This is a genomic window from Amycolatopsis sp. NPDC047767 (assembly GCF_040704195.1).
Classification (GTDB): Bacteria; Actinomycetota; Actinomycetes; order Mycobacteriales; family Pseudonocardiaceae; genus Amycolatopsis.
On sequence record NZ_JBEYSJ010000004.1, the window covers coordinates 225726 to 450637 of the forward strand.

220 protein-coding genes and 3 pseudogenes (1 of these 223 only partly in view) are annotated in these 224912 nt (G+C 72.0%); 130 read left to right on the forward strand and 93 right to left on the reverse strand.

The genetic code is table 11. From position 1 onward, the window contains the following. Positions 1-75: 75 nt before the first annotated feature. The 3 genes from AB0878_RS09855 to AB0878_RS09865 form a co-directional block, all read right to left on the reverse strand. Positions 76-327 (reverse strand): RCC1 domain-containing protein, encoded by a 252-nt coding sequence (locus AB0878_RS09855; RefSeq protein WP_366578293.1) that lies wholly within the window; start codon positions 325-327, stop codon positions 76-78. Positions 328-427: 100 nt separating this feature from the next. Next, entirely contained in the window at positions 428-1510 is a 1083-nt protein-coding gene (locus AB0878_RS09860; protein ID WP_366578295.1) for a winged helix DNA-binding domain-containing protein, read from the reverse strand. Further along, complete coding sequence (locus AB0878_RS09865; RefSeq protein ID WP_366578297.1) at positions 1507-2043, reverse strand: DinB family protein; 537 nt, start codon at positions 2041-2043, stop codon at positions 1507-1509. The genes AB0878_RS09860 and AB0878_RS09865 overlap by 4 nt, the downstream gene beginning before the upstream one ends. A 61-nt stretch (positions 2044-2104) precedes the next feature. On the opposite strand from AB0878_RS09865, the gene AB0878_RS09870 reads away from it, so the two are divergent. After that, positions 2105-3082, forward strand: coding sequence for a WYL domain-containing protein (locus AB0878_RS09870; protein WP_366578299.1), 978 nt, complete (start codon positions 2105-2107; stop codon positions 3080-3082). On the opposite strand, the gene AB0878_RS09875 is transcribed toward AB0878_RS09870, so the two are convergent. After that, positions 3036-3890, reverse strand: a complete 855-nt coding sequence (locus tag AB0878_RS09875) for a lysozyme (RefSeq protein ID WP_366578301.1) — start codon at positions 3888-3890, stop codon at positions 3036-3038. The two genes, AB0878_RS09870 and AB0878_RS09875, sit on opposite strands and share 47 nt — an antisense overlap. A gap of 221 nt (positions 3891-4111) precedes the next feature. Between AB0878_RS09875 and AB0878_RS09880 the strand changes: the two genes are divergently transcribed. After that, complete coding sequence (locus tag AB0878_RS09880) at positions 4112-4999, forward strand: RNA polymerase sigma-70 factor (RefSeq protein WP_366578303.1); 888 nt, start codon at positions 4112-4114, stop codon at positions 4997-4999. A 231-nt stretch (positions 5000-5230) separates the two neighbouring features. Here AB0878_RS09880 and AB0878_RS09885 read toward each other — a convergent pair. The 4 genes and pseudogenes from AB0878_RS09885 to AB0878_RS09900 form a co-directional block, all read right to left on the reverse strand. After that, positions 5231-6015 (reverse strand): annotated as a pseudogene (locus AB0878_RS09885) (IS481 family transposase); the annotation flags it as partial. Between the two features lie 310 nt (positions 6016-6325). Further along, positions 6326-8710 carry an excinuclease ABC subunit UvrA gene (locus AB0878_RS09890; protein WP_366578305.1) on the reverse strand — a complete coding sequence of 795 codons (2385 nt, stop codon included), beginning with the start codon at positions 8708-8710 and terminating at the stop codon, positions 6326-6328. A 137-nt stretch (positions 8711-8847) separates the two neighbouring features. Then, positions 8848-9198 (reverse strand): VOC family protein, encoded by a 351-nt coding sequence (locus tag AB0878_RS09895; RefSeq protein WP_366578307.1) that lies wholly within the window; start codon positions 9196-9198, stop codon positions 8848-8850. 150 nt (positions 9199-9348) lie between these two features. Then, complete coding sequence (locus tag AB0878_RS09900; protein WP_366578309.1) at positions 9349-9996, reverse strand: GntR family transcriptional regulator; 648 nt, start codon at positions 9994-9996, stop codon at positions 9349-9351. A 142-nt stretch (positions 9997-10138) separates the two neighbouring features. Between AB0878_RS09900 and AB0878_RS09905 the strand changes: the two genes are divergently transcribed. Both AB0878_RS09905 and AB0878_RS09910 read left to right on the forward strand, forming a co-directional pair. Next, positions 10139-11047, forward strand: a complete 909-nt coding sequence (locus AB0878_RS09905) for a hypothetical protein (protein ID WP_366578311.1) — start codon at positions 10139-10141, stop codon at positions 11045-11047. Between the two features lie 107 nt (positions 11048-11154). Beyond that, entirely contained in the window at positions 11155-11904 is a 750-nt protein-coding gene (locus tag AB0878_RS09910) for an SDR family oxidoreductase (RefSeq protein ID WP_366578313.1), read from the forward strand. Here AB0878_RS09910 and AB0878_RS09915 read toward each other — a convergent pair. Continuing rightward, positions 11879-12418, reverse strand: a complete 540-nt coding sequence (locus AB0878_RS09915; RefSeq protein WP_366578315.1) for a GNAT family N-acetyltransferase — start codon at positions 12416-12418, stop codon at positions 11879-11881. The genes AB0878_RS09910 and AB0878_RS09915 overlap by 26 nt on opposite strands. A 110-nt stretch (positions 12419-12528) precedes the next feature. Here AB0878_RS09915 and AB0878_RS09920 point away from each other — a divergent pair, with 110 nt between their 5' ends. The 3 genes from AB0878_RS09920 to AB0878_RS09930 are packed head-to-tail and all read left to right on the forward strand — an operon-like array spanning position 12529 to position 15356. Next, a complete protein-coding gene (locus tag AB0878_RS09920; RefSeq protein ID WP_366578317.1) occupies positions 12529-13170 on the forward strand; it encodes a GntR family transcriptional regulator in 642 nt (213 codons plus the stop codon). Positions 13171-13185: 15 nt separating this feature from the next. After that, a complete protein-coding gene (locus tag AB0878_RS09925) occupies positions 13186-14088 on the forward strand; it encodes an isocitrate lyase/PEP mutase family protein (RefSeq protein ID WP_366578319.1) in 903 nt (300 codons plus the stop codon). Next, positions 14085-15356 carry an amidohydrolase family protein gene (locus tag AB0878_RS09930; RefSeq protein WP_366578321.1) on the forward strand — a complete coding sequence of 424 codons (1272 nt, stop codon included), beginning with the start codon at positions 14085-14087 and terminating at the stop codon, positions 15354-15356. Before AB0878_RS09925 ends, AB0878_RS09930 begins: the two co-directional genes overlap by 4 nt. Positions 15357-15459: 103 nt before the next feature. Here AB0878_RS09930 and AB0878_RS09935 read toward each other — a convergent pair whose 3' ends face one another. Next, the gene (locus tag AB0878_RS09935) at positions 15460-17082 is read right to left on the reverse strand and encodes an AMP-binding protein (protein WP_366578323.1); all 1623 of its coding nucleotides are present in this window, start codon (positions 17080-17082) and stop codon (positions 15460-15462) included. 121 nt (positions 17083-17203) lie between these two features. Between AB0878_RS09935 and AB0878_RS09940 the strand changes: the two genes are divergently transcribed. The 8 genes from AB0878_RS09940 to AB0878_RS09975 all read left to right on the forward strand — a co-directional run bounded on the left by AB0878_RS09940 (position 17204) and on the right by AB0878_RS09975 (position 24534). Then, entirely contained in the window at positions 17204-17932 is a 729-nt protein-coding gene (locus AB0878_RS09940) for a DsbA family protein (protein ID WP_366578325.1), read from the forward strand. Between the two features lie 118 nt (positions 17933-18050). Beyond that, positions 18051-18629, forward strand: coding sequence for a TetR/AcrR family transcriptional regulator (locus tag AB0878_RS09945; protein ID WP_366578327.1), 579 nt, complete (start codon positions 18051-18053; stop codon positions 18627-18629). 137 nt (positions 18630-18766) lie between these two features. Beyond that, positions 18767-19945, forward strand: coding sequence for a thiolase family protein (locus AB0878_RS09950; protein WP_366578329.1), 1179 nt, complete (start codon positions 18767-18769; stop codon positions 19943-19945). A 45-nt stretch (positions 19946-19990) separates the two neighbouring features. Next, positions 19991-20725 carry an SDR family oxidoreductase gene (locus AB0878_RS09955; RefSeq protein WP_366578331.1) on the forward strand — a complete coding sequence of 245 codons (735 nt, stop codon included), beginning with the start codon at positions 19991-19993 and terminating at the stop codon, positions 20723-20725. 59 nt (positions 20726-20784) lie between these two features. Continuing rightward, positions 20785-21942, forward strand: a complete 1158-nt coding sequence (locus tag AB0878_RS09960) for an acyl-CoA dehydrogenase family protein (protein ID WP_366578332.1) — start codon at positions 20785-20787, stop codon at positions 21940-21942. A 65-nt stretch (positions 21943-22007) separates the two neighbouring features. Continuing rightward, on the forward strand, positions 22008-22439 hold the full coding sequence (locus tag AB0878_RS09965; RefSeq protein WP_366578334.1) for a nuclear transport factor 2 family protein: 432 nt from the start codon (positions 22008-22010) through the stop codon (positions 22437-22439). A 36-nt stretch (positions 22440-22475) separates the two neighbouring features. Then, the gene (locus tag AB0878_RS09970; protein ID WP_366578336.1) at positions 22476-23942 is read left to right on the forward strand and encodes a chloride channel protein; all 1467 of its coding nucleotides are present in this window, start codon (positions 22476-22478) and stop codon (positions 23940-23942) included. 13 nt (positions 23943-23955) lie between these two features. Further along, entirely contained in the window at positions 23956-24534 is a 579-nt protein-coding gene (locus tag AB0878_RS09975; RefSeq protein ID WP_366578338.1) for a TetR/AcrR family transcriptional regulator, read from the forward strand. On the opposite strand, the gene AB0878_RS09980 is transcribed toward AB0878_RS09975, so the two are convergent. Beyond that, on the reverse strand, positions 24517-25149 hold the full coding sequence (locus AB0878_RS09980) for a DUF2716 domain-containing protein (RefSeq protein ID WP_366578340.1): 633 nt from the start codon (positions 25147-25149) through the stop codon (positions 24517-24519). The two genes, AB0878_RS09975 and AB0878_RS09980, sit on opposite strands and share 18 nt — an antisense overlap. Here AB0878_RS09980 and AB0878_RS09985 point away from each other — a divergent pair. Further along, the gene (locus AB0878_RS09985; protein WP_366578342.1) at positions 25148-25756 is read left to right on the forward strand and encodes a class I SAM-dependent methyltransferase; all 609 of its coding nucleotides are present in this window, start codon (positions 25148-25150) and stop codon (positions 25754-25756) included. The two genes, AB0878_RS09980 and AB0878_RS09985, sit on opposite strands and share 2 nt — an antisense overlap. On the opposite strand, the gene AB0878_RS09990 is transcribed toward AB0878_RS09985, so the two are convergent. Beyond that, the gene (locus tag AB0878_RS09990; protein ID WP_366578344.1) at positions 25722-27095 is read right to left on the reverse strand and encodes an MFS transporter; all 1374 of its coding nucleotides are present in this window, start codon (positions 27093-27095) and stop codon (positions 25722-25724) included. The genes AB0878_RS09985 and AB0878_RS09990 overlap by 35 nt on opposite strands. Before the next feature lie 232 nt (positions 27096-27327). Further along, complete coding sequence (locus AB0878_RS09995; RefSeq protein WP_366578346.1) at positions 27328-27522, reverse strand: hypothetical protein; 195 nt, start codon at positions 27520-27522, stop codon at positions 27328-27330. Positions 27523-27817: 295 nt separating this feature from the next. Here AB0878_RS09995 and AB0878_RS10000 point away from each other — a divergent pair, with 295 nt between their 5' ends. From AB0878_RS10000 to AB0878_RS10015, 4 genes are all read left to right on the forward strand, one after another. Next, positions 27818-28090 (forward strand): hypothetical protein, encoded by a 273-nt coding sequence (locus AB0878_RS10000; protein ID WP_366578348.1) that lies wholly within the window; start codon positions 27818-27820, stop codon positions 28088-28090. A 12-nt stretch (positions 28091-28102) separates the two neighbouring features. Continuing rightward, on the forward strand, positions 28103-29434 hold the full coding sequence (locus AB0878_RS10005) for an MmgE/PrpD family protein (RefSeq protein WP_366578350.1): 1332 nt from the start codon (positions 28103-28105) through the stop codon (positions 29432-29434). Beyond that, positions 29431-30027 (forward strand): MmgE/PrpD family protein, encoded by a 597-nt coding sequence (locus AB0878_RS10010; protein ID WP_366578352.1) that lies wholly within the window; start codon positions 29431-29433, stop codon positions 30025-30027. Before AB0878_RS10005 ends, AB0878_RS10010 begins: the two co-directional genes overlap by 4 nt. Positions 30028-30587: 560 nt before the next feature. After that, positions 30588-31724, forward strand: a complete 1137-nt coding sequence (locus AB0878_RS10015; RefSeq protein ID WP_366578354.1) for a hypothetical protein — start codon at positions 30588-30590, stop codon at positions 31722-31724. A gap of 4 nt (positions 31725-31728) precedes the next feature. Here AB0878_RS10015 and AB0878_RS10020 read toward each other — a convergent pair whose 3' ends face one another. From AB0878_RS10020 to AB0878_RS10030, 3 genes are all read right to left on the reverse strand, one after another. Further along, complete coding sequence (locus tag AB0878_RS10020; RefSeq protein WP_366578356.1) at positions 31729-32454, reverse strand: alpha/beta fold hydrolase; 726 nt, start codon at positions 32452-32454, stop codon at positions 31729-31731. A gap of 102 nt (positions 32455-32556) precedes the next feature. Then, the gene (locus tag AB0878_RS10025) at positions 32557-33462 is read right to left on the reverse strand and encodes an AraC family transcriptional regulator (protein WP_366578358.1); all 906 of its coding nucleotides are present in this window, start codon (positions 33460-33462) and stop codon (positions 32557-32559) included. A gap of 77 nt (positions 33463-33539) precedes the next feature. Further along, positions 33540-34331, reverse strand: a complete 792-nt coding sequence (locus tag AB0878_RS10030; protein ID WP_366578360.1) for a serine protease — start codon at positions 34329-34331, stop codon at positions 33540-33542. A gap of 544 nt (positions 34332-34875) precedes the next feature. Between AB0878_RS10030 and AB0878_RS10035 the strand changes: the two genes are divergently transcribed. Next, complete coding sequence (locus tag AB0878_RS10035; protein WP_366578362.1) at positions 34876-35004, forward strand: hypothetical protein; 129 nt, start codon at positions 34876-34878, stop codon at positions 35002-35004. 6 nt (positions 35005-35010) lie between these two features. Here the strand turns inward: AB0878_RS10035 and AB0878_RS10040 are convergent, their stop codons facing one another. Then, positions 35011-36123, reverse strand: a complete 1113-nt coding sequence (locus AB0878_RS10040) for a 3-isopropylmalate dehydrogenase (protein WP_366578364.1) — start codon at positions 36121-36123, stop codon at positions 35011-35013. Positions 36124-36177: 54 nt separating this feature from the next. After that, a complete protein-coding gene (locus AB0878_RS10045) occupies positions 36178-36933 on the reverse strand; it encodes a GntR family transcriptional regulator (RefSeq protein ID WP_366578365.1) in 756 nt (251 codons plus the stop codon). Between the two features lie 173 nt (positions 36934-37106). Between AB0878_RS10045 and AB0878_RS10050 the strand changes: the two genes are divergently transcribed. Genes AB0878_RS10050 through AB0878_RS10085 form a run of 8 tightly spaced genes read left to right on the forward strand, consistent with a single transcriptional unit; the run spans position 37107 to position 44707 of the window. Then, positions 37107-38246, forward strand: coding sequence for an ATP-binding cassette domain-containing protein (locus AB0878_RS10050; RefSeq protein WP_366578367.1), 1140 nt, complete (start codon positions 37107-37109; stop codon positions 38244-38246). Then, positions 38243-39139, forward strand: coding sequence for an ABC transporter permease (locus tag AB0878_RS10055; protein WP_366578369.1), 897 nt, complete (start codon positions 38243-38245; stop codon positions 39137-39139). Before AB0878_RS10050 ends, AB0878_RS10055 begins: the two co-directional genes overlap by 4 nt. 31 nt (positions 39140-39170) lie before the next feature. Then, the gene (locus AB0878_RS10060) at positions 39171-39923 is read left to right on the forward strand and encodes an ABC transporter permease (protein WP_366578371.1); all 753 of its coding nucleotides are present in this window, start codon (positions 39171-39173) and stop codon (positions 39921-39923) included. Further along, entirely contained in the window at positions 39913-40683 is a 771-nt protein-coding gene (locus AB0878_RS10065; RefSeq protein WP_366578372.1) for an SDR family oxidoreductase, read from the forward strand. The genes AB0878_RS10060 and AB0878_RS10065 overlap by 11 nt, the downstream gene beginning before the upstream one ends. Beyond that, positions 40680-42089 carry an amidase gene (locus AB0878_RS10070; protein WP_366578374.1) on the forward strand — a complete coding sequence of 470 codons (1410 nt, stop codon included), beginning with the start codon at positions 40680-40682 and terminating at the stop codon, positions 42087-42089. The genes AB0878_RS10065 and AB0878_RS10070 overlap by 4 nt, the downstream gene beginning before the upstream one ends. 11 nt (positions 42090-42100) lie before the next feature. Continuing rightward, the gene (locus AB0878_RS10075; protein ID WP_366578376.1) at positions 42101-42919 is read left to right on the forward strand and encodes a polysaccharide deacetylase; all 819 of its coding nucleotides are present in this window, start codon (positions 42101-42103) and stop codon (positions 42917-42919) included. Then, entirely contained in the window at positions 42916-43602 is a 687-nt protein-coding gene (locus tag AB0878_RS10080) for an SDR family oxidoreductase (protein WP_366578377.1), read from the forward strand. The genes AB0878_RS10075 and AB0878_RS10080 overlap by 4 nt, the downstream gene beginning before the upstream one ends. A gap of 37 nt (positions 43603-43639) precedes the next feature. Continuing rightward, positions 43640-44707, forward strand: coding sequence for an ABC transporter substrate-binding protein (locus AB0878_RS10085; protein WP_366578379.1), 1068 nt, complete (start codon positions 43640-43642; stop codon positions 44705-44707). Between the two features lie 207 nt (positions 44708-44914). Here AB0878_RS10085 and AB0878_RS10090 read toward each other — a convergent pair whose 3' ends face one another. After that, positions 44915-45697 carry a methyltransferase domain-containing protein gene (locus tag AB0878_RS10090; RefSeq protein ID WP_366578381.1) on the reverse strand — a complete coding sequence of 261 codons (783 nt, stop codon included), beginning with the start codon at positions 45695-45697 and terminating at the stop codon, positions 44915-44917. 174 nt (positions 45698-45871) lie between these two features. Here AB0878_RS10090 and AB0878_RS10095 point away from each other — a divergent pair, with 174 nt between their 5' ends. The 5 genes from AB0878_RS10095 to AB0878_RS10115 are packed head-to-tail and all read left to right on the forward strand — an operon-like array spanning position 45872 to position 50595. Next, positions 45872-46591 (forward strand): SDR family oxidoreductase, encoded by a 720-nt coding sequence (locus AB0878_RS10095; protein WP_366578383.1) that lies wholly within the window; start codon positions 45872-45874, stop codon positions 46589-46591. Between the two features lie 19 nt (positions 46592-46610). Next, a complete protein-coding gene (locus AB0878_RS10100; protein WP_366578384.1) occupies positions 46611-47912 on the forward strand; it encodes an MFS transporter in 1302 nt (433 codons plus the stop codon). Between the two features lie 8 nt (positions 47913-47920). After that, positions 47921-49060 carry a C45 family peptidase gene (locus tag AB0878_RS10105; protein WP_366578386.1) on the forward strand — a complete coding sequence of 380 codons (1140 nt, stop codon included), beginning with the start codon at positions 47921-47923 and terminating at the stop codon, positions 49058-49060. Then, positions 49057-49890: a polysaccharide deacetylase gene (locus AB0878_RS10110; protein ID WP_366578388.1), complete on the forward strand. Its 834-nt coding sequence runs from the start codon at positions 49057-49059 to the stop codon at positions 49888-49890. Before AB0878_RS10105 ends, AB0878_RS10110 begins: the two co-directional genes overlap by 4 nt. A 3-nt stretch (positions 49891-49893) precedes the next feature. After that, complete coding sequence (locus AB0878_RS10115) at positions 49894-50595, forward strand: SDR family oxidoreductase (RefSeq protein WP_366578390.1); 702 nt, start codon at positions 49894-49896, stop codon at positions 50593-50595. Here the strand turns inward: AB0878_RS10115 and AB0878_RS10120 are convergent. Continuing rightward, positions 50588-52240 carry an ABC transporter substrate-binding protein gene (locus AB0878_RS10120; RefSeq protein ID WP_366578392.1) on the reverse strand — a complete coding sequence of 551 codons (1653 nt, stop codon included), beginning with the start codon at positions 52238-52240 and terminating at the stop codon, positions 50588-50590. The two genes, AB0878_RS10115 and AB0878_RS10120, sit on opposite strands and share 8 nt — an antisense overlap. A gap of 116 nt (positions 52241-52356) precedes the next feature. Here AB0878_RS10120 and AB0878_RS10125 point away from each other — a divergent pair, with 116 nt between their 5' ends. The 5 genes from AB0878_RS10125 (at position 52357) to AB0878_RS10145 (ending at position 54763) form a co-directional block, all read left to right on the forward strand. Then, positions 52357-52788, forward strand: coding sequence for a hypothetical protein (locus tag AB0878_RS10125; protein ID WP_366578394.1), 432 nt, complete (start codon positions 52357-52359; stop codon positions 52786-52788). A gap of 50 nt (positions 52789-52838) precedes the next feature. Continuing rightward, positions 52839-53066 (forward strand): hypothetical protein, encoded by a 228-nt coding sequence (locus AB0878_RS10130; RefSeq protein WP_366578395.1) that lies wholly within the window; start codon positions 52839-52841, stop codon positions 53064-53066. 61 nt (positions 53067-53127) lie between these two features. Continuing rightward, positions 53128-53610: a sigma-70 family RNA polymerase sigma factor gene (locus AB0878_RS10135; RefSeq protein ID WP_366578397.1), complete on the forward strand. Its 483-nt coding sequence runs from the start codon at positions 53128-53130 to the stop codon at positions 53608-53610. Further along, complete coding sequence (locus AB0878_RS10140; RefSeq protein ID WP_366578398.1) at positions 53607-54149, forward strand: hypothetical protein; 543 nt, start codon at positions 53607-53609, stop codon at positions 54147-54149. Before AB0878_RS10135 ends, AB0878_RS10140 begins: the two co-directional genes overlap by 4 nt. Beyond that, a complete protein-coding gene (locus tag AB0878_RS10145) occupies positions 54146-54763 on the forward strand; it encodes a class I SAM-dependent methyltransferase (RefSeq protein WP_366578400.1) in 618 nt (205 codons plus the stop codon). The genes AB0878_RS10140 and AB0878_RS10145 overlap by 4 nt, the downstream gene beginning before the upstream one ends. 49 nt (positions 54764-54812) lie before the next feature. Here AB0878_RS10145 and AB0878_RS10150 read toward each other — a convergent pair whose 3' ends face one another. Further along, the gene (locus tag AB0878_RS10150) at positions 54813-56237 is read right to left on the reverse strand and encodes a lamin tail domain-containing protein (protein WP_366578402.1); all 1425 of its coding nucleotides are present in this window, start codon (positions 56235-56237) and stop codon (positions 54813-54815) included. A gap of 149 nt (positions 56238-56386) precedes the next feature. Between AB0878_RS10150 and AB0878_RS10155 the strand changes: the two genes are divergently transcribed. After that, complete coding sequence (locus AB0878_RS10155; protein ID WP_366578404.1) at positions 56387-56782, forward strand: hypothetical protein; 396 nt, start codon at positions 56387-56389, stop codon at positions 56780-56782. 82 nt (positions 56783-56864) lie between these two features. On the opposite strand, the gene AB0878_RS10160 is transcribed toward AB0878_RS10155, so the two are convergent. Continuing rightward, positions 56865-57608 (reverse strand): hypothetical protein, encoded by a 744-nt coding sequence (locus AB0878_RS10160; RefSeq protein WP_366578405.1) that lies wholly within the window; start codon positions 57606-57608, stop codon positions 56865-56867. A gap of 126 nt (positions 57609-57734) precedes the next feature. After that, a complete protein-coding gene (locus AB0878_RS10165; RefSeq protein WP_366578407.1) occupies positions 57735-58082 on the reverse strand; it encodes a hypothetical protein in 348 nt (115 codons plus the stop codon). Positions 58083-58238: 156 nt separating this feature from the next. On the opposite strand from AB0878_RS10165, the gene AB0878_RS10170 reads away from it, so the two are divergent. After that, complete coding sequence (locus AB0878_RS10170; protein WP_366578409.1) at positions 58239-58781, forward strand: hypothetical protein; 543 nt, start codon at positions 58239-58241, stop codon at positions 58779-58781. Between the two features lies 1 nt (position 58782). Here AB0878_RS10170 and AB0878_RS10175 read toward each other — a convergent pair whose 3' ends face one another. Then, on the reverse strand, positions 58783-59820 hold the full coding sequence (locus AB0878_RS10175; RefSeq protein WP_366578410.1) for a helix-turn-helix domain-containing protein: 1038 nt from the start codon (positions 59818-59820) through the stop codon (positions 58783-58785). Between the two features lie 96 nt (positions 59821-59916). On the opposite strand from AB0878_RS10175, the gene AB0878_RS10180 reads away from it, so the two are divergent. Both AB0878_RS10180 and AB0878_RS10185 read left to right on the forward strand, forming a co-directional pair. Next, positions 59917-60807, forward strand: a complete 891-nt coding sequence (locus AB0878_RS10180) for an alpha/beta hydrolase (protein WP_366578412.1) — start codon at positions 59917-59919, stop codon at positions 60805-60807. Between the two features lie 21 nt (positions 60808-60828). Continuing rightward, on the forward strand, positions 60829-61194 hold the full coding sequence (locus AB0878_RS10185; RefSeq protein WP_366578414.1) for a cupin domain-containing protein: 366 nt from the start codon (positions 60829-60831) through the stop codon (positions 61192-61194). 78 nt (positions 61195-61272) lie between these two features. Here the strand turns inward: AB0878_RS10185 and AB0878_RS10190 are convergent, their stop codons facing one another. Continuing rightward, positions 61273-61713: a GNAT family N-acetyltransferase gene (locus AB0878_RS10190; RefSeq protein WP_366578416.1), complete on the reverse strand. Its 441-nt coding sequence runs from the start codon at positions 61711-61713 to the stop codon at positions 61273-61275. Between the two features lie 188 nt (positions 61714-61901). On the opposite strand from AB0878_RS10190, the gene AB0878_RS10195 reads away from it, so the two are divergent. Beyond that, a complete protein-coding gene (locus AB0878_RS10195) occupies positions 61902-62339 on the forward strand; it encodes a hypothetical protein (protein ID WP_366578418.1) in 438 nt (145 codons plus the stop codon). A 203-nt stretch (positions 62340-62542) separates the two neighbouring features. After that, a complete protein-coding gene (locus AB0878_RS10200) occupies positions 62543-63589 on the forward strand; it encodes a ferritin-like protein (RefSeq protein ID WP_366578420.1) in 1047 nt (348 codons plus the stop codon). A gap of 44 nt (positions 63590-63633) precedes the next feature. Here the strand turns inward: AB0878_RS10200 and AB0878_RS10205 are convergent, their stop codons facing one another. Next, entirely contained in the window at positions 63634-64962 is a 1329-nt protein-coding gene (locus AB0878_RS10205; protein ID WP_366578422.1) for an aspartate aminotransferase family protein, read from the reverse strand. A gap of 84 nt (positions 64963-65046) precedes the next feature. Between AB0878_RS10205 and AB0878_RS10210 the strand changes: the two genes are divergently transcribed. Continuing rightward, on the forward strand, positions 65047-65964 hold the full coding sequence (locus AB0878_RS10210) for a LysR substrate-binding domain-containing protein (protein WP_366578424.1): 918 nt from the start codon (positions 65047-65049) through the stop codon (positions 65962-65964). A 40-nt stretch (positions 65965-66004) separates the two neighbouring features. Here AB0878_RS10210 and AB0878_RS10215 read toward each other — a convergent pair whose 3' ends face one another. The 3 genes from AB0878_RS10215 to AB0878_RS10225 all read right to left on the reverse strand — a co-directional run bounded on the left by AB0878_RS10215 (position 66005) and on the right by AB0878_RS10225 (position 67911). Beyond that, entirely contained in the window at positions 66005-66199 is a 195-nt protein-coding gene (locus AB0878_RS10215) for a hypothetical protein (RefSeq protein WP_366578426.1), read from the reverse strand. A 111-nt stretch (positions 66200-66310) separates the two neighbouring features. Beyond that, positions 66311-67216, reverse strand: a complete 906-nt coding sequence (locus AB0878_RS10220; RefSeq protein ID WP_366578427.1) for an aldo/keto reductase — start codon at positions 67214-67216, stop codon at positions 66311-66313. Then, entirely contained in the window at positions 67213-67911 is a 699-nt protein-coding gene (locus AB0878_RS10225; protein WP_366578429.1) for a FadR/GntR family transcriptional regulator, read from the reverse strand. Before AB0878_RS10225 ends, AB0878_RS10220 begins: the two co-directional genes overlap by 4 nt. 194 nt (positions 67912-68105) lie before the next feature. On the opposite strand from AB0878_RS10225, the gene AB0878_RS10230 reads away from it, so the two are divergent. Beyond that, positions 68106-70553, forward strand: coding sequence for a glycoside hydrolase family 95 protein (locus tag AB0878_RS10230; protein ID WP_366578431.1), 2448 nt, complete (start codon positions 68106-68108; stop codon positions 70551-70553). Between the two features lie 13 nt (positions 70554-70566). Here the strand turns inward: AB0878_RS10230 and AB0878_RS10235 are convergent, their stop codons facing one another. Further along, complete coding sequence (locus AB0878_RS10235; RefSeq protein WP_366578433.1) at positions 70567-71631, reverse strand: FCD domain-containing protein; 1065 nt, start codon at positions 71629-71631, stop codon at positions 70567-70569. Positions 71632-71792: 161 nt separating this feature from the next. Between AB0878_RS10235 and AB0878_RS10240 the strand changes: the two genes are divergently transcribed. The 6 genes from AB0878_RS10240 to AB0878_RS10265 are packed head-to-tail and all read left to right on the forward strand — an operon-like array spanning position 71793 to position 79530. Next, positions 71793-73061: an extracellular solute-binding protein gene (locus AB0878_RS10240; RefSeq protein ID WP_366578435.1), complete on the forward strand. Its 1269-nt coding sequence runs from the start codon at positions 71793-71795 to the stop codon at positions 73059-73061. Then, positions 73058-73948 carry a sugar ABC transporter permease gene (locus AB0878_RS10245; protein ID WP_366578437.1) on the forward strand — a complete coding sequence of 297 codons (891 nt, stop codon included), beginning with the start codon at positions 73058-73060 and terminating at the stop codon, positions 73946-73948. Before AB0878_RS10240 ends, AB0878_RS10245 begins: the two co-directional genes overlap by 4 nt. Further along, entirely contained in the window at positions 73945-74859 is a 915-nt protein-coding gene (locus tag AB0878_RS10250; RefSeq protein WP_366578439.1) for a carbohydrate ABC transporter permease, read from the forward strand. Before AB0878_RS10245 ends, AB0878_RS10250 begins: the two co-directional genes overlap by 4 nt. Before the next feature lie 23 nt (positions 74860-74882). Then, on the forward strand, positions 74883-76802 hold the full coding sequence (locus tag AB0878_RS10255) for a hypothetical protein (RefSeq protein ID WP_366578441.1): 1920 nt from the start codon (positions 74883-74885) through the stop codon (positions 76800-76802). Between the two features lie 11 nt (positions 76803-76813). Beyond that, positions 76814-77599, forward strand: a complete 786-nt coding sequence (locus tag AB0878_RS10260) for a ribonuclease activity regulator RraA (protein WP_366578442.1) — start codon at positions 76814-76816, stop codon at positions 77597-77599. Between the two features lie 44 nt (positions 77600-77643). Further along, positions 77644-79530 (forward strand): right-handed parallel beta-helix repeat-containing protein, encoded by a 1887-nt coding sequence (locus AB0878_RS10265; protein WP_366578444.1) that lies wholly within the window; start codon positions 77644-77646, stop codon positions 79528-79530. Between the two features lie 39 nt (positions 79531-79569). Here the strand turns inward: AB0878_RS10265 and AB0878_RS10270 are convergent, their stop codons facing one another. Further along, complete coding sequence (locus AB0878_RS10270) at positions 79570-80451, reverse strand: fumarylacetoacetate hydrolase family protein (RefSeq protein ID WP_366578446.1); 882 nt, start codon at positions 80449-80451, stop codon at positions 79570-79572. 94 nt (positions 80452-80545) lie between these two features. On the opposite strand from AB0878_RS10270, the gene AB0878_RS10275 reads away from it, so the two are divergent. The 14 genes from AB0878_RS10275 (at position 80546) to AB0878_RS10340 (ending at position 95320) form a co-directional block, all read left to right on the forward strand. Continuing rightward, complete coding sequence (locus AB0878_RS10275; protein WP_366578448.1) at positions 80546-81304, forward strand: enoyl-CoA hydratase-related protein; 759 nt, start codon at positions 80546-80548, stop codon at positions 81302-81304. A gap of 2 nt (positions 81305-81306) precedes the next feature. Then, positions 81307-82494 carry a CoA transferase gene (locus AB0878_RS10280; protein WP_366578450.1) on the forward strand — a complete coding sequence of 396 codons (1188 nt, stop codon included), beginning with the start codon at positions 81307-81309 and terminating at the stop codon, positions 82492-82494. Next, positions 82491-83495: a hypothetical protein gene (locus AB0878_RS10285; RefSeq protein WP_366578452.1), complete on the forward strand. Its 1005-nt coding sequence runs from the start codon at positions 82491-82493 to the stop codon at positions 83493-83495. Before AB0878_RS10280 ends, AB0878_RS10285 begins: the two co-directional genes overlap by 4 nt. Next, positions 83492-84220, forward strand: coding sequence for an SDR family oxidoreductase (locus AB0878_RS10290; RefSeq protein WP_366578454.1), 729 nt, complete (start codon positions 83492-83494; stop codon positions 84218-84220). The genes AB0878_RS10285 and AB0878_RS10290 overlap by 4 nt, the downstream gene beginning before the upstream one ends. Continuing rightward, positions 84217-85254 carry an aldose 1-epimerase family protein gene (locus AB0878_RS10295; protein ID WP_366578456.1) on the forward strand — a complete coding sequence of 346 codons (1038 nt, stop codon included), beginning with the start codon at positions 84217-84219 and terminating at the stop codon, positions 85252-85254. Before AB0878_RS10290 ends, AB0878_RS10295 begins: the two co-directional genes overlap by 4 nt. Further along, positions 85251-86093: an amidohydrolase family protein gene (locus AB0878_RS10300; protein ID WP_366578716.1), complete on the forward strand. Its 843-nt coding sequence runs from the start codon at positions 85251-85253 to the stop codon at positions 86091-86093. Before AB0878_RS10295 ends, AB0878_RS10300 begins: the two co-directional genes overlap by 4 nt. Further along, positions 86090-86887, forward strand: coding sequence for a methyltransferase domain-containing protein (locus AB0878_RS10305; protein WP_366578458.1), 798 nt, complete (start codon positions 86090-86092; stop codon positions 86885-86887). The genes AB0878_RS10300 and AB0878_RS10305 overlap by 4 nt, the downstream gene beginning before the upstream one ends. A 136-nt stretch (positions 86888-87023) precedes the next feature. Continuing rightward, positions 87024-87917, forward strand: a complete 894-nt coding sequence (locus AB0878_RS10310; protein ID WP_366578459.1) for an FAD binding domain-containing protein — start codon at positions 87024-87026, stop codon at positions 87915-87917. After that, positions 87910-88416, forward strand: a complete 507-nt coding sequence (locus AB0878_RS10315; RefSeq protein ID WP_366578461.1) for a (2Fe-2S)-binding protein — start codon at positions 87910-87912, stop codon at positions 88414-88416. Before AB0878_RS10310 ends, AB0878_RS10315 begins: the two co-directional genes overlap by 8 nt. Next, positions 88413-90848, forward strand: coding sequence for a xanthine dehydrogenase family protein molybdopterin-binding subunit (locus AB0878_RS10320; RefSeq protein WP_366578463.1), 2436 nt, complete (start codon positions 88413-88415; stop codon positions 90846-90848). Before AB0878_RS10315 ends, AB0878_RS10320 begins: the two co-directional genes overlap by 4 nt. Before the next feature lie 5 nt (positions 90849-90853). After that, positions 90854-92332: a CoA-acylating methylmalonate-semialdehyde dehydrogenase gene (locus AB0878_RS10325; RefSeq protein ID WP_366578718.1), complete on the forward strand. Its 1479-nt coding sequence runs from the start codon at positions 90854-90856 to the stop codon at positions 92330-92332. Positions 92333-92341: 9 nt separating this feature from the next. Further along, a complete protein-coding gene (locus AB0878_RS10330; protein WP_366578465.1) occupies positions 92342-93115 on the forward strand; it encodes an SRPBCC family protein in 774 nt (257 codons plus the stop codon). Positions 93116-93129: 14 nt separating this feature from the next. Then, positions 93130-93906 (forward strand): IclR family transcriptional regulator, encoded by a 777-nt coding sequence (locus AB0878_RS10335; RefSeq protein ID WP_366578467.1) that lies wholly within the window; start codon positions 93130-93132, stop codon positions 93904-93906. Positions 93907-93973: 67 nt separating this feature from the next. Beyond that, positions 93974-95320, forward strand: coding sequence for a HEAT repeat domain-containing protein (locus tag AB0878_RS10340; RefSeq protein ID WP_366578469.1), 1347 nt, complete (start codon positions 93974-93976; stop codon positions 95318-95320). A gap of 457 nt (positions 95321-95777) precedes the next feature. Here the strand turns inward: AB0878_RS10340 and AB0878_RS10345 are convergent, their stop codons facing one another. From AB0878_RS10345 to AB0878_RS10400, 12 genes are all read right to left on the reverse strand, one after another. Beyond that, positions 95778-97205: a UbiD family decarboxylase gene (locus tag AB0878_RS10345; protein ID WP_366578470.1), complete on the reverse strand. Its 1428-nt coding sequence runs from the start codon at positions 97203-97205 to the stop codon at positions 95778-95780. 82 nt (positions 97206-97287) lie between these two features. Next, on the reverse strand, positions 97288-98556 hold the full coding sequence (locus tag AB0878_RS10350; protein WP_366578472.1) for a YeeE/YedE family protein: 1269 nt from the start codon (positions 98554-98556) through the stop codon (positions 97288-97290). Positions 98557-98619: 63 nt separating this feature from the next. Next, positions 98620-98859 (reverse strand): hypothetical protein, encoded by a 240-nt coding sequence (locus AB0878_RS10355; protein WP_366578474.1) that lies wholly within the window; start codon positions 98857-98859, stop codon positions 98620-98622. Between the two features lie 158 nt (positions 98860-99017). After that, on the reverse strand, positions 99018-99194 hold the full coding sequence (locus tag AB0878_RS10360; protein ID WP_366578476.1) for a hypothetical protein: 177 nt from the start codon (positions 99192-99194) through the stop codon (positions 99018-99020). A gap of 92 nt (positions 99195-99286) precedes the next feature. Further along, positions 99287-99463, reverse strand: a complete 177-nt coding sequence (locus AB0878_RS10365; RefSeq protein WP_366578478.1) for a hypothetical protein — start codon at positions 99461-99463, stop codon at positions 99287-99289. 92 nt (positions 99464-99555) lie between these two features. Next, positions 99556-99744 carry a hypothetical protein gene (locus AB0878_RS10370; RefSeq protein WP_366578480.1) on the reverse strand — a complete coding sequence of 63 codons (189 nt, stop codon included), beginning with the start codon at positions 99742-99744 and terminating at the stop codon, positions 99556-99558. A 35-nt stretch (positions 99745-99779) separates the two neighbouring features. Further along, a complete protein-coding gene (locus tag AB0878_RS10375; RefSeq protein ID WP_366578481.1) occupies positions 99780-101510 on the reverse strand; it encodes a hypothetical protein in 1731 nt (576 codons plus the stop codon). A gap of 59 nt (positions 101511-101569) precedes the next feature. After that, positions 101570-103360 (reverse strand): hypothetical protein, encoded by a 1791-nt coding sequence (locus tag AB0878_RS10380; protein ID WP_366578720.1) that lies wholly within the window; start codon positions 103358-103360, stop codon positions 101570-101572. A 348-nt stretch (positions 103361-103708) separates the two neighbouring features. Continuing rightward, the gene (locus AB0878_RS10385; RefSeq protein ID WP_366578483.1) at positions 103709-105451 is read right to left on the reverse strand and encodes a thiamine pyrophosphate-dependent enzyme; all 1743 of its coding nucleotides are present in this window, start codon (positions 105449-105451) and stop codon (positions 103709-103711) included. A gap of 10 nt (positions 105452-105461) precedes the next feature. After that, positions 105462-106175: a flavodoxin family protein gene (locus AB0878_RS10390; protein ID WP_366578485.1), complete on the reverse strand. Its 714-nt coding sequence runs from the start codon at positions 106173-106175 to the stop codon at positions 105462-105464. A gap of 142 nt (positions 106176-106317) precedes the next feature. Beyond that, a complete protein-coding gene (locus AB0878_RS10395; protein ID WP_366578487.1) occupies positions 106318-106602 on the reverse strand; it encodes a hypothetical protein in 285 nt (94 codons plus the stop codon). 102 nt (positions 106603-106704) lie between these two features. Continuing rightward, on the reverse strand, positions 106705-107922 hold the full coding sequence (locus AB0878_RS10400; RefSeq protein ID WP_366578489.1) for a GAF domain-containing SpoIIE family protein phosphatase: 1218 nt from the start codon (positions 107920-107922) through the stop codon (positions 106705-106707). Between the two features lie 85 nt (positions 107923-108007). On the opposite strand from AB0878_RS10400, the gene AB0878_RS10405 reads away from it, so the two are divergent. The 4 genes from AB0878_RS10405 to AB0878_RS10420 all read left to right on the forward strand — a co-directional run bounded on the left by AB0878_RS10405 (position 108008) and on the right by AB0878_RS10420 (position 112263). Next, entirely contained in the window at positions 108008-108475 is a 468-nt protein-coding gene (locus AB0878_RS10405; RefSeq protein WP_366578491.1) for an SRPBCC domain-containing protein, read from the forward strand. Continuing rightward, positions 108472-108822 carry a metalloregulator ArsR/SmtB family transcription factor gene (locus AB0878_RS10410; protein ID WP_366578493.1) on the forward strand — a complete coding sequence of 117 codons (351 nt, stop codon included), beginning with the start codon at positions 108472-108474 and terminating at the stop codon, positions 108820-108822. The genes AB0878_RS10405 and AB0878_RS10410 overlap by 4 nt, the downstream gene beginning before the upstream one ends. Then, a complete protein-coding gene (locus tag AB0878_RS10415) occupies positions 108819-109268 on the forward strand; it encodes an SRPBCC domain-containing protein (RefSeq protein ID WP_366578495.1) in 450 nt (149 codons plus the stop codon). Before AB0878_RS10410 ends, AB0878_RS10415 begins: the two co-directional genes overlap by 4 nt. Before the next feature lie 91 nt (positions 109269-109359). Then, entirely contained in the window at positions 109360-112263 is a 2904-nt protein-coding gene (locus tag AB0878_RS10420; protein WP_366578497.1) for an MFS transporter, read from the forward strand. A gap of 60 nt (positions 112264-112323) precedes the next feature. Here AB0878_RS10420 and AB0878_RS10425 read toward each other — a convergent pair whose 3' ends face one another. Further along, the gene (locus AB0878_RS10425) at positions 112324-113166 is read right to left on the reverse strand and encodes an SDR family oxidoreductase (protein WP_366578498.1); all 843 of its coding nucleotides are present in this window, start codon (positions 113164-113166) and stop codon (positions 112324-112326) included. Between the two features lie 79 nt (positions 113167-113245). Between AB0878_RS10425 and AB0878_RS10430 the strand changes: the two genes are divergently transcribed. Both AB0878_RS10430 and cynS read left to right on the forward strand, forming a co-directional pair. Beyond that, the gene (locus AB0878_RS10430; protein ID WP_366578500.1) at positions 113246-114163 is read left to right on the forward strand and encodes a LysR substrate-binding domain-containing protein; all 918 of its coding nucleotides are present in this window, start codon (positions 113246-113248) and stop codon (positions 114161-114163) included. A 91-nt stretch (positions 114164-114254) separates the two neighbouring features. Further along, positions 114255-114701, forward strand: a complete 447-nt coding sequence (cynS, locus tag AB0878_RS10435) for a cyanase (protein ID WP_366578502.1) — start codon at positions 114255-114257, stop codon at positions 114699-114701. A 54-nt stretch (positions 114702-114755) separates the two neighbouring features. Here cynS and AB0878_RS10440 read toward each other — a convergent pair whose 3' ends face one another. Together AB0878_RS10440 and AB0878_RS10445 are read right to left on the reverse strand one after the other, a co-directional pair. Further along, positions 114756-115118: a VOC family protein gene (locus AB0878_RS10440; RefSeq protein ID WP_366578504.1), complete on the reverse strand. Its 363-nt coding sequence runs from the start codon at positions 115116-115118 to the stop codon at positions 114756-114758. 64 nt (positions 115119-115182) lie between these two features. Further along, complete coding sequence (locus AB0878_RS10445; RefSeq protein WP_366578506.1) at positions 115183-115749, reverse strand: dihydrofolate reductase family protein; 567 nt, start codon at positions 115747-115749, stop codon at positions 115183-115185. 133 nt (positions 115750-115882) lie between these two features. On the opposite strand from AB0878_RS10445, the gene AB0878_RS10450 reads away from it, so the two are divergent. The 3 genes from AB0878_RS10450 to AB0878_RS10460 all read left to right on the forward strand — a co-directional run bounded on the left by AB0878_RS10450 (position 115883) and on the right by AB0878_RS10460 (position 119991). Further along, positions 115883-116896, forward strand: a complete 1014-nt coding sequence (locus AB0878_RS10450) for a sigma-70 family RNA polymerase sigma factor (protein WP_366578507.1) — start codon at positions 115883-115885, stop codon at positions 116894-116896. 413 nt (positions 116897-117309) lie between these two features. Next, positions 117310-118317 (forward strand): NADPH:quinone reductase, encoded by a 1008-nt coding sequence (locus AB0878_RS10455; protein ID WP_366578509.1) that lies wholly within the window; start codon positions 117310-117312, stop codon positions 118315-118317. Positions 118318-118335: 18 nt separating this feature from the next. Continuing rightward, the gene (locus tag AB0878_RS10460) at positions 118336-119991 is read left to right on the forward strand and encodes an MDR family MFS transporter (RefSeq protein WP_366578510.1); all 1656 of its coding nucleotides are present in this window, start codon (positions 118336-118338) and stop codon (positions 119989-119991) included. A 3-nt stretch (positions 119992-119994) separates the two neighbouring features. Here the strand turns inward: AB0878_RS10460 and AB0878_RS10465 are convergent, their stop codons facing one another. Then, complete coding sequence (locus AB0878_RS10465; RefSeq protein ID WP_366578512.1) at positions 119995-121239, reverse strand: cytochrome P450; 1245 nt, start codon at positions 121237-121239, stop codon at positions 119995-119997. 191 nt (positions 121240-121430) lie between these two features. Beyond that, entirely contained in the window at positions 121431-122606 is a 1176-nt protein-coding gene (locus AB0878_RS10470; protein ID WP_366578513.1) for a hypothetical protein, read from the reverse strand. Positions 122607-122835: 229 nt separating this feature from the next. On the opposite strand from AB0878_RS10470, the gene AB0878_RS10475 reads away from it, so the two are divergent. Then, positions 122836-122982, forward strand: a complete 147-nt coding sequence (locus AB0878_RS10475; RefSeq protein WP_366578515.1) for a hypothetical protein — start codon at positions 122836-122838, stop codon at positions 122980-122982. A gap of 253 nt (positions 122983-123235) precedes the next feature. Here AB0878_RS10475 and AB0878_RS10480 read toward each other — a convergent pair whose 3' ends face one another. The 4 genes from AB0878_RS10480 to AB0878_RS10495 form a co-directional block, all read right to left on the reverse strand. Beyond that, positions 123236-123703 carry a hypothetical protein gene (locus AB0878_RS10480; protein WP_366578517.1) on the reverse strand — a complete coding sequence of 156 codons (468 nt, stop codon included), beginning with the start codon at positions 123701-123703 and terminating at the stop codon, positions 123236-123238. Next, entirely contained in the window at positions 123700-124227 is a 528-nt protein-coding gene (locus AB0878_RS10485) for a SigE family RNA polymerase sigma factor (protein WP_366578518.1), read from the reverse strand. The genes AB0878_RS10480 and AB0878_RS10485 overlap by 4 nt, the downstream gene beginning before the upstream one ends. 180 nt (positions 124228-124407) lie before the next feature. Continuing rightward, the gene (locus AB0878_RS10490) at positions 124408-126261 is read right to left on the reverse strand and encodes a ricin-type beta-trefoil lectin domain protein (RefSeq protein WP_366578519.1); all 1854 of its coding nucleotides are present in this window, start codon (positions 126259-126261) and stop codon (positions 124408-124410) included. A 620-nt stretch (positions 126262-126881) separates the two neighbouring features. Next, positions 126882-127346 carry a MarR family transcriptional regulator gene (locus tag AB0878_RS10495; protein ID WP_366578521.1) on the reverse strand — a complete coding sequence of 155 codons (465 nt, stop codon included), beginning with the start codon at positions 127344-127346 and terminating at the stop codon, positions 126882-126884. Positions 127347-127540: 194 nt separating this feature from the next. Between AB0878_RS10495 and AB0878_RS10500 the strand changes: the two genes are divergently transcribed. Together AB0878_RS10500 and AB0878_RS10505 are read left to right on the forward strand one after the other, a co-directional pair. Then, a complete protein-coding gene (locus AB0878_RS10500; protein ID WP_366578523.1) occupies positions 127541-128923 on the forward strand; it encodes an FAD-dependent oxidoreductase in 1383 nt (460 codons plus the stop codon). Between the two features lie 94 nt (positions 128924-129017). Further along, on the forward strand, positions 129018-129740 hold the full coding sequence (locus AB0878_RS10505) for a Crp/Fnr family transcriptional regulator (RefSeq protein WP_366578525.1): 723 nt from the start codon (positions 129018-129020) through the stop codon (positions 129738-129740). A 2-nt stretch (positions 129741-129742) separates the two neighbouring features. On the opposite strand, the gene AB0878_RS10510 is transcribed toward AB0878_RS10505, so the two are convergent. Next, positions 129743-130312: a flavin reductase family protein gene (locus AB0878_RS10510; RefSeq protein WP_366578527.1), complete on the reverse strand. Its 570-nt coding sequence runs from the start codon at positions 130310-130312 to the stop codon at positions 129743-129745. A 133-nt stretch (positions 130313-130445) separates the two neighbouring features. On the opposite strand from AB0878_RS10510, the gene AB0878_RS10515 reads away from it, so the two are divergent. The 7 genes from AB0878_RS10515 to AB0878_RS10545 are packed head-to-tail and all read left to right on the forward strand — an operon-like array spanning position 130446 to position 136224. Further along, positions 130446-131474 (forward strand): ABC transporter substrate-binding protein, encoded by a 1029-nt coding sequence (locus tag AB0878_RS10515; protein ID WP_366578529.1) that lies wholly within the window; start codon positions 130446-130448, stop codon positions 131472-131474. Positions 131475-131496: 22 nt separating this feature from the next. Continuing rightward, a complete protein-coding gene (locus tag AB0878_RS10520; RefSeq protein ID WP_366578531.1) occupies positions 131497-132315 on the forward strand; it encodes an ABC transporter permease subunit in 819 nt (272 codons plus the stop codon). After that, entirely contained in the window at positions 132312-133160 is an 849-nt protein-coding gene (locus tag AB0878_RS10525) for an ABC transporter permease (RefSeq protein WP_366578533.1), read from the forward strand. The genes AB0878_RS10520 and AB0878_RS10525 overlap by 4 nt, the downstream gene beginning before the upstream one ends. A gap of 28 nt (positions 133161-133188) precedes the next feature. Then, complete coding sequence (locus AB0878_RS10530; RefSeq protein ID WP_366578535.1) at positions 133189-134019, forward strand: ABC transporter ATP-binding protein; 831 nt, start codon at positions 133189-133191, stop codon at positions 134017-134019. Between the two features lie 38 nt (positions 134020-134057). Then, on the forward strand, positions 134058-135143 hold the full coding sequence (locus tag AB0878_RS10535) for an LLM class flavin-dependent oxidoreductase (protein ID WP_366578536.1): 1086 nt from the start codon (positions 134058-134060) through the stop codon (positions 135141-135143). A 54-nt stretch (positions 135144-135197) separates the two neighbouring features. Further along, a complete protein-coding gene (locus tag AB0878_RS10540; protein WP_366578538.1) occupies positions 135198-135692 on the forward strand; it encodes a YceI family protein in 495 nt (164 codons plus the stop codon). A 22-nt stretch (positions 135693-135714) separates the two neighbouring features. Next, positions 135715-136224, forward strand: a complete 510-nt coding sequence (locus AB0878_RS10545; protein WP_366578540.1) for an ester cyclase — start codon at positions 135715-135717, stop codon at positions 136222-136224. A gap of 45 nt (positions 136225-136269) precedes the next feature. On the opposite strand, the gene AB0878_RS10550 is transcribed toward AB0878_RS10545, so the two are convergent. Continuing rightward, the gene (locus AB0878_RS10550; RefSeq protein WP_366578542.1) at positions 136270-137448 is read right to left on the reverse strand and encodes an alpha/beta fold hydrolase; all 1179 of its coding nucleotides are present in this window, start codon (positions 137446-137448) and stop codon (positions 136270-136272) included. 142 nt (positions 137449-137590) lie between these two features. Beyond that, positions 137591-138493: an AraC family transcriptional regulator gene (locus tag AB0878_RS10555; RefSeq protein WP_366578544.1), complete on the reverse strand. Its 903-nt coding sequence runs from the start codon at positions 138491-138493 to the stop codon at positions 137591-137593. A gap of 363 nt (positions 138494-138856) precedes the next feature. Between AB0878_RS10555 and AB0878_RS10560 the strand changes: the two genes are divergently transcribed. The 4 genes and pseudogenes from AB0878_RS10560 to AB0878_RS10575 all read left to right on the forward strand — a co-directional run bounded on the left by AB0878_RS10560 (position 138857) and on the right by AB0878_RS10575 (position 142309). Next, on the forward strand, positions 138857-139183 hold the full coding sequence (locus AB0878_RS10560) for a hypothetical protein (RefSeq protein WP_366578546.1): 327 nt from the start codon (positions 138857-138859) through the stop codon (positions 139181-139183). 53 nt (positions 139184-139236) lie between these two features. Continuing rightward, positions 139237-139572: pseudogene (locus tag AB0878_RS10565) on the forward strand (ATP-binding protein); the annotation flags it as partial. A 190-nt stretch (positions 139573-139762) separates the two neighbouring features. Next, complete coding sequence (locus AB0878_RS10570) at positions 139763-141814, forward strand: LuxR C-terminal-related transcriptional regulator (RefSeq protein WP_366578548.1); 2052 nt, start codon at positions 139763-139765, stop codon at positions 141812-141814. A gap of 39 nt (positions 141815-141853) precedes the next feature. After that, on the forward strand, positions 141854-142309 hold the full coding sequence (locus AB0878_RS10575) for an SRPBCC family protein (protein ID WP_366578550.1): 456 nt from the start codon (positions 141854-141856) through the stop codon (positions 142307-142309). On the opposite strand, the gene AB0878_RS10580 is transcribed toward AB0878_RS10575, so the two are convergent. After that, complete coding sequence (locus tag AB0878_RS10580; protein ID WP_366578551.1) at positions 142269-143171, reverse strand: hypothetical protein; 903 nt, start codon at positions 143169-143171, stop codon at positions 142269-142271. The genes AB0878_RS10575 and AB0878_RS10580 overlap by 41 nt on opposite strands. 34 nt (positions 143172-143205) lie before the next feature. Between AB0878_RS10580 and AB0878_RS10585 the strand changes: the two genes are divergently transcribed. After that, positions 143206-143847: a hypothetical protein gene (locus tag AB0878_RS10585; RefSeq protein ID WP_366578553.1), complete on the forward strand. Its 642-nt coding sequence runs from the start codon at positions 143206-143208 to the stop codon at positions 143845-143847. A gap of 198 nt (positions 143848-144045) precedes the next feature. Here the strand turns inward: AB0878_RS10585 and AB0878_RS10590 are convergent, their stop codons facing one another. Then, positions 144046-144300: a hypothetical protein gene (locus AB0878_RS10590; protein ID WP_366578554.1), complete on the reverse strand. Its 255-nt coding sequence runs from the start codon at positions 144298-144300 to the stop codon at positions 144046-144048. A 272-nt stretch (positions 144301-144572) separates the two neighbouring features. Between AB0878_RS10590 and AB0878_RS10595 the strand changes: the two genes are divergently transcribed. From AB0878_RS10595 to AB0878_RS10630, 8 genes are read left to right on the forward strand one after another with little or no spacing between them, the layout of a single operon-like run. Continuing rightward, positions 144573-145604, forward strand: a complete 1032-nt coding sequence (locus tag AB0878_RS10595; protein ID WP_366578556.1) for a hypothetical protein — start codon at positions 144573-144575, stop codon at positions 145602-145604. 54 nt (positions 145605-145658) lie between these two features. After that, positions 145659-146285, forward strand: a complete 627-nt coding sequence (locus AB0878_RS10600; protein WP_366578558.1) for an isochorismatase family protein — start codon at positions 145659-145661, stop codon at positions 146283-146285. Between the two features lie 25 nt (positions 146286-146310). Then, positions 146311-147243 (forward strand): hypothetical protein, encoded by a 933-nt coding sequence (locus tag AB0878_RS10605; protein WP_366578560.1) that lies wholly within the window; start codon positions 146311-146313, stop codon positions 147241-147243. Between the two features lie 36 nt (positions 147244-147279). After that, positions 147280-147828, forward strand: a complete 549-nt coding sequence (locus tag AB0878_RS10610) for a YceI family protein (protein WP_366578562.1) — start codon at positions 147280-147282, stop codon at positions 147826-147828. Further along, positions 147828-148955 (forward strand): NAD(P)-dependent alcohol dehydrogenase, encoded by a 1128-nt coding sequence (locus AB0878_RS10615; RefSeq protein ID WP_366578564.1) that lies wholly within the window; start codon positions 147828-147830, stop codon positions 148953-148955. The genes AB0878_RS10610 and AB0878_RS10615 overlap by 1 nt, the downstream gene beginning before the upstream one ends. Next, positions 148952-149851 (forward strand): alpha/beta hydrolase fold domain-containing protein, encoded by a 900-nt coding sequence (locus tag AB0878_RS10620; protein ID WP_366578566.1) that lies wholly within the window; start codon positions 148952-148954, stop codon positions 149849-149851. The genes AB0878_RS10615 and AB0878_RS10620 overlap by 4 nt, the downstream gene beginning before the upstream one ends. Then, the gene (locus AB0878_RS10625) at positions 149848-150756 is read left to right on the forward strand and encodes an LLM class flavin-dependent oxidoreductase (protein ID WP_366578568.1); all 909 of its coding nucleotides are present in this window, start codon (positions 149848-149850) and stop codon (positions 150754-150756) included. The genes AB0878_RS10620 and AB0878_RS10625 overlap by 4 nt, the downstream gene beginning before the upstream one ends. A gap of 28 nt (positions 150757-150784) precedes the next feature. After that, a complete protein-coding gene (locus AB0878_RS10630) occupies positions 150785-151396 on the forward strand; it encodes a hypothetical protein (RefSeq protein ID WP_366578569.1) in 612 nt (203 codons plus the stop codon). A 56-nt stretch (positions 151397-151452) separates the two neighbouring features. On the opposite strand, the gene AB0878_RS10635 is transcribed toward AB0878_RS10630, so the two are convergent. Then, the gene (locus AB0878_RS10635; protein ID WP_366578571.1) at positions 151453-152709 is read right to left on the reverse strand and encodes an MFS transporter; all 1257 of its coding nucleotides are present in this window, start codon (positions 152707-152709) and stop codon (positions 151453-151455) included. 181 nt (positions 152710-152890) lie between these two features. Continuing rightward, positions 152891-153802, reverse strand: coding sequence for an ABC transporter substrate-binding protein (locus tag AB0878_RS10640; RefSeq protein WP_366578573.1), 912 nt, complete (start codon positions 153800-153802; stop codon positions 152891-152893). Positions 153803-153962: 160 nt separating this feature from the next. On the opposite strand from AB0878_RS10640, the gene AB0878_RS10645 reads away from it, so the two are divergent. The 4 genes from AB0878_RS10645 to AB0878_RS10660 are packed head-to-tail and all read left to right on the forward strand — an operon-like array spanning position 153963 to position 158625. Next, positions 153963-154910 carry an NAD(P)-dependent oxidoreductase gene (locus AB0878_RS10645; protein ID WP_366578575.1) on the forward strand — a complete coding sequence of 316 codons (948 nt, stop codon included), beginning with the start codon at positions 153963-153965 and terminating at the stop codon, positions 154908-154910. After that, positions 154903-156147, forward strand: a complete 1245-nt coding sequence (locus tag AB0878_RS10650; protein WP_366578577.1) for a M24 family metallopeptidase — start codon at positions 154903-154905, stop codon at positions 156145-156147. Before AB0878_RS10645 ends, AB0878_RS10650 begins: the two co-directional genes overlap by 8 nt. A gap of 11 nt (positions 156148-156158) precedes the next feature. Further along, on the forward strand, positions 156159-157592 hold the full coding sequence (locus AB0878_RS10655) for an NAD-dependent succinate-semialdehyde dehydrogenase (RefSeq protein ID WP_366578579.1): 1434 nt from the start codon (positions 156159-156161) through the stop codon (positions 157590-157592). Between the two features lie 25 nt (positions 157593-157617). Then, complete coding sequence (locus tag AB0878_RS10660; protein ID WP_366578580.1) at positions 157618-158625, forward strand: LacI family DNA-binding transcriptional regulator; 1008 nt, start codon at positions 157618-157620, stop codon at positions 158623-158625. A 211-nt stretch (positions 158626-158836) separates the two neighbouring features. On the opposite strand, the gene AB0878_RS10665 is transcribed toward AB0878_RS10660, so the two are convergent. After that, positions 158837-160201, reverse strand: coding sequence for an amidohydrolase family protein (locus tag AB0878_RS10665; protein WP_366578582.1), 1365 nt, complete (start codon positions 160199-160201; stop codon positions 158837-158839). 163 nt (positions 160202-160364) lie between these two features. Here AB0878_RS10665 and AB0878_RS10670 point away from each other — a divergent pair, with 163 nt between their 5' ends. From AB0878_RS10670 to AB0878_RS10680, 3 genes are all read left to right on the forward strand, one after another. Beyond that, positions 160365-161888, forward strand: coding sequence for an aldehyde dehydrogenase family protein (locus AB0878_RS10670; RefSeq protein WP_366578584.1), 1524 nt, complete (start codon positions 160365-160367; stop codon positions 161886-161888). A gap of 179 nt (positions 161889-162067) precedes the next feature. Beyond that, entirely contained in the window at positions 162068-162967 is a 900-nt protein-coding gene (locus tag AB0878_RS10675) for an LLM class flavin-dependent oxidoreductase (protein WP_366578586.1), read from the forward strand. Positions 162968-163180: 213 nt separating this feature from the next. Further along, positions 163181-165406: a GH92 family glycosyl hydrolase gene (locus AB0878_RS10680; RefSeq protein ID WP_366578587.1), complete on the forward strand. Its 2226-nt coding sequence runs from the start codon at positions 163181-163183 to the stop codon at positions 165404-165406. A 21-nt stretch (positions 165407-165427) separates the two neighbouring features. Here the strand turns inward: AB0878_RS10680 and AB0878_RS10685 are convergent, their stop codons facing one another. After that, positions 165428-166789 carry a hypothetical protein gene (locus tag AB0878_RS10685; protein ID WP_366578589.1) on the reverse strand — a complete coding sequence of 454 codons (1362 nt, stop codon included), beginning with the start codon at positions 166787-166789 and terminating at the stop codon, positions 165428-165430. 253 nt (positions 166790-167042) lie between these two features. Between AB0878_RS10685 and AB0878_RS10690 the strand changes: the two genes are divergently transcribed. The 3 genes from AB0878_RS10690 to AB0878_RS10700 all read left to right on the forward strand — a co-directional run bounded on the left by AB0878_RS10690 (position 167043) and on the right by AB0878_RS10700 (position 168925). Further along, positions 167043-167363: a hypothetical protein gene (locus AB0878_RS10690; RefSeq protein WP_366578591.1), complete on the forward strand. Its 321-nt coding sequence runs from the start codon at positions 167043-167045 to the stop codon at positions 167361-167363. Between the two features lie 71 nt (positions 167364-167434). Continuing rightward, positions 167435-167875: a hypothetical protein gene (locus AB0878_RS10695; protein ID WP_366578593.1), complete on the forward strand. Its 441-nt coding sequence runs from the start codon at positions 167435-167437 to the stop codon at positions 167873-167875. 84 nt (positions 167876-167959) lie between these two features. Beyond that, entirely contained in the window at positions 167960-168925 is a 966-nt protein-coding gene (locus AB0878_RS10700) for a hypothetical protein (RefSeq protein WP_366578595.1), read from the forward strand. 10 nt (positions 168926-168935) lie between these two features. Here the strand turns inward: AB0878_RS10700 and AB0878_RS10705 are convergent, their stop codons facing one another. Continuing rightward, on the reverse strand, positions 168936-169295 hold the full coding sequence (locus AB0878_RS10705) for a MerR family transcriptional regulator (protein WP_366578597.1): 360 nt from the start codon (positions 169293-169295) through the stop codon (positions 168936-168938). Positions 169296-169389: 94 nt separating this feature from the next. Between AB0878_RS10705 and AB0878_RS10710 the strand changes: the two genes are divergently transcribed. Then, positions 169390-170490 carry a 12-oxophytodienoate reductase gene (locus AB0878_RS10710; protein ID WP_366578599.1) on the forward strand — a complete coding sequence of 367 codons (1101 nt, stop codon included), beginning with the start codon at positions 169390-169392 and terminating at the stop codon, positions 170488-170490. 5 nt (positions 170491-170495) lie between these two features. Here the strand turns inward: AB0878_RS10710 and AB0878_RS10715 are convergent, their stop codons facing one another. After that, a complete protein-coding gene (locus AB0878_RS10715) occupies positions 170496-171461 on the reverse strand; it encodes a PDR/VanB family oxidoreductase (protein ID WP_366578601.1) in 966 nt (321 codons plus the stop codon). Continuing rightward, positions 171458-172736, reverse strand: a pseudogene (locus AB0878_RS10720) (aromatic ring-hydroxylating dioxygenase subunit alpha). The gene AB0878_RS10715 and the pseudogene AB0878_RS10720 overlap by 4 nt, the downstream one beginning before the upstream one ends. Before the next feature lie 148 nt (positions 172737-172884). On the opposite strand from AB0878_RS10720, the gene AB0878_RS10725 reads away from it, so the two are divergent. The 3 genes from AB0878_RS10725 (at position 172885) to AB0878_RS10735 (ending at position 174305) form a co-directional block, all read left to right on the forward strand. After that, positions 172885-173796, forward strand: a complete 912-nt coding sequence (locus AB0878_RS10725) for a universal stress protein (protein WP_366578603.1) — start codon at positions 172885-172887, stop codon at positions 173794-173796. Positions 173797-173895: 99 nt separating this feature from the next. Next, entirely contained in the window at positions 173896-174078 is a 183-nt protein-coding gene (locus tag AB0878_RS10730) for a hypothetical protein (protein ID WP_366578604.1), read from the forward strand. A 44-nt stretch (positions 174079-174122) separates the two neighbouring features. Then, positions 174123-174305, forward strand: coding sequence for a hypothetical protein (locus tag AB0878_RS10735; protein WP_366578606.1), 183 nt, complete (start codon positions 174123-174125; stop codon positions 174303-174305). Positions 174306-174337: 32 nt separating this feature from the next. Here the strand turns inward: AB0878_RS10735 and AB0878_RS10740 are convergent, their stop codons facing one another. After that, positions 174338-175549: a GNAT family N-acetyltransferase gene (locus tag AB0878_RS10740; RefSeq protein ID WP_366578721.1), complete on the reverse strand. Its 1212-nt coding sequence runs from the start codon at positions 175547-175549 to the stop codon at positions 174338-174340. Positions 175550-175834: 285 nt separating this feature from the next. On the opposite strand from AB0878_RS10740, the gene AB0878_RS10745 reads away from it, so the two are divergent. From AB0878_RS10745 to AB0878_RS10755, 3 genes are all read left to right on the forward strand, one after another. Then, a complete protein-coding gene (locus AB0878_RS10745; RefSeq protein WP_366578608.1) occupies positions 175835-175996 on the forward strand; it encodes a hypothetical protein in 162 nt (53 codons plus the stop codon). A 106-nt stretch (positions 175997-176102) separates the two neighbouring features. Then, positions 176103-176465, forward strand: coding sequence for a hypothetical protein (locus AB0878_RS10750; RefSeq protein ID WP_366578609.1), 363 nt, complete (start codon positions 176103-176105; stop codon positions 176463-176465). 270 nt (positions 176466-176735) lie between these two features. Next, entirely contained in the window at positions 176736-178424 is a 1689-nt protein-coding gene (locus tag AB0878_RS10755) for a phospholipid carrier-dependent glycosyltransferase (RefSeq protein ID WP_366578611.1), read from the forward strand. Positions 178425-178430: 6 nt separating this feature from the next. On the opposite strand, the gene AB0878_RS10760 is transcribed toward AB0878_RS10755, so the two are convergent. From AB0878_RS10760 to AB0878_RS10815, 12 genes are all read right to left on the reverse strand, one after another. Next, positions 178431-178904, reverse strand: coding sequence for a hypothetical protein (locus AB0878_RS10760; RefSeq protein WP_366578613.1), 474 nt, complete (start codon positions 178902-178904; stop codon positions 178431-178433). 183 nt (positions 178905-179087) lie between these two features. After that, on the reverse strand, positions 179088-180311 hold the full coding sequence (gene mmsB / locus AB0878_RS10765) for a multiple monosaccharide ABC transporter permease (RefSeq protein ID WP_366578614.1): 1224 nt from the start codon (positions 180309-180311) through the stop codon (positions 179088-179090). After that, positions 180308-181828, reverse strand: coding sequence for a multiple monosaccharide ABC transporter ATP-binding protein (mmsA, locus tag AB0878_RS10770; RefSeq protein ID WP_366578616.1), 1521 nt, complete (start codon positions 181826-181828; stop codon positions 180308-180310). Before mmsA ends, mmsB begins: the two co-directional genes overlap by 4 nt. Continuing rightward, complete coding sequence (chvE, locus tag AB0878_RS10775; RefSeq protein WP_366578618.1) at positions 181825-182925, reverse strand: multiple monosaccharide ABC transporter substrate-binding protein; 1101 nt, start codon at positions 182923-182925, stop codon at positions 181825-181827. Before chvE ends, mmsA begins: the two co-directional genes overlap by 4 nt. Before the next feature lie 54 nt (positions 182926-182979). Further along, positions 182980-184485 (reverse strand): L-arabinose isomerase, encoded by a 1506-nt coding sequence (araA, locus tag AB0878_RS10780; RefSeq protein ID WP_366578619.1) that lies wholly within the window; start codon positions 184483-184485, stop codon positions 182980-182982. 30 nt (positions 184486-184515) lie between these two features. Beyond that, the gene (locus tag AB0878_RS10785) at positions 184516-185193 is read right to left on the reverse strand and encodes an L-ribulose-5-phosphate 4-epimerase (protein WP_366578621.1); all 678 of its coding nucleotides are present in this window, start codon (positions 185191-185193) and stop codon (positions 184516-184518) included. Position 185194: 1 nt separating this feature from the next. Then, on the reverse strand, positions 185195-186868 hold the full coding sequence (araB, locus tag AB0878_RS10790) for a ribulokinase (RefSeq protein ID WP_366578723.1): 1674 nt from the start codon (positions 186866-186868) through the stop codon (positions 185195-185197). Between the two features lie 60 nt (positions 186869-186928). Then, a complete protein-coding gene (locus tag AB0878_RS10795) occupies positions 186929-187948 on the reverse strand; it encodes a LacI family DNA-binding transcriptional regulator (RefSeq protein ID WP_366578622.1) in 1020 nt (339 codons plus the stop codon). Between the two features lie 123 nt (positions 187949-188071). Then, positions 188072-188500 (reverse strand): MmcQ/YjbR family DNA-binding protein, encoded by a 429-nt coding sequence (locus AB0878_RS10800; protein WP_366578624.1) that lies wholly within the window; start codon positions 188498-188500, stop codon positions 188072-188074. A gap of 235 nt (positions 188501-188735) precedes the next feature. Further along, positions 188736-189281: a hypothetical protein gene (locus AB0878_RS10805; protein ID WP_366578625.1), complete on the reverse strand. Its 546-nt coding sequence runs from the start codon at positions 189279-189281 to the stop codon at positions 188736-188738. 91 nt (positions 189282-189372) lie between these two features. Then, a complete protein-coding gene (locus AB0878_RS10810) occupies positions 189373-190341 on the reverse strand; it encodes a GNAT family N-acetyltransferase (RefSeq protein WP_366578626.1) in 969 nt (322 codons plus the stop codon). Between the two features lie 162 nt (positions 190342-190503). After that, positions 190504-191661 carry an LLM class flavin-dependent oxidoreductase gene (locus tag AB0878_RS10815; RefSeq protein WP_366578628.1) on the reverse strand — a complete coding sequence of 386 codons (1158 nt, stop codon included), beginning with the start codon at positions 191659-191661 and terminating at the stop codon, positions 190504-190506. A gap of 181 nt (positions 191662-191842) precedes the next feature. Here AB0878_RS10815 and AB0878_RS10820 point away from each other — a divergent pair, with 181 nt between their 5' ends. Beyond that, entirely contained in the window at positions 191843-192856 is a 1014-nt protein-coding gene (locus tag AB0878_RS10820; protein ID WP_366578630.1) for a helix-turn-helix domain-containing protein, read from the forward strand. A 3-nt stretch (positions 192857-192859) separates the two neighbouring features. Here AB0878_RS10820 and AB0878_RS10825 read toward each other — a convergent pair whose 3' ends face one another. Both AB0878_RS10825 and AB0878_RS10830 read right to left on the reverse strand, forming a co-directional pair. Beyond that, the gene (locus AB0878_RS10825; protein ID WP_366578631.1) at positions 192860-193147 is read right to left on the reverse strand and encodes a hypothetical protein; all 288 of its coding nucleotides are present in this window, start codon (positions 193145-193147) and stop codon (positions 192860-192862) included. Beyond that, a complete protein-coding gene (locus AB0878_RS10830) occupies positions 193144-194226 on the reverse strand; it encodes an MFS transporter (protein ID WP_366578632.1) in 1083 nt (360 codons plus the stop codon). Before AB0878_RS10830 ends, AB0878_RS10825 begins: the two co-directional genes overlap by 4 nt. Positions 194227-194347: 121 nt before the next feature. On the opposite strand from AB0878_RS10830, the gene AB0878_RS10835 reads away from it, so the two are divergent. Further along, positions 194348-195040: a TetR/AcrR family transcriptional regulator gene (locus AB0878_RS10835; RefSeq protein ID WP_366578634.1), complete on the forward strand. Its 693-nt coding sequence runs from the start codon at positions 194348-194350 to the stop codon at positions 195038-195040. Between the two features lie 51 nt (positions 195041-195091). Here the strand turns inward: AB0878_RS10835 and AB0878_RS10840 are convergent, their stop codons facing one another. From AB0878_RS10840 to AB0878_RS10860, 5 genes are all read right to left on the reverse strand, one after another. Then, positions 195092-195571 carry a cupin domain-containing protein gene (locus AB0878_RS10840; RefSeq protein WP_366578636.1) on the reverse strand — a complete coding sequence of 160 codons (480 nt, stop codon included), beginning with the start codon at positions 195569-195571 and terminating at the stop codon, positions 195092-195094. After that, on the reverse strand, positions 195568-196479 hold the full coding sequence (locus AB0878_RS10845) for an NADP-dependent oxidoreductase (RefSeq protein ID WP_366578638.1): 912 nt from the start codon (positions 196477-196479) through the stop codon (positions 195568-195570). Before AB0878_RS10845 ends, AB0878_RS10840 begins: the two co-directional genes overlap by 4 nt. Positions 196480-196503: 24 nt before the next feature. Further along, positions 196504-197718 (reverse strand): MFS transporter, encoded by a 1215-nt coding sequence (locus AB0878_RS10850; protein ID WP_366578640.1) that lies wholly within the window; start codon positions 197716-197718, stop codon positions 196504-196506. A gap of 13 nt (positions 197719-197731) precedes the next feature. Then, complete coding sequence (locus AB0878_RS10855) at positions 197732-198370, reverse strand: HD domain-containing protein (RefSeq protein WP_366578642.1); 639 nt, start codon at positions 198368-198370, stop codon at positions 197732-197734. 117 nt (positions 198371-198487) lie between these two features. Further along, a complete protein-coding gene (locus tag AB0878_RS10860) occupies positions 198488-199222 on the reverse strand; it encodes an alpha/beta fold hydrolase (RefSeq protein ID WP_366578644.1) in 735 nt (244 codons plus the stop codon). 229 nt (positions 199223-199451) lie between these two features. Here AB0878_RS10860 and AB0878_RS10865 point away from each other — a divergent pair, with 229 nt between their 5' ends. From AB0878_RS10865 to AB0878_RS10875, 3 genes are all read left to right on the forward strand, one after another. Beyond that, a complete protein-coding gene (locus tag AB0878_RS10865; RefSeq protein WP_366578646.1) occupies positions 199452-200405 on the forward strand; it encodes a GlxA family transcriptional regulator in 954 nt (317 codons plus the stop codon). Between the two features lie 472 nt (positions 200406-200877). Further along, the gene (locus AB0878_RS10870; protein ID WP_366578648.1) at positions 200878-203070 is read left to right on the forward strand and encodes an alpha/beta fold hydrolase; all 2193 of its coding nucleotides are present in this window, start codon (positions 200878-200880) and stop codon (positions 203068-203070) included. Continuing rightward, positions 203067-203525, forward strand: coding sequence for a DUF417 family protein (locus AB0878_RS10875; RefSeq protein WP_366578650.1), 459 nt, complete (start codon positions 203067-203069; stop codon positions 203523-203525). Before AB0878_RS10870 ends, AB0878_RS10875 begins: the two co-directional genes overlap by 4 nt. Before the next feature lie 2 nt (positions 203526-203527). On the opposite strand, the gene AB0878_RS10880 is transcribed toward AB0878_RS10875, so the two are convergent. From AB0878_RS10880 to AB0878_RS10890, 3 genes are all read right to left on the reverse strand, one after another. Continuing rightward, complete coding sequence (locus AB0878_RS10880; RefSeq protein WP_366578652.1) at positions 203528-204361, reverse strand: alpha/beta hydrolase; 834 nt, start codon at positions 204359-204361, stop codon at positions 203528-203530. A gap of 140 nt (positions 204362-204501) precedes the next feature. Beyond that, positions 204502-205029 (reverse strand): GNAT family N-acetyltransferase, encoded by a 528-nt coding sequence (locus AB0878_RS10885; protein WP_366578654.1) that lies wholly within the window; start codon positions 205027-205029, stop codon positions 204502-204504. Between the two features lie 10 nt (positions 205030-205039). Further along, entirely contained in the window at positions 205040-206074 is a 1035-nt protein-coding gene (locus AB0878_RS10890; protein WP_366578656.1) for a nucleotide kinase domain-containing protein, read from the reverse strand. 105 nt (positions 206075-206179) lie between these two features. On the opposite strand from AB0878_RS10890, the gene AB0878_RS10895 reads away from it, so the two are divergent. Beyond that, positions 206180-211318, forward strand: a complete 5139-nt coding sequence (locus AB0878_RS10895; protein WP_366578658.1) for a MupA/Atu3671 family FMN-dependent luciferase-like monooxygenase — start codon at positions 206180-206182, stop codon at positions 211316-211318. Positions 211319-211653: 335 nt separating this feature from the next. Here the strand turns inward: AB0878_RS10895 and AB0878_RS10900 are convergent, their stop codons facing one another. From AB0878_RS10900 to AB0878_RS10920, 5 genes are all read right to left on the reverse strand, one after another. Beyond that, positions 211654-214158 (reverse strand): LuxR C-terminal-related transcriptional regulator, encoded by a 2505-nt coding sequence (locus AB0878_RS10900; RefSeq protein ID WP_366578660.1) that lies wholly within the window; start codon positions 214156-214158, stop codon positions 211654-211656. Positions 214159-214222: 64 nt separating this feature from the next. Next, entirely contained in the window at positions 214223-214441 is a 219-nt protein-coding gene (locus AB0878_RS10905; protein ID WP_366578662.1) for an MbtH family protein, read from the reverse strand. 62 nt (positions 214442-214503) lie between these two features. Further along, on the reverse strand, positions 214504-215727 hold the full coding sequence (locus AB0878_RS10910) for a hypothetical protein (RefSeq protein ID WP_366578664.1): 1224 nt from the start codon (positions 215725-215727) through the stop codon (positions 214504-214506). A gap of 81 nt (positions 215728-215808) precedes the next feature. Next, positions 215809-215997, reverse strand: coding sequence for a hypothetical protein (locus AB0878_RS10915; RefSeq protein WP_366578666.1), 189 nt, complete (start codon positions 215995-215997; stop codon positions 215809-215811). Positions 215998-216153: 156 nt separating this feature from the next. Continuing rightward, entirely contained in the window at positions 216154-217179 is a 1026-nt protein-coding gene (locus AB0878_RS10920; protein WP_366578668.1) for a LuxR C-terminal-related transcriptional regulator, read from the reverse strand. 298 nt (positions 217180-217477) lie between these two features. Between AB0878_RS10920 and AB0878_RS10925 the strand changes: the two genes are divergently transcribed. Genes AB0878_RS10925 through AB0878_RS10950 form a run of 6 tightly spaced genes read left to right on the forward strand, consistent with a single transcriptional unit; the run spans position 217478 to position 222956 of the window. Next, on the forward strand, positions 217478-218572 hold the full coding sequence (locus AB0878_RS10925; protein WP_366578670.1) for a [LysW]-lysine hydrolase: 1095 nt from the start codon (positions 217478-217480) through the stop codon (positions 218570-218572). Next, a complete protein-coding gene (locus AB0878_RS10930; protein ID WP_366578672.1) occupies positions 218569-219438 on the forward strand; it encodes a RimK family alpha-L-glutamate ligase in 870 nt (289 codons plus the stop codon). The genes AB0878_RS10925 and AB0878_RS10930 overlap by 4 nt, the downstream gene beginning before the upstream one ends. Before the next feature lie 20 nt (positions 219439-219458). Next, positions 219459-219827, forward strand: coding sequence for a hypothetical protein (locus AB0878_RS10935; protein ID WP_366578673.1), 369 nt, complete (start codon positions 219459-219461; stop codon positions 219825-219827). Continuing rightward, entirely contained in the window at positions 219824-221173 is a 1350-nt protein-coding gene (locus tag AB0878_RS10940) for a DegT/DnrJ/EryC1/StrS family aminotransferase (RefSeq protein WP_366578675.1), read from the forward strand. Before AB0878_RS10935 ends, AB0878_RS10940 begins: the two co-directional genes overlap by 4 nt. Beyond that, entirely contained in the window at positions 221170-221994 is an 825-nt protein-coding gene (locus AB0878_RS10945) for a transketolase (RefSeq protein WP_366578676.1), read from the forward strand. The genes AB0878_RS10940 and AB0878_RS10945 overlap by 4 nt, the downstream gene beginning before the upstream one ends. Next, a complete protein-coding gene (locus AB0878_RS10950; RefSeq protein WP_366578678.1) occupies positions 221991-222956 on the forward strand; it encodes a transketolase C-terminal domain-containing protein in 966 nt (321 codons plus the stop codon). The genes AB0878_RS10945 and AB0878_RS10950 overlap by 4 nt, the downstream gene beginning before the upstream one ends. Here the strand turns inward: AB0878_RS10950 and AB0878_RS10955 are convergent. Beyond that, a complete protein-coding gene (locus AB0878_RS10955) occupies positions 222943-223803 on the reverse strand; it encodes a GNAT family N-acetyltransferase (protein ID WP_366578680.1) in 861 nt (286 codons plus the stop codon). The genes AB0878_RS10950 and AB0878_RS10955 overlap by 14 nt on opposite strands. 39 nt (positions 223804-223842) lie before the next feature. Between AB0878_RS10955 and AB0878_RS10960 the strand changes: the two genes are divergently transcribed. Both AB0878_RS10960 and AB0878_RS10965 read left to right on the forward strand, forming a co-directional pair. After that, complete coding sequence (locus tag AB0878_RS10960) at positions 223843-224406, forward strand: hypothetical protein (RefSeq protein WP_366578682.1); 564 nt, start codon at positions 223843-223845, stop codon at positions 224404-224406. Then, positions 224396-224912, forward strand: partial view of a BtrH N-terminal domain-containing protein gene (locus tag AB0878_RS10965; RefSeq protein WP_366578684.1) — the start only. 521 nt of this gene lie beyond the right edge of the window; the window shows 517 of its 1038 coding nt (coding positions 1-517); it begins with the start codon at positions 224396-224398; its stop codon lies beyond the right edge, outside the window. Before AB0878_RS10960 ends, AB0878_RS10965 begins: the two co-directional genes overlap by 11 nt.

Genomic DNA, 224912 nt, shown 5'->3' on the forward strand with positions numbered 1-224912 from the left:
TCACGCCGCCCCGGGGCCGGTCACCATCGTCCGGTGGTCCTAGTACCGCGGGGTCAGCGCGCTGGTGCTTGCCCCTCAGGACCCGGCCCGGATCGCGAGGCGGTGCCGGCGTCCGGCAGCGATCGCGGCGACGCCTGTCAACGGGGAAGACAGAACCGCGGCCGGGGCGAGGCTGTCGGTCGTGGTCCCGTTGCCGAGCATGCCGTCGAAGTTCGCGCCCCAGGCGAGCATCGTGGCTTCGGACGTGCGAGCCAGGGTGACCTGGCCGCAGACGGCGAGCGTGGTGATCCCGGTGAGTGGCGTGGCCGTGCAGTCCGTTGCCCTCACAGCGCACACTGACCCGGGGACGGCGCGGTCGGTCTCGGTGCCGTCGCCGAGTTCCCCGTTGCCGTTGAAGCCCAAACTCAGGCCACTCCGGCATTCGGCGTCACCTTTCGACGCGGACGCCCCGGTGTTCCCCGTCCGACAAGAACAACGCCACTGCCTCGCCTTCGTCGCAGACGGCCGCGCGCTCCGCCCGCGTCAGGCGGCGCAACGGGGACACCACCACCGTGCCCTCCTCGACGGTCCACGTCGCTGTGACGCGGCCGTCCACGAGGAGGACGCGGGAGCCCGCGACGGAGAGGTTGCGGTGGGCGTCGTCGACGATGCGGGTGCGGTCGGCGTAGCCGAGGAGGGCGTTGTCGAACGCGGGGAGGTAGCGGACGGGCGCCGGGGTGTCCGGGTCGGGCCGCGGGGCGTCGGGGAGGTCCAGCAGTTCGCGGCCGCGGTCGTCGCGGAAGGAGACGAGTTCGGCGCGCACCGAGGCGACCGCGGCGGGCAGCCCGGCGAGGCCGGACCACGCGCGCAGGTCGGCGGTGGCAGCGGGGCCGTACGCGGCGAGGTAGCGGCGGACCAGCTCGGCGCCCACGACGTCGTCCGGGGGAGCCGGGACGTCGCGGCCCAGCCAGGCGGACAGCGGCAGGTACCGCACGCCTGCCTTCTCGCGCCACACCCCGCGTGGCGGCAGCTGCACGACGGGCACCAGCGCGGCGACCAGCATCTCGCCCAGCGCGCGCGGCCCGGGCGCGGGCCAGCGGTCCGCGACGGCCCGGGCGAGCTCGGGCATGGACCGCGGTTCGCCGTCGGCCAGGACGGCGCGGCCCGCCGCGGCGAGCTCGGTGAGGTCGACGCCGTCGAGCTCGCGCCGGTACACGCCGAGGACGCGCTGGCGCAGCATCGCGTCGTGGCGGGTGCGCCAGGCGAGGGCGTCGTCGGCGGTGACGAGGTGCACGGTGCGGCGCATGAGATGGGTCCGGACCACCTGCCGCCCGACCAGCAGCTCCGACAGCTCAGTCGGGTCGAACCCCCGCAACCGCGACCACAGGCCCGTGAACGGTTCCTGCGGCTCCTGCGCCTGCAGCCCGCACAGGTGCGCGACGGCGTCGAGCGCGGGCAGGTCGGCGCGCTCCAGCAGCAGCTGGCGGGCGAGCGTCGCGCGGTTGAGCGCGCGGTTGCCCAGCAGGGTCACGACGCTTCGAGCGTCTCGCGCAGCAGATCGGCGTGGCCCGCGTGCTGCGCGGTCTCGACGATCACGTGCAGCAGGACCCCGCGCACACTGCGCTCGGCCCCGGCCTCGTGCCACGGCGCCTCCGGCAGCGGGTGCGTCGCCGCCAGATCGGGCACGGCGGTGACGATCTCCTCGGTCCGCGCGGCGACCTCGTCGTAGCGCTTCAGGATCGCCGCCAGCGTGTCGCCGGGCTGCATGCTCAACTCGGCCTGGTGCTCGATCGCCCACTTCGGGTACTCGCGCGCGGTCCCCGCCGCGAAATCGGCCCAGGTCACGCCCTCGGGCAGCTCGTAGCTCATCGCCGACGCGCCTTCGACGGCGAAACGCAGCCACTGCTCTTCCATCGACGCGACGTGCTTGACCAGCCCGCCGAGGCACAGCTCGCTGACGGTGGGGCGCTCGCCGAGCTGCTCGTCGGTGAGGTCGCGGACGCTCGCCTTCAACGTCTCCCGGGCCTCGGCCAGCTGGGTGAGGAGTTCGGTCTTTTCGCTCATGCCGTCATCGTGGCAGGGGTAGCGGACAGGATGTGGCCGCTTCGTCCGTCAGGATGAAACCGTGCCGAAGACTTCCGCCCGCCTGCTGGCGTTGCTCTCGCTGCTGCAGGCGCGCCGCGACTGGCCGGGCGCGGCGCTGGCCGAGCGGCTCGCCGTCAGCCCGCGCACCGTCCGGCGCGACGTCGATCGCCTGCGGGAGCTGGGATATCCGATCGTCGCGGCCAAGGGACCCGACGGCGGCTACCGCCTCGACGCCGGCGCGCAGCTGCCGCCGTTGCTGTTCGATGACGAGCAGGCCGTCGCGCTCGCCGTCGCCCTGCAGCTCGCGACCACCGCCGGCGCGGGCATCGAGGAGGCGGCCGCGCGGGCGTTGACGACCGTGCGCCAGGTCATGCCCGCCCGGCTGCGGCACCGGATCGACACTGTCCGCGTGACGGCGCTCGCCCGGCCGGGGCCGCAGGTCGGCGGCGAAGTGCTCGCCGCGCTGGGCGCCGCCGTCCACGCGAGCGAGGTGCTGCGCTTCGACTACCCGCCTGGCCCGGCGCCGCGGCGCGTCGAACCGCACCACCTCGTCGCCCGCGGCGGCCTCTGGTACCTCGTGGCCTGGGACCTCGACCGCGGCGACTGGCGCGTCTTCCGTGCCGACCGGCTCACGCCCCGCACGCCGACCGGACCGCGGTTCACCCCGCGCGAGCTGCCCGGCGGCAGCGTCGCCGCCTTCGTGACCAGCCGGTTCCAGGGCTCCGGCAACGGCTGGCCCTGCCGCGGCTCGGTGCTGCTCGACCTGCCCGCCGCGGCGGTGTCGCGCTACGCCGGGGACGCCGTCGTCGAGGAGGCCGGCCCGGACCGGTGCCGGCTGGAGCTGGGCTCGTGGTCGTGGGTTTCGCTGGCCGCCGCGTTCGGGCGGTTCGACGCGGACCTGGAGGTCGTCGGACCGCCCGAGCTGGCGGAGGCGTTCGAGACGCTCGGGCGCCGCGCTTTTCATGCCGGGGTCACGCTGCGGCGGCCGGCCCGCTCGCCAGTGCCTGAACCCGGTTGAACGGCCCGTTGTAGTAGTTCTGGTCGCCCGGCAGGCCGCCGGTGCGCGAGAACTGCCAGATGCTCTGCTTGTCCCAGCCCGCCGGCAGCTCGCCGATCTGCGGGGCGTAGCGGGCGAGCCACAGCGGATTCGTGTTGCCGAAGCGGTTCGTGTTGCCGGTGCAGCGTTTCCACCACGTGGTGGAGGTGTAGATCAGCGCGCTGCGGCCTTCCTTCGCGAGGTAGGTGCGGGTGAAGTCGGCGATCCAGTTGGTCATGTCGGCCGGGCTCTTGCCGTAACAGGCGTCGCCGTACGGGTTGTACTCGATGTCGAGGGCTCCGGGCAGCGTTTTGCCGTCGCCGCGCCAGGCCCCGCCGTTCGCGATGAAGTACTCCGCCTGCTGCGCGCCGCCGGAGACGTCGGGGCGCGCGAAGTGGTAGGCGCCGCGGATGATGCCGGCGGCGTGGGCGCCGTCGTACTGCGCGCCGAACTGCGGGTTGACGAATCCGGTGCCCTCGGTCGCCTTGACGTAGGTGAACCGCGCGCCCGCCCCGCTCGCGGCTTTCCAGTCGACGGCGCCGGTATGCCCGCTCACGTCGTGGCCGAGCGTCTGGTCGACGTCGGCCCGGGCCAGGTCAGGGCCCCTGTGCACCCCTTCGTGTGCCGCGATTTGCGCGCCCGCGTAGGTGTCCCCGGCGAGCGAGTAGTCGGCTGCCGGCGCGGCCGAGGCGGGCGCCGTCAGCAGCCCTCCCGGCACCAGCACCCCGGCGACGATCAGCAAAGACCGCCGCCACCGGCCGCCACGGTCGTTTCCCGGCACTGTTCGCATTCCGGCTCCGATCCTGTCACGGGCAGGTCCGATGATCATCGTGCCTCCGGTGTGGACAGTTCGCGAGCCTTCTGTCACTCGATCGTGGAAAGCTCCACTGTGGACAGATCTGTAGCACCACGTCGCGGCGGGCGTCGCGGTGGATGATCACCGGCGGATTCCGGGGCGGGCGTAAGCTGGCTGCGTCAGTCGCACACGTCGTCGGAAGGGCTGCCGGGGGTATGGAAGAGAGCGGAAGCGCCACTCTCGACGACGCGGCCGAGGTCTTCGCGCAGGTGCGCCCGCGGCTGTTCGGCATCGCGTACCGCATGCTCGGCAGCGCGGCCGACGCGGAGGACGTGCTGCAGGAGGTGTGGCTGCGCTGGCAGAAGGCCGACCGCTCGGTGGTCGAGAACCCGGCCGCCTACCTCGCGACCACGACCACGCGCCTGGCCATCAACGCCACGCGGACCGCGTACGCGCGGCGCGAGACCTACGTCGGGCCCTGGCTGCCCGAGCCCGTCGACACGACAGCCGACCCGCAGCTCGGCGCCGAGCGCGCCGCCGCGCTGGAGGTCGCCGTGCTGATGCTGCTGGAGAAGCTCACGCCGACCGAGCGCGCCGCGTACGTGCTGCGCGAGGCGTTCGACTACCCGTACTCGCAGATCGCCGAGATCATCCAGACCACCGAGGTCACGGCGCGCCAGTACGTGAGCCGCGCCCGCAAGCACCTGGCCGCGGAGAAGCGTAAGCCGGTGAGCGAGGAGGAACGCAAGAAGCTGCTCACCGCGTTCCTCGCCGCCGCCCAGGCCGGCGACCTGCCGGCGCTGGAACAGCTCTTCGCCGCCGACGTGGTGAGCTACTCCGACGGCGGCGGCGTCGCCCGCGCCGCCCGCTCGGCGATCTTCGGCCCGGCCACGCTCGCCAAGGTCATCCGCGCCTACCAGCCGTTCTTCTGGACGGACGCCGACATCGTCTTCACCCACGTCAACGGCGACCTCGCCGCCGTCCTCAGCCGCAACGGCGCGGTGTACGGCGTCATCAGCTTCACCTCCACGGAAGACGGCATCGACAAGATCCTCTGGATGCTCAACCCCGGCAAGCTCACCGCCGCCCTGCCCGCGAACTGAGGCGCTGCAATGCGGCGCATCGCCCTCCTTGGCCGCAGCGGCGCGGGCAAGTCGACGTTCGCCGCACGCCTCGGCACGACCCTCGACGTGCCCGTGGTGGAGCTCGATGCGCTGTTCTCGGTCGCGCACCCCGTCGTTCTGGCTCGTGCGCCGCTAGCCGCCGGAGGCGGAGCCCGCGCGCAACCGGCCCCTCGGCGGGCAGACCCCACCCCCGTAGGTGTTTTGTCGTGGGAGGTTGGGAACGCGGCTGGCGGGTGGGTGGCCGCCGAGTGCGGTGTGGCCGCGGTGGTGATTGTGGGTGTGGAGCCAGCCGGGGAGGGTGTCGCGGCGGGCGCGTTCGGAGGGGTAGGGCTGTTGTAGGCCCATTCGGCGAGCAGGGTGCGGTTGAAGCGTTCTACTTTCCCGTTTGCGCGGTAGGGGCGGGTGTGTGTGGATGATCCCGGCGTTGGTGAGCGTGTCGCGCCAGAGGCGTGATGTGTAGCAGGCGCCGTTGTCGCCGAGCACTGTCTGCACTGTGATTCCGTGGGTGGTGAAGAACAGTTGCGCGCGTTGCCAGAACGCGGCGGCGGTCTCTGTGCGCTCGTCGGGCAAGATCTCGCTGTAGGCCAGCCGCGAGTGATCGTCCACGGCGTTGTGTGGGTAGCTGTAGCCGACGTGGCTACGGCCGCGGGCGTCGAGGGTCTTGCCCGGTGTGCGGGTGCGGTGCCGGTGTCCGGCCTGACGGCCCACGGCCCGGTCCCCGCCCCCGTCAGGGATTCTGCCCAGTTTTTTGATGTCCACGGGCACGAGTTCGCCTGCTGCGGCGCGCTCGTAGCGGCGGATCGACCGGCTGTGGCCCGGTCGAGATGGTACAGGCGGGCCAGGCCGTAACGAGCCAGCACGCGGTGCACGGTGGAGGGCACCGGGCGCAGGAAGAACGCGATCCGGGCCGGCCCCCAGCGCCGCAGCACACGGACCTTCACGATCCGTCGCTCGGTGCGGGTCGGGGGGCTGGAACGCGGCCGGGAAGGCCGGTCGGGCCTGCCCGCTTCCAGCGTATCGGCCCGCACCGACAGAATCGGGTGGTCGAGCTGGCCAGAGGCCGGATCATCCACAACTCGCGTTGCTTGTGGACAACACCCTGACCTGCGGTTCATCGGCTCGGTGCGGTCTGCGGTGTCACCTACACGGGCGCTGTTCAGCACTCCGTCAAGCACATCTGGCAGTGGCTCCCCCCGCGGCCGCGCTGCCCGTCATCGAGGCCACGTTCGCCGAGCACACCGCCACGCGACCGGGCACCGGCTCAGGAACCCCCCACACTGCCGAAAGGTTCCTGAGCCGCTCGGCTCACGCACCGACGTAGTCCGCCAAATGCTCCCCAGTCAGCGTGGCGCGCTTCGCGACGAGGTCGGCCGGCGTGCCCTCGAAGACCACGCGGCCGCCGTCGTGGCCGGCGCCCGGGCCGAGGTCGATGATCCAGTCGGCGTGGGCCATCACGGCTTGGTGGTGTTCGATGACGATGACCGACTTGCCGGCGTCGACGAGGCGGTCCAGGAGGCCGAGCAGCTGGTCGACGTCGGCCAGGTGGAGGCCGGCGGTCGGCTCGTCGAGGACGTAGACGCCGCCGTCGGTGCCCATGTTCGTGGCGAGCTTGATGCGCTGGCGCTCGCCGCCCGAGAGGGTGGTCAGGGGCTGGCCCAGTGTGAGGTAGCCGAGGCCGACGTCGGCCAGGCGCTGCAGGATCTTGTGCGCCGCCGGGATCTTGGCTTCGCCGTCGGCGAAGAAGTCCACGGCCTCGGCCACCGGCATCGTGAGGACCTCGCTGATGTCGCGGCCGCCGAACCGGTATTCGAGCACCGAAGCCTGGAACCGCTTGCCCTCGCACACCTCGCACGGAGTGGCGACGCCGGCCATCATCGCGAGGTCGGTGTAGACGACACCCGCGCCGTTGCAGTTCGGGCACGCGCCCTCGGAGTTGGCGCTGAACAGGGCCGGCTTCACGCCGTTGGCCTTCGCGAAGGCCTTGCGGATCGGCTCCAGCAGGCCGGTGTAGGTGGCCGGGTTGCTGCGCCGCGACCCGCGGATCGCACCCTGGTCCACGGTCACCACGTCGGCGCCGCCGGACACCGAGCCGTGGATGAGCGAGCTCTTGCCCGAACCGGCCACGCCGGTGACGACCACGAGCACGCCGAGCGGGATGTCGACGTCCACGTCCTGCAGGTTGTGCGTGCTCGCGCCGCGCACCTCGAGGGCGCCCGACGGCGTGCGCACCGACGGCTTCAGCTTCGCGCGGTCGTCCAGGTGGCGGCCGGTGCGGGTGCCGGACTTGCGCAGGCCCTCGACACTGCCCTCGTACACGACCTCGCCGCCGCCGCTGCCCGCGTCGGGGCCGAGGTCGACGACGTGGTCGCCGATCGCGATCGTCTCCGGCTTGTGCTCCACCACGAGCACGGTGTTGCCCTTGTCGCGCAGCTGCTGCAGCAGGCCGTTCATGCGCTGGATGTCGTGCGGGTGCAGGCCGATGCTCGGCTCGTCGAACACGTAGGTCACGTCGGTCAGCGACGAGCCGAGGTGACGGATCATCTTGGTGCGCTGCGCCTCGCCGCCCGAGAGCGTGCCCGACGGCCGGTCGAGCGAGAGGTAACCGAGCCCGATCTCGACGAACGAGTCGAGCGTGTGCCGCAGCGACGCCAGCAGGGGAGCGACCGACGGTTCCTTCAGCCCGCTCACCCACTCGGCCAGGTCGTTGATCTGCATTGCGCAGGCGTCGGCGATGGACAGCTTGCCGATCTTCGACGAACGCGCCTCCGCCGACAGGCGCGTGCCCTCGCACTCCGGGCAGACGGTGAACGTGACCGCCCGCTCCACGAACGCGCGGATGTGCGGCTGCATCGCGTCGACGTCCTTGGACAGGAACGACTTCTGGATCGCGGGCACGAGTCCCGAGTAGGTGAGGTTGATGCCCTCGACCTTGATCTTCGTCGGTTCCTTGTACACCAGGTCGTTCAGCTCTTTTTTCGTGAACTTCCTGATCGGCTTGTCCGCGTCGAAGAAGCCGCTGCCGCGGAAGATCCGGCCGTACCAGCCCTCCATGCTGTAGCCGGGGATGGTGATGGCGCCTTCGTTGAGCGACTTGTTCTCGTCGTAGAGCGCGGTGAGGTCGATGTCGTTGACCTTGCCGCGGCCCTCGCACCGCGGGCACATGCCGCCGGTGATGCTGAAGGTGCGGCGCTCCTTCACCGTCCGCCCGGCGCGTTCGAACGTCACCGCGCCACCGCCGCTGATCGACGCGACGTTGAAGGAAAACGCCTGCGGCGAACCGATGTACGGCTTGCCGAGCCGGCTGAAGAGGATCCGCAGCATCGCGTTGGCGTCGGTCGCGGTGCCCACAGTGGACCGCGGGTCTGCGCCCATGCGCTCCTGGTCCACGATGATCGCCGTCGTGAGGCCTTCGAGCACGTCGACGTCCGGCCGGGCGAGCGTGGGCATGAAGCCCTGCACGAACGCGCTGTAGGTCTCGTTGATCAGCCGCTGCGACTCCGCCGCGATCGTGCCGAAGACCAGCGAGCTCTTGCCCGAGCCGGACACACCGGTGAACACGGTCAGGCGGCGTTTCGGCAGCTCGACGCTGACGTCCTTCAGATTGTTCACGCGCGCGCCGTGCACGCGGATCACGTCGTGGCTGTCGGCGCCTTGCGGCGCGGACGAGGGCTTGGCCTTCGCCGTGGTCATCGGGTCTCCCTCTGCTGGGACGCGGGCCGCGCGTGCGGCGTCGACGGGGTCGGTGGAGCGGCTGGCGTCGATTCAACCAGCTCGGGCGGGATGCTCGTGGCCGATCGGCCGCCCGCTCGCCCGGAGCGGGCGGCGGTTCAGCGGTCCTGGAGCAGGCCCAGCACGTTGCCGTCCGGGTCGGTGACGGTGGCGACGAGCCGCCCGCCGCCGACGTTCTTCGGCTCCTCCCGCACCACGGCGCCCGCCGCGGTCACCTCGGCCAGCTTCGCCTCGATGTCGTCGACGTGCCAGTAGGCCACGGGCGAGGGCGCGGCCTGCGGGCCGCCGTTCGGCACGAGGCCGATGTGCTGGCCGGCGGTGTCGAACCCGACGTAGTACTCGCTGTCGGCCTGCGGCGCGATCCCGAGCAGCGCGGTGTAGACCTCCTTGGCCTTGCTCAGGTCGGAGACGGAGTGCAGCACGGTCTTGATGCCTTGCGTGGTGGACATGGTGGCTCCCGGTGGTTGTCGGTTCGACTGCGTGTCTTCGACGCTAACCGGGGCGGCCGCGTGAGCGCTTCTCGATTCCTGCTCGGTTCGCCCCGCGACGGTGCGTCGTCGGCTGTGGACGGTGCGCGGACCGGCCACAGTGGACGCGCGTCAGAGGCCCCTCACGAGCGTTTCGTGGGTCGCTTCGAGGTGGGCGGCGAGGCGGCCGGCCGCCAGGTCGGCATCGCGGGCGAGCACGGCGTCGAGCAGGCCGCGGTGCTCGGCGTCGACGTCACGTTCGCCGTCCGGCTCCGCGACGGACCAGCGGCGGTAGAGCTCACCCTTGTCGCGCAGCCGGTACGCCATCGCGAGGATGCGCTGGTTGCGGCAGCCTTCGAGCAGCGCGGTGTGGAACGCGCCGTGGGCCTTGCCGGCCGCGACCGAGGACCGCGGGTCGTCCGTGCGCGGCGTGACGAGCAGCAGGTGGTGGGCGCCGACCACGCGCGCCTCCCACGCCGCGTCGCCCTCGCGCACCGAATGTTTCAACGCGAGGGTCTCGATCTCCAGCCGGGCCTCGGTGAGGTCGCGCAGGTCCGCCTCCGACAGCGCCGCGACGCGGAAGCCCTGCATCGGCCGCTCCTGCACCAGGTCGCGCTCGGCCAGGCGCAGCAGGCTCTCGCGCGCGACGCCGACGCTGCACTCGAAGCGTTTGCACAGCTCCGCCGTGCGCAGCGGCGAGCCCGGTTCGCGCGCGCCGGAGAGGATCTCCTCACGCAGGCTCAGGTACACGCGCTCGTTGCGGGTCTCCTTGTCGGGCACCCGTCCATTCTACGAATGTTCGAGCCTGGGGCCGGCTTCGCCGCGCTCGTCCGTTCGGGTCATCATTCGAGTATTGGACAGATATTCGAATATCTGACGTAGTCTGGATCTTGACCGACCACGAGGAAGGAACGGATCACCCATGACCGTCCAGGCTGACTCCCGGACCTACGACTTCGACGCGAACGTGGCGGGCCCCGTGCTCGGCATCCCGCCGCTGAGCGTGCCGACGTTCGACGCGCCCGAGCTCACCCCGCTGCGCAAGCCACTGGGCGACGCGACCGTCGGGCTGCTCGTCACGTGTGGCGCCTACTACCCGGACCAGAAGCGGCTGGAGCAGCGCAGCGACCTGTCCTACCGCCTGCTGCCGCGCGAGCGTGACCTGTCCGAGGTGCTGTTCGCGCACATGACGCCGATCCGGGCGTTCGCGCTGGCCGACGCGAACGTCGCCTACCCCCGCGACACGATGCTCGACCTCGAGCGCGCGGGCGTGATCGGCCGCTACGCCGGCCGCGCCGTGTCGATGGTCGGCTCGATCTCGCAGTACGACGAGCTCGCCACCGAGACCGCGCCGAGGATCGTGGACGAGTTCACCGCGATGGGGGTGGACCTCGTGCTGGTCGTGCCGTTCTGCCCGCAGTGCCACGTCGCCGGCGGGGTCCTGGCGCGCGCGATCGAACGTCGGGGCTTGCCGACCACCAGCCTCACGACGCTGCACCGCGCGGCCTCGGCGGTCAAAGCCCCGCGCGCGACGTTCCTCGACTTCCCGCTCGGTTGTCCCGGTGGCCGGCCCCGTGAGGTCGAGCAGCAACGCGCCATCGTCCGCGCCGCGCTGGAGACGGGTGCGGCCGTGGACCCGGCCGAGCCGTGGTCGCTGCGCCGGCTGCCGTTCCGCTGGGCGGCCGACGGCAACCGGGACTGGGAAACGCTGGTGACCGACCTGTACCGCGTCGACAACGAGATCCGGGGGAGTGTGCGGGCGAACCTCAACGCACACGTCATGTCGCTGGCGGGGCAAGAGAAAGAGTTCACGATTCGCTGCGCCTGCTGAGGTCTGTCCTTTGCGGACTAATCGTCGCGTTGAAGACTTCCCATACTGTGCGGTGTGTCCCCGGCCCGCTTGACCTGGAGCGCGCACCAGCTCCTAGCGTCGGTGCGATGGAGTCGAAGGTGCTCGTGACAGGTGCGACCAGCGGCCTCGGGCTGGCGATGGCGACCGCGCTCGCCGGAGCCGGGGCGGGTGTCGCGGTGAGCGGACGGTCGGGGGAGCGGGCGCGCGAGGTCGCCGCCGGGCTGCCGGGGGCGTTCGGGGTCGAGCTGGACGTGCGTGACGACGCGTCGGTGGCGCGAGCCGTCGCGGAGGTGTGGGAGCGGCTCGGCGGGATCGACCTGCTGGTCAACAACGCCGGGCTCGGCATGCGCACGGTCAACCCGCGGTTCATGACCGAGCCGCGCGGGTTCTGGGAAGTCCCGGTCGAGGGTTTCCGCGAGGTGGTGGAGACGAACCTGACGGGCTACTTCCTGGTGGCCCGCGAGGTGACGCCGCGGATGCTGGCCGCGGGTGGCGGGCGGATCGTGAACATCGCGGTGAGCGAGGCGACCATGAGCCGGGCCGGGTTCGTGCCCTACGGGCCGTCGCGCGCGGGCAGCGAATCGCTGTCCCGCGTGATGGCGGCGGATCTGCGCGGCACCGGCGTCACGGTGAACCTGCTGCTGCCCGGCGGCGCGACCGTCACGGGCATGCTGCCGGACGCGCCCGCCGGTCACCGGTTCCTCGAACCGGAGGTGATGGGGCCGCCCATCGTGTGGCTGGCCTCGCCCGAGGCGGCCGGCGTGCATGACGAGCGCATCGTCGCCGCCGAGTTCGAGCAGTGGCTGCGGGTCAGGCGCGAAACTGCGCCGGAGTGAACGAGAAGACGGCGTACTCCCGGTCCGCGTGCGTGAAGTCGCCGACGTGCTTCATGCCGAGGTGCGTGTGCACGGCCAGCGACTTCTCGTTGGCGCGCTCCACGAACAGCACGCCCGCGCGGTAGCCGGCGAGGTGCTCGGCCACGGCGGCGAGCAGCAGCCGCACCACGCCCTGGCCGCGGTGGGCCGGCGCGACCGTGACCGGGCCGTAAAGGAACACGCCCTCGGTCAGGCCTGCGGCGCGCGCGACCTCGACCGTGCGGCCGGGCGGGCCGCCGCCGGCGGACTCGGCCGGTGACGTCAGCGCGACGCCGGCCGGTTCGCCGTCGTCCTCCGGGAGGAAGACGCCGCTGGTGGTCTCGAACGGGACGAGTTTGCCGGCGTCGAAGCTGCCCTGCACGAAGCCCTGCGCGACGCGTTCCTCAGGGCTCAGGTCGAGGCCGCGGGCGCCGTCGAGCAGCGCGAGGATCGCCGGGCGGTCGGCGGGTCCGGACTTGCGCACCAAGATCGTCACGACTCCACCCTAACGAGCGTGACCAGAGCCACGCGACAATAGTGTCACTTACATTGTTGACAATTCAGGCGACGCGTTCGTACAGTGGAGGGCAGCACGAAGGGACGGCCATGAAGAGCGAAGAGGTCGAGCTGCACCTGCGGGAGCGGCTGTTGCGCGGGGATTTCACGCCGGGCAGCCGGCTGCCGGAGGTGAAGCTGGCCGCCGAGCTCGGCACCACCCGCAACGCCGTCCGGTCGGCCCTGCTGGCGCTCGAGTCGCGCAAGCTGGTGGAGCGGATCCCCAACGTCGGCACCGTCGTGGCGAAGGTCGACTTCGATCGCCTGGAGGAGATCTACGACGTCCTCGAGGTGCTGGAAGGTCTCGCCGCCCGGCTCGCGGCGCAGCACGCCGAACCGCAGGACTGGACGGCGCTTCAGGAGCTCTTCGCACCGAGCCGGCTCGACGACGCGGCCGCCACTGGCGACCTCGAGACGTTCCTCGCGGCCATCGACTCCTACCGCGACACCGTGATCCGCTTGGCGGGCCAGGATTTCCTCGCCGAAACCCTCGTCGGCATCCAGGACCAGGCGCACCTGCTGCGCCGCCGGATCCTGATGACCCCGGGCCGGATGGAGGAGAGCCTCGCCGAGCACCGCGCCATCATCGAAGCCCTCGTGCGCGGTGACGCCGGCGGGGCCGAAGAGCTCAAGCGCCACAACATGAAAACCGCCCGCAAGCGGTTGCGCCGCTACCGCGATTTCCTCGTCTGAGGAGAAGGAAGTTCGATGCCGAACACACCGCACGAGCGCAGGAAGGCGTTCAAAGCCCTCCTCACCGGAACCGGGCCGCTGGTGCTGCCCGGAGCGTACGACGCGTTCAGTGCCCGCCTCGTCGAAAAGGCCGGGTACCCCGCGACCTACCTGGGCAGTTTCGCCGCCGCCGCCTCGGCGTTCGGGCTGCCGGACGTCGGGCTCCTGACGCTGAACGAGATCGCCGAGCAGGCGCGCCGCGTCGTCGACGCCGTCGGCATCCCCGTGCTCGCCGACGCGGAGAACGGCTTCTACGACGCCCCGAACGTCTGGCGCGCCGTGAAAGTCTTCGAAGACGCCGGTGTGGCCGGCGTGCACATCGAGGACAACCTGGGCGGCAAGCACACGTCGATGCCCGCCGGGCTGCTTTCGGTGGAGCAGATGGCGAACAAGGTGCGCGCGGCGGTCGACGCCCGCACCGACCCCGACTTCCTCGTGATCGCGCGCTCCGACGCGGCGTGGGTCGAGCACGACCTCGAAGGCTGCGTCCGCCGGCTCGAAGCCTACGCCGCGGCCGGCGCGGACCTGGTGTTCGCGCCGGCGATCCCGGCGACCGACCTCGAGCGCGTGCGGGACCGGATTCCGGTGCCGGTCATGGTGCCCGGAGATCTGCTCGACGTGCCGGGTTCGGACGAGCCGTCCAGCACGATCGCGCAGTACGGCGAGGCCGGCGCCGACGTGGTTCTGCTGTGGTACACGGTGATCGGGGCCGCGTCGAAGAACGTCACGGCGGTGCTCGACGCGCTGCGGGAAGGTGAGGACGTCGCCGCGGTGAAGCACCTCGTCACCGAGCAGCACGCGTTCGAAGCCGCCATGGGCTACGACGAGTACGAACAGCGCAGTGCACGGTACGCGAGCGGACAGGGGGCGCGGGCGTGAGCGACGCGACTGTCTACACGGGAGCGCGCCTGATCACCGGCGAGCAGGTGCTCGACGACGCGGTGCTGGTCGTTCGCGACGGGGTGATCCGGCAGGTCGGCACCGACCTCACCGCTGAGGGCACCGTGGTTTCCTTGCGGGGGAAGACGGTGATCCCGGCGATCGTGAACCCGCACGGCCACATCGGGTACATGCGCGGCACCACGTCGGACGCGGGCTTCTACTCGCGTGCCAACGTCGTCGACCACCTGCACCGGCTCGCGTACTACGGCGTCAGCACGTTCCAGTCGCTCGGCACCGACCGCGACGACACCGAACTCGCCGTCCGTGACGAGCAGCGCGCGGGCACGCTCGGCGAGCGCGACGTCGCGCAGCTGTTCACCGCGGGCGCCGGGATCGTCGCGCCGACGCCGGGCGACACCAACGGCGGGCCGTTCTTCGCCGCCGACGCCGTGCACGAGGCGACCGGCCCCGACGAGGTGCGCGCGTTCGTGCGCGGGCTCGCCGCGAAGCGGGTCGACGCCGTGAAGTTCTGGCTCGACAGCCGCCACGGCACCAAGGAGAAGCTCGGGCCGGAGATCTACGAGGCCGTGATCGACGAGGCGCATGCCCACGGCATCACGGTCGCCGCGCACATCTACACGCTCGACGAGGCGAAGGCCGTCATCCGCGCGGGCGCGGACATCATCGCGCACCTGCCGCGCACGGGGACCGACGACGAGCTCATCGCGCTGCTGAAGGACCACAACGTCGCGGTGTTCACCTCGATGGCCATCCAGCGCCCGCCGGGTGAGGGCTGGCTGGACGAGCCCGCGTTCGCGGACATCCTCCCGCGCGACGCGGTGGAGGCCCTGCGCGCGACGATCCGCGAGAAGGCGCCGGAACCGCTGTTCGACACCGCAGCGGCCTACCGCGGCATGGAGAAGACGCTCGTCGCCCTGGCCGACGCGGGCGTGCGGCTGGTGTTCTCCGCCGACACGGGCCTGCTCGCGCAGATCATCGGCTTCGCCGAGCACCGGGAGCTGGAGGCCCTGGTGGCGGCCGGGTTGCCGCCGCTGGCGGCGCTGCGGCTGGCCACGGAGGTGTCGGCCGAGCTGCTGGGGCTGGCCGACCGCGGTTCGCTCGCGGTGGGCAAGCGGGCGGACTTCGTCGTCCTGGACGAGGATCCGCTGCGGGACATCACGGCGACCCGGCGGATCGCCGACGTGTACCTCGAAGGCGTTCGCGTCGACCGGGAAGGGCTGCGCAAGGCCTGGCAGAACGCCTGAGCCCACCGTCCGCGGAAGGCCGGTACCCCGACGCGGGTACCGGCCTTCCGCTGTGGACGATCCCTTGTGGACGGCGTGTGCCGCGGCACTCCGTCCACTGTGGTCAGCCGCCGACCTTGCGGTCGCTGTCCGCCCAGTAGCGGTCTCGAAGCCGGCGCCGCATGATCTTGCCCGAACCGGTCTTGGGCAGCTCGTCGACGAACTCGACCGAACGAGGTTTCTTATAGCCGGCCAGGTGTTGCGCGCACGCGGCGATCACGTCGTCGGCCGTCACCGTGAACCCGGCGCGAGCCACCACGATCGCTTTCAACGCCTCGCCCCACGTCTCGTCCGGCACGCCGACCACGGCGACCTCCGAGACGCCCGCCACGGTCGACACGACGTTCTCGATCTCCGTCGGGTAGACGTTGAACCCGCCGGTGACCACCATGTCCTTCTTGCGGTCCACCAGGTACAGGTAGCCCTCGTCGTCGAAGCGGCCGAGGTCGCCGGTGCCGGCCCAGCCGTCCGGGCCGAGCATCGCGGCCGTCGCGTCGGGCCGGTGCCAGTAGCCCATCATCGCCTGGTCGCCGCGCACGGTGATCTCGCCGATCTCGCCGTGGCCCACCTCGGCGCCGGTGTCGTCGACGAGCTTGACCTCCACGAACGGGCTGACCCGGCCCGCCGACGCCAGCCGCGCCGGGATCCCGCCGGCCGGGTCGAACGCGTGGTCACGGGCGGAGAGGCACGCGATCGGGATCGGCAGCTCACTCAGGCCGTAGAACTGCACGAACACGTCACCGAACACCGCGCGGGCGCGGGCGAGCCGGTCCGGGGCGATCGGCGAACCCGCGTACACCACGGAGTGCAGCGAGGTGTAGTCGCCGGGCCGCTGCTCGGCGGCGAGGACGAGCAGGTTCAGCATCGTCGGCACCATCGGGAGCACGGTCACGTGGTGGGATTCGATCAGGTCCAACACCACCGCGGGATCGAACTTGGCGCACGTGAGGTGCGTGGCGCCGCGCACGAAGTACGCGGGCGCCACGTAGCCGCTCAGGTGGCTCAGCGGCGCGACGTGCAGCACGAGGTCGTCGTCGGCCGCCGGGGGCAGTTCGAGGAGTTCGTTGCGCACCATGGCCGCCCAGGCGGCGTGGCTGAGCGTGGCGCCCTTGGGCAGGCCGGTCGTGCCGCTCGTGTAGAGGATCGCCGCGGGATCGCCGGCGTCGGGGTTCACCGGTCGCGCGGGTTCGGCCGCGCGCAGTTCGTCCAGCGTCGTGTCGCCCGGGCCGTCGGCGACCGTGACGACGACCCGGAGGTGGGGGAGCTCGGCGCGGATCCCGGCCAGCTGCCCGGCCCACGCGGCATCGGCGAACACCACCGACGCCGCGCAGTCGTTGAGGATGTGGACGACTTCACGCACGTGCAGACGCGTGCTGAGCGCGGTGCGCACGAGTCCGCCGGCGAACAGGGCGTGTTCGGATTCGAAGAACTCGAGTCCGTTTCCCACCAACAGCACGCCGCGGTCACCTCGGCGCAGACCGAGCGCGGCGAGCCCGCCCACGATGCGGTGCACCCGGTCGCCGAGCTCGCGGTAGGTGAGCGCGGTGCCGCCGTCGCGCACGGCGACGCGCGAGCCGAACTGGCGGTAGGCCCGTTCGTAGAGCTCCGCGATCGTGATCCGCGCGCAAACCGGCCGGTGCACCAACCCGTCTTCGCCGGGCGTCCGCGTGGCTGACCTGTCGAGCATCGTCGCCCAACCTCCTTTGCCGAGCACGATCCTTGGACCGATCGGTCTGAGCACTTCTCCTGGTAGGGGATTATGCTTGTACCGATCGGTATAAACAAGGGTCGTTGGGTACGCTCACTTCATGAGCGACCCTGACCTGCACTTCTACTTCGACCCCGTCTGCCCCTTCGCCTGGATGACGAGCAAGTGGGTACGCACCGTCGCGCGGCTGAAGCAGTACGACGTCGAATGGCGGTTCATCTCGTTGCGCCTGCTCAACTCGCACATCGACTACGAGGCGCACTTCCCGCCGGAGTACGAGGAATCGCACACCTCGGGCCTGAAGCTGCTGCGCGTGGCCGCGCGGATCCGCCGCGAGCACGGGCCCGGGCCGATCGGCGCGTTCTACGAGAAGCTGGGGCAGGAGACGTTCGAGCAGGACGCCGTCTCCGGGGGCACGGCCGCGGCCGTGCACCGCGGCGTGCGCGACCTCGCGACCACGGCGCTCGACGCGTGCGGGCTCCCGCACGACTACGCCGACGCGCTCGAGGACGACACCTGGGACGCCGTGATCCAGGCGGAGACCGACGTCGCCCTGACGCTGACGGGCAAGGACGTCGGCACGCCGATCCTGCACTTCGAGCCGCCGCGCGGCACCGCGCTGTTCGGCCCGGTGATCAGCCGGCTGCCCTCCGACGACGAGGCGGTCGAGCTGTGGGACCACGTCGTGGCGCTGTCGCGGTTCCCGGGTTTCGCCGAGCTCAAGCGCAGCCTGCGCGAGCGGCCGCAGCTGCCGGCGTTCGGCGTCAGCGCCGGTGAAACCGGCAAGCAGGAGGACTGGCACGGCGGGAGCCGCCGGCAGAAGAAGTGAGACGCCGGCCGCGCGGCCGGCCGACGTGCCGGGACCTCGCCCTTGCGCCAGGGCGAGGTCGCCGGCGGATATCCTTGGAACGTTCGGTCCACACGGGGTGAAGGCGGGCGTCGGCGAGATGACGGTGACGGGATTCGAGGCGAACCGGGCTCGCGTGATCGGCATCGCGGCCGAGCTGTTCGCGCGAAACGGTTACCACGGCACCGGCATCGCCGAGCTGGGTACCGCTGCCGGCCTCGGGCGGGGCGCGCTGTACCACTACATCGGCAGCAAAGAAGCCGTGCTCTACTCGATCAGCAAAGAGCAGGTCGACTCCATGAACGCCTACGCCGAGCAGTTGCTCGACGAGGACCTCGGCGCCGAGGAGCTGCTGCGGCGCATGGCCCGCGGGCTGCTGCGCAACATCGCCGAGCACCGCTCGGAGTGGGCCGTGTTCTTCCGCGAGTACACGGCGCTGACCGGCGAGTGGCGCGACCACGTGATCACCGCGCGCGAACGCTACGAAGGCTACTGGCGCCAGGCGCTGGACAACGGCGTGCGCGCCAAGGTGCTGCGCCAGACCCCGCGCCTGCTCGTGAAGGGCATCCTCGGCATGCTCAACTACACCTACCTCTGGTACGAGCCCGACGGTGAGCTGACGCCGGACGAGGTCGCCGACATGTTCCTCGACGCGTTGATCGAGGGCATCCGCGCCTGACCCGGGCACATTCGCCTCGGTTCCCGTTTTCCCGATTCGATTCCCGTTGCGGGCCGTCGCGTGCCTGAATCCTTGTACCGACCGGTCCATACAGGTATGGTCCCCGGTGATTCCAACGCCGGACTCCGGGAGGACCCATGACTTCACCACGCGACGCGGTGGTCGTCGACGTGCTGCGCACCCCCGTCGGCAAGGGGAAGCCGGGTGGCGCGCTCTCGCACGTCCACCCCGTGAACCTGCTGGCCGACGTCCTCGCCGGCCTCGTCGCGCGCAACGACCTGGACCCCGCGCTCGTCGACGACGTGATCGGCGGCTGCGTGACCAAGGCGGGCGAGCAGGCCGTGAACCCGGCGCGCAGTGCCGTGTTCGCCGCCGGGTTCCCGCAGTCGGTGCCCGCGACCACGGTCGACCGTCAGTGCGGCTCGAGCCAGCAGGCCGTGCACTTCGCCGCGCACGCGATCCAGGCCGGCGCGGCCGACGTCGTGATCGCGTGCGGCGTGGAGTCGATGTCGCGCGTGCCGATGCACTCCGACACCCAGGGCACCGACCACCTCGGCTCGCGCGTGGCCGAGCGGTTCCCCGGCGGGCTCGTCGGGCAGGGGATCTCCGCCGAGCTGATCTGCGCGCGGTGGGGGCTCAGCCGTGACGAGCTGGACGCGTTCTCCGCGGAATCCCACCGCCGCGCCGCCGAATCGCAGGCGGTGTTCGCACCGGACCTGGTCGCGGTCGCCGAGGCGCCGGAGCTCACGGCCGACGAGACCGTCCGCCCGTCGACCACAGTGGCCGGTCTGGCCGGTCTGCGGCCGTCCTTCGTGGACGAAGCCGCCGAGAGCCGGTTTCCCGGGATCGACTGGAAGATCACACCGGGCAACTCGTCGCCGCTGTCCGACGGCGCGGCCGGCGTGCTGCTGATGAGCGCGGCCAAGGCCGAGGCGCTGGGGTGCACCCCACGCGCCCGGATCCACACGACGGCCGTGGTCGGCGACGATCCGATCCTCATGCTCATGGGTGTCGTGCCCGCCACGCACGCCGTGCTCGCGCGGGCGGGGCTGACCGTCCGCGACATCGACCTGTTCGAGGTCAACGAGGCGTTCGCGCCGGTGCCGCTGGCCTGGTTGCGCGAGACCGAAGCCGAGCCCGAGCGGCTCAACGTGCACGGGGGAGCGATCGCGCTCGGCCACCCGCTGGGCGCGAGCGGCGCCCGGATCCTGACCACCCTCGTCGGCGCGCTCGAACACCGCGGCGCCCGCTACGGGCTGCAGACGATGTGCGAGTGGGGCGGCATGGCCAACGCCACGATCGTCGAGCGGCTCTGACCTTCGTCACAGTTATTCGTACAGACCGATCGGTACAATCATTTCATGAATGCAGAAGACGTCAGGGTCGCGCTGGTAACCGGTGCCTCGCGGGGGATCGGCGAGGGCATCGCGCGGCAGTTGCTCGACCGGGGGCTGCGGGTCGCGGGCACGTACCGCTCCGGTGGGGACCGTGTCGCGAAGCTGGCCGCGGACGCGCCCGGCCGGGTGCTGCCGGTGGCGTTTGACCTCGCCGCGCCCGACACGGCCGAATCGGTCGTCGGGCAGGTCTGCGGGCAGTGGGGCCGGCTCGACTCGCTCGTGCTCAACGCCGCGGTGTGGCAGGGTGGCAAGCTCGCCCGCGCCGACCCCGGCGACTGGTGGCGCGTGATCGAGGAGAACCTGCGCAGCACGGCCGCACTGGTGCGTGCCGCGATCCCTTGGCTGGCCGGCGGTTCGAACCCCAGCGTGGTGCTCGTCGGGTCCGCCGTCGGAACGGTCGGGTTCGCCGGCGACACCGCGTACGCGAGCGTGAAGGCCGCCGCGGTGGGCTTTGCCCGCTCGCTCGCGAAAGAGCTTGCGCCCCAAGGCGTGCGCGTGAACGTGCTGGCGCCCGGGTTCGTCGAGACCGACATGACCGCCGCGATCCCCGGCGGGGCGCGGCAGAAGATCGCCGACGCCACCGTGCTCGGCCGCTTCGGCACCGTGGAGGAGATCGCCCGCGCCGCGGTGTTCCTCGCCGAGGACGCCACCTTCTGCACGGGCGCGGTACTCGCCGCCGACGGCGGCTGGACGTTGTGAATCCGTGACCGTGAATCCAAGCCCGCGAAATCCAAGCCTGTGAAACCTAGGAGGACCCGATGAACACTGGCCTGCCCGAGGACGACTACCGCAAGCTGCGCGACGCCGTCTTCGCCACGATCTGGGACGAGCTCGACCCTCTGGAGCACCGGATCGAGGACACCGAGAAGATCCCCTACGACGTGGTGCTGCCGGCGCTGCGCGCGTGCGGCGCCTTCGGCCTGATCGTGCCGCGCGAGTACGGCGGTTCCGGCCTGTCGATCGCGCAGTACCTGCCGATCCTCGCCGAGTTCGCCAAGATCCAGGGCGGGATCCGGGCGATCGTGCACGTCCACAACTCGTTCGCCCACGCGCTGTCGGAGATCGGGAGCGCCGCGCAGAAGAACGAGATCCTGCCGGGTGCGGCGACGGGGGAGAAGTCGCTCGCCTTCGCACTCACCGAACCCGGCAACGGGACCGGCGCCGACCTGTCCACTGTGGCGCGTCGCGAAGGTGACGAGTACGTGCTGAACGGGCGCAAGTGGCTCATCACCAACTCGGACATCGCGTCGCACTTCCTGGTGTTCGCGAAGACGTCCGAGGTGGACGTTTCCGCGCTCGTCGTGCCGCGGGACGCGCCCGGGTTCACCATCGCGCCGCTGCCGGAGACCATGGGCTGCAAGGGTGCCGAGCACGGTGAGCTCACGTTCACCGACGTACGGGTGCCCGCGTCGGCGCTCGTGGGCGCCGAAGGCGAGGGTGGTGCGCACCTGGAGCGGGCACTGGAGGTGAGCCGGGTGTTCATCGCGGCGTCTTCGCTCGGCACGGCGACGCGGGCGCTCGAGCTTTCGGTGAAGTACTCGCAGGAACGGGTGACGTTCGGCAAGCCGATCGCGTCACGGCAGGCGATCCAGCGCTACCTCGCCGAGATGGCGGCGGATGTGTACGCGCTGCGCGGCATGCTGGCCGATGCCGCGGCGAAGTGGGACGCCGGCCGGCGGATCCCTGCCGAGTCTTCGCTGCTGAAGCAGTTCGGGCTGGAGGCCGTCGGGCGCGTCACCGACCGGGCGCTGCTGGTGCACGGCGGCATCGGCTACACGCGCAAGTACCCGATCGAGCGGTTGTACCGCGACGCCCGCCTCAACTGGCTGGAGGAAGGCACGCCGACGATCCAGTACCTGGTCGCCGCGCGGGAACTGCTCGACGGCTACCGGTTCGCCGACGCGTTCGCCGGCTAGCTCTCGGTGTGGTCCTGCTCGCAAAGGGGCTCGGTGAGGCCGTCCCGGAGCTATCTTTGACAGCAATGTCAAACATGACTCTGGAGGTCACCGTGCCGAACTCGGCGGAGCTGGTCGAATCGTTCTGGAACGAGGTCTGGAACGCGCACAACCCGGACGCGGCCGACGATTTCGTGGTCGAGGACTTCGTGATCACGAACGCGGGCGTGCGCATCGAGGGCCGCGAGAACTTCAAGGCGTGGATCGGCGCGTTCCTCGAGCAGGTGCACGACCTGGAGCTGGAGATCGTCGAAACGTTCCAGAACCACGACGGCAGCCGCGTCGCCTCGCGGTGGAACGTGCACGGGCGCAACAACGGCGTGCTCGGGTCCGAACCGGACGGTCGCCCGATCTCGTTCAGCGGCACCGCCGTGTGGGAGATCGAGGACGGCAAGCTGGTGCACAACCACGTCGAGCGGGCTTCGTACGAGCTGCACCAGCGCCTGAACGCGGCCTGACGCGTGCGCTCGGGCCCGCTGCTCTCGAGGGCTGCCTTGTCCGGCTCCACCGGCCTGTCCGGCGTCGTTGCTCGGGCCGGCTCGGCGGCTCTGTTCGGCTCGGCTGCCCTCGCCGGCGCGGTCGCCGGAGTCGCGGCTGTCGCGTTCGGACAGACGGTGGGCGCGCTCCGGTCGCTGGTGGCCGGTGCGCCGCCCGCCGTCGTCGTGCTCGCGCCGGTCGCCGGGGCGCTGCTGTGCGTGGTGGTGGTGCGCTTCGTACCGGACGCCGGTGGCGGCGGGATTCCCCAGGTGCGCCAGGCGTTCGCGGGCTCGCCGGTCCGCGGCCGCGTCGCCGGCGCCAAAGCGCTGGCCGCCGGCACGATGCTCGGCTCCGGCGGTTCGGGCGGCGCGGAGGGCCCGGTCGTCCACATCTCGGCCGCACTGGGCTCCACTTTGGCCCGCGTGCTGCGGCTACCTCCCGCTTCCCTGCGCCCTGTCGCGGCCGCCGCCGTCGCCGGCGGCGTCGCCGCTTCGTTCGGCGCGCCGCTGGCCGGCGTGGTGCTCGTGGCCGAGGTCCTCGTCGAGGCCCTCGGCGGCGCGGAGCTCGCCGCCGTAGCCCTCGGCTCGGCCTCCGGCGCCCTCACGGGCTGGGCACTGCCCGGCGAACCACTGCGGCTACCGGACGTGGACGTGGCCGGGTCCCCGTTCGGCGGTGTGGTGGCGGGACTGTTCGGCGTGGTGCTGGCGTGGTCGCTGTACGCGGGCGCGACTTGGCCCGGCTGGGCCCGCGGCGCGGCCGGCTCGCGGCGGGGTGGCTCGGGCGAGGGCCGGATTGCTGATGCCTCGCACCGGAGTGCCTTGGGTAGGTCCGACGTCGTCGTCGGTGGCTCTCGCTCGGGCGACGCTCGTGTCGCCCGGGGTGCCGTTCAGCCGGGTTGGGCGCGCGCGGCGTGGCGCTGGCTGCGGATCCGCGCGGGTGCTGGTCCGGCCGATGAAGTCGCCGGTAGCTCGGGTGGGGCCGGGGGTGTCGCGGATTCCGCCCGGCCGGACCGGCTCAGGACTCTCGTCACCTGGGCCTGTTCTGGCTGGGTTCGCGCTGTCGTTGGCGGGGTGGCCGTCGGGCTGCTCGTGCTTGTGGCGCCCGGTGTCGCCGGCGTCGGGCAGCCCGGGGCCGCCGCGGGTGGCGTGAGTGCGTTGCTGGCGCTGGCGGTCGTGAAGGTCGTCGCGACGGGGGTGACCGTCGGGGCGGGCGGGGTGGTCGGGACGATCGGGCCGGCGTTGTTCGTCGGGGCGACCGTGGGTTCGGCGTTGCCCATGGCCGGTGGTGCGGCGGCGGGAATGGCCGCGTGCCTGGCCGCGGCGTCGAGGGCCCCGGCGACGGCCGTCGTGCTCGCGGTCGAGCTGAGCGGGCTCGACCTGCTGCCGCCGATCCTGCTGGCGGCAGCGCTGGGGTGGCTGGCCGGGCTGCTCACGCGGCACGGCGTCTTCGACGTCCCGCAGCGGACTAGGCTGGCCGGCGGGTAGGGAAAGGGGTGCCATGGCGGGCGTACGCCAGTTCGACGAGCGCGAGGCTCTCTCGCGCGCCCTCGACGTCTTCACCGACCGCGGCTTCCGCGCCACGTCGATGCTCGACCTGGCCGCCGGCACCGGCGTCCAGCGCGGCTCCCTGTACAACGCCTACGGCGGCAAGGAAGAAATCTTCCTGCGCGCCTTCGGCGAATACACGGCCGGCTTCCTCGCCGGCGCCTCCGCGGCGCTCGATCGGCCGACAAAACGCGCGGCCCTCCTGTCCTTCTTCGACTACTGCATCACGACCTTCACCGCCGGCACCCCCGCCCACGGCTGCCTCTCCACCCGCACCGCCATCGAAGCCGCCACGGAGTCGCCCCGCGCGGAATCCGCTGTGCGCGCCATGCTGGACGAGCTGGAAACCTTGGTGTACAAGAAACTGTCCACTCTGGACGACGGCGTCGAGTCCCTTGTGGACCTCCACGCCGCCGCCCGGCTCGTGGTCAGCACCACGCGCGGCCTCGCGGTCATGGAACGGGTGCGCTACGAGCCGGGTGAGCTGCGGGAGATCGCGGAAACGCTGGTGACGTCACTGTTCGGTCACTGAGCCGGGGTCCACGGTCTGCCCGTCACGGCGGAGCAGGGGGCCGAGAATCCTGCGGTTCAGCTCGGTGGCCGCTTGCACGGCGGTTTCACCGAAGAAACACAGGCTTCGCTCGTGGTGGTTGCCGACGATGCCGAACGACAGGTCCTTCGACACGAAGATCAGGTAATCCCCGTTGGGGTAGTGGGTGTACTCCCAGCAATCGAGATCCGTGATGTCCGTAACTCGGTGCGGCCGGTACTGGGCCGACGGGTGCACGGAGTCGTGCCAGAACACCGAGTCCCAGTATTCGGTGCAGGCGCACAGGACGTCGCACACGAGTTGCGCGACCGGCTGCATCGGTGCTGAGCCGAGGGCCCAGCACAACGACGGCGCCGGTTCCCTGATCGCCGGCCAGGACGCCGGATCTGGGCCGCGCCGGAAGCCGTATTCGGTGGCGAACTCGTTCCACAGTTCGCCCTGGACCTCCCCGTCGAGTTCGACCCACGCGAATTCCGGCACGGCCGGGAGTCTATCGGGAATCGCGAAGGACTTTGCCGTTCCGGCAAAGGAGCTTGCCGAGGAGATCGCGCGCGCGGCAGATTGGTGGCCGGACGTCGTGACGAAGGCGAGGCACATGAATACAGAGTCCTGGGACGAGATGTACCGCGGCCGCCCGCAGGTGTTCAGCGGGGAGCCCAACGGGGTGCTCGTGGCGGAGGCCGCGGGGCTGGCGCCGGGGGAGGCGCTGGACGTCGGGTGCGGGGAGGGGGCCGACGCGGTGTGGCTGGCGCGCCGGGGGTGGCGGGTGACGGCGGTGGACGTGGCGGGGACGGCGTTGCGGCGGGGCGCGGCGGTAGCACACGGCTCCGACGTCGCCGGGCGGGTGGCGTGGACGCGGGCCGATCTGAGCACCGCCGCGTTGCCGGCCGGGGTGTTCGATCTCGTGTCGGTGCAGTACTTCCCCTTGCGGCACCAGCCGGAGCACGAGGCGCTGAACCGGTTGCTCGCGTCGGTCGCGCCCGGGGGCACGCTGCTCGTCGCCGGGCATGACCCCGGCGACGAGGGCGTGGACTACGCCGACTACTACCGGCCCGACGAGATCGCGGGGCTCCTCGACGGCTGGACGATCCTGGTCCACGAGTCGCGGCCCCGGACCAGGCCCGGGCCGGAAGGCACCCACCACACCCGCGACGTAGTCCTGCGCGCGGTCAACTCCGCCGGGGAGCCAGCAACAGCGCCGTGAACGTGATCGCGCACGCCACCACGATGTACAGCGCGATCACCCACGAACCGCCGAAGCCGGCGAACAACGCGGCCGCGATGAACGGCGCCGGGCCGCTGGTGATCAAGCCGCCGACCTGGTAGGCGACCGAGACGCCCGTGTAGCGGTGTTCCGCGCCGAAGAGCTCGGCGAGGAAACCCGCCATGGCGCTGTAGGTACTGGCGTGGCCGAGGGTCGCGAGCAGGAACATCGCGAGCAGCACCGCGCCCGGCGCGCCCGTGTCGAGGAGCCAGAAGAACGGGAACGCGACGGCGGCCGAGTACACCGCGCCGCCGAGGAGGACGTTGCGGCGGCCGATGCGGTCGGCGAGCATGGCGAACAACGGCACGGCCGCGATGTCGACGAGGGAAGCCACGATGAGGCAGGTCAACACCGTGCCCCGGGACACGCCCGCCGCGTTCGGGCCGTACGACAGCACGAAAACGCTCGCGATGTAGAACGGGATGTTCGTCCCCGCCTGCGCGAAGATCCCCACGAGCACCGCGCGCAAGGACCGCCGCAGGGTGTCCCGCAAGGGAAACGTGGGCACGTCGGCGCGCTTGAACTCCGGCGACTCCTCGAGCCGCGACCGCACGTACAGCCCGACGAGGATGAGCACCGCGCTCGCCAGGAACGGCAGGCGCCAGCCCCAGCTCAGCAGCTGGTCCTTCGGCAGCTGCTGCACCGCGAGGAACGCCGACGCCGACAGCACGAGACCCGCGGGCACCCCCGCCTGCGGCCAGCTGCCGTAGAACGCGCGCCGGTGCGGCGGGGCGTGCTCGACGGCCATCAGCACCGCGCCGCCCCACTCGCCGCCGACGGCGAAGCCCTGCAGCAGCCGTACGAGCACCAGCAGGATCGGTGCCGCGACGCCGATCTGGCCGTACGTCGGCAACAAGCCGATCGCGACCGTGCCGCCGCCCATGAGCAGCAACGACAGGAACAGCATCCGCTTGCGACCGATCCGGTCGCCGAAGTGGCCGAACACGATGCCGCCGAGCGGGCGCGCCACGAAGGCGACCCCGAACGTCGCGAAGGCCGCCAGGGTGCCGGCCAGCGGGTTGAGCGTGGGGAAGAACTGGCCGTTGAAGACGAGCGTCGCCGCCGAGCCGAAGAGGAAGAAGTCATACCACTCGATGGCGGTGCCGATGAAACTCGCGAACGCCACGCGCGCGGGTCTGATCCGCGTCGCCTGCTGCTGCTCGACAACCACAACTACCTCCAGCGTCATCGGGGGAGACGGCACGCGAACGGCGTGCCGGTGGCGGCCGCCGCGGGTCCCGGGACCCGCGGCGGGCGGACCCAGGCCGGCGATCTTCACGCCCGTGACCTGGGATGTTTCGCGGAACTATAGCCGTACCGACCGATCGGTACAAGACCTCGCGAGCTGTGAGGCAACGCGCGCGCCGCGTCCGGCGCGGCCTGCCGTCCGCGCCGGCGCGCAGCGAGCAGAACAACAGCGGTGGACGACGAAGTGTCCTTTCGCGACTTCGAGGTTTTCCTCGCGTTCGCCGGGAACGAGCGCTTCGTCCGTGCAGTCGACGAGCTCGGCGTCAACGACGGTGCAGCAACATCCGCGCGCTGGAGCGCAAGCTGGGGTCGACCTCGTGGAACAGCACGGGCGCCACGTCCGGCTGACCGACACCGGCCGCGTGCTTGAGCGCGGTGTTGCGCAGGCGGGCCGAGGCGATCGTCACCACGCACGCCGCTTCCGGCGGTCCGCGGCAGGTGCTGTGGAACGCGCACACGTTCTCCCTCTGGCTCGGCTTCGTGCCGGAGGTGCTGGCGGGTCTCCTCGAATGCCACCCCGACCTGCGGTTCCGCTGCTACCAGAGCTGCGCGATGGACGCGGTCACCCGCCTGCGCGGTGACGCCGATGCTCGGCTCCGCCGCACCCGACGTGGTGGCGCTGCCGCTGTTCACCGAACCCCTGGTGTTCGCGGTGCCGATCGGGGATCCGCTGACCAGGCACTAAGTGGTGCACCTGCGGGAAACGAAGGATCGGTCGTTCGTTGCGTCGGACGCGAGCAGCCGCGGGAACCTGTGCCCGGGTTCGTGCCGCGCGTGTCGGTGGAGGGCAGTCACCCGTTCGTCGTCGAGTCGATGGCCGGTGCCGAGCCGGATGGCCGATCACCACCATCCGCTCGTCGTGCGGATCCCGATCGCGACGGGTGTCACCGCACGATTTTCCTGGCGCACCACAGAAAATCCGCTGTTTCGCCGATGGTGCGGGCGCGCGCGGGGGAACGGCTGATCGTTGCGATTTTCGCAACGGACCGGCGCGCGGTTGTCGTTGTTCTCGGCGGGCGGCGTTGAAATGATCTTCGGATGGCTTCCGACTCGACCCGGCTCTTCTGCGCGCACGCGCGGAAAGCGGCCGAAGCGCCGCTGCCCGCCGCGGTGGCCCGGGCCGCACGGCGCAGTCTGCTCAACGTCCTCGGCGCGGCGATCGGCGCGGCCCGCACCCCGGCGGTCGAGGCGGTGCTCGCGACCGCCGCCGAGCTCGGGGCCACCGGCGCCGTCCCGGTCCCCGGCCGCGGCGAACGGCTCGATCCCGAGTGGGCCGCGATCGTCACCGGCACGGCCGGGCACCTCGACGACTTCGACGACACCCACCTGCACACCGTGATCCACCCCGGCGCCACCGCGCTCGCCGCCGTGCTGGCGCTCGCACCCGAAACCGCTCCCGACGGCGCCACGGCGCTCACCGCGTTCGCCCTCGGGTGCGAGGCGCAGCTGCGGATCGGGGTCGCCATCTCGCCCAGCCACTACGACCGCGGCTGGCACATCACGGGCACGTGCGGGGTGTTCGGCGCGGCCGTCGCCGCCGGCCACCTGCTCGGCCTCGACGCGACGCGGCTCGGCCACGCCCTCGGCATCGCGGCGACGGGCACGCTCGGCCAGCGCGAGGCGTTCGGCTCCATGACGAAACCGTTGCACGCGGGGAAAGCCGCGGCCACGGGGGTGCTCGCGGCGCGGCTGGCGGCCGCCGGCCTGGCCGCGCCCGACGATCCGCTCGGCCCGGGCGGCGTGCTGCCGGTGTTCGCGCAGCCGCGTTACGAACAGCTGCGGCGCGCGTGGACCGGCGCGTGGGAGCTGGAGCGCAACACGTTCAAGCCCTACCCGTGCGGGATCGTGGCGCACCCGGCGATCGACGCTGCCGTCGCCGCGTCCGCGCTGATCGGGGAGCCGCGGTCGATCACGGCCGTCGAGATCCGGTGCCACCCGCTCGTGCCCGAGCTGATGGGCCGTGCGCAGCCCGTCGACGGCCTGCAGGCGCGCTTCAGCGCCCGGCACGCGGCGGCCGTCGGCCTGCTCGACGGCGAGGCCGGGCTGCGCCAGTTCTCCGACGAGCGCGCGGCCGCCGCCGACGTGGCCCGGCTGCGCGAGCTGACGAACCTCGTGCCGGTCGCCGAGTGCCCGCGGGACTCGGCGACGGTGCGCGTCGAACGGGAAGGGGAGGATCCGGTGGAGGTCCACGTCGAGCACGCGCGCGGCAGCGAGGCCCGGCCGCTCACCGACGAGGAGCTGTTCAGGAAGGTCGACCGCCTGGTCGAACCGGTGCTCGGCCCCGGCGCGGCCCGCGAACTGGCGGCGGCCGTCGACGGGCTCGCCACCGCGCCCGGACTCGGCGCGCTGCTGGACGCGGTGGTCGCGTGACCGAGGAGATCCTGGCCCTCGTCCACGCCCCGGTGGCCGACTCCCCGGAGGCCGCCATCGCGCTCGCCCTCGTCCGGGCGGCCGAACCCGCCGACGTCGTGCGCGAGGCACTGGGCCTAGCCGCCGACCGGTCCACCGGCCGCGCCCGCCTGTTCGGCACGGCGGCCGCGAAACTGCACCTCGAGTGGGCCGCGGTGGTCGCCGCAGTCGCCGCACTCGACGGCGCGCCCGACGCCGTCGTCGCCGGCTACGCGGTCGCCCGCGCCGTGGCCGACGGCCTCGGCCCCGACCACACCCGCTCCGGCTGGTGCCTCGAAACCACGGCGGGCACCGTCGCCGCGGCCGCCGCGGCGGCCCGCGTCCTCGACCTGCGCGGCCCGGCCCTGCGCCACACCATCGGCATCGCGGCCACGCAGGCCTCCGGCCTCGCCGCCCTCACGGGCACGCCCCTCGGCGCGGCCCAGCTCGGGCACGCCGCCGCCACGGGCGTGGAGGCCGCTTTACTGGCCCGCAACGGTGTCACGGCGGCTGACGACCCGTTGTCGGGGCGGCGGGGGCTGTTCGCGCTGATGCGGTCGACTGGCGAGTCCTGACCCGGGCGGCGGTTCGGACTGCGGCGGCTGCAACTTCGGAGGAGGCTCCGCTGGGCGGAACGTGGTCACTGCCGCGAGGATTCGTTGTCTGGACCCCGGAGTTGTTCGTCTTGATGCGGCCGTCGGGTGGGTGTTGACATCAGCGGCGCGAGGGGTCTGAGGTAGTCGGGGTCCGCTGGGCGTGCAAGCGTCGAGATCGCTGTGCCGTGAACAAGTGGTGTCGTCGCAGTCAGGACCGTTGTCGGGTCGTCGGGATGTCGTCCAGGCCGGCGGGGCGTCGTCAGCGTCCAACATCGTTCACACCGGCCGAAGCCCCTGCGGTGCCACCACTCCGAGGCGGCCGGCGGATGAGTACTGAGTGGACAGTCAGCAACCGGCAGGTGTACCCCTGACTCCCCGTAACCGGGGGTGGCATTAGGGGTATTGCGTAACCCCGCCACCCACCCCTAGCGTGGCCGCGAACGTAGCTTCGGATCCTGGGGGGTCTCATGTCGGTGCGTCGTCGGGTTCTGGTTGCGTCGCGGGCGGTTGTGGCCGCCGCGGTGCTCATAGCGGGAGCGGTGGTCGCGTCGCCGCCGGCGTTGGCGGCGACGGCGCCGACGGATCTGCCCACAAGTCAGTACACGCTCACCGCGGACTATCACCAGTTCGACAGCGTGAACGCGGCACTGGTCTCGACCTTGGGGACCGCCGCCGTGCACACGGTGATGGACAACGCGAACCACGACCGGACGGCGCTGCCGTCGTCGGTTTCGGTGGCGGGGCTGGCCGACGGGTTCCGGTTCGACAGCGCGGACAACTCCGACTGCGCCAACTACCCGCAGGGCATCACGACCAGCCGCGACGCCGTGGGTACCGCGAACAGCGGCAACTACGACGGCCACCAGCTCGTGCTCGTCAGCTGGTACACCAAGGACGGCTGCGACGGCGCGCAGGCCCGCAGCCGCATCACGCTCGTCGACTGGGACGCCACCTACCCCAACAAGTACCGCAAGATCCTGCTCGTCGAGCCGACCGGCACGGCGTCGGCGCCGGACTTCAAGGACATCCCGATCCACGCCGGGGGCGTGTCCTGGTACGGCGACTACCTGTACGTCGCCGACACCGGCCACGGCATGCGCGTGTTCGACTTGCGCAAGATCCTCAAGACGAACACCGGCGGCACGGCCGGCCAGATCGGGCACCAGACCGGCAGCACCTACTACGCCCACAACTACGCCTACGTGCTCCCACAGGTCGGCACGATCACGTCGAAGACCACGTCGGGCACCAACCTCGCGTGGTCGTCGATCTCGCTCGACCGCGTGAGCAAGTCGATCGTGATGGCGGAGTACACCTGCCAGTCCGGCTGCACCGCGTACCCGAACCGCGCGCCGCGCGCGATCCTGTTCCCGTTCGCCGCGGGCGCGACGACGTTCGCCGCCACGACCACGGCGAGCGAGGCGCTGCAGCTGCCCTGGTACAACCTCAACGGCGTCGCCTCGCACAACAACCGCTGGTGGTTCAACTCCTCGGGCCAGAAGAAGCTCTACTACTGGACCCCGGCCACCGGCCCGGCGACGCACACGTGGATCTCCAGCGGCGAAAGCCTGTCGTACTGGGAAGACGCGACCAACGCCGATCTACTGTGGACACTCCAGGAAGGCGCGGGCAACCGCAACGTGTTCGCGGTGACGCAGGCGACCTACGGCGCCTGACCGATCAGTCGCGGGCGGCTTCCTCGATCGCGGTGGCGAGCCGGTCCGGTGCGGTGAACATGACCTCGTGGCTGCCGCGCAGCTGCACGAGGCGGTACAGCCCGAGCCGGCCCGACATCCGCGGGTGCCAGCCCCATTCGCCGGGCGGCAGGGCGGTGTCCTCGGTGGCGTTGATGTAGCTCTTGGGGATGTCGCTCGCGTAGAACCGCGTGAGGTCGAGCTTGTCCAGGAACGGCTGGTAAGGCTCGGTGGACAGCTCCCGGTGCGTCGACGCGGCGAGCTCGGCGTCGGCGTCCTGGATGAAGGCCTCGCGCCACAGCGGGAAGGGCATGGCGACCGAGTTGTCGTCGCTGGCGGCGGCGGTCTGCGCGAACATCTCGCGGTAGTGGGGCGGGAGCTCGTCGTTGAGGCTGTTGCCCGGCGCGGGTACGAACGCGTTCCAGAAGATCAGCCGTTTGAGCCGCTCGGGGATTTCCTCGGCGACGCGGGCGATCACCGTGCCGCCGAAGCTGTGCCCGAGCAGGACGACGTCGTGCAGGTCGGCGGCGGTGATGGCGTCGACGATCGACTGCGTGCAGTCGTTGTGGTCGACGTTCTTGGGCACGCCGTTGCCGTGACCCGCGACGGTCGGGGTGTGCACTTCGTGGCCGCGGTCGCGCAGGTGCTTCGCGACGGGTTCCCAGAGCGGGCCGTCGTGCCAGGAACCGTGGACGAGGACGAGAGTGGCCATGGCGTCTTCCCTTCGCAGGCGGTGATGCGGTGGCGGGCAAGGTAGCCGTGTTGCCGGGCCGCGGCTGTCCGGAATCCGCGGCCTGGCCGGAACGCGCGGGGCTCAGGCGCGGTGCAGGTCGTCGGACGGGGTGGTGCCGAACGTCCGGCGGTAGTCGGCGGCGAAGCGCCCGAGGTTGCCGAAACCCCAGCGGGTGGCGACTTCGGCCACGGATTTCGCGGCGCCGGCCAGGAGTTCCGCGTGCACGCGTTCGAGGCGGACCTGCCGCAGCCGGGCCGTCGGGGACGTGCCGAGCTGCTCGCGGAAGTGGTCCTGCAGGGTGCGCGGGGCGACGTCGGCCGCGGCGGCGATGTCGAGCAGGCCAACGGCCGCGCCGGAGTGGGCGTCGATGTACTCGCAGGCCCGGCGGACGACGTCGGCCGCGGTGCCCTGCCGGCGGCTCGGGGCGGCGCCGCCGAACGAGTCCAGCGCCGCGACGGCGACGAGCTGCGCCACCGACGTGCCGAACGGCGCTTTCAGCAGACCGTGGGGAAGCACCTCTCGGACGACGAACCGGGTGACCGCGTCCCACGGCCGCGGGTCGAGTGCTCGGCCGGTGCGGATGTCGGCGGCCCGGCCCGACGCGGCAGCCGCGCGGGCGAGCAGCTTGCCGGGGAGCTTCACGGTGAGCAGCCGGCAGCCGGGGCCGAACGCCAGCGCGTGGGCGGACCGCGCGTCGAGGGCGACGGTCTGTCCGGTGGCGACACGGGTGTCCTCGCCGACGGTGAGCTCGCCGGCGAGCGGACGGGAGAACAGCACGAAGTCGCCGAACGGCACGGGATCGACCTGCACGGGATCGCCGCCGTAGGAGAGGGAGAAGACGCCGAGCTCGTCGCCGGACGCTTCGGCGTGGCGGGCGTGGAACGCCGGGCCGCGCGGGGAGAGGTCGTGGGGGCAGTAGGAGCCGGCCACCTGGGCGCGGGCCAGGTCGACGTCGCGGGTGTCCAGCCGGACGGTCATGCCCTCCATCGCGCCTCCGCTGCGTCGGATGGAGGGACACGCTACCCCGCCGGCGGGCTGGTGCGCAGCCCGCCGGCGGGCGGTGGTCAGCCCAAATGAGAGCTGATCACCTGGTAGTCGTTGCCCACGTTGGTGTACACGCCGGGGAACCCTTCGCGCGCGCAGCCCTGGCCCCAGGACACGATGCCGGCCAGCTTGCCGTCCACGTAGGCCGGGCCGCCGGAGTCGCCCTGGCACGAGTCCTTGCCGCCTTCCGGCACGCCCGCGCAGAACATCGACGCCTTGTCGAAGTTGTCCCCGATCTTCTGGTACGCCGCGGCGCAGGTGTCGTTGTCCGCCACCGGCACGGTGACCTTCAGCAGCCCGTCCGAGACGTCGCCGTTCTCCGACGTGGTGCCCCAGCCGACCACGGTGACGTCGGAGCCCGTCCGGTAGGCCGGGTCGTCGGCGGACTGCACCAGCGTGGCGGGCTTGAAGGAGAGGTTCTTGTCCAGCGTCAGCACGGAGTTGTCGTGCTGCATGCCGGACATGGTGAAGTCAGGGTTCTGCCAGACCTCCGTGACGCCCGCCTTCTCGCCCGTGGTGTCGGAGAAGTTGGTCTGCCCGCCGATGATCTCCATCTGGGCGGGTTTCACGCCGTCGGTGCAGTGCGCCGCCGTCAGCACCTTGTTGGGCGCCACCAGGCTGCCCGCGCAGTGCTGCGCGCCACCCACGTTGAAGATCACCGTGGCCGGGAACTCGTCGATCGTGGTGGGCGTCCCGCCCACGATCAACGGCTCCTGCCCGGCCGACGCCGCGGGCGCCCCCGCCGCGGCCACCACGCCCGCCGCCACCACCCCGGCCAGCGCGGCCACCACGCGCCTCACGTCTGCCCTCATTCGCCATCTCCCTTCGAGGACCTGCAGGATCTTGCCCCTGAGCAGACCAGAGAGCGCCGGGCGCGGGTTAGCTACGAAAGTCTTGACCTGAAAGTTCGCAGAGATGGTTGGTTTTTGTCTGACTCAACTGTCGGTCACTTCCACCCAGTGCCGCCTGCATCGTGACCACCCACAGCAGGTGTTCGGCCGTCTTTTGCATCGCGGTCGGCCGCGGACGGAGAGGGGATCAGGAAGCTAGGACGACGTTCGCCAGGTGGTCGCCCGAGTGGCTCCGACAAGACACGAATCGCGCCGGGTGTCCACAGAGGACGGTGCGCGCGGGGGCAGGATCCGAGTCCTTTCGGGTCGTTCGGACCGGGTGTGCAGGGGTTCGTCTTTGAGATCAACTCATGCCCAGCGGGACCGTGGAAGACCGCGACGGTGTCGCCGTGCTGACCTACACCCGCCCGCCCCGGAACTATCTCGACTTCGCGTCGATCGCGGAGCTCGGCGACCGGCTGGAGGAGCTCGGCGAGCGCTCCGGCGAGGTTACGCGGCGAAGCGCGTGCTGGTGCGGAGCGCCGAGCTGTCGCTGGACGAGGGCCCGGCCCTGCGGCTCGACGAGTTCCGCAAGATCACCGGCAACAGCCCCGAGCTGCTCGCCCGCATCGACCAGATCCTCGCGGGTAACTGATCCCGCTCAGGCGAGCGCGCTGACCAACGACCGTGCCGGGTCGCCGATCGCCGCCGGGTCCACCGTGGCGACGCGGTCGGCGATCCGGTGCCCGAGCTCATCGGTGGTGGCACCCATGTCCGGGCCCGCCAGGGCGGGGAGCTCGGCGAGCACGGACGCGGCGGCGGCCTCCAGCGCGAGCGCCGCGTCGCGCTCGCCGAGGGTGGCGAGGCAGAGCGCGGCCGACAGCACGGCCGCGGCCGGGTTCGCCCAGCCGCGGCCGGCGATGTCGGGCGCGGAGCCGTGCACGGGCTCGAACATGCTCGGCGCGCTGCCGGTCGGGTTGTGGTTGGCGCTCGCGGCCACGCCGAGTCCACCTTGGACGGTGGCGCCGAGGTCGCTGATGATGTCGCCGAAGAGGTTGTCGGTCACCACCACGTCGAAGCGGCCCGGGTTCGTCGGCAGGTGCAGGCACATCGCGTCGGCGTGCACGTAGTCGTGCTCCACGTCGGGGTGGCGCGTGGCGACCTCGTCGACGACGTCCTGCCACAGCTGCCCGGCGTGCACGAGGATGTTCGTCTTGTGGCACAACGTCACGCGCCGCCGGCGCCGCTCCGCGAGCCGGAACGCGAACTCGACGATCTCCCTCGTCGCCGCCACGGTGGTCACCGAGTTCTGCAGCGCCACGGCGTGCGGGGTGCCGGCGTGGGTGGTCGAACCGCCGCCGGCGTAGAGGCCTTCGGTGTTCTCGCGCAGCACCACGAGGTCGCAGTTCTCCGGCGTCACGCCCTTCACCGGGCTTTCCACACCGGGGTAGAGGCGCACCGGCCGGACGTTCACCGACTGCCGGAACGCCACCCGCAGCGCCACGATCAGGCCGCGTTCCAGGATGCCGGGCGCGACGCGCGGGTCGCCGACCGCGCCGAGCAGGATCGCGTCGTGCTCGCGCAGCTTCTCCACGGCCGGCTCGTCGAGGACCACGCCGGTGCGCAGGTAGTGCTCGGCGCCGAGGTCGAACTCCGTGGTCTCCACGGCGAACCCGAACTTCCCGGCCGCCGCGTGCACGGCGGTGAGGGCGGCCGCGGTCACGTCGGGGCCGATGCCGTCGCCGCCGATCACGGCCAGGTGGTGCTTGCGCATGCGCGTCTCCTCTTCGACTGAGGCTTGAGGCTCGAGACCTGAGGGCGGGGCGGGCTACTCCGAGCGGACCGACGCGTCGAGCAGCTCCAGCCGGCGCCGGTCCTCGGCCGACAGGCTCCGCCCGTACACGGCCGCGAGACTGTGGCGCGACAGCGACGCGGCGGTCTCGGCGTCGCCGCGCTCGATCGCGTCGTAGACCTCTTGGTGCGTGCGCACGAACTCCGCCCGCACCTCGTCGGTCTCGGTCGAAGAGTCCACAGTGTCGCGAACGAGGTCCACTATGGCCTCTTCGATCACGTCGTTGATGATGTCCATCAGCGCGTTGCCCGCCGCCTTGCGGATCGCGGCGTGGAACTGCGCGTCGGCGCGCGCGAACGCCTCGGTGTCGCCGCTGCCGACCTCGGCCATGAGCCGGATCGCCTCGGCCATCTCGTCGAGGTGTTCCTGCGTGCGCAGGTGCGCGGCGAGGAAGTTGGCCGTGGAGCCGGTCATCATGCGGTACTGCACGAGGTCGACGAGCGAGATCTGCTCGACCTTCACCGCGCCGTTGAGCATCCGCGAGATGCCCTCGGTCATCGACGCCGACACCCGCGGTCCCTTGTGGCTGCCGGGACTGGTCTTGATCAGCCCCATGTTCTCCAGGATGCGCAGCGCTTCCCGGACCGTGGACCGGCCGACGGAGAACTGCTCGACCAGCGCGCGCTCCGAAGGCAGGTAGTCGCCGGCTTTGAACTGGCCCCCGTAGATGGCGGCCTCGATCTGGGCGACGACCGATTCGAAGGCCCGGCCCTTGGTGACGGGGGTGAACATTCCGCAATCCTCTCGTGCCCACCCGCGTGAGGTCGACGGGGGCGAGCCGGTCGGAGGGAACGTCTTGACCCCGCCCGGGCGCCGATGAATGATGGCTCCCGTCAACCTAGCATCTGGTCTGACCAGATGCTAGGAAGCTCGGATGGCACTCCCACGACGATGCGGAGGTGCGCATGCCCGCCACCACTCGGAGCCGGGCCGCGGACGTGACCACGGCGGACGCCCGGCCGGAAGCCGACGTCGTGCTCGCCATGCGCGGCGTCACGGTCGACTACGGCGCCACCCGCGTGCTGCACGAAGTCGACTTGTCGGTGCGGCGCGGCGAGCTGATCGCGTTGCTCGGGCCCAGCGGGTCGGGCAAGACGACGATGATCCGCACGATCGCCGGGTTCGCCGAGCCGGCCGCGGGACGGCTGCTGCTGCACGGGCGCGACCTCGCCGGCGTGCCGGTGCACCGCCGCAACATCGGCCTGGTCTTCCAGAGCTACGCGCTGTTCCCGCACCTGTCGGTCGCGGACAACATCGCGTATCCGCTGAAGGTGCAGAAGAAAGGCCGCGCCGCCATCAAGGCGCGCGTGGCCGAGCTGGTCGAGCTCGTGCAGCTGGCCGGGCACGCGGGCAAACGCCCGGCGCGCCTGTCCGGCGGGCAGCAGCAACGCGTCGCTCTGGCCCGGGCGCTGGCGATGGACCCCGAGCTGCTGCTGCTCGACGAGCCGCTGTCGAACCTCGACGCCAATCTGCGCCGCGAGGTGGGCGAGGAGATCCGGCGGCTGCAGCAACGCACCGGGACGACGACGATCATGGTCACGCACGACCGCCAGGAGGCCTTCGGCATGGCCGACCGGATGGCCGTGCTGCGCGAAGGCCGGATCGAGCAGCTCGCCACCCCGCGCGAGGTGTACCGGCGTCCGGTCAACGCGTTCATGGCGGGCTTCGCCGGCGAAGCGAACCTGCTGGCGGGCACCGTGACCGCGGCCGGTCCGGCAACCGGATCCACCACGGTCACCACGGCCGCGGGCGTGCTGGTCACCGGCGACGAAGCCGCTCCGGGCGCGGACGTGATGGTGCTCGTGCGGCCCGAGGACGTGCGGATCGACGCACCGGCCCCGGCCGGACCCGGCGTGCTGCCCGCGACGATCGCCGAGAGCTTCTACTACGGCAGCTCGCTCGTCGTGCAGGCCGACGCCGCCGGAACCCGGATCCAGGCACTCGTCACCGGCACGGCGAGCACACGGTTCGAGGCAGGACAACAGGTTTCGCTGCGCATAGCCGCGCACGACGCCGTGCTCCTGCCCGACGGGGCCGGCGCATGACCGCCACGCTCACCCAGCCGGCCGCGCCGCCGCGCGCCGCCGGGAAAGCCCGGAAAACGCCGTCCCGCCGGGTCTTGCTGCTCCTGCTGCCGATGCTGGTGATCTTCGCTGTCGGGTTCGCGGTGCCGCTCTACTTCGTGATCCGGTTCTCGCTCGAGCACTTCGACGCCGCCGGCGGGCAGACGTGGGGCTTCACCTTCGAGCAGTTCCTCACGATCTTCACCACGCCGTTGTACGGCAACCTGATCCTGCGCACGCTCGGCCTCGCGCTCGCGACCACCGTGATCTCCGCGCTGATCGGGTATCCGCTCGCGCTGGCGATCACGCGCGGCCCGCGGCGGCTGCGCGGCCCGCTGATGGCCGTGGTGACGATCCCGATGCTCACCAGCGTCGTCGTGAAGACGTTCGGCTGGCAGGTGCTGCTCGGCAGCGACGGGTTCCTGCAGCGCGCGCTCGACGCCGTCGGGCTGTCGTCGGTGAAGCTGCTGAACACGCCGGCGGGCGTGGTGGTCGGGCTCGTGCACACGTACTTCCCGTTCATGGTCATCAGTCTCGTCGCCGCGTTGTCGGCGCTGGACCGCCGCACGGAGGAAGCCGCCGCGGCCCTGGGTTCGCCGCCGGGGCAGGTGTTCCGGCGCGTGACGTTCCCGCAGTCGCTCGACGGGCTGGCCGCCGGGTCGGCGCTGACGTTCGTGACGAGCATGAGCGCGCTCATCACGCCGCAGATGCTGGGCGGCGGCAAGGTGTCCACGATCGTCACGGTGATCTACCAGCAGGCCACGACGGCGCAGAACTGGCCGCTCGCTTCGGCTTTGGGTGTCGTGCTGCTGGTGATCACCTTCGTGATCCTGTCCCTGCAGACCTGGGCGGTGCGTCGTGCGACGCGCGGGTGAGCGCGGGTGGGCGGGCAGGATCCTGTTCGGTGTGGTGATCGCCGTGATCGTGGTCTTCGCCCTCGCGCCGCTGGCCGTCGCGATCGGTTCGTCGGTCACCGAGACCGGGTACCTCACGTTCCCGCCGCAGGGCTTCACGCTCAAGTGGTTCGCGGCCGCCGCGGACGATCCGAAGTTCCTCGAGGCGTTGTGGACCAGCCTGGAGCTCGCGGCCACGACCACGGTGCTCAGCGTCGCGGCGGGCGTGCTCGCGAGCTACGCGATCGTGCGCCGGCCCGGCGTGGTCACCGGGGCGCTGGAACAGGTGCTGCTGTCGCCGATCCTGCTGCCCGCGGTGGTGCTGGGGCTGGGCATCCTGTTCGCGCTGTCGTTGTCGGGCTGGCTCGGGACCTTCCCCGGCGGCCTGCTGGCGCACGTGATCATCGCGTCGCCCTTCGTCACGCGGTCGGTGCTGGCCGGGCTGCGGCGCCTCGATCCGGCGCTGGAGGAGGCTTCGCGTTCGCTCGGGGCCGGTGCGCTGCGCACGTTCGGCCGGATCGTGCTGCCGTCGCTGCGCGGCGCGATCGTGGGCGGCGCGGTGTTCGCGTTCGTCATCTCGTTCGACGAAGCGGTGGTCACGCTGTTCCTCACCGGCAGCGGGTTCACGACGCTGCCGATCACGATCTTCACCTACGTCCAGTACTCGAACAACCCGACGATCGCCGCGGTCTCGACCGTGATCGTGCTGGTCTCCGCGCCGCTCGTCGGGCTCGTGACGCGAGGGGGCACCCAGGATGAGCGCTGAGGGCACGCGGCCGGCGGCGGTGGTGACCGGGTCGTCGTCCGGCATCGGCCGGGCCTGCGCGGTCGAGCTGGCGAAGTGCGGCTGGGACGTCGTCGTCCACGGGCTCGGAGCCGACGCGGGGCTGGCCGAGACGATCGAGCTGGTCGGCGCCGAAGGCGGTACGGCCGTGCCGGTCGCGGGCGACATGCGGGAGCCGTCGGTGGCGGAAGCGTTGGTGAGCAACGCTGTCGAGCGGTTCGGCCGCCTCGACGGGGTGGTCAGCAACGCCGGCACCGGGCTCACCAAAGCGTTCGGCGAGCTCGGTGACGACGACTGGGCCACGCTGCTGGAAACGCACCTGCTCGGCGCGACGCGGCTGCTGCGGGCCGCGCACCCGCACCTCGTGGCCGCGCGCGGCGCCGTGGTGACCATGTCGAGCCTCGCCGCCGGCCGGGCGCTGACCGGCCGCGCCGGCTACGGCGCGACGAAAGCCGCGCTCGAAGGGCTGACCAGACAGCTGGCCGCCGAGTGGGCGCCCGACGGCGTGCGCGTGAACGCGATCGCGCCCGGCACGATCCTGACTCCCTTGGTGCGCACCAACTTCGCCCGCGGGCTGCTCGACGAGGGCCAGGTGCTGCAGCGCACGCCGCTGGGCCGGCTCGGCGAGCCCCGCGAAATCGCCACCGCCGCGCGGTTCCTGCTCTCGCGCGACGCGTCCTACATCACCGGCCAGACGCTGTCCGTCGACGGCGGCTGGTCCATCTGGGGAGGATGGTCATGATTCCCGAACGAGCGCTCGAGCTCCGCAACGCCGTCGTCGACGGAGTGCTCTCCGCCGGCGAGGTCCTGGACGAGACGCTGGCCGGCATCGGGAAGACCGACCCGTCGCTGCACGCGTTCCTCACCGTCGACGAGGAACACGCGCGCGAGCAGGTCCGCGAGCTCGACCGCCGCCGTGCCGCGGGCGAGGAACCCGGGCCGCTGTGGGGAGTGCCGTTCTCCGTCAAGGACGTGTTCGACACCCGCGGCGTGCGCACGACGTACGGCTCACGCGTCTACGACCACCACGTGCCCGACCACGACGCCGAGCTGGTGCACCGGATCCGCCGGGCCGGCGGGATCCTCGTCGGGAAGACGAACACGCCCGAGTTCGCGATCTACATCCGCACGGTCAACGACCTGCAGCCCGAAACGCGCAACCCGTGGGACCCGGCCTGCACCACGGGCGGGTCGAGCGGGGGAGCGGCGGCGTCGATCGCGGCCGGGCTGACCACGATCGCCGTGGGCAGCGACGGCGGTGGCTCGATCCGCGTGCCCGCCGCGCTGTGCGGCTGCGTCGGCCTGATGCCCTCGCGCGGTGCGCTGCCCCGCACCGGCGGCCGCATCGGCACGCGCCGGTTCTCCGCCGGCGGTCCGATCACGCTCGACGCCCGCGACGCGCACGTGCTCCACCAGGTGATGGCCGGACCGTACGCCGGCGACGGGCTCAGCCGCGGCCTGCTGCCGACCGGCATCCGGCAGCCGGCCGGGATCCCGGCGACCCCGCGCGTGCGGTGGATCGGCGACAGCGGCGTACCCGGCGCGGACGGCGAAGTCGTGGCCACGGCGTACGAAGCCGCCGCCGGGTTCGCGCGCGAATGCGGCGGCCGGCTCGACGAAACGGTGGCCAGCCTTGACTCGCCGCGGTTCAGCGAGGCGTTCTACGACATGATGCAGGCCGACCGGTTCTCCACCGGCGGCGAGGAGATCTTCCGCGACGAGAAGGCCAACGCGCTGCTGACCGACTACGGCCGCCACCAGTTCGCGCGCGGCTCGGCCGTCACCGGCGCCGCGTACTCGGCCGCGGTCGAAACCCAGCTGAAGGCCGTGGAGCACCTGGAACGCCTGCTCGACGGCGTGGACGTGGTGGCCACGCCGACCGTGCCGTTCACCGCGCCGCGGATCCCCGACGGGGATCTCGAGCTGCCGGAGGACGCGCGGCGCGGGTTCGTGGCCTTCACGTTCCTGCTGAACTACACCGGTTTCCCGGCGGTGACGGTGCCGTGCGGCACCGTCCGGTCGATGCCCGCCGGGCTGCAGCTGATCGGGCGGCCCGGTTCGGAGGACGTGCTGATGTCCTACGCCGCGACGTTCCAGGACCGCGTGTTCCGCCTGCCGCCCGTGCCCGCCCTGTCCACGTCGCGTTAGGAGCGCCGCCGATGCCCACTCCCGTTCTGCTGACCTTCGACCTCGACGCCGAGCTGCTGTGGACCGCGCGCGACCCGGCGGGTGCGGAAAAGCCGGTCTGGCTCTCGCAAGGCCACTACGGGCCGAAGGTCGGCCTGCCGCGGATCCTGGCGCTGCTCAAGCGGTACGAGCTCACGGCGACGTTTTTCGTGCCCGGACTCGTGGTCGAGCGGTACCCGGCGCAGATCGAGGCCATCCTCGAAGCCGGGATCGTCATCGAGCACCACAGCTACACGCACGAGTGGTCGGACAAGCTGGGGCCCGAGGCCGAGCTGGAGGAGTTCCGGAAGGGCTGGGACGCGATCGTGAAGGCGACCGGGCGCGAGCCGCGCGGCTGGCGCTCGCCGGCGGGGGAGCTGACCGCGGATTCCGTGCGGTACATGGAACAGTTCGGGATGACGTTCTCGTCGAACCTCTTCGACGCCGACACCGCGCACCTGCTGGCCGACCAGGGGCACACGACCTCGATCGTCGAGCTGCCCTTCGCGTGGGTGCTCGACGACGCGCCGTTTTTCCTCTACAGCAACCGGTTGCCGGGCCGCACGATGGCGGCGCCCTCGGCCGTCGCGGAGTCGTGGACGCGCGAGTACGACGGGATTTCGCAGGAGGTGGGCACGCACTTCATGCTGGCCATGCACCCGCAGGTGATCGGGCGCCCGTCGCGGCTGTGGGCGCTGGAGGAGACGATCAAGCACATCCTGGCTGCCGGGACGGGCGAGTTCGTGTCCTGCGTGGACTACGCGGACCGCGTGCGGCCGGTGCTGCTCGCGGAAGCGGGGCTCGCGCCGTGACCGGGGTCGCCGTGGTCACCGGCGGCGCGAGCGGCATCGGCGCGGCAGTGGTGGACCTGCTGGCGGAGCGCGGCTTCTCGGTCGTCGTGGCCGATGTGGCGGCTTCGCCGCCCACGGATGTGTCCTCTTCGGACAGTGTCGCCGCGCTGGCCGGCCGGGTGGCCGCCGAGCACGGCCGGTGCGACGTGCTGGTGAACTGCGCGGGTGTGGTCGCCGTCGGCGACGTGCTCACCGTGTCCGAAGCGGACTGGACGCGGGCCTTCGACGTGAACGTCACCGGCGTGTGGCGCACGGCGCGCGCGTTCATCCCGTTGATGCCCGAGGGCGGCGCGATCGTCAACGTCGCGTCGGCGGCCGCGTTGCGCGCGATCCCGGAGATGCCCGCCTACGTCGCGTCGAAAGCCGCGGTGGTCGGGCTGACGCGGGCGATGGCGATCGACCACGCGCCGCAGGGCATCCGCGTGAACTGCGTGTGCCCGGGCCTCGTCGACACCCCGCTCGCGCGCCACGCCCAGGAGCAGCGCGGCGGCGAGGCTCGCGCGGCCGTGCGGAACTTCGAACCGTACCTGGTGAAACGCACCGCCGAAGCGGCCGAGATCGCCGACGCCGTGGTGCTGCTCGCCACCAACCGCTATGCCACCGGCGCAACGCTCGCGCTCGACGGCGGCCGTTCCCTGCACTGACTCCCCTCCCCACCGTGCCGACCAGCTAGGAGACACCATGCCGACCCTCGACCGCCGGGGCTTCCTCCGGCTCACCGGCGCCGCGGCGGGCGCCGCCGCGCTCACCGCCTGCGGCCCGAACATGGCGGGCAAACCCGGCTCGTCGGGTGGCGGACTGAAGATCAACAGCTTCGGCGGCACGTTCCAGAGCGCCGTGCAGAGCACCGTCGCCGACGCCTACACCACCAAGACCGGCGTCGGCGTCGACCTGATCACCGCGATCTCGAGCGACGCGCTGACCAAGATGCGCGCCGCGAACAACGCGTTCGACCTCGCCTACCTCGACCTGGCGCCGCTGTACCAGGCGAAAGCCGCCGGGCTGCTGCAGAAGCTCGACCGCGCGCAGCTGCCGTCGCTGTCGGAGCTGTACCCGCTGGCCGTGGACAAGGACGGCTACTGGGTCGCCGAGCTCGCGTCGATGACCGGCATCGTCTACCACACCGAGCGCGTGAAAACGCCGCCGAAGTCGTGGAAAGATCTGTGGGACCCCAAGTACCGTGGCAAGGTCGCGATCTCGAACGTCAGCGGCACCGCCGGTTACCACTTCCTCGCCATGGCCGCCCGGCTCAACGGCGGCAGCGAGACCGCCATCGACCCCGGTTTCGCCGCGATCGCGTCCTTGAAGCCGAGTCTCGCGGCCATCTACAGCACCCCCGACGAGATGAGCAAGCTGCTCACGAGCGGCGAGGCCGACATCGGCGTCTGGTACGCCGACCGCACGAGCGCCCTGAAGTCGAGCGGTGCGCCCGTCGCGTTCGTCCGGCCGCAGGAAGGCGCCACCGCGATCCTGTCCGCGATGTGCCTGCCCGCGGCCACCAGCCGCGCGAAGGACGCCCACGCATACCTGGACTTCCAGATCTCCTCGGCCGTCAACGGCAAGTTCGTGCAGGCGATCGCGGAGGGCCCGACGAACAGCAAGGTCACGCTGCCCCAGCAGTTCCTCAGCGCGAACTACGTGCCCTACGGCCAGCAGGAGATCTCATCGCTGATCCAGCTCGACAGCGAAGCCATCTCCAAGAACCTCTCGGCCTGGATCACGCGGTGGCAGCAGGAGATCGCGAGCTGAACCGCGCCCGAAACCAGCTCGTCCCGTCCGGCGCGCGGCCGTAGTTCGGAACGATGGGGCGGATTCCGGCGGCGGTCGCGAGTGCTCCCGGCAGTGTCACCTGGTGTCTGCCGGTCGCGGGCAGTGCCACCACCGTGCTCGGGTTCGTCATGGCGATGTCCGGCGCGTGACCACCCGGCTCGCGGCCGTCCGCCGGAAACGTGCCGGTCACTCCGCTTCGGCGGTGAACAGATACCGGTTGAGGCTGTAGAAGTACTCACCGTCCTCGGCGCGCTTGCGCAGGTCGGCCAGCCACGCGTCGGCTTCGGCCGCCGTGACCCCGCGGCGGCCGGCGACGAACTCGGCGACGATGTGCATCTGGGTCGCGCTGAAGGAATCCGGCATCAGCTCGGGGTTCAGGATCGGGTGCACGTGGTGCCCGGTCACGCGGAAGCCCGCGCGCCTCAGCAGCGCGGGCAGCTCGCGCGGCAGGCGCGGGTGGGCAAGGTGCTCGTCCCACGCGTCGAGGATCCGGCGGTGCCGAGCGAGGTCGGAGGTGTGCCACACGAGCGAGTCGGCGTCGGTGTCGAGGATCAGCGCGCGTCCGCCGGGCTTGAGCACGCGGCGCAGCTCGGCCAGGGCGGCCGGCACGTCGGGCACGTACTCGTAGACCTGCGTGGACACGGCCGCGTCGAACGTGTCGTCCGGGTAGGGCAGCGCGGTCGCGTCGCCTTCGTCGAGCCGCACCCAGGGCAGGCCTTCGGCCCGTTTCGCGGCCAGGGCGTTCATCGCCGCGCTCGGGTCCAGCCCGTGCGCGGCGCCCGTCGCGCCCACCGCCCGCGCCATCGACTCCAGCAGGTACCCCGGCCCCGACCCGACGTCCAGCACCCGCTCACCCGGCCGCGGCGCCAGCAAGGACAGCACCACATTCCGCTGCGCCACGACGTCCGGGCTCGCGTACAGCCGGTCGGTGCGCTTCGCGCCTTCGTCGTCGAACTGCAGCATCGCCATGCGTCCGACCCTACGACGACCGCGGGTCCAGCGAGAACCCGAACGCGAAGATGACCAGGCCGATCCACTTGAACCGCGATTCGCGGCTCTCGCACATCGGTCGAACGACCGATGTCGAGCCGGGCCGGCCCGGCTACCTTCCCCGGCACCGTTGTCGATCGGGAGGAGAGCCGAGTGGACACGCTGGCGGTGGTGACCGGTGCGGCCGGCGGGCTCGGGGCCGGTTTCGCGGACCGCTTGGCCCGCGCGGGCGCGGCCGTCGTGCGCGCGGACCTGCGGTTCGACGGCACCGAGAAGGACCGGGTGCACCTCGACGTGACCGACCCCGCGTCGTGGGAGCGGCTGCGCGAGCACGTGCACGAGCACTTCGGGACGGTCGGGCTGCTGGTGAACAATGCGGGTGTCAGCGCGCGCGACGACCTGCTGTCGACCTCCGACGACGATTTCGCCCGCGTGCTGGCCGTGAACGCGTTCGGCCCGTGGCGCGGGATCAAGACCTTCGCCGACGACCTCGCCGCCACCCGGGGCGCGGTCGTGAACGTGGGGTCCATCTACGGCGTCACCACGCCGCCGGGCGGCGAGGGGACCGTGCCGTCGTCCGTGGCCTACCAGATGAGCAAGGCGGCGGTGCACCAGCTGACCAAGGTCGCCGCCGTGGAGCTCGCGGCGCGGGGGATCCGCGTGAACGCGGTGCTGCCCGGGGTGTTCCGGACGGCGCTGCTCGAAGACCTGCCGCCCGACGCGTTGCGCGCCCGCGTGGACGGTGCCCCGATGGCGCGCGCGGGTGAGCTCGGCGAGCTCGCCGACGTGCTCGCCTTCCTCGCCGGACCGGAGTCCTCGTTCGTCACGGGCGCGCTGGTGCCCGTCGACGGCGGGTACCTGGCGGCGTCCTGACCCTTCCCGAGGAGGAACCATGACCGTGCACCCCGCGCACGCCGCCACGGAGGCGGACGCCCCGAGACTCCAGCTGAGGGCCGTCGTCTCGAGCAGCATCGGCAACCTGCTGGAGCAGTACGACAACCTCGTCTACGCGTACTCGGCCGTCTACCTGTCCGCGCAGTTCTTCGCCGGCGACTCGTTCTCGTCGCTGCTCTCGACGTTCGCCGTGTTCGCGGTCGGCTTCCTCGCCCGGCCCGTGGGCACCGTGGTGTTCGGCCACCTCGGCGACAAGGTCGGCCGCCGGCCGGCGCTGATCCTGAGCGTGATCCTCATGGGCGCCGCGACCGTGCTGGTCGGCCTGCTGCCCGGCTACGCGACGATCGGCCTCGCCGCCCCGATCCTGCTCGTGGTGCTGCGGCTGTTCCAGGGCTTCGCGGTCGCGGGCGAGTGGGCGGGGTCGGCGACGATGCTCGTCGAGTACGCGCCCCCGAAGGCCCGCGGCCGCTACGGCAGCCTCAACCAGGTCAGCACCGCCGCCGGTTTCCTCGTGGCCGCCGGGGTCGTCGCGCTCAACTCGCTGTTCTGGACCGAGCAGAGCATGAAGGACTTCGGGTGGCGCATCCCCTTCCTCGTCGGCGCGCTGACGGCTGTCGTGGCGCTCGTGCTGCGGTTCGGGCTCGAAGACACGCCGCTCTACCGCGCGGAGAAGGCCGCGGGCGAAGTGAGCGCGAGCCCGCTGCGGCTGGCGCTGCGCACGCAGAGATCGGCCATGGCGCTGGGGTTCTTCTTCACCGTGAGCTGGACCGTCGCGTACTTCTTCTTCCTCACCTACCTGCCGACGCACCTGAAAACGCAGGTGAAACTCGACTCCGGCACCGTCGAGGCGTCGAACCTCGTCGCGCTCGTGGTGCTGACCGTGGCCATCTGGTTCTTCGGTGCGCTGTCCGACCGGATCGGGCGCAAACCGTTGCTGCTCATCGGGTCCGGCGGCTTCATCGTGCTGACGTTCCCTGTGATGTGGCTGTTCCAGACCGGCAGCACGGCCGGCGCCTACCTCGGCCAGATCGTCATCGCGCTCGTCCTCGCCGCGTTCTCCGGGCCCGGGCCCGCGGCGCTGGCCGAGCTGTTTCCCACCAACGTCCGCTACTCGGCGCTGGGCATCGGCTACAACTTCTCCGTCATGGCCTTCGGCGGCACCGCCGGCTTCATCGCCACCGCGCTGATCGACGCCACCGGCAACGCGCTCGCGGTGGCCGCGCTCCCGACCGCCGCGGCGATCATCACGTTCGTGGCGGTCTGCCGGATGCCCGAGACCTACCGGACCGAGCTGAAATGAGCACCGCCATGACCACTCCGCGCCTGATCGTCGTGCAGGGCAGCTACCGGCAGATGGGCGAGCAGCTCGGCGCGCGGACCGCCGACCTCATCGACCGCAGCCTCGCCACCTACGTCGGCCGCTTCCACGACGACGCCGGCCTGTCCGACGCCGACATCGACCGCTGGGGCCGGATCTACCTCGACGTCGCCGAGTCCTATGTCCCCGAGATCGCGGCGATGCTCCACGGCATGGCCGGCGGCTCCGGCCACCCGGCGCACCGCCTGGCCGCCCTGAACGCGCGCACCGAAATGCTCTACGGCACCGGCTACCGCGACGAAGGCTGCACGTCGGTGTCCGTGCTGCCGCGCTACACCGCCGACGGCCACACGCTGCTCGCGCAGAACTGGGACTGGCACCCGGAGCAGGCCGAGGTCACGTTCCTGCTGGCCACGCGCGACGAGTCCGGGTTCTCCGTGCTGTCGCTGAGCGAGGCGGGCATGCTCGCCAAGAGCGGCCTCAACTCCGCGGGCCTGGGCGTGTGCGCGAATCTGCTGATCTCCGACCTCGATCACGGCGGGCGCGGCGTGCCGTACCACTACCTGCTGCGCGGCGTGCTGCAGTCGCCGACGATGTCCCTGGCGCACAAACGGTTGCTGCCCGTCGAGCGGATTTCCTCGGGCAACGTGCTGCTCGCCGACGCGGGCGGCGAGTCCATCGACTTCGAGCTCGCGCCCGGCGTCTTCGGTGCGTTGCTGCCGGAGCAGGGGCTGATCACGCACTCCAACCACTTCCAGGCGAACCTTCCGTTGCAGGACAAGAAAGCCGCGACGAGCGCGTTGACGCAGCTGCGGCCGGCCCGGGCGCGGCACCTGCTGGAACCCGCGCTGGACGAGCGGCGCGTGCGGGTGGCCGACGTCGTGGCGACGCTGCGCGACGAGTGGTCGTTCCCGGACGGCATCTGCCGCCACCCCGACCCGGACGTGCCCGCGGCGGAGAAGTTCTGCACGGTGTACTCGCTGGTGATGGACCTGACCGACCGGGTGCTGTGGATCGCGCCCGGCCCGCCGAGCCGGCACGCCTACACCCGCTGGGACCTCGACCGGCTTTTCGACGGCACTCCGACCGGACGCACCGAGTTCGAGCCGGAGGAGGTCGCCGTCGCATGAGCCCCACGGTCTGCTTGACGTTCGACTTCGACGCCATCTCCCTGTGGATCGCGCGTGGCCAGGTGACGCCCGGACCGGTGTCGCGCGGGGAGTTCGGCGCGTACGCGATCGGCCGCATCCTGGACCTGCTGGAGCGCCACTCGGTGCCGTCGACGTTTTTCATTCCCGGGCACACTTTGGAGACGTACCCGGCGCAGTGCTCGGCCGTCGCCGCGGCGGGACACGAGATCGCGCTGCACGGCTACGCGCACGAACCGGTGTCCACTTTGGATCGGGATGCCGAGCTGGCCGTGAACCGGCGCTCGGCGGCGTTGATCGAGCAGCTCACGGGCGCGCCGCCGGCCGGGCACCGGACGCCGAGCTGGGACTTCACCGACAACACCGTCGAGATCCTCGGCGAGCTGGGCGTGGAGTACGACTCTTCGCTGATGGGCACGGATTTCGAGCCGTACTTCGCGCGTTCGGGGGACGTCTGCGATCCCGGCGGTCCTTATCAGTTCGGGGCCGCCTCCTCGATCGTCGAGCTCCCGGTGTCGTGGACCCTGGACGACTACCCGCACCTGGAGTACCTGCGCCTGCCGCAGGGCGTGATGCCGGGGCTGCAGGACGCGGACGCGATGTTCGGGCGGTTCCTGCGCGACGTGCGCTACATGACCGAGACCGTGCCCGGCGGCGTGACCACGGTGACGCTGCACCCGCAGGTGGTCGGCCGCGGTGCGCGGATGGCGGCGCTGGAGCGATTCGTCGTCGGCTGCCGGGAGCTGGGTGTGGAGTTCGAGCGCTGTGTGGACGTCGCCCGGCGGTTCCGGCCGCTCCTCGAAGGGCGGTGACCCGTGGCGAAATCGGTGCTGCTGCTGGGTTCCCGTGGTGGCTTGGGCCGGGCGATCGGCTCGCGGCTGACCGCGGACGGGTGGACGGTCGTCGGCGCGGACCTGCCCGATTTGGATCTGGCGCGGCCGGACGTGGCGTCGGCGGTGGCGCGGTTGCAGGGTGCGCACGATGGGTTCGACGCGCTCGTGCACGCGGCGGGCCTGTATCCCGCCGCGCCCGTCTCGAACGGCGACGAGGAGCTGTTCGACCGGGTCCTGACGGTGAACGCGCGCTCGGCGTTCGCGGCGGGCGCGCAGTTCGTGCGCGAGCGTGTGGCTGCGGGGCGACCCGGGGCGATGGTGTTCGTCAGCAGTGGCGCGGCGACGCGGGCGCGGCCGGGCACCGCCGTGTACGCCGCGTCGAAGGCCGCGTTGGACGCGCTGGTGCGGGCGTTCGCGCTGGAACACGGGCGCGACGGCATCCGCTGCAACGCCGTCGCGCCCGGCTTCATCGACGTCGGCTCGCAGGTGAACCCCGTGCCGCGCTCGTACGTCGAGGGGGTCGAGGCGGCGAGCGTGAGCGGGCGGCTGGGCCGGCCCGACGAGATCGCCGCGGCCGTCGCGTGGCTGCTGAGCGAGGACGCGTCGTGGGTCAACGGGCGCTCGGTGCCGGTCGACGGCGGGGACGGCATCGGGTCGGTGACCGGGCCGTCGTGGCTCAGCTGAGCAGCGCCGGCGCCAGGCGGCGGTGGGTGCCGCCTTCGATGCGGTAGACGAGGTGGGGGTGGCCGCGGGTGGGGTCGCCGGTGTCGTCGGGGTAGCTCAGGCCGCGCTGGCCGCGGCCGAGGAACTGGTGCGCGCCGGTCACGCCGAACGACGCGACCGACCGCAGCTGCCGCCGCACCGCCGCGAAGTCCCACGGCCGGCTGACCTGGCTCCACACCTGGGCGAGCACGTTGACCATGTCGAAGTGCACCGCCGCGGCGCCCAGGCCGGGTTCGCCGCCGTAGGCCGCGCGGTAGCGCTGTTCGAACGCGTGGCAGGCGGGGCTGTCGACGTTGCCGATGACCGTCGACCACAGCAGCCCGTCGGACAGCGAACGGAACCGGTCCGTGAAGCCGGGGGCGGCGGGCGACCAGGCGACGTGCACGAGCGTGCGGTCGCGCAGCGGTTCGGCGGCGGCGAGGAACGCGCGCAGCGTCGGCTCCGGAAAGCTCGACAATGAGACGGCGTCGGCTTTCGCGCGCTCCAGCTGCCGCACGATTGCGCTGAAATCGCGGGTGTGGTCGGGCACCGGCTCGGCGAACACCAGCTCCCAGCCCGCCCCCGCGGCGTGGCGCTCGACCTGCTCCGGGATCGACGCGTCGAACGTGCTCTCGCGCGGCAGCACCGCCAGCCGGCGTCGGCGCCCGTGGTCGAGGTGGGGGAGCGTGCGCAGAAGCCCCGGCACGTACGCGGATTCGGTGGAACAGACCTGGAACACGGCGCCGAGACCGCGCGGGTCCGCGTGCACGTCGTCGGACAGCGCGGGCCCGGTCATGCTGTGCAGCACGGGCGCTCCGGCCGCGGCCGCCGTCGCGATGGCCCTGCGCGCGTAGCTCAGCGGGAAGTTGCCGAATACGACGGCGTCCACGCCGCGCCCTGCCAGTTCCTCGACGGCGTCCAGCAGGCCGTCGGGCGTCGCCCCGAGCGCCACGTGCTCCACCTGCCGCCCCGCGACGCCGCCCCGCGCGTTCAGCTCGGTGACGGCCAGCTTGTCCCCGCGGCGCATCGCCACGACCTCGGGGCCGGCGGCCGCCGCGTAGACCGCGCCGATGAGCGCGGGACGGGGCTTGGTGGTGCGCGGCTTTGTCCTGGGTTTCTCTTGCAGGAGCGCCATCAGCGTCGCCGGCAGCACCAGTTCCCTGGTGGGCAACGGCGCCGCGTACGCGTCGTGCTCGGCCAGCAGCGTCGCCACGGTGACGCGGGAGTTCGTGCCGGTCTTGGTGAAGATGTGCTCGAGGTGCGTCGCCACCGTCCGCCGTGAGCACTGCAGCGCCCCGGCGATGTCCTGGTTGCCCAGCCCACCCGCGACGGCCGTGGCCACCTGCAGCTCACGCACGGTCAGCCCGAACGGCGCGGCGGTATCGACCACGTCCAGCCGCGCCAGCCGTCCGTCGCCGTCGGTGACGTCCACGACCACCCGGCGCACCACGTCGTCCGCCACGTCGAGGTACTGCACCGACTGCCCCCGCAGCACCCGCACGGCCCGCTCGGCCACGGCGACCAGGTCGCGCCGCCTCCGGAAGAACGCCTGGTCACTGCCCCTTCCGGCCCCGGCTTCCGGCTGCAGCCACCGCCGCGCCGCGACGTCGTGCTCCCGCGTCACCACCAGCCGTCTCCCTTCGTGGGGCAGAGGGGAGTATCCCAAACGCGCGCCGGTTCGGCGCTGTCGTTCGCCGGGGCTGGGTAGGGTTCTCCGGGATGAATCGGACATATGGGGGCAGCATGGGATCTGCGGCGTTTCCGGGCGCGCAGCTTGCCGATTCGGAGTACGGCGGCGCGCTGACCGCGTTTTTCGACCACGGCATCCTGGTCGTCGAGGATGTCGAGACGCCGGGTCGCCACGAATCCTGGGACCCCGACACGCAGCGGTTCCACCTGGACGTCGACTCCCTCTACGTCTTGGTGCGTCCCTCGGTCGACGGCCCGGTTCGCGTCGACGTCTTCCACGACGAGGCGCCGCCGGAGTTCACCGAGGGCCTGGTGCCGAAGCTCGAAGGCGTTCTCGAGACACCTTCGTCCGCGGTGACGGTGCACGACTTCGACGACAGTGCCGAGCTGCGCGTTGGTGTGTTCTCCCGGGCACAGGATCTGAAGGTGTTCGTCGGCGACGGCAAGTGGCCCGACCGGGTCGTGATCGTCCTGACGGCCCGCTGAACCACCGTCGTCGCTGGTGCGGGGTGCCCGAATCGGGCAGAGTCGGCGGTATGCGTAGATTCCTGACCGCCGGGTTGCCGGCCGGCTCGTTCGCCCTGGTCGCCCTCGCCGTGCCTGCCACCGCGGCGGCGGCCGCCCCGCCCGGGTGGTGTCTCGGGCCGGGGCCGTGCACGGTGACCACCGACGGCTGGTGCTTCGGTGACACGCCGTGCGACCGCGTCCACAGCCCCGACGGCTGGTGCCTCAACCCGTCCGAGGACATCTGCCGGCGTTATTGACCCGGACCGTGCAACCTCCGGGACCACCCGGCTCGTATGGGACGGCGACGAGAGGGGTGGCGTGGCGGATCGGGCGAGTTTCACCGACGTGGCGCGGGACCGGGCGCCGCGGTGGCGGCGGGTGTCGTTCCTGCTGTGCGGGGACTGGGCGTTGGCCGAGGACATCGTGCAGGTGACGTTGCTGCGGCTGTACAAACGCTGGCAGCGCCTCGACCCGGCGGGCATCGACGCCTACGCGCGCCGCGTCATGGCGCGGCTGGCGATCGACGCCGCGCGCCGGCCGCACCGTCGGGCGGAGGTGCTGACGGCGCCGCCCGAGCGGCCGCGCGCGGACGTGGTGCCCGACGACGGCGCCGACGTCCGCGCCGCGCTGGACACGCTGGGGTCCCGGCAGCGGGCGGTGCTGGTGCTGCGGTTCTACTGCGACCTCTCGGTGGCTGACACCGCGAAGACGTTGCGCATCACCGAAGGCACCGTGAAATCCCAGTCGGCCCGCGCTCTCGCCACCCTGCGGACGCTGCTGTCGGAAGGAGCCAGCTCATGACCCGGGACCTGCTCGACCGGGCCCTCGGCTCCGACGAACCGCCGCTGGGGCTGGACTTCGAGGCGATCGAGGCCCAGGGCGCACGCTCGGTGCGGCGCCGGGCGCGGCTGGCGCTCGCCGGAACGGCCGCGGTCGTGGTCGGGGCCGCGTTGGGGGCGGTCGCGGTGCTGCAGCACCCGCAGGCGTCCCCGGCGTCGTCCGGGCAGATCACCTACGCCAAGCCCAACGACCGCGAGATCGCCTACTGCTACCACACCGCGGACATCACCAGCGACGCGCCGAACCAGCACGTCCCGGCCGGCATCAACGGCAACAGCCCCAACGGCCGTGGCGACATCGCCGCCGTGATCGAGGACATCTGCGCCACGGCTTGGCGAGACGACTACTACGAATGGCACAGCCCCACCGTGCCGCCGCTGGTCGCGTGCGTCCTCACTTCCGAGGCGGTCGAAGCCCAAGCGGGCGCCGTGGCCGTGTTCCCCGGCGACGAGCGGACCTGCGCGGCCATGGGCCTGCCCGTCGCGGACCTGAACCGATGACCGACCCCGCCTGGCTCCGGGCCCAATGGGACAAGTACGCCCCGCACTACGACCGCAGCATCGGCTTTCTCGAACGCCTCCAGTTCGCCGGCGGCCGCGAATGGGTCTGCGCGCAGGCGAGCGGAGACGTGCTGGAGGTGGCCATCGGCACGGGGCTCAACCTGGGCCACTATCCGGCCGACGTCCGCGTGACCGGTCTCGACCTCAGCCCGGCCATGCTGGAGCTGGCGAAGCGTCGCGCCGACGACCTCGGCCGGCCCGTGACGCTGCGCCAGGGAGACGCCGAAGCGCTCCCGTTCCCCGACGCCGGCTTCGACACCGTCGTCTGCACCCTCGGCCTCTGCGGCTTCCCCGACGACCGCGCCGCCCTCGCCGAGATGCACCGCGTCCTGCGTCCGGGCGGCGCGTTGCTGCTGCTCGACCACGTCGGCAGCCACCACCGCCCGCTGCACTGGGCCCAGGGGCTCCTGGAACGGGTGACCCTCCGCCAGATCGGCGACCACCAGACCCGCCGTCCCCTGCCCCTCGTCATCGACGTCGGCTTCGAGATCACGAAGGCGGAGCGGCTCAAACTCGGGACGGCGGAACGGCTCGTGGCCCGAAAGCCGGCCTGAACACGACAGTGGTCCCGGCCAAGCGGCCGGGACCACCGTCAGCAGAACGTCAGCAGCTGATGCTGCCCTTCCGCAACGCGTGTCCGCCGTCGTTGCTGTCGTCGGACCAGTACACCGGCTTCGAGCCGCCCGAGCACTCGCTCGCGGGGGCGACGGAGAAGCCTTCGTTGTTGTAGTTCGACATCCCGCTCGGCCGGTTGTACACCGCGGCCGTCGTGAAGGAGCCCGACGAGACCTGGAACGTGCGGTGCTGCCCGTCGCACGTGTCGTCGCAGACGGCCCACAGGCGGGAGGCCTGCGGTTCCCACTGCAGCTCCATCACGCCGTCCATCCCGCTGCTGAAGGAAGCCACGCGGGTGAACGCGCCGGAGTCCTGCAGCACGTAGCCGTAGATCATGCCCGTGCCCTCGACGCCGACGAAGAACACGCCGCCGGTGTGGGAGCCGTAGCGGCCGGGGGAGTAGGCCGCGCCCGTGGAGGAGTCCTTGAAGCCCGCCGCGGTCAGCGACGCGTCCGGCACCCAGGTGACGCCCTCGAAGCCCGAGTTGGAGTCGACCGACGGCAGGTCCGACGTCAGGTTCCATTCCTGCGCCGCGTTCAGCGTGGTCGCCGAGCCGCTGACGTCGTAGCGCAGCACGGAAAGCCGGCTGGTGCCGGACTTGTCGCCGTCGCGCTCGGTGGCCACGAAGACGCCGGCCGAGGAACCGGAGCCGGTGACCGTGACGCCCTCGTCGTCGGGCGTGCCGGAGCCGTTGGGGAAGTGCAGCTTCTTGCCCGAAGACCAGCCGGACGCGGTGTCCGGCTTCCAGCCGCCGGAGCCGTTGGACACGAGGCGCCACAGCTTCCCGGAGTTCTGGGCCGCCCACAGCACGCTGCCCTCTTGGTACAGACCGGAAAGGTCCTCGCCGAAGACGTTCGACGCGTCGGCCGTCGACACCGAACCGCTGCCCGGCCACGCGACCGGCGACGTGCCCTGGCCCGAGCCGCCGCACGCGTTCGGCCCGCCCAGCGTCAGCGCGGACGCCTGGCGGAACGAGCCTGTGCCGTCGGGGCAGCGCGACCACGACGGGTCGGAGTGCTCGTCCCAGCCGAAGCTGTCGACGAGGGTGCTGCCGTTGGCGAGGTAGAGGCGCGCCTCGTCCTCGGAGCCGAGGCCGAACGCGTCGTGCACGTCGAACGAGCGGAACGCGCCCGGCGCCAGCGTGGTGCCGGACGGGATCTTGAACTTCGAGCCGTTGTCGTCGTCCTTGAGGATCCACCCCGAGAGGTCGGCGGTCGCGGTGCCCTTGTTGTAGAGCTCGATCGAGTCGTTGACGTCGCCGGTCGTCACCACCTCGTTGATCCGGACGTCGTCGGCGGGCGCCGCACTGGCCGCGGGCGCGGTGAGCGCACCGAGGACCAGCACGGGTCCGGCGACGGCGACGAGGGGACGACGGAGGCTGCGGTGCCACCGGCGAACGCGTGAATCGGTCACGGAATCCGTCCTGAGGTCGGGGAACAGGGCCACCCGACAGTTCCGACCCGGGCCGAACACGCGCCCTCCCGCGGATGATCGCGGTGTGAACGCTGGACGAACGCGCGAACTCGGTGGCTCGTTGTTCCACTCTGTGGTTACCTCGGCCGGTGAACGTGCTCCGTCTGGTCCCGTCGGTACGCCCGGGTGAGGTATTCCCCGGAGGCGCCATCCGGACGCACCGCGAGTACCTGGACTTCGAGATCGACGGCGCACGGCTCGGCGAGTCGTTGCGTTCCCGGGGCGACGACGTCATCGCGGTCGCGCCCGCCGATCTCGGCCTCGACGCGCTGCCCGACGGCCGCGTGCCGTTGTTCGTCTGCCCGGAGTGCGGCGATCTCGGCTGCGGCGCGGTGACGGTGATCGTCGAGCGGACCGCCGACGAGGTCGTGTGGCGCGACTTCGGCTGGCAGACCGACTACGACCCCGAGGTGTCCCGCGAGAGTTACGCCGGGCTGGGGCCGTTCCGCTTCGCGCGTGCGCAGTACGACGCGGTGTTTTCCTGACCGTGCGCGGAAACGCCGAAGGGACCCCGGGGGATCCCTTCGGCGCTCTCGTTTGTTGTGCTTGCGCGTTGTGCTTGCCGGGTCAGCCGGCGAGGCGGATCGAGGCGACCTGGCGGTCGAAGCCGATCTTCTCGAGGTCGGGCGCGTCGCCCGTGATCAGCATCGACTTGCCGGTGCAGCCCGCGCCGGTCCAGATCTTGTAGGTGCCGTCGGCGTCGATGGAGCGGACGAGGTCGGGGTTGCGGACCTCGTTGCAGCCCTTGTCGCTGGCGACCTGGGAGCCGTCGGGCTCGGAGAAGTTCTTGCCGCTGTCGAGGAGGGCGAAGGTGGAGGTGAGGTTGGCGTTGGCGGTGCCGCCGTTGTTGCCCCCGTTGTTGTTTCCGCCGTTGCCGGTGCTGCCGTTGTTGTTGCCGCTGGTGTCGTCGCCGGCCAGCTTCACCGACACCGTCTTGTTGTCGAAGCCGAGCTTCGCGAGGTTGCTCACGTTGCCGGTGACGGTGATCGACTTGCCGGTGCAGTTCGCGCCGCTCCACAGCTTCAGCGTGCCGGTCGCGGTCAGCGACGAGGTGACCTTGGGCCGGGCCAGCGTCTGGCAGCCCTTGCCGGAGATGCCCTGGGAGGCGCCGTTGTCGGAGAACGCGGCGTCGTCGAAGAGGGTCGCGCTGGTCGCGCTCAGCGCCCCGGCCGGCGCGGCCGCGGCGGCGCGCAGGTTGTCGGCCCCCGCCGGTGCGGTCGTCGCGCCGTCGCTGCCCGCGCCGCACGCGGACAGCACCGCGGCACCCGCCGCGGCGAAAGCGGCCAGGAACATCGCCTGCTTGCGGAACATGAGAACACTCCCCGTTGTCCTTGGCACCCGGTTCGTCCGGGCGACTCGACGAGGACACGGCTGCCGGATCCCGTGCGGTTCACCGGTTCCGGAAGTTTCTTCCGACCGAAGTGGACGCCCCGGCCCTCACCGCGCCGGCCGGTCCGCGCGCTCGGGCTCGTGGTGCTCGCGCCCGAAGTCCGCCGACCGGATCGAATGGCCGCGCCGGTTGTACGGCTGGAACAGGTACTCGCCCTCGATGCGCACCCCGTCGTCCAGGTACCGCAACCACAGCCCCACATACGCCACCGCGATCCCCGGCACCGCGTACCCGGGACTGTCGAACCGCCCGGCCACCGTCCCCACGACGGCGGCCGCGACGAGCCCCAACCCCAGCGCCAGCCACCACGCCCGCTTGCGCCGCGTGGTCCGGACGTCCAGCACCCTCACCGGCACGCCCGCCCCGCAGAACCCGCACGCGAGCGTCACCTCCACGACCCCCTCCCCACGCCGCACGGGAATCGGGAACATCCGGTACACGCTCCGCCCGCCGCTCCCCGGCCCACGTAATGCGCCCACCGCGCGGACGGCAGCTCTCCGACTTCGGCCACGCCCATCGCGTAGTCGCTGTGCGCCCGTAAGCTTCGGGACGTGAAGGTGGAACCGGTCGACGTCGATCACCTGGGTGATCGAGTCGGTGCGTGGCTGCAGTGCGTTCTCGAAGGTTCTCCTCCGGCGGTGCGGCGCGCGGCGAGTTCGATTTCGCGCTGGGGTGTGCTGGAGCCGCAGGGCGTGCGGGTGACGGATCTCCTCCGGGGATTCGGGCGTACCGCGGACTTCCCGGCCGCCGCCGACTTCTTGCGGGCGACCGTGGACTTTTCCACGGTGCTGGTGGAGGACCGGCTGAGCCGTGCCGGGGATCCGAACGTGTATCCGGCGGACGAGGTTCCGGCGATGCCCGCGGATCCCGTGAGCGTCGACCTGGAGGTCTCCGTGTTCACCGTGGCGTCTTCGGGAGCCTTGACCGGGATCCTGCAAGGGATGAGCCACTGGCAGTTCCCGGTCTTGCTGATGGTGCGTTGCGCCGCGGATCCGGCCACGCTCAAGCACGACATCCTCCAGGGCCGCGTCCGGAACGTCGCCGGTGTGGTGGTCTCCTGCTGCGACGGCGAGACCGTCCTCGTCTCGCGGTGAGTCAGGCCTCCAGAAGCCGCCAGGCGGTGAGGGCCAGTTGGGCGCGCGCAGGGCCCGTGGGGGAGACCAGGCTGTAGCCGAGGGTTTTGCCGAGCTGGTCGAGGCGGCGGGCGACGCTGCTGTGGTGCAGGTGCAGCACGTCGGCGGCGCGGCGGACGGAGCCGGTGGCGCAGTAGGCGTCGAGGGTGTTCAGGTCGTCGGCGGCGAGGCCGGCGAGGGCGGCCACGTCGGTGTTGTCGCGGGCGGCGTCGCCGGGGACGTGGGCGAGCAGGGCCAGGGCGCCGAGCGAGCAGTAGTCCACGACGGGCTGCCGCGGGGTCGTGAAGCGCAGCGCCGTCCGGGCGGACAGCCACGAGCGCGGCAGCGGCCCGGGAGACCCGATCCCCGCCCGCACGTCCGGCGGGAAGCGCGAGGCGTCGACGGCGGTGAGGAGCAGGACGCCCACCTCGCCCAGCGGAGCCGCCTTCACGGGGCGCCCGGGGCTCACCAGGGCGCCGAGCTGGTCGAGGGGCAGCGGCGAGCGCACGGCCACGACGCGCACGGCCGCGCCGGCCGGGTCGACCGCATCCGCCCCGAAGCCGAGCAGGCGCAGGGCCCGCGCGCGGGCAGCGTCGTCGGTGCCGGGGCTGATGGCGAGCTCGACGAGGGCCGGGTCGGCCATGGTGGTGCGGGCGGGGCCGTAGCGTTCGACGACGGCGGCCGCGGCGATGGCCAGGCGGTCGAGCAGCAGCCGGTCTAGGGGCAGTGGCGACGGGCGCTCCAGCCAGACCGCGCCGATCTGCTCGTCGTCCAGCGTGATGGCGACCGTGGTCGACGCGTGGCCGGCCGACGGCGCGGGGCCGTCCGGGGCGACGCGGAACGTCTGCCCGGTGCCGTCGAGCCGGATGCCGGCTACGCACTCGGCCAGGCCCGCCGACGCCCGGGCCAGCGCGGCCAGGTCGACGCGCCGGCGGATCAGCGTGTCGTAGAACATCACGACGCGGATCGCGCCCTCGGCCTCCGAGTCCAGCTGCGACAGCCGGACGACCAACGCCTCCATACCCGGCAGCGTACGCGGCGAGCGTCGCGTCATCAGGCGATTTCGCGCGACGCCCGGCGGGCGACGCGGCGCCCGGGCGGCGGCAGGATCGTCGGCATGAACCCGGAACTCGAAGCCTTCCTCCCGCTGTTCCCGCCCGCCGACCTGGACGATCCGGTCGTCGCCCGCGAGAAGCTCGCCGGCCTGTCCGCCTCCGCGCCGCCGCCCGACACCTCGGGCCTCACGGTCGAGGACCACACCGCCGACGGCGACGTCCCCGTGCGCCTGTACCGGCCGCGGCAGGCCCACGGCGCGATCATCTGGCTGCACGGCGGCGGCTTCGTCATGGGCGACCTCGACACGGAGCACCCGTGGGCCGCGCGCATCGCCGACGTCGCCGGCGCTGTGGTGATTTCCGTCGGCTACCGGCGGGCTCCGGAACACCCGTTCCCGGCCGCCGTGGACGACGCGTACGCGGCCCTGACCTGGGCCGCGAAGAACGCGGCGGAGCTCGGCCTCGACCCGGCCCGCATCGCCGTCGGCGGGCACAGCGCGGGCGCCGGGATCGCCGCCGCGATCGCGCTGCGGGCCCGCGACGAGCGCGGGCCCGCGATCCGCTTCCAGCTGCTCAACCAGCCCGAGCTCGACGACCGCCAGGACACCTGGTCGGCGCGCACCTTCACCGACACGCCGTGGATGACACGCGACAAGCTCGCCGCGACCTGGCGCCACTACCTCGGCGGCGCCCCTGGCACGCCCTACGCCGCCCCCGCGCGGGCGGCCGACCTCGCCGGCCTGCCGCCCGCGTACGTCGCCACCGCCGAGTTCGACCCGCTTCGCGACGAGGGCATCACGCACGCGCTGCGCCTGCTGCAATCGGGCGTCTCCGCCGAGCTGCACCAGTGGCCCGGCACGTTCCACGGCTCGCAGGCGATCCTGTCCGCCGAGGTGTCACAGCGCCAGATCGCCGAACTCGCCGACGCCCTCCGCCGCGGCCTCACCGCCTGACCCACCACCGAAAGGAAACCCATGACCCCGATCGACCTGTTCACCTCCTTCCTGCACCTGACCGCCGACGGCCGCGCGGCCGCGACACCCCGCACGGTCGACGGCGAGCCCGACGACTGGCACCTGATGACCTTCCACGCCACCACCGACGCCGACGTCCACTCCGACCACTGGGAGATCCACGCCGCCGCCGACGAGCTCGTCTGCTGCCTCAGCGGCGGCTTCCGCCTGTACCTGCGCGACGACGACACCCCGGCCACTCTCACCCCGGGCACCGCGGCGGTCGTCCCGTGTGGACGGTGGCACCGCCTCGAGCTCGACGCCCCCAGCGACCTCCTGTCGGTCACGGTCCCGAGCGGGACGCGGATCGAACCCCGGGCCGCGTAGGCCGTCTGCGACCCTGGCGAGCTGAATCAAGGCTTGTCGAGCACGGACAACACGAACGGCTCGCCGCGATGGCTGATGTCACGGTCGTACCGGAACCCGAGCCGCTCCATGACGGCTCGCGACCGTCCGTTGTGGACTTCGGTGAACGAGATGACCCGTGACGCGGCCAGCTCGCCCCCAGGCGAACTCCAGGCCGGCCCGGCCGATTTCCGTGGCGTAGCCGCGGCCCCACAACGACTCGCGCACGGCCCAGCCGAGTTCCCACTGCCCGTCGCGGGTCCGGGAGAGGCCACCGCGGCCGATCAGAACGCCGTCGGCGCGGTCGTACGCGAGCCATTTGTGGGCGCCGTCGGAGTGCCAGGACCGGCCCATCTCCGTGGCGGTCCGCAGGGCGTCTTCGGCCGTCCATGCGCCGTACCAGCGGGCGATGCCCGGGTCCTGGTGGAGGCGGAACAGATCGTCGGCCAGCTCGGGGCCGACCGCTTCGAGGCGGAGACGTCCGGTGTAGCGGGCTTGCACCGGTGGCATTCTTCCGGCCCCGATCGGTGGGACTCAAGGCGTTTACGCGCGGCCGGTCGCCGTCGCCTGGCACGATGCCCGGACAACGCAAAGGGGAGGGCATGACGTATCCGCAGTATCCCGGTCCGCACTTTCCGGCCGCGCCGGTCCGAAGCGCCCCGCGGAGCCCGGCGGGAGGCACGGCGGTCGTGACCGGCGTGCTGGCGATCATCTGCAGCATCGCCGCGTTCATCAGCGCGATGTGCGGGCTCATCGCCGTCGTGGACGGCGAGGTCGTCTCCGGTGGGGCGACCGTCGTGCTCAACCTGGCCGTGACGGGAGTCCTGCCGGCCGGCGCGATCGCGGTCCTGCGGAGCCGTCCGGCCGCGCGGATGTGCTTGATCGTCGGCAGTGCCCTGGCCATCGTGGAGCTGTTCGCCGCGACGGTCCTGCCCGAGGTCGACGTCTACCTGCTGTACGAGGGCGGTCCGGACACCCTGCGCGCGTTCGCGCTGGACGGACTGCCCTGGCTGGCCGTGGCGATTGGCATCCTCGTACTGGCGCTGACGACACCGGCGGCGCGGCAACCCGGGCCGGGACCGTCGGCGAGGCCCGGCGGCGGGTGGGACCAGCCACGCTCTGCTTGACGCATGCCACCACGGCCGTCTGAAACCCGGTGCTCCCGCTCTGACCTCGTGGCTCGGCCGGACCTCGTGCCCATGGTGACCGGGCCGGGCCCGCCGGGGTGACACCCCGTCCGGGGGAAAGCTGTCACACATCCGCCCGCCGTCTTGTCCTGCCTCGCGAAACCCGAACCCGAACTCGCGACCCGCCGAGACGAGAGGCACAAATGGACACCAGTCCCGCTCCCGCCATCGACAGCGTGGCCGAGCTCCGCCGCCACCTGCAGTGGGCGATCGAGCTCGAACACGCGACGATCCCGCCTTACCTGTGCGCGCTGTATTCGCTCGATCCGGGCCGCAACGCCGAGGCCGCGCAGGTCGTCGGCAGTGTGCTGGCCGAGGAGATGCTGCACTTGGCGCTCGCGGCGAACCTGCTCAACGCCGTGGGCGGCGAGCCGAAGCTCGACGCGCCGCAGCTGCTGCCCGCGTACCCGCACCCGCTGCCCCACGGGGACCCGTCGTTGCAGGTCAACCTCGTGCCGTTCGGCGCGGAGGCGCTGGAGCTGTTCCTGAGGATCGAGCAGCCCGAGTCGGCCGACGCGCCGCCGCAGGCCGACGGCTACCGCACGATCGGGCAGTTCTACGCCGCCGTGCAGGCCGGGCTGAAGAACCTGTGCGAACAGCTGGGGGAGGAGGCCGTGTTCTCCGGTGACCCGGAGCGGCAGATCGGTGAGATGCACCTCCGCAGCGGTGGCGGCAGCGTGATTCCGGTGCACGACCTGGATTCCGCGCTGGCCGCACTCGCGGAGATCGTGGAGCAGGGCGAGGGCGCCGCGCGCATCGAGGTGTGGGACGGCGACCGCGACGTCTTCCACCCCGAACGCGACGAGGTCGCCCACTTCTACCGCTTCCAGGAGCTCAAGCACGGCCGCCGCTACGCCGAGGGCGACACCCCGCAGAGCGGCCCGACGGGCGAGGAGATCAAGGTCGACTTCGACGGCGTGCTGCCCATGCGCCGCAACCCGAGCCCGGCCGACCACCCCGAGGACAGCCCGATCCGCCGGGCGCAGGGGGAGTTCGACAACACCTACTGCCTGCTGCTGTACCTGCTGGAGGACGCCTTCACCGGCAACCCGGGCGGGCTGGGCGCCACCGTCGGCGTGATGTTCCAGCTGAAGGCGCAGGCCCAGGCGCTCATGAAGATGCCCACCGGCGACGGGAAGACGACGGCGGGGCCGACGTTCGAGTACGTGCCGCCCGAGCAGCGGTCCTGAAGCGACGGTGGGAGTGCCGGCGGCGAACCGGCACTCCCACCGTCCTAAAGCACGGCGCGCGCGTCGCCGATGGCTTCGTCCAGAATGGACAGTCCGAGTGAGAGCTCCTCCTCGGTCGCCGTCAGCGGCGGCGCGATCCGGAAGACGCCGCCCATGCCCGGCAGCTGCACGATGTTCATGTGCAGCCCCAGTTCCAGGCAGCGCCGGGTGACGAGAGCGCCCAGCGCGTCCGAGCTCTCCTTGGTGGCGCGGTCCACCACGAGCTCCAGGCCGGCCAGCAGGCCGCGGCCGCGGATGTCGCCGACGACCTCGTGGCGTCCGGCGATCTCCTCCAGCCCGCTGCGGAGGAAGGCGCCGAGCGTGCGGGCGCGTTCGTCGAGCCGGTCGCGGGTCAGCACGTCGAGCACGGTGTTGCCGACGGCCGCCACCAGCGGGTCCGAGACGTGCGTGGTGAAGAACAGGAACCCGCGCTCGTGCGCTTCCTGCTCGATCTCCGCGCTGGTCAGCACGGCCGCGAGCGGCAGGCCTGCGCCGAGCGTCTTGGACACCGTCAGGATGTCCGGCACGACGCCGTCGCGCTCGAACGCGTACCACGTGCCGGTGCGGCACATGCCCGTCTGCGCCTCGTCGAGGATCAGCAGCATCCCGCGTTCGCGGCACTTCTCCTGCAGTGCCGCGAAATACCCCGGCGGCGGCTCGATGATCCCGCCGGAGCTGAGGATCGGTTCCACCAGGCACGCGGCGAGGCTGCCGACGGACTGCGCGTCGATCAGGTCGAACGAGAAGTCGAGCTGCCGGCGCCAGTCGAGAGTGCCGTCGGCGTGCGTGAAGTCGGGGCGGTAGGTGTTGGGCGCGGGAATGGCGAAGTTGCCGGGTGTCGCGGGGCCGTAGCCCTTGCGCCCGGCGCTGTAGGTCGCGGACGCGGCGGCCTGCGTCATGCCGTGCCACGACCGCGCGAACGACACGATCTCGTGCCGGCCCGTGACGAGCTTGGCCACGCGGATCGCGGCCTCGTTCGACTCGGCGCCGGTGGTCAGCAGCAGCGCCTTCTCCAGCGGCGCCGGCAGCGTCTCGGCCAGCCGCCGCGCGAGGTCGACGACCGGGCGGCTCAGCATGCCGCTGAACAGGTGGTCGAGCGTGCCGATCTGGCGGCGCACGGTCTCGACGATCTCGGGGTGCGAGTGGCCGAGGATCGCGCTCATCTGGCCGGAGGTGAAGTCGAGGATCTTCCGGCCGTCGGCGGTGTAGAGGAAGCTGCCGGCGGCGCGTTCGATGATCTCGCGGGTGAACGCGCCGCCGTAGCGCACGAGGTGGGCTTCGGCGTCGGTCCAGAACGTGTCGGCGGACAGCGGGACAGTGGTCGGAGCAGCCATGTCCCCGACGGTAAGTCCGCGCCGAGCGACACGTCCAGCTCACAATTCCGGACGTTCTGTTCGGCTGAGCCGCACAATGGGAAGGTGCTGAACCCGTGGCGCCTGCGCCTGCTGAGCCGGCTCGACACGCTGGGCACCATCCGCGCGGTGGCGAGCGCGTCGAACCTGAGCGCGTCGAGCGTGTCGCAGCAGCTCGCCGTGCTGGAGACCGAAACGCGCACCAAGCTGCTGGAACGCACCGGCCGCCACGTCCGCCTGACCCCGGCCGGGCTGATCCTCGCGCGCCGGGCCCGGGCGATCCTCGACCACATGGACACGGTCGAGGCCGAGCTGCGCGGCCTCGGCGACGAACCCGCCGGCCTGGTGCGGCTGGGCGCGTTCCAGAGCGCCGTCCACACGCTCGCCGTGCCCGCGGTGACGCGGCTGGCCGCGGCGCACCCGGACCTGCAGGTCGAGGTGCTGCAGCTGGAACCGCACGAGAGCATGCCCGCCCTGCGCGTCGGCGACGCGGACCTCATCATCACGACCACGGACTTCGTCGAGCAGCCGCTGGACCCCGACGTGGACCTCGTGCCCCTCGCGACCGACCCGATCGTGCTGGTCATGCCCCCCGACCACCCAGCGACCCGCCGCGGCGCCGTCGACCTGGCCGCCTTCGCGGACGAGCCGTGGTCGCTCGACCTGCCGCAGTCCTACATGGCCAATCTGACGCTGCGGCTGTGCCGGCAGTCGGGTTTCGAGCCGCGCGCGGTGTGCCGCTTCAGCAACTACATGCTGGCCCTGCAGCACGTCGAGGCCGGCTTGTCGATCACCCTGCTGCCCGGCCTCGCCGTCGACCCCCGCTACCGCGTGACCACCCGCGAACTCGCGGCACCGGTCACGCGCACCATCACCGCCGCCGTCCGCCGCGGCTCCCCGCAGCGCGCCGCGGTGCAGGTCGTGCTCGACGCGCTGCGGAGGACTCCGCCGGTTTCGGCGGGTGCACCGGGTGAGGAGGGGTGACGCTGGGTCGTACCCGACACCTGGGCAACTCCCCGAGGGCTCAGCGGTTCGCGTTGAACTCGAGCACCTCGTCGAGGCGGGTCGACCACGCCGGGGACGTGCGGCGCAGGCCGACGACGAACGGGGCGGGCCGCCGGGGGCGTCGCGCCCGCGAAGCGCTCGGTTTGCTGCGCCACCAGCGGTTCACCGCGCCTCGGTGGTCGCTCATGCCGTTCAGCCCCTCTCGTCCGGTCATGATCCACTCTGGCAGCGCGGGCGCGATCCCGCACGCGTCCGGGTGGTGGGCCAGGCGGTCCGGGAATCAGGTGTGCACGACGGTCACAGCCTTGTCAACAGGGGGACACGATCACCGGATGACGGTGAGCGCGTCGATTTCCGACCACAGCGCGTCCGGGATCGCGGTGGTGAGGTGGGCGGCGTTCTGCTCGACCTCCGCCGGTGTGCGGGCGCCGATGACCAGCGCCGTCACGGCCTTGTGCCGCAAGGGAAACTGCAACGCGGCCGCGGGCAGGGCGACCCCGTGCCGGGCGCACGCGGCGGCGAGCGCCTCGACCGCGGCGCGCACGTCCGGCGGCACCGGCAGGTAGTCGAAGCGCGCATCCGGGCCGGGGTCGGCCAGCACGCCGCTGTTGAAGACTCCGCCCGCGATCACGTCCACCCCGCGGGTTTCGCACAACGGCAGCAGCTCGTCGGCCGCGGACCGGTCGAGGAGGGTGTAGCGGCCGGCGATGAGCACGCAGTCGAGGTCCGTCTCGGCGACGAACCGGGCCGGCATCCTCGGCTCGTTCATGCCGACGCCGATCCGCCGTACCGCGCCTTCGTCGCGCAACCGCGCGAGGGCCGGGTACGCCGCGCCGACCGCGGTTTCCCAGAAGTCGTCGGGGTCGTGGATGAACAGGGTGTCGAACCGGTCCAGACCGGTGCGGTCGAGACTCTCCGCCAGCGAGGTGTAAACGCCGTCGGCCGAGTAGTCGCGCACCCGCACGAGCCCGTCTTCCCCGGAACGCAGCAGCCGGCCGACCTTGGACGACACGGTGAACTCGGCGCGCGGTTTGTCGCGCAGGAACGCGCCGAGCCGCCGTTCCGCGACTCCGGCGCCGTAGTGCGGGGCGGTGTCGAAGTAGCGCGTGCCGGCGGCCCACGCCGCTTCGAGCGTGGCCCGCGCGGCGGCGTCACCGAGGTCTTCGTACAGGCCGCCGATCGCCGACGTGCCCAGGCCGACGGTTTTGCCGGCCGCGGTCGTGGGTGTCACTCCGCCTCCCCGGAACGGGCGCCGTGCACGCGGCGCAGCCAGCGTTCGGTGGTGCTGATGTGCACGAGGGCGGCGGCTTGCGCGAGCGTCGCGTCGCGTTCGGTGAGTGCTTCGTAGATCGTTTCGTGCTCGGACAACGTGCCCTCGGCCGAGCCGGCCTCGACCATCCCGCGCCACACCCGCGCGCGCAGGGTGCCGCCGGAGATGCCGTCAAGCAACGTCGCCAGCGCTTCGTTGCCGGTCGCGGCGGCCACGGCCCTGTGGAAGGCGGCGTCGTGCTGGTTGAGCAGCTCGACGTCGCCGGCCGCGGCGCGCATCGCCTCGAGGTGACCGTGGATCCGCGCGAGGTCCTCTTCCGTCGCCCGGGTGGCGGCGAGCCCGGTGGCGATCGGTTCGAAGAGCCGGCGCACCTCGGTCAGCTCGAGCAAAGTGTTGCCGTGCATGAGTTCCACGGCCAGCCCGAGTCCTTCGAGCAGGACGGTGGGGGCAAGGCTCGTGACGTATGTGCCGTCGCCGCGGCGCACGTCGAGCACGCGGGCGACGGCGAGCGCCTTCACGGCTTCGCGCATGGGGGAGCGGGAGATGCCCAGCTCGGTGGCGAGCTGCTGTTCCGGCGGCAGCTTCGACCCCGGTGGCAGCTTCCCGGACTGGATCAGCTCGCGGATGCGGGCGATCGCCTCGTCGGTGAGTGACACGCGGGCGACGGTAGCCCCAGACATGTGATGTCTGCAAGAGGTCCAGACGAGAATGCGCTGACCGGCCGACGGTATACCAGCTCTTTTCCGATGTGGTCTGGACACCCGCGCGCGGCTCGCCTACACATACATATGTTCTTTGCGGCCCGTGAGCCGATCCCGTTCCCCTCCCCACCGGACGAAGGAGTCCCCTCATGTCCTCACCCGGCTTCTCCCGCCGGAGCCTGCTCGGCGCGGCGATGGCGAGCGGCGCGCTCGCCCTGACCACCGCGGCGCTCGGCCGCGTCACAGCCGCCGGGGCAACCCGGCCCGCCCCGGATTCCGTGCTGTGGTTCGACGAACCCGCCACGCTCTGGCAGGAACAGGCGTTCCCCGTCGGCAACGGCGCGGCCGGCGCGATGATCTACGGCACCGTCGACAGCGAACAGATCCAGTTCAACCACGACACGCTGTGGAACGGCGGCCCCGGCTCCCACGACGAGGGCCACGAGTACAACTTCGGCAACTGGTACGAGCCGCGCCCGACCGCGCTCGCCGACGTGCGCGCGAGCATCGCGGCCACCGGCAGCGCCGACACCGGCCCGGCGACCGCGGCGCTCGGGCAGACGAAGTGGGGCTACGGCGCGTACCAGACCTTCGGGGATCTGTTCCTGGACCGCGCGACTCCGGCCGGCGCCGTGACCGGCTACCGGCGGCAGCTGGACTTGGCGACGGGGCTCGCGACCGTCGGGTTCACGACCGCCGACGGTGTCACGCACACCCGCGAGCTGTTCGCGAGCTTCCCGGACCACGTGCTCGTCACGCGCCTGTCCGCGAGCCGGGGTGGGCAGGTGTCGTTCACCGCGCGGTTCGCGACGGCCGACAACCGCGCCGTCACGTATTCGGCGCAGGACGGCCGCATCACGATGCGCGGCGCGCTGACCGACAACGGCATGGTGTTCGAGGCGCAGGTCCAGGTCCTCGCCGAGGGCGGGCGCGTGACCACCGACGCCGCCGGCCACGTGACGGTGACCGGCGCGGACGCGGCGACACTCGTGCTCGCGCCCGGCACGGACTACGCACCCGTGTACCCGCACTACCGCGGTGTCGACCCGCACCGGGCCGTGACGTCCACAGTGGACGCCGCCGTGCACCGGGGCCACCGGGGTTTGCGCGAGCGGCACCTGGCCGACCACCGCGCGCTGTTCGGGCGCGTGCGCATCGACCTCGGGCAGCAGCCGGCAGCGGTGCCGACCGACGAGGCGTTGCAGGCCTTCAAGCAGGCCCGCAACCAGGGGCAGATCAGCGCCGACCCCCAGCTGGAGATGCTGCACTTCCAGATCGGCCGGTACCTGCTGATCGGCTCGTCGCGCGAGGGGTCGCGCCCGGCGAACCTGCAGGGCGTGTGGAACGACTCGACCAGCCCCGACTGGCAGTCGGACTACACCACGAACATCAACCTGGAGATGAACTACTGGCCCTCCGACGTCACCAACCTGGCTGAGACCGTGCCGCCCTTGGTGGACTTCATCGACGGCCTGCGCGCGCCGGGCCGGGTCACCGCACGTGACCTGTGCGGGGTGCCGCAGGGGTTCGCCGCGATGAGCCACGTCAACGTCTTCGGCTACACCGGCGTGTCCACGAACGCCGCCACCTGGGCGCCCGAGTCGACCGCGTGGCTGATCCGCCAGCTGTGGGAGCACTACCTGTTCACGATGGACGAGGACTTCCTGCGGCGCCGCGCGTACCCGATCCTCAAGGAGCACACGCAGTTCTGGCTCGGCTACCTCGTCACCGACGCCGACGGGACGCTCGTGGTCAGCCCGAGCTTCTCGCCCGAGCTCGGCCCGTTCACCGCCGGTGCCACGTACTCGCAGACGATCGTGTGGGACCTGTTCACGAACACGCTCGCCGCTGCGAAGATCGTCGGCGACCACGCCTACCGGCCGATGCTGGAGAAGACCCTCGCGAAGCTGGACGCAGGCCTGCGGATCGGCTCGTGGGGCCAGCTGCAGGAATGGAAGACGGACCTGGACGAGGCGGACAGCGGCCACCGGCACATGTCCTTCAGCTACCCGCTGTTCCCCGGCCACCAGATCACGGCCGAGGGCACCCCGGAGTACTACGAGGCCGCCCGCGTCGCCGTCGAGGCCCGCACCGCGCACACGGCGCAGAACGACATCGGCTGGAACCGCGCGCAGAAGATCAACGCCTTCGCCCGCCTCCACAACGGCGACCAGGCCCGCGAACAGCTCGACCACCTCCTGTGGCGCAACACGTTCCCCAACTTCCTCAACGACTGGCCGTTCCAGATCGACGGCAACTTCGGCGTGGCGTCCGGCGTGGCCGAGATGCTGCTGCAAAGTCACGCCGGCTTCGTCGAGGTGCTGCCCGCTCTGCCCACCGGCTGGGCCGCCGGCTCCTTCCACGGCCTGCGGGCTCGGGGCGCGTTCACGGTCAACGCGTGGTGGACGACCGGCCGGGTCACGAAGGTCGAGGTCATGTCCGATGTGGGCGGCGACCTGAGGCTGCGCGCCACGTCGCTGTCCGGCGGCGCCCGCGTTCACGCCACCGGCGGCCCGACGCCGCACTTCACGCTGCGCGCCGGCGAACTCTCGATGCCCACCCGGCGGGGCGCCACCTACACGGTCACCCCGGCGTGAACCCGATGCCCGCTCAGCTCAGGCTCGCCCGGCCGCGGGCGTGGGCGCCGAACAGGCGGGCGGCCTCGTCCGGGTCGCCGGCGGCCAGTGCGGCGACGAGGTCGGCGTGGCGTTCGGCCATGGCGGACCAGTCGCCGTCGTAGAGGGGGTTGCCGACCACGTGCAGGCCCCACAGGTTGGGCTCCATCGTGCGCCACAGGCGGGCCAGGAAGGAGTTGCCGCTGGCGGCGCAGACGTCGCGGTGGAAGGTGATGTCGGCTTCGCGGAAGGCGCCGATGTCGCCGGCGGTCGCGGCGGTGCGCATGCGGTCCACGGACTCCTCGAGCAGGCGCAGGGTCCGCGGCTGCACGCGCGTCGTCGCCTCGCGGGCGGCGAACTCCTCCAGCACCACGCGCACGGCGCGCACCTCGCGGGCCTGTTCGGCGGAGATCTCGGCGACGTAGTTGCCGCGGTGGGGCAGCGAGCTGACGAGGCCCTCGTGCACGAGCCGCTTGATGGCCTCGCGCGCCGGGGCCTGGCTGGTGCCGAGCTGGCGCGCGATGGCCGACTCGACGAGCCGTGCGCCGGGCCGCAGCTCGCCGTCGATGATCTGCTGGCGCAGCACCTGGTGGACCTGGTCGGACAGCAGGCCCTGGCCACCGCGGTCCGGAGTGGACAGTCGCGTCGGCGCGGGTTCCGGGCTGCGGTGCTCGCGCCAGATGCGCGACACCGTGGACTGTGAGAGGCCGACCGTGCGGGCCAGTGACCGCGTGGTCGGCACCTCGCCGCCGCGGCGGGCCTCGGCGATCGCGGACAGCACGAGCCGCTCGGCTTCCGCGCGGTCCGGGCTGCGGGGCCGGCCCGGCCGGGGTGCGTCCGCGAGCCCGTCGGGACCGCGGCGCAGGAACCGGTCACGCCACTTCGCCGCCGTCGCCTCGCTCACGCCCAGGCGCCGCGCGACCTCGGGCACGTCGAGACCGTCGGCGCAGCTCAGCACGATCCGGCTGCGCAGCCCGAGCGGGCCCGCGTCCTGGCTCGCCCACCCCAGCAGTGTCGATCTCTCCGCGTCGGTCAGCCGCACCGTGGCGTCCTCCGTCATGGGACATGAGGATACACACTTCTGACTCATCCATCGGACTTCTGGCTGATTCTGCGCGTTGACAGGCTGATTTACCGCGAAGTACAAATCACTCAGCAGTCGTTAGCTGAACCAAAACCCGCACCCCACCCATTCACGCGGTTTCTCAACGAGGAGGAGCGATGCGTCCAGCTCGTACCCGCGGGGGCATCGCCGTTCTCGGCGCCCTGCTCTCGCTCACGCTCGCCGGTTGCGGCGGCGGGTTCGCGGACTCCGGCGCCGCGGGCGGCGGCACCGGCTCGATCCGGATGCTCGTCAACGTCACCCCGAACCTCACCCAGGACTTCTGGGACCGCCTGGTCGCGCCGTTCGAGAAGGCGAATCCGGGCGTCGACGTCGTGATCGAAGCCCCGTCCGGCAAGGGTGTCTCCGACACCCTGCAGCAGCAGCTCGCCGCGGGCGACCCGCCCGACGTCGTCGAGACCCTGATGGCCGATCCCACGCTCGCGCCCCAGCTGGTGGACCTGACCGGCGAAGACTGGGTGAAGAACACCCCGCTCGCCCAGGAGGCCTCGCTCGGCGGCAAGATCTACAACGTCGGTGTCGGCGAGCAGGCGCAGTCCCTGGTGTTCTACAACAAGACCGCGTTCACCAAGGCCGGCATCACCACGTCACCGTCCACACTGGACGAGATGACGCAGGACCTCGGCAAGCTCAAGACCGCGGGCTACCTGCCGCTGCAGACCTCCGGCGACTTCGCCACCGGCCTGCAGCTGCTGCAGCTCACGGACCCGGCGCTGGCCGCGGCGAACCCCGGCTTCTACGCCGACGTGCGCGCCGGCAAGACCACCGTCGGCAAGGCGATGCTGCCGTACCTGAAGCTCTACCAGTCGTGGCTCGACCAGGGTTACGTCGACAAGAACGCGCTGGGCCTGAAGTACCCCGACGCGGAAACGGCCTTCCTGCAAGGCAAAGCGGGCATGTTCGTGATGGGCAGCTGGTTCACCGCCTCGGAGGCCAAGGCCAAGAAGGACTTCGAGGTCGGCGTCTTCGCCGCTCCCGTGTCCGGCGGCCAGCAGAGCCCCGGCGCGCAGGGTGCCACGATGGCCGCGCCGTACCTGATCATGAAGTCGACCCAGCACCGCGACCTCGCGACGAAGCTGGTGCGCTGGCTCGTCACCGACCAGCAGGCCGTGGTGGCGCAGCTCAAGCAGGACGGCAACTTCCGCACCGGCGTGCAGCGCGAGTTCACGCCGCTGGAGCAGCAGGTGCAGAAGATCCTCGACGCCGCACCGGCCAAGGTCGCCCAGGGTGAGGGCTACGGCGACTCGACCTTGCCGCGCGGGTTCAACTCCGCGTGGAACACCGAGGTCCAGGGCCTCTACATCGGACACTCCCCGGAGACGGTCGCCGACGCCGTCGACCGCTGGGTGTCGGCGCACGCGAAATGAGGCCGCCGGGAAGGCGCCGGGACGGTGGCGTCGCCACCGCGGTGATGGTGCTGCCCGCGACCGTGCTCTACACCGTGATGCTGATCGTCCCGGTGGGACTCGCGATCTACTTGAGCCTCACCGACTGGGACGGCTACAGCGCGGCCCCGGCGTTCGTCGGCGGCAGCAACTACGGCGAGGTGCTCAGCGATCCCGAGTTCCGCAGGGCCGCGTTCGTCACCCTGCTCGCGGCGGTGGTCGGCACGGTCGGCATGAACGTGCTGGGCCTCGGCTTCGGGACGCTGGTCAGCCGCACGACGCGGGTGAGCTCGATCCTGCGGACGATCCTGTTCTACCCGCACGTGCTCTCCGCGCTCGTCGTCGGGTTCCTCTGGAGTGCGATCCTCGGCACCAACGGCGCGGTCAACAGCTTCCTGACCGGGCACGGCGCGAAGCTGCTGCCGTTCCTGTCCGATCCGGACTGGGCGACGGCCACGCTCATCGCCGTGCTCGTGTGGGCCCAGTTCGGTGTCTCCACCGTGCTCTACGTCGCCGGTCTGCAGACCGTGCCGCGCAACCTCCTGGAAGCGGCACGGATCGACGGCGCGACGAAGTGGCAGACCTTCCGCCACGTGACGCTGCCGTCCATCGCGCCGGTGGTGACCGTGAACCTGGTGCTGAGCCTCATCACGCTGCTCAAGACCTACGACCTGGTCGTGTCGCTCACCTCGGGCGGCCCGGCGGGCCAGACGCAGACGCTGGCCTACCTCATCCTGTGGAACTCCTTCCACGACGGCCGCCTCGGCTTCGGCTCCGCGCAGTCGGTGGTGCTGATGATCGTCACCGCCGGGCTCGCCCTCGCAGTCACCCGGCTGCGCCGCCGCGCCGACCAGGGAGCGCACGCATGACCACCGCCACCCGAGCCGCTCCGGCGAAACCGGCCACGCCACCACCCGCGACTCCGCCGGCCCCGCGCCGGCGGACCGGCGGGAATCCGGCCCGGCTGGTCCTGCGCGGACTGCTCCTGCTCGTCGTCGCCGTCGTGATGCTGGTGCCGCTGTACCTGTTGCTGGTCAACGCGTTCAAGGACCAGCAGGACATCCTGGCCGACCCGTTCGGCCTGTCCGGCGGGCTCACGCTGGAGCACCTCGGCGCGGCGTTGCAGAACCCGCGGTTCTCGATCGTCAAGGGGTACGCGATCACCGTGCTGTTCGTGGTGCTGGTGAACGTGTTCTCCGTGCTGCTCGCCGGCCCGGCCGCGTACGTGATCGCCCGCAGCACCAAACGCCTATTCCGCGTGCTGATGGTGTTCTTCCTGGCCGGCACGTTCATCCCCAGCCAGGTGCTGGTGATCCCGGTCGTCTACGTGCTCAAGACGCTCGGTCTCATGGGGACGATCCCGGGTTACGTGCTGTTCGAGACCACGCTGACGCTGCCGTTCTCGATCTTCCTCTACGCCGGGTTCATCCGCACCGTGCCGCGCGACCTCGACCAGGCCGCGGCGCTCGACGGGTGCGGGCGGATCCGCACGTTCTGGCGGATCATCTTCCCGCTGATGCGCCCCGCCGTGGCCACCATGGTCATCCTCAACACGTTCTCGGTGTGGAACGACTTCGTGAACCCGCAGACCATCCTCGGCCCGAGCAGCGGGCTCTACACCGTGACCACCGGGATCTACGCCGCGGTCGGGCAGTACCAGACCGACTACACCGTGGTGTTCCCGACGCTGCTGCTGGCCATCGCCCCGCTGCTCGTGTTCTTCGTGATCATGCAGCGCCACATCATCTCGGGCCTCACCGCCGGTTCGACCAAGGGCTGAACAGCCCGCTCAGAAAGGCAGTCATGACCACCACCCCCACGGTGGCGGCGACCGTTCCGCTCGGCGCGCCACCGAGCTGGGCCGTGCTCGAACGCCGCCTGTTCGACGTGCTCGACACGGCGTGGCGGACGTTCGCCGCCCGCTACTGCGAACCCGACGGCCGGCTGATCTTCCGCGGCACCGGCGAAAGCCGTGACGGCGCCGATGACTTCTACGAGGCGTTCTTCAACTGGCCCGTGCTCTACCAGCTCGGCGGCGCCGACGACCTGCTGGCCGCCGCCAAGCACCACTGGACGGGCGTCACGCGGCAGCTGACCGAGGCCGGGTACCTCGTCGACGAGTTCGAACGCGGCTACGACTGGTTCCACCAGGGCGAATCGCTGCTGCTGTTCTACGGGATCTGCGCGGCGGACCCGCAGGACGCGGCGTTCCGCGAACGCGCCTATCGCTTCGCCGACCTGTACCTGCCGGGTTCGCCGGCGGGCAACTACGACCCGGCCACGCGCACGATCCGGGCGCCGCACAACGGCGCCGGCGGCCCGCGCTACGGCATCAGCGACGAGTGGCAGTCCTACCACGCGGACCTGAAGTCGATGCGCCCGTTCGGCTTGCCGCTGCCCGACGTGCCGGGCGTGCGCGAGTGGGCCGATCTCGCCGACCCCGCCAAGGCCCGCGCGATGGGCACCGCGATGGACGAGCGCATCGGCCGCGGCGACACGGCGGTGAACCTCGCGGCGACGGGTCTGGCCGCCAACGCGTGGCTCTACGGCCACGAGGACCGCTACCGCGACTGGGTCCTGGAGTACGTCGACGCGTGGCGCGAGCGAGCCGCGGCCAACGACGGCGTGCTGCCGGACAACGTCGGCGCGCACGGCGAGGTCGGGGAGCTGCACGGCGGCCGGTGGTACGGCGGCAACTACGGCTGGGCGTGGCCCCACGGCATCTACAGCGTCGGCGCGGCCGCGGTCATCGCCGCCGTGCACACGGTGCTGGTCACGGGGGCCGCCGACCGGCTCGACCTCGCCCGCGGCCCGCTCGACACCGTCGAGGCACACGGGATCCGCGGCACGGTCGCGGGTTCCGACGCGAGCATCCGCGACCGCTGGGAGGCCGAGCTCGACGTCGACGCCGAGACCCTGCTCGTGCCCAACCGCCACAGTGACCAGGGCTGGTTCGACTTCCAGCCGCCCCAGCTCGGGCTGTCCGCGTGGCTCTGGCAAGCCGCGGGGCAGCCGGCCGACCGCGACCGGCTCGACCGCCTGCGCAAGGCGAGCGGCTACGACTGGGCCGAGGTGCGCGAGTTCCGCAACAAAGAGGAGGCCGGCCACGAAGCGCCGTGGCTGGAGTTCCTGCGCGGCGCCAACCCGGGCTACCCGGACGCGATGCTGCGGACCGCGCTCGGCCAGGTTGCGCGGCGCCTCGCGCTGATCGAGGCCGACACGGCCGACCCGGCGACGGTCCACGTGCACCACTGGCAGCGCCACAACCCGGTGCTCACCGAAGCATTGCTGCAACTGGTCACCGGTACGCCGCAGGTGCTCTACAACGGCGGCCTGCTGCCGAGCCGGCTCGCGTACTTCGACGTCGGCCGGCAGCGGCCGGGCCTCCCGCCGGACATCGCGGCGCTGGTGGACCTCGCGACCGACGAGCACGTGCGCGTCGAGCTGGTCCACATCGGACTGTCGGACGAGCGCCGGGTGGTCGTGCAGGCGGGCGGGTTCGGCGAGCACCGCATCGACCGGGTCGCCTACACCGCCGCGCCGCAGGGTTACCCGGGTGACCCGCGCGCTTACACCGCACCGGATTCGCCGGCCTCGACGCGGACGGCCGACGTCGGCGGACCCCGTCTGCAGGTCGTGCTGCCGCCGGGGCACGGCATCCGGCTGGACCTGTTCCTGACCCCGCGCGCCTACCCGGCCGCGCACCACAGTTTCGACGAGTGAGGAGCCGACCAGTGGAACGCAACGGCGACACAGCGCCGGCACCGGTGTGGGAGCTCCCGGTCCGCGGCGCGGACCCGGGCCCGGCCGATCCCGCGCTGGTGCGCGGGCTCGAGGCCGTCAGCTCCGCCACCGCGTGCGCCCAGCTGCACCGGCAGGGCATCCGCCGCACGTTCGTGGAGGGGCCGCGGCCGCTCACGACCGGGCAGAAGGTGGTCGGCCGGGCCGTGACGCTGCAGTTCATGCCGCAGCGCGAGGACGTCGCTTCCGGCGTCGCGCAGGAGTACGTGGAACGCAGCACCGCGCTGTGGGCCGTGCTGGAGGAGATCCAGCCCGGCGACGTCCTCGTGGTGCAGGCCTACGGCAGCGCGTTCACCGGCTGCTTCGGCGACATGCTCGTGCGCTACTTCAAGCGCAAGGGCGGGGCCGGGATCGTCGTCGACGGCCGGATCCGGGACTCGCCGCGCGTCGAGCAGCTCGGGGTGCCGATCTGGTGCACCGGCACGACCCCGCACTACGCGTCGCAGGCCGAGCTTTTCCCGTGGGCCTACCACGTGCCCGTCGCGTGCGGCGGCGTGCTCGTGCTGCCCGGTGACCTCGTCGTCGCCGACGACGACGGCGCAGTGGTCGTGCCCAGGCTCAAGGCCCCGCACGTGATGGAGGCGGCCCGCGACCACGAGGAGTGGGAGCGCTTCAGCCGGTCCCGGCTGGAGGAAGGCGCCCGCCTCTCCGACTACTACCCGCTGACCCCGGACTCGCGCGCCGAGTTCGAGGCCTGGCGGGACCGCCGCCACCAGTAGATGCACCGCAGAGATCCGCAGCACACCCCCGCGAAGGAGATCGCATGTTCGGTGGAACGCGCAAGAAACTGATGAGAGTCTCGGTGGGGGTGGTGCTGCTGGCGGGGTTCGTCTCCGTCCAGTCCGCCTCCGCAGACGTCCAGGGACACGGTTCGTGCACGCCGAAGGAGCTCTACGTCTCGACGCAGGGCAACGACAAGGCGGACGGCTCGGCCAAGCACCCGTGGAAGACGGTGCAGCACGCGCGTGACGAGATCAGCAGCCACGGCTGGAACTCGGAAAAACAGATGCGCTGCGACATCCACGTCAACCTCGCCGCCGGCGACTACCCGGTGACCCAGACGATCTCGTTCGACGAGGGCGACTCCGGGGCCAACGGGCACCAGGTCGTGTACCGCAGCGCCGACGGGCCCGGCAAGGCCCGCCTGCTCGGCGGCGCGCCGATCACCGGCTGGCAGCCGTACCAGGGCAACATCTACAAGGCGCCCTTCGACAAGACGAAGCCGTTCTACACAATGTTCGAGAACGGCGAGCGCGCCACCGTGGCCCGCTACCCGAACCGGGCGACGCCGGACACGTGGGCGCCCTACCTCACCTCGGCGCTGCCGGACATCTCGAAGGAGGCCGTGCACAACTGGCTCTGGTCCAACCCCGGTGACTGGGACCCGAGCTGGGACCTCTCGCAGGCCTCGCTGACGATCTGGTCGGGCGGCAGCTGGAGCTGGTTCACCGACACCGTGCCGATCCTCGACGTCAACTTCACCAAGAACCAGCTGACGATGAAGTACAACACGCGCTACGCCCTGCACAACAGCGGCGGCGGCTCGCGGTACTTCCTGCAGAACTCGCTCGACTTCCTCGACCAGCCCGGCGAGTTCTACGTGGACTACAAGAACGGCGAGGTCTACTACTGGCCGAAGAACGGCGAGAAGCCCACCGACAGCTCGGTGATCCGCCCGACGGTGCAGACCGTGGTGAACGTGGCCGGCAGCTCACCCGAGCACCGCGCGCACGACCTCACCTTCGACGGGCTCGGCGTGCAGTACTCCGACTACGTCGACTGGTACCGCAACGGCTGGATCAACGACGGCGACTCGGGTGACATCCACCAGTACCCGCAGTACGACCGCCAGGTCGAGATGCCGCGCGACCGCTTCGGCGCGGTGCGCGTGACCAACACGTCGCACGTCACGCTGAAGAACGCACACATCTCCGAGACCGGGTTCACGGCCGTGTACGCGCTCTTCGCCAACGACCACTTCTCGGTGACCGACAGCCTCATCGACCACATCGGCGCCGACGGCATCAAGGTGGAAGGCGGCTATCCCGGCGAGGGCGACATCTCCAACCACCACCTGTTCACCGACAACTACATCCACCACTTCGGCGAGCTGGTCCCCGGCGACGCGGCCGGCGTCGAGCTGATGGACACCGGCTCCAACGAGGTCAGCTACAGCGTGATCGACCACAGCGCGCGGTACGCGGTGAGCCTCGAGGCGCGGCCGGAGGTCCAGCCGGGCGACGACTACGCGCAGAACAACACGTTCAAGTACCTGAACCTGCAGGAAGCCGGGCTGGACAGCGGTGACATGGGCGCCTTCTACACCTACGGCGTCGACAACGTCGAGCCCTACACCTTCGACAACTCGGTGTCCCAGGTGGTGATCGGCGACGTCCTCCCGGACGCGTCGATGCCGGACAGCGGCACCCGCGGGGTGCACATGGACGCGGGCGGCTGCGGGTTCACCTTCAGCGACATCGAGGTCGGCAAGGTCACCGACGACAAGTACCAGAGCTACCAGTGCAACACGGTGACCAACGCCAACTGGGCGGCCGGGTTCGACGCCTCGCGCATGCAGTACGACAAGATCGGCGTGACCGCGGCGTTCCCGTACCCGCGGCCGCCGGCCACGGTGTCGCCCACGAAGTGACCCCGGTGGGGGCCGGGCGATCCCGGCCCCCACGGGACTTCACCGGGCTTCGAGCAGCTTCGCCACCTCGTCCTTTCCGGACACCACGGTGCTCGTGAGAGTGCCGACCTCGCCGACGGTGATCGCGACCCGGTCGCCGGCGGCGAGAGTGAACGGCAGGTCCGGCACCAGCGCGGTGCCGGTGGCGAGCACCACGCCGTCGGGGAACACGTCGGCGCGGAAGAGGTACTCCACCAGCTCGTCGAAACCGCGGTGCAGCAACGAGGTGCTGGTGGCGCCCGACCACACGAGGGCGCCGGCGCGGTGGATCTCCAGCTCGATCGGGAGGTTCGTCGCGTCGGCCACCTCCCAGGCGGGCCGGATGCCGGGGCCGACGGCGCAGCCGCCCAGGTAGATCTTGGCCTGGGGCAGGTAGAGCGGGTTGATGCCTTCGATGCTGCGCGAGCTCATGTCGTTGACGACCGTGTACCCGACGACCTCGGCGCGGGAGTTGACGACGAGCCCGAGCTCCGGCTCCGGCACGTCGATGCCGGAGTCGGTGCGGATCGCCACGGACTCGCCGTCGCCGGTCACGCGCCAGGCGGCGGACTTGAAGAACAGCTCGGGCCGCGGGGCCTCGTACACGAGGTCGTAGACGTCGGCGGAGCGCTCGCTTTCGGTGATCCGCGCCTCGCGCGAGCGCTGGTAGGTGACGCCCGCCGCCCAGACCTCGGTCCGCCGGTCGACGGGAGGCAGGAGCCGGAGCCCGGCCACGTCGTGCGACGGGCCGTCCGCGCCGGCGCACAGGTCCTGCAGCTCGTGCAGCGGCAGGGCGAGCAGCTCGCCGATGGACGTCACCGGCAGCTCGAGGACGGTGTCCGCGGTGCGGACGCCGACGGCCGGGTGGGTTCCGCCCGGGGAAAGGAAACGAACGATGAGCACGGCTGACCTCGATCCTCGTGGGGATTCTGCGGCCCGTTCCGGGGCCGAGGGGGAACCTAGACACGGCCACGGGTCCGGCGCAAGTGTGTCCGAAGTGGACTGCACGGTCACGGGACGGGTCGCGGTGCTGACGCTGAACCGCCCGGCGAAGCGCAATGCGATCACGCCGGACATGGCGGCGGCCCTGCGCGTCCACGCCGCCGCGCTGGACGCGGACCCGGACGTGCGGGCGATCGTGCTGACGGGCGCGGGCGACAGGGCGTTCTGCGCGGGCAGCGACATCGGCGAGCTGGACCGCTACGCCACGCCGTGGGCGTTCCGCAACCGCGCCGACTACGGGGACACGATCCGAGCCCTGCGCACGCCGGTGATCGCGGCCGTCAACGGCTTCGCCTTCGGCGGTGGCCTGGAGCTGGCGTTGGCGTGTGACATCCGGCTCGCCGCCGCGACCGCGACCTTCGCCGCACCCGAGATCAAGCTCGGCTGGATCGGCGGCAGCGGCCAGTCGGCCCTGCTCGCGCACAGCGTCGGGCCGGGCAACGCGGCGACGATGCTGCTCACGGGTGACCCGGTCTCCGCGGCCCAGGCGCTGACGTGGGGCCTCGTCAGTGAGGTGACCGAACCCGCCGAGCTGCTGCCGAACGCGGTTGCGCTCGCCGAGCGGATCGCCGCGCGGGCCCCGATCGCCGCGCAGACGGCCAAAGCCAACCTGCGCGCGGCGTACTCGATGCCGCTGGATCAGGCCATCGCCTACGAGCGGGACCTCCAGACGGTGTGTCTGTCCACAGCGGACGCGGCGGAGGGCCGAGCGGCCTTCGCGCAGCGCCGCGAACCGCGGTTCACAGGGGAGTGACGATGGGAGTGCTCGACGGGTACCGCGTGGTCGACGTGTCGATCGCGATGGCCGGGCCGCTGGCCTCGATGCGGCTGGGCGACCTCGGCGCGGACGTGGTGAAGGTCGAGCCGCCGGGCGGCGAGTGGCAGCGCCACGCGCCGGCGGGCGGCGCGACCGGGGTGGCGGTCAACCCGTCGTTCCTGTCGCTCAACCGCAACAAGCGCAGCCTCGCCGTGGACCTCAAGGCGCCGGCCGGTCGCCAGGCCGCGCACGACCTGATCGCGACCGCGGACGTGGTGCTGCAGAACTACCGGCCGGGCGTGGCGCAACGGCTGGGGCTGGACTACGAGACGGTGCGCGAGATCAACCCGGGTGTCGTGTACGTGTCGATCTCGGGTTACGGCGAGACCGGGCCGTACGCGCAACGGCCGGGGCAGGACCTGTTGCTGCAGGCCATGAGCGGCGCGATGTACAGCGTGGGGCGCGCCGCCGATCCACCGCTGCCCGCGGGGACGTACGCGATCGACGCGATCACGGCCTACAGCGCGTTCGAGGGTGCGCTGGCCGCGCTGCTGCACCGCGAGCGGACCGGGGAAGGCCAGCTGGTGACGGTGAACATGCTGGACGCGGCGATCGCGGTGCAGATGCAGGAGCTGTCGGTGTTCACCGTCGGCGGCGTGCCACAGCGGCGGGGGAGCGAGGCGCACGGGCACACCTACATCCGGGCTCCGTACGGGGTCTTCGAGACCGCGGACGGGCACCTCGCGCTGGCCATGCCGCCCTTGGGCGCGCTGGCCGTGGCGCTCGACCTGCCGGAACTGTCCACGATGGACACCGACGTGGACGGGCACGCGAAGCGCGACGAGATCACCGCACTGGTGCGGGAGCGGCTGCCGGAGCGCTCGACGGACGACTGGCTCGCGCGGCTGCACGAGGCGGGGATCTGGGCCGGGCCGGTGTACTCCTATGCCGATCTGCTCCAGGATCCGCAGGTCGTCCACAACGGCTCGTTCGTGCGCTACGAGCACGCCACCGAGGGACCGGTGACCACGCCGGGCTTCCCGTACGGGTTCAGCGCGACACCGCCGTCGGTGCGCCGGGGCGCGCCGGTGACGGGCGAGCACAGCGGCGAGATCCTGCGTGAGCTGGGCTACGCGCCGGAGCGGATCGCCGCGCTGGTGCACGACAAGGTGGTGCTGGTGCCGTGAAAGGGCTGACGTGGGATCACCCGCGCGGATACGGGCCGCTGGACGAGCTGGCCCGTCGCGAAGGTGGTGTCGAGTGGGACCGCCAGCCGTTGGAGGGCTTCGAGTCCACGCCGATCGCGGAACTGGCGGCGGAGTACGACCTGCTCGTGGTCGACCACCCGGGGCTCGGCGCGGCCCTCGACCACCTGGTGCCGATGGAGGAGCTGCTGGACGTCGCGGAACTGGGCGCCTGGCGGGCGGGGACGATCGGGGCGAGCTACGACTCCTACGTGCTCGACGGGCGGACCTGGGCGCTGCCGATCGACGCCGCCGCACAGGTGTCGGTGGCGACGTTCGCCGATCAGCCGAAGACCTGGGACGACGTGCTTTCGGTCGCTCGCGAAGGCGGCGTGGCTCCGTGCCTCGGTGGGCCGCACGCGTTGCTGATGTACTTCGCGCTGTGCGTCGCGTTCGGGATCGAGCCGTTCACCGACGCGGCAGGCCGGGCCGTGGAGGTCATGGCCGAGCTGGTGGCATGGGCCGATCCGGCCGTGTGGGCACGGAATCCGATCGGCGCGCTGGCGGCGATGACCGACGGCCCGGTGCGGTACTGCCCGCTCGTGTACGGCTACACCGGTTATCCGCTGCTGTCCTTCGAGGACGCGCCGGCCGGCCCGGCAGGGATCGGCAGCGTGCTCGGCGGTACCGGGCTCGCCGTGTCGCGCAAAGCGCCCGAGGACGAGGCGCGAGCGGTCGCGCGGCGGATGATCGCGGCCGACGTCCAGACGGAGGTGTTCCCGGCGTTCGGCGGGCAGGCGGCCGACCGTCGCGCATGGACTTCGCCCGGGTTCCACGCCGACACCGCCACGACACTCGAGCGGGCGTGGGTCCGGCCCCGGGAGCCGGGCTACATCCGGTTCCAGACCGAGGCGGCACGGATTCTGCGCGACGGACTCGCGGCGCGCGATCCCCGGGTTCACGGCCGGCTCACCGCCCGCTACCGCGAATGGAGGGACGCATGACCACCGCACTCGTCACCGGCGCCGGCGGTGCGCTCGGCCGCGCCACCGTACTGCGGCTCGCTTCCCGGGGCGACGCCGTCGCCGCGCTCGACCGGGACGCCGACGCCCTCGCCGAGACCGCACGCCTGACCGGGTCGAAGGTGCTGCCCCTTGTCGTCGACCTGCGCGACGCCGACGCGCTGACGGCCGCCGTCGAACGGACCGCCGTCGAGCTCGGGCCCGTCGGGGTGCTGGTCAACAACGCGGCCGTGTACCCGAGCCGGCCGTTCGTCGAGGTGGAGCTCGCCGAGTACGACGAGGTCCACGCCGTGAACCAGCGGGCGTACTGGGTCGCCGCGCAGGCCGTGGTGCCCGGCATGGTGACCGCGGGCGGCGGCGCGATCGTGAACATCGCGTCGATCACGATGCACGGCGGCTGGTCCGACCTCGCCGCGTACGTGGCGACGAAGGGTGCCGCGGCCGCGTTGACGAAGGCCCTCGCACGGGAGCTGGGGCCGCACGAGATCCGCGTGAACTGCCTGTCGCCGGGGGCCTTTCCCACGGCGGCGGAGGAGATCCACGAAGACCCGGAGGCGTACCGGGCGTTCGTGCTGGAGCGGCAAGCGCTCAACCGCCGGGGCCGGCCCGAGGAGCTGGCCGCGGTGGTGGCGTTCCTGACGGGCCCGGACGCGTCGTTCGTGACCGGGCAGACGATCGAGGTCAACGGTGGCTGGGTGATGACATGACCGACCTTTACGGACAGACGCACGACCGGCGCGAGCTCGCGGCGCGCGGTGGTGCGGGCGGCGTGCGGCTGGTGACGCTCGCGGACGGCGCCGAGCGCGGCGTGCGGGCGCTGGAGTTCCGCACGGGCAGCGGGCTGGCGTTCGAGGTGCTCGTCGACCGGGCGATGGACCTCGGCGCGGCCGAGCACGCGGGGCGCGCGTTCGGCTGGAGCTCGCCCACCGGCGTGCGCCACCCCGGCCTGCACGAGCACGCCGACGAGGACGGCTTGTCGTGGCTGCGGTCGTTCACCGGGTTGCTGGTCACGGGCGGTCTCGACCACACGCTGTTCGGCGGCTCGGTGGATTCGGCGGGCTACCGCTATCCGCCGCGCGAGACCGTGCGGCACGGGTTGCACGGCCGGGTCGCCAACATTCCCGCTCGACTGCACGGCTACGGCTCGACGTGGGAGGGCGACCGCTGCGTGCTGTGGGCCGAGGGCGAGGTGCGGCAGGCGGCGGTGTTCGGCGAGAACCTCACGCTCACCCGGCGGATCGAGGCCGACCTGGGCGGCAACGAGATCCGGCTGGTCGACACGGTGCACAACCCGGCGTTCGAGCCGATGCCGCACATGTTCCTCTACCACATCAACCTCGGCTGGCCGCTGCTCGACGAGGGCGCGCGGTTCGTCGCGCCGGTGGCGCGCACGGTGTGGCAGTCGGACAGCGTCGCGTCGCAGGGGGTCGACCACCGGGTGCTCCCGCCGCCGATCCCGGGGTTCGTGGAGCAGGTGTACGAACACGAGCTGACGAGCGGAACCGCGGCGATCGTCAACGAGCGGCTGGGTCTCGCGGTGAGCGTGCACTGGTCCCAAGGCGAGTTCCCGTGCTTCTTCGAGTGGCTCAACCTGCGGGCCGGCAACTACGCGGTGGGGCTGGAACCGTCGACGCACCACGTCGGCGGCGAGTCGTCCGCGCGGGAGGACGGCAGCATGACGTGGCTGGAGCCGGGGGAGTCACGCACCTACCGGACGGCGTTCCGCGTGGAGGAGCTCTGAACCACGTCGACGCCCACCACCACCTGTGGCACCCGGCGGTGCATCCGCAGCCGTGGCTGGACCGGCCCGCGCTCGCGCCGATCCGCCGCCCGTTCACCGTGCGCGACCTGCGCCTGGCGACGCTCGGCACTCGGGTCACGCGAACGGTGCTCGTGCAGGCCGTCGGCTCGGCGGCGGAGACGGAGCAGCTGCTGGCGCTGCCGGATCCGCTGGTCGCCGGCGTCGTTGGGTGGGCCGACCTGACGACGCCGGACCTCGACCTCGCGCGGTTCCGCGGCACGCGGCTGGTCGGCCTCCGCCACGGAGTGCAGTCCGAACCGGACCCGCGGTGGCTCTGCCGGCCGGACGTCCGCGCCGGGCTGCGGGCCGTTGCCGCCGCGGGCCTGACGTTCGACCTGCTGGTGCGTCCGGAGCAGTTCGCGGCGGCGCTCGAGACCGTGCGGGCGGTGCCGGAGCTGACGTTCGTGCTCGACCACCTGGGCAAGCCGCCGATCGCGTCGGGGGCGGTGGAGCCGTGGGCTTCCCACTTGCGGTCGCTGGCTCGTGAGCCGAATGTCGTGGCCAAACTTTCGGGCCTGGTCACGGAAGCCTCGTGGCCACAGTGGACGGTCGCGGACCTGCGCCCGTACGCCGACGTCGCGCTGTCCTCGTTCGGCCCGGCGCGGCTCATGTACGGCTCGGACTGGCCGGTGTGCCTGCTCGCGGGCACCTACGGCCAGGTCTTCTCGGCCGCCGACGCCCTCACCGCGCACCTGACGGCAGCCGAACGCGCTTTTGTGTTCGGCGGCACGGCGGAACGGGTCTACGGCTTGTCGGGTGCTGCACAATCACCGCCATGACCTCCCCGGACGAGGGCTACCTCCTCGACAACGCCCAGCCGGAAGCGGGCTCGCGCTTCGACGCGCTCAGCGCGCTGTTCGACGCGTCGACGGTCCGGCACTTCGACGATCTGGGCGTCGCCCCGGCGTGGCGGTGCTGGGAGGTCGGTGCGGGTGGCCCGTCGGTGGTGACGTGGCTCGCCGAGCGCGTGGGGCCCGGCGGTCACGTGCTGGCCACCGACCTCGACACGTCGTGGGCCGCCACCGCCGCGAGTGACGTCGTGGAGGTCCGCCGCCACGACGTCGGCCGCGACGCGCCGCCGCCCGGTGGCTTCGAACTCCTGCACGCCCGACTGGTCCTGGTCCACGTGCCCGACCGCGCACGCGCCCTGCGCACCCTGGTCGCCGCCCTGCGCCCCGGCGGCCGCCTGCTGGTGGAGGACGCCGACCCCACCCTGCAGCCCCTGATCTGCCTGGACGAACGCGGCCCGGACGAGGCACTGGCCAACCGCCTCCGCCGCGCCTTCCGCGAGCTTCTCGCCTCGCGCGGCGCCGACCTCGCCTACGGCCGCACCCTCCCGCGCGCCCTCCGCGAAGCCGGGCTCACCGACGTCACCGCCGACGCGTACTTCCCGATCACCTCGCCGGCCTGCACCGCCCTGGAAGCCGCGACGGTCCGCCAGATCCGCGGCGGCCTCGTCGCCGCCGGCCTGGCGACGGACGCCGACATCGACCGGCACCTGGTCAACGTCACGGCCGGCCGCCTGGACCTCGCGACCTCGCCGATGATCTCGGCTTCGGGCCGCAAGCCGTAGGCCGTCGGCCAGGAAACCCCATCGGCCGGCCGCGTCCGATTTGACATCCCGCCCGGCTCTTCAGAGACTCGTTCTGTAAATCGAACAGCGTTCAGCATTTCGAACACTGGCCGGAACGAGCAAGAAGGGCGAATCGGTGAAACTGCCTGCTTTCGGCTACCACCGGGCCGAATCGCTGGGCGACGCGGTGGCGGTGCTGGCCGAGCACGGGCCCGACGCGCGGGTGCTCGGCGGTGGGCAGAGCCTCCTCCCGGTGATGGCGCTGCGCATGTCGAACCCGAGCGTGCTCGTGGACATCACCACGGCGAAAGACCTGCGGGGCCACGCTTTCCGTGACACCGACGGCCTCGTCGTGTCGGCCGCGGTCACCGCGCGGGCGCTCGAGACCGACGCCGAGACGCGCCGCCGTCATCCGCTGGTCGTCGAAAGCCTGGCGCAGGTCGGGCATCCCGAGATCCGCAACCGCGGCACGGTGTGCGGCTCGCTCGCGCACGCCGACCCCGCGGCCGAGCTGCCCGCGTTGCTGCTCGCGCTCGACGGGTCCGTGCGCGTCGCCGGCGCCGAGCGGCGGCGCCGGATCGCCGCCCGCGACTTCTTCCTCGGGCCCTACCTGACCGCGCTGGCCGACGGGGAGGTCGTCGCCGGGGCCGAGCTGCCGCTCGTGCCCGCGACGGCCGGCTGGTCGATCCGCGAGATCACCCGCCGCAGTGGCGACTTCGCCCTCGTCGGCGTGATCTGCGTGCTGGACACCGATTCCGCCGGGCGCTGCACCGACGCGCGGATCGCGCTGTTCGGCATCGCCGGCACCCCGCGCCGGGCCACCGCCGCCGAGGCGATCCTCACCGGCGAGGTCCTCGACGACGCCGTGCTCGCCGAAGCCGCGGCCCGCGCGTTCGACGAGATCGACGTCGTCGGCGACCTCCACGGCTCCGTGACCTACCGCCGCCGCGCGGGCACCCGGCTCGTCGCCCGCTCGCTCGCCGAAGCCGCCGCCCGCAGCCAGTCCGAAGTGGAGAGTGCCCGTGCTTGACGCCCACGAGCCGACGCAGGTATCCCTCACGGTGAACGGGAAACCCGAATCGGCGCGCACCACACCGCGGACCACGCTCGCCGATTTCCTGCGCCACGACCTCGGCCTCACCGGCACGCACCTCGGCTGCGAGCACGGCGTCTGCGGTGCCTGCACCGTCCGGCTCGACGGCACGGCCGTGCGCAGCTGCCTCACCCTCGCCGTACAGGTACACGGGTCCACAGTGGACACCGTCGAAGGCCTGGGTGAGACGGCCGGCACCGAAGACGTGCTGCACCCGCTGCAGCAGAAGTTCTGGGAGCACCAGGCGTTGCAGTGCGGCTTCTGCACGCCGGGCTTCCTGATGGCCGCCGTCACCGCCGTCGAGGAGAACCCGGACCTCTCGCACGACGAGATCCGCGAGCGGCTGTCCGGGAACCTGTGCCGCTGCACCGGGTACGCGCCGATCGTGGCCGCGATCGCCGAATACGCCGAGCAGGTGCGGGAGGCGCGGGCGTGAGCATCACCGAAGGCTGGGTCGGCCGCCGCGTCAAGCGCGTCGAGGACCCGAAGATCCTGCTGGGCCGCGGCCGCTACGCCGACGACGTCACCCCGGCCCGCTGCCTGCACGCCGCGTTCGTCCGCGCCCCTGTCGCGCACGCGCTGATCACGGCGATCGACGTCGAGGCCGCGAAGCAGGCGCCGGGGGTGGTCGCCGTGTTCACCGCGGACGACTTCAACCCGATGTGCCGCTCGTGGAAGGGCCTGCTCGACTGGCCGGGCCTGGTCGGCGGCGACCAGCGGCCCCTGGCCACGGGCAAGATGCACTACGTCGGCGAGCCCGTGGTGATGGTCGTGGCCGAGAGCCGCGCCGTCGCGGAGGACGCGCTGGAGCTGGTCACCCTCGACTACGAGGAGCTCGACCCGGTCGTCGACTCCATCGCCGCCCTCGACGAGTCGGCGGCGAAGGTGCACGACGAGCTGCCGTCCAACCTCGCCTACGAGGGCACGTTCGGCACCGGCGACGTCGAAGCGGCCTTCGCCGAGGCCGCCGTGGTCGTGGAGACCGGCATCAGCACCGCGCGGCACACGGCCGTCGCGCTGGAGCCCCGCGGGGTCGTCGCCGAGTTCGACCCGTCGGCGAAGTCGCTCACCGTGCGGCTGTCCACCCAGGCGCCGCACATGCTGCAGTCCGCGTTCGCCGAGCTGCTCGGCCTGCGGGAGAGCAACATCCGCGTGCTCACCGACGAGGTCGGCGGCGCGTTCGGCATGAAGGCGCACGTGTACTCCGACGAGGTCGCCACGTGCGCGGCCAGCATCCTGCTGCGCCGCCCGGTGAAGTGGATCCAGGACCGCGTCGAATCGCTGCAGTCGGACACGCAGGCGCGCGACGAGCGGGTGTCCGCCGCGCTGGCCGTCGCGGCCGACGGACGCATCCTCGGCCTGCGTTCGGAGGTCGTGAGCGACGGCGGCGCCTACTCCGTGTACCCGCGCAGCATGGTCACCGAAGGCATCCAGGTCGCCACGATCATGCCCGGCCCGTACCGGATCCCCGTCTACTCAGGACACTTGCGCGTCGCCATCACCAACAAGGCGCCGCTGGCGGTGTACCGCGGGGTCGGGCACCCCGTCGCCATCCTCGCGATGGAGACGCTGCTCGACGAGACCGCGCGCCGGCTCGGGCTCGACCCGGCGGAACTGCGGCGCCGCAACCTGATCGCGCCCGAAGAGCTGCCCTACACCTCCGTGACCGGTCAGGTCTACGACAGCGGCTCGCACCAGGAGTCGCTGGAGAAACTGGTCGCCATGCTCCCCGCCGGGCCGGACCTCGACAAGCGCAAGGCCGAGGCGCGCGAACGCGGGCGCCTGCTGGGCGTCGGGCTCGCGTGTTTCGTCGAAGTCACCGCACCCGGCGTGATGTTCTACGGCAAGCGCGGCGCCCCGATCACCGCCCACGACCAGGTCGAGGTGCGCGTGGAGGCCGATGGCTCGGTCACCGTGCTGCTCGGCACACCCGGCCAGGGCCAGGGCCTGCAGACGACCGCCGCGCAGGTCGTGGCCGACCACCTCGGGGTGTCGTTCGACCGGATCAGCGTGGTCAGCGGCGACACGGCGGTGGTGCCGCACGGCACGGGCGTGTGGGCCAGCCGTTCGGCCGTGGTCAGCAGCGGTGCCGCCGCGTCGGCCGCCCGTGAGGTGAAGGAACGGCTGCTCGCGATCGCCGGGCACCTGCTGGAGGTCGACCCGGCCGACCTCGAGATCGGCGACGGCGTGGTCCAGGTCGCGGGCGCACCGAACGTCCACTTGGGAGTCGAAGAGCTCGCCGAGGTCGCGCACTTCCGCACCCACCGGCTGCCGCCGGAGCTGCGGATCGGGCTGTCGGTGGTGGGGGAGTACAGCGGCCCCAACGTCACCTTCAACAACGGCGCCCACGCCGCGGTCGTCGAGGTCGAGGAGGACAGCGGGCTCGTGCACATCGTCGACTACGCGTGCGTCGAGGACTGCGGGGTGCTCATCAACCCGGACATCGTGGACGGGCAGATCCGCGGCGGTGTCGCGCAGGGCATCGGCGGGGCGTTGTTCGAGCGGCTGTACTACGACGAGAGCGGCCAGCTGCTCACCTCGACCCTGCTCGACTACCTCATGCCGACCGGCCCGGAGCTGCCGGACGTGCGCATCACCCATCTCGAGACGCCGAGCCCCATCACCATGCTGGGCGTGAAAGGCGCCGGTGAGGCCGGGGCCGCCGGCGCGCCCGCGGCCGTGCACAACGCCGTGAACGACGCGCTCGCCCCGCTGGGCGCGCGGGTGTGGCACGAGCCGATCACGCCCGAACGCGTCGTCCGGGCCCTCGACGAATCCGCCGGCCACCGCTGGCCCGAACCACCCGACACCCCACCCGTACCGGCTCTCCCGCACCTCGGCTCGACTGTCGAGAAAGGACACTCGTGAACACCATCCAGCACTTCGTCGGCGGCGCTTTCGTCCAGGACGAACCGGCCGCGTGGGCCGACGTGCACGACCCCGCCCGCGGTAGCGTCGCGGGCCGGGTCGCGCTCGGCGACGCCGGTGCCGTGGACCAGGCCGTGAAGGTGGCGCTCGACGCGCAGGCCGCCTGGGCCGAGGAATCGCTCGGCGTGCGCCAGCAGGTTCTGCTGGAGTTCATCCGGCTCGTCGAGCGGTCGCGGGACGAGCTGGCCGAGCTCGTGACCGGCGAGCACGGCAAGACGCTCGCCGACGCCCGCGCGGAGGTCAACGCGGGCCTGGACGTCGCGAAGTTCGCGGCCGGGATCCCGCACCTGCTCAAGGGCGACTTCAGCGAGAACGTCTCCCGTGGGGTGGACACGTACTCGATCCGCCAGCCGCTGGGGGTCGTCGCGGGCATCACGCCGTTCAACTTCCCCGTGATGGTTCCGATGTGGATGTTCCCGATCGCCGTCGCGTGCGGCAACGCCTTCGTCCTCAAGCCGAGCGAGAAGGACCCGTCGGCGTCCAACCGCCTGGCCGAGCTGGCCCTGGACGCGGGGCTGCCCGCCGGCGTGCTCAACGTCGTGCACGGCAGCGCCCCGGCCGTCGACGCGCTGCTGGCCCACCCGGATGTCGCCGCGGTGAGCTTCGTGGGGTCGACGCCGGTGGCCCGGCACGTCTACGAGACCGCGGCCAAGCACGGCAAGCGGGTGCAGGCCCTCGGCGGCGCGAAGAACCACCTCGTGGTGCTGCCGGACGCCGACCTCGACGCGGCCGCCGACGCCCTCGTCTCCGCCGCCTACGGCTCGGCGGGAGAGCGGTGCATGGCGATCTCGGTCGCGGTGGCCGTCGGCGGGGTCGGCGACGCGCTGCGCGAGCGGCTGGTGGAACGCATCGGCCGGCTGTCCACTGCGGACGGTCACGACGAGGGCACCGACATGGGCCCGCTGGTGACCGCCGACCACCTGCGCCGCGTGAGCGGTTACGTGCAGGCCGGCGCGGACGCGGGCGCGGACCTCGTGGTCGACGGCCGCGACGTGCGGGTTCCGGGACGGGAGAACGGGTTCTTCCTCGCACCGACGCTGCTCGACCACGTGCGCCCGGACATGACCGTGTACACCGACGAGATCTTCGGCCCCGTGCTGTCGATGCTGCGGGTCGACTCGCTGGAGGAGGCCGTCGGGCTGATCAACGGCAGCGAGTACGGCAACGGCGTCTCCCTGTTCACCCGCGACGGTGTCGCCGCACGGCAGTTCCAGCACACCGTGCAGGCCGGCATGGTCGGGCTCAACGTGCCCATCCCCGTGCCGATCCCGTACTTCCCCTTCGGCGGCTGGAAGCACTCGCTCTTCGGCGACTCCGGCCAGTACGGCGAGGACGGCATCCGGTTCTTCACGCGCCGCAAGGTCGTCACGAGCCGGTGGGCGCCGTCGGCCGGCTCCCGCGTCGACATGCGGTTCCCGGCCTAGGGGGCGCTCGTGCGACTGGAGAACAGCTTCACCGTCGGCCTGCCGCCTGAGCAGGCGTGGGCCGTGCTCACCGATCCCGAACGGGTCGCGCCCTGCATGCCCGGCGTGCACCTGGACGAGGTCGACGGCGACGACGTCCGCGGCGGCCTGCGCGTGAAGGTCGGGCCGATCGCCGCCGAGTACTCCGGTCTGGCCCAGTTCCGCGAACGGGACGAGGCGGCCGGTGTTGTGGTCGTGGCGGCGTCGGGTCGCGAGGTGCGGGGCCGGGGTTCGGCTTCGGCGACGGTCACGTTGCGGCTGGCGCCGGCTCCGGAAGGCACGCGCGTCGACCTGGCCACGGAGCTCGCGCTGACGGGCCGGCTGGCGCAGTTCGGGCGTGGTGTGCTGGGCGAGGTGACCGGGCGGCTGGTCGACGAGTTCGCGCGGGCGCTGGCGGAGGAGGTGGCCGGATCGCGGGCCCAGGCTGCGGGAGTGCCGCGGGCCGCGGTGCCCGGGGTGGCGACGGCGGCTTTTGTCGAGCCAGTGGCGGAGGTCGTCGATCTGGCGGCGGAGGAGTGGCCGGACGACGAGCCAGTGGGCGCTGTTCCCTCGGCCGAACCCGCCGCTACGGCCCCGGTCGTGAGTGTTGCCGGTGCGCGGCCGAGTCCGGAGGACCGGTCGCGTACTCGAAACGCGGACGCCGTCGTCCTGCGCGCCGTCGCGATCCCGGTCGCGAAGCGCGTGGTCCCGGCCGTGGCCGCCGTCGTCGCGGCGATCGTGCTCGCCCGGCGGTTGCGGCGATGACGGAATCTCCCGCGATGACCGGTTCCCCGTCCTCGGCCGGGCTGCCGGTGCCGTCGGTCGCCCGCGCCGCGTACGTGCTCGACGCCCTCGCCGCCGCCCCCGACGGGCTGCCGCTCAGCGAGCTCGCGCGGGTCATCGGCGCGCCCAAGAGCAGCTGCCTCGCCGTGTGCACGACGCTGGTCACCACGGGCCTGCTCACGCGTACTCCCGGCGGGCAGTACCGGCTCGGCTGGAAGGTCGTGCCGCTCGGGCGGGCGTACCTCGCGAAATCGGGGTTCGTGCTGGAGTTCCGGCGCGTCGACCAGGAGCTGGGGCTGCTGCCCGAGGACACGATCGTGCTGTCCCTGCTGGACGGACGCCACGTCGTCTACGTCGAGACGCGGCCGGGCCTGCGGACGCTCGCGATGTCCTACGAGATCGGGCTGCGCCTGCCCGCCCACTGCACGGCGAGCGGCAAGTCGCTGCTCGCGTCGCTGACCGACGACGAGATCGCGGGCCGCTACGCCGACGGCTGCTTCGAAACCCTGACCCCGCAGAGCATTTCGCGGATGCCGCAGCTCATGGCGGAGATCGAGAGCACTCGCGCCCACGGTTACGCCGTCGACGACGAGGAGACCGCGCCGGGCATGATGTGCGTCGGCGCTGCTGTCGCCGGGCGGGGTGGGCAGCCGGTGGGTGCGCTGTCGGTGAGCATGGTCAAGTCCACTGTGGACGCCGAACGCCTGAAGCACTCGACGTCCGCCATTCTCCGTCTGAGCACTGCCATCACCGAACGGCTCGGAGGACTCTGAGCGCTCCCCAAATCCGGTGGCGTCGTGGGCGTCGCGGACGGCACGATGGCGCCGGAGAGGGGGAACGATGGTGACGGAAGAAGAACTGGACGCGCTCGCCGCCGGCGACCCGCGCGAGTGGCTGGTGGTGGACGAGTCCGAGCGGCGCTGGTCGTATTACGGCCAGCGCCTCAGGCGGACCTTGCCGTGGCGTCGGCGGAGCCGCGTGCAGCTCGTCGAGGCGGTTTGCGACGCCGACGGGTATATCCGGGAGCCGGGCGTGGGGCAGCTGCGGAGCAGCCGCGACCCGGAAGCGCTGCCCCTGTTGCTGGTGCGCTGCGTCGACTGGGTGCCCCAGGTGCGGGAGATCGCCCGCGCGGCGGTGCTCGCTCGGTTCGCGCAGGAGGACCTGGCGCCCCCGCTGCCGCTGGTCGTCGTGCTGAGCCGGCGGGCCGTGGACGACTGGGTGGACGAGCACGTGCTCCAGCCGATGCTGCGCTCGCCCGAGCTCCTCGACGTGGCGCTGGCCACGCCGGACCTGCGGACCCGCCGGATCGTCCACGAATCGGCCCAACGCGCCGGGTTGCTGTCCGACGAGCGGCTGGCCTCGATCGCGGTGCACGACCACGACGACGTGATCCGCACCCGTGTCGGCCGGCTCCTGCTCGACCGCGACGACCCCCGGTTCGTGCTGCCCCTGCTCGACGGCGGCGCCCCCAAGGTACGGGCGCGGGCGTTGCAGCTGCTGGGCGTCGAGACGGCCCGGGAACGGCTGGGCGAGAGCTCGTCGCTGGTGCGGTCCATGGCGCAGGCCCTCGTGCTGCGCGCGGGCGGTGACCCGGCCGCCTACTACCGGGACGCGCTGCGGTCGGGCGCCGTCACGCGCGCGACCGTCGCCGGCCTCGGCGAAACGGGGACGCTCGACGACGTCGACCTCCTGCGAGCACAGCTCGCCGACGAGCGGCCTCGGGTGCGCGTCGCCGCGGTCCGTGGCCTGCGCCGGCTGCTGGCGAACCCGTCGGACGCGCGGGCCGTCCGCTACGGCCGTGAGCTGCTCGCCGACCCCTCACCGGGCGTCGTCCGCGAGGCCGCCGCCCTGCTCGATGGCCGCCTCGGCCCGGCGGACCGCCCGCACCTGCTCGACCTGGCCGCGCCGGCCCGCCCCCTCCACGTCCGCCGCGGCGCGTACACCTTGCTGCGCGGGGTGAGCCGGTGGTCCCGGCTCGCCACCGACCTGTGGCTGCTCAGCCTGCCGGGCGACCCCTTGGCCGCCGACGCCCGCCGCGACCTGGACGACTGGCGCCGCAACGGCTCCAGCGCGTTCACCCGCCCGTCCCCGGACCTGGCCGCCCGGATCGGCGAGCTGCTGACCGAACTGGAGCCCCACCTCGGCCCCGGCGTGGCCGGGGAGCTGCGGTGCCTTGCCCAGGCGTGAGGGCTGTCTGTCCGGAGTGGACAGCCCTCACGCCCGGCCAGGCAATCCGCTCACGGCTGAGGTGATTCGCGCGCCCGTCAGGCTCATCCGGGCAGGTCGGTCACCGTGTCGGCCGCCGAGGTGCGCCGAGCCGGTGGCCTGGATCGGCCCCGGTGTGGCCGGGGAGCTGCGGCGCCTTGCCCAGGCGTGAGGGCTGTCTGTCCGGAGTGGACAGCCCTCACGCCCGGCCGGGCAATCCGCTCACGGCTGAGGTGATTCGCGCGCCCGTCAGGCTCATCCGGGCAGGTCGGTCACCGTGTCGGCCGCCGAGGTGCGCCGAGCCGGTGGCCTGGATCGGCCCCGGCGTGACCGGGGAGCTGCGGCGCCTCACCCCGGCGTGAGGGCTGTCCGTCTGAAGTGGACAGCCCTTAGACCCGGCCAGGCAATCCCGTCACGGCTCAGGCGTCTCCCGCGCCCGTCAGGCCCACCCGGGCAGGTCGGTCACCGCGGTGATCGTTTCGACGGCGTCGGCGTCCACTGCCTGCATCGCGTCCTCCGGGACCCGCGCGCGGGCGGGGAAGACGATCGGCGGGGCGGGTTTGGTGGCGTCGACGATGACGGCGGAGGAGCGTTGGGGGGTGCGGCCGCCGGCTTCGTCGTAGGACCAGTTGGTGGGGAGCAGGCCGCCGGGGCCGTTCCAGCGGGGGATGATCTGCAGGTCCTGCGACGCGTCGAAGCGGGTGCCGATGGCCCAGGCGACTTCGCGTTCGTCGTAGACGTCGATGTCGTCGTCGACGATGACGATGGCGCGCAGGTTCTCCGGCTCGGTGTTGAGGGCGGCGAAGGCGGCGCGGGTGGGGTCGGTGTCGGAGTTCTTGCGGATCGACAGGTAGCAGTGCATGCGGGCGTGCAGCGGGATGTTGACCGCACGCAGGCCCGGCACCTTCTGCTGCACGGCCTCGTGGATGCTGGCGATGCGCGGCAGCGCGCCCATCAGCCGGTGCTCGCGGCCGGAGGCCTGGATGTCCTGGAAGATCGCGTCGCGGCGCATGGTGATGGCGTCGACCTCGATGACGGGCTTGCGGCCGCCACCGACGTAGTGGCCGGGCCATTCGGCGAACGGGCCTTCCTCCTCGAGCTCGTCGGGCAGGATGTGGCCCTCGATGACGATCTCGGCGTGCGCGGGCACGGGGATCCCGGAGGTCACCGTGGGCACCGTTTCGACCGATTCGCCCAGGTACGCGCCGGCGGCGTCGTACTCGCCGCCGATGCCGGGCACGCGCGACACCGCGCCCATGAGGAACGCCGGGTGGTGCCCGATCACCAGCGCGATCGGCGTGGGTTCGCCGCGTTCGGCGTAGCGGCGGTGGATGGTGCCGCCGTCGTGGGAGCCGAAGAACCACACGCCGAGGCGCCGCGGGCCGTAGATGTGGTGGCGGTAGATGCCGGCGTTGATCGCCCCCGACTCGGGGTCACGCGTCACGCCGACGGCCGCGGTGAGGAACGGGCCGCCGTCGAGCTCGTTGTGGGTGGGGATCGGCAGGCGGGTGAGGTCGGCGTCCTCACCGCGCCACACCACCTCCTGCACCGGAGCCGCGCCCGCGAACTCCACGGGCGGGTGCGCGGCCCGGCCCTGGCCCGCGACGGACGAACGCACGAGCGTCTCGACCTCGACCCCGAGGGCCAGGGCCATCCGCTCGTGCGTCGCGACGAGGTTGGTCAGGCAGCGCAGCTCGCTGCCGGCGACGTCGCTGAACAGCAACGCCGGGTACTCGCCGCGCTTGTCGTACCACGCTCCGTAAGCGGTGACACCGAACCGCGGGTCCACCTGCTTCGACACGTGCTTGACCTCGCCCGCACCGGTCGAGACCACCTCCGCGAGAAACGACCGCAGATCCTTCGTCACCGTGAGCCTCCCAAAAGACGTCAGACGTCTGACGCACTATAGGAACGTCGCTCCGGCCCCGACAAGGGTTCCCACCACCTGGTCAGCAGATGCTGTCGCTCGGCCTCGGGTTGGCCAGCCCGAATAGCGGCCGCAGCCGCAGCCCGACCCAGGTGCCACCGAGGGCGAACAGGCCCCACAGCCAGCCGTGCAGGCTTCCGGTGGAGATCCCGGCGAGGTACGCGCCGATGTTGCAGCCGCCGGCGAGCCGCGCGCCGACGCCCATCAGGACCCCGCCGACCACGGCCGCCACCGCCGTGCGCCACGGGATCTCCGCGCGGATCTGCCACGTCCCGGCCGCCGAGGCCGCGACGGCCGCACCCAGGATGATGCCGAGGTCCGTGAGGCTCGTCTTGTCCGTCCAGATCGGGCCGGCCAGCGCCTTGGCGTTGGTGCTCGTCTGCCAGAACTCCCACGTCTCGGGATGCAGGCCGATGAGCTGCAGGAGCTTCGCGCCCCACAGCGTGAACGCGAACGTGACACCCCACGTCGAGCCTGACACGAGGACGACCGCCGCCGCGAGCACACCGAGCACGAGGGCGCCGACCAGCAACGGCCACGAACCCCGCAGGACCCGCGCGAAACCGTGCGCGGTCGGCACGGGTTCGACCGGCGGCGGCGTGCGCCGCGCCTGCACGAGCCGCGTCACCACCACGACCAGCGCGAGCGCGGCCAGCGTGATCGCCCACGAGCCGGCCCAGCCGACGTGGTCGGCCAGCAGGAACCCGGACACCTGCGGCCAGCCGGTGAACACGGGGTAGGCCCAGCTGTAGAGCACCGAGCCCGCGATGAACCCGCCGAGCGTGAGCACGATCGTCGACTGGCCCGCGCCGACGGCGAACAGCGTGCCGGACGCGCACGCGCCGCCCAGCTGCATGCCGATCGCGAACACCGCCGCGCCGACGAACAGCGGCAGGCCGATCGGGCCCGCGGTGAGCTTGGGCGTGGCGCCGAACAGCCCGGCGCCGGTTCCGGCGATGAGGGCGATGAGCGTGGTGGCGGTGCCGAGCAGCAGCGCGTGGGCCCGCAGGCCGGACCCGTTGCCGACGGCGATGAGCTGCCGCCACGCGGAGGTGAACCCGAAGCGGGAGTGGAACAACGCGACGCCGAGCGCGAGGCCCAGAACGAGCAGGATGCCGTACTTGCCGCCGTAGGTGGCCCAGACGTACCAGCTAAGCGCGACACCGAGCACGGCGGCGACCGCCAGCGGCACCACCCGCACCGGCTCCTCGGGCGCGGGCCGGGGCGCCTCGCACGACGTCGGCGACGACAGCAGGAACTGGCCCGCCGGCAAGGGTTTCTTCACGGACATGGGAACTCCAGGGGTCGAGGGGAACCGGCCACGGCGGCGGGCGCGCCGCCGTGGCCGCGGGAATCAGCCCCAGGAGGGCAGCAGCTTGCCCGGCACTCCGCCGACCGACTGGATCAGCCCGAGCGGCGGCACACCCAGCGGGGCGAACGTCCAGATGTTGTTCAGGCCGCTCGTGTCGGGCTCGTCGACGACGACCACCCCGGGAGCATCACCGGTGGCCGCCAGGGCCGGCCCGGCCGCGACGCACACTCCGGCACCGGCGAACGCGGCGATCGCCGCGGCGCGGACGAGGGTCTTCTTCATCGGGTTTCCTTTCGGTGGAAGGTTTTCAGGAGACGGTGGTGATGAGGCCGAACCCCGGCCGCGTCGACCGGCTGCCCGGCAGGGCCGCGGTTGGTGCCGGGGATGGCTTTGGGTCGCCGGTTCGGCGTGGAGGCCGAGATGCCGTTGTGGTGTTCCTTTCAGGACACGATCGTGATGAGGCCGAACGCCGGGGCGAGCAGGTCGACCGGTTGCCGGACCGGGCCCGGGTTGGTGCGTGCGAGGGCTTGGGTAGCCGGTTCGGCGTGGATCCCGGCGCGGGGCGGGGCGTCGTTGTGGTGTTCCTTTCGGGAGACGGTGGTGATCAGGTCGAACACCGGGCGGGCAGTTCGAGCAGTTGCGCGGCAGGGCCGGGGATGGCTTGTAGTCGGTTCGGCGTGGAGGCCGAGATGCCGTTGTGGTGTTTCTTTCAGGACACGATCGTGATGAGGCCGAACGCCGGGGCGAGCAGGTCGACCGGCTGCCCGACCGGGCCCGGGTTGGTGCGGGCGAGGGCTTGGGTAGCCGGTTCGGCGTGGATCCCGGCGCGGGGCGGGGCGTCGTTGTGGTGTTCCTTTCGGGAGACGGTGGTGATCAGGTCGAACACCGGGCGGGCAGTTCGAGCAGTTGCGCGGCAGGGCCGGGGATGGCTTGTAGTCGGTTCGGCGTGGAGGCCGAGATGCCGTTGTGGTGTTCCTTTCAGGACACGATCGTGATCAAGCCGAACGCCGGGGCGAGCAAGGCGACCGGTTGCCCGACCGGGCCGAGCACGCCGCCGAGGTCGACGCCGGGCAGCGCCCAGACGGCGGGGTCCGCGTCGGCCACGCCGGCGCCGAGGGCGGTGAACACGGCGGCCGCGGTGAGGGTGAGCAGGATCCTGCGTTTCATGGGTTTCTCCTTGTGACACTGGGATTTCCGGGGGTTCAGCGAAGGACCGCGGAGATCGGCACGACGGTCCCGTCGGGGACCCACTGGCCGGCGTAGTCGCGGTCCATCACCATGCCGGGGGCGTGGGGCTCCCCGGGGTCCATCGGCATCGCGTTGACCTGGGCCGACGCGTACATCTGCACGTCGCCCGTCAGCGCGGCGGGGCCGAGCCAGCGGGCGAACCCGCCGACGGTCGGGCGCTCGCCGCCGAACGCGTCGCCGAGCGCGACGGCGTAGGCGAGCGCCGTGGGGTCGCGCGGGTCGAAGCGCAGGGGCAGTGACGAGCTGGCGACGGCGTTCACGAGCGGGGCGTTGAGCAGCCACGGCGCGAGGTACAGGCCGTACTGGTAGGTCGGGCGGCTCTGCTGGGCCGTCTTGGCCTGCGTCAGCGCGGAGTAGCCACCGGCCCAGCCGGCCACGACGACCAGCGCGGTGTCCGGTCCGGGTTCGGCCTGCACGGCCAGGCCGTGGCGCGCGGCGGTGTCGCGCACGAGCCGGGAGGCGGCCCGGCCGCGGGGCGAGGTGTCGTCGACGAGTGTGAGCGCGGCGGGTTTGCGGGTGGCCAGGAAGTCGACCAGCTTCACCAGCGCGCCACTGTCCTCAGGGGACAGTGCGTCGGCCGGGCACGACGTCAGCACGTCCCGGCGGCCCGCGACGAGCCTGCCGAGCGCCGCGGACGCGCACTCCGGCGAGTCGGCGGTGACGCCCGGGCCGGGTTCGGTGCCGGCGTCCACCTCGACGGCCGTGGTGGTGTCACCGCGAGTGATGCGCAGGTCGCTGCGCCCGGGCGGCAGGACGACGTCGGCCCACGTGCCCTCCGCGCCGGGCCGCGCGACGGACTGGACGACCGCACCGTCCGCGGCCGTCACCGCGAGATCGGCCCCGGCGCCGGCCGGGAAGTGGACCAGGTTGTGGCCCGGGCGCTGCGGGCTGACCAGGACCGGGTACCCGCCCGCGTCGGCGAGCAGCGGCACACCCGGCACGGGCAGTGGGGGAGGGGCCGGGATCGCGGCGAGCGCGGCCCACGCCAGGAACGCCGGCGCCACACCGACCGCGCCGAAGCGGTACGCGCGCCCGGTGTCGCGGCGCAGCACGACGGCCAGCACCGTCACCGCCAGCGGCAGCACCACGGCGAGCAGCACCGTGAGACCGAACAGCGTCGTGTAGAGCCGCCGGTCGAATCCGGGGCCGGACAGCGCGAGTTCGACCCCACCGGCCAGCACCAGCAGTCCGCCGAGGGTGAGCGACAGCGGCCCGGGCCGGATGGCCGTGGCCCGCCACTGCTCGCCGGGCGAAGCGCTGAGCAGGGCGAAACCGAACCAGACGGTGGCGCCCGCCACGTAGACGAGGTCCGCGGCGAACCCGAGGCCCGAGCGGCCCGCCGACGTCTCGAGCACCACCAGCGCGACGAGCGCGACCGACGCCCACCGCCCGAACCGCGGCCGGCTCACCAGCAGCGGCACGGCGAGCGCGAGCAGGACGTGCACCGCCAGCGCGACCGGGTTGATCGGCACGGCGAAGAACGAGCCTGCGGCCAGCAACGCCGATGCGCCGCCGAGTCCGAACAGGACAGTCCGCCTCCGCCGGCCGAGCGGGCCGGCCAGCGGGGCCAGCAGGCCGCCGCCGGCGAGGAAGGCGGTGGTGAGCAGCAACGCGAGCCGCAGCACGAGCGCCAGCGCGTCCACTCCGGACGAACCGGTGGCGGTCGTGAGGTCGTGGTGATCCATCGTGGACCTTCCGGGGAGGTCCGGTGCCGGGCCACCGAAGCGGACCGGCACCGGAGGGGTCACTTGACGTCGGCGTCCGCGGCCACGAACAGCTCCGAGTGCGGCTTGGCGTTGCCGAAGTCACCGTGCGGCCAGGACTTGCGGTTGAAGTTGATCCCGACCTGACCGGTGAACTCGTCGCGGAAGTTCTGGTCCACGGAGATCTTCCCGTCCGGGCCCAGGTTCAGCAGGTTGACCTTGTGGTCACCGTCCAAACCGGACCGGGCGACGAAGTAGTTCGACACCGCGAGGTGCTGCGGCTGCGTCGTCTCGTGGTAGAACCCGTCGCTGCCCAGCTCGAGGTTGTCGTAGGCGCCCCAGTGCGGGCCGGCCCCCGGCGTGCCGGGGTTGATCGGCGCCGCGCCGACGACCGTCGGCAGGTCACCGCCGCCGCCCTGCTGCGCCTTGGCCTTCGTGTCCACGCGGCCCTGGATGTCCTCGATCCGGTCGCCGGCGTTGACCAGCTTGGAGATGTCGAGCACGTAGACGCCGCCGGTGGTGCCGGGGTCGTCCGCGCCGAGCGTGCCCTTCTGCCGCCCGACGATCGCGCGGTAGAGGTACTTGTCGTCCGGGCTGGTCTGGATCCAGCCGCCGTTGGAGCTGGCGCCGTTGGCGTCGTTGCCCGGGTAGATGGCCTTGTTGGCCGCCCCGTCATCGAACACCTCGATCCAGTGCGGATCCTTCGCCGTGATGTCCGGCGTGTAGAACACCGCGCCGCCCTGCATGGTCTGCGCGAACGCGCCCTTGTGGCCCGGCCGGTTCGTCACCGTGGTCTCCATGACCGCGCGGCTTTCCGAGTGCAGCGGGTCGGCCGGGTCGGCACGCGGGCCGTCCGGCAGGTAGGAGACCGCCTTGAGCTTCGGGTGGTTGCGGTCGGAGATGTCCCACGTGCGCACGGTCGGGCGCCGCAGGTACGGCGAAGGCTGCTTCACCGGGTCGAGGATGATGTTGCGCGGCTCGGCGTAGTCACTGGTCACCAGCGTGTTCAGGTCCTCGCGGGCCTGCACGCCGTGCGGGTTGGCGCACGTCGGTTTCCCGAGCTGCGGGAGGTTGTCGCACAGCTTGGGGTTGTCGCCCTGCGGGGTCGCGGCCGGGTTCTGCGACAGGACCTGCGCGTTCTGGTCGAAGTGCACGACCTCGCCGGGGCTGCCGGCGAACCCGTTGCCGATCTGCGTGCTGCCGTCGGCGTAGGTGTACGGCCCGGGCACGACCGGCCCGCCCATGTACGTCCCGTACGCCGTGCCGTCCTTGAGCACCCAGTACGCGTCGGGCACGGACCCGCCGAGTGTCTGCGTCGGCAGGCTCACGCCCTTGAGTTTCAGCTGCGGCAGCGCACTCACGTCGAACGCGTAGGTCGCCGCGGCGAACAGCGCGCCCGCGTAGATCGTGTCGCCCTTGTGCCACACGTACTGCATGTGGTGCGGCTCGTTCTCCACGAGCGGGCCCACCGTCGCGGTGTTCACGACCTTGCCGTACGACGGCGAGCCCTGCGTCGCGTCGATCACGGCCAGGAAATCGGGGCCGGGCAAGGCGTTCTTCACCTTGTTGAGCCCGCCGCCGAGCGTGCCCGGCAGGTTCTTGACGTCTTTCACGGCGGTGTCGGCGATGTTCTCGTCACCGGCCCACACGAGCAGCCATTTCTTCGGCGTGCCGGATTTCGCGGTGAGATCCTTCGACACCAGGTGGTTCTGCACCCAGTACTGCTTGCCGTCGGCGGCGGTCTTGGTGTCGGTGGACACCTGGACCTCGGCGTACGCGCTCGTGTTCGCCCCGGTGTAGGTCACCGCCGCTATCGCGAGCGCGGTGGCCATCGACCCCGTCACCACCTTCCGCCAACGCGGACTGGATCGCATGCGCGTTCTCCTTCTGATCGTTTTCCGGGCACGACAAAGACACCCGTGGTCCCGTACTGGTTTCTGCGAATCCCGGCGGCTACTCGGTGACGAGCGTCCCGGGTTCGGACATGCGCGAAATAGTTGCGCCATTCAGACCAACCGTCAATCCGGTGATCAATCCCTGAGACGCCGCCGTATCGGGTGAATCCGCGACGCGCGCGTCTTCCCAGCTGAGCCGGTCTGCGTCACCCGACCGTGTGACTGGCACAAAACGAAAGAGGCCCGACCGTCACCGGTCGGGCCTCTGGCGGAAAGCGGGGGTGGCTACGCCTTTTCGTCGACGTCGTGCGCCGAGATCAGCGTCTCCTCGATCTTGGCGATGGCGAAACCCCAGGCCTGGCTGACGGTGGGCTTCGGCGGGATCACGATCTCCTCGGCGTTGGTGACGACGTCGAGCAGCACCGGGCCGGGGTGGGCGAGCGCGTCGCGGACGGTCGCGTCGACCTGGTCGGGGTGCTCGACGCGGACGGCGTGGATGCCGCAGGCGCGGGCGACCGCGGCGAGGTCCGGGTTCTTGAGCACGGTGCCGAACTCGGGGATGCCGCCTTGTTCCTGCTCCAGCTTGACCATGCCGAGGCGGGAGTTGTCGAACACGAAGATCTTCACCGGCAGGTCGTAGGCCGCGACCGTGAGCAGTTCGCCCATGAGCATGGTGAGGCCGCCGTCGCCGCAGAACGCGATGGTCTGGCGGGCGGGGTCGAGCTGGGCGGCGCCGAGGGCGTGGGGCAGGGCGTTGGCCATGGAGCCGAGGTTGTACGACCCGAGCAGCTGCCGGTTTCCGCGCAGGGTCACGAAGCGGGCGAGCCACACGGTGGACATGCCGGTGTCGGAGGTGAACACCGCGTCGTCGGTGGCGTGGCGGTCGATCGCCGCCGCGAGCACCTCGGGGCGGATGGCGCGCTCCCGGTTGTCGAACTGCTTGCGCACGCGGCCGACGATGCTCGAGTCGTAGCCGGGGTCGGCGAGGTGGTGCTGGCGGTCGCGCCAGCTCGTGTAGCGCTCGCGCGACGCGGTGAGGTGCTCGCGCGAGGTCTTCGCCCGCAGCAGCGGCAGCAGCGCGGCCAGCGTCGTGCGGGCGTCGCCGACCAGCGCGTGGTCGACGTGCGTGCGGCGGCCGATGCGCTCGCCCTCGTGGTCGATCTGCACCACCGTCTTGCCCTTCGGGTACCAGTCGCGGTACGGGAAGTCGGTGCCCACCATCAGCAGCACGTCGCCGTGGGTCAGCGCGTGCTGCGCCGCGGGGTTGCCGATCAGGCCGGTTTGCCCGACCTGGTAGTCGTTGTCCCGTTCGAGGGTCTCCTTGCCCTTGAGCGTCAGGACCATCGGCGCGGCAAGGGTTTCCGCCGTCGCCAGCACGTCGTCGCGGGCCGGGCGGGCGCCGGAGCCGACGAGCATGGTCACGGTGTCCGCGCCGTTGAGCACGGCCGCCACCTCGGCGAGCGCGCCGGCGTCCGGGGTCACCGGCGGGTGCTGGCTCACGAACCGCGGCTCCAGCGTGCCGTGCGGCAGCTCGCGGCTCGCGACGTCGCCCGGGAGGGTGAGCACAGCGACCCCGTTGCGCGCGTACGCCGCGTTCACCGCGAGCTCCAGCAGGTACGGGAACTGTGCCGGGTCGGTGATCGTGCGGGAGAACACCGACACGTCGCGGAACACGGCGTCGTTGTCGACTTCCTGATGGTAGTCGCTGCCCATCTCGGCGCTGGGCACCTGGCCGCAGATCGCGAGCACGGGGGTGTGGGACTTCTTCGCGTCGTAGAGGCCGTTGAGCAGGTGCAGCGAGCCGGGCCCGACGGTGCCCATGCACACGCCGATCCGCCCGGTGAGCTGCGACTGCGCGCCCGCGGCGAACGCGCCCGCCTCCTCGTGGCGGACCCCGATCCAGCGGATGCGGGGCTCCTGGCGCAGCGCGTCGGTGATCGGGTTCAGCGCGTCGCCGACCACACCCCACATCGCGGACACGCCGTGGTCGGCCAGGCTTTGCACGAGCATCTTCCCGACAGTGGTCATCGATGTCCTCTCAGCGGTACTCGGGGTTGGGATGGGTGAAGTCGAACCGCTCGCCCTCGTCCCAGGCCGCCCGCTGGTTGCCGTACGCGGGGATTCCGCCCGCGTCCTTCAGCATTTTGGCCAGGTGCATGAGGTTCCACGTCATGAACGTGGTGTTGCGGTTCGTGAAGTCGTTCTCCGGCCCGCCCGACCCCGGGTCCAGGTAGGACGGACCGGGGCCGATCGGCCCGAGCCACCCGGCGTCGGCCTGCGGCGGGATCGTGTAACCGAGGTGCTGGAGGCTGTAGAGCACGTTCATGGCGCAGTGCTTCACCCCGTCCTCGTTGCCGGTGATCAGGCAGCCACCGACTCGTCCGTAGTAAGCGTACTGGCCGGCGTCGTTGAGCAGGTGCGAACACGCATAGAGCCGTTCGATGACCTTCTTCATTTCGGACGAGTTGTCCCCGAGCCAGATCGGTCCACACAGGACGAGGATGTCGGCGGCCAGCACCGTTTCGTACAGGGCGGGCCATTCGTCGCTTTCCCAGCCGCGTTCGGTCATGTCGGGGTACACGCCGACGGCGATGTCGTGGTCGATCGTCCGGATCACCTCGACGTCGACGCCTTCGCGCCGCATGAGCTCAGCGCTCAGGCGGATGAGACCTTCGGTGTTGCTCGGCTCCGGCGAGCGCTTCAGCGTGCTGTTGAAGAACACGGCGCGCAGGCCGTCGAATCGGGGGCTCACGGGCACTCCAGGGTCGGTGGGCGGTCGCCTTCACACCCTAGGGAGCAGCACGCGGAGTCACCATTATCGGAACGTTACGGCGGTTCTCCCGGAAGGGCCGTATCCGCTTCCGGTGGCCGTTGCCGAACTGGCGGGCCGGCGCCTACGGCCGGCGCTGCTCGATCGTGAACCCGAGCTTGCCCAGCACCGCCACCGCGCCCGCCTTGCCGCCTTCGAAGTCGCCGGGGGCGAGGCGCTCGCCGGTGGCGAATTCGTACGCCGTACCGAGCAGCGCCTTGTGCGGGTACCGCTTGCCCTCCCACACCAGTTCGTAGGTGCGCGACGGGCCGAATCCGTGCTCCGCGAAGAACGCCTCCGCCCCGAGCCGGTCGTACTCCCGCGCCGCGCGCACCACGTCCGCCTCGCTGACACGGCTCCAGGACACCATCTTCGCCGCACCTCCCGGGTCGGTCGACACCTCGTGGCCCAGCGTGGGCCCAGCGCCGGGGGCTTCGCATCGGGGAACTCCCCGGTGCGTTGCCGGGCGGGGCTACGGGCGCACCGGCCGCTTGGTCGCCACCAGCAGCGCGACGTCGTCCTGGGCCGGGTTCGAGCCGACGAGCGCGGCCATCACGCGGGCGCACACGGCTTCCGGGTCGCCCGTGGTCATGGCCGTGGTCAGGGCACGCAGGCCGTCGTCGAGGTCGGCGTTGCGGCGTTCGACGAGGCCGTCGGTGTAGAAGCCGAGCGTGCACTCCGGCGGCAGCGCGACCACGGTGTCGCGCCGGTCCGCGGGCGGCAGGCCCAGGCCCACGGGCAGGTCCGGCGGCACGTCCAGCAGGCGCGCGGGCGAGCCGGGCGTGGCCAGGACGGGCGGCGGGTGCCCGGCGAGGGACAGGACGAGGGTTTCGCGGTCCGGCGGCACCACGGCGTACGCGACGGTCGCCATGATGCCCTTCTCGAAGTGGTTCATCTTGCGGCTCAGCTTGGCCAGTGCCTCCGCCGGGCTCGCGGCGTCGAGCGCGTAGGCGCGCAGGGCGCTGCGCAGCCGGCCCATCACCACGGCGGCGCCGAGGCCGTGGCCGGCGACGTCGCCCATCACGATGCCGAGGCGGTCGCCGGGAAGGGGGAACACGTCGTACCAGTCGCCGCCGACCGCGAAGTCCGCGCCGGGCACGTAGCGGGAGGCGAAGTCCAGGCCCGGCACCGAGGCGATGCGCGCCGGCAGGAGGCTCCGCTGCAGGGCGGCCGCCGCCGCCCGGTCCTCGCCCGCGCCCTCGGCCACCATCGTCAGCGCGAGCCGGGCCGCGGCGACCTGCAGGAGCTCGATGTCGTCCGCGTCGAACGCACGCTCCACTGTGGACCCGATGTGCAGCACGCCCACGAGCTCGTCGCGGGCCAGCATCGGCACGCCCAGCAGCACTTTGAGGCCGCGTTCCCACAGCAGCGCGTTGATCACGGTCGACTCGTCGACGTGGTCGATCAGCACCGGCGCCCGCTGCGCCGCGACCCGCCCGGCGAACCCCGCGCCGACCGGCACCCGCACGCCCTGGAAGACCTCTTCCTCGATGCCCGCCGACGCGATGGCGGTGAGCTGCCCGGCGGCCTCGTCGTGGCGCAGCACTGTCGCGGTGTCGACGTCGAACAGCTCGCGGACGCGCTCCAGCAGCGTGCGCAGCAGTGGCTCCAGCTCCAGCCGGCCGAGGGCGGCGTCGGTGATCGCCTCCAGCCGGTGCAGCCGGTCGCGGGCGCCGGGTTTGACGGGCATCGGACCAGGCTACTGGGACACGGAACCTGCAACAGTTGGTTGCGCGTAGAGGAGGCGTCCCCTAACCTGCAACCATCGGTTGCGGATGGAGAGGACGGTCATGGAGTACGGCACCATCGAGCGCGAGATCCGGATCGCGGCGACGCCCGAAGTCGTCTACGAGGTGATCACGCGGCCCGAGCACATCGCGGCGTGGTGGGGTTTCGACGCGGTGTTCGAGGGGACCACGGGAACCCTGAGCCGGACGCGCCGCGACGGGAGCGGGCCGGTCGTCGTGCCGGTGTCCGTCCTCGAGGCGCGGCCGCCGCGGCGTTTCGTGTTCCGCTGGGTACAGCCCGAGGGACAGGCGGCGACGCCGGAGAACTCGTTCCTCGTCACGTTCGAGCTGGTACCCGAAGACGGCGGCACGCTGCTGAAGCTCACCGAAGCGGGGTTCCGCGAGATCGGGTGGGAGGCGGCGCGGCTCGAGGCGTACCACCGCGACCACAGCGCCGGCTGGGACGAGCACCTGCCCAACCTCGCGGCGTATGCGGCCGGCCTGGTGCGCTCGTGATCGACGACGAGCTGTGGGCCGCCCTCGGCGACCCCACGCGGCGGCACCTGCTCGACCTGTTGCTGGCCGACGGGTTCGGCACGGCGACGGGCCTGAGCGAGCACCTGCCGGTGACGCGTCAGGCGGTCGCCAAGCACCTCGGTGTGCTGGAGCGCGCGGAGCTGGTCGTGGCCCGCAAGGACGGGCGTGAGGTCAGGTACGTCGTCAACGAAGCGCAGTTCGCCCGTGCCGTCGCGCAGCTGACCTCCGTCGGCGCGGCGTGGGACGCCCGGCTGCGCCGGATCAAGACGATCGCCGAGTCGATCGAGGCTCTGCGTTCGGCCGAAGGGAAGGAACCCCCGTCATGACCTCGGATTACTGCAAGACCGTCTCGATCGACGCCGCTCCCGACACGGTGTTCGACGCGCTCACCACTGTGACGGGTCTCGGCGCGTGGTGGACCCGCGTCACGGGAACCGGCGACACCGGCGGCGAGCTCCGGTTTTTCTTCTCCCACCCGGACCCGTGCGTGATGCGGGTCGACGAAGCCACCCGGCCGAGCCTGGTGCGCTGGACCGTCACGTCGTGCGACTTCCTGCCGGACTGGGTCGGCACGCGGCCGACCTTCACCCTTGTCCCGGCCGGCGACGCCACGGAACTCCGCTTCCGCCACCACGGCCTGACGGCGGAGCTCGAGTGCATCGCCATGTGCACCCGCGGGTGGAACCACTTCACCGAAAGCCTGCGCGCCTACGTGGAATCCGGCGTCGGCATGCCGAGCGGCAGCCCCGCGGACCTGGCCCGGCGCCGGTGAGTCACGGAAAACGCGAGGTTCCACGCCCTCGGTCCCTTTAGGCTCGGCGGCCTCGCGGCCCGCCGGACCGGCCGCGGAGAAGGAAGCCGTGATGAACGTCCCGGAGATCCGCACGGAAGCCGGACGGGTGCGGGGTCGCGCGGAGGACGGGCTGGCCGTGTTCCGCGGCATCCCGTTCGCGCGGCCACCGGTGGGGGAGCTGCGGTTCGCCGCGCCGCAACCGGTGCCGGCGTGGGACGGTGTACGCGAGGCGCTCGTGTTCGGGCCGCCGCCACCGCAGTCGCTGCTGCTCGGCCCGCCGTCGAACGCGGGGGACGGCGACGACTGGCTGACGCTCAACGTCTGGTCGCCGCGGCCCGAAGCAGGCGCCGCGGTGCCGGTGATGGTGTGGATCCACGGCGGCGCGTTCCAGTTCGGGCACGCGGCCGATCCGGCGTACGACGGCGCGCGGCTCGCTCGCGAAGCGGGTGTTGTCTTGGTGACGTTCAACTACCGCGTCGGTGTCGAGGGGTTCGGGCACCTGCGGGGCGCGCCGGACAACCGGGGCCTGCTCGACCAGGTCGCCGCGCTGGAGTGGGTGCGGGCGAACATCGCCGCGTTCGGCGGTGACCCGGCGCGCGTCACGGTGTTCGGCCAGTCTGCGGGCGGCGCCTCCGCCGCGGCGTTGCTCGCGATGCCCGGTGCCGCCGGGTTGTTCCGCCGGGCCATCGTCCAAAGTGGATCGGGGACGTTCTTCACCCCGGCGCCGGCCGCCGACGTCATGACCGAGATCGCCGCCCGCGCGGGACACGAGCCGACCGTCGCGGACCTGCGTGGGATCGCGGCGGCCGAACTCGTCGCCGCCGCCGACTCGGTGAGCGGCGACATGCGGCCGTACGCCGGACGCTGGGGCGCCGCCGCGCACATCGCGGTCCCGTTCTCGCCGGTCGTCGACGGCGAGGTGCTGCCCCGGACGCCGTTCGAGGCGCTGGCCGCCGGCGCGGGCCGCGAGGTCGAGCTGGTCACCGGCCACGCCCGGGACGAGAGCCGCCTGTCCCTCGTGCTGGAAGGCCGCCTCGGCACCGTCACCGGCGAGGAGGCCGAGGCCGCACTGCGGGCTCTCGCGCCGGACCCGGACCGCTACCGCCGCGCCTACCCCGACGCGAGCGCCGAGCGCCGGTACGAGCTCGTCACCTCCGACTGGCTGTTCCGCATGCCGAGCCACCGCCTGGCCGAGGCGCAGGTGGCCGGCGGTGGCCGCGCCCACGCGTACGAGCTGGTCTGGGCGGCGCCCGGCCTGGACGGCGTGCTCGGCGCCTGCCACAGCCTCGACGTGCCGCTGGTGCTGGGCAACCGCCGGGGGAGCCTGTCCGCACTGCTGCTCGGCGCCGAACCGCCCGCCGACACCGACGTGGTCGCCCGGCACTTCGTCACCGCCTGGGCCGCCTTCGCCCACACCGGCGACCCGGGCTGGCCGGCCTACGACACCCGGCGGCGCGCGGTCGCGGTCTTCGACACCGAGCTCACGATCACGGCGTACCCGCAGGAAGCGTCCCGCGTGCTGTGGGCCGAGCACGCGTTCGCGCCGTTGCCGTTGACTTGCCCGGTGATCGGCTCGCCTGCGATTCTCGCGCCCCGAGGGGGAGACCGTGGCATGACCGGCAAATGGGGCGGGCTCACGGCTTTGCTCGCGGGGTTCTTCGTGATCCTGCTCGACACGACCATCGTGGCGGTGGCGAGCCCGGCGATCCAGGCCGAGCTGAAGCCCGACGTCGCGGGGTTGTTCTGGGTGACGGCCGGCTACCTGCTCGCGTTTTCGGTGCCGCTGCTGGTGTTCGGGCGGCTCGGTGACCGCTTCGACCCCAAGCGGGTGTACCTCGCCGGGCTGGCGGGCTTCGGGGCCGCGTCGGCGTTGTGCTCGCTGTCGCCTTCGGTCGGCTGGCTGATCGGTTTCCGGGTCCTGCAAGGCCTGACCGCGGCCGCGATGGCGCCGCAGCCGCTCACGCTGATCCGGCGGCTCTTCGCCGAAGACGAACGCGGCCGCGCTCTCGGTGTGTGGGGTTCGGTCGCGGCCGCGGGCACCCTGCTCGGGCCGGTCGCGGGTGGACTGCTGACCGCGACGCTGGACTGGCGCTGGATCTTCTGGGTCAACGTGCCGCTCTGCGCGCTCGCGCTGCTGCTCGGCCTGCGCCTGATTCCCGGCAGCCCGGGGCGCGCCACGCGGTTCGACGTCCCGGGCGCGGTGGCGAGCACGGCGGGGCTGAGCCTTCTCGTGTGGGCGCTGCTGTCGTGGAACTCGCGGTCGCTGCTCGCAGTGGTCCTGTCCGCCGTGCTGCTCGTGTTCTTCTTCCGCCGGGAAGGCGGCGAAGGCCGGGAGGCCCTCGCGCCACTGGAGCTCTACCGCTCACCCGGCTACTCCTCGGCCAGCCTGGCGATGGCGGCGCTGGGCGCGACGGTGCTCGCCATGGCACTGCCGACCATGCTCTACGTGCAGGACGTGCGCGGATTCGGTCCCGTCGAAGGCGCGGCGGTCCTGGCGCCGGACGCCGTCGTGGCGATGGTGCTGTCCCCGCGGACCGGTCGTTGGGTCGACCGGATCGGACCGCGGCGCCCGGCGGTGGCGGGGATGGTCCTGTTGACAGTGAGCCTGCTGATCGTGGGCGTGGTGGTCGTGCTGCACCTGAACCCGTGGTGGGTCGCGGCGGGCGCCGCGGTGCTGGGCGCGGCCAACGCCCTGGCCTGGGCGCCACTGTCGGTCACCGCGATGGCGTCGGTCGCTCCGTCGATGGCGGGCGCGGCTTCAGGGCTGTTCAACACGGTGCGCCAGGTGGGCGCGGTCGCGGGCGTCGCGGCGACGGGGGCGACACTCGCCGGCCTGGACTCCCGGCCCACCCTGGCGTTCGGTGTGGTGTTCGGCCTGATCACGCTCACGGCGGCCGCCGGCACCTTCGCGGCCGCGCGGCTGCCGAAGACCCTGGCCGAGGCCGAGGCGGCGACCGGAGAGCGGCTTCCGTGAGCACGGTCGACATCCGGTGGCGAGTCCGCTCACCAGGAGAGCGGACTCGCCCGAACCGGCTCAGTGGTGCGCGGGCACGGCGTCGGCCGTGGCGGCGTTGGTGCGCTGGGAGGTGACGTCGGCCAGGCGCTGCCGCAGCGCGGTGGTCATGAGCTGCCAGGCGTCCGAGCCCAGCACGAGGCGGCGCGGCGGGTTCGCCGAAACCGCCGCGCGCACGACGGCGGCGATCGTCTTCTCCGGACTGTCCGTCATCTCCGACACGGGGATCGGCTCCTGGTCGGCCGGCCCGCCGCGGTACGGGGCGCTGACCGGCACGCGGTCGGCCGCGTCGAAGAAGCCCGTGCGGACCATGCCCGGCTCGATCAGCGTGGTGTCGATGCCGAACGGCGCGACCTCCTCGGCCAGCGCCTCGAAGAAGCCTTCGATGCCCCATTTCGTGGTGTGGTAGAGCGAGAACGCGGGGAACGCGAGGTGCCCGCCCATGCTCGACAGCTGCAGCAGCCGCCCGCCGCCCTGGGCGCGCAGGTGGGGCACGACCGCGCGGGCGAGCTGGATCGAGCCGGTGAGGTTGGTGGCGATCATGCGGTCGATCTGCGCGTCGGTGAGGTCCTCGGCGGTGGCGAACACGCCGTAGCCCGCGTTCGACACGACCACGTCGATGCGCCCGAGCGCGGCGAACGCCTCGTCGACGACGGCGCGCAACCGCGTGGTGTCCGTGACGTCCAGCGCGCGCACCCACAGGCGGTCGCCGTAGCGGGCGGCCAGGTCGTCGAGCCGGCCGGGCCGGCGCAGGGTGGCCGCGACGCGGTCGCCGCGCGCCAGCGCCTGCTCCACGAGCTCACGGCCCATCCCGCGCGACGCTCCGGTCACGAACCAGGTCTTGCTGTTCGGTGTGGTGTCCATACTGGGAAGAACCCGTTGTGCGGGGCGAAAAATCCATGCGAAGGATGAGAGTTCCGGGTTGCAGCGATACGGTACTCGCATGAGTGAGCTGACCGTGGCGGGGTTGCGGGTCGTCCGGGAGATCGCGTCGAGCGGATCGTTCACCGCGGCCGCGCGGCTGCTGGGGTACTCGCAGCCGGCGATCTCGCGCCAGGTGGCCGCGATGGAGGCGGCGGCCGGGCAGGCGCTGTTCGTCCGCGAGGGCCGCGGGGTGCGGGTCAGCGCGGCCGGCGCCGTCGTGGTCGCGCACGCGGGCCGGATCCTGGCCGGGCTGCAGGCGCTGGAGCAGGACCTGGCGGGCCTGGACGACCGGCTCGCGGGCCGCGTCCGGCTCGGCGCGTACCCGTCGGCGACGGCCGTGCTGGTGCCCCGCGCCGTCGCGCGGCTGCGCACCGAGCACCCGGGCCTGGAGGTGGCGCTGACCGAGGCGGCGACCCCCACGCTGCTGCGGTTCCTGCGCGCCCGGCGGCTGGACGTGGCCGTGATCGGCGTCGGCGCCGGGCTGCCGGACTACGACCTGGCCGGGCTCGATCAGGAGGTCGTGTCCGCCGGTGGCCTGTGCGTCGCGGTCCCGTCGGGGCATCGGCTGGCCGGTGCCGACGTCGTGCCCGTGGCCGAGCTGGCGGGCGAAACCTGGATCGCCGGCCCGGGCGGCGGTGACGACCCGCAGTTCCGCGCCTGGCCGACGCTCACCGAGCCGGTGATCGGCCACGCCGTGCGCGGGTGGCCGGCGCGGCTCGGCCTGGTCGCCGCCGGGCTGGGCGTGTGCCTGATGCCCGAGGTCGCCGCCCTGTCCGTCCCGGCCGGGGTCGTCACCGTCGGCGTCGAAGACCCGAGCTGGCCGGGCCGCCGGACCGTCGCGGTGTTCCCGCCGGTGCGCGGCGCGGAAGCCGGGGGTGTGGTCGCGGCCTTGCGCCAGGCCGGCGACGATCTCCGGGCCGGCCGGGAGGCGTCGTGATACACCGGTCCTATGGACTCATAGGAAAAGACAGTGAGCCCGGACGGGGAATGGATGGATCGCGCGTGATCGGGCCCTTACGCTCGACCGCATGACTACCAAGAAGCAGGCGGCCGACGCGGTGCTGGAGGCCAAGGTCCGGCTCGGGCTCACGTGGGCGAAAATCGCCGATTCCCTGGACGCTCCCTTGGCGTGGACGACGTCGGCGCTGCTCGGGCAGCACCCGGTCCCCGCGGAGAAGGCGGCGAAGGCCGTCGCGATCCTCGAGCTGGGCGACGACGTCGCGCAGGCGCTGCAGCTCCAGCCGACGCGCGGCGCGCTCGAGGAGGCCGTGCCTACCGACCCGACGATCTACCGCTTCTACGAGGTCCTGCAGGTGTACGGGCCCACCATCAAGGAACTGATCCACGAGCAGTTCGGCGACGGCATCATGAGCGCCATCAACTTCAAGATCGACGTCGGCCGCCGCGAAGACCCGGGCGGCGAGCGCGTGGTCGTGACGCTCGACGGGAAGTTCCTGAAGTACCAGTGGGGCTGAGCACCACCGGATCGCCTCGCCCCGGTGCGGGCGAGGCGATCCGGCGCCGAGGAGCTACGAAGCCGACCACACGGCCAGGACGTTGCCTTCCGGGTCCCGGAAGTGGAACCGCCGCCCGCCCGGGAAGTCGTAGGCCGGCTCGACGATCGTGCCTCCCGCGGTGAGGACGGACGTTTCGCTCGCACCCAGGTCGGCCGAGTACAGGATGCACAGCGGCCCGCCCTGGGCGACCTCGTCGTCGACGCGGAAGCCGCCGACCTCCGGGTACGCCTCGGCCGGATCGGCGCGGATGCCGGCGTACCCGGGGCCGTAGGCGTTGAAGCCCCAGCCGAACGCGTCGCGGTAGAACGCCGTCGCGCGGTCGAGGTCGGTCACGGCGAACTCCGTGTAGTCCAGGCGGTGGTGGGTCGAAGCCATGACGATCCTCTCGGCCGGCTCGGGTGGCGTCGGCCATTCTGTCCGCCGCCACCGACAAAAACCGTCACGCCGGGCGGTAGGTGAGGAGAACGAGGCTTTCCCCGACCGTCCTCGTGTCCACCAGCCGCATCGGTTTCGCCGCGCTCGTCTCGCCGAAGAGCCGTTCGCCCGCGCCGACCACGACCGGGTAGGTCATCAGGCGCAGTTCGTCGACGAGGTCGTGCTCGGCCAGCGTGCGCGCCAGCCGGCCGCTGCCGTAGACGACGAGGTCGCCGCCCACCTCCTGCTTCAGTTTCGGGATTTCCTCGACCGGCACGACCGTCGAGCGGGTCCACTCCGGACCGTCGAGGTCGGACGAGGAAACGACGTACTTCGGCAGCGCGCGCAACCGGTCCGCCCAGGCGCCGTCGCGCGACCCCCAGCCCCGCGCGACGAACCACTCGTGGGTGCGCCGCCCCATCAGCAGGGCCGCGGCACTCAGCGCCTCTTCGAACTCGACCTTCGCCCACGCCTCCCGGTCGCCGTCCCCGACGCACGTGAACCAGCTGCCGCGGCCGAGGCCGTCCTCGCCGGTCGGGTCCTGGACGACTCCGTCGAGCGAGACGTTCTCGCTGATGACGATCTTTCCCATGGCCGTTCTCCTCTTGTCGTCGGCTGTCGGGGATACCGACGCCGCGGAATCCGGAAAGGGGGCGCACCGCCCCCTTCGCACCCCGCCCGGCGTCGAGACAGGATGGGGAATGCCGACCGGAGAGAGGTAGCCGATGGAACGGGCGAGGACCGACCTGATCAGCCGGGCGCGGGGCGGCGACGGTGAGGCCTTCCGGGCGCTGACCGAACCGCACCGGCGCGAGCTGCAGGTGCACTGCTACCGGATGCTCGGGTCGCTCCAGGACGCCGAGGACGCGCTGCAGGACACGCTGCTGTCCGCCTGGCGGGGCCTGGGCGGGTTCGACGGCCGCGCCTCGATCCGCACGTGGCTCTACCGGATCGCCACCAACCGGTGCCTCAGCGTCCTGCGCGCGGCGAAACGGCGCCCGGCCAAGGAGTGGGACATCCCCGGCGTCGAGCCGCCGGAACCCACGCGGCTCGGCGAGGTCGCGTGGCTCGAACCCTACCCCGACGCCCTCCTCGAAGGCGCGATCGCCGTGCCGCTGGGCCCGGAGGCCCGCTACGAGCAGACCGAGTCGATCTCGCTGGCGTTCGTGACCGCCCTGCAGACGCTGCCGCCGCGGCAGCTGGCCGTCCTGGTCCTGCGCGACGTCCTCGGGTTCCCCGCCGCCGACGTCGCCGGCATGCTGGACACCACCGTGGAATCGGTCAAGAGCGCCCTCAAGCGGGCGCGCGCCGGTCTGCCGCGCCGGCGGCCGGCCGTCACCGAACCCGCTCCCGCCGCCGGTTCGCCCGCGGAGGACGCGCTCGTGGCGAGGTTCGTCAGCGCGTACGAAGCCGCCGACATCGACGCACTGGTGACGCTGCTGACCGACGACGCCTTCATGTCGATGCCGCCGCTGCCCTTCGAGTACGAGGGCCGCGACGTCGTGGCGGGCTTCTGCGCGAGCCTGTTCGGCGCCGGCCGCCGCTTCGACCTCGTGCCGACGCGCGCCAACGGCCAGCCCGCGTTCGGCGCCTACCTGCGCACCCCAGGCGGCGCCCGCCACGGCACCGGCCTCTACGTCCTCACCCTGACGGGTGACCGGATCTGCGCGATGAGCCGGTTCGAGAACAGCGTGTTCCCGGCGTTCGGGCTCCCGCGCTCGCTCCCGGCGCGGTCCTGACCTCGACCACTACGCCGACGACCTGGCCTAGGTCACCGCGCACCTGGGCCTGCCCGACGCGATCCACATCGGACACTCGGCGCGCACGGCCTCGTCGCCCGGCGCGGGTCCGTTCTACGGGTTCAACCGCCCAGGCGTCCGAGGCGCTCAGTACGAGGACGCCGCCCTGCTGTCGGTCAAGCTGCTGAAGGACGGCACGCTCAAGATCTACCCGGGTTTCCCGCACGGCATGCCGGCCACCGAGGCCGCGACGATCAACGCCGACCTGCTCGAGTTCATCCGCTCCTGATGCCGCCGCGCACCGCCTGATGGCGCGGCCCGGACCGGCGACCGTCGGTGACCCAGTCATCTGACGGGCGCTGGCCCGGGCCCGCTCCGCCGACGATGGTCCCCACCACGACTGCGGAGGCACGATGAGCTCGACGGACAGACCGGGCGCGGTGATGCGCGCGGCGTACTACGAAAAACAAGGCCCGGCCCGGGAAGTCCTGCGGGTCGGCGAGGTACCCGTTCCCGAGCCGGGGCCGGACGAGGTCCGGGTCCGGGTGGTCGTCTCCGGCATCCACGTCGGCGACGTCGGGAAGCGCCGCGGCTACTGGGGCTCGACGATGGCCTACCCGCGGGTGATCCCGCACGGCGACGGCGCCGGGGTCGTCGACGCGGTCGGCGCGGGCGTCGACCCGGCCCGCATCGGCGAGCGCGTGTGGGTCTACCTCGCCCAGTCCTACCGCCCGTTCGGCACCGCGGCCGAGTACACCGTCGTGCCCGCCCGGCACGCCGTCGAGTTGCCGGACGCGGTCGACCTCGACCAGGGCGCCCTGCTCGGCATCCCGGGCATCACCGGCCACCGCGCCGTGTTCGCGGGCGGCCCGGTGGCGGGCCTGACCGTGCTCGTCACCGCGCCGCTGGGCGGAGTGGGGCGCGCGGCAGTGGCCGTGGCGCGCCGCGGCGGCGCCACCGTGCTCGCGACCGTGCGGCACGCCGATCAGGTCGACGCCGCGCTTCAGGCCGGCGCCCACCACGTTGTCAACGTGCGTGAGGGCGCTGCTGCCGAGCGGATCCGGGCCCTCGCCCCCGAGGGCGTCGACCGCATCGCCGAAACGGACCTCGCCGGCAACGCGGCGCTGGACGTCGAGGTCCTCAAGTACCGCGGCTCGATCGCGACCTACGCGACGAGCAACGCCGACGCGCCGTTGCCCTACTGGCCCGCCGCGTTCAAGAACATCACCGTGCAGTTCCTGAGCAACGACGACTTCCCGGAGTCCGCCAACGAATCCGCCGCGGCCGACCTGACCGCGGCCGTCGCCGCGGGCGACCTGCGCTACCCGATCGCCGGGCGGTTCCCGCTCGACCAGGTCGCCGACGCCCAGGACGCCACCGAGCAGGCCGGCGCGGCCGGACGGATCCTGCTCGACATCTGAGACCCGAACGGAGATCCCATGGATCACCCAGTCCACCCGGCCGCCGCGGCCGGTGCCGCGACCGGCGGGCACCTTTCCCAGCGCCAGATCCTCACCGTGCTGTCCGGGCTGATGCTCGGCGTGCTGCTCGCGGCGCTCGACCAAACCATCGTGTCGTCGGCGATGAAGACGATCGCGGACGAGCTGCACGGGCAGAGCCTGCAGGCGTGGGCGACGACGGCGTACCTGATCACGGCGACGCTCTCGACGCCGCTCTACGGCAAGCTGTCGGACCTGTTCGGCCGCAAACCCATGTACCTCACGTCGATCTCCGTCTTCCTGGCGGGCTCGCTCGCGAGCGGAACGGCGACGTCGATGTACGAGCTGGCTGCGTTCCGCGCGGTGCAGGGCCTCGGTGCCGGTGGACTGATGTCGCTGGGCCTGGCGATCATCACGGACGTCACCTCGCCGCGCGAGCGCAGCAAGTACCAGGGCTACTTCACAGCGGTCTTCGGCATCTCGAGCGTGGCCGGTCCGGTGGTCGGCGGGTTCTTCGCCGGGGCCGGCACGGTCGCGGGGATCACGGGCTGGCGCTGGGTGTTCCTGGTCAACGTCCCCATCGGGCTGATCGCGCTGTTCGTGGTCAACAAGGTGCTGAACCTCCCGACGACGAAGGTCCACCAGCGCATCGACTTCCTCGGCGCCGGCGCGCTCGTCCTCGGCATCGTGCCCCTGCTGCTCGTGGCCGAGCAGGGCCGGGACTGGGGCTGGGGTTCACCCGCGTCGATCGCGATGTTCGTGGTCGGCGCGATCGGGGTGGCGCTGTTCGTGCTGCAGGAACGCCGGATGGGGGACGCGGCCCTGCTGCCGTTGCGGCTCTTCGGCTGTTCGGAGTTCCGCGTGGCCACGATCGTCACGGTGATCGTGGGCATCGGGATGTTCGGCGCGATGTTGTCGTTGCCGCTGTACCTGCAGATCGTGAAGGGCGCAACGCCGACGGCGGCCGGCCTGCAGATGCTCACGCTCACGGCGGGCATGATGATCTCCAGCACCGTGTGCGGGCTGGTCACCACGAAAACGGGGCGCTACAAGGTGTTCGCGGTCGTGGGGCTCGGGCTGCTGACCGCGTCGATGTTCGGGCTCGCGACGATCGGCGTGGACACCCCGGTCACCGTCGTCATGGGCATCGCGTTCGTGATCGGGCTGGGGCTCGGGGCCTCGATGCAGACGCTCACCCTGGCCGCGACCAACGACGTGCTGCCCGGCGACATCGGCGTGGCGACCTCGGCCTCGACCTTCTTCCGCCAGATCGGCGGCACGGTGGGTGCCGCGGTGTTCCTGTCGATCCTGTTCAGCACCGTCGGCGGAAGCATCGCCTCGGCGCTGCGGGCGGCCGCGGCTTCGCCGGCCTACGTCGCGGCGCTGGCCCGGCACCCGGAGTTCGCGCAGCAGATGAGCGGCGGTGTCGACGTGAACGACACGTCGTTCCTCAAGACCCTCGACCCGGTGCTGGCCCACCCGATCCTGGAGGGCTTCGCCGGGTCCATGCGCCTGGTGTTCCTCATCGGCGGGATCGTGGCCGCGGTGGCGTTCGGTGTGGTGTGGCTGCTCGAGGAAAAGCCCCTGTCGGACAAGTCCGCGATGGAACGGCGGACCTCGGAGGCGGAAGGGGCCGCCGCCGAGCCCGCCGTGTGACGGTCAGGCGGCGGTCCACTCGACGAGCATGTTCACCGGGCCGCGGAACGAGATGTTGCGCGGGTAGTGCACTTCCTGTCCCGGCACGAGCCGCAGGTCCGGGAACCGCCGGGAGAGCTGCCGCAGCACGATTCCCGTCTCGACGCGGGCGAGGGCGTGGCCCAGGCAGTAGTGGATGCCCCGGCCGAAGGAGATCTGGACCTTCGCGTTCGGCCGGTGGATCTCGAACTCCTCCGGATCGCCGAACACGGCCGGGTCGTGGTTGGCCGCGCCGAGACCCAGCATCAGGCGCGCGCCCTCCGGCACGACGGTGTCGCCGATCGTCACCTCGCGGGTGGTGATGCGCCGCCAGGCGATCACCGACGAGTCGTAGCGCAGGGTCTCCTGCACGGCCCCGGCGATGGTTTCGGGGTCCCGGCGGATCTCCTGCCACAGCTGGGGGCGGGAGAGCAGGTGGCGCAGCGCGTTGCCGATCAGGTTGGTCGTGGTCTCGTGCCCGGCGAAGCTCAGGGCGAACACGATGCTCGCGACCTCGCGGTCGTCGAGCGCGTCGGGGTTGGTTTCGCGCTGGCGCAGCAGATCGCTGGTGAGGTCGTCGCCGAGGTCGTGCTTGCGCGTCTCGACGTAGCGCTCGCAGTAGTCCCAGAACCGGGTGATGTTGGTCGTGGCCCGCAGCTGGTACTCGGCGTCGGGCCGGCCCCAGTTGATCTCCAGTTTCTCGCCGCACCACGCCTTCAGCCGGTCGACGTCTTCGTCCGGGAAGCCGAGGAGGCGGAAGAGAGTCAACGCGGGCAAGGGAAACGTGAGCGCCTCGACGATGTCCACGCGGCCCCGGCCGGCGAACACGTCGACGAGCTCGGTCGTGAACTGCTCGATCCGCGGCTCCAGCTGCGCGATCCGGCGCGGCGAGAACAGCGGCGCCAGCAGGCGCCGGACGCGGGAATGGCCCGGGGGGTCGAAGTTCGAGAGCACCGGGGTGTTGCGCAGTCCGTTGTGGAGGATCGCGCTCGCTTCCTCGGTGAGGCCCGACAGCGGGGCCTGCGCGTTGGCCGCGGAGAACGTCGCCGGGTCGCTCAGGATCGCCGCGATGTCGGCGTAGCGCGTGACGAGCCAGTGGTCCAGCGACGGGACGTAGTGCACCGGCGCCTGGTAGCGCAGGAGGTTGAGCTCGGGGTAGGGGCTGCTCAGGTAGCGTTCGGCGAGCGGGTCGAAGTCGTGGGCGACGGGACAGCCGGACGTGCTCGTCATGGGATCGGGTTCCCTCCATGGTGGGCGGTCCCCGAGGGCGTGGGTTCGCCGTCCGGGTCGCTCGGCGCCGTGGGCGGCTGGAGTCGTGCGAGGTGAAACGAGGTTAGGCCGCGCGAGCCATGCCCAGCCAATGCCTAAATCGCCGCTTGCCATGCCCCGTGGCACATAGCGGCCGACGCCGTTTCTCCGGCTCAGATCGCGTAGTGCCAACCGGTGAGGGCGTAGGCGCTGAACCAGCAGCCGACGAGGACGACACCGGCGGTCGCCGCGACGGCGGTGCTCCGCCGTCGTGCGGACAGTCCTTGGGCGAGGGGCAGCAGCAGGACGAAACCGGGGAGCAGGAACCGCGCTTTCGCGAACGGGATGCCCGCGGTACCGGCCACGAGCACCACCATGCCCGCGCCGAAGAGGATCAGCGGCCACCAGCTCGGGCGCTCGCGCAGCCTGAGCAGGAGCAGGACGGCCGCGATGATCGCGAGGAACACCACGAAGACGTTCCCGACCTCCATCACCGACCGGCCTTGCACGAGCTGCTGGCCGACGAAGCCGAACGTCTCCGCGCCGGCGTCGAAGCGCGTGTTCCAGCCGTGCCACTCGAGGTCGAACCAGCCGAACAGGCTGCCCGTCTGGTTCGCCACCCACAGCCAGTAACCGACCAGCCCCACCGGCGCGGCGGCCGCGGCCACGAGCGGCGCCGGCCGCGGCGCCCGCGCGAAAGCCACCACCCCGGCGAAGACGACCACCGCCACCAGCACCACGGCCGTCGGCCGCGTCAACCCGGCGGCGACACAGCACAGCGAGGCCGGCGCCCACCGCTTCTCGACGAGCCCGACGAGCGCCCACGCCACGAACGCCGTGAACAGGGCCTCGGTGTAGACCATCGACAGCGTGATCGACAGCGGCGCGCCCGCCCACAACGCGACGAGCAGCAGCCCGGTGCGCTCATTCCCGGCCCTCTTGCCCAGGCGATAGACACCCAGCGCAGCCACGACTCCCGCGAGGGCGCTGATCAGCAGCCCGGCGGTCGTGCTGTCGAGCCCGGTGCCGGTCGCCAGCGCGTGCATGAGGAACGGGTACAACGGGAAGAACGCCAGCGGCGTGTGCGGCGCGAAGTTCCCGGCCGCGTCGACGAGCCCGTGGGTGATCCCGCCGTAGCCGCCGTCCGCGATCGCCAGGTACCACTGCCCGTCCCACGCGGTGAGCCGGTCGAGCAACGGCTGCCCGGTACTCGACGCGAACAACGCCAGCACCACCACCCCGACCACCCGCACCCCCAGATACAGGGCGGCGGCCCACAGGTAACCGATCCGCGCGGACGCTCCGGTAGGCGCCGGGGCCGCGGTGGGCGTGGACAACAACGTGGTCATGGCGGGCTTCCGTTCAGGGGCAGCGCGCGGTCGGCGCTGTGTGGTGGGGACGGGGTGCTGGTCGGCGAGCTGCTGGGGCCGGTGGGCGCGCGGGGGGTTCGGGGCGCCGTTGGCGCGCGGTTGCTCCGGGGCCCTAGGCGGGTGCTGTTCGGTTGGTTCGGCGAGACTGGGGGAGCGGCCGGGGTCGGCGGGCGGGCGCGAGGTCTCGGTCGACTTCGATGTGCCTGGGTTGGACGTGGTCGGTTTCGGCAGCGCCGGGCCAAGGCGTTCGGCGGGCGGCGCGTTGCGGGTTGCGGTGGAAGACCAGCCGGCGGCGATCGAGGAGGTCCGGATTGCGCTGGGCTCGGCGTCGGGTGCGGTGTCGAGCGGCGGTTGAGTGGAGCCGGTCGAGGGTGGCGGGTTCTGTTCGGTTGGTTCGGCGGGGACGGGGTGCTGGTCGGCGAGCTGCTGGGGTCGGCGGGCGCGCAGGGGGTTTGGGGCGCGGGTGGCGCGCGGTTGCTCCGGGGCGCTGGGTCGGTGCTGTTCGGTTTGGCTCGGCGGGACTGGGTGCTGGTCGGCGAATTGCCGGGGCTGGCGGGCGCGCGGGCGCCCCGGGGCGCTGGGCGGGTGCTGTGAGGTTGGTTCGGCGGTCACGGCGTGCTGGTGGGAGGCAGGCGGTGACTGGTCGTCGGGATGCCGGGGCTTGCGGGTGCGTGGGAGGTGGCCGTGATGGGGGTGGTGGCCGGTGGGGGTGGGGTGTGGGTGGTGTCCGTGGCGGTGGGGGTCGTGGTGGAGGTGGCGGGGGGTGGTGGCGCGGCGGGGCCGAGGTGCTCGGGGGGCTGGGCGCGCAGGAGCAGGGGGACGAGCACGAGGGTCGCGGTGGCCAGTGCGCTGCCGGAGATGGCCAGGCTGCGGCGGATGGCGCGGTGGCGGCGGCCGCGGCGCAGTGCCGAGGAGAGGATGGCGTCGAGGTCGGGACCCGCCGAGCCGTCGGCACCAACGGAACCGCCCGAACCGCCCGAACCGCCCGAACCGCCGGAGCCGCCGGAGCCGCCCGAACCGCCGGAACCGTCAGGACCGGCCAGGTGAATGAGGGCGCGTGCCTGGTCTTCGTTCATCGCTCGCTCTCCTCGGGCAACGGGTCGCGGAAGCCCAGGGGGCCGAGCGCGCGTTTGAGCGCGGCGAGGCCGCGGGCGGTCTGGCTCTTGACGGTGCCCTCGCTGCACCCGAGGGCGGTGGCCGTCTCGCCGACGCTGAGGTCGTTCCAGAAGCGCAGCACGAGCACGGCCCGCTGGCGCGGCGGCACCTGCGCCAGCGCGGCGCGCACGGCGAGCCGGTCGGCGTGGTCGGTTTCGGGCAGGGCGGTGGTGTCCGGCGGGGCGGGCGAGGTCAGTTCCAGCTGGCGCCACTTGCGCCGGTTCTCCCGCACGAACGTGCGCACGAGCACGGTGCGCGCGTAGGCGTCGAGGCCGCCCTGGCGCACCAGGCGCGGCCAGATCACGTAGAGCTTGACCAGAGTGGTCTGCACCAGGTCGTCGGCGCGGTGCCATTCGCCGCTCAGGACATACGCGGTGGTCCGCAGCGCCGAGGCACGACTGTGCACGAAGGCGGTGTAATCCGCCTCCCAGTCCCGGTGACCCACTCGCTGCTCCTCGCTCGGACCGCCGTTCAGCGGCCCTCACTCCACAAAGGCCATGGACCCGCCCCACGGTTGCACGGGACCGAGGTGACGCACGTCACCCCGGTGAACACGGCAGAACGCCCGTGACCGGACAAGCCCGGTCACGGGCGCAGCAGACGGGAAAGCGTCCGGTGTGGACCGTTACGCCGGGACCGACCAGCGCTGGTTGGGGCCGCCGGAGCAGGTCCAGATCTGCAGCTTGGTGCCGTTGGCCGTCGAGCCGTCCTTCACGTCCAGGCACTTGCCGCTGCCCGCGTTGACCAGCGAGCCGTTCGCGCCGGTCGACCACTTCTGGTTGGGCGCGCCGAAGCAGTCCCAGAGCTGGACCGCGGTGCCGTCGGCTGTGCCGTTGCCGGTGACGTCGAGGCACTTGCCGAGGCCGCGGACGGTGCCGTCACTCGAAAGCGTCCACTGCTGGTTCGGTCCCGACGTGCAGTCCCACAGCTGCGGCTGGGTGCCGTTGACGGTCGAGCCGCCCGTGACGTCGAGGCACTTGCCGCCGAGGCCGGAGATCGGGCCGGTGCGGCCGGTCGGCGGGGGAGTGGTCGTGCCGCCGCCGCTGCCGGGCCAGGTGAACGTGGCCATCGAGCCGCCGGGCAGCTGGTAGCCGAACGACTGGCCGCCGAAGGAGACCTGGAAGTTCTGCGTGCCACCGGTGTTGAGCGCGACGAGCACGATCGTGCCGTCCGGGTTGCGGAACGCGACGTTCTCGACACCGCCCTCGCCGTAGGCGGTCGAGTCGATCCGCACGGCGCCGGGCTGCACGAACTTGCTCAGGTGCCCCAGCACGTAGTACTCGGCGTTGTAGGTGACGTTGCCGCCACTGACGGTCGCGACGCCGTTGCAGTTGCCGCAGCTGCCGATGACCGGGCCGTGGTTGTTGTCCAGCGCCATGTTCCACAGCGCGACGGTGCGCGCGTAGTTGCGGGTGGCGCCGATCGTGAGGTTCATGCCCTGCCACCGCAACGTGTCGGCGAAGGTGTTCGCGACGTTGTCCGAGTCGTGGCCGGAACACTCGGTGAAGAAGATGTCCTTGTGCTGGTCGTTGAACACCCTCGACTGGGCCGACGGGTCACCGCCGTAGCAGTGCCACGCCGAGCCGGCCACGTTGCTGCCGGCCTGGTTGTTCACCTGCTCGGCGAAGTCCGTGACATCCCAATTGTGGTCGTAGCCCAGGATCTTCGCCGGCAGGCCCGCCGCGCGCAGCTTCGGCGCGAGGGTGTTGATGATGTTCGCCTGCTGCGCGGGCTCCATGTACATGCTGGGGTAGCCGGGCGCGGAGAACCGCGGCTCGTTCTGCACGCTCAGGTAGTCGATCGGCACCCCCGCGGCCCCGTAGGCCTGCGCGAACTTCACCAGGTAGTCGGCGAAAACCCCGTTCTGGTCGCTGCGCAGCGAGCCGCCGATGAGGTTGTTGTTGTCCTTCATCCACGCCGGCCCGCTCCACGGCGTGACCATGACCGACAGCTTCGGGTTCAGGCTCTTGGCCTGCTTGACCAGCGGGAGGATGTAGGAGTTGTCGTGTGCCACGGAAAACCGCGAGAGACTCGGGTCCGCCGCGCCGTCGTCGTAGGTGTAGAAGCTGCGCGAGAAGTCCGACGCGCCGATGGGCTGGCGCAGGAAGCTCAGCCCGATCCCGCCGGAGGTGGTGAACAGCGCGTTCATGATCTCGTCCCGCCGCGGCGAGTTGCTGATGTTCCACGCGGCCGAGTCGGTGAACGACGCGCCGAAGCCCACCATCGACTGGTAGGTGGTGGTGGGGTTCACCGTGATCACCGGCCCGCTGCCGCCGGAGCCGAACGACACGTTTCCCTGCTGCTTCAACAGGTTCGAGCGATCGGCAGTGGTGAGCCACACGTTCGCGGTGGTGGCCGCGTGCGCGGCCGGCGCGGGCGCGGCGAGACAGGCTCCGGCGCTCGCGGTGGCGACGACGGCCGCGGCCGTGATCCGCCAGCGCGTGCGAGCTGATCTCGGATGGGTTGCTGTGCCTGACATTCCGCTCCTCGGTGGGATCAGGAGCACGCTCGCGGGGAGCGGCTCGTCTCCTGCCACAGTGGCGGCTGTCCTGCAGTTTTCAGGTCGCCAATGGTAAATTTCCATTACGAACGGTGTCAAGGTGCCGTCCGACGGTTCCTCGCGCGGTGCTGTGGCGCCGCCAGATCCACCGCCACGGCCGCGCGATTGTGCCTGGAACCGGTCGGGGAAACCACGCCTGATCGGGTCAGTTTCTGTCGCCGTCGGATCATCTGTAGACGCCGGTGGAGGCCGGTGCGAATACTGATGAATTTGTTGTACAGTCACGACTATTGACGACCGTCCCGTGTGCGCCCGAGCCTGTCGCAAACGTGGCGAACGAACAGGAGCGACCGTGGCCCCACACCCGCACGAAGACCCGCGTGCGCCGATCGAGACGGCCCGGGGCAGCCGGAGAGCACGGCCCGCGAGCCGTGACTCTCGCTGACCGGCCCGGCCCGAAGCCCGAGGGACCGACGGCGTGGGCGGCGGGAAGTGCGGGTGATCGAGCCGATCGGCTACCGCCGCCTCCGCACCGGACACCCCCCGGCACGGGACTGGGCCCCGGAAAGGAGAGCCATGCCCGAAACGGCGCGACCGGGTCAGTCCGCGGCGACAGTGCGCCGCTGGTGCTCCGCGACGTCCATGAACACGCGCTTGAACTCGGCGTAGGACTCGCGGCCCACGCGGCGGGCATGGCGGTCCTGCATGCCCGCCATGATGCGGTCGGCAGTGCGCATCTGGTCGAGGCCGCGTTCGGTCGGGCAGACGAGCTTGGCCCGGCGGTCGCCGGGGTCGGGCCGGCGGTACACGTAGCCCAGCGCCTCCAGCTCGTCCACCAGCAGGCCGATGGCCTGTTTGGCCTGGCCGGAGAGCCGCGCGAGCTCGGTCGCGCGCAGACCACCCGGATCGAGGTAGGCCAGTACCACCCCGTGCCGGGGGTGCAGGTCGTCGAAACCCTGGGCGACGAGCTTCGCGAAGAGTTCGCGTTGAACGGCGAACAGGAGCCTCGCTGACAGCACCCCGAGGTCCGGATTCGTCGCGTTCCGCTCCGCCCGGGTAACCACTCACCGCCTCCTTCGGCCGCGCGGCCGCCGAACGCCGCCGCGGGATGGCCGATCATAAACGTTCGACCTGGACCGGCTCCGGGCGGCGCGCCGCTGGACGGTCGCCCGGAGCCGGTCCGGGTTGATCCGATCTCGGCGAAAATTGATCTTTTCATGCGTAGTCGGGCCTCTTGCGGAGGCGAATGCTGGACCGTATGGACGACATGCACTTCGACCTGGTGGTCATCGGGTTCGGCAAGGGCGGCAAGACGCTGGCCGCGGCTTTGGGGAAGCTCGGCAAGCGCGTCGCGATGATCGAGCAGTCCGCCCAGATGTACGGCGGCACGTGCATCAACATCGGCTGCGTGCCCACCAAGTCGCTCGTCCACCACGCCGAGCACCCCGGCACCGGCACCCCGCCCGAGCGCCACCGCAAGGCGGTCGAGGACACGCGCGCGCTCACCGCCGCCATGCGCGGCAAGAACTTCGCCATGCTCGACACGATCGACACCGTCACCGTGATCACCGGCAAGGCGACGTTTCTCGACCCCAAGACCGTGCGGGTCGCGGCCGGGGACGACGTGCTGCGCATCACGGCGGACACGATCGTGATCAACACCGGGGCCGTGCCGACGGTCCCGGCCATCCCCGGCCTGCGCGAGAGCACCCGCCTGCTGACCAGCACCGACCTGATCGACCTCGACCACCTGCCGAAGCGCCTGGCCATCCTCGGCGGCGGCTACGTCGGCGTGGAGTTCGCCTCGACCTACGCCCAGTTCGGCAGCGCCGTCACGGTGCTCGACGCCGCGCCGCGGATCATGCCCCGCGAGGACGAGGACATCGCCGCGGCAGCCACCGGCATCCTGCGCGGAGCCGGTGTCGAGTTCGTCTCCGGCGCCCACGTGACCGGCGTCCGCGACATCGACAACGGCGTGGAGATCACCTACGAGATCGACGGCGAGACGCACACGCTCGCGGCCGACGAGGTGCTGGCCGCGACCGGCCGCACGCCCGCCACCGAGGGACTGGGGCTGGGCCGCGCCGGCGTGCGCATCACCGGCACCGGTGCCGTCGAGGTCGACGAGCACCTGCGCACCAGCCAGCCGCACATCTTCGCGATCGGCGACGTCAACGGCGGCCCGCAGTTCACCTACATCTCGCTCGACGACTACCGCATCGTGGCCGACCAGCTCCTCGGCACCGGCAACCGGTCCACAACGGACCGGAAGTTCATCCCGTACACGGTGTTCATGAGCCCGGCGCTCTCGCGCGTGGGCCTCACCGAGCGCGAGGCCGTGGCGCGCGGGCTGTCGGTGAAGGTCGTGGAGAAGGCCATCGCCGACATCGCCGCCATGCCGCGGTCCAAGATCGTCGGCGAAACGCGCGGGTTGATGAAGTTCGTCGTCGACCGCGAAACCGACCTGATCGTGGGTGCGACGCTGCTGAGCGTCGACTCGCAGGAGCTGATCAACCTCGTCACGCTCGCCATGCGCCACGACGTGACCGCGAGCGAGCTGCGCGACGCCGTCTACACGCACCCCTCGTCGTCGGAGGCGTTCAACGAGGTCCTCGGCACGCCGCCGGTCCGGACGCACTGAGCCGCACGTCGTCGGTGGTCCCTGGCGAGCTCGACTGCTGTTCGCGGGGACGCGGAACGCGTGAATCGCCGGTGCCGGTGCTTACACTGCTCGGATGAACCCGGCCGGCGCCCTTCCGCCCGCGGAGCGCTTCCGCTCCGCGGCGGGTGGCGCGGTCGTGAGCCCGTTCTTCGCGGGGATGCCGGCCGACCTGGTGGCCGGCCTGCTCGAAAGCGGGACGGCGCGCCACTACCCGCGTGGTGAGGTCATCTTCCAGACCGGGGAGCCGGCGCCCTTCGGTTACCTCGTCGTGGCCGGGAAGGTCGCGATGGGACGGACGACCCCCACGGGCCGCGAACGGCTGATGACGTTGTTCCTGCCCGGTGACCCGTTCGGCATCACCAGCGTGTTCGAGGGCAACGCGCGGGTATCCGACGCCGTGGCGATCAGCGACGCCGACGTGATCGCCCTGCCGGCGGCCCGGCTGCGCGAGTGGGTGCTGAGCGACCCACGGATCGGGGCGGCCGTGGTGCGGTTCCTTTCGGCGCAGGTGCGGCGGATCAACGAGACCGTGGGCTCGCTGCTCAACCCCGACATCAGCGGCCGCGTCGCGGCCGGGATCGTCGAGCTGGCCGACCGCATCGGGGTGCGCGGCCCCGACGGCATCCGCGTGCGGCACGACCTCACGCAGGAGCAGTGGGCGCACTACGTCGGCGCCTCGCGCGAGAGCGTGAACAAGGCGCTGAAGGACATGGCGCGCCTGGGTGTGGTGACGCTGGAGTCGCGTGAGCTCGTGGTGCACGACGAGGAACGGTTGCGGCGCAAGGCCGGCCGCTGACCTCACGCGCCGGATTCCCCGAAACCCGAGTAGCTGCGGCGGAAATACACCAACGGCGACGCGTCCGTGTGTTCCCCGTCCATGATGAGCCCGACGACGATGGCGTGGTCCCCGCCGTCGACCACCTGGTAGAGCTCGCACTCCAGGAACGCCACCACGGAGTCCTCCAGCACGGGCGAGCCGTGCCGGCCGCGATGCCAGCCAGTGGTGGCGAACTTGTCCTCCGCCCGGCTCGCGAAGTGCGCGGAAAGCTCGGAACCGTTGCTGTCGAGCACGTTCACGCCGAAACGCCCGCGGTCGCGGATCGCCTGCAGCGTCCGCGAAGCCTTGCCGAGGCACACCAGCAGCAGCGGCGGTTCGCACGACAGGCTGCACACCGTGCCCGACGTCATACCGATCGGTGAGCCGTCTTCGGCGGTCGTGGTGATGACGCTGACCGACGTCGGGAGCGAGGCGGCCAGGCTGCGGAACCGGCTGGCGTCCACGCCGTAGCCGGCGAGGTGGACGGGGGCGGACATCGACCGGGCCGAACCCAGCGCCGCGCCCGGCGAGGGCGGAGTCGAAGAAGTCATGGTTCCATGTCGCCGCCGCGGGACCACCCGCGGCAACCGGATGTGGAAACTTGCACAAGGGCGTTGTCCACGTCACACCCGCGGTCTTCCATGCCTTTCACAGCAGCGCGGTACTGCGGAAGGCGGAATCGGCATGGCGGACAACACCGGCAACTCTGGCAAGGCGCGGACACGGGCCCGGAAACGGATCGCGGCGGCGCTCGCCGGCGTCGCGACCCTGGCGGTCACCTCGGCGTGCTCCACCACGGACACCACGGCCGCACCCGGCTCGGGTTCGGGCTCCGGTCCGGCGCCGGGTGGCGCGGCGGTCGTGGTGGACGCTCCGGCGACCACGTCGTCGTCGGCGGTCTACCTCGGCGCCCGCAACGGCGGGTTCGCCAAGGCCGGCGTCACGGTGCAGGCGCACAACCACACGAGCTCCGACTCGCCGCTGGTGGGCCTGCTCGGCAACGCGTACCCGATCGTCTGGGACAACGCGGCCGACTACCTGCTCGCCGTGCAGAAGAAGCTCGCCGTCGCGGTCGTGGGGCTCAGCGACCTCGGCCGGCCGGGCCAGCTCGACGTGCTCGCCAAGGCCGACTCGCCGATCCGGTCGTTGCGGGACCTGCCCGGCCACAGCGTCGCCATCCCCGGCACGACTTCGAGCTGCGCCCTCACCATTCCCGCGCAGCTGCGGGCGGCGGGGCTGGACCCGAAGTCGGTGAAACTCGTGCCGGTCGCGCTGCCGGACGAGGGCAGCGCGTTGCAGCGCGGGATCGTCGACGCCGTCTGCGCGCCGGAGCCGTTCCTCTCGACGATCCGCAAGACGGTGCGCACGCGAAGCGTCTCCGACCAGTTCACCGGCCCGCTCACCGACACGCTCGTCGGCGTCTACGTGACCACCACGAGCTACGCCGAGCAGCACCCGGATGTGATCGCGGCCTTCCGCAAGGCCCTGGCGGCCGAGAACACCGCGCTCAACGCCGATCCCGACGCGTTGCGCAAGGCCGTGCCGACGTTCACGCGCGTCGACGCGTCGCTGGCCGCCGGCATGAAGCTGCCCGGGTTCGCCACGAACGTGACCGACACGGCGCCGCTGCAGAAGCTGGCGGAGCTCATGCAGCAGGCCGGGATGCTCACCAGCACGGCGCTGCCCGCCGGCGTGATGGCCGCGGACCGCTGACGCCGGAAAGGACACCAGTCCCATGTCGCTCGACGTCCTGCCCCGGCGCGCCGGCCCGCGCCGGGGGCACCGCCCCGCACTGTCCACCTTCGTGCTCGGGCTCTCCGGCCTGGTCCTGCTCGCCGCGGCCGAGGAGGTGGTCGCCCGTTCGGGCCTGGTGAGCACGCAGTACCTGCCGCCCGCGAGCGTGATCCTCACGCGGCTGGGGGAGCTGCTCACCAACGCGCCGTTCCTGGCCGACCTCGGCGCCACCGCGGGTTCGGCGTTGCTCGCGCTGGTGATCGCCGTGCCGGCCGGCCTGGTCGTGGGCCTGGTCCTCGGGCTCGTCCCGGCCGTGCACACCGCGACACGGATCGTCGTGGACCTGCTGCGGCCGGTGCCCGCGGTGGCGATCGTGCCGCTGCTGGTCCTGGTGACCGGCACGGGCCGCGCGTCGGTGGTGATCACGATCGTGAGCGCCACGGTGTGGCCGGTGCTGCTCAACACGATCCACGGCGTCCGCGACGTCGACGGCGTCGCGTTGCAGACGGCCCGCCTCTACGGCGCGCGGCTGCCGCGCCGGCTCGCCGAGATCGTGCTGCCCTCGGCCGCGCCGGTGATCGCGGCCGGCGTCCGGGTGTCGATCGGGCTCGCGCTCGTGATCGCCGTGGCCGCCGAGCTGCTCATCGGCACCGACAGCGGCGTGGGGGCCTACCTGCTCGCCGCGACCCAGGGTGGCAGCCACACCGACTACGCGTTCGCCGCCGTGTGCGCGGCGGGGTTGCTGGGGCTGGTCGTGAACGGGGCCGCCCGGGCCCTGGAACGACGGTTCCTGCCGTGGAGCGAAGGAGAACCGCGATGAGTGCCGTGCTTTCACCGGCGCCGGTTTCGGTGCGCCCACTGCGGACCGTCTCGGTGGTCGCGGGCCGGTTCCTGCTGCGGTTCGGCCTGCTGGCCGTGCTGTGCTGGGTCTGGCAGCGCGCCACCGAGGCCGCGGCCAACCCGTACTTCCCGACGCCGCTGCAGATCCTCGATCGCATGCGGACGCTGTGGTTCGCCGGCCCGGCGAGCCACCTCTGGACCTCGGCTCCACTGTGGACGGACGTGGCGCCGAGCCTCGTGCGGATGCTGATCGGCTGGCTCGGCGGCTCGCTGCTCGGCGCGGTGATCGGGGTGTCGGCGGGCGCGTTCCCCACCGTGCGGCGCATGGTGGACCCGGCAGCGCAGTTCCTCCGGGCGCTGCCGACGCCGGCGATCCTCCCGGTGTTCCTCATCGTGTTCGGCGCCAACGACGTGATGCGCGTGCTGGTGATCGCGTTCGGCTGCACGTGGCCCGTACTGCTCAACGCGATGCAGGCGACCGGCGCCATCGACCCCGTCGCGCGGGACACGGCCCGCACGCTGCGCCTGGGACCGGTGCGCCGGCTCGTGCAGGTCGACCTCTGCTACGCGACCCCGGCGATCCTGGCGGGCATGCGCGTGGGGCTCTCCTTGGCGCTGGTGCTGATGGTGCTGTCGGAGTGGGTCGTCGCCACCAGCGGGCTCGGCTTCTTCCTCGTCGACTCCCAGCGCCACTTCGAGTTCGCCGGCATGTGGGCGGCGATGGTCGCGCTCGGCGTGCTCGGCTACGTCTTCAACACCGTGTTCACCACGCTCGAACACCGCGCGCTGCGCTGGCACCGCCACAGCCGGGCCCGGCACGACTGATCCCCGAAGTACTCGACAGGAGTTGGTGATGACCTCCATGCAGAACCCGGTCCACGCCGCGGCCCGCCCGCTCGCGGGCGGTCCGGACGCGCCGGCCGAGCCCGCGTTGCGGGTCACGGACCTCGGCCACAGCTATCCCGGGCAACCGCAGCCGGTGCTGCACGACGTGTCGTTCACCGCGGCCGACGGCGAGCTGCTGACGATCGTCGGCCCGTCCGGCACGGGGAAGTCGACGCTGCTGCGCTGCCTCGCCGGGCTGCTGCGGCCCGGCCGGGGCGAGGTGTGCGTGCTCGGCAAGCCCGTGGACGGCGTGCCGGCCGGGCTCTCGATGGTCTTCCAGGACTACAGCCGCTCGCTGTTCCCGTGGATGCGCGTGGGCCGCAACGTCGAGTTCCCGTTGCGCGCCACCGGCGTGCCCGCGGCCGAACGCCGGGAACGCGCCGCCGAGTCGCTGGCGGCGGTCGGGCTGGGCGACGCGCGGCGCAAGTACCCGTGGCAGCTCTCGGGCGGCATGCAGCAGCGCGTGGCCATCGCCCGCGCGCTGGCGTGCCGCCCACGGATCCTGCTGATGGACGAGCCGTTCGCGAGCGTCGACGCCCAGACCCGCGCCGACCTCGAGGACCTCACGCTGTCGGTGCGCGACCGGTTCGGCATGACGATCCTCGTGGTCACGCACGACATCGACGAGAGCGTGTACCTGTCCGACCGGGTGATCGTGCTGAGCCGGCCGCCGGCCACGGTCGCCGAGCAGGTGACGGTGGACCTGCCCGCGCCGCGCGACCAGATCACCACCCGCTCGGACCCGCGCTTCGTGCACCTGCGCGCCGACGTCGCCGCGCACATCCGCGGCGACGTCTGAAGACAACCCCGCACACCTCACAGAACCCAAGGGGAGACATGAAGTTCTCGATCTACCTCAACGCCCAGTCGCCCGACGGCGCGCACGACCTCGAGGTCGTCGAAGCCGTGACCGAGCAGGCGCGCATCGCGGACCGCAGCGGTTTCGCGGGCGTCTGCCTCACCGAGCACCACTTCACCGGCTACAACACCTACGGCAACCCGTTCACCTTCGGGGCCTACCTCGCGCCGCAGCTGGAGAACCTGCACACGATCATCTCGGTCGCGGTCCCGGCGCTGTGGAACCCGCTCAACTTCGCCGAAGCGTGCACGACGCTCGACCTGCTCACGCGCGGGCGCTGCACCATCGGTGTCGGCACGGGCGGTTCGCCGCGCGAGTACCAGGGCCTCGGCCGCGACACGGCGAACCGCGCGGCGCTGATGGACGAGGTGCTCGACGTCGCGTTGCGGGCGCTGGACAAGCGGGACGACGACGGCGTGGAGATCGGCTTCACCACGACGCACTCGAACGGGCTGCTCACCCGGCGCATCATGCCCGGCAGCTTCCGCCCGTCGATCCGGTTCGCGCGCGCCGCGCTGTCCGACCAGGGCATCCTCGACGCGGCCGGCCGCGGCTGGGCACTGCAGACCGCGCGGGACGAGCTCGGCGAGACCGCGCGCAAGTGGGCGCTCTACCACGACGCGCTCGACCGCTCAGGCCACGACGAACAGACCATTCAGGACGCGCGCGACTGGTCGCTCGTGCAGAAGATGATCTACGTCGGCGAAACTGACGAGTCCGCGCTGCGCGAGGTCACGCCGGCGCTGGACTACCTCGACGCGTCGACCGCCAAGGCCTTCCAGGGCGCGGCCGGTGCGGCGAAGTTCCAGAACAGCGTCGTCGGCGTCGCGGCGAGTGACCGGGACGCGTTCGTGCGCAAGGCGATGATCGTCGGCAGCGCCGACACCGTCGCCCGCGAGATCGCGGCCCACGTTGAGCGCGGCATCGGCCACCTGGCGCTGGTTTTCCTGTACGGGCAGATGGATCCGGCCCTCGGCAATCGCTCGTTGCAGCGGTTCATCGACCACGTGATGCCGCGGTTCGCGAACACCTCGCCGGCCGTGCCGGTGGGGGTGGCGTCGTGACCACTGTGGACGAAACCACCCACCGGCCGCTGCGGACCGGCCGGGACCTGGACGGTGGACGCGGCGCACAGCCTCGTCGCGTTTTCCGTGGTGCACATGACGATCGCGCGGGTGACGGGCCGGTTCGACGTGCTCGACGGCGAGGTCGAGGTGACCCCGTCGGGCGCGTCGGTGCATGTCCGCGTCGCGACCGCCAGCGCGTCTTCGGGCCATCCGAAACGGGACGAGCTGATCCGTTCGGCGGATTTCCTGGACACCGAACGGTTTCCCGAGCTGGAGTTCACCGCGTCGTGCGACGGGTTCTCCGTGGGCGACTGGACGTTGCCGGGCCGCTTGACGATCCGCGGGGTCACGCGGCCGATCGAGCTCGCCGTGCGCACCGGCGGTGTCGTCGACCACCGCGGCGCCACGCGCGCCGGGTTCTCCGCCCGGACGTCGCTCGACCGGCGCGAGTTCGGGCTGAAGTTCGACGGCCTGCTCGCCGGCGGCGGCGCGGTGGTGTCGAACCTCGTGGACATCGTGATCGAAGCCGAACTTGTCCGGGCCTGACCGACCTCGAAAGGACGACCACATGCACACCCGCAGCCTCGTGACGAACCTCGTCGGCGGCGATTACCAGGATGCCGAGTACACGGAGGAGGAACGCCGCAACATCGACCTGGTCGTGAAGTTCCGCTCGGTCCCGCTGGAAGAACGCGCACAGTTCCTCAAGCCCGGCTCGACCGTGAACCGCGTCGGCATGGCCTCCCTGGCGGAGCTGTCCGGCCTGGGCATGGGCGGCTACCGCAAGGACTCCCTGCCGGATCGCTACGACGTCATCGAGGACATCGTGGCCAAGGGGGATCGCGTGTGGGCGGTGTGGTCGCTGACCGCCACCCACACCGGTGAGCTCTACGGCTTTCCCGCGACGGGCAACCGCATCGACATCACCGAGATGGCGATCTGGCGGTTCGAGGACGGGCTCGTCGCCGAGCACTGGTACTTCGCCGACGACTTCGCGTTGCTGCGGCAGCTGGGCGCGCTCCCGGAGTTCACCGACTACGCGGAGCTGACCCGCGGCCGCTGGCGCACGGCGGAATGAGCGGCGGGTGTCGTGCCACCGACCGGCGGCACGACACCCGGCTCGTCACGCGTTCTTGGTGAACGTCTCGTCGATCCACGCGGTGACCGTCGGCCACACGGGGTGGGCCGGCTGCACCACGTCGAAGTGGGTCGCGCCCTCGACCTCGACGTAGCGGGCGCTGCCGCCGCCGGCGTTGGTCTTCTCCGCGTAACAGCGGCTCCAGTCGGCGGGCACGGCCTCGTCCGCGGTGCCGTGCACGGCGAGCACCGGAACCCCGGGGTTGGCCAGCTCGAGCGGGGAGGTCCAGCCGTAGCGCTCGGGGTTCTCCGCGTAGTGCGCGCCGACCAGGAGCGGCACGATGCCCTTCGCGACCTGCGCGGCGACGATCGGCCACACTTCCGGACGGGCGGCCTCGGGCGCGTCCTTCGGCGGCTCGGCGTCGGGGTCGGCCAGCACCGTGCCGAACCCGGTGGCGTCGCCCGTCTTCAGGTCGAGCGCGCCGGCGAGCGAGACGATGCCGAGCGGGGTCACCTTCGGCTTCGCGCCCGGAGCTTCGGCGGGCAGAGCGCCGCGGTGGGCGGCCCAGGTGGTGAGATGCCCGCCGGCCGAGTGCCCGACGATGACGACCCGGCCCGGGTCGAGCGCGGGATCCATCCCGTCGACCGCGTCCACGGCCGCCGCGATGTCGAGGAACGTGCCGGGCCAGCCGCCGCCCGGCTCGCCGATGCGGCGGTACTCGATGTTCCACACCGCGTACCCGCGGCCGAGGAAGTCGTCGACGACGTCGGTGATCTGGCGGCGGTCCCACATGGCGGTCCAGTAGCCGCCGTGGACGACGACCACGATCGGGAACGGTCCGGTGCCCTCGGGCAGGTACAGCTCGCCGACCTGCGAGGGCTCGGGCCCGTAGGCCACGGTGCGCACGCGGCGCTCGACGGCGAGCGTCTCCTGGGCGTCGTCGTAGCGCACGCCGCGTTCGGCGCTCACCAGCGCGTCGATCGTGGCGAAGAACGCGCCGATCGCGGGCAGGTTCGCGCCCTTGGCCTTCGACTCGTCCCACGCGGCGTCGTCGGACCACTCGACGAAGTCCAGCCACGTGTTCTCGGCCACCCGCACCAGCCGCGCGGAGAGGAACCCGCGCCGGTCGGCCCGGAACGCCTCCACCATCGCCGGGCGCGCGGCCAGCATCGCCCGGGTGTTCTCCTCGGCCACCGTGAAGGTGGTCATCTCGACGACGGACATCGTCTGCTCCTGGTTCTGGTCGTTCTCCGGTGCCGCCCGCGCTGTCCGGGACGCGCACCGCCGCGGCGCCGCCGGCGGTGCGTCCGCACCGGGATTTCCCGACTGGTCATGAATCTTTACCGTCAATACATGCGACGACAGGCTACTGCCGCGTGCACTGGCTCGTCACCGCGTGCTTGCGGAAACGGGCAGGCGGAGTGCCCACTGTGGCACGGAACGCCTGCGCGAAGGCCGATTCCGAGCGGTACCCGACCTCGCTAGCCACGCGCGCCACCGAGAGGTCCGAGCGCGTCAGCAGGTCGGCGGCCACCATCATCCGGATCGAGGTGAGCAGCGTCGCGACCGTGATGCCGGTGCGGGCGGTGAAGCGGCGCGGGAACGTGGCACGCGACATCCGCGCCTCCGTCGCCATGCGGTCGATGGTCCACGACTCGCCCGGGCGTTCCACGACCAGCGCGATCACCCGGCCCAGCACGTCGTCGCCCATGGCGGTCCACAGGGCGGGCGTGTCGAGCCGCTGGTCGGGGCGGCTGCGCAGCGACATGGCGAGCAGCGCGTCGCACAGCGAGCACACGATGGCGCCGGTGCCGGGTCCGTCGGAATCCGCTTCGCCGCGCAGGACGTCGGCCAGCGCGAGCGCCGGGCGGTCCATCGTGACGTGCACCAGCGAGGGCAGCAGGCGGAACAGCAGCGCGCCCGCGGCCGAGTCGAAGCGGTAGTGGCCGCAGAACAGGTCGAGCTCGTGCTCGGCGCCGAGGGACTTGCGCGTGGTGAACGTCGCTCCCGGCTCCTCCTCGAACCGGCGCCGGCGGCCCGAGGCCGCGGTCACCGTGTGGGCGTCGCCGTGGGGGAGCAGGAGGTAGTCGCCCGGGCCCAGGTCGACTGTGGACGTGCCGGTGGTCACCGTGCAGCGTCCTTGCAGGACAAGGTGGAACTGCACCTCACCCGGCGGCGCGGCCTCGTGGTCCAAAGTGAACTGTCCGGCCATCAGGCACCGCACGTCAAGACGGCCCTCGAGGTGCGCCAGCCGGATGAGTCTGCTCACCCCGTCCATGAACCGATCCCGACAGAAAATGAGCCGATCATCCGTAGTCCCCTCTCGCGATCCAGTCCATCATGTGTCAGCGGAGAATGAGTATCAACCGAAAGGCGTTCATGTCGAACACGTCTTCCGCCGAAGGTGTCGCGGCGGGCCTCTCCGTAACCGTGGTTACCGGCAGCTTATTCCTCGGTGAATCTCTGCCGGCGCTCGGCCGCCTTCGGAGTGGGATGGACTGGTAGCCGAGGACACCGGAAGGCGGCCGCGGGTGGTTTGACCGAAGTCGAATTTCGTTGGTGTCACTGGATCTTCGGCGAACCCGGTGTCGCCTGAGATCAGGTAGTTCATTAAGATGACTTTTGTCGTTGCGTGGTTCCGGACGCCGATCGCGACGACGAGTACGAACTGTCCGGATCGATCGTTGTCTCTGCTGCTTCACCGCCGATCCGGCTTGTCGTGAATATTTCATCGACCCGGGTGGCGATTACGGCGGCCCTGAAGAAGGAACGAGTGCGGACCCACGGCATCGGACACGCGCACGGCGGCTCGGACCGCCGCGCGGCCCGCGAACTTGTCCGCTTCGGCAGGCGAGCCGCGGCTCCGGGCGGCGCCGGCCGCTCCGGCCCGGCCGGCGGCACCGGCGCGCGGCTGTGGCACCGGCTGCGGGAGCCCGGGAGGGCCGAGCCGTGCCGCTGATCGGCCGTGACGACGAGATCGCCTCGATCCGCTCCTTCTTCGAAGGTGCCGGCGTGCGCGGTGGTGCCCTGCTGGTGGTGGGGGAGGCCGGGGTCGGCAAGAGCGCCGTGCTCGACGAGTTCGCCGCCGGGGAGGCCGGCCGCGGCACGCGGGTCCTGCGGGCGGCGGGCGCGCAGTTCGAGGCCGAGGTCGGCTACTCCGCGCTCAACCAGCTGCTCTTCCCGCTCGGAGAGGAGATGGCCGCCCTCACCGACACCCACCGCACGGCGCTGCGGTGCGCGCTCGGCTTCGAGGTCGGCGCGGCACCCGACCGGCTCGTGGTGTCGAACGCGGCGCTGCTGTGGCTGCGGTCCGTCGCGGCCGAAACGCCACTGCTGATCGTGATCGACGACCTGCACTGGGTGGACCGGGCCAGCGCCGAGGTGCTCGGCTTCGTCGCCCGCCGCCTGGTCGGCAGCCCGATCGTCTTCCTCGCCGCCTGCCGTTCGGCCGAGCGCGGGTTCTTCCAGGACAGCGGGCTGGCCGAGGCCGTAGCTGCCGTCCGCGCTCAACGGGGACCAGCGGACGGACTTCACCACATTGCCCGAGGTCCTGCCGCTGTCGGACCGGCTGCAGGTGCTGTTCACCTCCCGGGTGCGGGGCCTGCCGGAACGCTGCCGGCTGATGATGCTGCTCGGGGCGCTCGGCGGCAGCGTCGAGGTGGCCCGGTTGCGCACCGCGGGCGGCGAGACGTGCGACCTCGACGACCTGGCCCCGGCCGAAGCCGCCCGGCTGGTGCAGCTGAGCGGCACCCGTCTCGGCTTCCGGCACCCGCTGATCGGCGCCGCGGTGGTCGAGGCGTCGGCGGAACGCGAACGGCGCTGGGCCCATCGCGCGCTGGCCGGAGTCGTCGCGACGCCCGAACGCCGCGTGCGGCACCTGGCCGAGTCGTCCGTCGGCGTCGACGCCGACATCGCGGCCCAGCTGGAGGAGACGGCGCAGGCCCTGTTGCGCCAGGGCGACGCACTGGGCGCGGTGGCCGCGCTGACCCGCGCCGCCGAGCTCAGCCCCGACCCGGCCGACCGCGGCCGCCGGCTCGCCGAGGCCGCGTACGTCGGAGCCGACGCCGGTGGTGAGCTGGCCACGGCCAGCCGCCTGTTGGGCGACGCCCGCCGGTCCGGCTCCCTGCCGACACATTCGCTGCCCGGCGCCGCCGCGGCGGCGCACCTGCTGATCAACTCCGACGGCGACGTCACCACGGCCCACCGGCTGCTGGCCGGGGCCGTCGAGGCCGGCGACCACGGGTTCGACGCCGGTGACGCCGTGCTCGTGGAGGCGCTGCTCAACCTGCTCCTGATCAGCTGGTACGTCGGCACGCGGCAGGCGTGGGAGACCTTCCACCGCCTGGTCGGGCGGCTGAAGCCGGAGCCGCCGCCGGTGCTGCGCGTGAACGCGACCGTGTTCTCCGACCCGGCGCGCGCGACCGACGACGACGTCGCCGAGCTCGACGCCGTGATCGACACCGTCGGCGGTGACGAGGACCCGACCCGGCTCATCCGCATCGGCACCGCCGCCGTGTTCGCCGACCGGCTGCCCCGGCTGCGGGAGGCCGAACGGCACCTCGCGCAGTCGCGCCACGCCGGCAGGGGACCGGCCCGCCGCCACCTCGGCGCGCTGATGCACCTGGGGATCGACGGCTTCCAGTCGGGCCGCTGGGACGAGGCGTGGCAGTTCGCCGACGAGGGCCTCGCCGTCTGCACCGAGCACGGCCTGCGTTTCTTCCCCTGGTACTTCCACTGGGTGCAGGCCCTCGTCGCCGCCGGCCGCGGCGAGGTCGGGGCCGCGCGGCAGCTGACCGACGACATGACGCAGTGGGCGATCGCGCACCAGGCCGCCGGCATCACGTACTTCGCGTGGCAGGCTCGCGCGCTGTCCGACGTCGGCGCCGGCGAGTACGACGACGCCTACCACCACGCGACGCAGGTCAGCCCGGCGGGAGAGCTCGCGCGGTACCGCCCGAGCGCGCTCTGGGTGGCGCCGGACCTCGTCGAAGCGGCGCTGATCACCGGGCGCCGCGCCGAGGCGAACGCGCACGCGGCCGCACTGCGCGAGGCCCGGCTGGGCAAGCTGTCACCCCGCCTGCGGCTGGTCACGGCGGCGGCGACCGCGATGACGGCGGACGACGACACCGCCCGGGAACGGTTCGAGGCGGCGCTGTCCGGTCCCGCACTCGACCGCTGGCCGTTCGACCTGGCCCGCGTGCGCCTCGCGTACGGGGAACGGTTGCGCCGGCTGCGGAGCACGAGCGCTGCCCGCGAGCAGCTGACCATCGCGCACGACACGCTGGCCGCGCTCGGTGCCGTCCCGTGGCGGGACCGCGCGGCCAACGAACTGCGCGCGACCGGCGTCACGCGGCAGTCGGCGTCGGACACCAAGTCGCCGCTCACGCCGCAGGAGCGCGAGATCGCGGAGCTGGCCGGCGCCGGCCTGACCAACAAGCAGATCGGGCAGAAGCTGTTCATCTCCCACCGCACCGTGGGCGATCACCTCTACAAGATCTTCCCCAAGCTGGGCATCACCTCCCGCGCGGCGCTGCGCGACGCCCTCACCGCGTATGACGACCGGGGCCGGTCGGGCAAGCCAGTCATGTGACGGGTGCTGTGTCTACCGGCGAAGTCCACTCTCGGGGGTATGAGCACAGGAGCACACCCGGACGTCCACTGGCCGCCCGGCTGGGGGCCGGACCGTTGCGACAGCTTCGTCAGCCACGAACGTCACGTGGCGGCACCGGCCGACGCGGTGTTCACCCGGCTCGTCACGGTGGCAGAGTGGCCGAAGTGGCAACGTGGCGTGGACCGGGTCGACGTCTCCGAAGAGCTGATCGTCGGTGGCCGGTTTGTGGTCGTGGCGGCGCCGCACACCCTCGACGGGATCGTGGGCGAGCTGGTCGTGCCGAGCCGGTTCGGCTGGGCCGCGGTGAGCGACCGGCTGAGCTTCTACCAGTCGTGGCTCCTGCTCGACGCGCCGAGCGGCGGCACCCGCACGGTCTTCCACGAGGCCTCGCGCGGTCCTTCGGCGCTGCTGCGCACTTCCGACCGGGCCGGGCTCACGTGTTCGTGGCTCGACGCCCTGCCGTCGTCCGTTTGATGCTCGACGGGGCCACGCGGTGGTGACGGTCCGCCGGGTGTTCGCCACCGGCCCGTTCGCCGAGACCGGCCGCCCCGTGACGGTCGAGGAAAGCGAGCACCACGGCCTCGTCGCCGTCGCCGGCCGGCAGGGGTGGCGGGAATGGGACGGGCGCACCCGGCTGTCGCCGCACGTGGTCGGCCTCTACGACCGGCGGGACCTGACCTGCCGCCTGCTCCTGTGCAGTCGGTTTCCGGTGCACGCGGTGGACTTCCACCCGCTGCTGCCGCTGCTGGCCGTCGGGACCGGGCGGTACGACGGCGGCTTTTTCTACTACGGACAGCTGCTGTTGTGGCACTTCGGCTCCGGCCGCGCGGTGTCGGCGCTCGCCGACAGCCGGGAGATCCGGTCCGTGCGCTGGCGCCGGTGGCGCGAGGGCCGGGTGCTGGATCTCGCCGTCGCTCCCGTGCACGAGGACGAGCTCGGCCGCGAGTCCCACACCGTCGGCTACGACGCGATGCTCGAACGCGACGACTGGTTGTCGGTCCGCGACGGCGAGATCTCCTGGCAGGAGCTCGACGGGCCCTGCCGCGAAAGCGACGATCCCCGCGACGAAACCCTTGCGCGCGAGCACCTCGAAGGCCTGAGCCCCGGGTGGCGCGAGGTCGGTGCGGTGTGGCGCGTGGAGTCCCTTGCCGACGGGGCGATCGCGGCGTCTTCGGAAGGCGGTCCGGTGACCGTCTTGTCCTCTATGGACGGTGAGCGGCCGGTCGAGCGTCCGGAGTCTCGTTCTCTGCGCGATTCCGCCGCTCCTGATCGCCGGGAGCCGCCGGGGGGGTTTCACCGCGTTGCCGGTCCGGAGGGCCTCGTCGTCGTACGTCACCGGAGTTTCCGGCGACGGGGCACGCTGGGTCGCAGTGGTGGATCCCGACGGTGCCGAACCGACCGCGCTGCCGCTGTTTCCCGTGGCTCCGTCGGAAGAAACTGCGGACCTGACGGAAATCGGGGCGGCGGTCGAGCTCGACGGCGTCGCCTTGATCTACGCGACCTCCTGGTTGCGCACCGGGCCCGAGCTCGACGTCGACGGCCCTGCGGCCGATGCCCGGCACGCCGCCACCCTCGTGACGCGGCGCCGGCTGCCGGACGGCGAGGCCGGGTGGCAGTTCGTGGTCGGGGCCCAGGTCCTGGCGATCGAAGCCGACGCCGCGATCGTCTACCTCAGCCTGAGCTCCGGCCTGCTCGTGGCGCTCGACGCCATGACCGGCGAGGTGCTCTGGACCCACCCGCTCGTCGTGGCCGGGCTGCCGGCGACGGGCTCGGCGCTGGCCCTGGCCGGGACCGGACGCTTGCTGGTCGGGACCACCGAGGGCCAGGTCGCCGACTGCGCGGTGCCGGCCCGCGGCGAGCTCACGGCCTACCCCAGCGCGCCCGCCGAAGGGCCCGTTTTCCGTGTGGTGCCCCGGAAACCGCCGCAGTACCTCCGAGGACTCCGAGCCGGCGCCATGATCGGCGCCGCGACCGGATCGCTCGGCGGTACCGGCCGGCTCCGTCACCGGTAGGTGGTCAGCCACAACGCCGCGCCCCGCCCGCGAACGGCGCCCGGCACGCGCCGCACGGCCATAAGCGCCGCCGAGCGCGCGCAGTTCCATGGCGGCCGGGGAGCCAGGCCCGACCAGGTCCGGCCACCATCGCCGTGACGACCACGCTCGCCTTGCCGCGGCACAGGGCCCGGAACAGCTCCGGCTTGCGCTCGACGTTCACCGCACCCCGTCGAGGCTCACGATCTCGACCAGGCGCACCCGGTCCGCCGCGTACCCGTGGCGCCGGCGCAGGACCGGGCTGAGGCCGTACTCCGCGGCGGCCCCGAACACGTCGCGCCGGCACACGCCGGCGCCGACGCGCGCGACGAGGCGGATCGGGTCGAGTGTCACCTCGGTCGGCCGGTCCAGGCGGTCCGTCGGCGCAGCGGTCACGGTCGTCTTCTCCGGCGGGGTCTCGGGGCGGTTCGGCAACACCCTCCTTCGCCGGAGCCCGCGCGGTGAACCGCCACACGACGGTCGCGGTGGGCCGGAGGTGTCTGTCGCCCGACCGGGGGTCATCCCATCGGGCCCAGTCGGTCGGCGGCGGCGGGGACCGTCTCCGGACCCGTCATCTGACGGGCACTGAACGCGGCCGATCCGAGCACGATGGCGTTCAGCGCGAACGCCGGGCCACGACAGCGGTTCCGGCACGGTCCGGGCCGCCGAGGGGGCGGCCCGGAATCCCACTCTTCCTGGAGCACCCGTTGACGAGCACCGCCGTCCCCGCCACGCCGTCGGCCGAGCCCGCCGGCGGTCCGCCGGCCGCAACCGCGCCGGCGCGGTACCCGTTCACGACGTTCGCGATCAGCTTCGGCCTGGTCGGGCTCGCCGGGGTGTGGACGAGGGCGGCGCCGGCACTCGGGTTGCCCCGTGCGGTACCGCAGGCGTTCTGGGCCGTCGCGGCGATCGCCTGGGTCTGGCTGATGATCGCCCACGCGGTGCGGGGCCTGAAGAGCGAACAGCAGCTGCTCGACCACCTGCGCCACCCCGCGCAGGGGCCGATCGCCTCGCTGGCCCCGGTCGTCGCGATGCTGCTGGCGTCCGACCTGTTCACGTGGTCCCCGGTGGCCGGACGGGTCCTGTACCTCCTCGCGCTGGCGACGTCGACGGTCTTCGCCGCCTGGATCCTCGCGTCGTGGTTCGAAGGGCGCCTCGGGCTGGAGGCCGTGCACGCCGGGTACCTGCTGCCGACGGTCGCGCCGGGCCTCATCGGCGCCGACGTCGCCCACGTGCTGGGCTACCCCGGGCCGGCGTGGGGCCTGTTCGCCGTCGGCGCGTTCTTCTCGGTGGTGATGACCCCGATCATCGTGCAGCGCCTGAGCTTCCACAGCCCGCTTCCCGAGGCGCTGCGGCCGACCACCGCGATCCTGCTCGCGCCACCGGCGGTTGCGGGGCTGGCGTGGTTCACCTTGCACGGGTTCGCGGTGGACCCGATCGGCCGGGCGATCGCGGGGGTCGGCGTGCTCGTGCTGCTGGTGCAGGCGATGCTGCTGCCGCGCTACCGGAAGCTGCCCTTCTCGCTGGGCTTCTGGTCGTTCACGTTCCCGCTGGCCGCGAGCGTGTCGTTGACGGAGAAGTGGCTCCAGCTCCTGGAGCCGGCGGGCTGGCGGATCTACACCGGAGTCCTGGCCGGCGCGTTCACCGTGTTCATCGCCGTGCTGGCGGCGTTCTCGCTGCGGCCCGTCGCCCGGAAGCTCGGTATCTCGGGTCACCGCACCACAATCGCGGCCAACTAGTCAAAAAAATTGACCAACATGTATATTGACGAAGTAACCGAGGAGGAGTTCCCCATGGTTGAGAGCAAGTTCACCGAGCGGTTGACCCGGGACAACGCGGTGGTCGTGCTGATCGACCACCAGGTCGGGCTGTACAGCGGCGTGCGCGACATCGCGGTGGAGGAGCTGAAGCACAACGTCGTGGGCCTGGCGAAGGCGGCGCAGGTGCTCGGCCTGCCGATCGTGGTCACCACCACCGAGGCGGACGGCATGTGGGGCCCGCTGATCCCCGAGCTGGCCGCGGTGCTGCCCGACGACCTGCCGCTGCTGGACCGCTCGACCGTGAACGCGTGGGACGACGAGCGCGTGCAGGGCGCGATCCGCGCGACCGGCCGCAAGAAGGTGATCTTCGCCGGCGTCTCCACCGAGGTGTGCCTCGCGTTCCCGGCCATCAGCGTCACCGCCGAGGGTTTCGCCGCCTACGCGGCCATCGACGCGTCGGGCACCTTCTCGCGGACGAAGCGCGAAGCGGGCCTGTTGCGGATGCAGCAGGCGGGCGTGATCCCCATCGACTACGCCACCGCCATGGTCGAGGTCCTCGCGGACAACAGCGACCCGCAGGCCGGCTACGTGTACGCGGCGCTGGAGATGCCGTTCGCCGTGCTGGTCGGGCAGATCGCCGCCGGTTACGCCAAGAACTGACCACCAGCAGGGGAGGAGAAACGTCATGAAGAGCAAGATCGTGAGGCGTGCCGGGATCCTCGGCGTGGTCGCCGCGACCGTCGCCGGGGCCGTGGTGGCGGTGTCGAGCGGCAGTGCCGAAGGCACCCAGGCCCAGTTCGGTGCGCCGGCCCAGGCGTTCGGCGTGGAGTACGACGCGTCGCACGTGTACGTGCAGCACGGTCAGCTGCCCGCCTTCATCAAGAGCTGGGAAGCGACCTTCGGTGGCACCGACAACGGCCAGAACGTCTTCGGGATCACGCCGACGCCGAGCAAGGCGCTGGCCTCGATCATCCACTCGCCGGTCGGGCTGCTCGCGGCCTACGACTACCAGACGCCCGTGCCGTTCCCGTTCGGCTCGGAGCAGACCGGCTTCGGCGTGAAGGACCCCGACGAAGCGGTGAAGGTGGCCCACCGCGCCGGCGCGACCGTGCCCGTCTCCGCGTGGACGGGCCCGGTCGGGCGGGAGGCCGTGGTCCGGTTCCCGGGCGGCTTCAGCTCCCAGATCTGGAAGCAGTTCGACATGTCCGGCTTCACCCCGCTGACCACGCAGCCGGAGTTCCGCGTGTACCTGTCCGAGGACACGGTCAACGCGTTCCTCGCCTCCTACCTGCGGTTCACCGGCGGCACCGTGATCTCCGACGTCCGCAACGCCGACGGCGGCGAGATCGGCGCCCCGGGCACCACCTACCACCGCGTCCGGATCAAGACCCCGTTCGGCAACACCGTGGTGCTGGCGAACAACGGCGATTGGAACTACCCCTATGGCCGCGACACCACCGGTTACACCGTCTCCGACGTCAACGCCACGGTCGCGAAGGCCACGGCCAGTGGCGCGACCGTCCTTTCCGGACCGTACCGGAGCAAGGACCGCACCAGTGTCCTGCTGCAGTTCCCCGGCGGCTACGTCGCCGAGGTCCACGACGGCGTCTTCCACTGATTTCCCGTTCCCGCACCCAGAAAAGGAATCACCACGATGAGCATCGAGATCAAGGCCGGCCGCTACGAGATCGACCCGGTGCACTCCTCGATCGAGTTCTCCACCCGCTTCGTCGCCGCCCGCGTGCGCGGCACGTTCGGCGCCTTCTCCGGGACCGTCGAGGTCGCCGAAGACCTCGCCAAGTCGTCGGTGACCGCGGCCATCGACACCGCGTCGCTGCACACCGGCACCGAGGCGCGCGACGAGCACCTGCGCGCCGCGGACTACTTCGACGTCGCCAACCACCCGGAGGCCACCTTCGCGTCCACCGGCCTGGAGGCCGACGGCGACCGGTACACCCTGCGCGGCGACCTCACGATCCGCGGCACGACGCTGCCGGTCGCGCTCGACCTGTACTTCACCGGCGACGGCGTGGATCACTACGGCAATTTCCGGGTCGGTTTCCGCGCCACCACGCGGGTTTCGCGGTCCGCGTTCGGTGTCGCCGGCAACGTGTCCCAGCCCGGCGGCCCGCTGCTCATGGGCGACGCCACCGAGCTGACGCTGCAGATCCAGGCGACCGCCCCGGCCGGCGAGGAGTCCTGATGCCCACGACCACCTCCGCGATGACCGTCGCCTCGGCGGGGGAGCGGTTCACGCGGCGTTCGCTGGAGCTGGCCGACCCGGCGCCGGACGAGGTGCTGGTGCGGATCGAGGCGGTGGGCATGTGCCACGCCGACCTCGCCGTGCGGGCGGGGGAGTTCCCCTTCCCGCTACCGGGGGTGGCCGGCCACGAGGGAGCCGGGATCGTCGAACAGGTCGGCTCGGGCGTGACCTCGGTGAAGCCGGGCGACCGGGTCATGCTGACCTTCGACTCCTGCGGCCACTGCGAAGGCTGTGTCTCCGGCCTGCCGTCGCAGTGCGTGGAGTTCCTCCCGCGCAACTTCACCAACGGCGCCCGGCCCGACGGCAGCCCGAGCCTGCACGACGGCGACGAGGTCGTGCACGGCAACTTCTTCGGACAGTCCTCGTTCGCCACCCACGCGCTGGCCCGGGTGCGCAACACCGTCCTGGTGCCTCCGGTCGCGGCCGACGTGCCTTCGGCGGTGCTCGCACCGCTGGGCTGCGGCATCCAGACCGGCGCGGGCGCGGTGCTCAACGTCCTGCAGCCGGGCGCCGCGTCCACGGTGGCCGTGTTCGGGGCCGGCGTCGTCGGGCTCTCGGCGGTGATGGCGGCCGCACTGCTGCCGATCGAGCAGCTGATCGTGGTCGACGTGCTGGACTCGCGGCTCGAGCTGGCCCGCGAGCTCGGCGCGACCGCCGTGGTCAACTCCCGCACCGCCGACCCGGTCGAGGCGATCCGGGACCTCACCGGTGGCGGTGCCGGCCACGTCGTCGAGAGCAGCGGCGTGCCGGCGGTGCTCGTGCAGGCCATCACGAGCCTGCGCGGTGGCGGCACGGCCGCGGTGGTGGGCGTGCCGCCGTTCGGGGTCACCGCGCCGATCGACGTGGCCGACGTGGTCAACAACAGCAAGCGCGTGATCGGCGTGGTCGAAGGGCAGAGCAACCCGCCCACTTTCCTGCCGGTGCTGGCCACGCTCACCGCCACCGGGCAGCTGCCCGTCGAGCGGCTCGTGACCACGTTCCCGCTGGGCGAGGTCGAACGCGCGGCGCAGGCCATGAAGGACGGCACCGCGACCAAACCCGTGCTGCTGCCGCAGGAGAACGGATGATCTCGCTGAGCGCCGAGCTCGCCAAGGCGCACCACCTGCTGGCGACGATGGGCGAGCACCTGCCCGTCGACGACCGGCCGGACCACGTGCGGCACCGGGACGCCTACCGGCGGTGGAGCGAGCAGTTCCCCGTCCCCGGCGACGCGCTCGTCACCGCGGCCCCGGGCTTCCCGGGGCTCGCGGTGACCACGCCGGCCTCCGTGACCGGCCGGGCGCTGCTGTACTTCCACGGCGGTGGCTACACCGAAGGTTCGGCGTACAACCACCGGGAAGTGGGTGCCCGGCTGGCCTCCGCCTCGCGGGGCACGGTCTACCTGCCGGACTACCCGTTGGCGCCCGAGCACCCCTTCCCCGCGGCACTCGACGCGGCGGTGGCGGCCTACCGGGCGCTGCTCGACGCGGTGCCCGCGAACCGGATCGCGGTCGGCGGCGACTCCGCCGGCGGCGGGCTGTCGCTGGCGTTGCTGTTGAAGCTCAAGGACCTCGCGTTGCCGTTGCCCGCGGCGGCGGTGCCGGTGTCGCCGTGGACGGATCTGACGGTTTCCGCGCCGTCGTTCGCCGAGCGCGCCGAGCGCGACCCGTTCGTCAGCCGGGAAGCCCTGCGCGGCTTCGCGGCCGGTTACCTGGGCGACCACGACCCGCGGGACCCGTTCGCGTCGCCGCTGTTCGGCGACCTCACCGGGCTGCCGCCGATCCACCTCGAGGTCGGCACCGAAGAGGTCATGATCGACGACTCGCGCCGTTTTCACGAGCGCGCGCTGGCGGCGGGCGTGGCCTCGGCGCTGGTCGAGACCGAGGGCGCCCCGCACATCTGGCAGCACTTCGTTTCGTTCCTCCCCGAGGCGGCGGCGTCGGTCGACCGCATCGGCGCGTTCGTCCGGGAGCACGTGGCATGAGCAAGGACCTGCAGTTCGGTGTCTCGCTGACGCCGATCGACGACGTGGTGGGCAACCGCCAGTTCGCTCGGGCGGCGGAGGCGGGTGGCCTGGACCTGATCGGGATCCAGGACCACCCGTACGTGCCGAGTTACCTCGACACGTTCGTGCTCGCCGGCGACCTGCTGGCGCACACGAGCAGGATCAGCGTGTTCCCGGATGTGGCGAACCTGCCGCTGCGCCCGCCGGCGTTGCTCGCGAAGACGGCGGCGGCGCTGGACCTGGTGTCCGGCGGCCGGTTCGAGCTGGCACTCGGCGCGGGTGGCTACTGGGACGCGATCACCCGGCTCGGGGTGCCTCGGCGGACTCCCGCCGAGGCCAACGTCGCGCTGGAGGAAGCGATCACGGTGCTGCGCGCGCTGTGGGCCGGCGGCGGCAAGCCGATCCGGTTCGACGGCGAGTACTACTCCGTCGCCGGCGCCCACCCGGGACCGGCGCCGGCGCACCCGATCGAGATCTGGACCGGTTCGCAGGGACCGAAGGCGCTCGCGCTGACGGGCCGGATCGCCGACGGGTGGGCGGCGCCGATCGCCTCCTACCTGCCGTACGAGAAGTGGGCCGGGGCCAACCGCATAATCGACGAAGCGGCCGAAGCCGCGGGCCGCGACCCCTCGGCGGTCCGCCGGATCGCGCAGGTGGTCGGCACGATCACCGCGAACGCCGGGCGGCCGAGCCTCGACGAGGGCGCCGACCCGGTGCGGGGCACGGCGCGGCAGTGGGCGCAGCTGCTGGCCCGTCTCGGCGAGGAACAGCCGTTCACGACGTTCGTGTTCTGGCCGGAGGAGCAGGCGATCGACCAGGTCACCGCCTTCGCCCGGGAAGTGGCACCCGAGGTCCGGCTTCTGCTGGACATACCACCCGCTTGAGAAACTCTCTCTCCTGAAAGGACAACCGATGGACCACGAAGCGATCATCGCCCAGGCGTGGGACGCGCCGGGCAGCACCACGGCGAAGCTGACGCCGGTGCGGGTCAACGACGTGCTGCGCGAGCGCTACGAGGTGACCCCGCCGTTCCAGTACACCCGCACCGACCTGTGGGACATGGAAAAGCGCAAGGCGGCGGCGCCGGACGTGTACATCCCGACCGTCGTCAAGGCCGGCAGCGCCGAGAAGTTCCCGAGTGTGGTCAACGGGCAGTTCGAGGACTTCACCCGCGTGTCGGAGCAGCGACGCTGGGCCGACCCCGACAACTACGACCTGATCATCGAGCACGTCCGCCTCGACCACGAGAACCAGCGTGCGTTTTTCGTCGGCGCGGAGCGCTTCGAGGCGCCCGACGGCCGGGTGTTCACCGCCGGCACGGGGCAGCCGATCTTCCACGTCGAGCACTCCGTCGGCGGCACGGAAGAGGACCCGCTCAACATGTGGCGCATCGTCTTCCTGACCGAGCAGGAGCAGCCGGAGCTGGCCGCGGCCTTCACCATGTACGAGAACGACCCGTACCTGCGCGTGTTCATCGAGGTGCACCTCGAGAAGCAGCTGGGGCGCAAACTCGTCCGCCGCTGAGTCCTGTTCGGACACCGGTCACGCGCCTCGGGGTCGCGTGACCGGCGTCCGTGCGTTCAGCGGTCGCGGCGCGGGTCGAGGAGCTTGCGGGAGTCGATGAACCACAACGGGATCAGCGTCGCCAGCGGCAGGATGGTCAGCTGCCACAACGCGGCGCCGTGCCAGCCCAGCGAGCCGACGAGCGAGGCGAAGATCAGCCCGGAGAACGCGGCCGCTACGTAGTAGAACGAGACGAACATCCCGGCGGCGCGGCCGACGTAGTGCGGGCGCACCGCGCGCTGCATGGTGGCGTTGAGCGTGGTGAACAGCGAGCCCGCCACGAACACGGCCAGGACGAAGGACCACGTGTACTGCCAGGCGTGGCTCGCGGAACCGTTGAAGACCAGCCATGCGCTCACGGCCACGCCCGCGTAGGTGATGAGCAGGATCGTGCGCGGGTTGAACCGGTCGGCGAGCCAGCCGGTGAGGATCGACGTCGCGGCGCCGGCGCCGACCACGCTCGTGGCGAGCGCGGCCTCCGACGCGGTGTAGTGCAGCTGCTGGCGCAGGTACGTCGGGTACAGGCCGAGGTAGCCGTAGAACACGAGCCCACCGGCGATGCACGCCAGGCACAGCATCGCGGTGTTGCGGTTGAAGGGCGAGCTCGGCACGTGGTCGGTCGGGATCTCGGCGCCGCGCACGACACCGGCGTCGAGGTCGGTCACGCCGCGCCGGACGAGCAGTCCGATGAGGACGGTCAGGACCAGGCCCGCGATGCCGTAGAACAGGAACGGCGTGTGCCAGCCGCCGAAGTCCTGCGCGATCGCGGTGCCGACCAGCGGGCCGAGGAACACCCCGGTGCCGAACACCGCCCCCAGCACGCCGAAGGCGAAGGACCGGCGCAGCACGAAGAACGAGCCGACCACCGCGTACAGCGCGGTCGCCTGCATGCCCTCGCCGGCGCCGGCGATCAGCCGGTAGACGGCCATGTCGGCGAAACCGGACGCGAGCGGCGTGGCGAGCGTGCCGGCGGAGTAGAAGAAGACGCTGATCACGAGCACCGTCTTGCGAGGCAGCTTCTCGACGAGGTACCCGGCCGGCAGGCCCGCCAGGGCGATGCCGAGGGTGAAGCCGGTCGCGAGGAGCCCGCCCTGCGAAAGGCTGAAACCGAGCTCGGCGCTGATGTCCGGGAGCAGCGGGTAGAACACCTGCCGGTCCATGGCGTTGATCAGGTAGGAGAGGACGAGCAGCGTCCAGCCGGTGATCGACACGGCGAGCGGAACCCGGCGTGCTGTCGGGACCTGGGGCGCGGTGGTTCTCTGAGAGCTGTTCATGGGGAGCCTTCCCGGGCGCCGGAGACGAGCGTCACAGCTGCGATCGATTGCAGCAATGTAGGCGGCGGGCGGCCCGAGGTCAATGCTGATCAGTGGCCTGATGCGGAAAGTGTGCAGCTAGAGCGGCGATCGGGATGGGTTTTCAGGATTGCAACGCGATGACAAACGATCGCAGCAAGCGTCAGGCTTTGGGGAGGAGTGACGAGTCGACCAAGCCGCTGCGCAGCGCTTCCTCCGCGGTGACCGGCGTCGCGGCGCGGGAGTGCCGGTTGCGCAGGTACACGACGGTGTCGAGCTCCGCGTGCTTCAGGCGGGCGTCGGGGACCAGGCCGATCGCGGGATCGGTGAGGATCGCCAGGTGACGCTCGGCGCTCGGGCCCGTCAGCCCGAGGCGCTCGGTCACCGCGGTCAATGCGATCTCCCGGTGCCGGCCCGTGGCCAGCTGCCGGGCCACGGCGGAGGTGACCGTGAGCAGGGCGGCCAGCGCGTCGGCGTGTGTGGCGATCCCGTCGGCGGTGGCGCACAGAACGGTCCCGGCGTACGGGCCGATCTCGGTGACCGACGCGACCCTCCGGGCGCCCTGGGCTTCGGCGACGAGGTCGTTGCCGGCGTTGAGCACCGTGGTGTCCACGGTGCCCTCGACCAGGGCCCGCGCGCGTTTCGGGGTGGAGCCGAGGCTGACGACCTCGTAGTCGGTGTCGCGGACCAGGCCGGCGCGGGCGAGGAGCTCGAACGCGATGAAGGCGAAGCCTGACCCGGGCACGTCGACGCCGAGCCGCCCGCCGCGTGCGGGTCCGGCGACGCCGGGCGCGGTGAACAGGCCCAGTCCCAGGCCGCGGTCGACCGCGCCGAGGATCCGCACGTCGCCGGTCCGGCCCAGCGGGTTGCCGGGGACGCAGCGGTAGGCCAGCACGTTGTCCGGGTTGGTGAACGCGGCGTCGAGGCGGCCCTCGAAGAGGTCCTCGAACTGGTGGGCCGACGTTTTCGCCGGCACCTCCGTGACCTCGAGCCGGGCCTCGGCGAGTGCGCCGGTGGCGGCGGCGACCGACAGGAGGACCGAGGGGCTGAACGTGCCCAGCTTGATCGAACGCACGCCGGTGCCGCCTTTCCTGATCTCACAGCCGTTTCGGGCGAAACCGGCTGCGGACGTTCGCAACTCGGCTTTCGGCTCGGTACTTGACGGATCCTAGCTGGCACCGCATGATGGTTGCAAACGATTGCAACAACAACGGTGACACTCGGAGGTACTGACCATGGTGACCCTCACCGACCGACCCACGATCGGCTGGATCGGTGCCGGCCGCATGGGTGCGGCGCTCGTGCGCCGGCTGCTCGCGGCCGGCTACGACGTCGCCGTCTACAACCGCACCCGCGCCAAGGCCGAAGAGCTGGTCGCCGCCGGCGCGACCGTCGCCCAGCGGCCGGTGGACCTCGCCGGGCGGGACGTGGTGTTCACCATGGTCTCGGCCTCGGCCGACCTGCAGCACGTGACGTCGGGCGAGGGCGGCCTGTTCACGGACCCGGCGAAGGCGCCGAAGGTCGTGATCGACTCGTCCACGGTCTCGGCCGAGGCCTCGGCCACCGTGCGTGTGGAGGCGGCCAAGCGCGGCACCGAACTGCTGGCGGCGCCCGTGAGCGGCAACCCGAAGGTCGTGAGCTCGGGCAAGCTGACGCTCGCCGTCTCGGGTCCGAGCGCGGTGTTCGACGAGGTGCGCCCGATGCTCGACACCCTCGGCCGCGGCGTGACCTACGTCGGCGAGGACGAGGTGGCGCGCCTGGTGAAGATCTGCCACAACGTCTTCCTCGGCGTGGTGATCCAGTCGCTGGCCGAGATCACGGTGCTGGCGGAGAAGGGCGGCGTGACGCGCGAGGCGTTCATGACCTTCCTCAACGACTCCGTGATGGGTTCGGTCTTCTCCCGCTACAAGACGCCGGCCCTGGTGAACCTGGACTTCACGCCGACGTTCACGATGCCGTTGCTGCGCAAGGACTTCGACCTCGGCCTGGCGGCCGCACGCGAGCTGGACGCGCCGATGCCGGTGGCCTCGGCGACCGCGCAGATCGTGGCCGGCGCGATCGGCGCCGGGCTGGTGGAGCAGGACTTCGCCGTGCTGATCGAGGAGCAGGCCCGCCGGTCGGGCATCACGCTGGTGTCCGAGAACGCCGAGGTTTCGGACGGTCTGGAGCCCACCGATGTTTGACGGACGGCCGATCCCGGCGCCGGGTCACAACGCCGTCGACTTCGAGGAGCGCGTGGATTTCGCGCGGCTGCGCGACTACCGCCTCGCGCGGGCGCGGGCTTCGCTCGACGCGGGTGAGTGCGGCGCGTTCCTGCTGTTCGACTTCTACAACATCCGCTACACCACGCAGACGTGGATCGGCGGCGCGCTCGGCGACAAGATGACCCGCTACGCGCTGCTCACCCGCGACGGCGAGCCGATGCTGTGGGACTTCGGTTCCGCCGCGAAGCACCACCAGCTGTACTCGCCGTGGCTCGAGCCGGAGAACTGCCGAGCCGGCATGCTCGGCCTGCGGGGCGCGATCTCACCCGAAGCAGGCTTGATGCGCGACGCCGTGACGCAGATCAAGGATCTGCTCACGCAGGCCGGCGTCGCGGATTCGCCGGTGGGCGTGGACATCGTGGAGCCGCCGTTCCTGTTCGAGATGCAGCGCCAAGGGCTGACGGTGGTCGACGCGCAGCAGGCGATGCTCGACGCGCGGGAGATCAAGTCGTCCGACGAGATCACGTTGCTCTCGCAGGCCGCCGCGATGGTCGACGGCGTGTACCAGGACATCGTCGAGGCGCTCAAGCCCGGCGTGCGCGAGAACGAGATCGTCGCGCTGGCCAACAAACGGCTGTACGAAATGGGTTCCGACCAGGTCGAGGCGATCAACGCCGTGTCGGGGGAGCGGTGCAACCCGCACCCGCACAACTTCTCCGACCGGCTCATCCGGCCGGGGGACCAGGCGTTCTTCGACATCATCCAGTCCTACAACGGCTATCGCACGTGTTATTACCGCACGTTCAGCGTCGGCAGTGCCACCGATGTGCAGCGCGGTGCGTACCGGCAGGCGCGCGAGTGGATGGACGCGGCGATCGAAGCGGTGAAGCCGGGGATCGGGACCGACGACGTCGCCCGGGTCTGGCCGGCCGCCACGGACTTCGGCTTCGCGAACGAGATGGCGGCGTTCGGCCTGCAGTTCGGCCACGGGCTCGGGCTGGGCCTGCACGAGCGGCCGATCATCTCGCGGCTCAACAGCCTCGGCAACCCCGTCGAGATCCGCCCGGGCATGGTGTTCGCGCTCGAGACGTACTGCCCGGCCACCGACGGCTTCTCCGCCGCGCGCATCGAAGAGGAGGTCGTGGTCACCGAGACCGGCGTCGAGGTGCTGACGAAGTTCCCGGCGCAGGACCTGTTCGTCGCCAACCCGTACTGAGGAGTCACACCGTGAAGGTCCCCGAAGAGTTGTTCATCGGCGGTGAGTGGCGGCCCTCGTCCGACGGGTCCCGCATCACCGTGGTCGACCCGGCCACGGCCGAGCCGATCACCACCGTCGCCAACGGCAGCGTCGAGGACGGCCTGGCCGCCGTCGACGCCGCCGCGGCCGCCCTGCCCGCGTGGGGCGCGACCGCGCCCCGGGCCCGGGCCGACGTGCTGCACCGCGCGTTCACGCTCATGCACGAGCGGGCCGAGGAGCTCGCCGAGCTGATCGTGCGAGAGAACGGCAAGGCGCTGCCCGACGCGCGCGGCGAGGTGAACTACGCCGCCGAGTTCTTCCGCTGGTACGCCGAGGAAACCGTGCGGGTGGCGGGCACCGTGCAGACCGCGCCCGGCGGCGCCAACCGCATTCTCGTGCTGCGGCAGCCGATCGGCGTGAGCGTGCTGGTGACGCCGTGGAACTTCCCCGCCGCGATGGCCACGCGCAAGATCGCGCCCGCGCTCGGCGCCGGCTGCACGGTGATCCTCAAGCCGGCGTCGGAGACCCCGCTCACCGCGCTCGCGATCGCGGCCATCCTCGAAGAGGCCGGCGCGCCGGCGGGCACGGTGAACGTGGTCCCGTCCACGCGGTCCGGCAAGGTCGTGGGTGCGATGGTCCACGACCCGCGCGTGCGGAAGCTGTCGTTCACGGGCTCGACGGAGGTCGGTCGCGCGCTGCTGCACGTGGCGGCGGACACCGTGGTCAGCACGTCGATGGAGCTGGGCGGCAACGCGCCGTTCCTGGTCTTCGACGACGCCGACCTCGACGCGGCGGTGGACGGCGCGATGGTCGCGAAGATGCGCAACGGCGGGCAGGCCTGCACGGCGGCGAACCGGTTCTTCGTGCAGCGCGGCGTGGCCGCCGAGTTCGGCCGGCGGCTGGCCGAGCGGATGGGCGCGCTGCGGGTCGGCCCCGGCACCGACGCCGGGATCGAGCTCGGCCCGCTCGTCAACGAGGCCGCCGTGGACAAGGTGACCGAGCTGGTCGACGGGACCGTCGACGCCGGCGCTCGCGTGCTGGTCGGCGGGAAACGCCCGGAGGGCACCGGGTTCTACTACCCGGCGACCGTCCTGGCCGACGTCCCGGCGGGCGCGCCCGTGCTCGCGGAGGAGATCTTCGGCCCGGTGGCGCCGATCGTCACGTTCGACACCGAGGACGAGGTCGTCCGGCTGGCCAACGACACCGAGCACGGCCTGGTGTCCTACGTGTACACCGGCGACCTCGCGCGCGGCCTGCGGCTTTCGGAGGCGCTGGAGTCGGGCATGGTCGGGCTCAACCGTGGTCTGGTCTCCGAGCCGGCTGCCCCGTTCGGCGGTGTGAAGCAGAGCGGGCTCGGCCGCGAGGGCGGGCACGAGGGGCTGCTGGAGTACACGGAGTCCAAGTACGTCGCCGTCTCTTGGTGACGTCCGGTCACTCTATGCTGGCACGATGAACAGGCCGCCGACGATCAAGGACGTCGCCGAGCGGGCGGGGGTGCACGCCGCGACCGCGAGCCGGGCGCTCAACCCCGCCACGCGCGGGATGGTCAACGCGCGGACGGCGAGCCGGGTCGCCGAGGCCGCCCGGGCCCTGGGCTACGCGCCCAACTCCGCCGCGCGCAGCCTGCGCACGCGCACGTCTTCGGTCGCCGGGGTCATCATCCCGGACCTGCGCAACCCGGTGTTCCCGCCGATCGTCCGCGGCATCGAGGACGGTCTGCGGGACGCCGGGTACATGGCGCTGGTCGGCAACACCGACGGCGACCCGGACCGCGAGAACGAGCTGGTCACCGCCATGCGCGGGCGCCAGATCGACGGCTTCATCCTGGCCACCAGCCGCCGTTCCGACGAGCTGGCGTCCTCGGTGCCCACCGTGCTCGTCAACCGCCGCACCGACACTGGCGGCATCCCGTCGGTCACCGCCGACAACGCCGCGGGCATCCACCTGCTCGTGCGCCACCTCATCGCCCTCGGCCACACGCGCATCGGCCACGTCGCGGGCCCACGCGACCTCTCGACGGGCTGGGAGCGTTACCGCGGCTACCTCGACGCCACCACGTCCCTGGGCCTCGAAGCGGCCACCGGCGCGGTCGAGTTCGCCGACGCGTTCACCGAGACCGCGGGCCACGCCGCGACCCTGCGCCTGCTCGCCGCGCACCCCACGCTGACCGCGGTGCTCGCCGGCAACGACCTCAGCGCCCTCGGCTGCTACTCCGCCCTGGCCGAGCTCGGTCGCGCCGTCCCCGGCGACATCTCCGTGACGGGCTTCAACGACATGCCTTTCGTCGACCGCCAGCGCCCCTCGCTGACCACCGTGCGCATCCCGCACTACGACATCGGCCGCGAAGCCGCCCGCCTCCTGCTCGAACGCATCGCTTCCCCGACGGCACCCGCCAAGCGCGTCGTCCTGCCGGTCGACCTGATCCTGCGCGACTCCACGGCCGCGGCGAAGCTCTAACGCCCGTTTCCGCTGCAGCGCAAAGAAAGCCCGGCAGCGCGGCGATCACCGCGGCGGCGCCGGTCACCGCCGGCCGGCGGAACGCGTCGGCGCCCCTCGGGCGCACGGGTGCGCCCGAGGGGCAAGCGGTGGAGCGGGCTAAGTTGTGAGAAATCCCTGGTCCGGCAACGAGAAACCGTTGCCGGACCAGGGGTTTCCGCGTCGAGGAGGCTCAGTCCTCCGGCAGCAAGCCCGCTCGCCGTCCCAGGGCGCGGGCGCGGTCGCCCGCGCGGCGCATCAGGTCCGTCACGTGCAGCTCGTCCACCCGGGTGAAGCGGCCGTTGTCCAGCAGCTGCTCGCCGTTCACGAAGACGTGCTTCGCGTCCGTGCCCCGGGCCGCGTGGACGAAGGTCGTCAGGGGGTGGTGCACCGGGCCCGCGTGCAGGGTGTCGAGGTCGAAGACCGCGATGTCCGCCGCGTAGCCCGGTCGCAGGGAACCGAGGTACTTGTCGGCGCGGACGGCGTACGCGCTGTCTTCGGTGGCCATCGTCACGAGCTTGCCGAGGTCGATCGAGCCGGGGTGTTCGTGGAGCTGGTTCTGCAGCAGGCGCGTCCACTTCATCTGCTCGACCATGTCGTTGGTGAGGTCGACCATGGGGCCGTCGGTGCCGAGGGCGACGCGGATCTCGTTGTCCAGCATGTGTTTCACCGGCGTGATGCCAGCGCCGCGGGCGGCTTCGGAGCTCGGGGTGTGCGCGACGGTGCTGCGCGAGGCCGCGATGAGGTCGAGGTCGTTGCCGCGCGGGTGGATGGTGTGCGCGAGGATCCAGCGGTCGTCGAGGACGCCGAGGCGGTGCAGGAACTGCACGTCGGTGCGGCCGGTTTCCAGCACCCACTTGAGGTAACCCTCGTCGCGCGACATGGTTCCGCCCGCGATGTGCGAGGTGACGAACGTGTCCTTCTCCACGGCGAGCTCGTGGCCGCCCAGCACCATCTCCTCGGAGCTCGTGCTGAGCGCGACCCAGTGCGCCGTCGCCTCGAGCACGAAGCCGACGCGGATGCGGCCCTCGGCGGCGCCGTCCCACTTCTCGAACGACTCGCGCGCGCCCGCGTAGTCGTCGCGCGCGTCGTGCGGGCGGATGACCTTCGCGAAGAACTGGCGGACGCCGGTGTCGGCCACCGGGCCCAGGATCGCCTCCTCGTCGGCGATCGTCGTCTCGTTCACCAGGTGGTTGACGGAGCTGGTGGTCCCGCCGCGCAGCATGTCGAGCGCGGCGAGCTCACTGGCCACCCGCAGGTCGTCCACGTCGAGGTTGTCCTTGAGCGGCACGAGGCAGCCGGTGATCCACTGCTCCAGCAGCACGTCGCAGCCGAGCCCCTTGCCGTAGAGGTACCAGTCGTGCTGGTGGGCGTTGACCAACCCCGGCAGCACGATCGAACCCGTCGTGTCCACGACGCGGTCCACGCCCTCCCGGCTCACCGACCCCACCGGGCCGAGCTCGGCGATGGTCGTCCCGTCGATCAGGAGCTCTCCTCCGCCGAGAAGTTCCGGGCGACCCGGCGCGACGAGCGCGCCTCCGCTGAGCAAAGTCCTCATCCGACTGCCTCCTGCCGAACTGTGCCTCTTTGCAAGACCTGCAAGACCGGCCCTGATGGCCGCAAACGATTGCATTATCGTAAGAGCTGAGTAGTCTGTGGTCAATGGCAGCTTCGGCGGTCATCCACCGCAAACGTTCACAGTCCACCGAAGGGATCTCACGATGTCCGACGCCCTGGAACCCGTCCTTCCGGCCGACGGCCGTGGCCCGCTGCCGCGCGCCCGGTGGGGCTCGTTCATCGGCGGCAGCTGGGTGACACCCGAAGACGCGCCGGCCTTCGCCGTTCTCGAGCCGGCCACCGGGGGCCACCTCGCCGACGTGGTGGAAGCGAGCGACGACGTCGTCGACCAGGCCGTCCGCGACGCGCGCCGGGCGTACGAAGGGGAGTGGGGCCGCCTCACGCCGCGCGAGCGCAGCGGGCTGCTGCGCAAGGTCGCGGCCGTGATCCGGGAGCACGCCGAGGAGCTGGCCGAGCTCGAGGCGCGTGAGGTCGGCAAACCGCTGCGTGACGCGCGCCGGTTCGACGTGGCGTTCAGCTCGGCCGGCTTCGACTACTTCAGCGGTCTCGCCGAGACGCTCCACGGCGAGGTGCTCGACCAGGGCCCGATCGAGGCGCGCGTGCACTACGAGCCCTACGGTGTCGTGGCCGCGATCCTGCCGTTCAACTGGCCGCCGATGCACTTCACGAAGAAGACCGCGCCGGCGCTGGCCGCGGGCAACACCGTGGTCATCAAACCGGGGGAGCAGGCGCCGCTGGCCGTGCTGCGGCTCGTGGAGCTGGTGAACCAGGTCCTGCCGCCGGGTGTCGTGAACGCCGTGTCCGGCCTGTCCGCCGGCCCCGCGCTCGCCGGGCACCCCACCGTCGAGCGGATCACGTTCACCGGCGCCACCAGGACCGGCCAGGCCGTGCTGCGCACCGCCGCGGAGAACCTCACCTTCGCCACGATGGAGCTCGGCGGCAAGAACGCGCTGATCGTGCTCGACGACGCCGACCTGGACGTCGCCGTCAGCGTCGCGATCGAGGGCATGTTCTACAACCAGGGCGAGGCCTGCACGTCGACCGCGCGGATCCTCGTGCACCGGTCGCTGCACGACGAGTTCGTGGAGCGCTTCGTGGCCGCCACCGAGAAGCTGCAGGTCGGCGACGGGCTCGACGCGGCCACCGACATCGGCGCCATGGTCGACGCACGCCAGCAGCAGAAGGTGCTCGGCTACGTCGACACCGCCGTGGCCGAAGGCGCGAAGATCGTCTTCCAGGCCGAGCTGCCGGACGACGCCCGCCTGGCCGGTGGCTTCTGGGTCCCGCCGACCGTGCTCACCGGCGTGCAGCCCGACCACACGGTGGCGCAGGAGGAGATCTTCGGCCCGGTCGCGTCGATTCTGGTCTACGACAGCGACGAAGAAGCCGTGCGCATCGCCAACGGCACCGCGTACGGGCTCACGGCCGCGCTCATCACGCGCGATCACTTCCGTGCCTCGAACCTGGCGCGCGACCTGCAAGCCGGCATGGTCTTCGTGAACAACTACGTCCGCCGCTCCTTCCTCGGCTCGCCGTTCGGCGGCGTGAAGGGAAGCGGGTTCGGCCGGGAGAACGCCGCCGAGACCCTGCACGAGTTCGTGCGGGCCAAGAACGTGCGGTTCCCGTCGGGCCGCGGGCCGATTCCCGTGTGGCCGCCGGTCGACTGACGCCGATCGGTTCCGAGCGTAACCGCGGGACGTGATCGACAGGGAGGTTCGGTGCCGCCGCCCGCGCCGGACCTCCCTGATCCGATCGCGGCGGAAAACGAGCCACCACCGAATGGCGTCGCGGGCCGGATCTCGGCATGATCATTGACGGTAATGTCTATTGACTTGATGGGAGCGCGTTGCGCGACGACCTGCTGTTCGGCGTTGCGCTGACGCCCACCGCCGACCTGGCGGCCGGCCGCGCCTTCGCCACGGCCGCGGACGACGGCGGCCTCGACCTCCTCGGCATCCAGGACGCGCCGTTCGCGCCGGACCGGCCGGACACGTTCGTGCTGGCCGGAGATCTGCTGGCGCACACGGACAAGATCAGCGTGTTCCCGGACGTCGCGAGCCTGCCGCTGAGGCCACCGGCACTGCTGGCGAAGACCGCGGCCGCGCTGGACATCGTGTCCGGCGGCCGGTTCGAGCTGGCCCTCGGCGCGGGTGGCTACTGGGACGCGATCACGCAGCTCGGGGTGCCGCGTCGCAGCGCGCGCGAGTCGAACGTCGCGCTGGAGGAAGCGGTCACCATCCTCCGGGCGCTGTGGGCGGACGGCGGTCCGCCGGTGCGGGTCCAGGGCGAGTTCTACTCCGTCTCGGGCGCGCACCCGGGTCCGGCGCCGGTGCACCCCGTCGAGATCTGGGTCGGCGCACAGGGACCGAAGTCCCTCTCGCTGACCGGCCGGATCGCCGACGGATGGGCGGCTCCGATCGCCTCCTACCTGCCGTACGAGAAGTGGGCCGAGGCCAACCGCCTCATCGACGACGCCGCCGTGGCCGCGGGCCGCAAGCCACAGGCCGGGCGCCGGATCGCCCAGATCGTCGGCACGGTCACCGAAACACCCGGCCGGCCGCGGCTGGCGCAGGGTGCCGACCCTGTGCGGGGCACCGCGGCGGAATGGGCGGAGCTGCTGGCGAAACTCGGCGGCGAGCTGCCGTACACCGGGTTCGTCTTCATGCCCGAGGACAATTCCGCTGCTCAGGTAGCCGCATTCGCGCGTGACGTGGTGCCGGAAGCCCGGCGGCTGCTCGCGCGGTGACGTCCGACGAGACGTCCACTGCGACGTCCACAATGGAATTCCCGGGCCGGACAACGAGTGGACAGAAAAGGCCACACATCCGATGTCTGCTTGACCCGGCCCGCTCGTTCGCTCAGTGTGGTGGCGACAACTGCACGAGCGTCCGGAAGGCGATGAAGCATGACCGACGCGGGTTCTCTGTCCAGGCGCGGGTTTCTGGTCGGCACAGGTGGGGTGGCCGCCGCCGCGGCCCTGCCCCGCACCGCGGTGGCAGCCACCGCCCGGCCGCAACCGGTGGACTCCGTCGATCCGATCATCGGATCTGTCACCACCGCGGCCGATACGGCGTGCGGCAAGACGTTCCCCGGCGCGGTCGCGCCGTTCGGCCTGGTCCAGCTGAGCCCGGACACGGTCTCCGGCGGTGACAACGGCAGCGGCTACTCGGCCGAGATGACCACGATCGAGGGCTTCAGCTTCCTGCACATGTCGGGCGTCGGCTGCTACGGCGACCTCGGCAACCTCCAGGTGCTCCCGCAGACCGGCCCGCTCGTGACCGGGCGCGACGAGGCGAAGAGCCCGTACCGCAAGGAAACCGAGACCGCCCGCGCCGGCTACTACGCCGTGGAGCTCGACCGCTACCGCGTGCGCGCCGAGCTCACCGCCACCGAGCGGGCGGGGCTGCTGCGTTTCACCTTCCACGACGCCGGCACCGGCCGCGTCAAGGTCGACCTCACCCGCCGCATCGGGCCGGACGGCTCGCACTCGATCGCGCAGCACGTGCGCCAGGTCGACGCCACCACCGTCGAAGGCTGGATCCGCTGCGACCACACGGGCGGCGGCTGGGGCTGCGGCGCGCAGAGCCCGGCCTACACCGTGTACTTCACAATGGAGTTCCACCAGCCGATCGCCGTGTTCGGCACGTGGGACGGCACCGACGTCCGCACCGACCTCGCACAGCGCGACGGCACCCAGCTCGGCTTCTTCGCCGAGTTCCCCGTCCGCGCCGGCCAGCAGGTGCCGGTGCGCGCGGGCGTGTCGTTCGTCGACCTCGACGGCTCCCGCCGCAACCTGCGCCACGATCTGCCGAGCTGGAGCTTCGACGCCGTGGCCGCCGGGGCCCGCCGCACGTGGGCGGACGCGCTGGGCAAGGTCGCCGTCGAGGGCGGCACGGCCGAGCAGCGCAAGATCTTCGAAACCGCGCTGTACCACTCGATGATCGACCCGCGGCTGTTCGGCGACGTCGACGGCCGCCACCGCGTGGGCGACACCGCGCCGGTGCGCGACGGCGTCACGCACCGCACGCTGTTCAGCGGCTGGGACGTGTTCCGCGCGCAGTTCCCGCTGCTCACGATCATCGACCCGGACGTGGTGCAGGAGACGATCACTTCGCTGGTCTCGCTCACCGACGCCGGCCTCGTGCGCGGGCTCGCCCGCTGGGAGCTGTTGGGCAAGGACACCGACACGATGATCGGCGACGCCGCGATCAACGTCATCGCCGAGGCGTACCTCAAGGGCCTGCGTGGGTTCGACGCCGAAAAGGCCTACCGCTTCTGCCGCGAGGTCGCGATGGGGCCGGCGGAACGCTCCAACCGCACCGATTTCGCGAACTGGACCTCGCTCGGTTACTGCGTCACCTACAGCCTCTCGTCGACGCTCGAAAACGCGTACACCGACTACGCTCTCGCGCGGTTCGCCGAAGCGTTGGGCAAGAAGGAGGACGCGAAGCGCCTCTACGCGACTTCGCAGAACTACCGGAACCTCTTCAACGCCGACGCCGGCTGGTTCCGCGGCCGCAACGCCGACGGCAGCTGGATGGGCGACGGCGACGGCTGCATCGAGAGCAACCCGGAGCAGCAGGGCTGGTTCGTGCCGCACGACGTCGGCGGCCTGGTGAAGCTCGCGGGCGGGCGCGCGGCGTTCGTCGACCGGCTCAACGGCATCTTCGAGCAGACGCCGCCGGACGTGATGATGAAGTGGAACGAGTTCTACAACCACAGCAACGAGCCCGTGCAGCAGATGCCGTTCATGTTCACCTACGCGGGTGCGCCGTGGCTGACCCAGAAGTGGTCCCGGTACGTCTGCGAAAACGCCTACCGCACGGGTCCCACGGGCCTCGCGGGCAACGACGACGCGGGCCAGATGTCGGCCTGGTACGTCCTCGCCGCGGCGGGCTTCTACCCCGTTTCCCCCGCGAGCGGCGTGTACATCCTCGGCAGCCCCGTCTTCGACCGCACGCGTTTCACGACGGGCCACGGCCGGACGTTCACCGTGCGCGCGATCGGCAACTCGCCGGCCAACGTCTACATCACGTCGGCGACGCTGAACGGAAAGCCGTTGCACCGCGCCTGGATCACGCACGACGAGGTCGTGCGCGGCGGCGAACTGGTGCTCCACATGAGCGCGACACCGAACCAGTCGTGGGGTGCGGGCGCGTTGCCGCCGTCGCTCACGCCGGCGTGATGGTTGCCGGGCGGTCCACGGTCAAGTGATCGCCGGCTGACCGGGCTGGGCGGGCGAGGGCCGCTGAGGGCCCTCGCCCGTATTTTGCTGCGCTTCCAGCGTTTCCACGACGCGGTCGGTGGCCTCCTCGCCGTGGACGTGCACGAGTGACAGGTAGAACAGCACCGGCGCCGCGGGCGCCCACGAGTCGCGGCGGTCGGGGCGCAGCAGGTACTCGATCGTCGCTTGTGGCTCGAACTCCACGTAGTCGAACCCGCGGTGCTCCCAGGCGTCCTGGACGCCGCGGCCGAGGTTGTTCTCGAACTGCCGGCGGGTCATCGTGCGGAGGTTCGCCAGGAACAGGCAGCACCACTGGGAGTTCACCGTGACGACGGCGAACGCGAGGAGCTTGAGGTCGTAGTGATCGGGCCTGAGCCGCAGCTCCTCCTTCAGCCCGCGCTCGGCGGCACGGAACAGGTTGGGCGGCCCGTGTTTCCCGTCGAGTTCCCGCTGCAGCCCCTCGTTCGCCGAGGAGTTCCACTCGCCTTTCCCCACCCCCACCCGCCCGCTGCGCCGCGCGACGACGAGCCACCCGTCGGCGGTGACGACGGCGATGTTGAGGCCGAAGCTGGAGCGCATGAAGTCGGGGGTGTCCTGGGGGTCGCGGCCGTCGAGGTAGAGGCTGCGGAGGGTGTCGCCGCCGGGGAGGAGTTCGTCGAGTTGTTGGCTGGCCAGGAAAGTGAGGTAGTCGGAGTGGACGAAGTGGATCGTGACCTCGGGTAGTTCCTCGGGGCCGCGGCGGTTGACCACGAAGTCGTGAACCGCGTAGCGCGACAGCAATGCGTGGTGCTCCAGGCCCCTTTTGCGGCGGTACTTTTGCTCCTCGCGCAACTTTTCCCTGAGATTTGCCACTACCGGAGGAAGAGAAACCGCCCGCGGCGTGACGAGAACGTGCACGTCACTTTCCGCGATCTCCCGTTCCCCGTTGCCTTCCAGCAGCTGAACACTCGTGCTGAGCGGCCCGATCGAGAACCCGGGGAACACCGCCTTCGCGGGCCTTCGCCGCCGGGCGTGGTGGTAACTCTCCCGCCACCGCAGTACGTGCCGTTCGAGCGCCTCCGCCGGCGGCTGCGCCTTCCTGAGCAACGCCCGGATGACGTCGAAGAGCAACTCCTCGTTGTACCGCTTGGGCTCCTCCCGGAAGATCTCCCGCGCGGTCCCGTACGCGCATCTGACGGCTTCGGGCGGCACCCCGCGCGCTGTTCTCTCCCTTTCGACCAGCGCCGGCAACGCGCGCAGCCGCACACCGGACCACTCCCGCAAAGCCCGCAACCGCACTGCGAACTCGGGCAGCGACCCGGGCTTCCCCGGCGCGGGCGGCTCCCCGAACGGCGCAGTCGTCACGGACGTCCCCTCCCCACTCCGGGCTTGTGCCATGATGCCCGACACCCCGGCCCGCCGGAGCCCACAGTGACCGGCGCTGATCGGAGTTGGTCGGAAATTTTGCGACCCCGGTGTGCCGCCCTGCATCCTGACGAGGCAAGCCGGACGGGCCCGGCGCCCGGAGAACCTCCGACGCGCCGGCCGGCCCTCCCGGCCGTCAACCCAAGACGACCCTTTTTTCGCACCACCACGCGAATCCCGATCGGGGTGACCCATGACCGCCCTCACGCCCACCCACGTCCTCGTCGCCGTCACGCTTCTGCTCGCACTCTCGTGGGCCTGGTCGTCCGGCGCCCGCCGCGCCAGGGCCGCCGCCGAGGCCTCCCGGGCCCGCACCCGCCTGGTCTCGCTGACCGGCCGCGTCCTGCTCAACGCGGGCCTGCTCGTCACGGTCCAGTGGGCCGTCATCGCGAACTCCACCAGCACCTGGCTCCTGCTCGCCGTCCTCGGCCTGCCCGCCCTCTTCGCCGCCTACGCCCTCACCCGCGCCACCACGTTGGCCACCCCCGCCCCACCCACCCGCGACGACCACTGACCGCCCCGCGCCTAGACGGTGCGAAAGAAGGCGCGAAAGAATCAGCCTTTTCGCGACGAGCCGCTTCAGGCGTGGTGCAGATGATCGACGTGACCACGGCCGAGGCGGCCGGCGAGCGGTTCCACGGCAGTGCCGTCGCGCGGTTCGCGTTCGGGCTGCTGGTGATCGCCGCGCCGGACGGCCAGGACGGTCACGACGGCTGGAACGCCGCGACGGAGATCGTCCACGCCGGGCGCGACTTCCTGTACGTGGGCGTGCGTCAGGCGGCGAGCGGACCGGTCGGGGTCACCTGTGTCGAGGAGCCGTTCGAGGTCGACGGGCTCGGGCTCCTGCACTGCGGCGAGCTGGAGCTCTCCCGGCGGTCGCTGGAGATCTCCGAGCCGAACGGGCAGCTTCGGCTGGAGCTGCCGGTGGAGCGAGCGCTGAACCGGGTGTCGGTCTACGGGGACGATGGCGAAGAGCCGGCCCGGATCCTCGTGGTGCTGGGGGATCCGAGCGAGCCGCTCGGGTGAACCGAGCGGCGAGCACCCGCCCGGCGTAACGATGTCCCGCCGTCGTCGATGAGGAGGCGACGACGTTTCCCGGGGGGCACGCAAGTGGAAGAGGAAGACCTGCTCGACTCGCACCCGGACCTGGTGGATCCGGAGTGGCGCAGACGGGCGGAGGCCGGCGCGCGGGCGGGGGCGCGGAAGGATCGCCGGCGGGCGCGCACGCGGCGCGCGCCGCTGCGGCGGCCGCGGGGGCGGTGGTGGGGCGCGACCCTCGTGCTCCTCGTGCTCGGGGTGACGGTGGCGGCGATCGTGCTGGTGGGAAGTCAGCCGAAAGCCGAGTCGGCCGCGCCCAACCCCACGGCGGTGCCGGTGGTCGCGCCCGTCGATCTGGCGCGGCCGTACGATCGGACGCCCGCCCAGAACTGGAGCAAGGGATTCGACGGGATCGCCACGGCGGCGGCCGAACCCGGAGCCGTCACGGAGGCCTACGCGCAGGTCAAGCGCGCGATCTTCGCCGCACGGCTCGAACCCGCCGTGGTGACGGGGCACGACCCCCGGGCGTTCCTCGCGCAGCTGGCGCCGGACGCGCGGCCGTGGATCGCGTCGAACGTGGCGGAGCACGGCAAGGGCCTGCTGCCCTACGTGACCGAGATCGCCGACGGCTACCGCCTGCTCGACGCGGGCCCGCGGATCTTCGGCACCCTGACCGCGCACCCCGGGGCGAAGCCGGGGGAGCTGGCCGTGGACGCCAAGTACGTGGTCGCCTACGCGTTCGACGATCCGCACCCCGCAGATCTGACCGGCCCGGCGGAGATCGTCAGCTTCGTGCGCGTGGACGAGAACTACGTGCTCCGCAGCGGCACCGGCTTCAGCAAGACCAGTCAGGGCCTCTGGATCGACGGCGAGCACAGCGGGTTCTCCTCCGTCGGCTGCGCCGCCGCGAAGACGGGTTTCCTTGCGCCCGGCTACGCCAACCCGCCCGTCGGCCCGGCGCCCACGGGCGGGCGCGACGCGCCCGGCTACTACGACCCGAAGTACCCGGTGCCGACCCTCGACGGCTGCCGGGACTGACGCGGACGCGTCACCGCGGCCGCACGCACGAGTGCGACCCGGCGGTCGCGATGATGTCGTCGAGCTTGTCACGCGCGTTGGCCAGTTCGCGCGACTGCCGGTCGAGGCGGTCGCGCTCCGCGGTGAGCAGGGAGAGCGCCTCGGGGGTCGCCCGGCCCTCGCGCACGGACGGCATGAGCGCGAGGATCGACTTGCTCGACAGCCCCGCCGCGTAGAACTGCTGAATCAGCCAGACCTGGTCCACGGCGGCGTCCGGGTAGTGTCGCTGCCCGCCCGAGCTGCGTGACGGCACGAGCAGCTCCTGCTCCTCGTAGTACCGCAACGCCCGGACACTCACACCCGCCTTCCGGGCGAGCTCCCCGATGCGCATCGGACCTCCGTGACCCGTCCCACAAACCGTGGAACCTCACGTCCACGGCAGGTTCTAGCGTAGCAGGAGATCACGACCGGGGAGCTGATTCCTCATGAAAACCCCTGCGGCACAAGCACTTTCCCGTCCGCTGACCCTCGGCGGGCTGACCCTGCCCAACCGCGTCGCCATGGCGCCGATGACCCGCGCCTTCTCGCCCGGCGGCGTGCCCGGCGAAGACGTCGCCGCTTACTACGCCCGCCGCGCGGCCGGCGGCGCGGGCCTGGTGATCACGGAGGGCGCCTACGTCGACCACCCCGTCTCCGGCCAGCACGACCGGGTGTCCCGGATGTACGGCGACGACGCCCTGGCCGGCTGGGCCCGCGTCGTCGAAGCCGTCCACGGGCACGGCGGGCTGATCTTCCCGCAGCTCCAGCACGTCGGAATGGCCCGCAAACCCGGCGAGCCACCCGACCCCGGTACGCCCGCCATCGGACCCTCCGGCGTGCCGATGCACGACGCAGGCGAAGGCCGCACGATGTCCCAGCGCGACATCGACCAGGTCGTCACCGCGTTCGCCGAAGCCGCCGCCACCGCCGAACGCCTGGGCTTCGACGGCGTCGAACTGCACGGCGCCCACGGCTACCTCATCGACCAGTTCCTCTGGCCCGGCACCAACCACCGCACCGACGCCTACGGCGGCGACCTGCGCTCCCGCACGCGCTTCGCGGCCGAGGTCGTCACCGCGGTGCGCCGCGCGGTCTCGCCCGGATTCCCCGTCGTGGTGCGGTTTTCGCAGTGGAAGATGACCGACTACGACGCCCGCATCGCCGACGACCCCGAACAGCTCGGCGTGATCCTCGGCGCGCTCGCCGATGCGGGCGCCGACGCCTTCCACGCCTCCACGCGCCGCTACTGGGAGCCCGCGTTCGCCGGGTCCGACCTGAACCTGGCCGGCTGGGCCAAAAAGCTCACCGGCAAGCCCGCGCTCTCCGTCGGCTCGGTGGGCCTCGACACCGAATTCACCGCGAACCCCGCCCAGGCCCGCAAGACCGGCATCGAAGGCCTGCTCGACCGCCTGGAAGCCGACGAGTTCGACATGATCGCCGTCGGCCGCTCCCTGCTCGCCGACCCGTCGTGGACCGCCAAGATCCTCGCCGGCCGCGAAGGCGAGATCGTCCCCTTCCCACCGGCCGCGCTCGGCGCCCTGCACTGAACGGCTTACGGCACGTCCAGCACCAACGTGGCCGGCTCGCCGTGCACCGAAGCCGCGCGGCTCACACAGGTGCACAGGTGGTCGTCCGGCGCGTGCTGCTCCGGGCTCAGGAAAACGTCGCGGTGGTCCACGATTCCGGTGCAGCCCAGCACTTTCACCTCGCACAGCCCGCATTCGCCGCGGCGGCAGTCGGACATGAGCTCGGCGCCCGCGGCTTCCAGCGCGTCGAGCAGGGACCGGTTCGCCGGAACGGTGGTGCGCAAGGACAATCTCGGGATCTCGACCACGAACTCCTCGGCCGGGTGCCGGCCGCTGCTGCCGAACGTCTCGAACCGGAAGTGGCTCGCCGGCCGGCCCGCGGCGTGCCAGGCCGACCGAAGCGCCTCCAGCAGCCCGATCGGCCCGCACACGTACAGCTCGTGTCCTTCGGGAAGGTCGGCGACGAGCCGGTCCGGGTCGATCACCCGGCCCTCGTCCTTGGCCACCACGTCCACCCGTGGATGGCCGAGCTGGTCGAGGAACGCCATCCTCGCGCGGCCGCGGCCCGCGTAGACGAGGCGGACGTCGGCGTCCTGCGCGACGAGGGTGCGAAACATCGGCAGCAACGCGGTGATGCCGATGCCGCCGGCGACCAGCGTGTAGCCGGGGCGGCCGCGGGTGAGCGGAAAGGTCTGCACGGGCTCGGTGACGCGCAGGCGGTCTCCGGCGGTCAGCCCGTGCAGGTAGCGGGAGCCGCCGGAGCTGGTGGCGCCGAGCCGGATACCGAGGTCGATCGTGCCGGCCTCGGGGTCGTGGGCGACGACGGAGTACGACCGCGTTTCGTCGCGGCCGTTGAGATGGACCACGACGTCGACGTGGCTGCCCGGCGCGGCGTGTACGCGCTCGCCCAGTTGGAGCCGGAGCGAACGGACGCCCTCGGCGGCCTCGGTGGCCGCGACGACCGTGGCGGTCAGCCGGCGCGGCGCGGTCATCGGCTTCCCGCAACGGAAGGCGCCGGCCGGCCGGTGGTCTCGGCGTCGATCAGCGCGTCGATCGCGCGGCGCGCCCACATGCCGCCCGCGTCGATGTTGAGGTTGGCGAAGTCGTGCCCGGGGTTCTCCGTGAGGGCCTGCTGCTGCGCCTCGATCATCGCTTCGTCCTCGCTGAACACCCGCGCGACGCCCTCGCGCAGCGGCGTCGTCACCTGCTGGTCGCGCAGGTCGTAGTCGCGGGCATTGGCCCAGAAGTAGTGGCCGGGTGCGGGTTTCCGGCGTGACGGTGTTGATGATCCGGTTCGCGACGCCCTGGCTGCGGTCGCCTTCGGGGGCGCCGGTGCCGGCCTTGGCGACGCCGACGTCGATCGTGATGGTGCACGGCGCCTCGAACCGGATGATCTGCCAGCGGTCGACGAGCCCCGTCCAGCCGGGGAAGACGCGGTTCAGCTGCGCGGCCCAGAAGTTCGGCGCCGAGACGCCCAGCATCCACTTGGTGGCCGTCACGGTCCGGCCTTCGTGGGCCACGTCGAGCCGCTCGTGGTTGATTTCCTCCTGGTGCAGGGAACTCGTGTGCACGAAGGCCTCGTGGGTGAGGTCCATGAGGTTGTCGACGACCAGCCGGTAGTCGGCGGCCAGGTGGATCATGCCGCCGTCGCCGGCCCACTCCGGGTCGAGGTTCCAGTGCAGGTCCGGGATCAACGCCGGATCGGCCTTCGCCGGGTCCCCGGGCCAGATCCAGACGAACCGGTGGCGTTCGACGGTCGGGTAGGAGCGCACGCAGGCGCTCGGGTTGATCGTCTGCTGGGCCGGCATGAACGTCGCGCGGCCGTCGCCGTCGTAGCGGATGCCGTGGTAGCCGCAGGCGACCTCGTCGCCTTCGAGGCGGCCGGTCGACAGCGGCACCAGCCGGTGCCAGCACGCGTCGGCCAGCGCGACCGGGGTGCCGTCGAGCCGGCGGAACAGGACCACCGGCTGGTCGGCGACGCGGAGGGGCCGCAGCGTCCGGCCGATCTCGTGGTCCCAGCCGGCCGCGTACCAGGCGTCGAGGGGGAAGGACGGGCGGTCCGGGTCGTCGAGGCGGGCGGGCTTCGTCATCGAAAGTCCCTTCGCTGGGCATCGGGTGCTGCGGAAGATCGAGTGCTGCCAATGCGTCTCGCTGCCGCCACGAGAATCGTCAGCATACGGATGAAAATCGCATCTGCCTACGGCCGGTGTCAAGCATTCTGCCGGAGGCAAGTGCTGGGGCGTTCGTCGGCCGATCCGCGTAGTCATCCGTATGCAGATCGACTCGGCGGCCGGCCGCAGCGCGGGGTGCAGCCGGACGAAAGTCACCCGGACGGGGGTCTGTTGGCCGTCTCGCGCGCGGGTCCGCTGCGGTTACAGTCCGGGGTGCCGGCAGACCGACGAAGGCGGGGAACCCATGGCAAGCGCGTCCACCGATCTGGTCGTCGGGGTCGACGAGAGCGACTCGTCGCTGATGGCGGCGCGCTGGGCCGCGCGGATGGCCCGCGAGCGCCGCCTCGGGCTGCGGCTGGTGCACGCCGTGGACGAGATTCCGGTGACGTACCCGCACCGCGCGCCGACGTATGAGGACGCGCAGCGCGTCGTCGGCGAACGCGGTGAGCGCGTGCTCAGCCGGGCGCAGGCCGCCGTCGCCGAGGTGGCGCCGGAGCTGGCCGCCGAGGCCGTGCTGCGGCCGGAACAGCCGGCGTCGGCGCTGCGTGCCGAGTCCGCGTCGGCCGGGATGCTGATCCTCGGCTCGACGGGGCTGCACCGGCTCGGCCGGTTCGTGCTGGGCTCGGTGTCGGTCTCGCTCGCTTCGCACGCCGAGTGCCCGGTCGCGTTCGTGCGGCCCCACGTCGCCGAGGAGGCGCCGCCGGTCGACGGCCCGGTCGTGGTCGGCGTGGACGCCACGCCGGTCGGGGAGGAAGCGATCGGCGTCGCCTTCGAGGAAGCGTCGTGGCGCCGGACTCCGCTCCTCGCCGTGCACTGCTGGAAGGAAGGCTTCCTGGCGTCGGTGTTCGAGGAGTCCGGCTCGTCCGCCGACGCCGACGCCATCGAGGCCCACGAGCGGGAACTGCTCGCCCAGCGCCTCGCCGGGTGGCAGGCGAAGTACCCCGACGTGCAGGTCGAGCGCCTGGCCGTGAAGGAGAAGCCGGCCGACGGGCTGCTCGACTTCGCCGACCAGGCGCAGCTGCTGGTCGTCGGCAGCCGCGGCCGCGGCGGGCTCGCCGGCCTGGCGCTCGGGTCCACCAGCCAGAGCCTGATCTCCTACGCGCTGTGCCCGGTGCTGGTGGTGCGCGGGAACCGTCCGGCGGATTCGCAGGACTGACGGATTCTCCGGAGCCGGCCCGGCGTCGTCGCTACGATCGACGCGCTTCGCTGTCCGTCGCACCGCGGCCGGCGCGGTCCCGGCCCTGGAGTGTCCACTGTGGAAACGACCGATCCGCGTGCGATGCGCGACGCCATGCTCCACGCGGTGCCCAACCGCGCGACCGACGAAGTGCCGGCACCACTGGAGCACACTGGCGGCGCGATCATCGTCCTCAAGCGCGCCCCGCTGCTGCCCAGTGCCATCCGCATCGGCCGGCCGACAGCGGTCGCGCTGACCTAGCAGTCAGCGCGGTACCAGGGCGTCACGGAGAACGTCACGCTCTCGTGCTCGCCGAGCAGATCCGGCGCTGGCGTGGCCTCGACGAGGTGACGTGGCGGGGGATTGCCGGTCTCGTCACCGCGCGGCTCGGGTTGCCGCACAGCGCCGACCAAATCGCCGGGCGGCGGCTCTGCGAGGACGCGGCCCGGGTGCTCGGTGAGGACCCGGATCGCGAACCTGGGAACTAGCGTCTCCGGACCGCCCGGACCGCTGAGCGGCGTCAGAACCAGTGCAGGCAGTGCGGCTCGCGGTCGCCCCGGAAAAGCGCGTCGGCGACGGCCGCGGCTTCGGGGTGGTGTGCGTGGATGTGGCCGGCGCGGACGAGGGTGCTGGGGGTGGTGCCGCCGAGGTAGAGGGAGCCGAGGTCGCGGATGTCGAGGGACAGGTCGGGGGTGCGGTCCGTGGGGACGCACTCGGCTTTGCCGTCGCGGACAGTAAGCAGGTGGCGGGCGCGTTCGGCGAGGAAGGGGTCGGTGACGTCGAGGACGAGCTCGCCGTCGGTGAACCAGCCGCGGGCGGTCAGGGCGCGCGGGACGTCCAGCAGCCGTACCCACAGCCAGTCGTCGTCGCGGGCCTCGCTGGCGCGGAAGTCCGCGAGCTGCCAGCGCAGCGGGTGCCAAGGCGGGACGTGCTTGAACACCACGCTCTTCACCAGGTCGTGGCCGAGCACGAAGCGGGCCAGGGCGGTGAAGACCGCGTCGTCGGTGGCGATGGTTTCGTCGACGGCCAGCGTGCCGGGCTCGCCGAGCGAATAGCTGGCGTAGCCGTCCGGGGTCCCGTCGGCGTCCCGGTGCACGGCGATGTACCGCGGCGCCGCGGTGATCGGCGGCTGGCCCGCGCGCAACGCCCACCACCGGTGCGGCCGGGACAACGCACCGGGTTGCGCGCGGCGGTAGCGGTCGTAGACGTCTTCCAGCAGGTCGCCGCACTCGTCGCGCTTCAGCACCTCGACCGAGCCGGTGTCGGCCGGCGCCTGGGCGCGCGGCGCGGCGAGCGCGGCCTGGTGGTGGCGTGCCACCGTCAGCTGCCCGGTGTAGGTCGCCGGCCCGTAGCCGAAGCGGCCGTAGATCGTGGCCTCCGACGCGAGCAGCACGGACAGGAACTCCCCGCGCGCCCGCAGCTCGGCCAGCTGGTGGCGCATCATCGCGCTCAGCACGCCCCGGCGCCGATGCGAAGGCAGCACCCCGACGGACGTGATCCCCGCCGCCGGCACCACGACCTCACCCGGCAGCGTGAGCTCGAACGAGTAGGCCGCCGCGGTCCCGACCGGCCGCCCGTCCGCCAGGGCCAGCACCCCGCGGTCCATCTCGAGCGCCGACCACCACAACCCGCCGCCACCCTCGGCGGGCGTTTCCGGGAACCGCGCGAACGCGGTGTGGACGGTGTCGACGAAGACGTCGAAGTCCTGCTCGGTCGTGGTGCGGATCTCCACTGCGTGCGTGTCCACCGTGGCGGTCTCCCCGGGAGTCGTGGCTGTCGCGCCACAGTGCATCGGCGTCGGAAGGCCGGGTCAACCGAATTACCGGCACCGTCCGGGGGCACCGGAGCCCGGATGAGCAGCCGGACCGTACGCCCGTCGATGCCGACGTCTCGATCTCCGCCGAGCTCGGCGACGGCCGCGGATCTCGCTCGGGGCACCGGCGTTTGTACCCCGCGAGCCGCGGGTAGTCCGACGTGCCGCCCGCCGGGGAGGTGGTGATCGACAGGAGGAGCTTCGATGATCGCGTTGCTGGGGATTCTGCTGGTGGTCTGGCTCGTGTGCGTGGTCCTGGGGGTCGTGATCAAGGGCTTGTTCTGGCTGGTGGTCGTCGGCGCGGTGCTGTTCGTGGCGACGGCGGTGATCGGGTTCGTCAAGCGCAGGACCGTGGGCAGCCGCTGACCGGCGCCCGTCCACACGGGACGGTTCCGGCGGCGGGACCGGTCCCGCCGCCGGCCCCTTAACCTCCGACCCGTCCGGAGGTCGAGCGGGAACGGGGGGAGCGGGCATGGCGGACCGTCCCAAGGTCGAGGTCGTCGGCGTGATGGTGGGGGTGACGGCGGGGATCCTCAGCGATCCGCTGGTGCCGTGGTGGCTGTTCCTGCTGATCGCCGCCGGGGTGGCCGCGCTCGCCGGGGGGATCGCCGCGCAGGCGCTGTCCGGCCTGCCGTCGGTGCGGCCCGCGGCGCTCGCGGGCGCGACGGTGTTGTTGGGCCTCCTGGGCGGCCTGGGCGGTGTCGCGGTCGCGGGCTCCCGGGCGAACGCGTGGCAGGACGTCGCGATCCTGCTGTCCGGCTACGTCGTGCTGCGCCTGGCCGGCGCCACCGCGGACCGCCTGGGAGCGGGCATCAACGTCTCAACGTCTCCCTGATCGCGTCCCTCACCGGCGAGGCCGTCGCCTTGGCCACGGTGCCGCTGCTGCTCGCGGGCCACCCCAGCTCTCGGTCTGGGCGGCCTTCGGCATCGGCGCCGGCGTGGGCTGGCTCGCGGGTGCCGTCACGGCGATCGCGTTGTCACCCGGCCGGACGGCGGCGGAGAAGGACTACGACCGGCTCCGTCGAGGGCTGAGCAGGAGGTCCGCTCGCCGGACGCTGCGTAGCATGGGCTCGGACGTGTTCTCTCGCGTGGAAGGAACCCCGGGTTGTCGCCGCCTACGAGCCAGCTGTCGAGCGCGGGCGAGGCGACCCCGGCGGACCCGGGTCCGGCCCCGGCGGGCCGGTTCGGGTGGCTGCGGCGGTGGGCCTTCGCGCTCGTCGGGTTCGCGCTGCTCGGGCAGATGGCGTTCGCGATGGTCACCACGGCCGTCGAGCAGACCCCGACGATCGACGAGCCGGTGTACGTCGGCGCGGCCGTCGTCTACCTCGACCAGCACAGCCTGCGGTACAACCCGGAGCACCCGCCGCTGGGCAAGCTGATCATCGCGTCCGGCCTGGCCTTCGCCGACGTGCACCTCGACCCCGCGTTCGCCGGTGACGAAACGCAGCTCGGCCGGCGCGTGCTGTACGAGTCGGGCCAGGACCCCGGACACCTGATGCTCCTGGCCCGCCTGCCGATGATCGTGCTGACGCTGCTGTTCGGGCTGGTCGTCTTCGCGTTCGCGCGCGACCTGGCCGGCCCGGTCGGCGGGCTCATGGCGCTCGCGTTGTACACCTTCTCACCCGACGTCATCGCGTACGGCTCACTGGCCACGCTCGACGTGCCGATGGCCGGGTTCCTGCTGACGTCGGCCTGGCTGGTGTGGCGGGCCCGGCACAGGCCCCTGCTGTACCTCCCGTTGGCGGGACTCGCGCTGGGCGCGGCGATCGCCACGAAGATGAGCGCCCTGCCCGCGGTTCCGGTGGTGCTGTTCCTGGCGGCGCTCTCGGTGTGGCAGTTCCGTCGCGGCTCCGGTTTTGGCTCGAAACGGACAGCGGCCGAGTTCGTCGCGACGGTCGTCGGCACGGGGGTGATCGCCGTCGCCGTCGTCTGGGCTGCCTACCTCGCCGTCGATCCGCGGTTGCGCTGGCAGGCACCGCCGGGCCTGCCGACGCTGCACGGCCTGCGCGCCCTCGCCGACTGGCTGCCGGTGCCCGCGCCGTACCGCGACGGCATGCACCTCCAGTTCGGCTTCGAAGACCAGGTGTGGAGCGGCTTCCTGTTCGGCCGCCTCTACTTCGGCGCCCTCTGGTACTACCTCCCGGCCGCGATCCTGGTGAAGACCCCGCTCGGCACGCTGGCGCTGTGGCTGGCCGGGATCGTGGTGCTGCTCGCGGTTCCCCGGCTGCGCCCCGCCGCGCCGTACCTGCTCGTCCCGTCCGCCGTGCTGCTCGCCGCCGCGATGACCGGCAGCCGCGACTTCGGTGTCCGGTACACGGTGTTCCTCCCGATGTTCCTCGCCGTCGCGGCCGCCGGCGTCGTCCTCCTGCGCCGCCGCTGGGCCTACGTCACGGCGGCGGCGCTGGTCGTCTTCACGGCCGTCAGCTCACTGCTGACCTTCCCGTACTACCTGCCCTACTCCAACGAGGCGTTCGGCGGCCCGGCCCAGACCCACCTGCGTCTGCACGACTCGAACGTCGACTGGGGCCAGGACCTCGGCCGCCTCGCCGACCGCCTCCACACGACCTACCCCGGCGAGCCCGTCTGGCTGATCTACAAGGGCAGCGGCGTCCCGGCGTTCTACGGCATCGCCGCCGCCGACCCCCTCCGCGTGCCGCCCGATCAGGTCCACGGCCTCCTCGCGGTCTCCGACTCCTCCATCGCCAAGGCCGACGCCCACCTGAAGGCCGTGCTGGCCACCAGCACCCCGATCGACGAGGTCGGCCACTCGATCACCATCTTCCGCCGGCCGTAGACCTGGTCACGGCCCGGGCTGCACCGACGGTGTGAACGTGGGCGGCGTCGCGGCCGGGTTGGGGAGTGCCGAGGGCGTGGTGACCGGTTCGTCCGCGGGACCGGTGTTGCCCGTTTTCGTCCCGAGCACGGGGCCGAGACCGGGCACCTGGCCCGAAGGACGAGCGTTGATCGGTTGTTTGTAGACGTCGGCGTCGCTCCGGGAGCTGCCGGAATTGCCGCTGGTGTGCTTCGGCGACTGAATTGCCCCGGACCCGTGTGCATTGTGGACATCCACGGGGTCGGCGTGCGCCGGCTCACTTGACGCGGTCACCGCGGGCGAAAGGGGCTGGGGCGGCGGGGAAACGGGTTTCGACGCGACTGGAGCCGAACCCACGGCGGGCGCTGCCGGAGTCATCGGCGCCGGGTCTCCGCCGGTCACCAGCCCGGCTGTCACGGCGACCGCCGCACCACCGAGCACGAGCGCAGCCGTCGTCGCCATGACGAGCTTTCTTCGAGGCACGACACGGGATCCAACATCGCGGCCGTGGGGGTGTCAAGGTTCGAATCGTGATCCGGCAGCCAGGCGGACACCCCGCCTGGCTGCCGCACCCGCGCACCCCCGCACCCGCGCACCGTCCAGTTCCCTCCGCGTCCAGCACTCCACAGTGGACGCACGCCGGCTCTAAGCGGTTCCCCGGCGTTTCGTCCAGATGTCGTACGCGACGGCCGCGAGCAGGACGACGCCCTTGACCAGCATCACGCGCTCGCTCGGGGCGCCGATCAGCGACATGCCGTTGTTGATCACGGCCATGATGAGCCCGCCGGTGATCGCGCCGACGACCTTGCCCACGCCGCCCTGCACGGCGGCGCCGCCGATGAACGCGGCGGCGATCGCGTCGAGCTCGAAGTTCACGCCGGCCGTGGGACCGGCCTGGTTCAGTCGGCCGGCGAAGATGATCCCCGCGAGCGCGGCCAGCACGCCCATGTTCACGAAGATCCAGAACGCCACCGACTTGACCTTGACGCCCGACAGCGTCGCGGCCTGGAGGTTGCCGCCGACCGCGTAGATGTGGCGGCCGAACACCGAGCGCCCGGCGACGAGCGAGTAGCCGACCACCAGCACGGCCAGCAGGATCAGCACCCACGGCAGGTTCTTGAACCGCGCGAGCTGCACCACCACGGCGAGCACCAGGATCGCGGCGCCGGCCACCTTCGCGACGAACACCGGGTACGGGTCCACCTCCTGCCCGTACCCGAGCCGCGCGGAGCGCTTGCGCTGCTGGGTGATCGCGATCGCGGCGACGGTGAGCACGCCGACGATGAGGCTGACCAAGTCGGCGCCGCCGAGCGGGCCGAGGCCGATGTTGCCGAGGTAGCCGTCGGTGAAGCCGTTGGACAGCGTGCGGATCGCGTCGGGGAAGGGGCCGATGCCCTGGTTGCCCAGCACGGTCAGCGTCAGCGCGCGGAACGCCAGCATGCCCGCCAGCGTCACGATGAAGGCCGGGATGCCGAAGTAGGCGACCCAGTACCCCTGCCACGCGCCGATCACCGCGCCCGTCACCAGGGTGATCAGCACCGCGAGCGGCCACGGCACGTGCAGGTTGACCATGAGCACCGCCGAGACGGCGCCGGTCATCGCGACCACCGACCCGGCCGAGAGGTCGATGTGGCCGGAGATGATCACCAGGATCATGCCGATCGCGAGGATCAGCACGTAGGAGTTCTGCACGATGATGTTCGAGATGTTCTGCGGCTCGAGCAGCGCGCCGCCGGTGAGCACCTCGAACAGCACCACGATGAGGGCGAAGGCGACGTAGATCCCGCTCTGGCGCGGGTTGATCGAGATCCGCCTGCCCGGGGTGGCGGCCGGGGGCGCGGCGGGCCGGGCCGTGTCCGTTGTGGTCATGGGCGTTCCTTCGTCATGTACTGCATCAGCAGCTCCTGGGTGGCGTCCTCGCGGGCGACCTCGCCGGTCACCCGGCCCGCGGACAGCGCGTAGATCCGGTCGCACAGGCCGATCAGCTCCGGCAGCTCGGAACTGATGACCAGCACGGCCTTCCCTTGCGCGGCAAGGGAGTTGATGATCGAGTAGATCTCGAACTTCGCGCCGACGTCGATGCCGCGGGTCGGCTCGTCGAGGATCAGCACGTCCGGGTCGGTGAAGATCCACTTGGCCAGCACGACTTTCTGCTGGTTGCCGCCCGAGAGCTTCCCCGTCACGCTGCGCACGGTCGGCGCCTTGATCCGCAGGTCCCGGCGGAACCGTGCGGCGGTGTCGTGCTCGGCGTGCTCGTCGACCCAGCCGCGGCGCGCCAGCTTGCCCAGGCCCGCGGCCGAGACGTTGCGCTGCACGTCCTCGATCAGGTTGAGCCCGTAGCGCTTGCGGTCCTCGGTGGCGTAGGCGATGCCGTGGCGCACCGCGTCGCGGACCGAGCGGACGTCGATCGGCACGCCGTCCTTGATCAGCCGGCCGGAGATGCCCGTGCCGTAGGAATGGCCGAACACGCTCATCGCCAGCTCGGTCCGGCCCGCGCCCATCAGCCCGGCCAGGCCGACCACCTCCCCGCGCCGCAGTGTGAGGTTGGCGCCGTCGACCACGACCCGGCCCGGCTGGGTCGGGCTGTGCACGGTCCAGTCCTCGATCCGCAGCACCTCGTCGCCGATGTCGGGCTCGCGCGGCGGGAAGCGGTGCTCCAGGTCGCGCCCGACCATGCCGGTGATCAGCCGCTCCTCGGTGAGCCCGGCCGCGTCGAGGGTCTCGATCGTCCGGCCGTCGCGCAGGATCGTGACGGTGTCGGCGATCGCGATCACCTCGCCGAGCTTGTGGGAGATGATCACCGACGTCACGCCGTCAGCGCGCAGCCCGCGCAGCAGGTCGAGCAGGTGCGCGGAGTCGTCGTCGTTCAGCGCGGCGGTCGGCTCGTCGAGGATGAGCAGCTTCACCTGCTTCGACAGCGCCTTCGCGATCTCCACGAGCTGCTGCTTGCCCACGCCGAGGTCGCGCACCGGCGTGACCGGGTTCTCCGCGAGGCCGACGCGCCGCAGCAGCTCGCCGGCCTCGTGGTTGGTGCGGTTCCAGTCGATGAACCCGCGCCGTGCCCGCTCGTTGCCGAGGAAGATGTTCTCCGCGATCGAGAGCTGCCCGCACAACGCCAGCTCCTGGTGGATGATCACGATACCCCGGCGTTCGCTGTCCCGCACGGAGCCGAACTCGCACGCCTCGCCGTCGAACCGGATCTCGCCGTCGTAGCTGCCGTGCGGGTGCACCCCGGAGAGCACCTTCATCAGGGTCGACTTCCCGGCGCCGTTCTCCCCGCAGATCGCGTGGATCTCCCCGCGGCGCACGGAAAGGGTGACGTCGGCGAGCGCGGTGACCCCGGGGAAGGTCTTCGTGATCCCGCGCATGCCGAGCAGTTCCGTCATTTCAGCTGGCCCGCGGTGTAGTAGCCGGAGTCCAGCAGCTCCTTCTGGTAGTTGGTCTTGTCCACGACCACGGGCTGCAGCAAGTACGAGGGCACGACCTTCTTGCCGTTGTTGTAGTCGGTGGTGTTGTTGACCTCCGCCTTGCCGCCCTTGAGCACGGTGTCGGCCATCTTCACCGTGACGTCGGCGAGCTTGCGGGTGTCCTTGAACACCGTCGAGTACTGCTCGCCGGCGATGATCGACTTGACCGACGCGACCTCGGCGTCCTGGCCGGTGACCACCGGGTAGGGCTGGCCGGCGGTGCCGTAGCCGTTGCTCTTGAGCGCCGAGAGGATGCCGATGGACAGGCCGTCGTACGGCGAGAGCACGCCGTCGACCTTCGCGCCGCCGCCGTAGGTCTTGGTGAGCAGGTCCTCCATGCGCCGCTGCGCGGTGGCCGGGTCCCAGCGCAGGATCGCGGTCGGCGCGAACGTCGTCTGGCCGCTCTTCACCACGAGCTTGCCACTGTCCATGAGCGGCTTGAGCACGGACATGGCGCCGTTGAAGAAGTACGTCGAGTTGTTGTCGTCGGGCGAGCCGCCGAACAGCTCGATGTTGAACGGGCCGGGACCGGTGCCGAGGCCCTTCACCAGCGAGGTGGCCTGCTCCACGCCGACCTTGTAGTTGTCGAAGGTCGCGTAGTAGTCCACGTTGGGACTGTTGAGCAGCAGGCGGTCGTAGGCGATCACCGGGATCTTGTGGTCGGCCGCCTCCTGCAGCTGGGTGGTGATCGCGGTGCCGTCGATGGAGGCGATCACCAGCAGCTTGGCGCCCTTGGTGATCTGGTTCTCGATCTGGTTGACCTGCGTGGGGATGTCGTTCTCGGCGTACTGCAGGTCGACCTTGTAGCCGAGCTTCTCCAGCGCTGCCTTGATGTTGTCGCCGTCGTGGATCCAGCGTTCCGACGACTTCGTCGGCATGGTGACGCCGATCAGCGCCCCCGCCGACGAGCCGGCGGCCGGCTGCTGGTCGGCCGTCTTCACGCTCGAACCGCAGGCGGCCAGCGTCAAAGCCAGCGCCGCGACGGTGACCCCTCGGATTCCTCGGATGAACTTCATTGTTCGTGCTCCTTTCAGAAGCCCTGGGCGAGCCGGTGGTAGGCCTGGTTCCAGTCAGAAGCCCTGGGCGAGCCGGTGGTAGGCCTGGTTCCAGCGGATCCGGTCGGCGAACCCGGAGGTGGTGGTGCCGGCGTCGATGGTGAGGAGCTCGACGCCGAGCAGGTCGGCGAAGTCGCGCAGCGTCTCGACCGGCACCGCCTGGGTCAGCACGGTGTGGTGCGGCGCGCCGGCGGTGATCCACGACTCGGCCGACGTGGCGAGCGACGGCGCCGGCCGCCAGACCGCGCGCGCGACCGGCAGGCTGGGCAGCGGCTCGTCGGGCGGGACGACCTCGATCTCGTTGGCCACCAGGCGGAACCGGTCGCCGAGGTCGGCCAGGCCGAGCACCACACCGGGGCCGGGGGCGGCGTCGAACACGAGCCGCACCGGGTCCTCGCGGCCGCCGATGCCGAGCGGGTGGATCTCGCACGACGGGCGGGCGGCGGCGATGCTCGGGCAGACCTCGAGCATGTGCGCGCCGAGGATCTTCGGCTCGCCCGGCCCGAAGTGGTAGGTGTAGTCCTCCATGAACGACGTGCCGAGGCCGGTGCCGGCCCCCATCGCCTTCACCGCGGCGAGCAGGGCCGAGGTCTTCCAGTCGCCTTCGCCGCCGAAGCCGTACCCGTCGGCCATCAGCCGCTGCACGGCCAGCCCCGGCAGCTGCCGTAGGCCGCCGAGATCCTCGAAGTTCGTGGTGAACGCGCCGAAACCGCCCTCGGTGAGGAACCGCCGCAGCCCCAGCTCGACTTTCGCCGCGTACCGCAGGGACTCGTGGCGGGCGCCGGATTCGGCGAGCTCCGGCGCCAGGTCGTAGGCCGACGCGTACTCGGCGACCAGCTCGCCGGTGTCCTTTTCGGACGCGCGGTCGACGAGCTCCACGAGGTCGTTCACGCCGTAGGTGTTGACCGAGACGCCGAAGCGCAGCTCGGCCTCGACCTTGTCGCCTTCCGTCACGGCGACGTCGCGCATGTTGTCCCCGAAGCGCGCCAGCCGCAGCTCCCGCAGGTGGTCCGCGCCGATCGCGGCCCGCGCCCACGCGTCGATCCGCGCCACGACCACCGGGTCGCCCGCGTGCCCGGCAACGGTCTTGCGCGGCACGGAAAGGCGGGTCAGCACGTGGCCGAACTCGCGGTCGCCGTGCGCGGCCTGGTTGAGGTTCATGAAGTCCATGTCGATGGACTGCCACGGCAGGGCTTCGTTGAGCTGGGTGTGCAGGTGCAGCAACGGTTTGCGCAACGCGTCGAGCCCGCCGATCCACATCTTCGCCGGCGAGAAGGTGTGCATCCACGCGATCACCCCGACGCAGGAAGTGTCGGCGTTGGCTTCGAGCAGCAGCCGGCGGATCGCGGCGGCCTCGGTCAGCACCGGTTTCCCGACCAGCTCGGCCGAAAGCCGTCCGGTCGAGGCCAGCAGCCGCTGGATCTCCAGCGACTGCCCGGCGACCTGCGCCAGCGTGTCCTCGCCGTAGAGCGCCTGGCTCCCGGTGAGGAACCAGACCTGGGGTTTGTTCTGCGAAGCCATTTCTCTCCTCGTCGGGTGCGCCGGCCGGGCTCAGCGCTGGCCGTAGACGTTCTGGTAGCGCGCGTAGAGGCGGTCGACGTCCTCGGGCGGCAGCGGCGCGGGCGCGCCGAGCTCGAAGGCCTTGTGGACGGTCCGGGCCACGTCCTCCACCAGCACCGCCGCCTTCACCGCGTCGCGGGCGGTGCGCCCGACGGTGAACGGGCCGTGGTTGCGCATGAGCACGGCGGGGGAGCGGCTGGCCCGCAGCGTCTCGACGATGCCGCGGCCGATGGAGTCGTCGCCGATCAGCGCGAACGGCCCGACCGGGATCTCCCCGCCGAACTCGTCGGCGATCATCGTGAGCACGCACGGGATCGGCTCGCCGCGTGCGGCCCACGCCGTGGCATAGGTGGAGTGCGTGTGCACGACCCCGCCGACCTCGGGCAGGTGCCGGTACACGTAGGCGTGGGCGGCCGTGTCGGACGAGGGCGCGAGATCGCCGTCGCGCAGCCGCCCGTGCAGGTCGGTGACGACCATGGTGTCGGCGGACAGCTCGTCGTAGGACACCCCGGACGGCTTGATCACCATCAGCTCGCGCCCGGGCACCCGCGCCGAGACGTTGCCCGCGGTCCACGCGACCAGCTCGTTGCGGGTCAGCTCGCCGTGCAGATCGGCCACCGTCTGGCGCAGTTCGGCGACGGTGCCGAGCAGTTCGTCGGTCAGCGACATGTCAGGACTGTCCTTTCCGGCCGGGGGCGGCGGCGTGGCGACGGGCCGCGAGGCGGTGCAGCACGTCGCTGCCGCCGCGGCCGAAGTGGTCGTGCAGCTCGCGGTAGTCGGCGTAGAGCTCGTCGTAGGCGCGGACGTGGGCCGGCACCGGCCGGTACACGTCCCGGTGGACCGAGCCCATCGCGCGGGCAGCCGCGGCGATGTCCGGGTGGGCGCCGGCCGCCACCGCGGCGTGGAGGGCCGAGCCGAGCGCCGGTCCCTGCGCGGACCCGATCACCGACAGGGGCAGGTTCACCACGTCGGCGTAGAGCTGCATCAGGAAGGCGTTGCGGACGAGTCCGCCCGCCACGACCAGCTCGGTGACCGGCACCCCCGAGTCCCGGAAGGCTTCGACGATGGTGCGGGTGCCGAACGCGGTGGCCTCCAGCAGCGCCCGGTAGGTGTCCTCGGCGCGGGTGGCCAGCGTCTGGCCGACGACGACGCCGGACAGCTCGTGGTCCACCAGCACGGAGCGGTTGCCGCTGTGCCAGTCGAGCGCGACCAGCCCGTGGGCGCCGATTTCCTGGCCGGCGGCCAAGGTCGTGAGGTGCTCGTGGAGCGAGACGCCCGCTCGTCGCGCGTCCTCGTGGTAGCCGGGCGGTACGCCGTGCTCGGCGAACCAGGCGAAGATGTCGCCGACCCCGCTCTGCCCGGCCTCGTACCCCCACAGCCCGGGCACGATCCCGCCGTCGACGACCCCGCACATGCCGGGGACCTCGCGCAGCTCCTCGGCGTTGAGCACGTGACACGTCGAGGTGCCCATGATCGCGACCATCCGGCCGGGTTCGACGGCCTGCGCGGCGGGCGCGGTCACGTGCGCGTCGACGTTGCCGACCGCGACGGCGATGCCTTCCGGCAGCCCGGTCCACGCGGCCGCTTCGGCCGTGAGCGAGCCGGCGCGGTCGCCGAGGCGCCCGAGCGCCCGGTCGAGCTTGTCGGCCACGAAGTCCGCGAAGCCGGGGTTCAGCTCGCGCAGGAAATCGGCGCTCGGGTACTCGCCGTCCTGCAGGATGCCCTTGTACCCGGCGGTGCAGGCGTTGCGGACGTAGTGGCCGGTGAGCCGCCAGACAATCCAGTCGGCCAGCTCGACCCAGTGCGCCGTCGCCGCGTAGACGGCCGGTGCCTCCTCGCACACCTGCAGCGCCTTGGCGAACTCCCATTCCGACGAGATCCGTCCGCCGTAGCGGGGCAGCCACTTCTCGTCGCGGGCCCGTGCGAGCTCGGTGATCCGGTCGGCCTGCGGCTGGGCGGCGTGGTGGCGCCACAGCTTCACGTACGCGTGCGGCTCGCGCTCGAACTCCGGCAGCTCGCACAGCGGCGTTCCGTCCACAGTGGTCGGAACCACCGTGCACGCAGTGAAGTCGGTGCCGAGACCCACGACGTCGGCGGGGTCGGCGCCGGCGTCGCGCAGGGCGGCGGGAACGGCGGTGCGCAGCACCTCGACGTAGTCCGAGGGGACCTGCAACGCCCAGTCCGGCGGCAGCGGCTCGCCGGTCGCGGGCAGCGCCCGGTCGACGACGCCGTGCGGGTACTCGTGCACGGCGGTGCCCAGCTCGGCGCCGTCGGAGACTCGCACCACGACGGCGCGGCCCGAGAGCGTGCCGAAGTCGACGCCGACCACGAGAGGCTCGTGGATGTTAGCGTTAACATTCGGAGAGTGCGGGGACACGGGGTTCTCCTTCGGTGGGGACCGCGCTCAGCGTGGTCCGGTGCTCTCCCGGACGATCAGCTCGGGCTCGACCAGGTGGCGCACGTGCTGGTCGCCGCCGCCCATCCGCTCGGTCAGCAGCCCGAACGTGCGCCGGCCGACTTCGATGAAGTCCTGGCGCACCGTGGTCAGTGGCGGCGTGAAGTACGCCGCCTCGGGGACGTCGTCGAAGCCGGCCACGTGCACGTCCGCCGGCACGCCGACGCCGGCCTCGGTGAACGCGCGCAGCAGCCCCAGCGCCATCTGGTCGTTGGCGGCGAACACCGCGTCCAGCCCGTCGGGCACTTTCTTGGCCAGCACTCGCCCGGCGGCGTAGCCCGAAGCCGGGCTCCAGTCGCCGCGGACGACGGGTGGCACCTCGGCGCCGTGGCGCTCCAGCGTCTCGCGCCAGCCGCGTTCGCGTTCGAGCGCCTCCAGCCAGTCCTCCGGCCCGGCGATGTGCCACACCGTGCGGTGCCCGAGCGCGAGCAGGTGCTCGGTGGCGCGGCGGGCCCCGTCGTACTGGTCCACGGAGATCACCGGAACCGGCGCGCCTTCGCCGCCGCCGACGGCGACGACCGGGACCGCCGAGGGCACCCCCGCCAGCGCCTGCCCGGCCGTGACGTGCGGGGCGATCACCACGATCCCCTCCACCGCCTGGCGCCGCAGGATCTCCACCGCGTCCGCGATGGACGACCGGCCCGGGCGGCTCACGCTCGAGATCGTGATGGCGTAACCGGCTTCCCGGGCGGCGTTCTCGATGCCGTGCAGGGTGCTCGCGGGTCCGTACAGATTGGACTCGAGCGCGACTACGCCGAGCGTGCCGGACCGGCCCGTGACGAGCGCGCGGGCCGCGGAGTTGGGCCGGTAACCCAGCTCCTCCACCGCGGCCATGACCCGCGCCCGGGTCTCGGGGCGGACCGGGCCCGTGCCGTTGATGACCCGGGAGACGGTCATGTGGGAGACACCCGCGAGGCCGGCCACGTCCGTGAGGCTCGCCTGCCGGTCGCCGGCCGCTCCTGCTGACACTTCGTCACCGCCTTCCTCGTCCGGGTGGTCCGCGTCACTCTTTCCGGCGCATAGTGTTAGCGATAACAGTCACCCGGTCAAGACTCGGCTGGGTCACGACTGGGTCTCCCCGGCCTCCGGTGATCACCCGGCCGGGGGTGGGTGTTCAGCGAGCCACGCGGCCGCGCGGCGGGTGGAGGCGCGCGAGAGCCACGCCTCCTGCACCACCTCCGCCAGCTCGCCCCGGCTGAGTTCGCCGAGGCGGCACGCCCGCGCCAGCACCGAAAGGTGGCCGCGGAAGTGCGGGGTGGTGAAAAACGGCGTGGCCTCGTCCTGCACGAGCGCTTCTTTGTCGGCGTCCGACGGGACCCAGAAGACGATCACGTCGGGGTAGCGCTCACCCGTGTCCGGGTCGAAGGCGTCCGGGCGCGGGTTGCGGAAGAAGACGAACGACTTGCCGCCGACCTGGTACACGGGCTTGCCTTCCGAGCCCGGCCAGATCTTGACGTGCGGCATCGCGAGCGCGAGCTCGTGCACGTCCTCGACGCACGCGGGACGGTCGTTGTCCGGCATCGGTCGAGTGTAGGGGCCGGGTCGCGCCGACGCGACGATCGCGGCACTCCGGGCGGTGTCCACTTCGGACACCGCCGTGACGGCCGTCGCGCTCGGCCGGGGTCGAGCCCGTGCGGGCACTCCGGGTCGACGCGGCCCGCTGGGTTCAGCGCCGGCGCCGCGAAACGCGCCGGGCGGTGCGCCGCGAGGTGCGGCGGGCGATCCTGCGGGATCCGAACATGGTCTGCCTCCTGTCTCAGGTGCGGCTGGGGGTGGCTGTTTCGAAGGCGTGCAGCTGCTTCGCTTCCTCCGCGCTGACCAGGCCGATGGCGACGAGGTCGAGCGGGCTGATGAAGCCGTCGGAGATGCGGAACCCGCCCGCCTCGGCGATGGCGTCGCGCAAGGGGATGGCCCAGCGGTGTTCCAGCAGCACGAGGGCGGCGGCCGAGCCGTCCGGGATCTCCGACAACACGTCCCAGGCGTCTTCGTCGGAGAACACGTCGATGCCTTCCGCGGCCTCCTCGGCACCCGCGAGGGCGCCGGCCTCCATGCCTTCCTCGCCGTCGATCCCGAGCCCGATCAGCGCGCCGACCTTGCTGCCGAGCTCGACGGCTTCTTCGTCACTGATGTTGCTCAGGTGGGCGACCTCGATCCCGCCGTCGGAATCCTTGTGCACGGCCAGCGCGTCGACCACGTTGACGGTGCCGCTCTCCCTCAGCCGTTCGAGCTCCGCGATGACCGCGCCGTGGAAGTCCGGGTCCGGAAATCCCAGTACGACGAGCTGGATGGGTCCGATCGTCATGAGTCTGCCTCCGTTCTGCGTCCCTCAAGGCGAGCATCTGGGGGCGGGTCGCGGACGGCCTCATCTGCGGGAGGTGAGCTTGCCCCGTGCGTCAGATCTCGAGCGCCCAGCGGACGTAGGGCCGCTTGGCCGTGAACCCCGCTCTCGCGAAGATCCCGGACACGCCCTCGGGGCTCGCCGAGTCCACGTCCGCGTCGGCCCGATCGAAGCCGTGCTCGGCGGCCGCCCGCAGCGCGTGTCCGAGCAGCGCGGTGGCGACGCCCTGGTTGCGGTAGGCGGGGATCGTCCCGATGGCCATGAAATGCACGCCGCGGACGCCGGTGACCGCCGCGTCGGCTTCCCAGCGGTTGGCCACGAGCATGCCCGCCGCGGTGCCGTTCGCCGGGTCGCGGAGCAGGAAACTGGCCTCGGGCCGCAGGGTGTGGTTGGCGATCTTGTTCCGCCAGTTGTCCGCGGGCGACGGAGCCGGGTTCCAGTCGTCCGCGTACGCCTTGTTGCGGGTCACGCGGAAGTCCTCGTCGCTGTCCTCGGACCACGGCTCGATCCGCAGCCCGCCGGGGATCGCCGGTTCGGGGAGCGCAGTACCGAGCGGGCGCTCCATGCGCTGGAAGTACCGGACGGGTGCGAAGCCCCGCGGGGCCAGGACTTCGGCCAGGCCGTCGATGTGGCCGGACTTGTGGACGTCGATCGCGAGCGGCAGCGCCGGGTGGTGCAGCGCGTGCAGCGTTTTCGCCGCCGCCACCCCGGCTTCGACGAGCGCGGCGCCGATTCCGCGGCGCCGGTGGTCCGGGTGCACGCCGCCGTCGAGGACCACGCGGTGGACCTCTGCCGCGTGCCGCTTGTAGCGGATCTTCATGTACCCGACCATCACGTCGCCGTCGAAGGCCGCGAGGCTCGCGCGCGCCAGATCCGCGTACGGGTCGACCAGCTCCTGGAGGGTGTCCTGCGCGGTGTAGTTCTCGCCGATCCGGTCGACGGTCTCCATCGCGTTGAGCAGATCGGCCGCCGCCTGGGCGTCATCGCGGGTGAGCGGCCGCCAGGTGAGCGACGTGGTGTCCATGCGCCCGAAGCTATTCACCCCGTGGGCGGGCTGTCGCTTCGTTTTCGGCAAAACGATCGCGGCCGGCCGCACGTCCTGCACGCGCGATGCCGGCCTGACGCAAGGGAAAGGCCCACGGCGGCACCCAAGCCAGAACCGGTGCCGCCGGGCCCGCGCCCGAGATCAAGCCGACTTCTCCGCCTCGTGCCGGGCCTTCGCCTCTTCCAGGGCCTGGCCCTGCCGGCTGTGCAGCTCGGCTCGCAGCTTCTTCGCCTGCGCCTCGGTCGCGGCGAGGCGGTCGAGGCGCTGCTGGAAGTGCGGGGCGACGGCTTCGGCGAACAGCTCGTAGTGCCGCGCCGCGGCGGCCGGCGTCGCCCACTCGTGCGCCATCATCAGGTACGAGCCGAAGCCGCCCTTCGACTGCGCTTCGAGGGTGCCGATCTGGCGGATCGCGTCGTCCGGGGTGCCGATCACGCCGATGCCGCTGGCGTTGATCCAGTCGACGCGCTCGGTGAAGGTCGCGCCGCCGGGTTCGAAGTGGGGGACGGCGGCGACGTGCTGCAGGTAGTTGCACCAGTCGTCGAGGCCGTGCTCGACTTCGGCGTAGGCCTGTTCCTTCGTCTCGGCCAGGTGCATCGGCCCGACGAGCCGCCAGCCGTCGCGGTTCATCGTGGTGCCGAACTGCGTGGCGCGTTCCTCGGCGACGTCCCAGTGCTGGGCCAGCAGGTCGAGGTCGCCGGTCAGGGTCGCGCCGATCGACAGGAGGCTGAGGCCGTGCTTGCCGGCGATGCGCGGCCCCGACGGCGACGCGATCGCGGCGACGCCGACCTCCAGGCCGCCCTGGGTGAAGGGCCGCAGCTGGCACAGCGCGTCGCGCAGCCGGTAGCGCTCGGTCTTGACCGTGACGGGTTCGGCGCCGTTGAGCAGCTGCATCAGCACGTCGGTGTCCTCCTCCAGCGCGCCGCGCTGGCTGAGGGGGTCGAGCCCGATCATGGACGCGTCGGTCGGCAGCGAGCCCGGGCCGAGGCCGAGCATGAACCGGCCGCGCGTGAGGTGGTCGAGCAGGATCGCGCGGTCGGCCACCCACAACGGGTTGTGGTAAGGCAGCGAGAGCACGCCAGTGCCGAGCTTGATCGTCTTCGTCTGCGCCGCGACGTGGGCGATGAAGATCTCCGGGCTCGCGATGAGCTCGACGCCGCAGGAGTGGTGCTCGCCGATCCACGCCTCGTCGTAGCCCAGCCGGTCGAGCAGCTTGATCGTCTCGATGTCGCGAGCCAAAGCCGCCACCGGGCTCTTGATCGGTGAGGCGTGGAACGGGGCCATGAAGACGCCGAAACGCATGAGTCCTCCTTGACTTCGCCGGCCGGGTGATCGACGGTAACGCCGGTGCGGCGCGCCACACCGGGCTCGCGGCGGAACCGTTCAAAAGATGAACACCCCGCCCGTTCGGGGGCTGGCAGCGCGCTCCACCGGTGCTGCACACTCGGGTTTCCCGGCGACGAAGCCAGGAGAGGAGCCGCCCGTGCCCGCCTCGGACGTCTGGCAACAGTTCCTCGAGGCCGATCGCCGCGGGGCGGCGCGCCCGGAGATCGAGGAGTCGTGGGTCCGGTCGCGGCAGTCGGGCGTCGATCCCGAGCGGCTCGACCTCGCGCCCGCCGAGTTCGACCCCGAAACCCTGCTCGTCGCGGTCGGCAGCCGCGTCATCCCCGGCACGGCCGATCTGCTCGTGGGCGACGCCGCGTCGGTCGCGCTGGTCGACCCGCGCGGCACGCTGACCTGGCGCTGGGAGTCCGATCCCGCGTTGCGGCGCGACCTGCAGCAGGTGGAGGTCGAGCCCGGGCACCGCTACGTCGAGGACGGCGTCGGCACCTGCGGGGTCGGGCTGTCGATGGCGGTGCGGTCCGCGTCGATGGTGGTCGGGGCCGAGCACTACAAGCAGGCCTGGCACCCCTACACGTGCGCGACCGCGCCGATCGTCGACCCGACCACGCGGCTGCTGCTCGGTTCGGTCAACGTGTGCTGCCGCGCCGAGCACACCAACCGCTTCGTGATGGCCGCCGTCGTCGCGTTCGCCGAGCGCCTGCGTTCGGCGTTGCGGGACGCGGCCACGCCCCGGCAGCGCCGGCTCGTCGACGCGCACATGACGTTCCGCTCCCTGCCCGGCACCACCGTGATCACGCTCGACGGCGAGATCATGATCAGCGACGGCGGTCCCGCCGCGACCCTGCCCGACCGTGCGACGCTGTGGGCGATGCTCCGCGAAGCCGGCCCCTCGGCCACGCACCTGCCGCTGGGCGACGGCCGCGTCGCCACCGTCCGCCCCGTCACCCCGGGCCGCTTCGAGGACGGCTGTGTCCTGATTTTCAGCGCGGTTTCGGTGTCGGAGCACGAAAATCCGCTCCAGAACGCGGAAGCCGAGATCATCCGTGAGGTCCTCGTCGCCTGCCGCGGCAACAAGACCGCGGCGGCGCACCGGCTCGGGATGGCGCGCGGCACCTTGTACAAGCGCATCCGCCGCTACGGCCTGGGCGACTGAGCTTCACTGCTGCGCGTGCTTCGGCAGGAACCGGACCAGCAGCAGCACCAGCACGTAGACACCGGCGCAGAGGCCGAACACCAGCTCGGCGGCGGACAGGTACGACGCGGCCGACGGCGGCCCGACGCGGGCGAAGAACACGGTGCCGAGCGCGGCGACGCCCAGGGCGCCGGCGAACTGCTGGGCCGCGTTGAGCACTCCGGCGCCGGTGCCGACCTCTTCGGTGGTCGCGTCGCCGAGGACGAAGTCGAACAGCGGCACGAACAGCAGCCCGGAACCGAGTCCGGTCACGAGCAGCGCGGGGGCCAGCTGCCACCCGGCGATGCCCGCGCCCCAGTGGGCGATCGACCACCGGAGACCGAGCAGGCCGACGATCGCGATGGCCAGTCCCCGTGGAGGTTCGCTCGCCCGAGCTTCGCGGCGAGCACGGCGCCCGACAGCAGTGTGGCGACCGCGGTGCCGACGGCCCACGGGATCAGCGCGAAACCGGTCCGCAACGGTGACCAGCCCAAGCCGGACTGCGGCAGCAGGTTGAGCACCAGGACGAACGCGCTCAGCGCGGCGTAGAACCCGCCGACGATCACCAGGCCCACCACGAAGCTACGCCTGCGGAACAACGACGGCGCGATGACCGGGTGCGCGCTGCGGCGTTCGGACACCACGAACAGCCCGAAGGCCACCAGGCCGGCGGCGATCATCACGTAGGTCCACGCGGGCCAGCCGAGGTCACGGCCCTGGATGAGCGGCACGATCAGCAGCGCCGAACCGGCGGTGAGCAGGCCGACGCCACGCACGTCCAGGCGCGCGGTGCGGTCTTCGCCGCTGTGGCGGGGGAGGACCCACCAGGCGAGCGCGCCGGCGAGAACGCCGAACGGGACGTTGACCAGGAAGATCGAGCGCCACTCACCGCCGAACAGGTCCAGGTGCAGCAGCCAGCCGGCCAGCACGGGGCCGGCGACGGTGGCCAGGCCCATGATCGGGCCGAACGGCATGAGCGCCTTGCGCAGGTGCTCGGGCGGGAAGACGATCTTCACCAGCGCCAGGCCCTGCGGGATCATCACCGAGCCGAACAGGCCCTGGACCACCCGGGCGGCGATGAGGAACCCGGCACCGGGCGCGAATCCACAGGCCAGCGACGCGACGGTGAAGCCGGCCATGCCCAGCAGGAACAGCCGGCGGCGGCCGAGCAGGTCACCGAGGCGGCCCGAGGTGATCAGGCCGAGCGCGAACGCCGCGGTGTAGGCCGAGAGCACCCACTGCAGCGTCATCGGCCCGCCGCCGAGATCGGCGCGGATCGACGGCCCGGCCAGGTTGGCGACGCTCGTGTCGACGAGATCCATCAGTTCCGCGACGACCACGACGACCAGCATCAGCCAGGCTCGGCGGACGGGTAGCGAGGCCGTTGCCGACCCGGCTGACGAACTAAGTTCAGTAGTCACGAACAAAGTTCTAGATGACGAACTAAGTTCGTGTCAAGGTAGGGTGGTGGTCATGCCCGCCGCTTCCCGCCGTGCTCAGCGCTCCGCGTCTGCCGCTTCCCGCAAACCGCCCATCACCGCCGAGCGGATCACGGACGCGGCCCTGCAGGTCGTCGCCACCGAGGGCTACGACGCGCTGACCATCCGCCGCGTCACGGCCGTGCTGGGCACCGGGCCGTCGTCGCTCTACGCCCACATCACCACGAAAACCGACCTCGACGACCTGCTCATCGGCCGGCTCTGCTCGGAGATCTCGCTGCCCGAGCCGGACCCCGCGCGGTGGCGGCAGCAGATCCACGACGTCTACGCCCAGCTGCGCGACCGCTACCTCCAGTATCCCGGCGTGTCCCGCGCGGCGCTCGCCCTCGTCCCCACCCATCCGGAGACCCTGCGCGTCAGCGAGGGCATCCTGGGCCTCCTGCTCGCCGGCGGCGTCCCCGCACAGACCGCCGCGTGGGCCCTGGACTCACTCACGCTGTACGTCACCGCGTACGCCTGGGAACGCTCACTGGTCCACCAACGGCAGAAGAACCCGGACGACGCCTGGGTGCTCAGCCGGGAGGATCTGGTCGAGCGGCTGGGCGCGCTGCCGGCCGAGCGGTTCCCGCACACCCGCCGGCACGCGGCCGAGCTGACGTCGGGTGTGGGTCACGAGCGGTTCGAGTTCACGCTGTCGCTGATGCTCGACAACCTCACCACTTCTTGATCAGGGCTCGCGAAGCGGTGAGGTTGTCGAGCCGGACCGGGTTCACAGCGGTCAGCCGTGCGGGTCGTCGACTTTCAGCTGTTCTCCGGTCGTCGCCACGAACACCACCAGCAGTTTCGCCGGTTCGGTCGCGCTGACGTTGTCCGTGGACACGTGGTGCGCGCCGGGCTGTTCGGTCCAGTTGTCGCCCTGGTGGTAGGTGCGGGCGGGCTGGCCTTCGAGCTGGCTGCGGATGGTGCCCTCGAGTACGTAGGCGTAGACGAAGGCGTCGCCGTGGCGGTGCGGGGCCGCGCTGGCGGACGGGGGGAAGGTGACGATCGACGAGGTGAACGTCTTCCCCGGGATGTTCGGGAGGGCCTGGGCGAGGAGCGGGGTGAGGGTCTCGGCCGGATGACCGGAAGCCGGGGCCGGAGCGGAAACAGAAGCCGGAGCCGAAACAGGAGCGGCCGGCGGGGACTGCGTGGCGGACGAGCAGCCGGCGACCGCCACCGCGGTGAGCAGGAGGCCGCCGGCGACCCGCGGGCGGATCACTCCGCCACCTGGATGATCGTCTTGCCCGGAGTCCGCTGGCGGCGCGCGAAGGCGTCCGCCGTCTCGGCGAGCGGGCGTACGGTGCTGACGATCGGCTTGAGCCGTCCGTCGCGGACGCGCTGGGCGAGGTCCGCCAGGCGCAGGCGGTCCGGTTCCACCACGAAGAAGACGGCGCGCCCGTCGGCCGGCTGGACCTCGGGCGGGGCGGCGATGGTGACGACGGTGCCGCCGGGGCGCAGCAGCTTCGTCGAGCGCTCGAGGACCTCGCCGCCGATGACGTCGAGGATGACGTCGGCCGGGCCGGCCGACTCGAAGGAGGCGGTGTCCACAAAGGAGTGCGCGCCGAGGCCGAGCACGAAGTCGCGGTCGGCGGGGCGGCCGGTGCCGATCACCTGAGCCCCCGCCTCGTGGGCGAGCTGCACGGCGATGGACCCGACACCGCCGGCGGCGCCGTGAATCAGCACGGTCTGGCCGGCGGACAGCGAAGCGTGGTCGAACAGCGCCTGCCACGCCGTGAGCCCCGAGATCGGCAGTGCCGCGGCCACGGTGTGGTCGATGTCCGCGGCGAGCGGCGCGAGGTTGCGGGCCTCGACGGCGGTGTACTCGGCGAGGGCCCCGTCGCGCAGCCAGTCGGTGAGGCCGAACACGCGCTGCCCGACGCTCAGGCCGGTGGTGCCGTACCCGAGCTCGGCGACGACGCCGGACAGCTCGTGCCCGGGCACGCTCGGCGTGCGGTCGCGCCCGGCGCGGTCGGTCCAGGTGCCGGGCCAGTCGAGCTCGCCCGGGGTGAAGCCGGCGGCGTGGACGCGCACGATGACGTCGTTCTCGGCGGCGTGCGGGTGGGGCACCTCGGCGAGCTTGAGGCCGGCGATGCCCGCGTTCTGGTTCTGTGCGGTGATGGCTTGCATGTCGGGTCCTTTCCGGACAGTCACTCAGTGGTGTTGGGATGCAACGAGTTGGGCGACCCGCCGGGACGAAGAGGACTGCACGGCGGCGCTCACGGACAGCACCCCGACGAACGCGAGGTACGCGTAGCCCGTCGTCTCCAGGCCCCAGTACGGCTCCAACAGCCCGGCCGCGAGCGACGGGAGGCTCAGCGCCGCGTAGCTCACGACATACGCGGCGGAAAACACTTCCGAGCGTGTCTTCGTGGTGGTGGCCGCGCTGATCCCGCGCAGGGTTCCGGTGAACGTCAGGCCGACGCCCAGCCCGGCGATCACCGACCCGACGAGGAAGCCGGCCGCGGAGCCGAAACCCAGCGCGCCGGCCAGCACCGCCGAGCCCACGACCAGTCCGACCGCGCCCATCAGCGTCGCGATCCGGGCCGAGTGCCGCGCCGCCCACAACCCGCCCGCGCTGTTGGCGAGGAACAGCACCGCGATGGCGAGACCGCCCGCGGCGCCGAATCGCACGTGCAGGACGTCGGTCACCAGCGAAGGGGCGAGCGCCAGGAACAACCCGGTCAACGCCCAGCCCGCGACGATGGCGGGCACCGCGCCGAGGAACGCCGGGCGCGTCTCGCGCGGCACGCGGACGCGCGGGCGCAGCGACGCCAGCACGCCGGGGCGCCGGCCGGCGGTCTCGGGGATGGCGAACACCAGCGCGGCGACGACCATGAACGCCACGGTGAGCACCGGGAAGACCACCGCGTCGGGATGCGGGCCGGCCTGCACGAGCAGGCCCGTCAGCCCACCGCCGGCGGCGAGCCCGAAGCTCGTCCCCACCGCGGTCATCATCGGGCCGCGGTGCGGGCGATCGGCGGGGGAGAGCTCGACCAGCCCGGCGGCCAGCGCGCCCGTCGCCATCCCGGTGGCGAGGCCCTGCACGATCCGGGCGGTCACGAGCGCGCCGACCCCGCCGGCCGCCCAGAAGATCGCCGTGCCGGCCGCGGCTACGAGGAGCGACGCGACCAGCACCGGCCGGCGCCCGACGTGGTCACTCAGTGAACCGACCGTCAACAGCGCGCCGACCAGGCCGGCGACGTACACGGCGAACACGACCGTCAGGATCGTCACCGAAAAGCCCCACCGCTGCAGGTACACCGGGTAGATCGGCGAGGGCGCGCTCGTCGACGCCATGAGGAGCACGTTGGCGAAGACGAGCAGAGCGAAGGAAGCCCCCCGGCTCAGGCTGTGTCGGTCGTCCATCTCGACGTCCGGGTCAGCTTGACCAGGGCGAGCCGGTGATGCGCTCGACCGTGGTCGTGCGGCGGAAATCGGGGATGAAGTGCTCCAGGATGTCGGAGTTCACCGTTCCGTTGGTGGTTTCCGGGCGGTGCTTCAGCGCGTCGACGAAGGTGCGCAGGAAATCGTTCTTGAAATCGCCGCGCGGGTGGAAGGCGAGGATTTCCTCGACCTGGGCGAGGTCCAGACCGTCGAAGCCGAAACCGAGCACGTCGGTGAGCACGCCGAGGTGGGTCGTGGCGATTTCCGGGCCCATGCGCCCGGGGATTCCCGGCGTGGTGTGCAGGGCGATGGCCGTCCACACGGTGTCCGCGGCCTCGCGCGAGAAACCCCGGTCCAGCAGGAACTTGCGTCCGTGGTCGGCGCCGTCGACCTCGAAGCGCTGCTCCACGTCGGAGAACGGCGTGATGAGCCCGGTGTCGTGGAACATCGCGGCCAGGTAGAGCAGTTCCGGATCGGGTTTCACGCCGAGCCGCTGCGCGTGGAACTGGCTGAAGAAGTAAACCCGGCGGGAGTGGTGGTAGATGAGCGGGTTGGTCGTTTCCTGGATGAGGCGCGACGCCTCGGCGACCGCTTCCGTCTCCGGGATCTCCACACCCGCGATGATCTCTGACATGACTGCTGCGCTTCCGTTCTTTTCTCGACGGATTCTGTCCTTCTCCATGGTGCCGATCGAGGCGCCCGCGGTGCCGCCTTTGTCCGGCCAGGAACCACTCAGATCGGGACGCGCGGTTCAGCCGTCGACGGTGTGTGAATGCAGGAGTGCCGAGACGAACGCGTCGGGCCGGGTCAGAAACGCCTCGTGGTCACCCGGAACGGTGATCGGCTCGACGCCGAGCCGGGCCGGGAACCGCGGGCACCACGCGTAGTCGCCCGGGGGCATCGCCAGGTCGCATTCGCCGGCCAGGTAGCTGATCGGCAGGCCGAGCGTCGACAGCGCGGGGGCGTGCAAGGGCTGTTCGAAGTAGCTCATCGGCTGGGGGACGAGCAGTTCGTAGATCAGCTTCTGCGTCGGTTCGGGCGTGTCCTGGGCGAAGGCGCTCTGAAACACCGGGTAGGGCAGGACCACGGAATGGTCGCCCGACTCCTGCGCGAGCTGCCGGAAGAGCGCGGCGTGCCCCGGCGGGACGTCGTCCACGAGGGCCACGCCCTGCTCCGGCACGAACGCGCTGTGGAAAACGAGGCGGCGCACCCGGTGCGGAACCCGGTGGGCCGCACCGAAAACGGGGTAACCGCCCCAGCTGTGGGCGACCAGCGTGACGTCGGTCAGGTCGTGCGCTTCGAGGAAAGTCACGACGAAGTCCACTGTGTCCTCGAGCGTGAAACGCCGGGGATCGTCGCCGTCCGCGAGGCCCGGCAGCGTCAGGGCGACCACGTTGTGCCCCGCGGCGCGCAGCCGCTGGGCGACCGGCCGCCACGCCCACGCGCCGTGCCACGCGCCCGGAACCAGAACGTACGTCTCCACCATGGTTCGATTCACCTTCCTGTGGCTTCGTTGCCAGAGGGCTCGCGGCCCGTGCCGGACCTGCTTCTCGGTCGGGCCTGTGACGTAGGGAACGTAGCGAGCAGTTCCGTTACGGTCAAGTAGTGTAACGAAACTCGTTCGGCTCACTTTTGTGGTGACGGTGTGCTACCAATGCCCTGTGCGCCCGTCTCCCGCCTCCACGACCGCCCGGCCCGGTTCCCCTGAGCGCGTCGTGGCGATCCTGGTCTTCGACGGGGTGACGCTGCTGGACGTCGCGGGCCCGGCGGAGGTGTTCAAGGAGGCCAACCGCTTCGGTGCCCACTACCGGATCGTGCTCGTGTCGCCGACGGGCGAGGACGTGGTGTCGAACCTCGGGTTCAAGGTCGCGGTCGAGGGCTCCGTGCGCTCCGAGCCCGCGCCGGACACCTACCTCGTGGCCGGCTCGGACCTCTTCCCGAGCACGCCCGTGCCGTGCGACCTGGCCGAAGCCGCCCGCGTTCCGGTCGACGGCGCCCGCCGCGTCGCCTCGATCTGCACGGGCGCGTTCGTCCTCGCCGCCGCCGGCCTGCTCGACGGCAAGCGCGCGACCACGCACTGGAAGGTCACCCACGAGCTCGCCTCCCGCTGCCCGACGTGCCGCGTGGAGCCCGACGCCATCTACGTCCGCGACGGCACCACCTACACCTCCGCCGGCGTCACCGCCGGCATCGACCTGGCCCTGGCCCTCGTCGAGGAGGACCACGGCCCCGACCTGACCCGCGACGTCGCCCGGTCGCTGGTCGTGTACCTGCAGCGCTCGGGCGGGCAGTCGCAGTTCTCGGCGCCGCTGCAGGGCCCGCCGCCGCGCTCCCCGGCCCTGCGCACCATCACCGACCTGGTCACGGCCAACCCCGGCGCCCGGCACTCGCTGGGCGACCTCGCCAAGCACCTGAACGTCAGCACCCGCCAGCTCACCCGCCTCTTCCACGACGAACTGGACACCACCCCGGCCCGCTACGTGGAGAACATCCGCTTCGACCTGGCCCGGGCCCTGCTCGACCAAGGCCACAACGCCACCCAGGCCGCGACCCTGGCCGGCTTCCCCAGCTACGAAGCTCTGCGGCGCGTGTTCGCGCGGAAGCTGTCCATCAGCCCGGCGGCTTACCAACGCCGGTTCAGCACGGCTCGGCGCGCCAACGCGGGGTAGTTCTTCGCGGCCGTCAGGGTCGGTCGGCAGCTCGACGTCGCGGCCGTCGTTCGCCGGGCCGACCCAGGCTCGCGGCGACGTCGGCCGGCTTGTGACGAACGCCCGGCGTTCGCCGCTCGGGCGCTCGGCGTGCGTGTCGCTGAGTGAACACCTCAAGCCTGACCTGCGTGGGTGACGTTTGGCCCCCCGCGGCAGGACGTCTGGCGTTGCCGGCTCGGCTTGCTGAGTTGCGGGTCGCAGTGCAGGTCCGCCGTGTCCGGCGAGGTTTCTGTCGTTCGTCAGGCTGGTCGCGACTGCCACGCGGCTCGCACTGTCTCCGGCGTGACCTGGGTTCGCCGCGGCGAGGCCGATCCGGCTCACCTGGGACGGGCGATGTTTCGCGGAGCCGCGGCGAGCACCGTTGCGTCGTCTGCCTACGTCGGTGCGAGTGGCGTGCCGGCGTGGCGGGGCCGACGGCGGAGGAGGGCGGAGCATGGCGGACACGGCTACGCCTGCGTCGGCCGGCGGTACCTCGGACGGGCCGGGCCGGGCGGATCAGCCGCGCGGGCAGGTGCAGCCGGGGCAGCCGACCCAACCCGGTCAGCCGACCCAACCCGGTCAGCCGAGCCAACCCGCTCAGCCGGGCGCTGCGGCGCGGCTTCGCTCACCCGCCTACCTGCGTCTGCTGGTGCTCGCCGCGATCATCGGGGTGCCCATCTCCGCGGCGGCGTACTTCTTCCTCCAGCTGGTCGGCGCCCTCCAGAGCTGGGTGTACACCGATCTGCCGCGCGCGCTCGGGTTCGGGGGGCCGCCGTGGTGGTGGCCGGTGCCGCCGTTGGTGCTGTGCGGGGTGCTGGTCGCGGTCGCGGTGCGGTACCTGCCCGGTGGGGGCGGCCATCCGCCCGTCTACGGGTTCACGCCCGGCCAGCAGCCGACGCCGATACAGCTGCCGGGAGTGCTGCTGGCCGCATTGGCGACGCTCGGGCTGGGGGCGGTGCTCGGGCCCGAAGCGCCGCTGATCGCCCTCGGTGCCGGCCTCGGGGTGTGCGCGGTGCGGCTCGCCCGCCCGCATGCGCCGAAGCAGGTCGGTGCCGTGGTGGCGGCGACGGGGAGCTTCGCGGCGATCAGCGCGCTGCTCGGGTCGCCGATCCTGGGCGCGTTCCTGCTGATGGAGGCGTCCGGGCTGGCCGGCGCGACCATGGGGCTGGTGCTGCTGCCCGGTCTGCTGGCCGCCGGGATCGGCACGTTGCTCTTCATCGGCCTCGACTCGCTGACCGGCCTGGGCGCGGCGTCGCTGGCGTTGCCCGAGCTGCCGCCGTTCACCCACCCCGACCTCGCGCAGTTCGGCTGGGCACTCGGCATCGGCGCGGCCGCGGCGGTGCTGGGCACGGGCATTCGCCGGCTGTCGCTGCTGCTGCACTCGCGCGTGGAAAACCACGTCCTGCTGCTGACCCCCGTGGCGGGCCTCGTGGTCGCCGGGCTCGCGATCGCCTACACCGCCGCGGGCGGCAGCCTGTCGGACGTCCTGTTCTCCGGCGAGACGGCGCTGCCGACGCTGCTGGAGACCAGCGCGGCGTACTCGGTTCCGATGCTGCTGCTCCTGCTGGCCTGCAAGGGACTCGCGTACGGCGTGACGCTGTCGGCATTCCGCGGCGGCCCGATCTTCCCGGCGATGTTCCTCGGCGCCGCGGGCGGCATCGCGCTGTCGCACCTGCCGGGGCTGCCGCTCGTCGCCGGGGTGGCGATGGGAATCGGCGCGATGTGCGTGGTCATGCTGCGCCTGCCGCTGACGTCCGTCCTGCTCGCCACGCTGCTGCTTTCGTCCGACGGGCTGGCCGTGATGCCGCTGGTGATCGTGGCGGTGGTCGTGGCCCACGTGGTGGCCGCGTGGCTCGGCCCGCGCGAGGGTTCACTAGCCGGGGGTGATGAGGCGACGGCGCCCGCCGCGCCAGTCTCCAAGGGCCCTGAAACGGCTGCCCCGGGAGGAACCGGCATGGCTCAACGTCCGAACATCGTTCTCGTCCACGGCGCGTGGGCCGACGGTTCCAGCTGGAGCGCGGTGATCGAGCGCCTGCAGGCCGACGGCTTCCGGGTCACCGCGCCGCAGTTCGCGGAGGCGTCGCTGGCCGGCGACGTCGCGCGGCTGCGCCAGGTGCTGGCCCGCCAGGACGGCCCGACGATCGTCGCCGGACACTCGTACGGCGGTCAGATCATCACCGCGCTGGGGACCGACGCGCCGAACGTCGTCGGCCTGGTCTACGTCGCCGGGTTCGGCCTCGACGAGGGCGAGACGATCGGCAAGCTGCTGGAAAAGGGCCCCGTGAGCCCGGCGCTGGCGCACCTCGACGTCGACAAGCAGGGCTTCGCGTGGCTGCCCGAGGACGACTTCGTGAACCACTTCGCCGCCGACGTCGACCCGGTGAAGGCGCGGGTCATGTTCGCCGTGCAGCAGCCCCTCGCGTTCTCGGCCCTCGAAGAGGTGATGGGTGCTCCGGCGTGGAAGTCGCACCCGGCGTGGTTCCTGGTCGCCGAGGGCGACCAGGCGATCCCGCCTGACGCCCAGCGGCAGTTCGCCGCGCGCATGAAGGCCACGACCGTCGAGGTCGCGACGAATCACGTCGCGATGGTCTCCCACCCCGACGACGTGCTGCGGCTCATCGCGAGCGCGGTCCAGGCCGTGCGGTGACGAGTGTCCCGGGCGCACTGGCCGCCGCCGCGCTGCCGGTGATGCGGTACGGGCTGACGACGTGCTTCGTGTGGGTCGGGGTGCTGAAGTTCCAGGACTACGAGATCGAGAACGCGGAGCCCCTCGTCACCGCGAGCCCGCTCACCGCGTGGCCGCGGAAGAAGTGGGGCGCCCGCAACCTCGGCCGGGTCATCGGGACCACGCAGATCGTGCTGGGCTCCCTGATCGCGGCGAAGCCGCTCGTGCCCCGTGCGTCCGCCGCCGGCAGTCTCGGGGCCGCGGCGATGATGGTCGGCACGCTCAGTTTCCTCGTCACCACACCGGAAGCGTGGCGCGAGGGGCACCGGATGTCGCAGCTGTCCGTGCTCGGCGAGGCCCTCCTGAAGGACGGGGTGCTGCTCGGCGCCTCCCTTCTGACCGCCGCGGACTCGCTGAGCGCCGCCGACCATTCGTAGGTTCAGGCCCGGTGCACGGCCTCGAGGATGACTCGGGTGACGACGTCGGGATGCGTGATGAACGACAGGTGGCCCGAGTCGACCACCGTCGTGCGCGCCTTCATCCGGGCGGCCACGAAGCGCTGGAGCTCGGGTGACGTCGTGCGGTCGGCCGTGGTGATCACGTAGCTGCTCGGCTTGGTTTCCCAGGCGGCGACGGTGGTTTTGGTCGCGAAGAGATCCTGCGCGACGCGGCCCTGGACGGCGTAGAGGACCCGCGCCTGGGCGGTGGGGACGCCGTTGGCGAAGTCGTTGAGGAACGCGTCTTCGGTCAGGTGGCCGAAACCGTTCTGGTACACCAGGCCCGCACTGGCCGGCGCGGCCGGGAACCGCGCGGTGAGCGCGGGGTAGTCCTCGCCGGCCCTCGGCGCCCGCGCGGACAGGTAGACGAGCGAGTCGACGGCGGGGTGGTCACCGGCCTGGCTGATCACCGAACCGCCGTAGGAGTGGCCCACGAGGACGGTCCGGCCGCTCTGCAGGTCGAGCTCACGCCGCGTCGCGGCCACGTCGTCGTCGAGCGAGGTCAACGGATTCTGCACCGACGTGACCGTGATCCCGGCGGCTTGCAGCCGCGGGATCACCTCCGCCCAGCACGACCCGTCGGCGTACGCGCCGTGGACGAGCACGACGGACCGCCGCGCCACGGGCCGCGTGACCGCGCCCGCCGAACCCGGCACGGCGAGCGCGACCCCGGCGGCGCCCAGCGCAGCGATGCCCGCGAAGGACCGCCGGGTCAGTCGCGCCGGGGATCCCGTGGTGCCCGGATTCTCGGGATGGTGCGGTTCTGTGCGCTTCATGGCTGAGAACTCCCCTTGTCGGCAGTCGATACCGTCTGTCCACTGTGGCCCCACACGGCGTCCGGCCATGATCACGTTACGCCGCGGCCCGGGGCCCAGCTGGAGGCTTTCGGGTAAGGACTGTCCCTTGACAAGGGGACTCAATCGGCCTCGGCGGTCGGATGCCAGACACCGAACCACTGCTCGGCGCCGAACTCTTCGAACTTCTCGACCTCGGTGAACCCCAGCTTCGCCGCGAGCCGCATCGAGCGCTCGTTGGCGGTCCGGGTGCAGAGCACCACCGGTTCGCCGGCTCCTGCGAACCAGCCGAGCACCGCCGTGCACGCCTCTTCGGCGTACCCGAATCCCCACGCGCGCGGCAGGAACAGGTAGCCGATCTCGGTCGTCTCGGCGCCAGGCCGGAACCGGCCCGGACGCGCCGCGTCGCGCCGGTCGAGCGTGATCATGCCGATCGTCTCCCCGTCGAGTTCGACCACGAAGAAACCGAAGCGCCGCCCGGGCACCTCGGGCGCGGTGCGTTCGAGCTCGTCGCGCGATTGCGGGCCGCCGAGGTAGGTCCCGACCTCGGGTGAGGCGAGCAGTTCGATCACGGCCGCGCGGTCGCGCGCCTCGGACTGGCGGAGCACGAGCCGCGCCGTCCTGATCGGGGCGGGGGGCCAGGAGGTCATGAAGCGCAACCTATCGCGGGACCACGACTGCCGCGGCTTGCGCTCGGACGGCTTCGGTGATGCCCCACTTCGGCGGGAACCACGGAGCCGGCATCGGGTCGCCGTTGCGGTGGTACTGCTGCTTGATGCGGGTCCGTCCGGAGATGCTGGGGACGGCCGGGTGCGCGACGCGGGCGTATTTGTCGACTTCGCAGAACAGGTTCTGGCAGTCGACGAGGTGCAGGCGGCGGCCGCCCAGGGACGCGAAGCGCAGGCCGAGCCGAGCGAAGTGGGCTTCTTGCGTCTCGGACATGTACGCGATCACCGCGTCCTCGATGCCGTGGGCGGCGGGGCCGAAGCACTTGCGGATGCCGTCGCGCGCGCCCGGGCCGGCGACGACGAAGTCGTTTTCCGAGAAGTCCAGCACGGCCGTGTAGTTGAGGTCGATCGAGAACTGGAACGCCAGGAAGTCGCCGAGGCCCGGATAGGCGCGCAGCAGCGCGAACACGTTCGCCAGGCCGTGGGCGTCCTGGAGCTTCTCGGCGAGGCCGTCGTGGATCATCGTCTCGGCGAGCAGCAGGTGGTCGTGGTGCTTGCGGGTGCCGCCCAGCCGGGGTGGCGGGATGATGTAGGCGGGGGAGTACAGCGCGTGCCGGGCCGCGTCGAGGACCGCGCGGGCCGCCGCCGGCTGCCACGACGCCCACGTGACGGTGCCGAGCTCGGCCTCCAGCAGGCGCCAGGTGTCGATCTTGTTGAAGAACTTGAACAGCAGCATCCGGAAGACCACGTCGCGCGGCTCTTGCGGGCCGCCGTAACCCACGTCGTGGATGGCGAACTGGCTCACCCGGTCCGCCGCGCGGTAGCAGTTCGTGAACCGGTGGCGGGCGAGGATCGGATCAGTCGGCGCAGGCCCGTTGTCGCGCAGCCGCGCGAAGTACGCGTCCTGGCGCGCGGCGGCGAAACGCCAGTACGTGTCGAAAACCGGGCTCGGCCGCAGCCGCCGTCCCGCGACGGTGATGTCGGGAACGGGTTCGCTCACCGCGGCGGTGGGAGCGGCGTTCTGCATGGACCGAACGTACCGCGGCCGGGTAGGGCAAACGCCCGACTGCCGCCCGGCCGGCGGGTGCCACAAGCTGCTCGGTGCCCGTGTGCCGAGTGAAGGAGCTTGAAGGTGCAGCCACATGTCGAAGACCGGTTGGCCGGTCTGTCCGGACGGGAGAGGGCGCAGCTGCTCGCCGAGCTTCGTGCGGTGCGGCGGCGCCGGGCGGAGGAGGAGCGGATCGCGCCGGTGCCGCGGGACGAGCCGTTGCCGCTGTCCTACGCACAGCAGCGGCTGTGGTTCCTCGAGGAGTGGGGCGAGGGGCAGGCGGGGTACAACAGCCCGCTGGCCCTGCGGCTGCAGGGCCCCCTCGACTCGGATCTGCTGAGGTCCGCGCTGGCCGCGGTGGTCGCGCGGCACGAGACGTTGCGCACGCGCTACGTGGCGACCACGGACGGCCCGAGGCAGGTCGTCGAGCCGCCGCGGGAGCCGGAGCTGCGGCACGTGGACCTCACGGCCGTGCCGCAGGCTAGGCGGGACGAGGAGATCCAGGCGCTGGCCGACGCCGAGGCGCGACGGCCGTTCGACCTGGCCTCGGGCACGATGCTGCGGGCGACACTCGCGTGCGTGGCCGAGGACGACCACGCGCTCGTCCTCGCCATGCACCACATCGCGACCGACGGCTGGTCGACCGAGCGCCTCATCGAGGAGCTGGCCGAGTGCTACCTCGCCGGTGCCGCCGGGCGTGAGCCGGTGCTGCGCGAGCTGCCGGTGCAGTACGCGGACTACGCCGTGTGGCAGCGCGGCCGGGTCGAGAACGACGCGGCCGGCCTGCTGGCCTACTGGCGGGAGCGGCTCGCCGGCCTCCCCACGCTCGAGTTCCCGACGGACCGCCCCCGCCCGGCCAACCCGACGTGGACCGGCGACGTCGTGACGGGCGTGCTGCCCGCGCCGCTGCACCGTGACCTCGAAGCGTTCGCCGGCGCCGAGCGCACCCGCCTTCTGCCGGTCCTGGTCGCGGGGCTGAGCGCGCTGATGACCCGCTACACCGGGCAAGAGGACGTGCCGCTCGGGTCGGTGTTCTCCGGCCGCAGCCGCACCGAGGTCGACCCGTTGATCGGGTACTTCGCCAACACGGTCGTGCTGCGCACCTCGACGGCGGGCGAGCCCACGTTCCGCGAGCTCGTCGCCCGCGCGAGCGAGGCCGTGTTCGACGCCCACCGCCACCAGGACCTCCCGTTCGAGCAGGTCGTCTCGGCGCTGAGCCCGGACCGCGACCCGAGCCGCAACCCGCTGTTCCAGTTCGCGATCTACCCCATCGGCAAGAAGCTCGACACGATGCGCATGGGCGACATCGAGCTCACCGGCGTGCCGCTGCACATGGGAGCGTCGAAGTTCGACTGCACCGTCGGTATCTCCGAGCGCCCGGACGCGGGCGGCATCGAGCTGATGACCGAGTACGCGACGGAGCTGTTCGACCGCGCCACGATCGAGCGGATGCTGGGCCACCTGCGCCGGCTGCTCGAAGCGGCGCTCGCCCGACCGGACGTGCCCGTCGGCGAGCTCGACATGTTGACCGCCGAGGAACGGCACGAGCTGGTGGTGCGCGCCAACGACACCGCGGTCGACGTCCCGCCGAGCGCCGGGGTGCACGCGGAGTTCGCGCAGTGGGCGCGGCGGACGCCGGACGCCACGGCGCTGGTGCACGACGGTGTCGAGATCGGTTACGCCGACCTGGACCGCCGCGCCAACGGGGTCGCGCACCGGCTGCGCGCGCTGGGCGTCGGCCCGGGCTCGCTCGTGGGCGTGTGCCTGCGCCGGTCGCCGCAGCTGATCACCGGGCTGCTCGGCGTACTGAAGGCAGGCGCCGCTTACGTGCCGCTCGACCCGGCCTACCCGGCCGCGCGGCTCGGCCACGTGCTCGCGGACGCGGAGCTCGCGGCCGTGCTCGTCGACGAGGCCGGCCGTGAGGTGATCGACCGGGCCGGCGCGAGCCAGGCGGACGCCCCGCGCCTGCTGGAACTGCTCGAGTCCGACGAGCCGGCCGACGAACCGCCGTCCGCGGAAACCGACGAGCACAGCCTCGCCTACCTGATCTACACCTCGGGCTCCACCGGGCGGCCGAAGGGCGTGATGGTCGAGCACGGACAGCTGCTCAACCTGTTCACCGGCCTCGACGAACGTCTCGGCGCCGACCGCGGCACGTGGCTGGCCACCAGCAGCGTGTCGTTCGACATGTCCGGTGTGGAGCTCTTCTGGACGCTCACCCGGGGGTTCACGGTCGTGCTGGCCGACGGCAAGCCGCACGAGCTGCTGGGCACCGACCGCCGCGCCGCGCGCAAGCCCGTGGACTTCGGGCTGTTCTACTTCGCGAGTGACGACGGGCCGTCCGACGACCATTACCGGCTCCTGATCGAGGGCGCGAAGTTCGCCGACCGCAACGGGTTCTCCGCCGTCTGGACGCCCGAGCGGCACTTCCAGGAGTTCGGCGGACTGTTCCCCAGCCCTTCGGTGACCGCCGCCGCGGTCGCGATGGTGACCGAGCGCGTCTCCGTGCGCGCGGGCAGCGTGGTGCTGCCCCTGCACCACCCGGTGCGTGTCGCCGAGGAATGGTCGGTCGTCGACAACCTCTCGCACGGGCGCGCCGGCGTCGCCTTCGCGTCGGGCTGGATGCCGGACGACTTCGTGTTCGCCCCGGACGACTACGCCGACCGCAAGCAGGTGATGATCGACGCGATCGCCACCGTGCGGAAGCTGTGGGCGGGGGAGAAGGCGACGTTCCGCGGCGGCCACGGCAAGGACGTCGAGGTCGGCATCCGGCCGCGGCCGGTGCAGGACGAGATCCCGGTGTGGCTCTCCTCCGGCGGCTCCGACAGCACGTTCCGCGCCGCCGGCGAGCTGGGCGTCAACATCCTCACCCACCTGCTGGGGCAGGACCTCGACGAGCTCGAGCGGCTCATCGACGTGTACCGCGTGGCCTATCGCGAGCACCACGGCGAGGGTGGCCGCGTCACGCTGATGCTGCACGCGTTCGTGGACCCCGACCGCGAGAAGGTGCTGCGGACGGTGCGCGAGCCGTTCAAGAACTACCTGCGCACCTCGCTGGGCCTCGCGAAGATCCTCGGCCAGCGGATGGGCATGGACTTCGACCCGCGCACCATCACCAAGGACGACCTCGACGCGTTGCTGGACCACGCTTTCGACCGCTACGTCGGCTCCAGCGGCCTGTTCGGCACCCCCGACGAGTGCCTCGCGCTCGTCGACGAGCTGGGCGCCATCGGTGTCGACGAGGTCGCCTGCCTCGTCGACTTCGGCGTGGGCACCGACGACGTGCTGGCGAGCTTGGAGCACCTCAACACCGTGCGCGAGCGCAACCAGCGCCCGCAAGAGCCCGGCGACGAGCGTCCGACGTGGGCCGAGCTCGTGCGCCGCCACGGCGTCACGCACTTCCAGTGCACCCCCGCCATGGCGCAGCTGCTCGCCGACGACGAGGACGCGGCCGACGCGATGACGGGCCTGCGCCGGCTGCTGGTCGGCGGCGAGGCGCTGCCGACGGGGCTCGCGCGCCGCCTGCGTGAGCTGACCGGGGACGCCCTGCACAACATGTACGGCCCCACTGAAACCACCATCTGGTCCACCACGAACCCGGCGGACGGCACGGACGACGACCTCGTCACTGCGTCGCTCGGGCGGCCGATCGCCAACACCGAGGTGTACGTCCTGGACGCCCGGCGCCGGCTGGTGCCCGCCGGGGTCCCCGGCGAGCTCTACATCGGCGGGCTCGGCGTGACCAGGGGCTACTACCGGCGCCCCGAGCTGACCGCCGAACGTTTCGTGCCCAGCCCCTTCGGCGCCGGCCCGCGCCTCTACCGCACCGGCGACGTCGTGCGGCGCCTCGCGGACGGCCGCCTGGAGTTCCTCGGCCGCGCCGACCACCAGGTGAAGGTCCGCGGCTTCCGCGTGGAGCTCGGCGAGGTGGAGAACGTGCTGCGCGAGCACCCGCACGTCTCCGGTGCCGTCGTGGTGGCGAAGGGGGAGATCGGCGCGCAGCACCTCGTCGCCTACGTGGTCGGCGCGGCGGCGCCGGACGCCGAAGCGCTGCGCGCGTTCACGGCGGGCCGGCTGCCGGAGTACATGCTGCCAGCCCGGTGGGTCCGCCTCGACGATTTCCCGTTGAACCCCAACGGAAAGGTGGACCGGTCGAAGCTGCCCGACCCGGGCGCGGAGTCGGGTCCGGTGTCGCAACCGCCGCGCACGCCGTTCGAACGCGAGCTGGCGAAGGTGTGGGCCGAGGTGCTCGGCGTGCCCGAGGTCGGGATCCACGACAACTTCTTCCACCTCGGGGGCCACTCGATCGCCGTGATCCGGGTGGTGGACCTCGCGACCCGGCGCGGGCTCGCGATCACGGCCCGGCAGCTGTTCGCGCACCAGACCATCGCCGGGCTCGCCGCCTCCGCGGGCACCGACGAGCCCGGCTCGGGCACCCTCGTCCGCCTGACCGCGGACGGCAGCGAGCCGCCGCTGTTCCTCGTGCACTCCAGCACGGGCAACACGGTGCCCTACGTGGCGCTGGCCCGGCTGCTCGGCACGGACCGGGCGTGTTTCGGCGTCGACGCGGACGAGATCGTGCCCGGCGCGCAGGTCGAGAGCATCGACACGCTGGCGCAGCGGTACGTCGCCGCGGTCCGGGAGGTGCAGCCCTCCGGGCCGTACCACCTCGTGGGCTGGTCGCTCGGCGGCGGGCTCGCGTGGGCGATGGCCGCCCGGTTGCGCGCGGCCGGCGAGGCGGTGGAGCTGCTCGCGCTGCTCGACACCCAGCCCCCGACGGGCCTCGACGAGCCGCTGGGACACGCCGAAGCGGTGTGCGCCTTCGCGGAGAGCTTCTCGTTGTCGGTGGGTGCCGGGCGGGTCGTCCCGGACATCACGCGGCTGCGCGGCCTCGGGCACGAGGAGCAGTACACGGCCGTGCTGGGCGAGCTCGCCGCCGCCGGACTGATCCGCGCCGAGGAACGGGACCACGTGCTCGGGCGCGCCCGGATGTTCGTCGCGCTGACGATCGCCGCGTCCGTGTGGCCCGCGCCGGCCTACGACGGCGACGTCGACCTGTTCGTCGCCGAGTCCGGCGACGAACACTGGCTGCGCGACGGCTGGCAGCCCTACTCCCCCGCCCTGCGCGTGCATCGGGTTCCGGGTGACCACTTCGGACTGCTGCGGCCCGGCAACGTCGAGGTACTGGCGGGCAAGCTGCGGGCGGTGATCACGAAGAGCTGACCTCATCGATGGCGAAGCCGCCCCTGGGACGTTCCCGGGGGCGGCTTCGTTGTCGTGTGTGGACAGTGGCTGGGTTGTTGATGAACCTGGGCGGGGAAGCCGGGTGACCCCGTCCGGCGTGCTGCTGTTCCCGGGCCGTCGGGCGGTGTTGTTCTTCTGGTGTTTCTGGGTACTCGGGCGGGCTTTGACGTCGTGTGGGCGGTGGTTCGGCCGTGCTGGACCCGGGCGGGGAAAACGGACGACCCTTGGGGCTGCCCGGCATGCAGCTGAACCCGGACAGCGAAAAGCCGGGCGACCCTGTCGGGCCGCCCGGCTTTCCTGTGCTTTCCCGGTGCTCAGGCGGGGATGGTCTCCAGCTGTTTCTTCACCGGCCTCGGCCGGGCCTTGACGGCCGAGCCGCCCACCAGGCTGGCGATCTCGCTTCGCGACGAGACCTCCAGCTTCCCGAAGATCCGGCTCAGGTGCGTCTCGACCGTCTTGTGGCTCACCCCGAGCGTGCGGGCGATCTGGCGGTTCGTGCGCCCCTCGCTCACGAGCTTCGCGATCTGGAACTCCCGCTGGCTCAACGTGAACGAGGTCCCGGCCGCCGGGGTTGCGGTCTCGCCGCGGGCGGCGGCCACCGAGGCGGCGAGCATTGCCGAGGAGCACTGCTCGGCGAGCACCTGGGCGCTGTCCAGGTAGGCGGCGGCGCGGCCGGGATCGCCGAGCTCTGCCGACGCCAGGGCGGCCGCGACCTGCGCCCGACACACGACCGGGCGGTGGCCGGCCGCCGTGGCGAGGCGGAGTGCTTCGAGAGACCGGACGAGCTTCTCCACGGCAGTGGGCGCGAACCGGGCGGCGAGCAGTTCGGCACGGGCCAGCTGGCCGGGCAGGCCGAGGCCGGTCGCCACGGCGAGGGCCCGGCGTGCCCCGTCGGCGTCGGACGGCGTGGCCGCCTCGGCGAGGTCGAGCACGGCCCACGCCGGCAGGACATCCGATGTGGACGGCCCGGGCGCACCCGCTGCGGCGGCGACCGAGCGCAGGTGCGGCGCGAGCGCCGTGTCGGTGCGCAGCGCCTCCTGGCACAGAGAAAACGCCTCCTGCGGATCCGCGGCGGCCAAGGCGACACGCGCCGCGAGCCAGCACGCCAAGGCCCGCAACCCGGCCCGCTCCGGTGGCGCCAGGCGCAGGGCGGTGGCCGCGTGTTCGCGAGCCGCGGCCTGCCGGCCCTGGCGCAGGTGGACGGTTCCCGCACCGACCAGCAGCGGGACGAGCGCGGGCCACCGGCCGGCCGAGCGGGCGAGCTCGATCCCGCGGTCGAAGTGCCGCAACGCCGCGGAATCTTCCTCGAGGTGGGTTTCGGCCCACCCCACCGCCGCCACCAGGCCCAGTTCGGTCAGCAGATCGTCGTCGCTGTGGCGGTCCGTGAGTTCCGCGGCCGCGGACGCCGAGCGGCGGGCCGAAGCGGGTTCGCCGGCGGCGAGGCGGGCGAGCGCGTGCAACGCCAGGGCGTGGGCACGCACGAGTTCGGGCGCCCGGCTCGCCGCGAGCACGGCTTCGGCGGCCCAGTCGTCCGGCGCCGGGCCGAACATCGTGGTCTCCGCCAGCGCCACGGCGTGGGCGCTGCGGTCGTCGCCCGGGCCCATCCGGGCGAGCGCGTCCTGCAGCACGCGCCGGGCCTCGGCGTCCTCGCCGGTCACCCTGGCGAGCCCGGCCGCGACGAGGGCGGCGTCCTGGTCGCCGACCGGCAGCGCCGCCAGCGCCGCGGCGGTGTCGGACGTTCGCCCCGCGGCGAGGCTCGTGCGCGCCAGCGCGGTCAGCAGGCCGCGGCGCCGGGTGTCCTGCGCGGGGGGTTCCGGCAGCAGCCGCAGGGCCGCGGCGTACCAGTCGGCGGCGGTCGCCGGGTCGTGGACCTCGGTGGCCGCAGCGGCTTCGGCGAGCGCCCCGGCGCCGAGACCATCGCCGGCCCGGCCCGCCCGTTCGACGTGCTCGGCGAATCGCACGGCCGGCTGCCCGTCCGCCCGCAGCGCGTCCGCGGCCCGGCGGTGGGCGCCGATCCGCCAGCCCGCCGGGGCACTGCGGTAGGTGACCTCGCGCAGCGCGGGGCTGCGGAACACGAACGCCGCCGGGCCGGGGCCGGCTCGGACGACGTCGGCCGCCAGCAGCTCGTCGAGAGCGGGCAGCACGGTGCTCGCCTCGACATCGGCGACGCGGGCCACCAGCTCGGGCTCGAACGGATCGCCGGCGACGGCGGCCGCCTGGGCGGCGAGCCGGGTTGCCTCCGGAAGCCGCGCCGTCTCCGCGAGCAGCGCGTTCGCCGCCGGACCGTCCGGTCCTTCGAGCATCAGGGCCAGCCGACCGGGGTTTCCGGCGCACTGCCGGTGGGCGCGTTCGCGCTCCTCGCCGTCGAGCCACCCTTCGCACAACGGCTCGAAATCCTGTGCTGCCAACGGTTCCAGCACCAGCTCGACCCGGGCGTACGACGTGAGCGCCGCGGCCAGCGCCGGGCCGGTCTGGCGCGGCCGCCGGGCGAGCACCAGCACGATGCCCCGGCGCGGCCTGCGGGCCAGCGCGGTCACCGCGTCCGCCCACTCGGCGTCGGCCAGGTGCGCGTCGTCGGCGAGCACGACCAGCGGCCCGAGCACGTCGGGCACGCCGGCCTCGATCGCGGTCACGACGTGCGCGCCCGCGTCACGGGCCAGCCGGCCGAACTCGGCCAGCAGCCGGCTCTTGCCGAGCCCGGGATCGCCTCGCACGTCGGCGATCACGGTGCGCCCCGCCGCCGATTCGGGCAGCAGTCTGGTGAGCACGGCGAGCTCACGCGTGCGGCCGGCGAACCGGCCGTCGGATTGGTGAAGCATCTGCACTCCCGTATCCATCCCCAGTCTGGTGCGGGCGAGCCCGGAGCGGACTCGCCCGCGCGGCTCACTGGGCGCGGTCGCCCGCCATCGCGCGGCGCAGGCTCAGCGGCCGCATGTCGGTCCACACCTCGTCGATGTGCGCCAGGCACTCGTCCTTCGTGCCGGTCACCCCGGCCTCGCGCCAGCCGGCGGGGATCTCGCGCGCGGCGGACCAGATGGAGTACTGCTCCTCGTCGTTCACGACCACGCGGTAGGTGGTGGTGTCCTCGTCGTTTTCGAACATGGCGGTGCCCTTCCAGGAATTGCGGGAATCGGGGAAAAGGAGTTCAGCTCGGGAAAAGGTGTTCAGAACTGCGGTGCGTAATGCAGCGCGAGTGCGGTGGCGCGCCGGCGGATCGTGGTCAGGACGGATTCGTCCGCAACGCAGCCGCCGTGTCCGTCGGGACGCAGGACGGCGAGCGCGTCGTCCAGCAGCCGGGCGCAGGCGTCGAACCCGGTGGCGTCACAGCCGTGCTGGGTCAGCGATGCGGTGGAGACGAGCAGCCCGCCGGCCGCCCGTTCGTCGCCCGGGTCCACCGGAACCCGGTGCGGGGTAACGGAAATCCCGGCCGCGGCGAGTTCCCTGGCCGCGGCGGTGCCGCTGAAACCGCGCGCGGTGAGATCGAGCAGCACGAGATGGGTGTCGGTGCCGCCGGAGACGAGTTCGTGCCCCTCGGCGCGCAGGCGCGTGGCCACCGTCCGGGCGTGGCGGACCATGCGCTTGGCGATGCGGTGGAACCGGTCCGAGCCGGCCATGGCGAGCGCGCCCGCTTTCGCGGTCAGCTCGTCGACGTCGGCGCTGTCCGGGGGCGCGGCGTACACGAGCTTGCCCAGGCGTTGCGAGAGCGTTCGCCCGTTCCCGCCGAACGGGACGCTCGCGTCGCGGCCGGAGAGGATCATCGCGCCGTCGCCGCCGCCGAGGTGCTCGTCGGTGGCGGCCACCGTCACGTGCGCGACGTCGACGGGATTGGGGTGGACCTGGGCCGCGACCAGTGCCGTCATCGCCGAGATGTCGGCCACCAGAAGGGCTTCGTGCTCGTCGGCGATGCGCCGAAGCCGCGCGAAGTCGAAGCGCCGCGGGTGCGCGGCCGATCCGCAGAGGACGACCGAGGGCCGGAACTCGCGGGCCAGGTCCTCCGCCGCGTCGAGGTCGACGTGGCCGTCCGGCCCGACGCCGTAGGCGATGCGCCGCAGGCCGTTCGCGGATGGGGGTGCGACGTGGATTCCTTGCGCCAGCCAGAAGTCGAGGACGGTGTCCCCGGGTTCTGCCAGCCGGGACAGCACGTGGCCGAGCGCTAGCGCGGTGGTGCGCGGGGTGGGGTCCACGTGCCAGGCCCCGAAAACCCTGCGGCCCAGTGCGGCGGCGGTGCGCTGCGCTTCGGCGAGCTTCGCCCGATCGGCGGTGGTGCGCGGGACCCACGCGGCGCGGGCGGGCTGTGCCGTGCCGGGCGCGGCGAGGATGAGGGGCGCCGGCCGGGCGGGCGGATCGGCCCGGTCCCGCACCACCTCGGTGGCGTTTGCGAGTGTCATGGGAGTGGACGCTCCTGGTTCCTGCTCGGGGCAACGGATCGGCGTCGCCGCGGTGCGTGGATCACCGCCGCGGCAGGGGGTTCACCACTCGATGCCACCGGCGTCGGAGCCGCTGCCGCCGTCCTTCGGGTTGTCCGAAGAAGCGGACACGAAGTGCTGGGCGGCGGTCTGCGGCGCGGCGGTGGCGAGGTCGGCGGCGACGGCCTGGACCGTCACGGCGGCGGCGGCGAAAGCGACGAGGGCGACAGCGCGACGGGCGACGTTCGACATGCGGGGCTCCTTGGTTCGGTGTCCGGGGAGGTGTTTCCCGGTGGTTCCCGGGTTCCTCCGGCACGACCGAGTTTTCCCGAACCGAGGAGGGGAAAACAGGGGTTACCAACCTCAAGAAGCTGCGTGGCAACAAGTTACGCGGGCGGCGCCGCCCAGTCAGTCGAGCAACCCACGCTGGTGGGCCAGCACTCCGGCCTGGAATCGGCTCTGCGCGCCCAGGGAGTTGGTCAGGTCGGCGATGTACCGCCTACAGGTACGTACCGAGATGCCGAGGCGGCGCGCGATCACTTCGTCCTTCGCGCCGGCGGCCATTTGCATCAGGATCGACTGCGTCAGCTCGTCCAGCGTCTCGTCCGTGTCGTCGGCCGCCAGCACCGGGAACGGCCGCGCCGAGTGCCACAGCAGTTCGAACGCGTCGAGCAGATGGCTCACGACGGCCGGTTCGCGCACGATCACCGCGCCACCCTTGGGATCCCCGTCCACGGGCGGCAGGAAGGCCACCTCGCGGTCGAAGACGATGAGTCTTCGCGGCACGATCGGAGTCGTCCGCACGTGCGCGCCGCCCTTCGCCACCGCGGTCACGTACCGCTGGGTGGGAATGTGCTGGCGCGCCGAGTGCTGCAGCATCGAGCGCATGACGACGCCGCGCTCCAGCACCATGAGGTCGCGGCCCAGGCTCCGGCTGAGCTGGTCTTCGGCCATGCCGCTGCCCGGGTGCGCGATGTGCACCTCGCGGCGGCAGCGCCGCGCGAGATCGGCGAGCAGGTGCCGGACCATCGCGACGTCCTCGACCACGTCGATCGCCTCGGCCTGACGTCGGACCTGGCGCGCCTCGAAGTAGGTCGGCAGCAGTGCGAGCAGCTCGCGCCGCACGGCCTCCTGCGCGGCCTCGCGCCGGCGCAGCTCGGCTTCCTCCGACGTGAGCAAGGCGGAAACGGCCGAGTCGGGCCCGATCGCGTCGTACTGGCGGTTGGAGTCGAGCGAGGGGCGCAGCAACATGAGATCGGTGAGTGAACCGATGAGCTCCCGGAGGTAGTTCTCGTCGAACCCGAGCTGCGTGCTCGCTTCCGCGATCGTCCAGGCCGGATGGCCTACTGCGAGTTTGTACAGAAGGACTGCGTCCGGGGTCAGTCGGGTCACCAGATCGGCGAGATCGCCGACCACCTGCACTTCTCGCGTCACAATCCGCAGTATTCCGGGCGCGCAAGAGTTCGGTCGAACACTGTCCGGCGTTGTGGCTGGTGGCGTCTGACAGTCTTCCCCATCTTGTCCGTATTGGGCAGAAGATCGGGCAGATTCTCTGCCCTGGAGTGCGCTGCGGCCGGGGTCGTGCTTGTCCACGGTCCGCACCCGGACGGTCGCGGAAAAGTCGGGGCAATGCCCGACGTGTCCAGACCACTGGCGGTTGACACGCTCGATGCCGGGTCCCGCCGAGCGAGACCCTCCGATTCCGTTCGAACCCGGGAATTGCGAGGCTGTCATGATCACCGACCCCTCGGGCGCGGTGTCCCTTCTGCGTGAAATGGTCGGTTTACGCTCTTTCTCTGGTTCTGAGCGTGAGCTGGCCACCTGGCTCGTGCGCCGGCTCACCGGCGCGGGGCTGAGGTCCTGGCTCGACGAGGCCGGCAACGTGCACGCGGTCGCCGGCTCGGAAGACGGCCCGGAGCTGATGCTGCTGGGCCACCTCGACACAGTCCCCGGCGAGGTGCCGGTCCGCGTCGAGGGCGACGTGCTGCACGGGCGCGGCGCCGTCGACGCGAAGGGACCCCTGGCGGCCTTCCTCTGTGCCGCGGCCCGGCTCGACGGCCGGATCCCGGCCCGGGTACACGTGGTCGGCGCGGTGGACGAGGAACGGACCTCGACCGGCGCGCGCCACCTCGTGCGTTCGATGCCCGCCCCCGACGCCGTGGTGATCGGCGAACCGAGCGGGGCCGACGCGGTCGGGGTCGGTTACAAGGGCATGCTGCGCTACCGCCTCGACGTGCGCAGGCCCTCGGCCCACACGAGCTCGCCGGACGCGACGGCGGCGGAGGTCGCCGCGGCGCACTGGGCGCGTGCGTGCGACTGGCTCGACCTTGCGTACTCCGGCACGAGCGCGCGGTTCGACCAGGCGTCGCTCGCGCTCGTGCGGATCGAGGGCGACCTGGAGACGGCGGAGCTGGAGGTTTCGTGCCGCGTGCCGCCGGACTTCGACGTCGAGCGGTTCGCCGGGCTCCTGCGCGAGTGGGCACCGGGCGACCGCGTGACGGTCCACGAGAGCGTGCCCGCCGTGCGATCGAGCCGGACCGACCCGGTGGTGCGCGCTCTGAGCGCGGCGATCCGCGGCGGCGGCTTCCGGCCCGGGACGAAGCTCAAGCTCGGCACGTCGGACTGGAACGTCGTCGGTCCGGTGTGGGACGTGCCCGTGGCGGCGTACGGACCGGGCGACTCGAAGCTGTGCCACACACCCGAGGAGCACCTGTCGCTGACCGAGTACCTGCGGGCCGTCGACGTGCTCACCGAAGCGCTGCCCCGGCTGGCCGGTGCCCTCCGGCCCGTGGTGACCGCCGGGGCGGGGAGAAGGGCGACACCGTGACCAACGACCGACGACCCCTCGCGGTCCTGACCTCCCGCATCAGGCTGGAGGAACGGCTGATCCTGCAGGAGCTGCGCCGACGCGACGTCGAGTTCGAGCAGGTGGACACGCGCCGCCTGGTCTTCCGCCTCGACGGCCCGCTGGAGGTGCCCTACCGCGGGGCCGTGACCCGGGAGATCTCCCACACCCGCAGCGCCTACGGCGCCCGGCTGCTCGAACACGCCGGGGTGCCGGTGGTGAACGGCTCGCGGCTGATCACGCTGTGCGGGGACAAGCTCCTGACCACGCTCGCGCTGCGCGAAGGCGGGGTCCGCACCCCGCGCACGATGGCGGCGCTGGTGCCGGAGGCTGCGCTCGACGAGCTGGACCGCTTCGGCTACCCGGCCGTCGTCAAGCCGCTCACGGGATCGTGGGGCCGGCTCGCGGCGCGGCTGGCCGACCACGAGAGCGCCGAGGCGATCCTCGAACACCGCGCGGCGTTCCCCGGGCCCGTCAACCAGATCACCTATGTGCAGGAGTACGTGGACAAGCCGGGCCGAGACATCCGCGCCTACGTGTTCGGCACGGAGGTCGTCGGCGCCACCTACCGCGTGTCCGACCACTGGCGCACCAACGTCGCGCGCGGCGGCCGCTCGGAGGTGTGCGTGCCGACCGACGAGCTGACCAAGCTGCTCTCCGCGACGGCCGAGGCGATGGGCGAGGGCGTGCTCGGGGTGGACGTGTTCGAAGACCGGGAAGGCAGGTTGTATGTGAACGAGGTCAACCACACCCCCGAGTTCCACGGCGCGGTCGAGGCGCTGGGCGAGGATCTCGTGACGCGGTACGTGGACTACGTGCTCGGGCAGCTCGACCTCTGGGCGGCGTGATGGACCTGATGCTGACGCCCATGCCCGAAACCCGCACCGTGCCGGGGCGCTGTCCCGAGCTCGCGGCGGGACCGCTGACCTGCGCCGGGCAGACGCTGACCGTGCCGCCCGGCCGCTACGACTGGCTGTGGCTCACGGTGAGCAGCTCGGTCGCGCTCACCGCCACCGCGTGGCTCACCTACGCCGGTGGTCTGGACCCCGAACCGCTGGCGGTGCCCGCGGGTCCCGGCCGCACCGTGCGGCTGCCCGTGACCCGGCGCGACGACCTGCGGGCCGTGCGCCTGCCCGACGAACCCCGGCTGCGGCTGCACGAGGTGACCTTCGTGCAGCCGAGCCGTCCCTACCCCGAGCCGTACCCGGGTTCGGAGAAAGTGGTGGCACCCTCATGACGAAGCTCGCGATGTTCGGCGGCGCGCGGACCGTTGGCCCGCCGAAGACGCTGAAGGCCGGCATCGGCTGGCCGGTCGTCACCCCGGAGGACGAGGCCGCGGTCGCGGGCGTTTTGTCGGCGGGCCTGTTCACCTCGAACGACGCCGGCCGCGGCGAGGTCTCGTGGCTGCAGCGCGACTGGGCCGGCTACGTCGGTACCCGGCACTGCGCGGCGGTGGTCAACGGCACGGCCGCGCTGGAGCTCGCACTGGCCGCGCTCGATCTGGAGCCCGGCTCGGAGGTGCTGGTGCCGTCGCTGACGTTCATCGGCAGCGCCGTGCCCGTGGTGCAGCGGCTGCTGGTGCCGGTCTTCGTGGACGTCGACCCCGTCACCTTCACCATGGACCCGGACGCCGCGGCCGCGGCGATCACCCCGCGCACCCGGGCGATCATGGCTGTGCACCTGCACGGGGTGCCGTGCGACCTCACGCGCCTTCGCGACCTCGCAGAGCGGTACAACCTGCGTCTGATCGAGGATGCCGCGCAGGCCCACGGGGCCACGCACCTCGGCCGGCGCGTGGGCTCGATCGGCGACATCAACGCCTCGAGCCTGAACGTCACGAAGAACCTGCCGACGTGCGGCGAAGGCGGCCTGGTCACCACCGACAGCGACGAGCTGCACGAGCAGGTGGTGCTGCGCCGCCAGTTCGGCGAGTCGCTCGAGGCGGGCCGCGAACGCGACTACCTCTCGCGCGTGCTGGCCGGGAACCTCAAGCTCAGCGCCGTGCAGGCCGCGTTCGCGCGCAGCCAGCTCGAGCGCCTGCCGGAGTACGACGCAGCCCGCGCCCGCAACGTCGAGGCGTTCCTCGCGCGGCTGGCCCAGCTGCCCGGCGTCGTCGTGCCGACGTGCCCGCCCGATCGCACCCACGCGTGGCACATCCTGCGGATGCGGCTGGACCCGGTGGCGGCGGGGCTAGGCGACGTGCCGGCGGGCCCGTTCCGCGCGGTGGTGCAGCGGGCACTGCGCGCGGAAGGTGTGCCCGCGCAGCCGTACCAGATCGTCCCGTTGCCGGGGCAGCGCGCGTTCCGCGACCTGATCGGGCTCGGCGGCGGGTACCCGTGGCGCCTGCCGGGTGCGCGCCACGTCGACTACCGCGCCGAGGACCACCCCACGGCGCTGGCCGTGATCGAGGACTCGGTGACCATCCAGCGCTGGCACCTCAACCCCGCGGCGGGGCCGGTGCTCGACGCCTGCGCCAACGCGTTCGCCAAGGTGTGGGAGAACCTGGACACCCTCGCCGGGCTCGCCCGTTCGCTGGACTACCGCGCGCCGTGGCACGCGGCCGAAGCGGAGCTCGCCGCATGAGCGCGCCCGCGGTGGCACCGACGATCGCCGAGCGCGCGCTGCGGGTACGCGAGGAAATCCTGCAGATGGCGGCGGGGGAACACGGCGCGCACGTCGGCGGCGGGCTCTCGGCCACCGACGTGCTGTGCGTGCTCTACCTCGAAGTCCTGCGGCTGCGCCCGGACGAGCCCGACTGGCCCGGGCGCGACCGGTTCGTGCTGAGCAAGGGCCACGCGAGCGCCGCGCTCTACGCCGTGCTCGCCGAGGCTGGTTTCCTCGAGCGCGAAGAGCTGGAAACCTACTGCCGGCCGGGAAGCCGGCTGGCCGGGCACCCGCTGCGGCGGCTGCCCGGCGTTGAGTTCCCGACGGGTTCGCTGGGACACGGTTTGTCGCTCGCCACCGGGATCGCGCTCGGCCTGCGCCGGGCGCGCGCCGGCAGCCGGGCGTTCGCGCTGCTCGGCGACGGAGAGCTGCAGGAGGGTTCGGTGTGGGAGGCCGCGATGCTCGCCGGGCACCTGCGCCTGGGCAACCTCACCGCGATCGTCGACCGCAACCGCCTGCAGATCACCGGGTCCACTGAGGACTGTGTCGCGCTCGAGCCGCTCGCCGACCGCTGGCGGGCCTTCGGCTGGGACGTCGTGGAGGTCGACGGCCACGACCACAGCGCCCTGCGCACGGCCCTCACGACGACGGGCGCGCGTCCGACGATGGTGCTCGCCCACACGGTGAAGGGCGCCGGGGTGCCGATGTTCGAGGGCGACCGGCGTTCGCACGCCGTGAAACTGTCGCCGCGCAACCACCGCCGCGCCCTGGCCGGCCTGCGGACGGGGGCGGCGTCGTGACCGCGGCACTGGAGCAGACGTGGGCCGAGCGGTACGCGCCCAGCACCCGCGAGGTCTATCGGCGTACCCTGCTGGAGCTCGCGGCGGACGACCCGCGGATCCTGTGCCTCGACTCCGATATGGGCGGGCTCGACGACCTGTTCGCGCCGGTGCTGCTGGAGCAGTACGTGAACGTCGGGATCGCCGAGGCAAATCTGGTCTCGGTGGCCGCAGGGCTCGCCTCGACCGGATTCCTCCCGTACGCCAACACGATGTCGGGCTTCGCGTCGGCGCGCGCGTGCGAGCAGGTGAAGATCGACGTGGCGCACAACAACCTGCCCGTGCGGATCGTCGGCACCCACGGCGGGTTCTCGGCGGGCCACTACGGCCCGACGCACCACGCCCTCGAGGACCTCGCGATCCTGCGGACGCTGCCGAACCTCACCGTGGTCGTGCCCGCGGACTCGGCGGAGACCGAGTACGCGGTTCGCGCCACGGCGGGGCTGCCGGGTCCGCTTTACCTGCGGTTGGGCCGGAACCCGGCGCCACCGGTGTACGACGGGCCCTACGAGTTCCGCCTCGGCGAAGCCGTGCGGCTGCGCCAAGGCGAGGACGTGACGATCGTGGCGACCGGTCCGCACCCCGTGACGATGGCTCTGGAGGCGGCGCGGGCGCTGGCGGTGCGCGGGATCTCCGCGCGCGTGCTCAACGTGCACACTGTCAAGCCGTTCGACACCGCGGCGATCGCCGCGGCGGCTCGGGAGACCCGGGCACTCGTGACCGTGGAGGACCACGTGCTCGCCGGCGGCCTCGGGTCCGCGGTGTGTGAGGTCGTCGCCGGGTCCTGCCCCGTGCCCGTGCGCCGGATCGGTGTCGCGGACCGCTTCCACGACAGCGTCGGCAGCGAGACCGACCTCCTCGACGGCGCCGGCGTGAGCGCCCGCGCCGTCGAGGAGGCGGTGCTGTCGCTCAGGAGTGCCTGACCGCCGGCGCGCGCCACCACGCGAGCAGTCCCGTGTGGACGCTCCGGGGCAGCGCGTAGGCCGGGACCAGCGCGGCGGGGCGATCGTGACGGACGATCGCCCCGCCGTGCGTCGCCCGGACCGCCGCGAGGTCTTCGACGGTCGAACCGGGCCAGTGGTCGGCGCCGAGGAACCGGGCGCCCGCGGCGGGGGACCGGGACACCGAGGCGGCGACGGTGCCGTGCGAGACGCGGCAGGTCGTGGCGCCGCCGCAGGACCACCAGGTGACCACGACACCGGTGGCCGGCCGCGAGTCGTCGCCCGCGACGGGGTCGATCCACGGTCGCGGCGCCAGGGCCGGGTCGCGGCGCATCCGGACCTCGGACAGCGGCTTGTCGGCCGCGCCGAAGTGGTGCAGCGTGCGGTAACCCGCCTTGCCGTAGAACGCCGGGGTGCCACGTTCCACCACCGCGTTGAGCTCCACGGCGGCCCCGGCGCGCGCCGCGCCGGATTCCAGGGCGGCCACGAGGGCGCGGGCCAGGCCAGTGCTGCGCGTCCACGGCGCGACGGCCAGCCGCTGGACCTCCCACGCGCCCGGTGTGGTGACCGCGCGGACCGAGCCGGCGCACCGTCCGTCCACTGTGGCCACCCACAGCCGGGTGCCGGCCGCGAGGTCGGCGAGCACCGCGGCGCCGGTCTCGCGCGCGCCGTCGGCGACGGGCAGGCCGGGCACGGCGTCGCCCGCCGCGTAGGCCGCGCGGGTGGTCGCGGCTATTTCCTCCGCGAAAGCCGGGGAAATGCCGGACAACGGTGCGGCGGTGATCGTCGGGGACAATTCCGGGGAACGAGATCTGTCGACAACGGACATGACTCGAAAATAGAGGATGTGAGGCCGGTGGAAAAGACCGTGATCGATCTCGGTCGGCATTTCGACGGAACGGGGGTGCAACCCGAGGGGACGCCGGGGGACTACGGGTTCAACGTCTGGCGCAACACTTTCCCGGCGGAGGAACTGCCGCCCGCCGGTTCGGTGCGCGAGGTGGCGGGCGTGCCGTTCGCGTTCCCGGCGCCGAACTCCGCCGGCGCCGACAACGTCCGCTGCCGCGGGCAGCTCGTCGAGGTGCCCGCGGGCCGCTACGACTGGCTGTATCTGCTCGGCGCCGCCGAGCGGCGCACGGAGGACGAGGTGGAGCTGCACCACGCCGGTGGCACCGTGCGGCGCTCGTGGCTGCGGATGTCGGACTTCTGGCCCGAGACCCCGGCCCGCTTCGGCGAGCCGCTCGCCTTCTGCACCACCGGCCTGCGCTACCCGCGCCACACGCAGGCGGGGCACTCGCCCTCGATCTGGCAGCAGCGTGTCGCGATCGCCGAGCCCGACCCGCTGGTCGCCCTCAGGCTGCCGGACAACCCCGCCATGCACGTGTTCGCCCTGACCGCCGTCGCCGACGAGGAGTCCCGCTGTGCGCGTTGACCTGGGTCCCGCCGGCCGCTGGCGCCACGACCTGTCCCACTGCCTGCACACCACGGCCGGCGTGCTGCTCACCTTCCACGGCCTCGACCCCGTCCGCGTGCTCGGCGCCGGCTGGGGCTTCTCGCACCGGCCCGGCGACGTGCGCCGCGAGGAGTACTTCTTCCCCGGCGCGGGCCCGTTGTTCGCCGACCTGGCCCCGCACCACGCGGTGTCGTCGGTATGGCACGAGCCGGCCGACGCCGAGGCGGGCTGGCGCGAAGTCCGTGCGAAGCTCGCCGCCGGCACGCCGGTGGCCGTGGCCGCTGACAACTTCCACCTGCCCTTCCGCCCCGCCTACCGCGACGTGCACACCAACCACCTGCTCACGGTGTTCGGCTTCGACGACGAAGCGGGCGAGGTCCTCGTGGCCGATCCGGTGCCGCCCGCGTTCCAGGGCGCGATCTCCCTGGAGACGTTCACCGCGGCGCGTGACTCCGGCAACCCGATCCGCCACGACCGCGACATGT

Excerpts from the sequence above, each read along its gene's own strand:
- AB0878_RS09865 (WP_366578297.1), bottom strand. The coding sequence starts at position 2,043 with ATGAGCGAAAAGACCGAACTCCTCACCCAGCTGGCCGAGGCCCGGGAG.
- AB0878_RS09875 (WP_366578301.1), bottom strand. The coding sequence starts at position 3,890 with ATGCGAACAGTGCCGGGAAACGACCGTGGCGGCCGGTGGCGGCGGTCT.
- AB0878_RS09880 (WP_366578303.1), top strand. The coding sequence starts at position 4,112 with ATGGAAGAGAGCGGAAGCGCCACTCTCGACGACGCGGCCGAGGTCTTC.
- AB0878_RS09890 (WP_366578305.1), bottom strand. The coding sequence starts at position 8,710 with ATGACCACGGCGAAGGCCAAGCCCTCGTCCGCGCCGCAAGGCGCCGAC.
- AB0878_RS09895 (WP_366578307.1), bottom strand. The coding sequence starts at position 9,198 with ATGTCCACCACGCAAGGCATCAAGACCGTGCTGCACTCCGTCTCCGAC.
- AB0878_RS09905 (WP_366578311.1), top strand. The coding sequence starts at position 10,139 with ATGACCGTCCAGGCTGACTCCCGGACCTACGACTTCGACGCGAACGTG.
- AB0878_RS09910 (WP_366578313.1), top strand. The coding sequence starts at position 11,155 with ATGGAGTCGAAGGTGCTCGTGACAGGTGCGACCAGCGGCCTCGGGCTG.
- AB0878_RS09920 (WP_366578317.1), top strand. The coding sequence starts at position 12,529 with ATGAAGAGCGAAGAGGTCGAGCTGCACCTGCGGGAGCGGCTGTTGCGC.
- AB0878_RS09925 (WP_366578319.1), top strand. The coding sequence starts at position 13,186 with ATGCCGAACACACCGCACGAGCGCAGGAAGGCGTTCAAAGCCCTCCTC.
- AB0878_RS09935 (WP_366578323.1), bottom strand. The coding sequence starts at position 17,082 with ATGCTCGACAGGTCAGCCACGCGGACGCCCGGCGAAGACGGGTTGGTG.
- AB0878_RS09940 (WP_366578325.1), top strand. The coding sequence starts at position 17,204 with ATGAGCGACCCTGACCTGCACTTCTACTTCGACCCCGTCTGCCCCTTC.
- AB0878_RS09945 (WP_366578327.1), top strand. The coding sequence starts at position 18,051 with ATGACGGTGACGGGATTCGAGGCGAACCGGGCTCGCGTGATCGGCATC.
- AB0878_RS09950 (WP_366578329.1), top strand. The coding sequence starts at position 18,767 with ATGACTTCACCACGCGACGCGGTGGTCGTCGACGTGCTGCGCACCCCC.
- AB0878_RS09955 (WP_366578331.1), top strand. The coding sequence starts at position 19,991 with ATGAATGCAGAAGACGTCAGGGTCGCGCTGGTAACCGGTGCCTCGCGG.
- AB0878_RS09960 (WP_366578332.1), top strand. The coding sequence starts at position 20,785 with ATGAACACTGGCCTGCCCGAGGACGACTACCGCAAGCTGCGCGACGCC.
- AB0878_RS09965 (WP_366578334.1), top strand. The coding sequence starts at position 22,008 with ATGTCAAACATGACTCTGGAGGTCACCGTGCCGAACTCGGCGGAGCTG.
- AB0878_RS09975 (WP_366578338.1), top strand. The coding sequence starts at position 23,956 with ATGGCGGGCGTACGCCAGTTCGACGAGCGCGAGGCTCTCTCGCGCGCC.
- AB0878_RS09985 (WP_366578342.1), top strand. The coding sequence starts at position 25,148 with ATGAATACAGAGTCCTGGGACGAGATGTACCGCGGCCGCCCGCAGGTG.
- AB0878_RS09980 (WP_366578340.1), bottom strand. The coding sequence starts at position 25,149 with ATGTGCCTCGCCTTCGTCACGACGTCCGGCCACCAATCTGCCGCGCGC.
- AB0878_RS10005 (WP_366578350.1), top strand. The coding sequence starts at position 28,103 with ATGGCTTCCGACTCGACCCGGCTCTTCTGCGCGCACGCGCGGAAAGCG.
- AB0878_RS10020 (WP_366578356.1), bottom strand. The coding sequence starts at position 32,454 with ATGGCCACTCTCGTCCTCGTCCACGGTTCCTGGCACGACGGCCCGCTC.
- AB0878_RS10025 (WP_366578358.1), bottom strand. The coding sequence starts at position 33,462 with ATGGAGGGCATGACCGTCCGGCTGGACACCCGCGACGTCGACCTGGCC.
- AB0878_RS10030 (WP_366578360.1), bottom strand. The coding sequence starts at position 34,331 with ATGAGGGCAGACGTGAGGCGCGTGGTGGCCGCGCTGGCCGGGGTGGTG.
- AB0878_RS10040 (WP_366578364.1), bottom strand. The coding sequence starts at position 36,123 with ATGCGCAAGCACCACCTGGCCGTGATCGGCGGCGACGGCATCGGCCCC.
- AB0878_RS10045 (WP_366578365.1), bottom strand. The coding sequence starts at position 36,933 with ATGTTCACCCCCGTCACCAAGGGCCGGGCCTTCGAATCGGTCGTCGCC.
- AB0878_RS10050 (WP_366578367.1), top strand. The coding sequence starts at position 37,107 with ATGCCCGCCACCACTCGGAGCCGGGCCGCGGACGTGACCACGGCGGAC.
- AB0878_RS10055 (WP_366578369.1), top strand. The coding sequence starts at position 38,243 with ATGACCGCCACGCTCACCCAGCCGGCCGCGCCGCCGCGCGCCGCCGGG.
- AB0878_RS10065 (WP_366578372.1), top strand. The coding sequence starts at position 39,913 with ATGAGCGCTGAGGGCACGCGGCCGGCGGCGGTGGTGACCGGGTCGTCG.
- AB0878_RS10070 (WP_366578374.1), top strand. The coding sequence starts at position 40,680 with ATGATTCCCGAACGAGCGCTCGAGCTCCGCAACGCCGTCGTCGACGGA.
- AB0878_RS10075 (WP_366578376.1), top strand. The coding sequence starts at position 42,101 with ATGCCCACTCCCGTTCTGCTGACCTTCGACCTCGACGCCGAGCTGCTG.
- AB0878_RS10085 (WP_366578379.1), top strand. The coding sequence starts at position 43,640 with ATGCCGACCCTCGACCGCCGGGGCTTCCTCCGGCTCACCGGCGCCGCG.
- AB0878_RS10090 (WP_366578381.1), bottom strand. The coding sequence starts at position 45,697 with ATGGCGATGCTGCAGTTCGACGACGAAGGCGCGAAGCGCACCGACCGG.
- AB0878_RS10100 (WP_366578384.1), top strand. The coding sequence starts at position 46,611 with ATGACCGTGCACCCCGCGCACGCCGCCACGGAGGCGGACGCCCCGAGA.
- AB0878_RS10105 (WP_366578386.1), top strand. The coding sequence starts at position 47,921 with ATGACCACTCCGCGCCTGATCGTCGTGCAGGGCAGCTACCGGCAGATG.
- AB0878_RS10110 (WP_366578388.1), top strand. The coding sequence starts at position 49,057 with ATGAGCCCCACGGTCTGCTTGACGTTCGACTTCGACGCCATCTCCCTG.
- AB0878_RS10125 (WP_366578394.1), top strand. The coding sequence starts at position 52,357 with ATGGGATCTGCGGCGTTTCCGGGCGCGCAGCTTGCCGATTCGGAGTAC.
- AB0878_RS10130 (WP_366578395.1), top strand. The coding sequence starts at position 52,839 with ATGCGTAGATTCCTGACCGCCGGGTTGCCGGCCGGCTCGTTCGCCCTG.
- AB0878_RS10140 (WP_366578398.1), top strand. The coding sequence starts at position 53,607 with ATGACCCGGGACCTGCTCGACCGGGCCCTCGGCTCCGACGAACCGCCG.
- AB0878_RS10145 (WP_366578400.1), top strand. The coding sequence starts at position 54,146 with ATGACCGACCCCGCCTGGCTCCGGGCCCAATGGGACAAGTACGCCCCG.
- AB0878_RS10160 (WP_366578405.1), bottom strand. The coding sequence starts at position 57,608 with ATGTTCCGCAAGCAGGCGATGTTCCTGGCCGCTTTCGCCGCGGCGGGT.
- AB0878_RS10175 (WP_366578410.1), bottom strand. The coding sequence starts at position 59,820 with ATGGAGGCGTTGGTCGTCCGGCTGTCGCAGCTGGACTCGGAGGCCGAG.
- AB0878_RS10180 (WP_366578412.1), top strand. The coding sequence starts at position 59,917 with ATGAACCCGGAACTCGAAGCCTTCCTCCCGCTGTTCCCGCCCGCCGAC.
- AB0878_RS10185 (WP_366578414.1), top strand. The coding sequence starts at position 60,829 with ATGACCCCGATCGACCTGTTCACCTCCTTCCTGCACCTGACCGCCGAC.
- AB0878_RS10200 (WP_366578420.1), top strand. The coding sequence starts at position 62,543 with ATGGACACCAGTCCCGCTCCCGCCATCGACAGCGTGGCCGAGCTCCGC.
- AB0878_RS10205 (WP_366578422.1), bottom strand. The coding sequence starts at position 64,962 with ATGGCTGCTCCGACCACTGTCCCGCTGTCCGCCGACACGTTCTGGACC.
- AB0878_RS10215 (WP_366578426.1), bottom strand. The coding sequence starts at position 66,199 with ATGACCGGACGAGAGGGGCTGAACGGCATGAGCGACCACCGAGGCGCG.
- AB0878_RS10230 (WP_366578431.1), top strand. The coding sequence starts at position 68,106 with ATGTCCTCACCCGGCTTCTCCCGCCGGAGCCTGCTCGGCGCGGCGATG.
- AB0878_RS10235 (WP_366578433.1), bottom strand. The coding sequence starts at position 71,631 with ATGACGGAGGACGCCACGGTGCGGCTGACCGACGCGGAGAGATCGACA.
- AB0878_RS10240 (WP_366578435.1), top strand. The coding sequence starts at position 71,793 with ATGCGTCCAGCTCGTACCCGCGGGGGCATCGCCGTTCTCGGCGCCCTG.
- AB0878_RS10245 (WP_366578437.1), top strand. The coding sequence starts at position 73,058 with ATGAGGCCGCCGGGAAGGCGCCGGGACGGTGGCGTCGCCACCGCGGTG.
- AB0878_RS10250 (WP_366578439.1), top strand. The coding sequence starts at position 73,945 with ATGACCACCGCCACCCGAGCCGCTCCGGCGAAACCGGCCACGCCACCA.
- AB0878_RS10255 (WP_366578441.1), top strand. The coding sequence starts at position 74,883 with ATGACCACCACCCCCACGGTGGCGGCGACCGTTCCGCTCGGCGCGCCA.
- AB0878_RS10265 (WP_366578444.1), top strand. The coding sequence starts at position 77,644 with ATGTTCGGTGGAACGCGCAAGAAACTGATGAGAGTCTCGGTGGGGGTG.
- AB0878_RS10280 (WP_366578450.1), top strand. The coding sequence starts at position 81,307 with ATGGGAGTGCTCGACGGGTACCGCGTGGTCGACGTGTCGATCGCGATG.
- AB0878_RS10290 (WP_366578454.1), top strand. The coding sequence starts at position 83,492 with ATGACCACCGCACTCGTCACCGGCGCCGGCGGTGCGCTCGGCCGCGCC.
- AB0878_RS10295 (WP_366578456.1), top strand. The coding sequence starts at position 84,217 with ATGACCGACCTTTACGGACAGACGCACGACCGGCGCGAGCTCGCGGCG.
- AB0878_RS10305 (WP_366578458.1), top strand. The coding sequence starts at position 86,090 with ATGACCTCCCCGGACGAGGGCTACCTCCTCGACAACGCCCAGCCGGAA.
- AB0878_RS10335 (WP_366578467.1), top strand. The coding sequence starts at position 93,130 with ATGACCGGTTCCCCGTCCTCGGCCGGGCTGCCGGTGCCGTCGGTCGCC.
- AB0878_RS10340 (WP_366578469.1), top strand. The coding sequence starts at position 93,974 with ATGGTGACGGAAGAAGAACTGGACGCGCTCGCCGCCGGCGACCCGCGC.
- AB0878_RS10350 (WP_366578472.1), bottom strand. The coding sequence starts at position 98,556 with ATGTCCGTGAAGAAACCCTTGCCGGCGGGCCAGTTCCTGCTGTCGTCG.
- AB0878_RS10355 (WP_366578474.1), bottom strand. The coding sequence starts at position 98,859 with ATGAAGAAGACCCTCGTCCGCGCCGCGGCGATCGCCGCGTTCGCCGGT.
- AB0878_RS10370 (WP_366578480.1), bottom strand. The coding sequence starts at position 99,744 with ATGAAACGCAGGATCCTGCTCACCCTCACCGCGGCCGCCGTGTTCACC.
- AB0878_RS10375 (WP_366578481.1), bottom strand. The coding sequence starts at position 101,510 with ATGGATCACCACGACCTCACGACCGCCACCGGTTCGTCCGGAGTGGAC.
- AB0878_RS10380 (WP_366578720.1), bottom strand. The coding sequence starts at position 103,360 with ATGGCCACCGCGCTCGCGATAGCGGCGGTGACCTACACCGGGGCGAAC.
- AB0878_RS10385 (WP_366578483.1), bottom strand. The coding sequence starts at position 105,451 with ATGACCACTGTCGGGAAGATGCTCGTGCAAAGCCTGGCCGACCACGGC.
- AB0878_RS10395 (WP_366578487.1), bottom strand. The coding sequence starts at position 106,602 with ATGGTGTCCTGGAGCCGTGTCAGCGAGGCGGACGTGGTGCGCGCGGCG.
- AB0878_RS10400 (WP_366578489.1), bottom strand. The coding sequence starts at position 107,922 with ATGCCCGTCAAACCCGGCGCCCGCGACCGGCTGCACCGGCTGGAGGCG.
- AB0878_RS10405 (WP_366578491.1), top strand. The coding sequence starts at position 108,008 with ATGGAGAGGACGGTCATGGAGTACGGCACCATCGAGCGCGAGATCCGG.
- AB0878_RS10415 (WP_366578495.1), top strand. The coding sequence starts at position 108,819 with ATGACCTCGGATTACTGCAAGACCGTCTCGATCGACGCCGCTCCCGAC.
- AB0878_RS10420 (WP_366578497.1), top strand. The coding sequence starts at position 109,360 with ATGAACGTCCCGGAGATCCGCACGGAAGCCGGACGGGTGCGGGGTCGC.
- AB0878_RS10425 (WP_366578498.1), bottom strand. The coding sequence starts at position 113,166 with ATGGACACCACACCGAACAGCAAGACCTGGTTCGTGACCGGAGCGTCG.
- AB0878_RS10430 (WP_366578500.1), top strand. The coding sequence starts at position 113,246 with ATGAGTGAGCTGACCGTGGCGGGGTTGCGGGTCGTCCGGGAGATCGCG.
- cynS (WP_366578502.1), top strand. The coding sequence starts at position 114,255 with ATGACTACCAAGAAGCAGGCGGCCGACGCGGTGCTGGAGGCCAAGGTC.
- AB0878_RS10440 (WP_366578504.1), bottom strand. The coding sequence starts at position 115,118 with ATGGCTTCGACCCACCACCGCCTGGACTACACGGAGTTCGCCGTGACC.
- AB0878_RS10445 (WP_366578506.1), bottom strand. The coding sequence starts at position 115,749 with ATGGGAAAGATCGTCATCAGCGAGAACGTCTCGCTCGACGGAGTCGTC.
- AB0878_RS10450 (WP_366578507.1), top strand. The coding sequence starts at position 115,883 with ATGGAACGGGCGAGGACCGACCTGATCAGCCGGGCGCGGGGCGGCGAC.
- AB0878_RS10455 (WP_366578509.1), top strand. The coding sequence starts at position 117,310 with ATGAGCTCGACGGACAGACCGGGCGCGGTGATGCGCGCGGCGTACTAC.
- AB0878_RS10460 (WP_366578510.1), top strand. The coding sequence starts at position 118,336 with ATGGATCACCCAGTCCACCCGGCCGCCGCGGCCGGTGCCGCGACCGGC.
- AB0878_RS10465 (WP_366578512.1), bottom strand. The coding sequence starts at position 121,239 with ATGACGAGCACGTCCGGCTGTCCCGTCGCCCACGACTTCGACCCGCTC.
- AB0878_RS10470 (WP_366578513.1), bottom strand. The coding sequence starts at position 122,606 with ATGACCACGTTGTTGTCCACGCCCACCGCGGCCCCGGCGCCTACCGGA.
- AB0878_RS10480 (WP_366578517.1), bottom strand. The coding sequence starts at position 123,703 with ATGAACGAAGACCAGGCACGCGCCCTCATTCACCTGGCCGGTCCTGAC.
- AB0878_RS10490 (WP_366578519.1), bottom strand. The coding sequence starts at position 126,261 with ATGTCAGGCACAGCAACCCATCCGAGATCAGCTCGCACGCGCTGGCGG.
- AB0878_RS10500 (WP_366578523.1), top strand. The coding sequence starts at position 127,541 with ATGGACGACATGCACTTCGACCTGGTGGTCATCGGGTTCGGCAAGGGC.
- AB0878_RS10505 (WP_366578525.1), top strand. The coding sequence starts at position 129,018 with ATGAACCCGGCCGGCGCCCTTCCGCCCGCGGAGCGCTTCCGCTCCGCG.
- AB0878_RS10510 (WP_366578527.1), bottom strand. The coding sequence starts at position 130,312 with ATGACTTCTTCGACTCCGCCCTCGCCGGGCGCGGCGCTGGGTTCGGCC.
- AB0878_RS10515 (WP_366578529.1), top strand. The coding sequence starts at position 130,446 with ATGGCGGACAACACCGGCAACTCTGGCAAGGCGCGGACACGGGCCCGG.
- AB0878_RS10520 (WP_366578531.1), top strand. The coding sequence starts at position 131,497 with ATGTCGCTCGACGTCCTGCCCCGGCGCGCCGGCCCGCGCCGGGGGCAC.
- AB0878_RS10525 (WP_366578533.1), top strand. The coding sequence starts at position 132,312 with ATGAGTGCCGTGCTTTCACCGGCGCCGGTTTCGGTGCGCCCACTGCGG.
- AB0878_RS10530 (WP_366578535.1), top strand. The coding sequence starts at position 133,189 with ATGACCTCCATGCAGAACCCGGTCCACGCCGCGGCCCGCCCGCTCGCG.
- AB0878_RS10535 (WP_366578536.1), top strand. The coding sequence starts at position 134,058 with ATGAAGTTCTCGATCTACCTCAACGCCCAGTCGCCCGACGGCGCGCAC.
- AB0878_RS10545 (WP_366578540.1), top strand. The coding sequence starts at position 135,715 with ATGCACACCCGCAGCCTCGTGACGAACCTCGTCGGCGGCGATTACCAG.
- AB0878_RS10550 (WP_366578542.1), bottom strand. The coding sequence starts at position 137,448 with ATGTCCGTCGTCGAGATGACCACCTTCACGGTGGCCGAGGAGAACACC.
- AB0878_RS10575 (WP_366578550.1), top strand. The coding sequence starts at position 141,854 with ATGAGCACAGGAGCACACCCGGACGTCCACTGGCCGCCCGGCTGGGGG.
- AB0878_RS10600 (WP_366578558.1), top strand. The coding sequence starts at position 145,659 with ATGGTTGAGAGCAAGTTCACCGAGCGGTTGACCCGGGACAACGCGGTG.
- AB0878_RS10605 (WP_366578560.1), top strand. The coding sequence starts at position 146,311 with ATGAAGAGCAAGATCGTGAGGCGTGCCGGGATCCTCGGCGTGGTCGCC.
- AB0878_RS10610 (WP_366578562.1), top strand. The coding sequence starts at position 147,280 with ATGAGCATCGAGATCAAGGCCGGCCGCTACGAGATCGACCCGGTGCAC.
- AB0878_RS10615 (WP_366578564.1), top strand. The coding sequence starts at position 147,828 with ATGCCCACGACCACCTCCGCGATGACCGTCGCCTCGGCGGGGGAGCGG.
- AB0878_RS10620 (WP_366578566.1), top strand. The coding sequence starts at position 148,952 with ATGATCTCGCTGAGCGCCGAGCTCGCCAAGGCGCACCACCTGCTGGCG.
- AB0878_RS10625 (WP_366578568.1), top strand. The coding sequence starts at position 149,848 with ATGAGCAAGGACCTGCAGTTCGGTGTCTCGCTGACGCCGATCGACGAC.
- AB0878_RS10630 (WP_366578569.1), top strand. The coding sequence starts at position 150,785 with ATGGACCACGAAGCGATCATCGCCCAGGCGTGGGACGCGCCGGGCAGC.
- AB0878_RS10635 (WP_366578571.1), bottom strand. The coding sequence starts at position 152,709 with ATGAACAGCTCTCAGAGAACCACCGCGCCCCAGGTCCCGACAGCACGC.
- AB0878_RS10645 (WP_366578575.1), top strand. The coding sequence starts at position 153,963 with ATGGTGACCCTCACCGACCGACCCACGATCGGCTGGATCGGTGCCGGC.
- AB0878_RS10650 (WP_366578577.1), top strand. The coding sequence starts at position 154,903 with ATGTTTGACGGACGGCCGATCCCGGCGCCGGGTCACAACGCCGTCGAC.
- AB0878_RS10660 (WP_366578580.1), top strand. The coding sequence starts at position 157,618 with ATGAACAGGCCGCCGACGATCAAGGACGTCGCCGAGCGGGCGGGGGTG.
- AB0878_RS10665 (WP_366578582.1), bottom strand. The coding sequence starts at position 160,201 with ATGAGGACTTTGCTCAGCGGAGGCGCGCTCGTCGCGCCGGGTCGCCCG.
- AB0878_RS10670 (WP_366578584.1), top strand. The coding sequence starts at position 160,365 with ATGTCCGACGCCCTGGAACCCGTCCTTCCGGCCGACGGCCGTGGCCCG.
- AB0878_RS10690 (WP_366578591.1), top strand. The coding sequence starts at position 167,043 with ATGACCGCCCTCACGCCCACCCACGTCCTCGTCGCCGTCACGCTTCTG.
- AB0878_RS10705 (WP_366578597.1), bottom strand. The coding sequence starts at position 169,295 with ATGCGCATCGGGGAGCTCGCCCGGAAGGCGGGTGTGAGTGTCCGGGCG.
- AB0878_RS10710 (WP_366578599.1), top strand. The coding sequence starts at position 169,390 with ATGAAAACCCCTGCGGCACAAGCACTTTCCCGTCCGCTGACCCTCGGC.
- AB0878_RS10715 (WP_366578601.1), bottom strand. The coding sequence starts at position 171,461 with ATGACCGCGCCGCGCCGGCTGACCGCCACGGTCGTCGCGGCCACCGAG.
- AB0878_RS10725 (WP_366578603.1), top strand. The coding sequence starts at position 172,885 with ATGGCAAGCGCGTCCACCGATCTGGTCGTCGGGGTCGACGAGAGCGAC.
- AB0878_RS10745 (WP_366578608.1), top strand. The coding sequence starts at position 175,835 with ATGATCGCGTTGCTGGGGATTCTGCTGGTGGTCTGGCTCGTGTGCGTG.
- AB0878_RS10750 (WP_366578609.1), top strand. The coding sequence starts at position 176,103 with ATGGCGGACCGTCCCAAGGTCGAGGTCGTCGGCGTGATGGTGGGGGTG.
- AB0878_RS10760 (WP_366578613.1), bottom strand. The coding sequence starts at position 178,904 with ATGGCGACGACGGCTGCGCTCGTGCTCGGTGGTGCGGCGGTCGCCGTG.
- mmsB (WP_366578614.1), bottom strand. The coding sequence starts at position 180,311 with ATGACCACAACGGACACGGCCCGGCCCGCCGCGCCCCCGGCCGCCACC.
- mmsA (WP_366578616.1), bottom strand. The coding sequence starts at position 181,828 with ATGACGGAACTGCTCGGCATGCGCGGGATCACGAAGACCTTCCCCGGG.
- chvE (WP_366578618.1), bottom strand. The coding sequence starts at position 182,925 with ATGAAGTTCATCCGAGGAATCCGAGGGGTCACCGTCGCGGCGCTGGCT.
- araA (WP_366578619.1), bottom strand. The coding sequence starts at position 184,485 with ATGGCTTCGCAGAACAAACCCCAGGTCTGGTTCCTCACCGGGAGCCAG.
- AB0878_RS10785 (WP_366578621.1), bottom strand. The coding sequence starts at position 185,193 with ATGTCGCTGACCGACGAACTGCTCGGCACCGTCGCCGAACTGCGCCAG.
- AB0878_RS10800 (WP_366578624.1), bottom strand. The coding sequence starts at position 188,500 with ATGCCGGACAACGACCGTCCCGCGTGCGTCGAGGACGTGCACGAGCTC.
- AB0878_RS10805 (WP_366578625.1), bottom strand. The coding sequence starts at position 189,281 with ATGACGATCGGACCCATCCAGCTCGTCGTACTGGGATTTCCGGACCCG.
- AB0878_RS10810 (WP_366578626.1), bottom strand. The coding sequence starts at position 190,341 with ATGGACACCACGTCGCTCACCTGGCGGCCGCTCACCCGCGATGACGCC.
- AB0878_RS10815 (WP_366578628.1), bottom strand. The coding sequence starts at position 191,661 with ATGCGTTTCGGCGTCTTCATGGCCCCGTTCCACGCCTCACCGATCAAG.
- AB0878_RS10830 (WP_366578632.1), bottom strand. The coding sequence starts at position 194,226 with ATGCTGGTCGTCGTGGTCGTCGCGGAACTGATGGATCTCGTCGACACG.
- AB0878_RS10835 (WP_366578634.1), top strand. The coding sequence starts at position 194,348 with ATGCCCGCCGCTTCCCGCCGTGCTCAGCGCTCCGCGTCTGCCGCTTCC.
- AB0878_RS10845 (WP_366578638.1), bottom strand. The coding sequence starts at position 196,479 with ATGCAAGCCATCACCGCACAGAACCAGAACGCGGGCATCGCCGGCCTC.
- AB0878_RS10850 (WP_366578640.1), bottom strand. The coding sequence starts at position 197,718 with ATGGACGACCGACACAGCCTGAGCCGGGGGGCTTCCTTCGCTCTGCTC.
- AB0878_RS10855 (WP_366578642.1), bottom strand. The coding sequence starts at position 198,370 with ATGTCAGAGATCATCGCGGGTGTGGAGATCCCGGAGACGGAAGCGGTC.
- AB0878_RS10860 (WP_366578644.1), bottom strand. The coding sequence starts at position 199,222 with ATGGTGGAGACGTACGTTCTGGTTCCGGGCGCGTGGCACGGCGCGTGG.
- AB0878_RS10870 (WP_366578648.1), top strand. The coding sequence starts at position 200,878 with ATGGCGGACACGGCTACGCCTGCGTCGGCCGGCGGTACCTCGGACGGG.
- AB0878_RS10880 (WP_366578652.1), bottom strand. The coding sequence starts at position 204,361 with ATGAAGCGCACAGAACCGCACCATCCCGAGAATCCGGGCACCACGGGA.
- AB0878_RS10885 (WP_366578654.1), bottom strand. The coding sequence starts at position 205,029 with ATGACCTCCTGGCCCCCCGCCCCGATCAGGACGGCGCGGCTCGTGCTC.
- AB0878_RS10890 (WP_366578656.1), bottom strand. The coding sequence starts at position 206,074 with ATGCAGAACGCCGCTCCCACCGCCGCGGTGAGCGAACCCGTTCCCGAC.
- AB0878_RS10900 (WP_366578660.1), bottom strand. The coding sequence starts at position 214,158 with ATGCTTCACCAATCCGACGGCCGGTTCGCCGGCCGCACGCGTGAGCTC.
- AB0878_RS10905 (WP_366578662.1), bottom strand. The coding sequence starts at position 214,441 with ATGTTCGAAAACGACGAGGACACCACCACCTACCGCGTGGTCGTGAAC.
- AB0878_RS10910 (WP_366578664.1), bottom strand. The coding sequence starts at position 215,727 with ATGACACTCGCAAACGCCACCGAGGTGGTGCGGGACCGGGCCGATCCG.
- AB0878_RS10915 (WP_366578666.1), bottom strand. The coding sequence starts at position 215,997 with ATGTCGAACGTCGCCCGTCGCGCTGTCGCCCTCGTCGCTTTCGCCGCC.
- AB0878_RS10925 (WP_366578670.1), top strand. The coding sequence starts at position 217,478 with ATGATCACCGACCCCTCGGGCGCGGTGTCCCTTCTGCGTGAAATGGTC.
- AB0878_RS10935 (WP_366578673.1), top strand. The coding sequence starts at position 219,459 with ATGCCCGAAACCCGCACCGTGCCGGGGCGCTGTCCCGAGCTCGCGGCG.
- AB0878_RS10940 (WP_366578675.1), top strand. The coding sequence starts at position 219,824 with ATGACGAAGCTCGCGATGTTCGGCGGCGCGCGGACCGTTGGCCCGCCG.
- AB0878_RS10945 (WP_366578676.1), top strand. The coding sequence starts at position 221,170 with ATGAGCGCGCCCGCGGTGGCACCGACGATCGCCGAGCGCGCGCTGCGG.
- AB0878_RS10955 (WP_366578680.1), bottom strand. The coding sequence starts at position 223,803 with ATGTCCGTTGTCGACAGATCTCGTTCCCCGGAATTGTCCCCGACGATC.